189 protein-coding genes, 2 tRNA genes and 1 pseudogene (2 of these 192 only partly in view) are annotated in these 230,686 nt (G+C 69.0%); 111 read left to right on the top strand and 81 right to left on the bottom strand.

The window, feature by feature from the left end:
• A protein-coding gene (locus tag BOSE125_RS01775; protein ID WP_159549158.1) for an ABC transporter ATP-binding protein crosses the window boundary here: on the bottom strand, positions 1–192 show its 5' end (the start). Its footprint begins 624 nt before the window's first position; 192 of the gene's 816 nt are visible here — the first part of the coding sequence; the start codon lies at positions 190–192; its stop codon lies off the left edge, out of view.
• Between the two features lie 53 nt (positions 193–245).
• Here BOSE125_RS01775 and purN point away from each other — a divergent pair, with 53 nt between their 5' ends.
• The 3 genes from purN to BOSE125_RS17840 are packed head-to-tail and all read left to right on the top strand — an operon-like array spanning position 246 to position 1,603.
• Entirely contained in the window at positions 246–839 is a 594-nt protein-coding gene (purN, locus tag BOSE125_RS01780) for a phosphoribosylglycinamide formyltransferase (protein WP_159549161.1), read from the top strand.
• Positions 840–848: 9 nt separating this feature from the next.
• Entirely contained in the window at positions 849–1,100 is a 252-nt protein-coding gene (locus BOSE125_RS17835; protein ID WP_236557764.1) for a hypothetical protein, read from the top strand.
• 20 nt (positions 1,101–1,120) lie between these two features.
• The gene (locus BOSE125_RS17840) at positions 1,121–1,603 is read left to right on the top strand and encodes a hypothetical protein (protein WP_236557765.1); all 483 of its coding nucleotides are present in this window, start codon (positions 1,121–1,123) and stop codon (positions 1,601–1,603) included.
• Positions 1,604–1,635: 32 nt separating this feature from the next.
• On the opposite strand, the gene BOSE125_RS01790 is transcribed toward BOSE125_RS17840, so the two are convergent.
• On the bottom strand, positions 1,636–3,030 hold the full coding sequence (locus BOSE125_RS01790) for an MFS transporter (protein ID WP_236557766.1): 1,395 nt from the start codon (positions 3,028–3,030) through the stop codon (positions 1,636–1,638).
• A gap of 39 nt (positions 3,031–3,069) precedes the next feature.
• On the opposite strand from BOSE125_RS01790, the gene BOSE125_RS18160 reads away from it, so the two are divergent.
• Positions 3,070–4,749 (top strand): CYTH and CHAD domain-containing protein, encoded by a 1,680-nt coding sequence (locus BOSE125_RS18160; protein WP_159549167.1) that lies wholly within the window; start codon positions 3,070–3,072, stop codon positions 4,747–4,749.
• 47 nt (positions 4,750–4,796) lie between these two features.
• On the opposite strand, the gene BOSE125_RS01800 is transcribed toward BOSE125_RS18160, so the two are convergent.
• The 3 genes from BOSE125_RS01800 to BOSE125_RS01810 are packed head-to-tail and all read right to left on the bottom strand — an operon-like array spanning position 4,797 to position 7,989.
• A complete protein-coding gene (locus BOSE125_RS01800; protein WP_159549170.1) occupies positions 4,797–5,441 on the bottom strand; it encodes an LUD domain-containing protein in 645 nt (214 codons plus the stop codon).
• Positions 5,438–7,114 carry a lactate utilization protein B gene (locus BOSE125_RS01805; RefSeq protein ID WP_159549173.1) on the bottom strand — a complete coding sequence of 559 codons (1,677 nt, stop codon included), beginning with the start codon at positions 7,112–7,114 and terminating at the stop codon, positions 5,438–5,440. The genes BOSE125_RS01800 and BOSE125_RS01805 overlap by 4 nt, the downstream gene beginning before the upstream one ends.
• Positions 7,111–7,989 (bottom strand): (Fe-S)-binding protein, encoded by an 879-nt coding sequence (locus BOSE125_RS01810; protein ID WP_159549176.1) that lies wholly within the window; start codon positions 7,987–7,989, stop codon positions 7,111–7,113. The genes BOSE125_RS01805 and BOSE125_RS01810 overlap by 4 nt, the downstream gene beginning before the upstream one ends.
• A 235-nt stretch (positions 7,990–8,224) precedes the next feature.
• Between BOSE125_RS01810 and BOSE125_RS01815 the strand changes: the two genes are divergently transcribed.
• The 5 genes from BOSE125_RS01815 (at position 8,225) to BOSE125_RS01835 (ending at position 16,238) form a co-directional block, all read left to right on the top strand.
• The gene (locus BOSE125_RS01815) at positions 8,225–9,895 is read left to right on the top strand and encodes an L-lactate permease (protein ID WP_159549179.1); all 1,671 of its coding nucleotides are present in this window, start codon (positions 8,225–8,227) and stop codon (positions 9,893–9,895) included.
• 46 nt (positions 9,896–9,941) lie between these two features.
• Positions 9,942–10,652 carry a FadR/GntR family transcriptional regulator gene (locus BOSE125_RS01820; RefSeq protein WP_159549182.1) on the top strand — a complete coding sequence of 237 codons (711 nt, stop codon included), beginning with the start codon at positions 9,942–9,944 and terminating at the stop codon, positions 10,650–10,652.
• Between the two features lie 147 nt (positions 10,653–10,799).
• The gene (gene purH / locus BOSE125_RS01825; protein ID WP_159549185.1) at positions 10,800–12,503 is read left to right on the top strand and encodes a bifunctional phosphoribosylaminoimidazolecarboxamide formyltransferase/IMP cyclohydrolase; all 1,704 of its coding nucleotides are present in this window, start codon (positions 10,800–10,802) and stop codon (positions 12,501–12,503) included.
• A 12-nt stretch (positions 12,504–12,515) separates the two neighbouring features.
• The gene (gene mgtE / locus BOSE125_RS01830) at positions 12,516–13,877 is read left to right on the top strand and encodes a magnesium transporter (protein WP_159554551.1); all 1,362 of its coding nucleotides are present in this window, start codon (positions 12,516–12,518) and stop codon (positions 13,875–13,877) included.
• 120 nt (positions 13,878–13,997) lie between these two features.
• Positions 13,998–16,238: an NADP-dependent isocitrate dehydrogenase gene (locus BOSE125_RS01835; RefSeq protein WP_159549188.1), complete on the top strand. Its 2,241-nt coding sequence runs from the start codon at positions 13,998–14,000 to the stop codon at positions 16,236–16,238.
• A gap of 102 nt (positions 16,239–16,340) precedes the next feature.
• Here BOSE125_RS01835 and BOSE125_RS01840 read toward each other — a convergent pair whose 3' ends face one another.
• The 3 genes from BOSE125_RS01840 to BOSE125_RS01850 all read right to left on the bottom strand — a co-directional run bounded on the left by BOSE125_RS01840 (position 16,341) and on the right by BOSE125_RS01850 (position 20,989).
• Positions 16,341–17,855 carry an APC family permease gene (locus BOSE125_RS01840; RefSeq protein WP_159549191.1) on the bottom strand — a complete coding sequence of 505 codons (1,515 nt, stop codon included), beginning with the start codon at positions 17,853–17,855 and terminating at the stop codon, positions 16,341–16,343.
• Between the two features lie 81 nt (positions 17,856–17,936).
• Positions 17,937–19,955 carry a glutaminase A gene (glsA, locus tag BOSE125_RS01845; RefSeq protein ID WP_159549194.1) on the bottom strand — a complete coding sequence of 673 codons (2,019 nt, stop codon included), beginning with the start codon at positions 19,953–19,955 and terminating at the stop codon, positions 17,937–17,939.
• A gap of 26 nt (positions 19,956–19,981) precedes the next feature.
• Positions 19,982–20,989, bottom strand: coding sequence for a D-isomer specific 2-hydroxyacid dehydrogenase family protein (locus BOSE125_RS01850; RefSeq protein WP_159549197.1), 1,008 nt, complete (start codon positions 20,987–20,989; stop codon positions 19,982–19,984).
• Positions 20,990–21,072: 83 nt separating this feature from the next.
• Here BOSE125_RS01850 and BOSE125_RS01855 point away from each other — a divergent pair, with 83 nt between their 5' ends.
• Positions 21,073–22,029, top strand: a complete 957-nt coding sequence (locus BOSE125_RS01855) for an SDR family oxidoreductase (RefSeq protein WP_159549200.1) — start codon at positions 21,073–21,075, stop codon at positions 22,027–22,029.
• A gap of 28 nt (positions 22,030–22,057) precedes the next feature.
• The gene (hrpB, locus tag BOSE125_RS01860) at positions 22,058–24,748 is read left to right on the top strand and encodes an ATP-dependent helicase HrpB (RefSeq protein ID WP_159549203.1); all 2,691 of its coding nucleotides are present in this window, start codon (positions 22,058–22,060) and stop codon (positions 24,746–24,748) included.
• Between the two features lie 99 nt (positions 24,749–24,847).
• Here the strand turns inward: hrpB and BOSE125_RS01865 are convergent, their stop codons facing one another.
• Positions 24,848–25,744, bottom strand: a complete 897-nt coding sequence (locus BOSE125_RS01865) for a YihY/virulence factor BrkB family protein (protein ID WP_236557767.1) — start codon at positions 25,742–25,744, stop codon at positions 24,848–24,850.
• Between the two features lie 107 nt (positions 25,745–25,851).
• Between BOSE125_RS01865 and BOSE125_RS18100 the strand changes: the two are divergent.
• Positions 25,852–26,010, top strand: a pseudogene (locus BOSE125_RS18100) (transcriptional regulator); the annotation flags it as partial.
• 79 nt (positions 26,011–26,089) lie between these two features.
• Here the strand turns inward: BOSE125_RS18100 and BOSE125_RS01875 are convergent.
• On the bottom strand, positions 26,090–27,592 hold the full coding sequence (locus BOSE125_RS01875) for a glutamate--cysteine ligase (RefSeq protein WP_159549209.1): 1,503 nt from the start codon (positions 27,590–27,592) through the stop codon (positions 26,090–26,092).
• A 149-nt stretch (positions 27,593–27,741) separates the two neighbouring features.
• Between BOSE125_RS01875 and BOSE125_RS01880 the strand changes: the two genes are divergently transcribed.
• From BOSE125_RS01880 to BOSE125_RS01895, 4 genes are all read left to right on the top strand, one after another.
• The gene (locus BOSE125_RS01880) at positions 27,742–29,061 is read left to right on the top strand and encodes an extracellular solute-binding protein (protein ID WP_159549212.1); all 1,320 of its coding nucleotides are present in this window, start codon (positions 27,742–27,744) and stop codon (positions 29,059–29,061) included.
• A gap of 5 nt (positions 29,062–29,066) precedes the next feature.
• Positions 29,067–30,068: a carbohydrate ABC transporter permease gene (locus tag BOSE125_RS01885; protein ID WP_236558102.1), complete on the top strand. Its 1,002-nt coding sequence runs from the start codon at positions 29,067–29,069 to the stop codon at positions 30,066–30,068.
• On the top strand, positions 30,065–30,994 hold the full coding sequence (locus tag BOSE125_RS01890; protein ID WP_236557768.1) for a carbohydrate ABC transporter permease: 930 nt from the start codon (positions 30,065–30,067) through the stop codon (positions 30,992–30,994). Before BOSE125_RS01885 ends, BOSE125_RS01890 begins: the two co-directional genes overlap by 4 nt.
• Before the next feature lie 63 nt (positions 30,995–31,057).
• A complete protein-coding gene (locus BOSE125_RS01895; protein ID WP_159549215.1) occupies positions 31,058–32,383 on the top strand; it encodes an ABC transporter ATP-binding protein in 1,326 nt (441 codons plus the stop codon).
• Positions 32,384–32,389: 6 nt separating this feature from the next.
• Here the strand turns inward: BOSE125_RS01895 and BOSE125_RS01900 are convergent, their stop codons facing one another.
• Together BOSE125_RS01900 and purU are read right to left on the bottom strand one after the other, a co-directional pair.
• Positions 32,390–32,911, bottom strand: a complete 522-nt coding sequence (locus BOSE125_RS01900) for a gamma carbonic anhydrase family protein (RefSeq protein WP_159549218.1) — start codon at positions 32,909–32,911, stop codon at positions 32,390–32,392.
• Between the two features lie 37 nt (positions 32,912–32,948).
• Positions 32,949–33,797 carry a formyltetrahydrofolate deformylase gene (purU, locus tag BOSE125_RS01905; RefSeq protein ID WP_159554557.1) on the bottom strand — a complete coding sequence of 283 codons (849 nt, stop codon included), beginning with the start codon at positions 33,795–33,797 and terminating at the stop codon, positions 32,949–32,951.
• A gap of 286 nt (positions 33,798–34,083) precedes the next feature.
• On the opposite strand from purU, the gene BOSE125_RS01910 reads away from it, so the two are divergent.
• The gene (locus BOSE125_RS01910) at positions 34,084–34,572 is read left to right on the top strand and encodes a hypothetical protein (protein ID WP_159549221.1); all 489 of its coding nucleotides are present in this window, start codon (positions 34,084–34,086) and stop codon (positions 34,570–34,572) included.
• Positions 34,573–34,650: 78 nt separating this feature from the next.
• On the opposite strand, the gene BOSE125_RS01915 is transcribed toward BOSE125_RS01910, so the two are convergent.
• The 3 genes from BOSE125_RS01915 to BOSE125_RS01925 are packed head-to-tail and all read right to left on the bottom strand — an operon-like array spanning position 34,651 to position 38,082.
• Complete coding sequence (locus BOSE125_RS01915) at positions 34,651–36,153, bottom strand: catalase (RefSeq protein WP_159549224.1); 1,503 nt, start codon at positions 36,151–36,153, stop codon at positions 34,651–34,653.
• Between the two features lie 47 nt (positions 36,154–36,200).
• Positions 36,201–36,749: a Fur family transcriptional regulator gene (locus BOSE125_RS01920; protein WP_371300553.1), complete on the bottom strand. Its 549-nt coding sequence runs from the start codon at positions 36,747–36,749 to the stop codon at positions 36,201–36,203.
• Between the two features lie 34 nt (positions 36,750–36,783).
• The gene (locus BOSE125_RS01925) at positions 36,784–38,082 is read right to left on the bottom strand and encodes an NAD(P)/FAD-dependent oxidoreductase (RefSeq protein WP_236557769.1); all 1,299 of its coding nucleotides are present in this window, start codon (positions 38,080–38,082) and stop codon (positions 36,784–36,786) included.
• A gap of 360 nt (positions 38,083–38,442) precedes the next feature.
• Between BOSE125_RS01925 and glyA the strand changes: the two genes are divergently transcribed.
• The gene (glyA, locus tag BOSE125_RS01930; protein WP_159554563.1) at positions 38,443–39,705 is read left to right on the top strand and encodes a serine hydroxymethyltransferase; all 1,263 of its coding nucleotides are present in this window, start codon (positions 38,443–38,445) and stop codon (positions 39,703–39,705) included.
• Between the two features lie 138 nt (positions 39,706–39,843).
• Positions 39,844–40,731 (top strand): bifunctional methylenetetrahydrofolate dehydrogenase/methenyltetrahydrofolate cyclohydrolase, encoded by an 888-nt coding sequence (locus BOSE125_RS01935; RefSeq protein WP_159549227.1) that lies wholly within the window; start codon positions 39,844–39,846, stop codon positions 40,729–40,731.
• Between the two features lie 43 nt (positions 40,732–40,774).
• On the opposite strand, the gene BOSE125_RS01940 is transcribed toward BOSE125_RS01935, so the two are convergent.
• Together BOSE125_RS01940 and BOSE125_RS01945 are read right to left on the bottom strand one after the other, a co-directional pair.
• Positions 40,775–42,295, bottom strand: coding sequence for an MFS transporter (locus BOSE125_RS01940; RefSeq protein WP_159549230.1), 1,521 nt, complete (start codon positions 42,293–42,295; stop codon positions 40,775–40,777).
• Positions 42,292–43,608 (bottom strand): MFS transporter, encoded by a 1,317-nt coding sequence (locus BOSE125_RS01945; RefSeq protein ID WP_159549233.1) that lies wholly within the window; start codon positions 43,606–43,608, stop codon positions 42,292–42,294. The genes BOSE125_RS01940 and BOSE125_RS01945 overlap by 4 nt, the downstream gene beginning before the upstream one ends.
• A gap of 179 nt (positions 43,609–43,787) precedes the next feature.
• On the opposite strand from BOSE125_RS01945, the gene BOSE125_RS01950 reads away from it, so the two are divergent.
• From BOSE125_RS01950 to BOSE125_RS01975, 6 genes are all read left to right on the top strand, one after another.
• Positions 43,788–44,375 carry a hypothetical protein gene (locus BOSE125_RS01950; protein ID WP_371300724.1) on the top strand — a complete coding sequence of 196 codons (588 nt, stop codon included), beginning with the start codon at positions 43,788–43,790 and terminating at the stop codon, positions 44,373–44,375.
• 160 nt (positions 44,376–44,535) lie between these two features.
• The gene (locus BOSE125_RS01955) at positions 44,536–45,384 is read left to right on the top strand and encodes an exodeoxyribonuclease III (protein WP_201301248.1); all 849 of its coding nucleotides are present in this window, start codon (positions 44,536–44,538) and stop codon (positions 45,382–45,384) included.
• Between the two features lie 10 nt (positions 45,385–45,394).
• Positions 45,395–46,474, top strand: a complete 1,080-nt coding sequence (trpS, locus tag BOSE125_RS01960) for a tryptophan--tRNA ligase (protein ID WP_159549239.1) — start codon at positions 45,395–45,397, stop codon at positions 46,472–46,474.
• Positions 46,475–46,630: 156 nt separating this feature from the next.
• Positions 46,631–47,482, top strand: a complete 852-nt coding sequence (locus BOSE125_RS01965) for an ABC transporter ATP-binding protein (protein WP_159549242.1) — start codon at positions 46,631–46,633, stop codon at positions 47,480–47,482.
• Positions 47,479–48,762: an ABC transporter permease gene (locus BOSE125_RS01970; protein WP_159549245.1), complete on the top strand. Its 1,284-nt coding sequence runs from the start codon at positions 47,479–47,481 to the stop codon at positions 48,760–48,762. Before BOSE125_RS01965 ends, BOSE125_RS01970 begins: the two co-directional genes overlap by 4 nt.
• A gap of 96 nt (positions 48,763–48,858) precedes the next feature.
• Positions 48,859–49,530: a hypothetical protein gene (locus BOSE125_RS01975; protein ID WP_159549248.1), complete on the top strand. Its 672-nt coding sequence runs from the start codon at positions 48,859–48,861 to the stop codon at positions 49,528–49,530.
• Positions 49,531–49,707: 177 nt separating this feature from the next.
• Here BOSE125_RS01975 and BOSE125_RS01980 read toward each other — a convergent pair whose 3' ends face one another.
• The 4 genes from BOSE125_RS01980 to sdhC form a co-directional block, all read right to left on the bottom strand.
• Positions 49,708–50,499, bottom strand: coding sequence for a succinate dehydrogenase iron-sulfur subunit (locus BOSE125_RS01980; protein WP_159549251.1), 792 nt, complete (start codon positions 50,497–50,499; stop codon positions 49,708–49,710).
• A complete protein-coding gene (sdhA, locus tag BOSE125_RS01985; RefSeq protein WP_159549254.1) occupies positions 50,499–52,286 on the bottom strand; it encodes a succinate dehydrogenase flavoprotein subunit in 1,788 nt (595 codons plus the stop codon). The genes BOSE125_RS01980 and sdhA overlap by 1 nt, the downstream gene beginning before the upstream one ends.
• Before the next feature lie 66 nt (positions 52,287–52,352).
• Positions 52,353–52,838 carry a succinate dehydrogenase hydrophobic membrane anchor subunit gene (locus BOSE125_RS01990; RefSeq protein ID WP_159549257.1) on the bottom strand — a complete coding sequence of 162 codons (486 nt, stop codon included), beginning with the start codon at positions 52,836–52,838 and terminating at the stop codon, positions 52,353–52,355.
• A 3-nt stretch (positions 52,839–52,841) separates the two neighbouring features.
• On the bottom strand, positions 52,842–53,249 hold the full coding sequence (gene sdhC / locus BOSE125_RS01995; protein ID WP_159549260.1) for a succinate dehydrogenase, cytochrome b556 subunit: 408 nt from the start codon (positions 53,247–53,249) through the stop codon (positions 52,842–52,844).
• 209 nt (positions 53,250–53,458) lie between these two features.
• Between sdhC and BOSE125_RS02000 the strand changes: the two genes are divergently transcribed.
• The 21 genes from BOSE125_RS02000 to ilvA all read left to right on the top strand — a co-directional run bounded on the left by BOSE125_RS02000 (position 53,459) and on the right by ilvA (position 79,232).
• Positions 53,459–54,616: a mannose-1-phosphate guanylyltransferase gene (locus BOSE125_RS02000; protein WP_371300554.1), complete on the top strand. Its 1,158-nt coding sequence runs from the start codon at positions 53,459–53,461 to the stop codon at positions 54,614–54,616.
• Positions 54,617–54,645: 29 nt separating this feature from the next.
• Complete coding sequence (locus tag BOSE125_RS02005) at positions 54,646–55,920, top strand: amidohydrolase (protein WP_159549266.1); 1,275 nt, start codon at positions 54,646–54,648, stop codon at positions 55,918–55,920.
• 218 nt (positions 55,921–56,138) lie between these two features.
• Positions 56,139–57,263 carry a BMP family protein gene (locus tag BOSE125_RS02010; protein ID WP_159549269.1) on the top strand — a complete coding sequence of 375 codons (1,125 nt, stop codon included), beginning with the start codon at positions 56,139–56,141 and terminating at the stop codon, positions 57,261–57,263.
• A gap of 186 nt (positions 57,264–57,449) precedes the next feature.
• Positions 57,450–58,997 (top strand): ABC transporter ATP-binding protein, encoded by a 1,548-nt coding sequence (locus tag BOSE125_RS02015; protein WP_159549272.1) that lies wholly within the window; start codon positions 57,450–57,452, stop codon positions 58,995–58,997.
• Entirely contained in the window at positions 58,994–60,451 is a 1,458-nt protein-coding gene (locus BOSE125_RS02020) for an ABC transporter permease (RefSeq protein WP_159549275.1), read from the top strand. The genes BOSE125_RS02015 and BOSE125_RS02020 overlap by 4 nt, the downstream gene beginning before the upstream one ends.
• Complete coding sequence (locus BOSE125_RS02025; protein WP_159549277.1) at positions 60,448–61,767, top strand: ABC transporter permease; 1,320 nt, start codon at positions 60,448–60,450, stop codon at positions 61,765–61,767. The genes BOSE125_RS02020 and BOSE125_RS02025 overlap by 4 nt, the downstream gene beginning before the upstream one ends.
• A 188-nt stretch (positions 61,768–61,955) precedes the next feature.
• A complete protein-coding gene (locus BOSE125_RS02030) occupies positions 61,956–62,345 on the top strand; it encodes a cytidine deaminase (protein ID WP_236558104.1) in 390 nt (129 codons plus the stop codon).
• Positions 62,342–63,724, top strand: a complete 1,383-nt coding sequence (locus BOSE125_RS02035) for a thymidine phosphorylase (protein WP_159549279.1) — start codon at positions 62,342–62,344, stop codon at positions 63,722–63,724. Before BOSE125_RS02030 ends, BOSE125_RS02035 begins: the two co-directional genes overlap by 4 nt.
• A gap of 185 nt (positions 63,725–63,909) precedes the next feature.
• Positions 63,910–64,566 (top strand): DedA family protein, encoded by a 657-nt coding sequence (locus tag BOSE125_RS02040; protein ID WP_236558106.1) that lies wholly within the window; start codon positions 63,910–63,912, stop codon positions 64,564–64,566.
• Positions 64,559–65,788, top strand: a complete 1,230-nt coding sequence (locus BOSE125_RS02045; RefSeq protein ID WP_159549283.1) for an adenosine deaminase — start codon at positions 64,559–64,561, stop codon at positions 65,786–65,788. The genes BOSE125_RS02040 and BOSE125_RS02045 overlap by 8 nt, the downstream gene beginning before the upstream one ends.
• Complete coding sequence (locus BOSE125_RS02050; RefSeq protein WP_159549285.1) at positions 65,785–66,516, top strand: MazG nucleotide pyrophosphohydrolase domain-containing protein; 732 nt, start codon at positions 65,785–65,787, stop codon at positions 66,514–66,516. Before BOSE125_RS02045 ends, BOSE125_RS02050 begins: the two co-directional genes overlap by 4 nt.
• A gap of 115 nt (positions 66,517–66,631) precedes the next feature.
• Positions 66,632–67,918, top strand: a complete 1,287-nt coding sequence (eno, locus tag BOSE125_RS02055; protein WP_159549287.1) for a phosphopyruvate hydratase — start codon at positions 66,632–66,634, stop codon at positions 67,916–67,918.
• Positions 67,919–68,112: 194 nt separating this feature from the next.
• The gene (locus BOSE125_RS02060) at positions 68,113–69,021 is read left to right on the top strand and encodes a septum formation initiator family protein (protein ID WP_236557770.1); all 909 of its coding nucleotides are present in this window, start codon (positions 68,113–68,115) and stop codon (positions 69,019–69,021) included.
• Positions 69,022–69,074: 53 nt separating this feature from the next.
• A complete protein-coding gene (locus tag BOSE125_RS18165) occupies positions 69,075–70,796 on the top strand; it encodes a DUF501 domain-containing protein (RefSeq protein WP_159549289.1) in 1,722 nt (573 codons plus the stop codon).
• Between the two features lie 56 nt (positions 70,797–70,852).
• Positions 70,853–72,349, top strand: coding sequence for a S8 family serine peptidase (locus BOSE125_RS02070; protein WP_371300555.1), 1,497 nt, complete (start codon positions 70,853–70,855; stop codon positions 72,347–72,349).
• Positions 72,350–72,461: 112 nt separating this feature from the next.
• The gene (locus BOSE125_RS02075) at positions 72,462–73,883 is read left to right on the top strand and encodes an NAD(P)/FAD-dependent oxidoreductase (RefSeq protein ID WP_159549293.1); all 1,422 of its coding nucleotides are present in this window, start codon (positions 72,462–72,464) and stop codon (positions 73,881–73,883) included.
• 69 nt (positions 73,884–73,952) lie between these two features.
• Positions 73,953–74,026, top strand: a tRNA-Leu gene (locus BOSE125_RS02080).
• A 208-nt stretch (positions 74,027–74,234) separates the two neighbouring features.
• Positions 74,235–75,140 (top strand): Bax inhibitor-1/YccA family protein, encoded by a 906-nt coding sequence (locus BOSE125_RS02085; RefSeq protein WP_159549295.1) that lies wholly within the window; start codon positions 74,235–74,237, stop codon positions 75,138–75,140.
• A gap of 89 nt (positions 75,141–75,229) precedes the next feature.
• Positions 75,230–76,264: an aldose 1-epimerase family protein gene (locus BOSE125_RS02090; RefSeq protein WP_159549298.1), complete on the top strand. Its 1,035-nt coding sequence runs from the start codon at positions 75,230–75,232 to the stop codon at positions 76,262–76,264.
• Entirely contained in the window at positions 76,261–77,931 is a 1,671-nt protein-coding gene (locus tag BOSE125_RS02095; protein WP_236557771.1) for an AI-2E family transporter, read from the top strand. Before BOSE125_RS02090 ends, BOSE125_RS02095 begins: the two co-directional genes overlap by 4 nt.
• A gap of 80 nt (positions 77,932–78,011) precedes the next feature.
• A complete protein-coding gene (ilvA, locus tag BOSE125_RS02100) occupies positions 78,012–79,232 on the top strand; it encodes a threonine ammonia-lyase (protein ID WP_236558109.1) in 1,221 nt (406 codons plus the stop codon).
• Positions 79,233–79,280: 48 nt separating this feature from the next.
• Here ilvA and BOSE125_RS02105 read toward each other — a convergent pair whose 3' ends face one another.
• From BOSE125_RS02105 to BOSE125_RS02120, 4 genes are all read right to left on the bottom strand, one after another.
• A complete protein-coding gene (locus tag BOSE125_RS02105) occupies positions 79,281–81,311 on the bottom strand; it encodes an HNH endonuclease signature motif containing protein (RefSeq protein WP_159549304.1) in 2,031 nt (676 codons plus the stop codon).
• 331 nt (positions 81,312–81,642) lie between these two features.
• Complete coding sequence (locus BOSE125_RS02110) at positions 81,643–82,287, bottom strand: GPP34 family phosphoprotein (protein WP_159549307.1); 645 nt, start codon at positions 82,285–82,287, stop codon at positions 81,643–81,645.
• A 190-nt stretch (positions 82,288–82,477) separates the two neighbouring features.
• Complete coding sequence (gene greA / locus BOSE125_RS02115; RefSeq protein WP_159549310.1) at positions 82,478–82,969, bottom strand: transcription elongation factor GreA; 492 nt, start codon at positions 82,967–82,969, stop codon at positions 82,478–82,480.
• 244 nt (positions 82,970–83,213) lie between these two features.
• Positions 83,214–83,681 carry a DUF4307 domain-containing protein gene (locus tag BOSE125_RS02120; RefSeq protein WP_159549313.1) on the bottom strand — a complete coding sequence of 156 codons (468 nt, stop codon included), beginning with the start codon at positions 83,679–83,681 and terminating at the stop codon, positions 83,214–83,216.
• Positions 83,682–83,988: 307 nt separating this feature from the next.
• Here BOSE125_RS02120 and mca point away from each other — a divergent pair, with 307 nt between their 5' ends.
• Both mca and BOSE125_RS02130 read left to right on the top strand, forming a co-directional pair.
• A complete protein-coding gene (gene mca / locus BOSE125_RS02125; RefSeq protein ID WP_159554569.1) occupies positions 83,989–84,909 on the top strand; it encodes a mycothiol conjugate amidase Mca in 921 nt (306 codons plus the stop codon).
• Positions 84,910–85,027: 118 nt separating this feature from the next.
• Positions 85,028–85,468 (top strand): hypothetical protein, encoded by a 441-nt coding sequence (locus BOSE125_RS02130; RefSeq protein WP_236557772.1) that lies wholly within the window; start codon positions 85,028–85,030, stop codon positions 85,466–85,468.
• 40 nt (positions 85,469–85,508) lie between these two features.
• On the opposite strand, the gene BOSE125_RS02135 is transcribed toward BOSE125_RS02130, so the two are convergent.
• The 3 genes from BOSE125_RS02135 to BOSE125_RS02145 all read right to left on the bottom strand — a co-directional run bounded on the left by BOSE125_RS02135 (position 85,509) and on the right by BOSE125_RS02145 (position 87,872).
• Positions 85,509–86,174, bottom strand: a complete 666-nt coding sequence (locus tag BOSE125_RS02135; RefSeq protein ID WP_159549319.1) for an NADPH-dependent F420 reductase — start codon at positions 86,172–86,174, stop codon at positions 85,509–85,511.
• Between the two features lie 141 nt (positions 86,175–86,315).
• Positions 86,316–87,134, bottom strand: a complete 819-nt coding sequence (locus tag BOSE125_RS02140; RefSeq protein ID WP_201301115.1) for an MOSC domain-containing protein — start codon at positions 87,132–87,134, stop codon at positions 86,316–86,318.
• A gap of 90 nt (positions 87,135–87,224) precedes the next feature.
• Positions 87,225–87,872 (bottom strand): hemolysin III family protein, encoded by a 648-nt coding sequence (locus BOSE125_RS02145; RefSeq protein WP_201301116.1) that lies wholly within the window; start codon positions 87,870–87,872, stop codon positions 87,225–87,227.
• Between the two features lie 291 nt (positions 87,873–88,163).
• Here BOSE125_RS02145 and BOSE125_RS02150 point away from each other — a divergent pair, with 291 nt between their 5' ends.
• From BOSE125_RS02150 to BOSE125_RS02160, 3 genes are all read left to right on the top strand, one after another.
• Positions 88,164–88,937 (top strand): isoprenyl transferase, encoded by a 774-nt coding sequence (locus tag BOSE125_RS02150; RefSeq protein ID WP_159549325.1) that lies wholly within the window; start codon positions 88,164–88,166, stop codon positions 88,935–88,937.
• A 117-nt stretch (positions 88,938–89,054) separates the two neighbouring features.
• A complete protein-coding gene (locus BOSE125_RS02155) occupies positions 89,055–89,822 on the top strand; it encodes a YoaK family protein (protein WP_159549328.1) in 768 nt (255 codons plus the stop codon).
• Positions 89,823–90,199: 377 nt separating this feature from the next.
• On the top strand, positions 90,200–91,498 hold the full coding sequence (locus BOSE125_RS02160) for a PhoH family protein (RefSeq protein ID WP_236558111.1): 1,299 nt from the start codon (positions 90,200–90,202) through the stop codon (positions 91,496–91,498).
• A 395-nt stretch (positions 91,499–91,893) separates the two neighbouring features.
• Here BOSE125_RS02160 and BOSE125_RS02165 read toward each other — a convergent pair whose 3' ends face one another.
• A complete protein-coding gene (locus BOSE125_RS02165) occupies positions 91,894–92,541 on the bottom strand; it encodes a rhomboid family intramembrane serine protease (RefSeq protein WP_159549331.1) in 648 nt (215 codons plus the stop codon).
• Between the two features lie 58 nt (positions 92,542–92,599).
• Here BOSE125_RS02165 and BOSE125_RS02170 point away from each other — a divergent pair, with 58 nt between their 5' ends.
• Positions 92,600–93,106, top strand: coding sequence for a prepilin peptidase (locus BOSE125_RS02170; RefSeq protein WP_159549334.1), 507 nt, complete (start codon positions 92,600–92,602; stop codon positions 93,104–93,106).
• 158 nt (positions 93,107–93,264) lie between these two features.
• Here the strand turns inward: BOSE125_RS02170 and BOSE125_RS02175 are convergent, their stop codons facing one another.
• Genes BOSE125_RS02175 through BOSE125_RS02185 form a run of 3 tightly spaced genes read right to left on the bottom strand, consistent with a single transcriptional unit; the run spans position 93,265 to position 96,579 of the window.
• Positions 93,265–94,701 (bottom strand): class II fumarate hydratase, encoded by a 1,437-nt coding sequence (locus BOSE125_RS02175; protein WP_159549337.1) that lies wholly within the window; start codon positions 94,699–94,701, stop codon positions 93,265–93,267.
• Positions 94,702–94,712: 11 nt separating this feature from the next.
• The gene (locus tag BOSE125_RS02180) at positions 94,713–95,393 is read right to left on the bottom strand and encodes an ABC transporter ATP-binding protein (protein WP_159549340.1); all 681 of its coding nucleotides are present in this window, start codon (positions 95,391–95,393) and stop codon (positions 94,713–94,715) included.
• A gap of 46 nt (positions 95,394–95,439) precedes the next feature.
• Positions 95,440–96,579, bottom strand: coding sequence for an ABC transporter permease (locus BOSE125_RS02185; RefSeq protein WP_159549343.1), 1,140 nt, complete (start codon positions 96,577–96,579; stop codon positions 95,440–95,442).
• Positions 96,580–96,745: 166 nt separating this feature from the next.
• Here BOSE125_RS02185 and BOSE125_RS02190 point away from each other — a divergent pair, with 166 nt between their 5' ends.
• On the top strand, positions 96,746–98,167 hold the full coding sequence (locus tag BOSE125_RS02190; RefSeq protein ID WP_159549346.1) for a sensor histidine kinase: 1,422 nt from the start codon (positions 96,746–96,748) through the stop codon (positions 98,165–98,167).
• Positions 98,168–98,181: 14 nt separating this feature from the next.
• Positions 98,182–98,850 carry a response regulator transcription factor gene (locus tag BOSE125_RS02195; RefSeq protein WP_236557773.1) on the top strand — a complete coding sequence of 223 codons (669 nt, stop codon included), beginning with the start codon at positions 98,182–98,184 and terminating at the stop codon, positions 98,848–98,850.
• Positions 98,851–98,893: 43 nt separating this feature from the next.
• Here the strand turns inward: BOSE125_RS02195 and BOSE125_RS02200 are convergent, their stop codons facing one another.
• A complete protein-coding gene (locus tag BOSE125_RS02200; RefSeq protein WP_159549349.1) occupies positions 98,894–99,937 on the bottom strand; it encodes an LLM class flavin-dependent oxidoreductase in 1,044 nt (347 codons plus the stop codon).
• 21 nt (positions 99,938–99,958) lie between these two features.
• Entirely contained in the window at positions 99,959–100,393 is a 435-nt protein-coding gene (locus BOSE125_RS02205) for an LLM class flavin-dependent oxidoreductase (RefSeq protein ID WP_201301117.1), read from the bottom strand.
• 94 nt (positions 100,394–100,487) lie between these two features.
• Here BOSE125_RS02205 and BOSE125_RS02210 point away from each other — a divergent pair, with 94 nt between their 5' ends.
• A complete protein-coding gene (locus tag BOSE125_RS02210; RefSeq protein WP_159549352.1) occupies positions 100,488–100,994 on the top strand; it encodes a MarR family winged helix-turn-helix transcriptional regulator in 507 nt (168 codons plus the stop codon).
• 37 nt (positions 100,995–101,031) lie between these two features.
• On the opposite strand, the gene BOSE125_RS02215 is transcribed toward BOSE125_RS02210, so the two are convergent.
• Both BOSE125_RS02215 and BOSE125_RS02220 read right to left on the bottom strand, forming a co-directional pair.
• Complete coding sequence (locus BOSE125_RS02215; RefSeq protein ID WP_159549355.1) at positions 101,032–101,703, bottom strand: carbonic anhydrase; 672 nt, start codon at positions 101,701–101,703, stop codon at positions 101,032–101,034.
• 30 nt (positions 101,704–101,733) lie between these two features.
• The gene (locus BOSE125_RS02220) at positions 101,734–102,360 is read right to left on the bottom strand and encodes a DUF4245 domain-containing protein (RefSeq protein WP_159549358.1); all 627 of its coding nucleotides are present in this window, start codon (positions 102,358–102,360) and stop codon (positions 101,734–101,736) included.
• Between the two features lie 212 nt (positions 102,361–102,572).
• On the opposite strand from BOSE125_RS02220, the gene glpX reads away from it, so the two are divergent.
• The gene (gene glpX, locus BOSE125_RS02225) at positions 102,573–103,538 is read left to right on the top strand and encodes a class II fructose-bisphosphatase (RefSeq protein ID WP_236558112.1); all 966 of its coding nucleotides are present in this window, start codon (positions 102,573–102,575) and stop codon (positions 103,536–103,538) included.
• Between the two features lie 99 nt (positions 103,539–103,637).
• On the opposite strand, the gene manA is transcribed toward glpX, so the two are convergent.
• The 4 genes from manA to BOSE125_RS02245 all read right to left on the bottom strand — a co-directional run bounded on the left by manA (position 103,638) and on the right by BOSE125_RS02245 (position 108,507).
• Positions 103,638–104,990, bottom strand: coding sequence for a mannose-6-phosphate isomerase, class I (manA, locus tag BOSE125_RS02230; protein WP_159549361.1), 1,353 nt, complete (start codon positions 104,988–104,990; stop codon positions 103,638–103,640).
• A gap of 120 nt (positions 104,991–105,110) precedes the next feature.
• On the bottom strand, positions 105,111–106,745 hold the full coding sequence (locus BOSE125_RS02235) for an LCP family protein (protein WP_159554579.1): 1,635 nt from the start codon (positions 106,743–106,745) through the stop codon (positions 105,111–105,113).
• The gene (purE, locus tag BOSE125_RS02240; protein ID WP_159549364.1) at positions 106,745–107,317 is read right to left on the bottom strand and encodes a 5-(carboxyamino)imidazole ribonucleotide mutase; all 573 of its coding nucleotides are present in this window, start codon (positions 107,315–107,317) and stop codon (positions 106,745–106,747) included. The genes BOSE125_RS02235 and purE overlap by 1 nt, the downstream gene beginning before the upstream one ends.
• A complete protein-coding gene (locus tag BOSE125_RS02245) occupies positions 107,314–108,507 on the bottom strand; it encodes a 5-(carboxyamino)imidazole ribonucleotide synthase (RefSeq protein ID WP_159549367.1) in 1,194 nt (397 codons plus the stop codon). Before BOSE125_RS02245 ends, purE begins: the two co-directional genes overlap by 4 nt.
• A gap of 157 nt (positions 108,508–108,664) precedes the next feature.
• On the opposite strand from BOSE125_RS02245, the gene BOSE125_RS02250 reads away from it, so the two are divergent.
• Positions 108,665–109,303: a GtrA family protein gene (locus BOSE125_RS02250; protein ID WP_159549370.1), complete on the top strand. Its 639-nt coding sequence runs from the start codon at positions 108,665–108,667 to the stop codon at positions 109,301–109,303.
• Positions 109,304–109,307: 4 nt separating this feature from the next.
• Here the strand turns inward: BOSE125_RS02250 and BOSE125_RS02255 are convergent, their stop codons facing one another.
• On the bottom strand, positions 109,308–110,141 hold the full coding sequence (locus BOSE125_RS02255) for a TIGR03089 family protein (protein WP_159549373.1): 834 nt from the start codon (positions 110,139–110,141) through the stop codon (positions 109,308–109,310).
• 348 nt (positions 110,142–110,489) lie between these two features.
• On the opposite strand from BOSE125_RS02255, the gene BOSE125_RS17875 reads away from it, so the two are divergent.
• The 3 genes from BOSE125_RS17875 (at position 110,490) to BOSE125_RS02270 (ending at position 116,547) form a co-directional block, all read left to right on the top strand.
• The gene (locus BOSE125_RS17875) at positions 110,490–111,116 is read left to right on the top strand and encodes a WhiB family transcriptional regulator (protein WP_159549376.1); all 627 of its coding nucleotides are present in this window, start codon (positions 110,490–110,492) and stop codon (positions 111,114–111,116) included.
• 71 nt (positions 111,117–111,187) lie between these two features.
• Positions 111,188–114,748, top strand: a complete 3,561-nt coding sequence (locus BOSE125_RS02265; protein WP_159549379.1) for a glycosyltransferase — start codon at positions 111,188–111,190, stop codon at positions 114,746–114,748.
• Entirely contained in the window at positions 114,745–116,547 is a 1,803-nt protein-coding gene (locus BOSE125_RS02270) for a DUF5719 family protein (protein WP_159549382.1), read from the top strand. Before BOSE125_RS02265 ends, BOSE125_RS02270 begins: the two co-directional genes overlap by 4 nt.
• A gap of 62 nt (positions 116,548–116,609) precedes the next feature.
• Here the strand turns inward: BOSE125_RS02270 and BOSE125_RS02275 are convergent, their stop codons facing one another.
• Complete coding sequence (locus BOSE125_RS02275) at positions 116,610–117,152, bottom strand: metallopeptidase family protein (RefSeq protein WP_159549385.1); 543 nt, start codon at positions 117,150–117,152, stop codon at positions 116,610–116,612.
• Positions 117,153–117,335: 183 nt separating this feature from the next.
• On the opposite strand from BOSE125_RS02275, the gene BOSE125_RS02280 reads away from it, so the two are divergent.
• Complete coding sequence (locus tag BOSE125_RS02280; RefSeq protein ID WP_371300729.1) at positions 117,336–117,749, top strand: DUF3499 domain-containing protein; 414 nt, start codon at positions 117,336–117,338, stop codon at positions 117,747–117,749.
• Positions 117,750–117,831: 82 nt separating this feature from the next.
• Positions 117,832–119,385 carry an adenosylhomocysteinase gene (gene ahcY, locus BOSE125_RS02285; RefSeq protein WP_159549391.1) on the top strand — a complete coding sequence of 518 codons (1,554 nt, stop codon included), beginning with the start codon at positions 117,832–117,834 and terminating at the stop codon, positions 119,383–119,385.
• A gap of 3 nt (positions 119,386–119,388) precedes the next feature.
• Here ahcY and BOSE125_RS02290 read toward each other — a convergent pair whose 3' ends face one another.
• A complete protein-coding gene (locus BOSE125_RS02290) occupies positions 119,389–120,192 on the bottom strand; it encodes an RDD family protein (RefSeq protein ID WP_159549394.1) in 804 nt (267 codons plus the stop codon).
• Positions 120,193–120,286: 94 nt separating this feature from the next.
• Between BOSE125_RS02290 and BOSE125_RS02295 the strand changes: the two genes are divergently transcribed.
• From BOSE125_RS02295 to BOSE125_RS02305, 3 genes are all read left to right on the top strand, one after another.
• Positions 120,287–121,279, top strand: coding sequence for a stage II sporulation protein M (locus tag BOSE125_RS02295; protein WP_159549397.1), 993 nt, complete (start codon positions 120,287–120,289; stop codon positions 121,277–121,279).
• Positions 121,280–121,429: 150 nt separating this feature from the next.
• The gene (locus tag BOSE125_RS02300) at positions 121,430–122,383 is read left to right on the top strand and encodes a hypothetical protein (protein WP_159549400.1); all 954 of its coding nucleotides are present in this window, start codon (positions 121,430–121,432) and stop codon (positions 122,381–122,383) included.
• Positions 122,384–122,519: 136 nt separating this feature from the next.
• Entirely contained in the window at positions 122,520–123,962 is a 1,443-nt protein-coding gene (locus BOSE125_RS02305; protein WP_236557774.1) for a TIGR01906 family membrane protein, read from the top strand.
• A gap of 89 nt (positions 123,963–124,051) precedes the next feature.
• On the opposite strand, the gene BOSE125_RS02310 is transcribed toward BOSE125_RS02305, so the two are convergent.
• Both BOSE125_RS02310 and BOSE125_RS02315 read right to left on the bottom strand, forming a co-directional pair.
• Positions 124,052–125,866, bottom strand: a complete 1,815-nt coding sequence (locus BOSE125_RS02310) for a long-chain fatty acid--CoA ligase (RefSeq protein ID WP_159554583.1) — start codon at positions 125,864–125,866, stop codon at positions 124,052–124,054.
• Between the two features lie 32 nt (positions 125,867–125,898).
• A complete protein-coding gene (locus tag BOSE125_RS02315) occupies positions 125,899–127,659 on the bottom strand; it encodes a dolichyl-phosphate-mannose--protein mannosyltransferase (RefSeq protein ID WP_236558113.1) in 1,761 nt (586 codons plus the stop codon).
• Between the two features lie 177 nt (positions 127,660–127,836).
• Here BOSE125_RS02315 and BOSE125_RS02320 point away from each other — a divergent pair, with 177 nt between their 5' ends.
• Genes BOSE125_RS02320 through BOSE125_RS02330 form a run of 3 tightly spaced genes read left to right on the top strand, consistent with a single transcriptional unit; the run spans position 127,837 to position 130,640 of the window.
• Entirely contained in the window at positions 127,837–129,183 is a 1,347-nt protein-coding gene (locus tag BOSE125_RS02320) for a hemolysin family protein (protein WP_159549405.1), read from the top strand.
• The gene (locus BOSE125_RS02325) at positions 129,183–130,220 is read left to right on the top strand and encodes a hemolysin family protein (RefSeq protein ID WP_159549408.1); all 1,038 of its coding nucleotides are present in this window, start codon (positions 129,183–129,185) and stop codon (positions 130,218–130,220) included. Before BOSE125_RS02320 ends, BOSE125_RS02325 begins: the two co-directional genes overlap by 1 nt.
• 24 nt (positions 130,221–130,244) lie before the next feature.
• On the top strand, positions 130,245–130,640 hold the full coding sequence (locus BOSE125_RS02330) for a hypothetical protein (RefSeq protein WP_159549411.1): 396 nt from the start codon (positions 130,245–130,247) through the stop codon (positions 130,638–130,640).
• Between the two features lie 8 nt (positions 130,641–130,648).
• Here the strand turns inward: BOSE125_RS02330 and BOSE125_RS02335 are convergent, their stop codons facing one another.
• A complete protein-coding gene (locus BOSE125_RS02335; RefSeq protein ID WP_236557775.1) occupies positions 130,649–131,560 on the bottom strand; it encodes a cation diffusion facilitator family transporter in 912 nt (303 codons plus the stop codon).
• Positions 131,561–131,562: 2 nt separating this feature from the next.
• Between BOSE125_RS02335 and BOSE125_RS02340 the strand changes: the two genes are divergently transcribed.
• On the top strand, positions 131,563–131,883 hold the full coding sequence (locus BOSE125_RS02340; protein WP_159549417.1) for a metalloregulator ArsR/SmtB family transcription factor: 321 nt from the start codon (positions 131,563–131,565) through the stop codon (positions 131,881–131,883).
• 53 nt (positions 131,884–131,936) lie between these two features.
• Here the strand turns inward: BOSE125_RS02340 and BOSE125_RS02345 are convergent, their stop codons facing one another.
• Positions 131,937–132,707, bottom strand: a complete 771-nt coding sequence (locus BOSE125_RS02345) for a TrkA family potassium uptake protein (RefSeq protein WP_236557777.1) — start codon at positions 132,705–132,707, stop codon at positions 131,937–131,939.
• The gene (locus tag BOSE125_RS02350) at positions 132,700–134,094 is read right to left on the bottom strand and encodes a TrkH family potassium uptake protein (protein WP_371300559.1); all 1,395 of its coding nucleotides are present in this window, start codon (positions 134,092–134,094) and stop codon (positions 132,700–132,702) included. Before BOSE125_RS02350 ends, BOSE125_RS02345 begins: the two co-directional genes overlap by 8 nt.
• Before the next feature lie 166 nt (positions 134,095–134,260).
• Here BOSE125_RS02350 and BOSE125_RS02355 point away from each other — a divergent pair, with 166 nt between their 5' ends.
• From BOSE125_RS02355 to BOSE125_RS02375, 5 genes are all read left to right on the top strand, one after another.
• Positions 134,261–135,400, top strand: a complete 1,140-nt coding sequence (locus BOSE125_RS02355; protein WP_159549423.1) for a GTP-binding protein — start codon at positions 134,261–134,263, stop codon at positions 135,398–135,400.
• Positions 135,397–135,519 (top strand): type B 50S ribosomal protein L36, encoded by a 123-nt coding sequence (gene ykgO, locus BOSE125_RS02360; protein ID WP_159549426.1) that lies wholly within the window; start codon positions 135,397–135,399, stop codon positions 135,517–135,519. Before BOSE125_RS02355 ends, ykgO begins: the two co-directional genes overlap by 4 nt.
• Positions 135,520–135,574: 55 nt before the next feature.
• On the top strand, positions 135,575–136,450 hold the full coding sequence (gene rsmI / locus BOSE125_RS02365) for a 16S rRNA (cytidine(1402)-2'-O)-methyltransferase (protein WP_159549429.1): 876 nt from the start codon (positions 135,575–135,577) through the stop codon (positions 136,448–136,450).
• Between the two features lie 40 nt (positions 136,451–136,490).
• Positions 136,491–136,892 carry a VOC family protein gene (locus tag BOSE125_RS02370; RefSeq protein WP_159549432.1) on the top strand — a complete coding sequence of 134 codons (402 nt, stop codon included), beginning with the start codon at positions 136,491–136,493 and terminating at the stop codon, positions 136,890–136,892.
• Positions 136,893–137,074: 182 nt separating this feature from the next.
• Positions 137,075–138,568 carry an NAD-dependent succinate-semialdehyde dehydrogenase gene (locus BOSE125_RS02375; protein ID WP_159549435.1) on the top strand — a complete coding sequence of 498 codons (1,494 nt, stop codon included), beginning with the start codon at positions 137,075–137,077 and terminating at the stop codon, positions 138,566–138,568.
• Between the two features lie 134 nt (positions 138,569–138,702).
• On the opposite strand, the gene BOSE125_RS02380 is transcribed toward BOSE125_RS02375, so the two are convergent.
• From BOSE125_RS02380 to BOSE125_RS02390, 3 genes are read right to left on the bottom strand one after another with little or no spacing between them, the layout of a single operon-like run.
• Positions 138,703–141,075: a transglutaminase family protein gene (locus BOSE125_RS02380; RefSeq protein ID WP_159549438.1), complete on the bottom strand. Its 2,373-nt coding sequence runs from the start codon at positions 141,073–141,075 to the stop codon at positions 138,703–138,705.
• Positions 141,072–142,238: a DUF58 domain-containing protein gene (locus BOSE125_RS02385; RefSeq protein WP_159549441.1), complete on the bottom strand. Its 1,167-nt coding sequence runs from the start codon at positions 142,236–142,238 to the stop codon at positions 141,072–141,074. Before BOSE125_RS02385 ends, BOSE125_RS02380 begins: the two co-directional genes overlap by 4 nt.
• Before the next feature lie 33 nt (positions 142,239–142,271).
• Positions 142,272–143,330: a MoxR family ATPase gene (locus BOSE125_RS02390; protein ID WP_371300560.1), complete on the bottom strand. Its 1,059-nt coding sequence runs from the start codon at positions 143,328–143,330 to the stop codon at positions 142,272–142,274.
• Positions 143,331–143,517: 187 nt separating this feature from the next.
• Here BOSE125_RS02390 and BOSE125_RS02395 point away from each other — a divergent pair, with 187 nt between their 5' ends.
• Positions 143,518–144,123, top strand: coding sequence for a 50S ribosomal protein L25/general stress protein Ctc (locus tag BOSE125_RS02395; RefSeq protein ID WP_159549444.1), 606 nt, complete (start codon positions 143,518–143,520; stop codon positions 144,121–144,123).
• 80 nt (positions 144,124–144,203) lie between these two features.
• A complete protein-coding gene (pth, locus tag BOSE125_RS02400; protein ID WP_236558117.1) occupies positions 144,204–144,776 on the top strand; it encodes an aminoacyl-tRNA hydrolase in 573 nt (190 codons plus the stop codon).
• A 1-nt stretch (position 144,777) separates the two neighbouring features.
• Here pth and BOSE125_RS02405 read toward each other — a convergent pair whose 3' ends face one another.
• Positions 144,778–145,395, bottom strand: a complete 618-nt coding sequence (locus BOSE125_RS02405) for a hypothetical protein (protein WP_159549450.1) — start codon at positions 145,393–145,395, stop codon at positions 144,778–144,780.
• A gap of 485 nt (positions 145,396–145,880) precedes the next feature.
• Here BOSE125_RS02405 and BOSE125_RS02410 point away from each other — a divergent pair, with 485 nt between their 5' ends.
• The 7 genes from BOSE125_RS02410 (at position 145,881) to BOSE125_RS02440 (ending at position 155,804) form a co-directional block, all read left to right on the top strand.
• On the top strand, positions 145,881–146,555 hold the full coding sequence (locus tag BOSE125_RS02410; RefSeq protein WP_159549453.1) for a hypothetical protein: 675 nt from the start codon (positions 145,881–145,883) through the stop codon (positions 146,553–146,555).
• The gene (locus BOSE125_RS02415) at positions 146,548–149,421 is read left to right on the top strand and encodes a hypothetical protein (protein WP_159549456.1); all 2,874 of its coding nucleotides are present in this window, start codon (positions 146,548–146,550) and stop codon (positions 149,419–149,421) included. Before BOSE125_RS02410 ends, BOSE125_RS02415 begins: the two co-directional genes overlap by 8 nt.
• A gap of 297 nt (positions 149,422–149,718) precedes the next feature.
• Positions 149,719–150,738 (top strand): TatD family hydrolase, encoded by a 1,020-nt coding sequence (locus tag BOSE125_RS02420; RefSeq protein ID WP_159549459.1) that lies wholly within the window; start codon positions 149,719–149,721, stop codon positions 150,736–150,738.
• A 187-nt stretch (positions 150,739–150,925) separates the two neighbouring features.
• Positions 150,926–151,945, top strand: coding sequence for a resuscitation-promoting factor (locus tag BOSE125_RS18170; RefSeq protein WP_159549462.1), 1,020 nt, complete (start codon positions 150,926–150,928; stop codon positions 151,943–151,945).
• 95 nt (positions 151,946–152,040) lie between these two features.
• On the top strand, positions 152,041–152,970 hold the full coding sequence (gene rsmA / locus BOSE125_RS02430) for a 16S rRNA (adenine(1518)-N(6)/adenine(1519)-N(6))-dimethyltransferase RsmA (protein ID WP_159549465.1): 930 nt from the start codon (positions 152,041–152,043) through the stop codon (positions 152,968–152,970).
• Positions 152,967–153,935 carry a 4-(cytidine 5'-diphospho)-2-C-methyl-D-erythritol kinase gene (locus tag BOSE125_RS02435; RefSeq protein ID WP_159549468.1) on the top strand — a complete coding sequence of 323 codons (969 nt, stop codon included), beginning with the start codon at positions 152,967–152,969 and terminating at the stop codon, positions 153,933–153,935. The genes rsmA and BOSE125_RS02435 overlap by 4 nt, the downstream gene beginning before the upstream one ends.
• Positions 153,936–155,804 carry an ABC-F family ATP-binding cassette domain-containing protein gene (locus BOSE125_RS02440; RefSeq protein ID WP_159549471.1) on the top strand — a complete coding sequence of 623 codons (1,869 nt, stop codon included), beginning with the start codon at positions 153,936–153,938 and terminating at the stop codon, positions 155,802–155,804.
• A gap of 4 nt (positions 155,805–155,808) precedes the next feature.
• Here BOSE125_RS02440 and BOSE125_RS02445 read toward each other — a convergent pair whose 3' ends face one another.
• The 9 genes from BOSE125_RS02445 to BOSE125_RS02485 form a co-directional block, all read right to left on the bottom strand.
• Positions 155,809–157,416 (bottom strand): ABC transporter substrate-binding protein, encoded by a 1,608-nt coding sequence (locus BOSE125_RS02445; protein WP_159549474.1) that lies wholly within the window; start codon positions 157,414–157,416, stop codon positions 155,809–155,811.
• Positions 157,417–157,470: 54 nt separating this feature from the next.
• Complete coding sequence (locus BOSE125_RS02450) at positions 157,471–158,247, bottom strand: ABC transporter ATP-binding protein (RefSeq protein WP_159549477.1); 777 nt, start codon at positions 158,245–158,247, stop codon at positions 157,471–157,473.
• On the bottom strand, positions 158,237–159,154 hold the full coding sequence (locus BOSE125_RS02455; RefSeq protein ID WP_159549480.1) for an ABC transporter ATP-binding protein: 918 nt from the start codon (positions 159,152–159,154) through the stop codon (positions 158,237–158,239). Before BOSE125_RS02455 ends, BOSE125_RS02450 begins: the two co-directional genes overlap by 11 nt.
• Positions 159,151–160,137, bottom strand: a complete 987-nt coding sequence (locus tag BOSE125_RS02460; RefSeq protein WP_159549483.1) for an ABC transporter permease — start codon at positions 160,135–160,137, stop codon at positions 159,151–159,153. Before BOSE125_RS02460 ends, BOSE125_RS02455 begins: the two co-directional genes overlap by 4 nt.
• The gene (locus tag BOSE125_RS02465; RefSeq protein ID WP_159549486.1) at positions 160,134–161,156 is read right to left on the bottom strand and encodes an ABC transporter permease; all 1,023 of its coding nucleotides are present in this window, start codon (positions 161,154–161,156) and stop codon (positions 160,134–160,136) included. Before BOSE125_RS02465 ends, BOSE125_RS02460 begins: the two co-directional genes overlap by 4 nt.
• A gap of 207 nt (positions 161,157–161,363) precedes the next feature.
• Positions 161,364–162,224: an IclR family transcriptional regulator gene (locus BOSE125_RS02470; protein ID WP_159549489.1), complete on the bottom strand. Its 861-nt coding sequence runs from the start codon at positions 162,222–162,224 to the stop codon at positions 161,364–161,366.
• 273 nt (positions 162,225–162,497) lie between these two features.
• On the bottom strand, positions 162,498–163,394 hold the full coding sequence (locus BOSE125_RS02475) for an SDR family NAD(P)-dependent oxidoreductase (RefSeq protein ID WP_159549492.1): 897 nt from the start codon (positions 163,392–163,394) through the stop codon (positions 162,498–162,500).
• A gap of 58 nt (positions 163,395–163,452) precedes the next feature.
• Entirely contained in the window at positions 163,453–164,526 is a 1,074-nt protein-coding gene (locus tag BOSE125_RS02480) for a hypothetical protein (RefSeq protein ID WP_201301119.1), read from the bottom strand.
• Positions 164,523–165,086 (bottom strand): UGSC family (seleno)protein, encoded by a 564-nt coding sequence (locus tag BOSE125_RS02485; RefSeq protein WP_159549495.1) that lies wholly within the window; start codon positions 165,084–165,086, stop codon positions 164,523–164,525. Before BOSE125_RS02485 ends, BOSE125_RS02480 begins: the two co-directional genes overlap by 4 nt.
• Positions 165,087–165,269: 183 nt before the next feature.
• Here BOSE125_RS02485 and BOSE125_RS02490 point away from each other — a divergent pair.
• The 18 genes from BOSE125_RS02490 to BOSE125_RS02575 all read left to right on the top strand — a co-directional run bounded on the left by BOSE125_RS02490 (position 165,270) and on the right by BOSE125_RS02575 (position 189,160).
• Positions 165,270–165,344, top strand: a tRNA-Gln gene (locus BOSE125_RS02490).
• Positions 165,345–165,574: 230 nt separating this feature from the next.
• Positions 165,575–168,286: a helix-turn-helix transcriptional regulator gene (locus tag BOSE125_RS02495; RefSeq protein ID WP_159549498.1), complete on the top strand. Its 2,712-nt coding sequence runs from the start codon at positions 165,575–165,577 to the stop codon at positions 168,284–168,286.
• Positions 168,283–170,952: a LuxR C-terminal-related transcriptional regulator gene (locus BOSE125_RS02500; RefSeq protein ID WP_159549501.1), complete on the top strand. Its 2,670-nt coding sequence runs from the start codon at positions 168,283–168,285 to the stop codon at positions 170,950–170,952. Before BOSE125_RS02495 ends, BOSE125_RS02500 begins: the two co-directional genes overlap by 4 nt.
• Positions 170,953–171,326: 374 nt before the next feature.
• Complete coding sequence (locus BOSE125_RS02505) at positions 171,327–172,955, top strand: sugar transferase (RefSeq protein WP_159549504.1); 1,629 nt, start codon at positions 171,327–171,329, stop codon at positions 172,953–172,955.
• The gene (locus tag BOSE125_RS02510; RefSeq protein WP_159549507.1) at positions 172,955–174,073 is read left to right on the top strand and encodes a Gfo/Idh/MocA family protein; all 1,119 of its coding nucleotides are present in this window, start codon (positions 172,955–172,957) and stop codon (positions 174,071–174,073) included. Before BOSE125_RS02505 ends, BOSE125_RS02510 begins: the two co-directional genes overlap by 1 nt.
• The gene (locus BOSE125_RS02515) at positions 174,070–175,122 is read left to right on the top strand and encodes a dTDP-glucose 4,6-dehydratase (protein ID WP_159549510.1); all 1,053 of its coding nucleotides are present in this window, start codon (positions 174,070–174,072) and stop codon (positions 175,120–175,122) included. Before BOSE125_RS02510 ends, BOSE125_RS02515 begins: the two co-directional genes overlap by 4 nt.
• Before the next feature lie 17 nt (positions 175,123–175,139).
• Positions 175,140–176,303, top strand: a complete 1,164-nt coding sequence (locus tag BOSE125_RS02520) for a DegT/DnrJ/EryC1/StrS aminotransferase family protein (RefSeq protein WP_159554589.1) — start codon at positions 175,140–175,142, stop codon at positions 176,301–176,303.
• Positions 176,304–176,305: 2 nt separating this feature from the next.
• Positions 176,306–177,010, top strand: a complete 705-nt coding sequence (locus BOSE125_RS02525) for an acetyltransferase (RefSeq protein WP_159549513.1) — start codon at positions 176,306–176,308, stop codon at positions 177,008–177,010.
• Entirely contained in the window at positions 177,007–178,203 is a 1,197-nt protein-coding gene (locus tag BOSE125_RS02530) for a glycosyl transferase family 1 (protein ID WP_159549516.1), read from the top strand. The genes BOSE125_RS02525 and BOSE125_RS02530 overlap by 4 nt, the downstream gene beginning before the upstream one ends.
• Positions 178,200–179,462 carry a DegT/DnrJ/EryC1/StrS aminotransferase family protein gene (locus BOSE125_RS02535; RefSeq protein WP_371300561.1) on the top strand — a complete coding sequence of 421 codons (1,263 nt, stop codon included), beginning with the start codon at positions 178,200–178,202 and terminating at the stop codon, positions 179,460–179,462. Before BOSE125_RS02530 ends, BOSE125_RS02535 begins: the two co-directional genes overlap by 4 nt.
• Positions 179,459–180,628, top strand: a complete 1,170-nt coding sequence (locus tag BOSE125_RS02540; protein ID WP_159549519.1) for a glycosyltransferase — start codon at positions 179,459–179,461, stop codon at positions 180,626–180,628. The genes BOSE125_RS02535 and BOSE125_RS02540 overlap by 4 nt, the downstream gene beginning before the upstream one ends.
• Positions 180,625–182,229 carry a lipopolysaccharide biosynthesis protein gene (locus BOSE125_RS02545; RefSeq protein WP_159549522.1) on the top strand — a complete coding sequence of 535 codons (1,605 nt, stop codon included), beginning with the start codon at positions 180,625–180,627 and terminating at the stop codon, positions 182,227–182,229. Before BOSE125_RS02540 ends, BOSE125_RS02545 begins: the two co-directional genes overlap by 4 nt.
• Complete coding sequence (locus BOSE125_RS02550; protein WP_236557779.1) at positions 182,226–183,380, top strand: glycosyltransferase family A protein; 1,155 nt, start codon at positions 182,226–182,228, stop codon at positions 183,378–183,380. Before BOSE125_RS02545 ends, BOSE125_RS02550 begins: the two co-directional genes overlap by 4 nt.
• The gene (locus BOSE125_RS02555) at positions 183,377–184,687 is read left to right on the top strand and encodes a glycosyltransferase family 1 protein (protein WP_201301120.1); all 1,311 of its coding nucleotides are present in this window, start codon (positions 183,377–183,379) and stop codon (positions 184,685–184,687) included. Before BOSE125_RS02550 ends, BOSE125_RS02555 begins: the two co-directional genes overlap by 4 nt.
• 5 nt (positions 184,688–184,692) lie before the next feature.
• A complete protein-coding gene (locus BOSE125_RS02560; protein ID WP_236558118.1) occupies positions 184,693–185,604 on the top strand; it encodes a DUF6492 family protein in 912 nt (303 codons plus the stop codon).
• Complete coding sequence (locus tag BOSE125_RS02565; protein WP_159549528.1) at positions 185,601–187,001, top strand: O-antigen ligase; 1,401 nt, start codon at positions 185,601–185,603, stop codon at positions 186,999–187,001. The genes BOSE125_RS02560 and BOSE125_RS02565 overlap by 4 nt, the downstream gene beginning before the upstream one ends.
• Positions 186,989–187,774, top strand: a complete 786-nt coding sequence (locus BOSE125_RS02570; protein WP_159549531.1) for a hypothetical protein — start codon at positions 186,989–186,991, stop codon at positions 187,772–187,774. Before BOSE125_RS02565 ends, BOSE125_RS02570 begins: the two co-directional genes overlap by 13 nt.
• A gap of 54 nt (positions 187,775–187,828) precedes the next feature.
• The gene (locus tag BOSE125_RS02575) at positions 187,829–189,160 is read left to right on the top strand and encodes a hypothetical protein (RefSeq protein ID WP_236557780.1); all 1,332 of its coding nucleotides are present in this window, start codon (positions 187,829–187,831) and stop codon (positions 189,158–189,160) included.
• A 39-nt stretch (positions 189,161–189,199) separates the two neighbouring features.
• Here BOSE125_RS02575 and BOSE125_RS02580 read toward each other — a convergent pair whose 3' ends face one another.
• Genes BOSE125_RS02580 through BOSE125_RS02590 form a run of 3 tightly spaced genes read right to left on the bottom strand, consistent with a single transcriptional unit; the run spans position 189,200 to position 193,277 of the window.
• Entirely contained in the window at positions 189,200–192,049 is a 2,850-nt protein-coding gene (locus BOSE125_RS02580; protein WP_159549534.1) for a WecB/TagA/CpsF family glycosyltransferase, read from the bottom strand.
• On the bottom strand, positions 192,046–192,609 hold the full coding sequence (locus tag BOSE125_RS02585; protein WP_159549536.1) for a VanZ family protein: 564 nt from the start codon (positions 192,607–192,609) through the stop codon (positions 192,046–192,048). The genes BOSE125_RS02580 and BOSE125_RS02585 overlap by 4 nt, the downstream gene beginning before the upstream one ends.
• Positions 192,606–193,277 carry an acyltransferase gene (locus BOSE125_RS02590; protein ID WP_159549539.1) on the bottom strand — a complete coding sequence of 224 codons (672 nt, stop codon included), beginning with the start codon at positions 193,275–193,277 and terminating at the stop codon, positions 192,606–192,608. The genes BOSE125_RS02585 and BOSE125_RS02590 overlap by 4 nt, the downstream gene beginning before the upstream one ends.
• Positions 193,278–193,682: 405 nt before the next feature.
• Here BOSE125_RS02590 and BOSE125_RS02595 point away from each other — a divergent pair, with 405 nt between their 5' ends.
• Positions 193,683–195,080, top strand: a complete 1,398-nt coding sequence (locus tag BOSE125_RS02595; RefSeq protein ID WP_159549542.1) for an MFS transporter — start codon at positions 193,683–193,685, stop codon at positions 195,078–195,080.
• Entirely contained in the window at positions 195,077–196,156 is a 1,080-nt protein-coding gene (locus BOSE125_RS02600) for a hypothetical protein (RefSeq protein ID WP_236557781.1), read from the top strand. The genes BOSE125_RS02595 and BOSE125_RS02600 overlap by 4 nt, the downstream gene beginning before the upstream one ends.
• A 710-nt stretch (positions 196,157–196,866) precedes the next feature.
• Here BOSE125_RS02600 and BOSE125_RS02605 read toward each other — a convergent pair.
• The gene (locus BOSE125_RS02605; protein ID WP_159549545.1) at positions 196,867–197,715 is read right to left on the bottom strand and encodes an IS5 family transposase; all 849 of its coding nucleotides are present in this window, start codon (positions 197,713–197,715) and stop codon (positions 196,867–196,869) included.
• Between the two features lie 202 nt (positions 197,716–197,917).
• On the opposite strand from BOSE125_RS02605, the gene BOSE125_RS02610 reads away from it, so the two are divergent.
• A complete protein-coding gene (locus BOSE125_RS02610; protein ID WP_159549548.1) occupies positions 197,918–198,268 on the top strand; it encodes a hypothetical protein in 351 nt (116 codons plus the stop codon).
• A gap of 1,843 nt (positions 198,269–200,111) precedes the next feature.
• Here BOSE125_RS02610 and BOSE125_RS02615 read toward each other — a convergent pair.
• Positions 200,112–200,330: a hypothetical protein gene (locus BOSE125_RS02615; RefSeq protein ID WP_159549551.1), complete on the bottom strand. Its 219-nt coding sequence runs from the start codon at positions 200,328–200,330 to the stop codon at positions 200,112–200,114.
• Between the two features lie 68 nt (positions 200,331–200,398).
• On the opposite strand from BOSE125_RS02615, the gene BOSE125_RS02620 reads away from it, so the two are divergent.
• Positions 200,399–201,175, top strand: a complete 777-nt coding sequence (locus BOSE125_RS02620) for a type 1 glutamine amidotransferase domain-containing protein (protein ID WP_159549554.1) — start codon at positions 200,399–200,401, stop codon at positions 201,173–201,175.
• 183 nt (positions 201,176–201,358) lie between these two features.
• Here the strand turns inward: BOSE125_RS02620 and BOSE125_RS02625 are convergent, their stop codons facing one another.
• Genes BOSE125_RS02625 through BOSE125_RS02635 form a run of 3 tightly spaced genes read right to left on the bottom strand, consistent with a single transcriptional unit; the run spans position 201,359 to position 202,639 of the window.
• Positions 201,359–201,523: a hypothetical protein gene (locus BOSE125_RS02625; protein ID WP_201301121.1), complete on the bottom strand. Its 165-nt coding sequence runs from the start codon at positions 201,521–201,523 to the stop codon at positions 201,359–201,361.
• 28 nt (positions 201,524–201,551) lie between these two features.
• The gene (locus tag BOSE125_RS02630; RefSeq protein ID WP_159549557.1) at positions 201,552–202,022 is read right to left on the bottom strand and encodes a hypothetical protein; all 471 of its coding nucleotides are present in this window, start codon (positions 202,020–202,022) and stop codon (positions 201,552–201,554) included.
• 32 nt (positions 202,023–202,054) lie between these two features.
• Entirely contained in the window at positions 202,055–202,639 is a 585-nt protein-coding gene (locus tag BOSE125_RS02635; RefSeq protein ID WP_159549560.1) for a TetR/AcrR family transcriptional regulator, read from the bottom strand.
• Positions 202,640–202,881: 242 nt separating this feature from the next.
• Here BOSE125_RS02635 and BOSE125_RS02640 point away from each other — a divergent pair, with 242 nt between their 5' ends.
• Entirely contained in the window at positions 202,882–204,261 is a 1,380-nt protein-coding gene (locus BOSE125_RS02640; protein ID WP_236557782.1) for an MDR family MFS transporter, read from the top strand.
• 341 nt (positions 204,262–204,602) lie between these two features.
• Positions 204,603–205,403, top strand: coding sequence for a hypothetical protein (locus BOSE125_RS02645; protein WP_159549566.1), 801 nt, complete (start codon positions 204,603–204,605; stop codon positions 205,401–205,403).
• Between the two features lie 704 nt (positions 205,404–206,107).
• On the opposite strand, the gene BOSE125_RS02650 is transcribed toward BOSE125_RS02645, so the two are convergent.
• Positions 206,108–209,992, bottom strand: a complete 3,885-nt coding sequence (locus tag BOSE125_RS02650) for a N,N-dimethylformamidase beta subunit family domain-containing protein (protein ID WP_159549569.1) — start codon at positions 209,990–209,992, stop codon at positions 206,108–206,110.
• Between the two features lie 253 nt (positions 209,993–210,245).
• Here BOSE125_RS02650 and glmU point away from each other — a divergent pair, with 253 nt between their 5' ends.
• Together glmU and BOSE125_RS02660 are read left to right on the top strand one after the other, a co-directional pair.
• A complete protein-coding gene (gene glmU / locus BOSE125_RS02655; protein WP_159549573.1) occupies positions 210,246–211,802 on the top strand; it encodes a bifunctional UDP-N-acetylglucosamine diphosphorylase/glucosamine-1-phosphate N-acetyltransferase GlmU in 1,557 nt (518 codons plus the stop codon).
• Positions 211,803–211,884: 82 nt separating this feature from the next.
• Positions 211,885–212,865, top strand: coding sequence for a ribose-phosphate diphosphokinase (locus BOSE125_RS02660; RefSeq protein ID WP_159549576.1), 981 nt, complete (start codon positions 211,885–211,887; stop codon positions 212,863–212,865).
• Between the two features lie 136 nt (positions 212,866–213,001).
• On the opposite strand, the gene BOSE125_RS02665 is transcribed toward BOSE125_RS02660, so the two are convergent.
• Positions 213,002–213,508 (bottom strand): DUF2505 domain-containing protein, encoded by a 507-nt coding sequence (locus tag BOSE125_RS02665; protein WP_159549579.1) that lies wholly within the window; start codon positions 213,506–213,508, stop codon positions 213,002–213,004.
• A gap of 91 nt (positions 213,509–213,599) precedes the next feature.
• Here BOSE125_RS02665 and mfd point away from each other — a divergent pair, with 91 nt between their 5' ends.
• Entirely contained in the window at positions 213,600–217,304 is a 3,705-nt protein-coding gene (mfd, locus tag BOSE125_RS02670; RefSeq protein WP_159549582.1) for a transcription-repair coupling factor, read from the top strand.
• 87 nt (positions 217,305–217,391) lie between these two features.
• On the opposite strand, the gene BOSE125_RS02675 is transcribed toward mfd, so the two are convergent.
• From BOSE125_RS02675 to BOSE125_RS02695, 5 genes are all read right to left on the bottom strand, one after another.
• Positions 217,392–218,387 (bottom strand): acyltransferase family protein, encoded by a 996-nt coding sequence (locus BOSE125_RS02675; protein ID WP_159549585.1) that lies wholly within the window; start codon positions 218,385–218,387, stop codon positions 217,392–217,394.
• 76 nt (positions 218,388–218,463) lie between these two features.
• Positions 218,464–218,736, bottom strand: a complete 273-nt coding sequence (locus tag BOSE125_RS02680; protein ID WP_159549588.1) for a hypothetical protein — start codon at positions 218,734–218,736, stop codon at positions 218,464–218,466.
• 63 nt (positions 218,737–218,799) lie between these two features.
• The gene (gene deoC / locus BOSE125_RS02685; RefSeq protein ID WP_159549591.1) at positions 218,800–219,504 is read right to left on the bottom strand and encodes a deoxyribose-phosphate aldolase; all 705 of its coding nucleotides are present in this window, start codon (positions 219,502–219,504) and stop codon (positions 218,800–218,802) included.
• Positions 219,505–219,530: 26 nt separating this feature from the next.
• Positions 219,531–221,351 carry a phospho-sugar mutase gene (locus BOSE125_RS02690; RefSeq protein ID WP_159549594.1) on the bottom strand — a complete coding sequence of 607 codons (1,821 nt, stop codon included), beginning with the start codon at positions 221,349–221,351 and terminating at the stop codon, positions 219,531–219,533.
• Positions 221,352–221,452: 101 nt separating this feature from the next.
• Positions 221,453–222,355: a purine-nucleoside phosphorylase gene (locus BOSE125_RS02695; RefSeq protein ID WP_371300562.1), complete on the bottom strand. Its 903-nt coding sequence runs from the start codon at positions 222,353–222,355 to the stop codon at positions 221,453–221,455.
• Positions 222,356–222,439: 84 nt separating this feature from the next.
• On the opposite strand from BOSE125_RS02695, the gene BOSE125_RS02700 reads away from it, so the two are divergent.
• Positions 222,440–223,852: an NAD(P)H-quinone dehydrogenase gene (locus BOSE125_RS02700; protein ID WP_201301122.1), complete on the top strand. Its 1,413-nt coding sequence runs from the start codon at positions 222,440–222,442 to the stop codon at positions 223,850–223,852.
• Between the two features lie 110 nt (positions 223,853–223,962).
• On the opposite strand, the gene BOSE125_RS02705 is transcribed toward BOSE125_RS02700, so the two are convergent.
• The 5 genes from BOSE125_RS02705 to BOSE125_RS02725 all read right to left on the bottom strand — a co-directional run.
• On the bottom strand, positions 223,963–224,907 hold the full coding sequence (locus BOSE125_RS02705) for a zinc-binding dehydrogenase (RefSeq protein WP_159549600.1): 945 nt from the start codon (positions 224,905–224,907) through the stop codon (positions 223,963–223,965).
• A 163-nt stretch (positions 224,908–225,070) separates the two neighbouring features.
• Positions 225,071–226,510, bottom strand: coding sequence for an MFS transporter (locus tag BOSE125_RS02710; RefSeq protein WP_159549603.1), 1,440 nt, complete (start codon positions 226,508–226,510; stop codon positions 225,071–225,073).
• Between the two features lie 153 nt (positions 226,511–226,663).
• Positions 226,664–228,487: a biotin carboxylase N-terminal domain-containing protein gene (locus BOSE125_RS02715; protein ID WP_159549606.1), complete on the bottom strand. Its 1,824-nt coding sequence runs from the start codon at positions 228,485–228,487 to the stop codon at positions 226,664–226,666.
• A 192-nt stretch (positions 228,488–228,679) separates the two neighbouring features.
• The gene (locus BOSE125_RS02720; RefSeq protein WP_159549609.1) at positions 228,680–229,957 is read right to left on the bottom strand and encodes an MFS transporter; all 1,278 of its coding nucleotides are present in this window, start codon (positions 229,955–229,957) and stop codon (positions 228,680–228,682) included.
• 152 nt (positions 229,958–230,109) lie between these two features.
• Positions 230,110–230,686 carry the 3' portion of a nucleoside triphosphate pyrophosphatase gene (locus BOSE125_RS02725; protein WP_159549612.1) on the bottom strand. The gene runs 125 nt beyond the window's last position, so the window shows 577 of its 702 coding nt (coding positions 126–702); the start codon falls outside the window, past its right edge; the stop codon is at positions 230,110–230,112.

Raw genomic sequence — 230,686 nt, forward strand, 5'->3', positions numbered from 1 at the left:
CTGCCCGTCCACGGCGATCCGTCCCTCACTGGGATCGACCATCCGGTTGACCATCCGCATCAGCGTCGTCTTGCCACAACCCGAGGAGCCGGCCAGGACGGTCAGTGAGCCCCGTGGAACGGAGAGACTGAAATCGTCGACGGCCACTGTGCCGTCACGGAAGCGTTTGGTGACGGATCCGTAGGAGATCATGCGCCAACCCTACTGGGACCTGGGCCGCACGGTGGCGCCCTAGGATGGATTCCATGCGGATTGTTGCTCTTGCCTCCGGTTCCGGATCCAACCTCCAGACGGTCATCGACGCCGTTTTGGCGGGCACCCTGGACGTGGAGATCGCCGCGGTGGGCGCGGATCATCCCGACGCCGGAGCCCTCGCCCGCGCCGCGGCGGCGGGCATCGAGACATTCGTGGTGGACTTCTCTGAGTTCGGCGACCGGGCCGACTGGAACCACGCCCTGACCGTCACCACGGCGTCCTATACGCCGGACTACGTCCTGTCCAGCGGCTTCATGCGGATCGCTGGGGAGGAGTTCACCACCGCGTTCGAGGGCCGGTACCTCAACACGCACCCCGCCCTGCTGCCGGCTTTCCCCGGCGCCCACGGCGTGCGGGACGCGTTGCGCTACGGCGTCAAGGTCACCGGCTGCACCGTGCACATCGCCGACGCCGGCATGGATACCGGACCGATCCTGGCCCAGTCCGCCGTGCCGGTCCTCGACACGGACACCGAGGAAGCCCTGCACGAGCGGATCAAGGTCCAGGAGCGCCAGCTGCTGCTCACGGTCCTCGGCGAGCTGGCCGCCGGGCGGACCCCGCAGGACTACGTCTCCCGCGCCTGACACGCGCCGATGGGCGCCTGCCAGTGGCTCATCATCGGCATCTGCACTTTCCTCAACGCCTTGGACGGCTATGACGTACTGACCATGGCCTTCACCGCCACCCCGGTGACCGAGGAGTTCGGGCTGAGCGGATCCGGGCTGGGGTTCCTGCTCAGCGCCGGGTTGCTCGGCATGGCGGTCGGCTCCCTGACCGTGGTGGCCCTGATCCTGGTGGTGGCGCTCATGCCAGAGTCGGCCGCCTACCTCCACAACCGGCGCTGAGCAGGAACCCCACGATCCTGGTGTGGGTCGCCTTCTTCGCCGTCATGTTCGGCTTCTACTTCGTGAACTCCTGGACCCCGCGGTCGCTGAACGAGTCCGGGCTGACGCAGAACCAGGGCGTGATCGCCGGCATCATGCTGACCATCGGCGGGACCATCGGCTCGCTGCTCTTCGGCGTGCTCACCGCGCGGTGGTCCACCCGGGCGACCCTGTTCTGGTTCACCATCGGCTCGGCGGCCGCGATCGTCCTGTTCATCTCATCGGCCTCGATCGTCTGGGCCGTGTTCGCGCTCGGGGTGGTGGTCGGCATGCTGATCAACGGCTGCATCGCTGGGCTGTACGTGCTGACGCCGCAGTCCTACCCTGCCTCGGTCCGCAGCACCGGGGCCAGGTGGGCGATCTACATCGGCGTGCCGGGCGTGGTTCTCATCGCCACCGTGGCGCTGGGCTTCTTGCGCTCCGCTGACATCGAGGCGAACCGGGCTCCCCGGCGCTCCGCCTGATCTCGGTCAGGAACTCAGGAGAGCTTGAGGGCTCACGCCTCCGTCACCTCCAGTTCCCGGCCCTTGGTCTCCGGGGCCATGACCATCATGAGGACGCAGGCCGCCACCACGAACGTCGCCGTGACCACGAAGGACCAGGCCAGCCCGATAGCCGGCACCATCCACGCCACGAACACCAGCGGGCCCACGCCCGCGGCCACGCGGGAGACGGCCGAGGCCCAGCCGAAGCCGGAACCGCGCAGTTCGGTGGGGTACAGCTCGGAGACGTAGGTGTACAACACAGGGATAGCGATCTGCACCACGAAGCCGAACGCCAAGACCAGGGGGAGCACCGCCGTCGGGACGTCCAACAGGGCGGCCAGCACCACCAGCAGGAACGAGGACACCACGGCCGTGAGCGCCAGCAGCCACTTGCGTCCGGTCTTCTCCACGAGCCAGGCGGCCACCACCACGCCCAGCAGCCCGACGGCGGCCATGGCGCCGGTCATGATGAAGGCCCGGGACTGCTCGTACCCGGCATCGATCAGGAACGTCGGCAGCCACTGCAGGGCGATGTAGTAGACGAGCATGAGGGTGAAGAACAGGGCCCAGGCGACCGTGGTGATGCTCCATGAGTACCGCCACAGTTCGGCCAGCTGCTGGCCCATCGAGGCGAAGGTCAGCTTCTTCGGGGCGGGGACCGGCGGCATGGCGTACTCCCGCTCCTCGGCCCCGGTGCGGCGCACCATCTCGTCGATCACGGCGCGCGCCTGGCTCTCCCGGCCCTGCTGGATCAGGAACAGAGGAGACTCCGGGACGTGCAGTCGCACGAAGAACACCAACAGGGCGGGCAGGACCATCGCCAGCATGGGCAGCCGCCAGTCACCCCACTGGGCCACCATCCAGGCGGAGAGGAAGCCGCAGGCGGCGGCACCGATCGGCCACCAGCCGTCCATGGCGGTGAGCACGGTGCCCCGCTGTTTGCGCGGGGTGAACTCTCCCACCAGGGCGTAGTCCACCGGGATGCAGCCGCCGAGGCCGAAGCCGGCCAGGAAGCGGAACAGCACGAACCAGCCGATATCTCCGGTCAGGGCGCCGGCCAGAGTGAAGAGTGAGAACATCAGCAGGGTGGCGGTGAAGGCCTTCTTGCGGCCGATCCTGTCCGCCACCGTGCCCCAGACGAAGGCGCCCAGGGCCATGCCGATGAGGTTGGCGGTCCCGATCCAGGCGGCCTGGCCGGCGGTCAGTCCCCATTCCTCCCGCAGCAGGGGGATGAGCACGCCGTTGAGAGAGACATCCCAGGCATCGAACATGAAGCCGAGGCCGCCGATGAGGAAGACCCGTCCCTGGGTGTTCCACCGCCAGGGCAAGCTCTGGACGATCTCCTCGCCCGTGGGCAGCGCTGAGGGCCGGTCGTGGCGGGCATCTGGTCTGGTCTCTGGACTCACCCGGCCATTGTTCCACCGTGTCTCTGAGATCATGGGCCCATGGGTGAAGCGGTGCAGGTGGAGATCGAGCGGAAGTATGACGTGGACGGGCAGGCCTCCCTGCCGCGGCTCAACGGCGTGGGCGGAGTGGCCCAGGTGCGGTACTGCCCGCCCATGGCCCTCGAGGCCATCTACTTCGACACGGCCGAGAGGGACCTCTCCGCCAACAACGTCACCCTGCGGCGGCGCACCGGTGGCACCGATGCCGGCTGGCACGTGAAGATCGGCAAGGGTGAACGCCGGCTCGAACTGCATTCCCCGCTCGGCAAGGACGACGCGGCGGACATCTCCGCGGGCCCGATCACGGTCTCCGTGCCCGCCCGCATCCTGGACCTCGTCCAGGTCCACGTCCGCGGCAAGCAGCTCGTGCCGATCGCCCGGCTGAACACCCTGCGCTCCGTGGTGGACCTCCTGGATGGCCAGGGCCGCCGGCTGGCCGAGGTCAGTGATGATCAGGTGGCGGCCATGGCCGTGGGCTTCCGCACCGAGTCGCGGGTTCAGCACTGGCGCGAATGGGAGGTCGAGGTGGTCGACGCCGGCCTGGTCGCTGCCTCGGCGGGCGGCACGGATGCCTTCCTGGACGCGGTCGGGCAGGTCCTCCAGCCGGCCGGGGCACGGCCGTCCGCGGTCGGATCCAAGGTGGAGAAGGTGGTCGGCAAGGCCGTGGACCCATTGGATCCCCGGGCCCCGCTGGCCGGGGCCGCCACCACGGAGGATCACGACGGCGGCGCCCCGGCGGTCCGTGCGGTCCTGGCCACCACGGTGCGCACCCAGTTGAAGATCCTCAAGGGCTGGGATCCATTGGTCCGCCGCGACGTGGAGGACTCCGTGCACCAGTACCGGGTGGCTTGCCGCGCCTTGCGGTCCCTGCTCCAGACCTACGCCCCGTTGCTGGAGGCGGAGGCCACGGAAACCGTGATCCGGGACCTGAGAAAGCTCGGCAAGCTCTTGTCCGTGGCCCGTGACGCCGAGGTGGTGCGGGACCAGGTCCAGGTGAAGGTCGACGCGCTGCCCGGCGGTCCCCAGGGCGCGATCGCCGAGATGATCCCCGGTAAGACCGTCAAGCGGTTGCGGGCCGTGAAGGCTGAACGTTACGAGGCGGCGCATGCCCAGCAGGTCAAGCGCATGCGCAGCAGCTGGTACTTCGAGGTCCTGGACCGGCTCGATGCCTTCGCGCTCACCCTGCCCTTGAATCCGGAACTGCCCGAGGGGGACACGGCCGCGGCCGCCGCGATGGTGCCTCTGGCCACCGCGCAGGTGGACTCCGTGCTGGCGCTGGCCGCCGGCGTCGGCAGTGAGCAGGACCAGGTCCGGCGCATCGACCTCATGCACGAGGTGCGTAAAGAGGCCAAGCGGCTGCGCTACGCCGTCAAGGCGGTCCAGGACGCCACCGGGGTGGATCTGGGCGCCGAACTCGTGGCTCGGATGAAGACCGCCAAGAAGCTCCAGGAGGCCCTCGGTGAGCACCGGGACTCGGTGATGTTCCAGGAGCATGTGTTGTCCACCTCAGAGCTCGCCGCCCGCAAGGGCGAGGACACCTTCGGCTACGGGCTGCTGTTCGCCGCCGAGTTCGCCCTGCAGGCCAGCACCGAGGCCGCGGCCGAGCGGCTGGTGGAGAAGCTGGCGCACCGGCATGCGGGCGACGTTGGGACAGCGGCAGGCGGCGCGTCGGGGGCCTGACCGAACCGGCGGCGCAGGCGTCCCAGGGTTCTGGGTGAGCCGGTGGGTCAGGTGAGCAGGATGACGTCCAGCCGGCGGGGGCCGTGGACCCCCTCCACGCGCTCGAGCTCGATGTCCGAGGTGGCCGAGGGGCCGGAGATCATGGTGATCGGCGCGGTGGGTTCCACTCGATCCAGAGCCTCCGGGATCAACTCGACGATCGATGCTGCGGGGACGATGCAGATGTGGTGGTCGGGGACCAGGCTGATCGCCCGGCGTCCCTCCTCGGGGCGCCCGCTGAGGAAGATCGTCCCCGTCTCCGCGCAGGACACGGTGGACGACGTGACCACAGCGTCCACCTCGTTGAGGTCGCGGACGCTCAGGACTGTCCCAGCACGTTCAGTCCGGGACTCCACCAGCACCCGGCGCCCGGTGGTGTCTCCGGGGAGCCAGCTCCGGTCCAACCCCTCGGGAACCACATAGCGGGCGGAGGGCCCGAGCAGTTCCGCGATCCGTTCGGACAGTGTCGCGGTGTTCTCGTGGTGGACGGTGGCCTTGTAGTCGATCAGCCGGTCCTCGAACATCTCCCGGATCTCGGCGGCAGGCCGTCCCGAGGTCCGGCGGTAGGCCCTCCGGACCTGCGGGGCCTCCGGGGCGTCCTGGAGGGCCCCACGGATCCGGGCCAGAACCTCTGATTTCGCCTCGGTGCTCATGGGCTGTCCTCCTCGTCGGTGTGGTCCGCCGGATCGGGCGCTGGGACGCCGCGCAAGCCGCCGTCCTGGCGGACCCGATCCTCCGTTTCCGCGGCGTGGTCGGCCCACCAGTTGCGGAAGGACTCCCGGGGCGGGGCCGGGATGTCCCGTTCGTCGGTCCAGCCGCCGGCCATTCCCGGCAGCCAGCTGATGGCCCGGTCCCGGCCGGCCACGGCGCGGCCCAGAGGGAGGGCCTTCTCGGCCAGCGCCATGCGACGGCCGGAGGACATCACGGTGGAGGCGCCCTTCATCATCACGTCCATCTCGGAGGGCACCCGCGGCAGTCGCCGGAAGAGCCGCCCGGCGAGGCCGGTGGACGATTTCTGCACGGGGGGCTCCGGGGCAGCAGTGGAAGCCTCCTTCGCGGACTGGGCCTCTGCCGTGGGCCGTTCCCCATGCCGGGTGCGGACGTCCTCGTCACGCAGGTGCACCAGGATCTCCGGGATGTTGATCTTCACCGGGCAGACGTCATAGCAGGCCCCGCACAGGGAGGACGCGTACGGGAGGGAGGAGTTCTCCGCGGCAGTGATCCCGGTCATCTGCGGGGACAGGATCGCGCCGATCGGCCCCGGGTACGTGGAACCGTAAGCGTGGCCGCCCGCCTGTTCGTAGACCGGGCAGACATTCAGGCAGGCGGAACAGCGGATACAGTGCAACGCCGAACGGCCCGCGGGATCGGCCAGGACGGCCGAGCGACCGTTGTCCAGCAGGACCACGTGCACGTCTTGCGGGCCGTCTCCCGGTGTGGAACCCGTCCACATCGAGGTGTAGGGATTCATCCGCTCGCCAGTGGAGGAGCGGGGCAACAACTGCAGGTACACCTCCAGGTCCTGAAAGGTGGGTACCAGTTTCTCGATCCCCATGACGGTGATGAGGGTGTCCGGCAGGGTCAGGCACATCCGTCCGTTGCCCTCCGACTCGACCACGGTCAGCGTCCCGGTCTCGGCCACCCCGAAGTTCGCTCCGGACACGGCCACGCGCGTGGTCAGGAACTTCTCCCGCAGATGAGCCCGGGCGGCCTCGGCCAGGTCGCGCGGCTCCGAGGTCAGGCTCTCGTCGGTCTCCGGCATCTCCTTCAGGAAGATGTCCCGGATCTCATGGCGGTTCTTGTGGATCGCGGGGACCAGGATGTGCGAGGACCGGTCGTGCCCCAGCTGCACGATCAGCTCAGCCAGGTCGGTTTCGGTCGCGGTGATGCCGTGCTCCGCGAGATGGCGCTCGAGGTCGATCTCCGCCGTGGCCATCGACTTGACCTTGATGACCTCGGTGGTGCCGGTCGCCTCGATCAGTTCGGTGATGATCCGGTTCGCCTCGGCGGCGTCGCGTGCCCAGTGCACGGTCCCGCCGCGCGCGGAGAAATTCCTCTCGAACTGCTCCAGCAACTCCGGCAGGTTGGCCATGACCCGCTCTTTGAGGGCGGACCCGGCGGTGCGCAGCTCCTGCCAGTCCGGAAGTTCCTCGACCACCCGTGCCCGCTTCCCGCGGATCGTGTGCGTGGCATGGCGGATGTTCGCCCGCATCTGGGTGTTGGCCATTTCCCCCTTGGCAGCTGTGGGGAAAGCGACGTCGGCGTGCAGGTTGCCCTGTCCGTGGACGGGGCGGATGGCGGGCATCCCCAGGGCGGTTCGGCTCATCTGAGGACTCCTCGATCGGCGGTGGGTGCGGTGGTGGGCGGAGCGGTGGTCCGTGACGGGGGGAACAGTCTCCGGCTCGAGGGGCTCGGGATGGACAACTCCACCGGCCCGGAGATCTCCAACGGGTTCTGCTGCGTGGAGGCCAGGATCTCGGCGAAGTGCACGGTGGCCGCCTCCGTGCCGCGCCGTGACATCGCCCCACCCAGGTGCAGCAGGCAGGAGGCATCGCCGCCCGTACACAGCTCGGCGCCCGTGGACACGATGTTGTCGATCTTCTCCTCGGCCATCGCGGCGGAGACATCGGGGTTCTTGAACGAGAAGGTGCCGCCAAAGCCACAGCACTCATCAGCGTCCGGCAACTCCACGAATTCCAGGTCTCCCACACTCCGGACGAGGTCCTTCTGCCGGTCGTCCAGACGCAGCAACCGCATCCCATGACAGGACGGGTGATAGGTGACGGCGTGCGGGAACCAGGAGCCCAGCTGTCCGGCGGCGTCGGTCACCCCGAGCACGTCCACCAGCAGTTGGGACAGCTCATAGGTGTTGCCGGCCACGGACTCGGCCAGCCGTGCCAGGTCCTCGTCCCCACCGGCCCGGGCGACCATCGGCTGCTGATGCCCCAGTGACGCCACGCAGGAACCCGACGGGGCCACAGCGACGTCATAGTCGGCGGTGGTGAAGGCCCGGACGTGGTTGCGGACCACCGGCAGCGCGTCGTCCAGGTACCCGCTGTTGACGTGCATCTGGGAACAGCATCCCTGACCGGAGGGGAACACCACCTCGTGGCCGAGCCGTTCAAGGATGCGGACGGTGGCCAGGGCGACCTTGGGATACAGGGCATCCACGATACAGGTGGCGAACAGGGCGATTCTCATGGGACCTCCGAGAACGGGGGAGTGTGCAGGCACTATCGGCCTGTGGTCAGACCACACTAACACCATGATGCGGGTCACACAACGGAGTGGTGGGGCGCGCCGGGGATGCGACCGGAAGCGCGATCGAAGGGATTGACGACTGTGACGCGCACCATATAACCTCTGTGGCCTGACCACTGTGGTCAGACCACATCGATGCGGTTCTTCCCGCACCCGCCCACTCCAGGAGACACGCGTGGACACCTTCACCGCGACCACCGATGCCATCGGAGGCAGCGTGGCACTCTCGGCCCTCGTCGCCACCCTGCCCCTCATCACCTTCTTCGTCATGCTGCTCGGGGCCAAGGCCCGGGCGCACGTGTCCGGTGCCGCCGCGCTGGTCGTGGCCATCGCCGTCGCCGTCATCGGCTTCGGCATGCCATGGGACCTCACTCTGCTCTCGGCCACCCAGGGCGCCGTCTTCGGCCTGTTCCCCATCGTGTGGATCGTGGTCCTGGCGCTGTGGTTCTACCAGGTGACGGTCCTCAGCGGACGGTTCGAGGACATGCGCGCCATTTTCGACACGATCGGCGGTGGAGACCTGCGCATCCAGACGATCCTCATCGCGTTCTGCTTCGGTGGTCTGCTGGAGGCGTTGGCCGGCTTCGGAGCGCCCGTGGCCATCACCGCCACCATGATCCTGGCCCTCGGCCTGAAGCCCCTGAAGACCGCCACCGTGGTGCTCATCGCGAACACCGCGCCCGTGGCCTTCGGTGCCATCGGCATCCCGATCACCACGGCCGGAGTGCTGACGAATCTCGACCCGGCCGACATCGGCGCCGTCGTCGGACACCAGGCCCCGTTCCTGGCCCTGCTGGTCCCGTTCTTCCTGCTCGTCATCATCGACGGATTCCGTGGCCTGCGGGAGGCGTGGCCGGCTGCCCTGACCATCGGTGGCACGTTCGCCCTGGCCCAATGGTGGAGCGCCACACATTTCTCCTACGAACTGACGGACGTCGTCGCCGCGCTGGCCGGAATGGCTGCCGCCGTCGTCCTCCTGCGATTCTGGAAGCCGAAGGGAGCCGATGCCGTGCGCGAACGCATGGGCGTGGAGAAGCCCGTCGCAACGGGGAACCTGACCCCGGTCCGCGTGTGGATGGCGGTCATGCCCTACATCCTGGTGGTAGCGGTCTTCGGCATCGCCAAGTTGTGGAAGGCCGGGGTGGACATCCCTGCCGCCCTGGCGGACACCGACGTCGCTATCCCGTGGCCCGGGCTGGACGGCCGCCTGCTCAACCCGGAGGGCGAGCCCCTCACCAACACCGTCTACACCTTCCAGTGGCTCTCCAGCCCGGGGACGCTGCTGCTGATCGCCGGTCTGATCGTCGCCGTGGCCTATGCGGTCTTCGACGCCCAGGGCAGGTTCCGGCTGTCCTTGGGGAACGCCGTGATGGAGATCGGCCGGACGTTCTGGAAGATGCGGTTCGCAGCCCTGACCATCATGACCGTGCTGTCTCTGGCCTACGTCATGAACTTCTCCGGTCAGACGATCGCCATGGGTACCTGGGTCGCCGGACTCGGTGCGGCGTTCGCCTTCTTCTCCCCGGTCCTGGGATGGATGGGCACAGCCGTGACCGGTTCGGACACCTCTGCCAATGCGTTGTTCGCCAACCTGCAGAAGACCGCGGCCCTCGAAGCGGGCTTGGACCCGCACCTGATGACGGCGGCCAACACCTCCGGCGGCGTGGTCGGCAAGATGATCTCCCCGCAGTCGTTGGCCATCGCGGCCACCGCGGTGAGCATGGAGGGCAAGGAGTCGGCCATCTTCAAGTCCGTGATCTGGTGGTCGGTCGGTCTTCTGCTGCTGCTGTGCACCCTCGTGTTCCTGCAGTCCAATGTGCTGGCGTGGATGCTGCCCGGGGCCTGAGTCCTAGACTGATCAGGAGTCCCGTCACCCCAGGAGAAGAACGCCCGTGCCCGCACCCCGCGCCTATACGGCGATCCTTGCCTGGCTTGAAGACCAACTGCGCACGGGGGCGATCAGCGTTGGAGAGAAACTCCCCGGGGAGCGCCACCTGGCCGAGCAGTTCGAGATCTCCCGGGCCTCGGTCCGTGAGGCGATCCGCGTGCTTGACGCCATGGGCCTGGTCCGATCGACCACCGGGTCCGGCCCATCGGCCGGGGCCGTGGTGATCTCCGAACCCTCGACGGCACTCGCGTGGGCGTTGCGGATGCACATCGCCACGCAGGCTCTGCCGATCGGGGACATCGTTCAGGCGCGGTTGTTGCTGGAGACCCAATCAGCCCTGGAATCGGAGACGCGGCCGGACTCCCCGGAACGGCGGCGGATCCTGGAGGAGGCCGCCCGGTTGCTGGACGAGATGGACGCTCCCGGATTGCCCGCTGACCGATTTCACGCCAGCGATGCCCAGTTTCACATCCTGCTGACCTCCTTGGCCGGCAATGTGGTGGTGGAGACCATGATGGCGTCCCTGCGCGAAGCCACCATCGGTTACGTCCAGGAGACCGTGTCCGGGCTCGAGCGCTGGCCGGAGGTCAGCTGTACCCTCCAGGATCAGCACCGCGGGATCCTGCGGGCCGTCCAGGAGCGGCGCGGAGAAGATGCAGCGGAGGCGTTACGCCACCACATCACCTGGTTCTACGGGTTGAGCGATCACCGCTGAGGGGCTGGGGTGCCTCGGTGTCCCCTCCGGTTCATCCCCACCGCGGCGCCGCTTCACCGGCCTACACTGGTTCCGGCGTCGGGCCGCACGATCAACGCGCCCGGCCGGCGTCGTCCCCGCCCCGACCTGATCCCAGGAGTTCCCGACGTGACCATCCAGCTCGACCGCGTCCCGCTCAAGCGGGCCTTGATTTCCGTCTACGACAAGACCGGTCTGGAGGAACTGGCCGCCGGGCTCCACGCGGCCGGCGTGCAGATCGTCTCCACGGGCTCCACGGCCCAGCGGATCGCAGGCGCCGGCGTGCCCGTCACCGAGGTGTCCGAGGTGACCGGGTTCCAGGAGTGCCTGGACGGCCGAGTCAAGACCCTCCACCCGATGGTCCACGCCGGCATCCTCGCCGATCGCCGCCGCGAGGACCATGTGGCCCAGCTCGAACAGATGGACGTCCAGCCCTTCGACCTGGTCGTGGTGAACCTCTACCCCTTCGTGGACACGGTCCGCTCCGGTGCCGGCCAGGACGAGGTCGTCGAGCAGATCGACATCGGCGGTCCCTCCATGGTGCGGGCCGCGGCCAAGAACCACCCCTCTGTGGCCGTCGTCGTGGACCCGGCGAAGTATGGCGACGTGGTCTCGGCCGCCCGGCAGGGCGGCTTCGAGCTGACGGCACGACGCCGGCTCGCGGCCCTGGCCTTCGCGCACACCGCCGCGTATGACAACGCGGTGGCGGCCTGGACCGCTGCCCAGTTCGAGGACGACGATGACACCGCGGAGGTCAGCCTCTTCCCGCCCTACGCCGGGGTGACCCTGCAGCGCGCCGAGACGCTGCGCTACGGGGAGAACCCGCACCAGCAGGCTGCCCTCTACGTGGAGGACGGGGCCGCCCCGGGCATCGCACAGGCTGAACTCCTGCACGGCAAGGCCATGAGTTACAACAACTATGCGGATGCTGACGCTGCCCTGCGTGCGGCCTACGACTTCGACCAGCCGGCCGTGGCCATCGTCAAGCACGCCAATCCCTGCGGCGTCGGCGTCGCCGCCGAATCCGGGGAGGATGCGATCGCCGAGGCCCACCGCAAGGCCCACGAGTGCGACCCGGTCTCCGCCTTCGGTGGAGTGATCGCCGCCAACCGCGAGGTCACCGCCGGCATGGCGAACACCGTCCAGGGCATCTTCACGGAGGTCGTCATCGCGCCGTCCTTCTCCGCCGAGGCCCTGGAGATCCTCTCGGCCAAGAAGAACATCCGCCTGCTGCGCCTGCCGGAGGGCTTCGCCCGGGCCTCCGGACGGGAGAGCATCGAGTACAAGCAGGTCTCGGGCGGGATGCTGCTGCAGGCCCGGGACGCGGTGGACGCCGCCGGTGACAATCCCGAGACCTGGACCCTGGCCGCCGGCCCGGCCGCCGATCCGGAGACCCTGACGGATCTTGCCTTCGCGTGGCGAGCCGTGCGCGCGCCGAAGTCCAATGCCGTGCTGCTGGCCAGCGGCGGGGCGACGGTCGGTATCGGCATGGGCCAGGTCAACCGCCTGGACTCCTGCCGCCTGGCCGTGGAACGGGCCAACACCCTGGGGGCCGCGTCCACGGGTGCTCAGGAGATCACCGCCGAGATCACGACGGCGGGTGGCGCGGAGAACGTGAGCGGCACCGGTGCTCCGGAGCGGGCACGCGGGGCCGTCGCGGCCTCTGACGCCTTCTTCCCCTTCGCCGACGGCCTGCAGATCCTCATCGACGCCGGCGTGCGCGCCGTCGTGCAGCCGGGTGGCTCCGTCCGTGACGAGGACGTCATCGCCGCTGCCGAGGCCGCCGGCGTCACCATGTACTTCACCGGTGCCCGCCACTTCTTCCATGGTTGAGCCGGTGAGGTGATGACCCCGAAGGGCCAGCCAGGGCCGGAGACACAGATCAGCGGTGATCTGCGCCGGGGTGACGTCGAGGCGGCCACGGACAGACTGCGTCGGATGCCTCCGGCCCAGGTGCGGAGTGTCCTCGGCCGGTCCGGGCCCGGGGACGTTGCGGTGATCTTTCGGCTCCTGGAGAAGAACGTCGCCGTGGAGGTCTTCACCTCCCTTGAACCACGTCAGCAGTCTCAGTTGATCAGAGCTCTGCAGGACGAGGACGTCCAGATCATGTTTGCGCATCTGCAGGCCTCTGGTCAGGCACGGCTACTCGATGAGGTGCCCGCCGAGGTGGCCCAACGGCTGTTGGGCACCCTCAACAGTGGGCAACGTGAGGACGCGGGCAGGATTCTGGGGTATCCGCCTGGATCCGTCGGCCGCAGGATGGGCCCCGTCCTCATCGAGATGCGTCCTGATATGACCGCCGGGGAGGCGTTGAAGTCTCTCCGCCAGTCCGAAGTGCCCGGACAACGGTTGCGCCGCCTGGTGATCCTGCCGGTGGTCGGCAGGGGGCACCGGCTGTTGGGGATGGTGGAATTGACGGTCCTGGCCAGTGCTCATGAGCAGGCACGGGTCGCCGATCTGATGACGACGGACGTCGACTCCGTCGCGGCGACAGAGGACGATGAGACCGCGGCCCGCCGGCTCTCCGCTGAGGACCTCCTGGCACTACCCGTGATCGACGTGGCATCGAGACTCGTCGGGGTCCTCACCCTGGCGGACGCGAGCCGGATCCTGGCTGAGGAGGAGACGGAGGACGCCGCACGGTCTGGTGGGTCGGAACCGTTGGCCCAGCCCTATCTGAGTACTTCCGTGGGCAGACTGGTCCGTTCGCGGATGGTGTGGCTCCTGGTCCTGGCCGTGGGTGCGACCCTCACCGTGCAGGTGTTGGAGGTCTTTGAGTCGACGCTCGAGGAGATGGTGGTCCTCTCCGTCTTCGTGCCTCTGCTCATCGGCACCGGCGGCAACACCGGAAACCAGGCGGCCACCACCGTGACCCGCGCCCTGGCCCTTGGCGACGTCCGGTCCGGAGACGCCCTGCGGGTGGTGCGCCGAGAATTCGCGGTGGGACTGGGCCTGGGGGCCCTGCTGGGAACGATCGGCCTGGTGGTTGCCGGTCTCGTGTATGCCTGGCCCATCGGGGTCGTCATCGGGCTGACACTGCTGTCCATCTGCACCTTGGCCGCTTCAGTGGGATCACTGATGCCCATCATCGCGCGGCGGATCGGAGTGGACCCGGCCGTCTTCTCTAACCCGTTCATCTCCACGGTGGTGGATGCCCTGGGTCTGATCGTCTACTTCCTGATCGCCCGGGCCGTCCTGGGGATCTGAGTGGCACCCGGTCACGTGAGGTGGCCGCGCCCGCCATTCCGGTAGATTGGGGGCCGATTCACCCATCACGACGACTCGGGCCGTGCCCACCGGCGCGCCCTGCGAGGAGAACCACGCTTCATGTCGAAGATCATCTACACCTATACCGACGAGGCTCCCATGCTGGCCACCGGCTCACTCCTGCCGCTCGTCGAGGCCTTCGCCTCGACCGCGGGTGTGGGCATGGAGACCCGGGACATCTCCCTGGCCGCGCGCATCCTGGCCGTCTTCAATGACGTGCTGCCCGAGGACCAGAAGGTCAATGACGCCCTCGCCGAACTGGGAGAGCTGGTCAAGACCGATGACGCCAACGTCATCAAGCTGCCGAACATCTCCGCCTCCGTGCCGCAGCTGAACGCCGCGATCGCCGAGCTGCAGGCCGGCGGCTACGCGCTGCCCGCCTATCCGGACGAGCCGAAGACGGCCGAGGAGAAGGACGCCCGGGCCCGCTACGACAAGGTCAAGGGCTCCGCCGTGAACCCGGTCCTGCGTGAGGGCAACTCGGACCGCCGCGCCCCGAAGGCCGTGAAGAACTTCGCCCAGAAGCACCCCCACTCGATGGGCGCCTGGTCGGCCGACTCGAAGACCAACGTGGCCACCATGGCCGCCGACGCGTTCTTCCACAACGAGAAGTCCGTGGTCATCGGCGAGGACAGCACCATCCGGATCCAGTTCGTGGAGGGCTCCGGCGAGGCCGGTCAGTCCGGTCAGGCGACGGTGCTCAAGGACGACTTCCCGGTGCTCGCCGGCGAGATCATCGACGGCACCTTCATGTCCGCCGCAGCCCTGGACGAGTTCCTCGCCGCCCAGGTCGCGCGCGCCAAGGACGAGGGCGTGTTGTTCTCCACCCACCTCAAGGCCACCATGATGAAGGTCTCCGACCCGATCATCTTCGGCCACGTGGTCAAGGCCTTCTTCCCGTCGCTGTTCGAGAAGTACGGTGCCGAGCTCGCCGCTGCCGGCCTGTCCGCCAACAACGGGCTGGCGGCCATCCTCTCCGGTCTGGACTCCCTGGACCCGCAGGTCGCCGAGGGCGTGAAGGCCGAGATCGAGGCCGGCTACGCCAACGGCCCGGACCTGGCCATGGTCAACTCGGACAAGGGCATCACCAACCTGCACGTCCCCTCGGACGTGATCGTGGATGCGTCCATGCCGGCCATGATCCGCACCTCCGGCCACATGTGGAACAAGGACAACCAGGAGCAGGACACCCTCGCGGTGCTCCCGGACCCGTCTTACGCCGGTGTGTACCAGGTCGTCATCGACGACTGCCGTGCGAACGGCGCGTTCGACCCGACCACCATGGGCACCGTCCCGAACGTCGGCCTGATGGCGCAGAAGGCCGAGGAGTACGGCTCGCATGACAAGACCTTCGTCCTCGAGTCAGCCGGCACCGTCCAGATCGTCGACGGCTCCGGATCCGTGCTGATCGAGCACGCCGTCCAGGCCGGGGACATCTGGCGTGCCTGCCAGACCAAGGACGTCCCGGTCCGCGACTGGGTGAAGCTGGCCGTCACCCGTGCCCGCGCCTCCCAGACGCCGGCCGTCTTCTGGCTGGACGAGAACCGCGCGCACGACGCCAACCTGATCGCGAAGATCAACGAGTACCTGCAGGGCCACGACACCGAGGGCCTGCAGCTCGAGATCATGGCCCCGGAGCAGGCGACCGCCTTCACCTTGGAGCGCATCCGCCGGGGCGAGGACACCATCTCGGTCTCCGGCAACGTGCTGCGTGACTACCTGACCGACCTGTTCCCGATCCTGGAGCTGGGCACCTCGGCCAAGATGCTCTCGATCGTCCCGCTGATCAATGGCGGCGGCCTGTTCGAGACCGGCGCCGGCGGCTCCGCCCCCAAGCACGTGCAGCAGTTCGTGGAGGAGAACCACCTGCGCTGGGACTCGCTCGGTGAGTTCCTGGCCCTGGCCGTGTCCTTCGAGCACGAGGCCGTCTCCCACGGCAACGCCCGCGCCCAGGTGCTGGCCGACACCCTGGACCGCGCCACCGGCACCTTCCTGGAGGAGGGCCGCAACCCCTCCCGCAAGGTCGGGGAGATCGACAACCGCGGTTCGCACTTCTACCTGGCCATGTACTGGGCCCAGGAGCTGGCGAAGCAGACCGAGGACGCTGAGCTGGCCTCCAAGTTCACGGAGATCGCCACCGCCCTGACCGAGAACGAGCAGAAGATCCTGGATGAGCTCAACGCCGTCCAGGGTGCCCCGGTGGACATCGCCGGCTACTACTACCCGTCCAAGGAGAAGGTGTTCGAGGCCATGCGCCCGTCCGCCACCCTCAACGCGATCGTGGCCAAGCTGGCCAGCTGACCAGTCGCAACTGGCGGTCGAGAACGCCCCGTTTCCCCGGAGAGAATCCGGGGAAACGGGGCGTTCTCGACCTACAGATCCAGACGGCAGGCGACGGGGCCGTCACCGTCCCGGCGGCCGCGGCGGCAGATCCTCGTCCCGGCCGATCAGGACGTCCCCGACCGGGGCTCCCTGCTTCCGGTTGCTGGCCTTGTTGAGGAAGTACGTGAGCACCCACAGCGCGATGCCGAGGACCATCAGTCCGCCGGCGATCTGGTAGACGATGGGATCTCGGTCCACCCAGGGACCGGCCAGGAACAGGGAGAAGAGGCCCGCGAGGTAGGGCAGCACGGTGGGAGAGTTGAAGGCTCTCTTCGAGTACGAGCCCGATTCCGGGTCCGCGCCCCTCCGGCGCCGCAGCACGATGCAGGCCACGTTCACCACGGTGAAGACGCAGAGCAGCAACAGGGCGGTGGTGCTGGAGAGATTGGTGACGATGTTGCTCTCGGGGTCACTGGCGACGTACCAGATGAGGAACAGGGCAAGGATGGTGGTGAAGATGATCGCGACCCAGGGGGTGCGGCGAACCTTCAGCACCTTGCCCAGCGGCCGCGGCAACACGTTCTGCTTGGCCATGCCGTAGACCAGCCGACTGGCCATCAGCATGTTGATCAGGGCGGTGTTGGCTACGGCGAACACGGCCAGGAAGGGGAAGATCCGGTCCACGGGGAAGCCCGGGGAGCCCTGCTTCACCACTTCCAGCAAGGCCTCACCTTCGGCCTCGCCGATCCTGGACAGCTCCGTCGGGGACAGCACGGCCACGGCGGAGACAGCCACCAGCATGTAGAAGAGCACGGCGATGCCCAGGCCGGTCAGCATGGTCCGGGGGAAGATGCGGACGGGGTCCTTGGTCTCCTCGACCATGTTCACCGAGTCCTCGAAGCCCACCATGGCGAAGAAGGCGATGGAGGTGGCGGCGGTGACGGCGAGGAAGAGCCCCTTGTCATTGTTGTCCTGGAACACGAAGATCTGGCTCAGGTCAGAGCCGCCCTGGGCCATCGCGAAGAAGCCCACCCCGATCACGATGCACAGGGCCGTCATCTCCACCAGCGTCAGGACAACGTTGAATTTGATGCTCTCGCCCACCCCGCGCAGGTTGATCAACGCCAGCAGCACCATGAAGCCCAGGGCCACGCCCATCACCGCTCCGGGGCTGGCCTCTCCCATCCAGCCGTTGACCTCCAGCCCGCCGAAGAAGTTCTGCGCCAGCACGTTGGCCGAGGTGGAGGCACTGGTGATGCCGGAGCACACCACGGCGAAGGCCACCAGGAACGTGACGAAGTGGATGCCGAAGGCCTTGTGCGTATAGAGCGCGGCCCCGGCGGCCTGCGGATAGTGGGTGACCAGTTCCAGGTAGGAGAAGGCGGTCATCGTGGCCACGGCGAAGGCCAGCAGGAACGGCAGCCACAGGATGCCGCCGACCATGCCGGCCATCTCTCCGGTGACCGCGTAGATCCCGGCACCCAGCACGTCGCCGACGATGAACAGCAACAACAGTTTGGGGCCGAGGACTCGTTTGAGTTCGCCCTCGCCCTCCTCAGGAGGGGCGCTGGGGACGTCCGGCGTGGTGGTGCTCATGGCTGCCTCCGACATCTGCACAGGTCACACGGGTGTTCGCAGTGTGGCCCGCTCGGGATGCGGGGGTCAATGATTCACCGGTCACTCGAAGCGCGCGCCGGACTCCCTGCTCATCTGCTCCACGGAGGTGTAGGCGTCCCGTGCCAGGGCAGACCACAGCTTGATGGCCAGTTGCGGATCGGACTCCTCGAGGGCGGAGATCACCTGGGCGGTGAGCACCCGGGTGGTCACCGGACCCATGGCGCGCACCGTGGTGAGCTGCCGGCCGGCCTGGCCGAGGGCGATCTCGCCGAAGATCATGCCGGGGGAGAGGTAGGCCTGCCGGTAGCGCCGGCCGCCGGAGCCCTGGCTGGTGAGCTCGACCTGCCCCGCCGTGATGAAGTAGATCCCGCCAAACGGCTGCCCCGCCCGGCGGATGACCTGCCCGGCCCGGTAATTGCGGGTCTCCATGAACGCGGACAGGGTGAGGGCGTCCTCTTCGTTGAGCATCTCCAGGAGGGGGGACCGCGTCGGCTCCTGGTCGCCGGTGGGCACCAGGTCGGGCGCATGGCGGGCCAGCATCCGCTGTTCGATCCACTCGAGGGCGAGGGACCGGGAGAGGAACAACCGGAATTCGGGCTCGACGGCGGCGTCCACCGTGCCGTCCCCGTCCAGGTCGGCGGGGGCCAGATCAGAGACGGCTGCATCAGAGGTGAAGCTGTCGACCGCGCCTCCGCCGGCGTTCCCGCCGGATGTTCCGGTTCCGCCGGCCGTGGACGCGGCAGGCGTGGACCAGGTGGTGGTCTCCGGCATCGGGTCCGGCAGGGCCCCGTCTTCCGTGTCCGCCGCGTAGTCCAGCAGGGACTGGGTGAGTGCGGTGTCGTCGTCCACGAGGATCAGATCGCGGCGGTCCTCCAGGAAGTTGCGCACCACATGGGTGAGCATCCGGGCCGCTGCCCTACCGAAGTCATCCACCTTGCGAACGTCCACCACGAGGGTGCGGACGGAGGCTGGCAGACCGACGGCGGCCCGGGCCAAGGTCTCGGCCTCGGCGAAGCCGATGTCACCGCCGATCTCGATGATGCGGCATTCCGGTCCGTGCACCTCGAGGGCCTGCAGGGCCTCGACGCTGCGGGGGACGCTGGAGGGCGCCTCGGACAGGTCATACCGGGCCCGGATGGTGGAGCGGCCCAGGGGCGGGACATCGCCGTAGTGCAGGCCGAAATCGGTGGCGATCTGTCTGATGGCCATGCCGCCGCGCACGGACATCCCGTGTTCGTCCAGGGGCGGGGAGAAGACCCCGACGCCCATCTGTCCGGGCACCACTACGAGTACCCCGCCGCCGACCCCGGACTTCGCCGGCAGGCCGACCTCGATGGCCCAGGTGCCGGCGTCGTCATACATCCCGCACGTGGACATGACGGAGAGCACCCAGCGGACCACCTGCGGGGAGAAGATGCGTTCACCGGTGGCCGGGTTCACGCCCTGGTTCGCCAGGGTCGCGGCCATCATGGACAGGTCCTTGGCGGTGACCAGGATGGAGCACTGGCGGAAGTAGTCCTGCAAGGAGGGTTCGGGGTCGGACTCGAGGATCCCGAACGAACGCAGCAGCCAGGCCAGGGCCCGGTTGCGGTGGCCGGTCTTGTCCTCGGCCTTGAAGACGGGCTCCGAGACCTTCAGGTCCCGCCCGGCGGCGTCCGAGAAGGTGTTCACGATCCGTCCGATGCGGTCACGCCCGCCCCTCCCCTTGATGAGCGAGGTCGTGGTGATGGCCCCGGCATTGATCATGGGGTTGTCCGGGCGGCCGGTGCCCGCCTGCAGGGAGATCTCGTTGAACGGGTCGCCGGAGGGCTCCACGTCGATCTTCTCGTGCACCTTGTCCGGGCCGAGGTCCTCCAGGGCCATGCCGTAGGTGAAGGCCTTGGAGATCGATTGGAGGGAGAACGGATGCTCCGCGTCCCCGGAGGCGTAACAATGACCCTCGACGGTGGTCAGGGCCAGACCGAACAGGCTCCGGTCCATGGCGGCGGCCGAGGGCACGGCCTGGTAGGTGGTGCCCTCGTCCACGGGGCGGATCTGGTCGACCAACCGGTCAAGGTAGTCCTGCACGGGGGATCTCATGACCCCCAGCCTAAGGGGCCTGGCGGTCAGTACCCCGCCTCGGCGTCCACCCGTCCCTCCAGCGCGGACCCCTCGGCACGGGCGGCGAGGTTCCGCTCGCTGCGGGCGTTGATCAACGGGATGCACATCTGCGGGGTGTCCGCCGTGTGCGGGGTGATCAGGCAGCGCGGTTCGGCCCACAACGGGTGTCCGTCCGGGAGCGGTTCCGGGTCGGTGACGTCCAGTCCCGCACCGCGGACGGACCCGGCGGCCAGCGCCGCCACCAGGGCATCGGTGTCCACGAGGGTTCCGCGGGCGATGTTGACCAGGATGGCGGTGGGGTCCATGAGCTCCAGTTGCCGGGCCCCGATCATGCCGCGGGTCTCGTCCGTGGCGGCCGCGGCGATCATCACGACGTCGGCGCCCGGCAGGACCTCGTCCAACCGGTCCTGCGTGACGGTCCGGTCCGCCCCGGGCACCTCGTCGTCGGTCCTCCGGACCATGGTGACGGTGGTGTTCCAGGTCTTGAGCAGGCGCAGGTACTCGCGGGCGATCCCGCCCCCGCCGACCACCACGCAGTTCAGCCCGTTCAGGGTGGTGCCGCCCCCGGGGCCCCACCCGGTGGCGCGGACCCGCTCGGGCAGGTCCCGCAGCAGGGCGAGCGTGAGCGCGAGGGCGTGCTCGGCCACGGGCGGTGCATAGACACCCTTCGCGGAGGTCCACTGGAGGTCCGTTCGCTTCCGGATCAGCGGCACGTACCGTTCGATGCCGGCAAACGGCAGCTGGATCCATCCGAGCGACGGGTTGGCGGCCAGGATGGCTTCAACGTCCTCGACCGGCACCGGGTACACCATCACCAGGGCGGTCGCGGACCCGTCACCGTAGGGTGCGTCAGCGTCGCTTGGCACCACCGAACCGCCGACGTCGGCCGCGGCCTGCGCCGGTCCGGCGTGCGCCTCGCGGTAGGGGCCGTCTCGGCGGGCATCGGCCGGCGGGTAGAACAGGACCCGATCGGGTCCGGCGGTGGCGGGGTTCACGGCAACTGACTCAGTCATGCCGCCATGCTGTCACAACCGGAGGCCACCGGTGCGTTGGCGACGGCTTGATGCCGGCGGGGCAGGTCCTTAGGGTCGGGGTCATGAACGGATCTGCGAACCACCCAGAGAACCAGACCGACCTCAACGCCAGTAGTGGGGGTGCGGGGGCAGGCCAGCTCGCCGCCGATGACCCGACGACCCGGCACCCGAAGATCTCCCCACCGGAACAGGACCAGCCGGAGCCGGGGCTGGACGTGAAGACCGAACCGGTGCCGGACATCGGTCTGGAGTCCTACCGTGGCCAGGGCCGCCTGGTCGGGCGCAAGGCGTTGGTGACCGGCGGCGACTCCGGGATCGGCGCCGCCGTCGCCATCGCCTTCGCCCGGGAGGGAGCGGACGTGGCGATCGCCTATCTGCCGGCCGAGGAGGAGGACGCCCGGCGTGTGGTCGAGGCCATCGAGGAAGCCGGACGGACCGCGGCCGCGCTTCCCGGGGACCTGATGGACCGGCCGTACCGGGAGGGAGTCGTGGACGCCGCCGTGGAGAGGCTCGGCGGGCTGGACATCCTGGTGAACAACGCCGGCAAGCAGGTGATCTCCGACTCCCTGGAGGACCTGAGCGATGAACAGGTGCACGAGTCGTTCCAGATCAACATCATGTCCATGTTCACGCTGTCCCGAGCCGCCCTGAAACACATGGGCCCCGGTTCCACCATCGTCAACACCACGTCCATCCAGGCGTATGAGCCGTCGCCGAACCTGCTCGACTATGCCTCCACGAAGGCGGCGATCAACAACTTCACCAAGGGCCTGGCCCAGCAGGTGGCGGAACGGGGCATCCGCGTCAACGCCGTGGCACCGGGCCCGGTCTGGACCGTCCTGCAGGTCTCTGACGGACAGCCCAAGGAGAAGCTGCCGAAGTTCGGGCACAACACCCCGATGGGCCGTGCCGGTCAGCCGGTGGAGATGGCTCCGGCGTTCGTGTTCCTGGCCTCCGGGGAGTCCAGCTACGTCACCGGTGACACCCTCAACGCCAACGGCGGCACCCCCACGCCCTGATCCACGGCGGGCGGTCCACAATGGGAGGATGAGTTCCCGCACCCGGACCGGCCCCTTCGACCTCGATCGACTGGGCGCAGGCCTGGTCTTCAGCGACTCCCTGCCGGACCTGCGCCGGGCACTGGTCTCGGAGCGCCTCGCCGTGGTGCAGGCACCGCCGGGCACCGGCAAGACCACGCTCGTGCCGCCGGCCGCGGCGAACCTGCTGTCCGGGCAGAAGGTCATCGTCACGCAGCCGCGAAGGGTGGCGGCCCGCGCCGCCGCCCGCCGCCTCGCGGCCCTGGACGGCACCGGCGTCGGGACCCGGTCCGGGTATGTGGTCCGCGGGGAACGCCAGACCGGCGCGGAGACGCTGGTGGAGTTCGTGACCCCCGGCGTACTCGTCAACCGGTTGCTGCGTGATCCCGAACTGGCCGGCGTCGGCGCCGTGATCCTGGACGAGGTCCACGAACGCGATCTCGAGACGGACCTGCTCTTCGGCATGCTCGGTGAGGTGGCCCAGCTGCGCCCTGAACTGCTGCTCGTGGCGATGTCCGCGACCCTGGATGCGGCACAGTTCGCCGCCCGACTGGGGGAGGGCACCGGCCGGCCCGGTCCCGCCCCCGTGGTCGACTGTCCCTCAGCCCTGTTCCCGGTGGCCATCCGCTACCGACCGCATTCCGGCCGCCGCCAGGACCTCCGTGGGGTGAGCCGGGATTTCCTCGAGCACGTCGCCCGGTGCGCCGCCGAGGTCCATGCCGAGGTCCGCGCTGCCGAGCCGGGAACCGACGCCCTCGTCTTCGTGCCCGGAGCCCGCGAGGTCGCGGAGACGGTGTCCCGGTTGCGGGCGCTGGCCCCGGACACCGAGATCCTGCCCCTGCACGGCCAGTTGCCGGCCGCCGAGCAGGACCGGGCCGTCGGCGGGCGCGAACCCTCCGCTGCGGACCGGCCCCGGATCATCGTGTCCACCTCCCTGGCCGAGTCGTCGCTGACCGTGCCGGGGGTACGGCTCGTGGTGGATGCCGGTCTGGCCCGCGAACCCCGCCGGGACGCTGCCCGCGGCATGACCGGACTGGTGACGGTGGCCGCCGCGCAGTCCTCCGCCGACCAGCGGGCCGGCCGTGCCGGGCGCCTGGGACCCGGTACCGTGGTCCGCTGCTACGACCGCAGCACCTACGGGACGGCACCCGCGCAGCCGACGCCCGCCGCCGCCGTCGCGGACCTCACCGGGGCCGCGCTGGTGCTGGCCTGCTGGGGTGCGCCCGCCGGAGAGGGACTGGTATTGCCGGAGCCGCTGCCGGAGGTCTCTCTGGCCGAGGCACTGGAGACGCTCACCGCGTTGGACGCCATCGACCCCGCCGGCCGCGCCACCGACCACGGTCGTAGCCTCGCCGCGATCCCCGCCGAGCCGCGGTTGGCCCGCGCCCTGCTCGACGGCGGCCGGTTGGTGGGTGCGCGTGCCGCCGCCGAGGTGGTCGCCCTGGTCTCGTCCGACGTGCGGCCCGAGGGGGCCGACCTGACGGTGTCCCTGCACCGGCTGCGTGCCGCGGGTCGCGGCGACACCGAGGCAGTCCGGTGGCGTCGGGAGACCGAGCGCTTCGAGCGGTTGGCCGGCGGCGCCGGTCCGGTGGACTCGGGGAGCACCAGGGTGCCGCGGGAATCCGAGGTGGGGGCCGTCGTCGGGCTCGCTTGGCCTGAACGCCTGGCGCGGCGGGCCCCGGACGCCGCCGGTGCCGGCGGAGCCAGCGGTGGCAAGGCCAGCGGCATCTACCTGCTGGCCTCCGGGACCCGGGCCGCGCTGCCGCCGGGAAGCCCGCTGGCCGGGGCGGACTGGCTGGCCGTGGCCGAGGTCTCACGCGCCGAAGGCAGGGCCGCTGCCGGCACGGGAGCCGTGATCCGGGCCGCGGCCCCCGTGGACGCCGCCCTGGCCGAACAGCTCGCCGGACCCCTCTATCGGGAGGAGCGGACCGCCACGTGGCAGGACGGCCGGGTGGTCGGCCGGGCCGTGAAGGCGGTGGGAGCGATCCTCCTGTCCGAGACGCCGGTGGCACCCGACCGCGCATCCGGACGCGCCGCCGTCGTGCGCCTGCTGTCCGAGCGGGGCCCCGAGGCCATCGGCCTGACGGCCGAGTCCAGTCCCGGAGCCGACGCGATGCGCCGCCGGTTGGACCTGCTGCACCGGACGCTGGGGGAGCCATGGCCGGGCATGTCCTCGGCGGCGCTCGCGGCCAGCTGGGAGGACTGGCTCGCCCCCGAGGTGGAGAAGCTGGCCGGCGGAGCCAAGACCGGTTCGCTGGATCTGGCCTCGGCCCTGCGCCGGCTGTTGCCGTGGCCGGAGGCGGTGCGCTTGGACGAGCTGGTCCCCGAGCGACTGCCGGTGCCCAGCGGCCGCACCGCGCGGATCGACTATCCGGGCGTGGAGGCGTCAGTGGGTCCCGGTGTTGCGGATCCCGCCGCCGGGCTTCCCGACGCCGGCACCCCGGTGGTGGCGGTCAAGCTCCAGGAGTGCTTCGGGCTGGCTGAGACGCCGAGGCTGGTGGACGGCCGGGTGCCGGTCGTCTTCCACCTGCTCTCCCCGGCGGGCCGGCCCCTGGCCGTCACCGGCGACCTGGCCTCGTTCTGGTCCGGACCCTACGCCCAGGTGCGCGCGGAGATGCGGGGGCGCTACCCCAAGCACCCGTGGCCTGAGGACCCCTGGACCGCGCCGGCCACGGCGAGGACGAAGGACAGGTCCCGGTAGCGGAGCCGGCGGTGAGGGCAGGAATGCGCATCCGGAGTCAACCTGCGTTCGGTCCACACCTTTTGCAAAAGAACAGATCGCCTGAGGCATCAGCACACACTAGAACTGTCCGTTCTGGGTCGGATTGCCGATCTGCGACTCGCGGGTTCGCTGGATTTCGGCGTCCACTTCGGCTCCCAGCAGCAAAACGATGTTAATGAGCCAGAGGGCTATGAGAAGGGCCATTATGGTTCCGATTGCGCCGTAGGGGTTGAAACCAGCGAAGTATGAGGAATAGAAGTAGAGCGCACCGACGGCGATAGCGATGCCGAGGATCGCTATCGCCGATCCCAGACTCAACCAGGTGGTTCTCGGCTGCCGAACGTTCGGAGTGAAGTAATACAGCAGGGCGATGATCGCGAGCATCAAAGCGAGGATGATTGGCCATTTGGCCCACGCCCAGATGGGCAGGAACGACTCGGTCATGAATCTCAAGAGGTCGCCTAGGCCCAAGGGTGCGGCGATGGGGCCGAGTATGCCCGTTACCAGGGCATCGTTGAGGGCCAGGCAGACCAGGATCAGCACTGCGACTAACAGAATGGTCAGGGTCGTCAGCAGCATGGTGGCCGTCCGCTTGATCAGGCCTCGGCCCTCGTCGCGTCCGTAGATGGTGTTCATGCACCTGGAGAAGGCCCTGACATAGATGGAAGAAGACCACAGGGAGATGGCGATGCCGATGATGAGCGCGATGCCTCCTCCCGCGGCGGAATCAATCATGGTCTCTACGAGGTTCACCACGAGGTTCTGGTATTCCGTGGGCACGTATTGCCGGACCAGGTCGTCTCCCACGGAGATCACGGTTTCGGCGTTGCTGGCCAGCACGAGCGTGATGATGGAGAACACTGCCAGCAGAGCGGGGGCCAGAGACAAGACCGAGAAGAACGTGAGCATGGCCGCTAAATCGAAGCCACCGTCCCGTCCGAAATTCTTCGCGGATCCCTTCAGGGCGTATGCCAAGCTGGATCCTGCGAGACGGGGTCGGTGGCGCGGCTGATGGCCGCTGACTGGTGCGGATTTCTCCGCCGCTCTCACGATGGATCCGGTACGTACACGGGTCGACACAGGTGGTCCTTTCACGGGACGTCTCGCGATCACGTCGCGATGGCGCGCTGGAGCAGTCGGGCTACGTGACCATCCGCAAGGGCTTCGTCGGAAAGCGACCCCGCATGTGGCTGTACATCTCCGCGGACGGCAAGGCAGCCTTCGCCGCTCACGTGGCCTCGCTGCGGGAACTGACCGCCGGACTCCGACTGCACGTAGTCCTCGGCTGCCCGGACAGATGGCTGACAGGGTGCCCGATCGTCACGGCAGGGGCCACGTGTGCACGGGGTCTCCGCCGCGCATGTGCTTCCCGTATTCCGCCACCAGGCGCGAAAGAGCCGCGCCGCGGGACAGGCCGGATTCCTCGTACCGGCCCAGCGACCGCGTCATCCACGTGGCCCCGTTCTGGCCGGTCCGGGTTCGGCCGGTGAGCACTGCCAGGTAGTGGTCCGCCACGTCGTCCTCCACCTCGAGCAGCTCCAGCCCGTGCCGGGCGGCCGGCAGCAGGTGCCGGTCCAGCAGCTCCGTGACGGGGACGTCCCCGTATCCGGGCCAGTACACCGAGGCGTTCAGGCCGTGCCGGGCGCATTCGTAGAAGTTGGTCCTCGCCACCGCGAAGGACATCCGCTGCCACGGGTTCTCCTCCGTGGACACCAGGTACTTGACCAGGCCGAAGAAGAAGGCGGCATTGGCGACCATGTCCACGACCGTGGGTCCGGCCGGAAGCAACCGGTTCTCCACGCGCAGGTTGGCCGGAAGCGCCGGCGAGGTGCCGGCGTCGTCCCTCTTCTCGTCCTTGCCGGGATCATAGATCGGCCGATTCCAGCGGTAGACCGTGCCGTTGTGCAGCAGCAGCTCGGCGAGTCTCGGCGCCCCGGCCGCCGTGGTGCCCGTTTCGCCGGACATCTCCGGCAGCAGGGCCGGGAAGAAGGCGATGTTCTCCTCGAACAGGTCCTCGATGCCCTCGATCCAGCGCTCGCCGAACCAGACGCGGGGCCGCACCCCCTGCCGGGCCAGCTCGGGCCCCCGGGTGTCCGCGGCCTGCTGGAACACGGGGATGCGGGACTCGGCCCACAACCGGCTGCCCAGGAACAGCGGGGAGTTCGCGGCCAGGGCCACCTGCGGTCCGGCGATCGCCTGCGCCGCATTCCAGACCGGGCCGAACTGTTCCCGGGTCACCTCGAGGTGCAGCTGCATGGAGGTGCACGTGGACTCCGGGGCGATGTCCCGGGCGTAGTAGGACAGGTGCTCGGGCCCGTCGATGTCGATGAGGATGTCCTCGCCGCGCGCCTCAAGGATCGCCGCGTTCAGGGCCGAGTAGCGGTTGCCCTCGCTGATCCAGTCCTCACCGGCCAGGTCCTCGCCGTCCAGGGTGGGCAGGATGCCGATGGCGTAGAGCTGCGCTCCGGCACGGATGGCCCGCTCGTCCGCCCGGTCCAGTTCCGCCTTCAGGGATTCCTCGAGGTCGCGCAATCCGCGCTCGCGGATCGTCAGGGACGGGTGATTGAGCTCGATGTTGTACCGGCCCAGTTCCGTCTGGAACGCCGGATCGTCGATGGCGTCCAGGACCGCGCGATTCAGCGGCGCCGGCTGGGATGCCTCGTCCACCAGGTTCAGTTCCAGTTCCAGGCCGATCCGCCCCGCCCCGGAGAAGTCGCTGCCGGCAAGGTAGTCCTTCAGTTCCCGCAGTGATCCTTCCAGCCGCTCGCGGTACCGCGTCCGCTCGGACCGGGAATAGGTGCTCGACTCGACCTCGGTGCCCATGGGATGAAGCGTAAGGCACCGGAACCCTTGGGAAACACCCGCGGCGGGCATATGCTCACGTCAGAGTGACCTGCTTCACAGGCCCGAGGTGAGTTCTCGGTCCGGGACGCAGCACCGTGGGACGGAACCGGACCGGAGGTACGCGACTGATGAGGCAATCCCGACCGAGTGGACCGAGTGGCCGGCACACCCGCCGGCTGGCGAGCGCCGCAGTGGTAGCCGCAGCAGCCCTGGTCCTGACGGGCTGCGGGCCAGCGGAGGAGACCCCGGTCCTCACGTGGTACACCAACCCGGACGACGGCGGCCAGGCCACCATCGCGCAACAGTGCACCGAGGCGGCCAACGGGGCCTACCGGATCGAGACGTCCATCCTCCCCACTGACGCAGCCTCCCAGCGTGAGCAGCTGACCCGGCGCCTGGCCGCCGGGGACACCTCGATGGACATCATGTCCCTGGACCCGCCCTTCATCCCCGAGCTGGCCGAGCCCGGATTCCTCGCGCCGGTCCCCGAGGACGTGGCCTCCTCGACCACGGAGGACACCCTGGAGGGGGCGCTGGCCGGGGCGACCTGGAAGGACAACCTCGTCACCGTGCCGTTCTGGGCGAACACCCAGCTGCTCTGGTACCGCGAGTCCGTGGTCGAGGAGGCGGGGCTGAACATGGACGAACCGGTCACCTGGGATCAGTTGATCGAGGTCGCCCGGGACCAGGACAAGGAACTCGGCGTCCAGGGGGCACGGGCCGAGTCCATGACCGTGTGGCTCAACGCGCTGGTCGAGTCCGCCGGCGGGCACATCCTCGAGAATCCGGAGGCCTCCGCAGCGGATGTCCAGACGGGACTCGACACGGAGGCCGGTCTCCAGGCGGCGCAGATCATCTCCACCATCGGCCAGGAAGGCCTCGGTGGGCCCGGCCTGGCCACCCAGCAGGAGAACGAGGCCATGCTGCTCTTCCAAGGGGACAACGGCTCCTTCATGGTGAACTGGCCGTTCGTCTGGCCCGCCACCAATGCCGCCGTGGAGGATGGGGCACTCCCGGAGGACCTGCCCGAGGACATCGGCTGGACCCTGTACCCCCGGGTGGTGAAGGACCAGGAACCGGCCCCGCCCCTGGGCGGCATCAACCTCGGGGTGGGGGCCGAATCCGAGCACCCGGAGCTGGCGTGGGAGGCGATCGAGTGCATCGTCACCCCGGAACACCAGACCGAGTACTTCATCACCAACGGCAACCCGCCCTCCAGTGCGAGCGCGTTCGACGACCCGGCCGTGGAGGAGGCGTTCCCGATGGCCCCGACCATCCGCGAATCCCTGCAGCTGGCGGCTCCCCGCCCGCAGACGCCGTACTACAACGAGGTGTCCACGGCCATCCAGCAGCGGTTCACCCCGCCGGGCGCCGTTGACCCGGACACCACCCCGGCCGAGACCGGTCAGTTCATCATGGAAGTCCTGCGAGGGGAGTCCCTGCTGTGAGTGCCATTCCCACGAATGTCCCCGTGGTCGACCCGGCGGATCCGGCGGATCCCCACCGAGGCACCGCGCCTCCGGGCGGCTCCCGCGGCCGCCGCAAGGCGCCGACCTCCGAACGCGCGAAGGCCGAGGCCCGCCTGGGCTGGTGGCTTGCCGGGCCCGCCTTCGTCATCATGGTGGCCGTCATCTTCTACCCCGTGGCGCAGGCCGTCTGGGATTCGATGTTCAACTACCGCCTCACGGCTCCGGCCGACCGGGAGTTCATCGGTCTGGGAAACTACGCCACGATCCTCACGGACGGGGTGTTCTGGAGCGCCCTGGGGGTCACGGTCTTGATCACCGTGGTCACGGTCTTCGTGGAACTCATTCTCGGATTCATCCTGGCGATGATCATGCACAAGGCCATCAAGTCCACCCGTGGCCTGGTCCGGACCGTGATCCTGGTGCCCTACGGCATCATCACCGTGGTCTCGGCCTATGCCTGGTACTACATGTTCAGCATCGACTCCGGGTACGTGAACAACTGGCTCAGCTGGCTGCCCGGGTTCGACGATGAGCTCAACTGGTTCGCCCAGGGTGGCACCTCGCTGGTGATCATCATGTTCTCGGAGATCTGGAAGACCACGCCCTTCATCTCCCTGCTTCTGCTCGCCGGGCTGGCTCAGGTCCCGGAGGACCTCTCCGAGGCGGCCTCCGTGGACGGCGCCAACTGGTGGCAGCGGCTCAGCCGGGTGGTGCTGCCGAACATGAAGGCGGCCATCATGGTGGCCGTGCTGTTCCGGGCCCTGGACGCGTTCCGGGTGTTCGACTCGATCTTCATCATGACCAACGGCGCTTACGGCACCGAGGTGCTCTCCCTGCTCGCCTATCGCACCTCGATCAGCCGCCTCGAGATCGGGCTCGGCTCGGCCATCTCCGTGGTGCTGTTCCTGTGTGTGGCCCTGATCGCCTTCGTCGCCATCAAGGTCTTCAACGTTGACCTGGCTGGATCCAAGGGAGGCCGCAAATGAGCGTCGAAGCAACCCGAGTCCCGGCTGGCCAGGGCGCCCGCGAGCCGGACCCGACCGCTGAGGAGCTGGAGGGCCAGAAGACGGCCCGCCGTGCCAAGCGGAACACGGCCATCGGCTGGTGGGTGCTCACCGTCATCGTGGCCGTGTGGTGTCTGTTCCCCGTGGCCTCCATCCTGGCCACCAGCTTCAAGACCCCGGGGGACCTGTCCAACGGGCAGTTCCTGCCGACCACACCCTCCACGGTGAACTACGAGGAGATCCTGGTGGGCGACTCCCGCCAGCTGTTCCTCACCGCCCTGTGGAACTCGATCGGCATCTCCGTGATCGCCACGGCCATCGCCGTGGTGCTGGCCACCCTGTGCGCCTACGCGATCGCCCGCCTGGACTTCCCGGGCAAGAGGGTGGTGCTGACCGTTTCCCTGATGGTCTCCATGTTCCCGGTGATCTCCCTGGTCACGCCGCTGTTCAACATGTGGCGAACGCTGGGCCTGTATGACACGTGGCCCGGATTGATCATCCCGTACCTGTCCCTGACGCTGCCGATCTCCATCTGGACGCTCACGGCGTTCTTCCAGCAGATCCCGTGGGAGCTCGAACAGGCCGCACAGGTGGACGGCGCCACCCCGCTGCAGGCGTTCCGCAAGGCGATCGTCCCGTTGGCCCTGCCCGGGGTCTTCACCACCGCCATCATCGCCTTCTTCATCGCCTGGAACGACTTCGTCTACGGAATCTCGCTGACCTCCACCGAGGCGGCCAGACCCGTGCCGGCCGCCCTGGCGTTCTTCACCGGCGCCTCCCAGTTCGAATCACCCACCGGCGCGATCTCCGCCGCGGCGATCATCGTCACCATCCCCGTGGTGCTGCTGGTCATGCTGTTCCAGAAGCAGATCGTCGCCGGACTGACCTCGGGTGCGGTGAAGGGCTGAGCCGCGAACACAGGCACGCAGAGCACGCTAGGCACGCAAGACAAGCAGAGAAAGGGAGCACCGATGGCCTCCATCACCCTGAACAACATCGTCAAGAAGTACGACGACGGCTTCCCGGCCGTGAACAATGTGTCCCTGGACATCGCCGACGGTGAGTTCGTCATCCTGGTGGGGCCCTCTGGCTGTGGCAAGTCCACCCTGTTGCGAATGATCGTGGGGCTGGAGGACATCACGTCCGGGGAGCTGCAGATCGACGGGACGCGGATGAACGAGGCCGCGCCGAAGGACCGGAACCTGGCCATGGTGTTCCAGAACTACGCCCTCTACCCGCACCTGACGGTGTACGAGAACATCGCCTTCCCGTTGCGACTGGCCAAGAAGTCAGGCTCCAACGGTGACTCCACCGGGGGAGCGAACGGCGGGGCCGGCGGCGGATCGGTGGATGACCGGGTGCGCAAGGCGGCCGAGATGCTCGAACTGACCGAGCACCTGGAGCGCAAGCCGGCGAACCTCTCCGGCGGTCAGCGGCAACGCGTGGCGATGGGGCGGGCGATCGTCCGCCAGGCGGATGCCTTCCTGTTCGACGAGCCGCTCTCCAACCTGGATGCCAAGCTGCGCGGGCAGATGCGCGCCGAGATCGCCCAGCTGCAGCGCCGGCTCGGCGTCACCAGTGTGTACGTCACGCACGACCAAACCGAGGCGATGACCCTGGGTGACCGGGTGGCGGTGCTGAAGAAGGGCGAACTGCAGCAGGTGGCCAGCCCCCGCGAACTCTACGAGCAGCCCGTGAACCTGTTCGTGGCCGGCTTCATCGGCTCCCCGTCCATGAATTTCCTGCCCGCCACGCTCAAGGAGGGTTCCGAGGGTGCCGGTGGGGCCGGGGGGTCGGGCGGTGCCGTCCTCTCCTCGCCCATCGGCGACATCCCCATCTCCGCGGAGAAGGCTGCCGTGGCGAAGGGCCATGAACTGCTCATGATCGGTCTGCGGCCCGAGTTCTTCGAGGACGCGCAACTCGTGGACGAGGCCAAGAAGGGCAAGGGCGCGGTCTTCACGGCGGAGCTGTCCCACCTGGAATGGCTGGGGCACGAGCAGTACGGCTACATCGAGTTCGAACCGGACGAGAAGGTCCGGCGTCTGCTGTCCGACCTCGCCGCGGAGATGGACGCGGACGAGCTGCGCCCGCAAGTGGTCACCACCCTGTCCGCGGAGTCCCGGGTGCGCCCCGGCCAGCCCACCGACCTCTGGGTGGACACGTCCCGCATCCACATCTTCGACCCCGAATCCGGGGAGAACCTGACCCGTGACGCGGAGGCTGGCGCCGAACTGACAAGGATGGCCACGGAGGAACGCGAGCGCGAGATCGAGCTGGCCGCAGCCAAGGACGGCTAGCGGGGACTACTCGGAGGTGGCTGCCCGGTGCGCCGCGGCCAAGCGCACATAGGTCGCCGAATTCCTGCCGAGGGAGGCAAGCTCGTCCTGGGTGAGTTCGCGGCGGACCTTGGCGGGCACCCCGGCCACGAGGGACCGCGGCGGGACCACCGTGCCCTCGAGTACCAGGGCGCCGGCGGCCACGAGGGACTGGGCCCCGATCACGGCGCCGTTCATGACCGTGGCGGACATGCCGATCAGGCAGCCGTCCTCCACGGTGGCACCGTGGACCACGGCGGCGTGGCCCACCGAGATGTCCTGGCCCAGGGTGCAGGGGAAGCCCGCATCCGCGTGGAGGACCACGTTGTCCTGCAGGTTCGTCCGCTCGCCGACCCGGATGGGTGCGCTGTCGCCGCGGGCCGAGACGCCGTAGAAGGCCGAGGACTCGGCCGCGAGGGCCACGTCACCGGACAGGGTGGCGGTGGGGGCGAGGAAGCAGGACTCGTGGGCGACCGGCGTCGAACCGGAAACGGTGATGAGGTGTGCCATGGCAACAGCGTACGTGCCGTGGCACACCTGATCGCCGTCAGTCGAAGACGACGGTGCGTTTGCCGTCGAGGAGGACCCGGTGCTCTGCGTGCCATTTGACGGCGCGGGAGAGGGTGGAGCCTTCGACCTCGCGGCCGCGGATGACGAATTCGCGGGCGGACTGGGCGTGGGTGACGCGTTGGACCTGCTGTTCGATGATCGGGCCCTCGTCCAGGTCGGCCGTCACGTAGTGGGCGGTGGCCCCGATGAGCTTGACGCCGCGCTCGTGGGCCTGGTGGTAGGGGCGGGCGCCCTTGAAGGAGGGGAGGAAGGAGTGGTGGATGTTGATGGCCTTGCCCTCAAGCTTGCGGCAGAGGTCGTTCGAGAGGATCTGCATGTAGCGGGCCAGGACCACGAGCTCGATGTCGTACTCGGCGACCAGGTCCAGGAGCTTGGCCTCGGCCTCCGCCTTGTTGGTGTTGCCTTCAGCGTCCTTGGCCACCGGGATGTGGATGAAGGGGATGCCGTAGAAGAAGGCCATGGGCTGGAGCTCGAGGTGATTGGAGACGATGACCGGGATCTCGACGGAGAGGGTGCCGGCACGTTGCTGGAAGAGCAGGTCGTTGAGGGTACGGCCGTCCTTGGAGCACATCACCAGGGTGCGGGTCTTGCGGGAGGCCTCCCAGAGGCCGAGGTCCATGGCGAATTCCTCGCGCACCGGTTCCAGGGCTGCCTCGACCGCATCGCGGCTCTCGGGGGTGGTGAACTCCACGCGCATGAAGAAGGTGCCGGTGTCCGGGGAGTCGAACTGCTTGGAGTCGGTGATGTCTCCCTGGACCGAGAGCAGTGCGCCGGAGACGGCGTGCACGATGCCGCGGCTGTTCTTGCAGGACAGGGACAGCACCATGGGGTGGCCCGTGATCTCGGCCGAACCGGCCGGGGTGGCTTGGGACGCGGTGGCAGGGGTAGAAGCATTCATGGGGAAAGCATACCTATCTCCATAGTGATTTGTATCACCAGGCACGAAATTGTCGTCGGGGAGGCGCGGTACCTGTAGGGACCCTGGGTGGTGGAACTGGGCGGCGTCCCAGGCCTCGGCCCCCAGGTCACCCTATGGCACAGTGGGCGGCACCAGCCGGACAGCTCCCGAGCCGTCCGGCAGGCGCACCGTCAGCGAGAGCAAAGGACAGGTCATGGACAGCCAGCAGATGCTGTGGATAGTCATCGGCGTGGTGGTGGCCCTCATCATCATCGTCGTTGCCATCGTGTGGGCGAAGCGGAGTCGGGACCGGCGGCGGGAGGCTGCCCACCGGGCGGCGGAAGACCTCCGCGTTGAGGCAGATCGGCGGCAGGGGCGCACCCTGGCTGAGGAGGAACGGGCATCCGCCGTCCGTCAAGATGCAGATGCGGCGGAGGACCAGGCCCGGCAACTGCGGGTCGAGGCCGAGGAGCGCGAGCGGACGGCCGACTCATCGCGTGGTGCCCTGGATGCGCAACTGCGGGAGGCGGACCGGCTGGACCCAGAGGTGCGGACAGACCGGGAGGGGCGCCGGGTCGACGGCGCCGATCCAACCGACGGCGCCGACCCGGCCGGCGAGACCGCGCCGGTCGACGACGCCGGACCAGGGAGGCATGCCGCGGACAAGCCCCTCGACGGTGACGTGCAAGGGCCCCGCTCCTGACATCGGAACGGGGCCCTCGGGACCAAGCGTCCCCGGCCGGCGTCGGGAAACCGGCGCCGGCCGGGGGACTGGCGGATCTTAGCGGTCGCGGTCGACGCCCATGCCCGGGACGTCGGCGCCATCGGCGTTGGCCTTGACGGCGTCCTCGATGCGCTGGCCGATGGTGGCGTCCACGTTCTTCCAGTACTGGAAGGCGTTGGACAGCACCGGCTCCTGCACGCCGTCCAAGGCGCCGGAGACGGTCTCCACGAACTGGTCGCGCTGGGCGTCGGAGAAGACCTCGCGGACGAGGATCCCCGGCTGCACGAAGTCGCCGTCGTCCTCGCGGAGGGTGTAGGCCTCGCGAGTCAGGGCGCCGTCGGCCTCCCAGCCGTTGTCCACCGGGCCGGTCTCGTCTGACCAGGAGTCACCGAAGGAGTTCGGGGCGTACATGGAGCGGGCACCGGTGTGCTCGTACCACATGTTGCCCTCGAAGTTGTAGGTGTGCACCGGGTTGATCGGCTTGTTGACCGGCAGCTGCTGGAAGTTGGTGCCGATGCGGTAGCGCTGGGCGTCCGCGTAGGCGAAGTTGCGGCCCAGCAGCATCTTGTCCGGGGAGTTGCCCGTGCCCGGGACCATGTTGGCCGGGGAGAACGCGGACTGCTCGATCTCGGCGAAGAAGTTCTCCGGGTTGCGGTTCAGGGTCATGGTGCCGACCTTGTGCCGCGGGTAGTCCTTCTGGGACCACGTCTTGGTCAGGTCGAAGGGGTTGAACCGGTAGGTCTTGGCCTCTTCGTACGGCATGATCTGGAAGTAGAGGTCCCACTTCGGGAAGTCGCCCTCGGCGATCGCATCCCGCAGGTCGCGGCGGTGGTACTCGGCGTCCGCCCCGGCCAGGCGCTCGGCCTCGGCGTTGGAGAGGTTCTCCACGCCCTGCTGGGACTCGAAGGCCCACTTGACCCAGAAGCGCTCGCCGGCGGCGTTGACCAACGAGTAGGTGTGGGAGGAGTACCCGTTCATGGTGCGCCAGGACTTGGGCAGGCCCCGCTCGCCCATCAGGTAGGTCACCTGGTGGGCGGACTCCGGGTTCTGCGTCCAGAAGTCCCACTGCATGGTGCCGTCACGCAGGCCCGAGTCCGGCATGCGCTTCTGGGAGCGGATGAAGTGCGGGAACTTCATGGGGTCGCGGACGAAGAAGACCGGCGTGTTGTTGCCGACCATGTCGAAGTTGCCCTCTTCGGTGTAGAACTTCAGCGAGAAGCCGCGCACGTCGCGCCAGGTGTCCGGGGAGCCCAGCTCGCCGGCCACGGTGGAGAAGCGGGCCAGCATGTCGGTCTTCTTCCCCTTCTGCAGGAAGTCGGCCTTGGTCCACTTCGAGACGTCCTCGGTGATCTCCAGGGTGCCGAAGGCGCCGGCGCCCTTGGCGTGCGGACGGCGCTCGGGGACGTTCATCCGGTTGAAGTGCGCGAGGGTCTCCACCAGGTGGTGGTCGTGCAGGACGATGGGGCCGTCGGCGCCCACGGTCAGCGAGTTGCGGTCGCTGACGGCGGGGATGCCGGCCTGAGTGGTGGAACCGGTACCGTGCGGGGTGGTTTCCGTCATCACGTTCTCCTTGGTCGGTTGGGTGTGGTGGGTGGATGGGATACCGGTCAGCCCTGACGGGCTTCCCGGGGCTTGGTGGGGATCTCAAGGTTCCCGGTGGGCGGCGCGGGTTGCGCCGGCTGAGCGGATGCGCAGTCCACGCACAGGCCCTGATAGACGACGTCGGCGATCCGGATGGTCATCCCGTGCGTCTCGGAGGGGTGCAGGCAGGGCGCATGGCCGACGGCGCAGGCGACGTCCTCGATGCGCCCGCACTCGGTGCAGACGGCGTGGTGGTGGTTGTCCGCCACGCGGGTCTCATACCGTGCCGGCGAGTTGGCCAGGTCCAGCTGACGGAGCAGGCCGGCGCCGGTCAGGGAGTGCAGCACGGTGTAGACGGACTGCACCGTGATCCCCGGCAGGCTCTGGCGCACGTGCTCCAGCACCGTGTCCGCCGTGGCGTGCGGGTATTCGTGCAGGGCGTCCAGGACCGCGAGCCGCTGCTTGGTGACCCGCAGCCCCGCCGACCGCATGCGGGCGGCCCAGGCCAGGGGGGCGGCTCCGGTGAGGGCTCGCCCTTCCTGGTCAGGGGTCTCGGCGGGGGTGCTCTGGGTCATGGCCCCAGTATTGCATATTCTGAGTTACTCATAATTACTGCAGGGCTCTGACTGCCTCCACGGCCGCCCGTCGCCCCGCCCGGGTGGCCCCGATCGTCGAGGCCGAGGCGCCGTAGCCCACGAGGAAGAGTCCGGGGCTCTTCGCCACTGACACTCCGTCCACCGCCATCACCACTCCGCCCCCGCGCTCGCGGATGTGCACGGGGGACAGGTGGTCCAGGGAGGCGCGGAACCCTGTCGCCCAGAGGATGACGTCCACCGGGGTCTCCCAGGTGGTCAGCGGGTCCTCGGTCCTCAGGGCGGTGCACGCCCGGCCCGGCAGGACGGGCACGCGATCCAGCCCGCCGGCCGCTGCGCCGCCGGAGGCGAGCAGCCGATCGGCGACGGGCCCCTGGGAGGGGGCCGGGCCGCCGTCGGGCCCCGGGCCGTCCAGGACCACCCCGGAGGGGGTGATCCGGCGCAGCGGGCCTCGGCTGATGAGCACCCCGGAGGCGAGGCCGGCGAGGTACTGGTCCGTGACGGGCAGGCCCGTGGCGGCCACCACGGACAGCGGCGGCAGGCCCATGGTGGTGCGGGCCGAGACGGAGGCCTCCACGTTCACGCCCCACGAGGAGTCGAAGAAGTGGTCCGTCCAATCCGGCGCGCGGCGGGTGCTCCACACGGTGTGGGCCCCGGCCGCGTCCAGTTGGAGGAGGAACTGCAGGGCGGAGGTGCCGCCGCCGACCACGAGGACCCGTTGTCCCGTGAAGTCCTCGGCCGCCGTGAACCCCCGGGTGTGCAGCTGGCGGCCAGCGAACTCGGCGATCCCCGGGTAGTACGGGATGTAGGGGCTGTCCCAGGTGCCAGTGGCATTGATGACCGTGCGGGCCCGCCACGTGCGGCCGTCCGCGGTGGTGACGGTGAAGGTGCCGTGTTCACTCGGAGCCGTGTTGGGAACCGCGTCCGGGGCCATCTCTGGAGTCGGGGCGCCCGGCTCCATGTGGTGCACCACCGACTCGACCTTGGCGGGGCGGACCACCGGCAGGCCGAGGTCCTGTTCGTAAGTGCCGTAGTACCGCGAGACGACCCGGCTGGCCGGCTCGGCCGGATCCGGGGTCTCCAGCGGCAGGCCGGGCAGGTCGTGGATCCCATGCGCGGCGTCGAAGGTCAGGGAGTCCCAGCGGTGGCGCCAGGCGCCGCCAGGACCGTCGTTGGCGTCGAGGACCACGAAGTCCTCCCAGGGCTTCAGGCCCTTGCGCAGGAGTTGCCCGGCGGCACTCAGCCCGGCCTGCCCGGCCCCGATCACGACGACGGCCAGCAGCTCGGGCGCGGAGGAACTCTCAGAGGTGCTCACCTTCAGTGCAGCACCACGGCCGCCGTGCGTATTCCGACGGAGCGTTCCGATGGAGTGTTCCGGCCGGCCGCTCGCTGCCGGTCCTGCCACGGTCCCGCCATGGTGCCGACACGTGCGGGTGCCCGCGCTACGATGGGGACGCAGGCCGCGACTGGCGAAGGTGGACCACCACCGGGAAGCGGCGAACACGGACACCGGCGGCAGTCAGATGCGGCCGGACCGTGCAGGCCTCCGGACCGCCCGCCTGGGTCCGGCGGCGGCCAACGAACGTGACTACGCCAGCAGGAGCCCTCCGTGACAGAGCCGAACACCGCGCCCTCCCAGTCCGCCACCACCACTGCCACCACCTTCGGGGCCGGGCTGAACACCCAGCCCCTGGCCGAGGTCGATCCCGAGATCGCCGCCGTCCTGGGCCAGGAACTCGGCCGCCAGCGGGACACCCTGGAGATGATCGCCTCCGAGAACTTCGTCCCGCGGGCGATCCTCGAGACCCAGGGCTCGGTCCTGACCAACAAGTACGCCGAGGGCTACCCGGGCCGCCGCTACTACGGCGGCTGCGAGTACGTGGACGTGGCGGAGAACCTGGCGATCGAGCGGGCCAAGTCCCTGTTCGGCGCGGAGCACGTCAACGTCCAGCCGCATGCCGGCGCACAGGCCAACGTGGCCCTGATGACCGCCCTGATGCAGCCCGGTGACACCCTCATGGGCCTGTCCCTGGCCCACGGTGGTCACCTCACCCACGGCATGAAGCTCAACTTCTCCGGCAAGACCTATGACATCGCCGCCTATGAGGTGGATCCGGACACCTACCGGATTGACATGGACAAGGTGCGCGAGAAGGCGCTGGAGGCCAAGCCGACCATGATCGTGGCCGGCTGGTCCGCCTACCCCCGCCAGCTCGACTTCGAGGCCTTCCGCTCCATCGCCGATGAGGTCGGAGCCAAGCTCTGGGTGGACATGGCCCACTTCGCCGGCCTGGTGGCCGCCGGGTTGCACCCGAACCCGGTGCCGCACGCCGACGTCGTGACCTCCACCGCGCACAAAACGCTGGCCGGTCCGCGCTCGGGATTCATCCTCTCCAGGGAGGAGTACAAGAAGAAGATCGACTCCGCCGTCTTCCCGGGCCAGCAGGGCGGACCGCTGATGCACGCGATCGCCGGCAAGGCCGTGGCCTTCAAGATCGCGGCCTCCGAGGAGTTCGCCGAGCGCCAGCGCCGCACCATCGAGGGCGCCCAGATCCTCGCCGAGCGCCTGACCGCGGCCGACGTGACCGAGCACGGCGTCTCCATCCTGACCGGGGGCACCGATGTGCACCTGATCCTCGTGGACCTGCGCCACGCCGAACTGGACGGCCGCCAGGCCGAGGACTTGCTGCACGAGGTCGGCATCACCGTGAACCGCAACTCGGTCCCGTTCGATCCGCGCCCGCCGATGACCACCTCTGGGCTGCGCATCGGCACGCCGGCACTGGCCACCCGCGGCTTCGGCGCCACAGAGTTCACCGAGGTCGCGGACATCATCGCCCAGACCCTCAAGCCGTCCCCGGACGTGCCGGCCCTGCGCGCCCGGGTGCAGAAGCTGGCCGAGGACTTCCCGCTGTACGAAGGCCTCGAGGGCTGGTGATCGCCGCGGCTCCCCAGCGGGAGCCGTAGCAACCCGCAGTGAACCGGAGTGGTGCCGTCCTGGTGACAGGCGCCACTCCGATCACTATGGTGATAGGTATTCATTTTGGTCGACCCCCGCAAGGAAGCGTGAACCGCCGTGACCGCACAGAAGCTCGATGGCCGTGCCACTGCCGCCGCCATCAAGAAGGATCTCACCGAACGCGTCGAGGTACTCCGTGGCCAGGGTGTGGTGCCCGGGCTGGGGACCGTCCTGGTGGGGGAGGACCCGGGTTCGCAGTCCTACGTGGCCGGCAAGCACCGTGACTGCGCCGAGGTGGGGATCACCTCGATCCGCCGTGACCTGCCTGACTCCACCACGGAGGAAGAACTCCTCGCGGTGGTGGAGGAGCTGAACGCCAGCGACGAGTGCACCGGGTACATCGTGCAGCTGCCGCTGCCGAAGCACATCGACACGGACCGGATCTTGGAGGCCATCGACCCGGACAAGGATGCCGATGGCCTGCACCCGATGAACCTGGGCCGGCTGGTCGCCTCCGTGGGCGGCGAGATGACGTCTCCGTTGCCCTGCACGCCGAAGGGCTGTGTGGAGCTGCTGAAGCACTATGGGATCGATCTGGCCGGCAAGCTCGTACTGGTCATCGGCCGGGGCGTGACCATCGGTCGTCCGGCCGGCCTGGTGCTGACCCGCCGGGATGTCAACGCCACCGTGGTCCTGGCCCACACCGGGACGAAGGACCTCAAGGCGGAGCTGGCCCGGGCGGACGTCATCATCGCCGCCGCGGGCGTGGCCCACATGGTCAAGCCCGAGGACGTCAAGGAGGGCGTGATCGTCCTGGACGTGGGCGTCTCCCGCGTCACCGGGGAGGACAGCAAGGCGAGGATCACCGGTGACGTGGATCCGGCGGTGGCCGAGAAGGCGTCCTGGATGGCACCCAATCCCGGAGGCGTCGGGCCGATGACCCGGGTGGAGCTGCTGGCCAACGTGGTGGAGGCGGCCGAGCGGGCCGTCGCCGCACGAGTCTGACGCCGGCCCAGCCCAGCTGAGACCTCGGACCCAGTCCTCGGGCTCAGTCCTCGAGGACCAGGGTGCCGCCGCGGTACCGGCGGATGTAGTCGAGCACGCCCGCAATGAGGGTCACGGCCAGGAGCCCCATGACCACCAGCAGGGCCGTGTCAGCGGCGTCTCCATAGGAGACGGCCACGGCGGCTGCATCAGCGGCCGCTCCATCAGCACCGCCCGTGGCTGCGCCGGTGCCGGACGCGGCCAGGGAGGCGTAGAACGCGCCGGTGACGGCGGCCAGCCCGGTGGCGGTCAGCACGCGTTGTGCAGTCTGGGAGACGCCGCCGGCGGCCCCGGCGGCGTGGGGCGGGACCTCGTGCATGGTCAGGACCTGGGAACTGGTCATCAGCAGCGCCTGGGCCGGCCCGAAGGGGAACAGGCAGAGCGCGAGTGTCCAGAAGGGCCAGGCCCCGAGGGCGATCTGGTGGAACGCGACCATGCCCAAGGCCACCGCACCCAGGGCCAGTACGGCGCCGGCCACCACGAACAGCGGCCCGCGGCGGTGGACATGGCTGCCGATCCACGGTGAGAGGACCATGACCGCCAGCGCAGTGGGCAGCGAGGTCATCCCGGCGGCCAGGGCCGAGTATCCGAGTCCCTGCTGCGTCACGATGGCCTGGACGGCCCACAGCCCGGGCATGGCCCCCAGCAGGAAGGCCGTGGCCACCGTGCTGTAGCTGAACGACGGGATGCGGAACAGGGCCGGGTCCACCATGGGCGCGCGTCCGGTGACCGGGAACCGCGCCTTCATGCGCTGCTCCCACAGCCACCAGGCCCCGAGCAGCACCGCCGCCGCGGCCAGCAGGAGCCACGTGCCGGGCAGGATGAACGGGACCATCAGGCAGACGACGGCGGCAGCCAGGAGCACGGCTCCGACCGGGTCCAGAGCCCCCAGGCTGCGCCGGGCCTCCTCGGAACGGACGCGTGCCGGTGGGCGGAGCCAGGCGGCGGCCAGGACGGCGGAGAGCACGCCGAAGGGGACATTGATCAGGAAGGTGGTGCGCCATCCCCACTCGGGGCCGAGGGCGCCGAGGATCACTCCGCCCAGGGTCGGCCCGATGGCCACGCCCAGCCCCACCACGGTGCCGAACAGTCCGTAGGCGCGCCCGCGGGCCCGGCCGTGGAAGACGTTCTGGATGATGCCGATGATCTGCGGATTGAGCAGTCCGGACCCCAGGCCCGTCACCACGCGGGACAGGTTGAGCATGAGGGGGTCCGCGGACAGGCCGGAGGCCAGCGATCCCACGGTGAACAGCAGGATGCCGGCAATGAAGATCGGCTTGCGTCCCCAGAGGTCGCCGGCACGGCCCGCCGCCACGAGCACCACGCCGAAGGACAGGGCGTAGCCGGCCAGGACCCATTGGAGATCGGCGGAGCTGGCGTTCAGGCCGCCCTCGATCGCCGGCAGGGCCACGTTGACCACGCTGACGCTCATGAGGGACATGAACAGGGGCACCAGGAGTACCACGAGGATCTTGTTTCCACCGGCGGGCTGGGCCGGCCGCGGTGCGGGGTGCTGTGCCGTCATGACATTTCCCGCTGAAGGTGGCGCCCCTGGACCAGCCAGTAGACCGGGACCAGGGCCACCAGGAACCCGGCCAGGACCCAGTACAGGCCAGCGGTGCCCCACCACTGGACCAATGCCCCGGCGAGCAGCGGGCCCAGGCCCATGCCGGCGTCGATCCCCAGGAAGTACGTCGAGGCACCCATGCCGGCGCGCTCGCGGGGCACCTGGGTCACACAGATGACCTGTCCGGCGGACTGCAGCTGACCGTAGCCGAGGCCCACCAGGACCGCCGCGGCCATGAGGCCCATCACGGAGCCGGCCACGGCGATGGTCGCCAAGCCGGCCGCGAAGAGCAGGAACGCCGGGATCATCACGATATTGGCGCCCTTGCGGTCCATCAGCCGGCCCGTGAAGAGCCGGGAGACCAGGACGGTGAGGGCGTAGACCGCGAAGAACAGGCTCGCCACGGTGCCGAAGTCGCGTTCCGAGACCAAGGTGGCCAGGAACGTCACGATGCCCGCGTAGCCCAGCGAGTACAGGGCCCCGATGGCGGCGGTGGGGGCCGCGCCGGGCTCCACGTACCGGGCCCACCACGGGCGCGTGGCCTCGGGAGGTGCACTGGCTGACCCGGCGGCAGCATCGGTCTCCATCACCGCTGGAACCTCGGGAACCTCGGGAGCCTCGGGAGTCTCGAGGACAGGCTCCGAGTCCCGGGGGCGCACGTCCATGAACAGGGCGATGACGAGACCGGCCAGGGAGACGGCCGAGGCGATGACGGCCACGGTGCCGAAGCCCGTGCCGCCCAGGGCCAGGCCGACCATCGGTCCGGCGGCCACGCCGATCAGCGTGGAGGACGAGTAGTGGCTGGTGCCCTCGGACATCCGCCTCCCAGGTACGCGGTTCACGGCGGCCGCGGCGATCACGGAGGAGGAGACCCCGAAGGTCAGTCCGTGTACGGCACGCACGAGCAACAGTGCCCAGACCGCACCGGAGGCCCAGTAGAGCAAGGGAGCCACGATGAAGGCGATGAACCCCACCAGCAACAGGGGGCGGGAACCGAAGCGCTCGATCAGGGGGCCGGCCAGCAACCGGGAGATGAGGGTGCCCACGATGAAGACGGAGGCCACGGCGCCCCCGACGGAGTCGCCCACAGCGAACCGGGCCACCGTGTAGGCCGCCACGGTGGAGAGCAGGAAGTGCACGTTGAAGAACATCATGATGTTCGCCAGGCAGGCGAGGACGAAGCCCCGGTTCCAGAGCCCGCCAGGGACGGCTGACCTGCCCGGAGGCGGGTGAGGACCCCCGTGGGCGGTGCGGCGCGGCGACTGGGACATGAGATCCAGAGTAAGCCGGTGGCGATCAGAACCCCGCCGGGACACCACGCGCCGTCACATGCGGGATAATCGTCTCCATGGATGCAGTGGAGAGTGGAACCGACCGTCAGCCCGGCCGTCCCGGTGCCGCCAAGGCCAGGGGCTGGGGCGCGAAGGGCAGTGGCATCACGTTCGCCGTCATGTTGGTCGTGCTGCTCGTGGCGCTGCTCTTCGCCGCCAACCAGAATGACGTGATCGGATGGCTGCTGGTGGTCATCTCCGCCGGCTGGCTCGCGCTGGCCGCCCTGGTGGTCCTCGGAGTGCGCCGCGGTGCGCGATCGGTGGACCGCCGGATGAAGGACCTCTCCGCCTCCCTCGCCCCGCGTGTCGGTGCGGCGGACACCCCGTCCACACCCTCCTCCTCATCCTCCGCTTCCTCCCGCACCTCGGGTCAGGCCGGAGCAACCGGGGGCGGCGCGTCCGACCCGATGCGGGACACCAAACTGGACCACTCCTTCAAGATCGTCCAGGTCCAGACCCGCGTGGTCACCGAGGAGCTGTCCAAGGGCGCCGACTCGGACTCGGACATGATCGCGCGCGCCCTCGAGACGATCCACATCACCTCCGCCAACGCCCGGGAGATGATCAAGGAGACCTCCGCGCCCTCGGGCGGCGAAGGCAAGACTGGCGAGACTGGCGAGACAGGCAAGGCAGGCAAGACAGGCAAGACTGGGACGGCGAGGGCCGCGGGGACCGAGGGGCCGATCACCGGGGAAGTCATCAACTGATTTCCGGACTCGTCCCGTTCGTTCAGCTCGTCCTGCGTGCCGCAGAACCGTCTCTGCCGCAGAACCTCCTGCGGGACGGATCGGCGATAGGCTGGAACGCGTGACTTCTGCCGATACCGCACCCCAGCCCGACCGTCAGACCGAGACCCAGCCAGCACCCGTGGTCCACGCGAACGGCCACGACCCCAAGGCGGACGGCGCGCTTCGCCTGGCCACCGTGAACGTGAACGGTATCCGCGCCGCCCACCGCAAGGGCATGGGCGTCTGGTTCGCAGGCCGCGGTATCGACATTCTCACGCTGCAGGAGGTCCGCGCGCCGAAGGAGATCGTGGAGAGTCTCCTCGAGGAGATCACCGGTCAGGACTGGCATGTGGTGGAGACCGCCGCCGCCGCCAAGGGCCGGGCAGGCGTCGCGATCGCCACCCTGCTGGAACCTCAGGACGCCCGGGTGGGCATCGGGGACCCGTACTTCGATGACTCCGGTCGGTGGATCGAAACCGACCTGGTGGCCCCGGACGGCAAGATCCTCACCGTGGTCTCCGCCTACGTCCACTCCGGGGTCGTCGACACCCCCAAGCAGGTGGACAAGTACCGGTTCCTCGACGAGATGATCCGGTACCTTCCCGAACTCAAGGCCACCAAGGACTATGCCGTGGTCACTGGGGACCTCAACGTGGGTCACACGAAGCTGGACATCAAGAACTGGCGGGGCAACACCAAGAAGGCCGGCTTCCTGCCCGAGGAGCGCGCCTACTTCGACCGCTTCTTCGGCGAGGAGATCGGCTACGTGGACGTGCACCGCCGGCTCGCGGGAGATGTGGACGGGCCCTACACCTGGTGGTCCCAGCGGGGGCAGGCCTTCGACAACGACACGGGCTGGCGGATCGACTACCAGGCCGCCACCCCGGAGCTGGCCGCCAAGGCCACGTCCGCCGTGGTGGACCGTGCCCCGAGCTACGACACCCGCTTCTCCGACCACGCCCCGCTCGTGGTCGACTACCAGTTCTGAGGATCACGCGATGACCGCCCTTCCCACTCCGGCCGATGTCCTGGCTCAGGACACCGCCGCCACCGCCCACCTGGCCGGGGCCGGCACCCGTCACCGAGTGCTGTCCGGCATGCAACCCTCTGCGGATTCGCTGCACCTGGGCAACTACCTCGGGGCGCTGGTCAACTGGGTGACGGTCCAGGACGACTTCGACGCCTACTTCTTCATCCCGGACCTGCACGCCATCACGGTGCCGCAGGACCCGGAGGCCATGGTGAAGCGGACCCGGGTGGCGGCCGCCCAGTTCATCGCCGGTGGGATCGATCCGGAGCGATCCACCCTGTTCGTGCAGTCCCAGGTGCCCGAGCACACGCAGCTCGCGTGGATCCTGATGTGCATGACCGGGATGGGCGAGGCCCAGCGGATGACGCAGTTCAAGGACAAGGCGGCCCGGCAGGGCGCGGAGGCGGCCGGCGTCGGGCTCCTGGCCTATCCCATGCTGATGGCCGCTGACATCCTGCTGTACCAGCCGCACGGCGTCCCCGTGGGCGATGACCAGCGCCAGCACGTGGAACTGACCCGGGACCTCGCCCAGCGGTTCAACACACGCTTCGGCGAGACCTTCGTGGTGCCCACCGGCTTCTACCCGGAGAACGGCGCCCGCATCTATGACCTGCAGAACCCGACGTCCAAGATGTCCAAGTCGGCCGAGTCCCCGAACGGCCTGATCAACCTCCTCGACGATCCCAAGGTCATCGCCAAGCGCATCAAGTCCGCCGTGACGGACGACGGCACCGAGGTCCGTTTCGACCGCGAGGCCAAGCCAGGGGTGTCCAACCTGCTCTCGATCTTCGCCGCCTTCAGCGAGCGGACGATCCCGGAGCTCGAGGAGGCCTATGCCGGCAAGATGTACGGGCACCTCAAGGTGGACCTGGCCGAGGTCGTCGTCGAGCGGCTGGCCCCGATCCGCACGCGGGCCCTGGAGCTGCTGAACGATCCGGCCGAGCTGGACCGTCTGCTGTCCCAGGGCGCACTGAAGGCCCGCGAGGTGGCCGGGCCGGTGCTCGCAGACGTGTACGCGAAGATGGGCTTCCAGCCGCCCAGCCGCTGAGACGCGTGGCGGTCGAGCGCTGAAACGTGTCACGGGCACCCATGACACGTGTCATCAGTTCGGTCGATTGCCCGTTGCGGCACTGCTCGGGCGGGAGAGACCTGACATACTGGCGTGGAAACCCACCTCGACGGCAGTCACCACGAAAGGTCCCCCATGTCAGCACCCGTTCTCGAGACAGAGAACCTGGTCAAGGTCTATGGGCGAGGAGAATCCCGCTTCGACGCCCTCAAAGGCCTGACCTTCGAGATCCACGAAGGCGAGTCGGTGGCGATCGTCGGCAAGTCGGGCTCCGGCAAGTCCACCCTGATGCACCTGCTGGCGCTGCTCGACGAGCCGACCTCCGGCGTGGTGGCCATGGGCGGCCGCCCCGTCAGTCAGCTGAAGCCCGCCCAGGTCTCCGCCCTGCGCAATGACACCTTCGGCTTCGTGTTCCAGCAGTTCTTCCTCAACGCCAACCAGACGGTGCTGGAGAACGTCATCCTGCCGCTGAAGATCGCAGGCGTCTCGGCGGCCGAGCGCAAGCGCCGCGGCATGGAGGTCCTGGAGCAGCTGGAGATGGCGGACAAGGCCAAGAACAAGGCCAATGACCTCTCAGGCGGACAGAAGCAGCGCGTCTGCATCGCCCGCGCCCTCATCAACCAACCGACCGTGCTGTTCGCCGATGAGCCGACCGGCAACCTGGACACCGCCACCGGCGAGGTCGTGGAGGACATCCTCTTCGGGCTGCACCGCGATCGGGGCATCACCCTGGTCGTCGTCACCCACGACGACGACCTGGCCTCCCGCTGTGACCGGCGCCTGCTGATGCAGGACGGACTCATCGTCGCGGACGACCGGGGCGAGGCAGCCAAGGCCGCCGGGGCCGGCGTCGGGCAGGCCTCCCGTGAGGGCAGCCGCCAGGTGGGCGGACACGGCAAGCACGCCGCGCCCGCGCCGGTGGACGGGCAGCCGGCCTCCGGCCGGGGCGCTGAGACCGGCACCGGCACCGGGGAGGGACAGGCATGAGGAACGTAGACGTCGTCCGGACCGCGCTGGGCAACACCATGCGGTCCAAGACCAGGACCTTCCTGACGGTCATCGCGATCGTCATCGGTGCCTTCACCCTGACCCTCACCTCGGGGCTGGGCGCCGGCATCAACAAGTACGTCGACTCGATGGTCGCCGGATTCGGCCAGACCGACCAGATCTACGTCATGCCCGGGATGGACCCGTCCCAGCAGATGCCGACCAACGGCGAGCCCCAGGAGTACGATCCCGAGGAATCCGCCGCCACCGGCGAGTTCGGCATGCAGATGCTGGCCGAGGACGACATCGCCACGATCGAGGGCATCGACGGTGTCACCGACGTGGAACCCATCGTCTTCGTCACCGCCGACTACCTGGAGACGGCCGACGGGGACCAGTTCGTGCTGCAGTCCCTGGGCTTCCCCTCGGACGCCGCCGGCATGGAGATGGAAGCCGGCACCACGCCGGACCCGGAGGCCATGGAGCTCACGGTGCCGGAGACCTGGCTCTCGGCCTTCGGCACGGAGGACCCGAACGAGGTCCTCGGCGAGACCGTCACGATCGGGCTCAAGGACATGGCCCAGCAGGAGCAGACAGTCGAGGCGGAGATCGTCGGTGTCTCCCAGCAGGCCATCTCCGGAGTCGGAGGCAGCCCCATGCCGTCCAGCGCCCTGAATGAGGAGCTGAACGACGTGCAGACCTCCGGGCTGGACGTGGAGCAACCGAAGAACTACGTGCAGGCCGTGGCCACCGTGGAGAACCTCGAGGCCAACGAGACGGCCATCAAGCAGGCCCTGAGCGACGAGGGCCTGATGGGCCTGACGCTGGAGGACCAGCTGGGCGTCCTCACCGGGATCATCGACACCGTGACCTGGGTCCTCAACGGCTTCGCGCTGATCGCCCTGCTGGCCGCCAGCTTCGGCATCGTGAACACCCTCCTGATGTCCGTCCAGGAACGGACGCGGGAGATCGGCCTGATGAAGGCCCTGGGCATGGGCCGCGGTAAGGTCTTCGGGCTCTTCTCCACCGAGGCCGTCATGCTCGGCGTGATGGGCTCCGTGATCGGCGTGGGGCTCGGCGTGCTCGTCGGTGTGATCGGGAACGCCGCACTGGTCAACGGCCCGCTGAGCGGCGTGGCCGGGTTGAGCCTGTACGCCGTGGACCCGCTGTCCATCCTGCTGATCGTCGCGTTGATCCTGGCGATCGCGTTCCTGGCCGGCACCATGCCGGCCGCCCGTGCCGCGAAGAAGGACCCGATCGAGGCCCTGCGGTACGAGTAGTCCGCCGGTGACAGGTTTCCACCCATCCGACCGTTCGAACCAGACGAATAACAGCGTGGCCGCTCCCATGGCCACCGCAACGAGAGGGGATATCTCATGACCGACAACCCGCAACAGCCCCAGAGCAACCCAGCCTCCCAGCAGCCCGGCCAGCAGCCGCCGGCCGCACCGGGCCCGCTGCCCTACGGGACCCCGGCCCAGCAGCCCTACGCGGCTCCCGACCAGCAGGGTTCCAAGTACGGCACCGGCGCCTATAACCCCGGTGAGGTCGGCCAGCCCATGGACGAGCCCAAGAGCTGGGGCCGGCTGAAGATGCTGACCCTGGTGTCATTGGCGATCTACGTCGTCTCCTCCATCGTCAGCTTCCTCACCGCCGGGAATGAGGCCTACCTGGAGGAGCAGATGGACGCCCAGGCGGGCATGGGCATCCCGCAGGAGGAACTCGAGGACATCGTCGAGATGAGCATGGCGTTCGTCATGATCACAGCCGTGGTCTCCCTGGTCATCGCCGTCGTCGTCTACCTGCTCGTGTACTTCGGCCTGCGCAAGGGCAAGAACTGGGCCCGCATCCTCGGCACGGTCTTCGCCGCCCTGGGCACCCTGTTCACGCTCTACGGTCTGATCAGCATCGGCACCATGATGTCCGCGGCCCCGGGCTTGGGCATCGTCACCCTGGTGATCACCGTGGTCTTCGTACTGGTGAACATCTGGTGGCTGGTGACTGCGTTCTCCAAGGACAGCAACGCCTACGTGAACTCCCGCCGCTGATCCGCCACTGACCTGCGGCTCGAACCGCTTTGCGGGCAATCCCCACCGGTGGGGATTGCCCGCATTGGTGTTTAAGGGCTCTGCACAGCCGGGCACGCGAAAGCCCCCGGGAATCGTCCCGGGGGCTTCGGCGTGGGCGGGGGAGTGGCTACCCCCGGTGTGGCACGGCGGGCTGGATCAGAAGGATCCGGCCAGCACGGCCTGCTTGACCTCGGCGATGGCCTTGGTCACCTGGATGCCGCGCGGGCAGGCCTCGGTGCAGTTGAAGGTGGTGCGGCAGCGCCACACGCCTTCCTTGTCATTGAGGATCTCCAGACGCATGTCACCGGCATCGTCGCGCGAGTCGAAGATGAAGCGGTGGGCGTTGACGATCGCGGCCGGACCGAAGTACTGGCCATCGGTCCAGAACACCGGGCAGGACGAGGTGCAGGCGGCGCAGAGGATGCACTTGGTGGTGTCATCGAACCGCTCGCGCTCCTCGGCGGACTGCAGGCGCTCCTTGGTGGGCTCCGGGCCCTTGTTGACCAGGAACGGCATGATCTCGCGGTAGGACTGGAAGAACGGATCCATGTCCACGATCAGGTCCTTCTCCACCGGCAGGCCCTTGATGGGCTCCACCAGGATTGGCTTGGACAGGTCGAGGTCCTTCAGCAGGGTCTTGCAGGCCAGGCGGTTGCGGCCGTTGATGCGCATGGCATCGGAGCCGCACACACCGTGCGCGCAGGACCGGCGGAAGGACAGGGTGCCGTCGATGTCCCACTTGACCTTGTGCAGGGCGTCCAGCACGCGGTCGGTGCCGTACATGGTGACGGTCCATTCGTCCCAGTAGGCGTCCTCGGACGTCTCGGGCAGGTAGCGGCGGACCTTGAGGGTGACGTCGAAGCTCGGGATCTCACCGGTTCCGCCGCCCTGGGCGCCGAGATCGACCTTCGAGGGTCCTTCTGCGGGTTCGTTGATCGTGGTGCTCATCAGTACTTACGCTCCATCGGCTGGTAACGGGTGACAACAACCGGCTTGGTCTCGGAACGGATGCCCTTGACGCCCTCCATCTCGGAGTCGGGGTCGCGGTAGAGCATGGAATGCGCCATCCAGTTCGCGTCATCACGGTCGGGGTAGTCCTCGCGGTAGTGTCCGCCGCGGGATTCCTTGCGGTGCAGGGCGGCCACGGTCATGGCCTCGGCCATGTCCAGCAGGTAGCCCAGCTCCAGGCCCTCCAAGAGGTCCAGGTTGAACCGCTTGCCCTTGTCCTGCACGGAGACGTTCTCGTAGCGCTCGCGCAGGGACTCGATCTCGGCCAGGGCCCGGCGGATGGACTCGTCCGTGCGGAAGACCTGCATGTCCGCGTCCATGACATCCTGCAGACGGGCCCGCAGCTCGGCCACACGCTCGGTGCCGGTGGCGGAGCGCAGGTTCTCGATGTGCTCGACCGTCGGTGCCTCGCCGTTCTCCGGCAGCTCCACGAAATCGGCGGTGGCGGCGTACTCGGCGGCGTAGATGCCGGCACGGCGGCCGAAGACGTTGATGTCCAGCAGCGAGTTGGTGCCGAGGCGGTTGGAGCCGTGCACAGAGACACAAGCGACCTCGCCGGCGGCGTACAGGCCGGGGACCACGGTGTCGTTGTCCTGGAGGACCTCGGCCTTGATGTTGGTCGGGATGCCGCCCATGACGTAGTGGCAGGTCGGGAAGACCGGAACCGGCTCGGTGTAGGGCTCCACCCCGAGGTAGGTGCGGGCGAACTCGGTGATGTCCGGGAGCTTGGCGTCGATGTGCGCCGGCTCCAGGTGCGTCAGGTCGAGCAGGACGTAGTCCTTGTTCGGGCCGCAGCCGCGGCCCTGGCGGACCTCCTCGGCCATGGACCGGGCCACGATGTCTCGTGGCGCGAGGTCCTTGATGGTCGGGGCGTAGCGCTCCATGAAGCGCTCGCCGTCCGAGTTGCGGAGGATGCCGCCCTCGCCACGCGCCGCCTCGGAGAGCAGAATACCCAGTCCGGCCAGGCCGGTCGGGTGGAACTGGATGAACTCCATGTCCTCCAGCGGCAGGCCGTTGCGGTAGGCGATGGCCATGCCGTCACCGGTCAGGGTGTGGGCATTGGAGGTGGTCTTGAAGACCTTGCCCGCGCCGCCGGTGGCGAAGACCACGGACTTGGCCTGGAAGACGTGCAGTTCGCCGGTGGCCAGTTCGTAGGACACGACGCCGGCCACGCGCTTCTGCGTGAAGGGCGTCCCGTCCGGGCGGGTGCCCGGCTCGTCCACCATCAGCACGTCCAGAACGTAGAACTCGTTGTAGAACTCGACGTCGTGCTTGACGCAGTTCTGGTAGAGCGTCTGGAGGATCATGTGGCCGGTGCGGTCGGCCGCATAGCAGGCGCGGCGGACCGGGGCCTTGCCGTGGTCGCGCGTGTGGCCGCCGAAGCGACGCTGGTCGATCCGGCCCTCCGGGGTGCGGTTGAAGGGCAGGCCCATCTTCTCCAGGTCGAGCACCGCGTCGATGGCCTCCTTGGCCATGACCTCGGCGGCGTCCTGGTCCACCAGGTAGTCGCCGCCCTTGACGGTGTCAAAGGTGTGCCACTCCCAATTGTCCTCCTCGACATTGGCCAGGGCGGCACACATGCCGCCCTGGGCCGCGCCCGTGTGTGAACGGGTGGGGTAAAGCTTGGTCAGCACCGCTGTGCGGGCGCGCTGACCGGATTCGATCGCCGCGCGCATGCCGGCGCCGCCGGCACCGACAATCACGACGTCGTACTTGTGTACCTGCATTCGTTGAGTTCCTTCTGCTCGAGTACTCGAGAAAATTCAGTGGTTCAGTGGGGGTGCGTCAGGGCGTCAGAGGGTCTCGCAGAACGCGGGAGTGGACTCCAGCAGCATTCCGTCGGCGCCGACGAGGCACGGTTCGAAGGTGAAGATCACCAGGGTGCCGAGCACGATGATGACGGTGGTCGCCGCATAGAGGACCATCTTCAGCCAGAACCGCACGCCGTCACGCTCGGCGTAGTCGTTGATGATGGTCCGGACGCCGTTGGTGCCGTGCAGCATGGCCAGCCACAGCAGGGCCAGGTCCCAGAACTGCCAGAACGGATCGGCCCACTTGCCGGCGACGAAGCCGAAGTCCAGGCCGTTGATGCCGTCCCCGACCATGAGGTTGGAGAAGAGGTGGACGAAGATCAGCACGACCAGGACCACGCCGGACAGGCGCATGAACAACCAGGCGAGCATCTCGAAGTTGCCGCTCTTGGTCTTGTCCCGGGTGTACTTCGGGTCGATACGCCCCGTGCGGGGGGCTGCGATCGTGGATTCAACGGTGGCGCTCATGGCTCAGTGACCTCCGAGGGCAAGCATCAGGTGGCGGATGGCGAACGCGCCAACGGTGACGACGGAAAGGACCACCACGGCCCACAGCATCTTCTTGTGGTGCTTGGTCCCGCCCTTCCAGAAGTCCACGAGGATGATCCGCAGGCCGTTGAAGGCGTGGTAGACGATGGCGGCCACGAGGCCGACCTCTCCGACAGCCATCAGCGGGTTCTTGTAGGTGCCGAGTACCGCGTTGTACGCCTCCGGCGAGACCCTCACCAGCGAGGTGTCCAGCACGTGGACCAGCAGGAAGAAGAAGATGGCGACGCCGGTGATCCGGTGGATGACCCACGACCACTGACCTTCGTTGCCGCGATAGAGGGTCCCACGGCCGGACTTCGCCGGGGCCTGCGCTGATGTCGCAGTAGACACTGTTATACCTCCCAGGGATTGCAAGGGCGCCTGTGCCACGTCCGATGGGCACAAAGGGAACGCCGGTGCGAGTGCATTCCTCCACGACAGACTAGTCCTTCTTGACGTTATGTTCCCTATTGTTGACCCGCATGGTTCCTGTTGTGGCACGGGTCACGTGAGAGAGGCGGACCCGTGCCGCGGCACGGTGGTCGCCTATGCTGTCCGGTGTGACGACTGACCCTGAACTGGATGGCCTCGCCGCCGTGGACCTCTCTGACACCCCGGGACTCGACCGCTTCTATGGAGTGATTCCTGCCGGTGGTGTGGGGACGCGGCTGTGGCCGCTGTCGCGGGCTGCCGCGCCGAAGTTCCTGCATGACCTGACCGGCTCGGGGCAGACCCTGATCCGGGCCACCTACGATCGCCTGGCCGCGCTGGCCGGGGACCGGGTGATGGTGGTCACCGGGGAAGCCCACGAGGGCGCCGTGCGGGAGCAGTTGCCGGACCTGGCCTCTGAGGACACCGTGCTCGAGCCGGAGCCGAAGGACTCGGCGGCGGCCATCGGCCTGGCCGCGGCCATCCTGTTCGAGCGGGATCCTGAGACCATCATGGGCTCCTTTGCCGCCGACCAGGTGATCGGTCCGGTGGAGGAGTTCCAGGAGGCCGTGGCAGAGGCTGTGGCCACGGCGGTCACCGGCAAGATCGTGACCATCGGGATCAAGCCGACGCACCCTGCCACCGGGTTCGGCTACATCCGGCAGGGCGAGGCCCTGGCCGTGAAGGGTGCCCCCCATGCCAAGTCAGTGGCCGCGTTCGTGGAGAAGCCGGCCGAGGCGGTGGCCCAGGAGTACGTCGCCTCGGGGGAGTATCTGTGGAACGCGGGGATGTTCGTGGCCCCGGTGTCGTTGATGCTGCACCATCTGGCGGTCAATGAGCCGGAGCTGCATGCCGGCGTCGTGGAGATCGCCAAGGCGTGGGGCACGGACGCGCAGGCTGAGACCATGGCCCGGGTCTGGCCGGGGCTGAAGAAGACCGCGGTGGACTATGCGGTGGCTGAGCCCGCTGCCGCGGCGGGAGACGTGGCTGTGATCCCGGGTGGGTTCACCTGGGACGATGTGGGCGATTTCGCGGCGATCGCCCGCCTGAACCCGGCCAAGCGGGCCTCCGGCATCACCGTGATCGGTGAGACGCCGCGGGTGTACTCGTCCAAGGCCTCCGGCGTGGTGGTCACGGACACGGCGCGGGTGATCGCGTTGATCGGTGTCGAGGACATCGTGGTCGTGGACACCCCGGATGCCCTGCTGGTCACGACCACGGAGCACGCCCAGTCCGTGAAGCAGGCCGTCGAGTCCCTCAAGGCCCACGGCGACGACGACGTCCTCTGAGTCAGAGGAGCCCCGGTAGCATCACTGGGATGAACGACAGCCAGGCTTCCACCGGCGCCCGTCCCGTCCTCGACGATCCCGGACTGCCGTGGGTGACCCCCCTGGTCCAGCGTCTCGAGCCCTCGATCGTGGAATTCCGCCGGGACATCCACGCGTATCCGGAACTGTCCTATGACGAGCACCGGACCACGGAACGGATCCTGCAGACCCTGACCGAGGCCGGGCTCTCCCCGGTCAAGCTCGAGGACACCGGCGCCTACGTGGACATCGGCGAGGGGCCGATCGTGCTGGGCCTGCGTGCGGACATCGACGCCCTTCCCCTCTCGGAGCTGACCGGGCTGGACTACGCCTCCCGGCACCAGGGCGTCGCACATGCGTGCGGACATGACGTCCACACGTCCGTCATGGTCGGCACCGCGCTCGCCCTGCACCGGGTGGTCACGCGCACGGCCGGTGAACTCGGCCAGCCGGAGCTCGACGCCCTCGGGGGACCCGAGGGCCTGACCGGCCGCATCCGCATCATCTTCCAACCCGCCGAGGAACGGTTGCCCGGTGGCTCCCTGTCCGTGATCCGGCAGGGCACCCTGGAGGGGATCCCGCGGATTCTGGCGGCACACTGCGAGCCCCGGTTCGACGTCGGCACGATCGGCACGCGGATCGGCGCCATCACCTCGGCGGCCGACACCATCAAAATCAGCCTGTCCGGCCGCGGTGGACACACCTCCCGGCCGCACCTGACGGAGGACCTCGTCTACGCGTTGTCCACGATCGCCGTCCAGGTCCCGGCGGTGCTGAACCGACGGATCGACGTCCGCTCGGCCGTCTCGGTGGTGTGGGGCCAGATCAATGCCGGGGCGGCGCCCAACGCCATCCCCGGGTCCGGTTACCTCGCCGGCACCATGCGCTGCCTGGACGCCGAGGTGTGGGAATCGGCCGGCGACCTGCTGGACGACGTGGTCCAGCAGATCGCCCATCCGTTCGGGGTGAAGGTCCACCTCGAGCACATCCGCGGGGTGCCGCCGGTGGTCAACACGGAGGCCGAGACGGATCTCATCGAGGACGCGGCCCGCTATGAGCTCGGGTCCCGGGCCATCCAGCTGACCCCGCAGTCCATGGGCGGGGAGGACTTCGCCTGGATGACCCAGCTGGTCCCCGGGGCCATGCTGCGCTTGGGGACACGGACCCCGGGCGGTCCGGTCTATGACCTGCACATGGGCGACTTCGCACCGGACGAGCGCGCCATCGGCGTCGGCATGCGCATCTTCACGGCGGCGGCACTACGGGTCCTGTCCGGCGTTCAGTAGGGCCCAACGGCGCGGGCGGTGGAGACGTTGCAGAAACGTAGCGCACTTCTGAAGCGGTTCTTGCCAACTTTGGGTAAACTCCCGGGTAACTGTCCGTCTGAAGGGCGCGGACATCCGTGGAACGGATCGAACTCGACCCGTCCGGACCTGGGCCGAGATCACCGGCTCGCGGCCGGATCCCCACGTTCCAGCCCCCACCCTCGCACCTAAGGATCACCATGGGCATTGCCTCCCCCCTGTCTCGTAAGGCACTCCTGCCGGTCGCCATGCTCGGCATGTCCGGCCTGTTGCTGGCCGGCTGCGGCGCCGCTCCGGAAGAGGACGGCGCCACCGCCGGCTCGGATGCGCCGGCCGTCGGCACCGACAACTCCGACTACACCGGTTGCATCGTCTCCGACCAGGGCGGCTTCGATGACCGCTCCTTCAACCAGTCCTCCCACGACGGCCTGATGGCCGCCGAGGAGGAGTTCGGCATCTCCACCAACGAGGCCGAGTCCACGTCCCCGTCCGACTTCACCCCGAACATCACGTCGATGCTGCAGGCCGACTGCGACATGATCATCGGCGTCGGGTTCCTGCTCGGCGACACGATGAAGCCGATCGCCAACGACAACCCCGAGACCCACTTCATGGGCGTGGACGTCACCGATCCCGAGTTCCCGGACAACGTCAAGCGCCTGATCTATGACACGGCGCAGGGCTCCTTCCTGGCCGGCTACCTCGCCGCCGGAACGTCCGAGACCGGCAAGGTCGCCACCTACGGCGGCGCGGAGATCCCGACCGTGACCATCTTCATGGACGGCTTCGCCGCCGGCGTCGAGTACTACAACGAGCAGAAGGACGCCGAGGTCGAGGTGCTGGGCTGGAACCGCGAGGCCAAGACCGGTTCCTTCACCGGCGACTTCGAGAACCAGGCCGCCGGCAAGACCAACACCACCAACTTCATCAACGAGGGCGCGGACATCATCATGCCCGTGGCCGGGCCGGTGGGCCTGGGCACCCTCGACGCCGTGACCGAGGCGAATGCCGGCGGCAAGGAGGCCAAGGTCATCTGGGTCGACTCCGACGGCTACGAGACCACCGAGCAGGGCGAGGTCATCCTCACCTCCGTGGTGAAGCTGATGGGCCAGGCCGTGCAGGACGTCATCGAGGCCGACCTGGCGGACGAGTTCGACGGTGAGCCCTACGTGGGCACGCTGGAGAACGGCGGCGTGGCCCTGGCCCCGTTCCATGACTTTGACGCCGAGGTCTCCGATGAGATGAAGACCGAGCTCGAGGAGATCAAGGCCGGCATCATCGACGGCTCCATCGAGGTCAACTCGGACTACTCGCCCGAGGTCTGATCACCACGGTGGCCCATGCGGTGGGGCGGCCTGCGGGCCGCCCCACCGTCATGTCCGCCGGGAATACCCTGAGATGAAGACCCTGAGATGATGTCCTCTTCAGATCCCGTTGGGACCGAGCATCATGGATGGAACGACAACGACCCGAAGCAATGGCCTGTCCCGGGCCAGAATGGCTGGAGCACGGTGAAACTCGAATTACGCGGCATCACCAAGAAATTCGGGGCCTTCACGGCCAATGACTCGATCGACCTGACGGTGGAGTCCGGCCAGGTCCACTCCCTGCTGGGGGAGAACGGCGCGGGCAAGTCCACCCTGATGAACGTCCTGTTCGGCCTCTACGAGCCGACCGCCGGCGAGATCCTGGTGGACGGCACACCCGTGCGGTTCAGCGGTCCCGGTGAGGCCATGCGGGCCGGCATCGGCATGGTGCACCAGCACTTCATGCTGATCCCCGTCTTCACGGTGGCGGAGAACGTGGCGCTGGGCGATGAGCACACGCGTGCCGCGGGCATCCTGGACCTCGAGTCCACCCGCCGGAAGATCCGCGAGATCTCCGATGAGTATGGCTTCCACGTGGACCCGGACGCCCGCATCGAGGACCTTCCGGTGGGCGTCCAGCAGCGCGTGGAGATCATCAAGGCGCTCGTGCGCGACGCCCGCGTGCTGATCCTGGACGAGCCCACCGCCGTCCTCACCCCCCAGGAGACCGACGAGCTGCTGGACATCATCCGCCGGCTCCGGGACAACGGCACAGCCGTGGTGTTCATCTCCCACAAGCTGCGCGAGGTCAAGGCGATCTCCACCGTGATCAGCGTGCTGCGCCGCGGCAGGATGGTCGGCACCGCGGACCCGGACGCGGACCAGTCCGAACTGGCCGCCCTCATGGTGGGCCGCGCCGTGGGGCTGAACACCACGAAGTCCGCCCCGCAGCTGGGTGAGGAGACCTTCACGGTGTCCGACCTGACCGTACTGAGCCCGGAGGGCGTCCGGCTGGTGGACCGCGTCTCCTTCGGTATCCGCCAGGGCGAGATCCTGGCCGTGGCCGGTGTGCAGGGCAACGGGCAGACCGAGCTCACCGAGGCCATCATGGGCCTGCAGAAGGCCCAGGGGTCCATCCGCCTGGACGGCGAGGAGATCCTCGGCCGCACCACCCGGCAGGTCATCCGGGCCGGCGTCGGGTATGTGCCGGAGGACCGCTCCACCGACGGTCTGGTGGGGTCCTTCTCCGTGGCCGAGAACCTCGTCCTGAACCGCTTCGACAGGGCCCCCGTCGGCAACCGCTTCCAGCTGAGCCCGGCGGCCATCCGGTCCCTGGCGGAGCAGCGCGTCACCGAATTCGATGTCCGCACCCAGGGTGTGGACCTGCCCGTCGGCACCCTGTCCGGAGGCAACCAGCAGAAGGTCGTCATGGCCCGGGAACTGGTGGACGGCCTCAAGCTCTTCATCGCCTCCCAGCCCACCCGCGGGGTCGACGTCGGCTCCATCGAGTTCCTGCACGACCGCATCATCCGCGAACGGGACTCGGGCACCCCGGTGATGATCGTCTCCACCGAGCTCGATGAGGTCCTCGACCTGGCCGACCGCATCGCCGTGATGTACCACGGTCGGATCATCGGGATCGTGCCGGGGGACACCTCGCGTGACGACCTGGGCCTCATGATGGCCGGCATCACCCCGGGTGCCGAACCGGACACCACCCCGGACACCACCCCGAAGGGAGCAACGGCATGAACGCCGTGACCAGCGAGAGCACCCCGGCGTCCACGCCCGGCCCCCAGGCCGGAGGAGCCGGAGGAGCCGGAGGATCGGGCCGGAAGGGCGGTGTCCCGAACGGATTCTCGTTCCGGGACGTCCTGTCCGGCAACGGCACCGTCACCGTCCTGGCGATCATCCTGTCCCTGGTCATCAGCGCTCTGCTGATCATCCTGACGGACGAGGACGTCCTCGAGGCTGCCGGATACTTCTTCAGCCGCCCCGTGGACACCCTGGCCGCCGGCTGGTCGGCCGTGGCCTCCGCCTACGCCGCCCTGTTCCGCGGCGCGATCTTCAACTACCGCGGGGACACCTTCAGCGAGGGCATCTACCCGCTGATGGAATCGCTGACCGTGGCCACGCCGCTGATCATCATCTCGCTCGGCATCGCCATCTCGTTCCGCTCCGGACTGTTCAACATCGGCGGCCAGGGCCAGATGATCTTCGGAGCCATGTTCGCCACCTGGTTCGGCGTCCACCTGCAGCTTCCCGCGGGCCTGCACCTGCTGCTGGTCCTGATCATGGGCATCCTCGGCGGCGCCCTGTGGGGCGCCGTGGTCGGCTTCCTGAAGGCGCTCACCGGTGCCCACGAGGTCATCCTGACCATCATGCTCAACTACGTGGCCATCCATCTCGTCACGTATTTCCTGTACACCCCCGTCCTCCAGCGGGAGGGCTCCACCAACCCGGTCTCCGACTTCCTGCCGTCGACGGCGGTCTTCCCGCTCCTGTTCGGTGACAGCTTCCGCCTGAACTGGGGCTTCGTCGTGGCCCTCGTGGCCACCGTGTTCGCCTGGTGGCTCATGAAGCGCTCATCCGTCGGCTTCCAGCTGCGTGCCGTGGGTGCCAATCCCGACGCCGCCCGGACCGCGGGTGTGTCCGTGAAGCGCATGTACGTGGTCGCCATGGCGATCTCCGGCGGCCTGGCCGGCCTGGCCGGCATGAGCCAGGTGTCCGGCACCGAGAAGATGCTCAACACGGACGTCGCCGGGTCCTTCGGCTTCGACGCCATCACCGTGGCCCTGCTCGGCCGCTCCAACCCGTGGGGCGTGTTCGCGGCAGGTCTGCTGTTCGGCGCGCTGCGTGCCGGTGGCGTGACGATGCAGACCGAGACCGGGGTGCCGATCGACATCGTGCTCATCATCCAGTCTCTGATCGTGCTGTTCATCGCCGCACCGCCGCTGGTGCGGATGATCTTCCGCCTGCCGGCACCCGGTGCCCTGCAGGCCCGCACCACAGCGGATCCGGTCACCCAGCCGGCCCTGGCCGGCGCCGTCGCGGCGACCACCGCGTCCGCCGACGGCCACACCGCCCCGGCCGCCTCCGCCACCATCGGCGATGCCGTGGGAGTGGCGGCCGGAGACGCAGGATCCACAGACCCGGCCGATGCAGATGCCAGTACCACCACCCCGGCGGAAGGCGACCAGCGATGAGCACCACCGCGACCGTTCCCAACGGCCCTGCCGGCCCCGCTCCAGCCGCCTCGACGACGGAGAGGCCGACCACGGACATCGTCCGGCACTGGACCACGCCGATCGCGCTCGCGGTACTGGCGGCGGTCTCCCTGGCCGTCTTCGCCCTGACCGCCTCGGGCAAGTCGGCCACGTTCCGCATCTCCACCGATGCCGATGCCATCCACATCCCGGACATCGTGGTCCCCACCATTGCCGCCGGCTGGACGATCACCCTCCTGCTGGCCGCCCTCGCCGTATGGGGTTTCCTGCAGGTACGCCGCTCCGGCACGGTCAGCGGCTGGGTCTCCGCCGTCTTCGCGGCCCTGTTCGTGGCGGGATTCCTGGTGTGGGTGGTCGGCGCGGCCAACACCACCACGGTGTTCCTGACCGGTCTCATCGCCGGCTCCGTGACCCTGGCGATCCCGCTGATCTTCGGTTCCATGGCCGGTGTGCTCTCCGAACGGGCCGGCGTCGTGAACATCGCCATCGAGGGCCAGCTGCTGGCGGGCGCCTTCACGGCAGCCGTCACCGGCTCGGTGACCGGTTCGGTCTGGGCGGGCCTCGTGGCCGCCGTGGTGGCCGGTGTGCTGGTGTCCGTGCTGCTGGCGGTGTTCGCCATCCGCTACCTGGTCAACCAGATCATCGTCGGCGTGGTGCTCAACGTCCTGGTGGCCGGCCTGACCAGCTTCCTGTTCAGCACCGTGCTGTCCTCGAACTCCTCCGCGCTGAACTCCCCGCCGCACTTCCCGAGCATCAGGATCCCGATCCTGGCGGACATCCCGATCATCGGCCCCATCCTCTTCGACCAGACCATCCTGGGCTACGGCATGTACTTGATCGTCGTCGCCCTGTACATCGGCCTGTTCCACACCAAGTGGGGCCTGCGCGTGCGGGCCGTCGGCGAGCACCCCAAGGCCGCGGACACCGTGGGCATCAACGTGATCCGCACCCGGTACATCAACGTGCTGCTCGGTGGTGCCGTGGCCGGTATGGGCGGCGCCTTCTTTACCCTCGTGTCCTCCTCCTCCTTCTCGAAGGAGATGACCGCCGGCCAGGGGTTCATCGCCCTCGCCGCCGTGATCTTCGGCCGCTGGAACCCGATCGGGGCCTTCTTCGCCGCGCTTCTGTTCGGGTTCACCACCAACATGCAGTACGTTCTGGCCATCCTGGGCACACCGGTCCCCAGCCAGTTCATGGCGATGCTGCCCTATCTCGTCACCGTCCTGGTGGTGGCCGGCCTGGTCGGCAGGTCCCGGGGCCCGGCCGCCGCCGGGTCCCCCTATGTGAAGGAATAGCCGGGAACAGCCTGGATCATCCAAGGAAGAGTGAAGGAGTGAGTGTGGAACACCACGACCACGGATCCAGCGGCGCGTTCAGCGACCCGTTCGAGGACGACATCCCGCTGACGGCATCCCTGCCGCGCATCACCGGCACCGGATCGGGCATCGACTGGCAGCGTCTGGAGTCCACCGCCCGTGCTGCGATGACCCGCGCCTACGTGCCGTACTCCCGATTCCCCGTGGGTGCAGCCGCCCTGGTGGAGGACGGCCGCGTGGTGGCCGGCTGCAACATCGAGAACGCCTCCCTGGGCCTCACGCTCTGCGCCGAGTGCTCTCTGGTGTCCAACCTGCAGATGAGCGGGGGCGGCAGGATCGTGGCGTTCTACTGCGTCGACGGCAACGGTGAGGTCCTCATGCCGTGCGGCCGCTGCCGCCAGCTGCTCTACGAATTCCACGCCCCCGGCATGCGCCTCATGGGCCCGGACGGAGAATTGACCATGGACGAGGTCCTGCCCCACGCCTTCGGCCCGGCCGACATGACGCACCTCAGTGGCGGTACGGCCACGACCGACAACCCGGGAGAAAACCGATGACCCCGCAGCCCACCTCTACTTCTGCCTCTACCTCTATCTCCGCATCCCCGGATGGCCACCGCGCCGAGCCGTTCGACGCGATCGAGGTGATCCGGGCCAAGCGGGATCGCCAGCGGCTCTCCGAGGGGCAGATCGACTGGGTCGTGGATGCCTACACCCGCGGTGTCGTGGCGGACGAGCAGATGTCCGCGCTGGCCATGGCCATCCTGCTCAACGGCATGGACCGGCCGGAGATCGCCCGCTGGACGAAAGCGATGATCGCCTCGGGCGAGCGGATGGACTTCTCACAGCTGCGCGGGCCCGACGGCGGCGTCAAGCCGACCGCGGACAAGCACAGCACCGGTGGCGTGGGAGACAAGATCACCCTTCCGCTGGCACCGCTCGTCGCGGTGTACGGCGTGGCCGTTCCCCAGTTGTCCGGCCGCGGCCTCGGCCACACCGGCGGCACCCTGGACAAGCTTGAGGCCATCCCCGGCTGGCAGGCCAACCTGTCCAACGAGGCCATGATGGACCAGCTCTCCTCCGTGGGTGCCGTCATCTGTGCCGCCGGTTCGGGGCTGGCCCCGGCGGACAAGAAGCTCTACGCGCTGCGGGATGTCACCGGCACCGTGGAGGCGATCCCGCTGATCGCCTCCTCGATCATGTCCAAGAAGATCGCCGAGGGCACGGGCACCCTCGTGCTCGACGTCAAGTGCGGCTCCGGCGCCTTCATGAAGACCGAGTCCGACGCCCTCGAACTCGCCCGGACCATGGTGGACCTCGGCCGGGACGCCGGCGTGAACACCTCCGCCCTGTTGACGGACATGGACACCCCGCTCGGTCTGACTGCCGGCAACGCCATCGAGGTCGCCGAATCGGTGGAGGTCCTCGCCGGCGGGGGACCAGCCGACGTCGTGGAACTGACCGTGGAGCTGGCCCGCCGCATGCTGGCCGGTGCCGGGATCACCGGGGTGGACCCGGCCGAGGCCCTGGCCGACGGGCGGGCCATGGACGTGTGGCGCCGGATGATCAGCGCCCAGGGCGGGGACGCCGACGCCCCGATGGCGACGGCACGGGAATCCCACGTGGTCACGGCCGGCGAGTCCGGCGTGCTGACCCGCCTGGACGCCATGGCCGTGGGCCTGGCCGCCTGGCGTCTCGGCGCCGGCCGGGCTCGCAAGGAGGACCCGGTTCAGGACGCGGCCGGGGTGCGCCTGCACGCCAAGCCCGGAGACGCCGTGCAGGCCGGACAGCCCCTGCTCACCCTGCTGACGGACACCCCCGAGCAGTTCGACCGTGCCCTGTCCGCGCTGGAGGGCAGCTATTCCATCGCCCCGGCGGGATCGGCGGAGGCTGAATCGTTCGTGCCGCGCCCGCTCATCATCGACCGGATCGACTGACGGCCCCGGTTCTGCTGCCTCGCCGTGATCCCCATGGCAGGACCCGGCCCAGACTGGAGCCGGTCCCGGACAGACCTGAAGACGACCCGGAAGAAGATCCTGAGCAGACCCTGAGAGGGCCCGGAACCGCCGAGAAAAGTGCGGTCCGGGGCCTTCCGTTCGCCTAGGCTGAACGGGTGCTCCAGATGATCGAAGACGTGGTCCTCCATGCCGCCGGGCAGTGGTGGATCCTGCTCGCGGTCTACCTGCTGTGCACGATCGACGGCTTCTTCCCCGTGGTGCCCTCGGAGTCCGTGCTGGTGGCGCTGGCCTCCATCTCCGGCACCCAGGACACCGTCTCCCTGTGGTGGGTCTGGCTGATCGGTGCCCTCGGGGCGATCACCGGGGACCAGATCGCCTATGCCCTCGGCCGGGGGATCGGCATCACCCGGTTCCGCTGGATGCGCAGCCGCAGCGTGGTCCGGGCCGTCGCCACCGCCCGCACCGCCCTGGACGGACACGGCGCGCTGGTGATCTGCACGGCCCGGTATATCCCGGGCGGACGGGTGGCGGTGAACTACACCGCCGGGGCCACCGGGTACCCGCGGCTGAGGTTCACCCTGCTGGACATCTTCGCCGCGTTCCTCTGGTCGGCCTACTCGATCGGGATCGCCCGGGCCACCGCGGGCTGGCTGGACAACACGTTGCTGCAGATCATCGTGGCGCTGGTGGCAGCGGCCGCCGTCGGCTGGGTGGTGGACCTCATCCTGAAGAGGATCCTGCTCCGGCTGGCGGAACGGAAGCGGGCGGCCGGCGGGGGACTGCGGTCCGAGACCGCTACCGTAGACTCGCCACGTGACTGACGCGATCGAATTCTCCGCCCCCTCGCCCCTTGACGTCGATCTGGCAGCGTTGCCCAAGATCAGCCTCCACGACCACCTCGATGGGGGCCTGCGACCGGCCACCATCCTCGACCTGGCCGGCCGGATCGGCCACGAACTGCCCGCCGACAGTGCCGACGCGCTGGCGGAGTGGTTCGCCGAGTCCGCGAACTCCGGCACCCTCGAGCGCTACCTCGAGACCTTCGACCACACGATCGCCGTCATGCAGACGACCGAGGGGCTGCAGCGGGTGGCCCGCGAGTTCGTGGAGGACCTCGTGGAGGACGGCATCGTCTATGCCGAGGTCCGCTGGGCCCCCGAACAGCACACCGCCGGCGGGCTGACCCTGGACCAGGCTGTCGAGGCGGTCCAGGCCGGACTCGACGAGGGCGTGGAGAACGCCGAGGCCGTGGGAACCCCGATCCGCATCGGCCAGCTCATCACGGCCATGCGTCAGAACGACCGCTCGCAGGAGATCGCTGAGCTGGCCGTGCGCCACCGCGGCACCGGTGGCGCCGGTGGCTCCGTTGCAGTGGGCTTCGACATCGCCGGACCGGAGACCGGATTCCCGCCCTCGCGCTTCACCGAGGCCTTCACCTGGTTGGCCGGCCAGCATTTCCCGGCCACCGTCCACGCCGGCGAGTCGGACGGCCTCGAGTCCATCAACGACGCCCTCGTCAACGGCCGCGCCCTGCGCCTCGGCCACGGCGTGCGGATCGCCGACGACATCACGGTGGAGTTCAACGCCGTGGACGAGAACGGTGAGCAGGTCGGCGAGGACAACGCCCTCGTGGACCTCGGTGCCACTGCCGCCTGGGTCCGTGACCGCGGCATCGCGCTGGAGATCTGCCCGTCCTCGAACCTGCAGACCGGCGCCGTGGCGGCCTACGGCGGCACGGTCTCCACCCACCCGATCGACATGCTGGCCCAGCTGGGCTTCCGCGTGACCATCAATCCGGACAACCGGCTGATGAGCGGGGTCTCCCTCACCGACGAGCTGTACCTGATCGCGGAGGTCTTCAGCTACTCGCTGGAGGAGCTGCTGGACTTCCAGCTCAACGCCGCCGAGGCCGCCTTCCTGCCCCTCGAGGACCGCGAGGCCCTGGCCGAACTGCTCGTCGAGGCCTGGGGAGAGGTCATCTCCAGCGGCGGCACCGGAGACGGCCCGGTGCGCCTGGAGGCCCTCGACGACGACGACGCGTGAGCGACGCCGTCGACCGGCTCGTCTGGGTGGTCGCCCAGTTGCGGGAGCACTGCCCGTGGACGCGGCGGCTCACCCATGCCGTGCTGACCGAGTACCTGATCGAGGAGGCGTACGAGGCCCTCGAGGTCATCGAGTCCGCGCCCCCGGCCAGCTGGCCCGAGGGGCCGCTGGCCGACGGCACCTACGAGAAGCTGCGGCTCGAGATGGGGGACGTGCTCTTCCAGGTCGTCCTGCACGCGGCGATCGCCCAGGGGGCCGGTGGCTTCACCTTCGACGGCACGGCCCAGGCCATCACGGACAAGATGATCCGCCGGAACCCCCACGTCTTCCACGCCGACGGGTCCCTGCGCGAGCCGCGGGACCTGGCGGCCGCGAGACTGGAGGACATCGAGAAGAATTGGGAGCGCATCAAGAAGGCGGAGCGCGCCGCCGGGGCAGCCGAGTCGGATGCCGCCTTCACCGAGGTCCCCGCCCACCTGCCCGCCCTGGCGGCCGCCGCGAAGGTCGTGGACCGGGCCGCCCGGCAGCCGGTGGACCCACTGCAGGAACCGGGCCCGCCGCCGTCGGGCCAGGATCCGATGGTGCTGCAGGACGAGGGGGAGCTGGGCGCCGAGCTGTTCCGGCTGGTCCAGCGCTCCCGTGCTGCGGGGCTCGACCCCGAGCGTGCGCTGCGCCAGCACCTGGCCGCGCTCCGTCACGACCTCTCGGGAACAGACCCGACGGGCTAGGCTAAACCCGCATCGCCCCGCGGTACCGCAACCTGCGCCACGGCGCCCACCCGGACCGTCAAGCCACACCGGCCCTGACGCTCTACCCACCGACAGTCTTCAAAGGAGACCGCACATGGCCCTGATCGACGCCATCCATGCCCGTGAAATCCTCGATTCCCGCGGTAACCCCACCGTTGAGGTGGAGGTACTGCTGACCGATGGATCCCTCGGTCGCGCCGCCGTGCCCTCCGGCGCCTCCACGGGAGAGTTCGAAGCCGTCGAGCGCCGCGATGGTGACCAGGGCCGCTATCTCGGCAAGGGCGTGCTGGGTGCCGTCAACGCCGTCATCGAGAACATCGCGGACGAGCTGGAGGGTGAGGACGCCACGGACCAGCGTCTCATCGACACCCTGATGATCGACCTGGACGGCACCGAGAACAAGGGCACCCTGGGCGCCAACGCCATCCTCGGTGTCTCGCTGGCCGTGGCCAACGCGGCCGCCGCCTCCTCGGACCTCTCCCTGTTCAAGTACCTGGGCGGCCCGAACGCCCACGTGCTTCCCGTGCCGATGATGAACATCCTCAACGGCGGCGCCCACGCCGACTCCAACGTGGACATCCAGGAGTTCATGATCGCCCCGATCGGCGCTCCGAGCTTCTCCGAGGCCCTGCGCTGGGGCGCCGAGGTCTACCACACGCTCAAGAAGGTCCTGCAGGAGCGCGGACTCGGCACCGGCTTGGGAGACGAGGGCGGCTTCGCCCCGTCCCTGCCGTCCAACCGCGCCGCCCTGGACCTGATCACCGAGGCCATCACGCAGGCCGGCTACACCCCGGGCAAGGAGATCGCCCTGGCCCTGGACGTGGCCTCCTCCGAGTTCTGCTCGAACGCCACCTACACCTTCGAGGGCGAGCAGAAGAGTGCCGCGGACATGATCGCGTACTACGAGGAGCTGGCCGCGAACTACCCGCTGATCTCCATCGAGGACCCGCTGGACGAGAACGACTGGGAGGGCTGGCAGCAGCTCACCACCTCCCTGGGGGCCACGGTCCAGCTCGTGGGCGACGACCTGTTCGTCACCAACCCGGAGCGTCTGCAGCGGGGCATCGACGAGCAGTCGGGCAACGCCCTGCTGGTCAAGGTCAACCAGATCGGTTCCCTGACCGAGACCTTCGACGCGATCTCCCTGGCCCAGCGCCACCAGTTCCACTGCATGATCTCTCACCGCTCCGGCGAGACCGAGGACACCTTCATCGCTGACCTGTCCGTGGCCACCAATGCCGGCCAGATCAAGACCGGTGCCCCGGCCCGCTCGGACCGGGTGGCCAAGTACAACCAGCTGCTGCGCATCGAGGAGGAGCTGGGCGACTCCGCGATCTACGCGGGTGCCTCGGCCTTCCCGCGGTTCACCGCCCGCGCCTGACCGGCTGCCCCGCAACCCCGTTCCGGGGTCTCCGGGGTCGGGGTTGCGGTGGTTAACGGTGAAAGCCCGGCAAACGCCCGGGAACCCGCTCGGCGCGCTGTCCCAACGCCGGGCGGATCAGCCGTTATCGTCAGAGGGACCGGGGAGATGGCCCGGTCTCACAAGTCTTGTTCAGGATGGGCACGGAGGTACTGGTGGCAACTCGTCGTCCGCGCGTCCCCAAAACCTCCCAGCGTCAACTGGCCGAGGTGGGGGCCGGCGCCGCCCGGCGCACGGGCACCGCAGGGCCCGGCTCGACGCCGCACCTGGTGGGCGGCCACTCCGCCAAGGTCATCCCCCTCGACGCGGCACCGTCACGCCAGTCCGCCGAATCCGCCGAATCCATCGAGTCTGCCGCATCCCCTGAGTCGGTGGACCCGGCATCCGCCGGCGGGCAGTCCATCCGCGGGTGGTCGGCCGACCGGGCGCAGGGCGGCTCTCCGGCATCTGCCGACGCGGAGGCCTCGGACGGACCCGGAGCCGTCCTGGACGATGCGACAGACTCGGAGGACACCTCGGCCGGTCCGTCATCGGAACCGACTCCCGGGCAGCGCCGTGCCGACGAACGCCGCAACCTGTTGCGCCGGTCCGTGCCCCGTGCCCGGGCGCGGAGCTCCGCCAGAACTCCTTCGGCAGCGACGTCGACGCCGGGCCCGGCCCTGGTCCCGGTCGAACCCGTTCCGGCCCGCAACCTCACCGGCCGCTCCGTGGCCTTCCTGGTGGTGCTCTTCGTGGCCGCGGTGCTCCTGGCGCCGACCCTGCGGGTGTTCCTGGACCAGCAGGCCGAGCTCCGCGCCGTCCAGGAGGAGATCGCCGCCGAGCAGCAGCTGCAGCAGGACCTCACGAGCGAGATCGCCCGTTGGGAGGACCCGGCCTACATCCAGCAGCAGGCGCGCGAGCGCTTCAACCTCGTCATGCCCGGTGAGCAGACCTACATGGTCATCGGCGGCGATGAGGCCGTGGAGGACCCGGTGCCACCGCCGGCCAGTCCGAGTGAGGTCAACCAGGACATGCCATGGGCGGATGCCCTGCTGGACTCCGTGGTGCGTGCCGGTACCGACTAGGCTGGAGCACTTGTCACCGGCACCAACGCACCGACTGAGGCAAGATCATCACCATGACGCAGAACCTGGACCGCACCCCCACGCAGCAGGACCTGGACACCATCAGCCTGCAACTGAACCGCCCGGCCCGTGACGTGGTCGAGATCGGGGCCCGGTGCGTGTGCGGCAATCCGCTGGTGGCCACCACCGCTCCACGGCTGTCCAACGGCATCCCCTTCCCCACCACGTTCTACCTGACCCACCCCGTGTTGACGGCCGCCGTCTCCCGGCTGGAGGCGTCCGGTGTGATGGCCGAGATGTCCGAACGGCTGCAGCAGGATGACGAGCTGTCCGCCCGCTACCGGAGCGCGCACGAGGCCTACCTGGCCGAGCGTGACCGGGTGGGACGGGTGGCCGGCACGGACGGGGTCCCGGAGATCTCGGGCATCTCCGCCGGCGGCATGCCCGAACGGGTCAAGTGCCTGCACGTCCTGGTGGGCCACTCGCTGGCCGCGGGGCCCGGCGTGAACCCTCTCGGGGACGAGGCGCTCGGACGCATGCGGGATGACTGGACCGCCGAGACCTGCTGGTGTGCCGGCGCCTGGGACCCAGGGGCACCCGTGCCGAGCAAGGACCTCAGCCGCCACGTGAAGCGGCTCGCGGGGGAGCAGAACCCCGTGCAGGGTGCGGCGTCACGCCGGCCGGGCCGGACCGTCGCGGCGATCGACTGCGGAACCAACTCCATCCGACTGCTCGTGGCACGCGTCGAATCTCCGACGGATCAGCCGACAGATCAGCCCGGCACCGGCGGCGCGGCTGTTCCCCGGCTCGTGGACCTGCACCGCGAGATGCGCGTGGTCCGGCTGGGCGAAGGAGTGGACGCCACCGGCCGGTTGTCCGAGGCCGCCATGCAGCGCACCTTCGCCGCCACGGAGGACTACGCCGCGATCATCCGCGACCTCGGGGCCACCTCCGTCCGGTTCGTCGCCACCTCCGCCAGCCGTGACGCCGCCAACGCCGCCGACTTCACCGCTGGGATCCGCGAACGTCTGGGCGTGGAACCCGAGATCATCACGGGGGACGAGGAGGCGGCCCTGTCCTTCGCCGGCGCGGCCTCCGTCCTGGCCCCTGGCGCCCTTGGTACCGCCGAGCGACCTCAGGCGAGCCAGGCCAGCCAGACCAGCCAGACCTCCCCGGCCGGTCGAACCAGCCATGCGGCCGCCGGACCGGTGCTGGTGGTGGACCTGGGTGGCGGATCCACCGAGTTCGTCCTCGGAACGCTGGCAGGCCCCGGAGGTGCGGGGCCGCAGGTCACCCACGCCCTCAGCGTCAGGATGGGATGCGTCCGATTCACCGAGCGCCATCTGCGGACCGATCCACCGACCGATGCCGAGATCCAAGGAGCGGTGCAGGACATCGAGGCCGTCCTGGACGAGGTGGAGGTGAGCATCCCGCTGGGGGAGGTGGCCGCCGTCGTCGGTGTGGCTGGGACCGTGACCACCGTGACCGCCGCCGCGCTGGGCCTGACCGCCTACGATCCCGGGGTCATCCACGCCACGGAGCTGGATGTGGACGTCATCGGCGACACCGCCGGGCGACTGTTGGCCGCGACCCGGGACGAGCGTGCCGCCCTGCCCTACATGCACCCGGGCCGCGTCGACGTGATCGGGGCAGGCGCCCTCATCTGGTCCATGATCCTGCGCAGGGTGGCGCACGCCGGCCATGGATCGGTCACCACGGCCATCACGTCCGAGCACGACATCCTGGACGGGATCGCCCTGTCCCAGACGGCATGAGCGGCCGTCGGTCAGGACGGCGGGGGAGAGCCCCACGCCTCCCCCGCCTGACCGCTGTGCCCCTGGCCACCGTGCTGACCGTCCCGGTGCTCACCGCGGCCCTCGTCGCCGGACCCGTGCTGCTGCCGCCTCCGGCCGGAAGCTGGACCGAGTCCGGCGAGTCCGAATCTTTCGGTGCGTCCGGTGCGACCGGTGTGGCGAGCTGGTCCGCCCTGCCCGCCGCCTCCGCAGATGAATGGCGGGACCGGCAGTACTGGCTGGACGAGTACGGGTTCCGTGACGCGTGGGGGACCAGCCAGGGCGAAGGCGTCACGGTCGCGGTGATCGACACCGGCATCGACGCGGACCATCCAGACCTGAGCGGCCAGGTGGTCGGTGGCATCGATGTCTCCGGTGCGGGCAACGAATCCGGCACCGAACTCGTTGGGGAGATGGCCGAACACGGCACCCTGGTGGCCTCGGTCCTGGCCGGCCGCGGGAACAACGAGGCTGCGTTGCGCCGGGCCGAGGAGGAACGCCGCTCCGCGAAGGCCACACCGACGCCCTCGACCCTGCCCTCCGGTGAGACCGCACCCAGCCCGAGCCCGTCGGCCACCTCCGGCACGCCGACTCCGGACGAGGCCACCGGCGCCTGGCCGGACGGGATCGTGGGGGTCGCTCCCCGGGCAGAACTGCTGTCCATCTCCGTCCACCTCGGTGCCAGCAACGCCGGCGGTCCGTCCCCGGAGGACCAGATCGCGGAGGCCGTCACCTGGGCCGTGGACAACGGAGCCGACGTCATCAACATGTCCCTCGGCTCCACCCGCCAGGACTGGCCGGAGAGCTGGGACCGGGCCTTCCTGCACGCCGAGGAGAACGATGTGGTGGTGGTGGCTGCCGCTGGGAACCGCGCCTCCGGAACCCTGACCGCAGGAGCCCCGGCGACCATCCCCGGTGTGCTGACCGTGGCGGGCCTCAACCCGGATGGGACGGCGAGCTGGGACTCCTCCACGGAGGGAATCTCCATCGGGGTGGCCGCTCCGGCCGACCCACTGGTCGGCGCCGTGCCGGGTGGTGACCGGAAGGACTGGGCGGGCACCTCGGGAGCCGCCCCGCTCGTGGCGGGCCTGGCCGCCCTGATCCGGTCTGAGTACCCGGAGATGCCCGCCCACCAGGTCATCCACCGCATCCTGGCCACGGCCGAGGACGCCGGGGTCCCCGGTGAGGACCCGGTCTACGGTCACGGCATCATCGACGCCGCCGCGGCCGTGACGGCGGACGTCGGCGCCGTGGACCGCAATCCCATGGACACCATCGCCGACTGGATCCGCGTACACCGTCGCGCCGAGTCCTCCGGTGCCCCGACGCCGACCGCGACCCCGAGCGGGGAGCCGGCCGAGCCGACGTCGACCCCGGACCCGCTGTCCACGGAGATGCCGCAGGCGACCGCCCCGGCCGACCCTGCCCCGGGACTCCAGCCGGCGCTCGTGATCGGCACGGCTCTCGTGGTCGCCGGGCTGGCAGCCACTGCCGTGACGCTGTATCTGCGCCAGCGCAGATCATCCGAGCGTTGAGCCACGTCAGCCGCTCACTCCAGTTCATACCGGTACGCCCGTCTGCGAGCGATACTTTGTGACTTTGTGAAAAATTTCACGAAGTGCGGTGAGCGGGGCTAGGCTGGGTGTCATGGCAATCACTCCGCAGCTGTCCCCGAAGCCCCGTGTCCTCATCGTCGGCGGCGGTTACGCCGGCCTGTACGTCGCCAAGAACCTGGAGAAGAAGGTCAAGGAGCGTGGCGGTGTCGTCACCCTCGTGGACCCGAACCCGTACATGACCTACCAGCCGTTCCTCCCGGAGGTCGTCGGCGGGAACATCGAGCCCCGGCACATCGTGGTGGACCACCGCACCCACCTGAAGAACTCCGAGATCGTCCAGGGCAAGGTCATCAAGGTCGAGCACGCCCGCAAGACCGCCACCATCCAGACGCAGGACGGCTCCGAATTCGAGATCCCGTACCAGGACGTCGTCATGACCGCCGGCGCCACCACCCGCGTGTTCCCGATCCCGGGCCTGGGTGAGGCCGGCATCGGCATGAAGACCGTGCAGGAGGCCGTCCAGCTGCGGAACCAGATCCTGGACCGCCTCGAGATCGCCTCCACCATGACCGACGCCGCGGCCCGCAGCCGCGCCCTGACCTTCGCCGTCGTCGGCGGCGGCTTCAACGGCGTCGAGACCATCTCGGAGATGGAGGACCTGATCCGGTCCGTCATCAAGAAGAACCCGCGCCTGGCCCAGTCCGATGCGCGCATCGTCCTGATCGAGGCCATGGGCAAGATCATGCCGGAGGTCGGTGAGGACCAGGCCGTCGAGGTCGTCGAGCACCTGAAGTCCCGCGGCATCGAGGTCCTGCTCAACACCTCGCTGGCCGGTGCCGAGGGCGGCGTCCTCAAGCTCATCAACATGCAGGACAAGTCCGACGCCGGCTCCTTCGAGACCGACACCCTCGTCTGGACCGCCGGAGTGGCCGCCAACGCCGTGGCCAAGCAGACCGATTTCCCGGTCGAACAGCGTGGCCGGATCGAGGTCACCCCGACCCTGCAGATCTCCGACGGTGACGGCGGGGTCCTCGAGGGCGCCTGGGGCGCCGGTGACGTGTGCGCCGTGCCGGACCTGACCGGCGACGGCCCCGGAGGCCACTGCGTTCCCAACGCCCAGCACGCGGTGCGCCAGGCCAAGCGCCTCGCCGCCAACCTGCTGGCCGTGCGCTTCGGTGAGGGTGCCGTGGAGGAATACGTCCACAAGTCCCTCGGTGCCGTGGCCGGCCTCGGCTTCGGCAAGGGCGTCGGCAATCCGATGGGCCTCAAGCTCAGCGGCGTGCCGGCGTGGCTGGCCCACCGCGGCTACCACGGCCTGGCCATGCCCACGTATGAGCGCAAGGCCCGCGTGGTCTCCGACTGGCTTCTGTCCGTGGTCTTCGGCCGGGACACCACACCGATCGAGGGCCTCGAGAACCCGCACAACCCCTTCCTCGAGGCAGCTGGCGGCGAGCTCAAGCCGGGCCGCTTCGACAACCCGAAGGTGCTGGAGTCCGCGAAGTCCTCGAAGTAGGTCTCGCAGTACGCCTCGGCTCCATGGCGGCCCGGTACCCTTGACGGTTCCGGGCCGCCGTCGAATCCAGCCCCCATAGCCCAATTGGCAGAGGCAGGAGACTTAAAATCTCTGTGTTGTGGGTTCGAGTCCCACTGGGGGCACTGTCCGGACGTCTGCCCGGCCCCGGCACGGTTGTTCGCCCCCACTGGCCGTTAAGCCGTCAGCGGAGGGAAGGGGCCGCCGTCCGTTGTCAGGTTGCTTTTCAGGTTCGGCAGATAGACTGTCAGCAGTCCCCATGACGTCCATGCCGCGCCACCCGGCCGGAGAGCACGACCGTGGACCGCACGCGACCAGCAGAGGAGATGGCCAGTGGCCAACCCCGTCTTCAACAGCAAGAACTTCCAGGAACAGATGCACTCCGGTGATGGCCGGGGTGGCGCTGCCACGCAGCAGGCGCCGGGCTGGTACCAGGGTGGTTCCCGGGGCCAGGCTCCGCAGGGCCAGACTCAGCAGCCGCAGTTCGGCCAGCGGGCGCCGCAGGGCCAGCCGAGCCAGCAGTACACCCCGGAGCAGCTGGAGCAGATGTACGCCCAGCCTGCCGCGGGTCCGGCTGACACGGGCCGGATGAGCTACAACGACGTCATCGCCAAGACCGTCATCACCCTGCTGCTCGTCGTGGCCGGTGCCGCCGTCGGTTGGAACATGCCGGCCCTCATGCTGCCCGGTGCGATCGTCGGCCTGGTCCTGGGACTCGTCAACGCCTTCAAGCGCGAGCCCTCGCCCGTGCTCATCCTGATCTACGCCGCCGCGCAGGGACTGTTCCTCGGTGGCATCTCCGGCGTCTTCGAACAGATGTGGCCGGGCATCGCGGTCCAGGCCGTGCTGGCCACGCTCTGCGTGTTCGCCGTGACCCTCGCGCTCTTCGCCTCCGGCAAGTGGCGCGTCTCGAAGAAGTCCGTGAAGATCTTCATGGTCGCGATGATCGGCTACGCGCTGTTCTCCGTGGTCAACCTCTTCCTGATGCTCTTCGGTGTCACGGACGCCATGTTCGGCCTCCGCGGCGAGTTCCCGCTGCTGGGTCTGGGCATCGGCCTCCTCGCCGTGTTCCTGGCCGCGTTCTCGCTGATCATGGACTTCACCGCCATCACGCAGGGCGTCAAGGCCGGGGCCCCGCAGAAGTACTCCTGGTCCGCCGCCTTCGGCCTCACCGTGACCCTGGTGTGGCTCTACGTCGAGATCCTGCGCATCCTGGCGATCCTGCGCGGCAACGACTGACCACGCACTGAACCGTCCACAGCCATCGGCTGGCTCCGTCCGGGAGGAACAATCCGGATGGTGCCAGCCGATTCTGGGTTAATGGAGCCATGAACGAGTCCGAGAACCGTCCCGCCGTCCAGACCGCCGATGAGCCTGCCGGGCTGCAGTTCGGGGGCCCTGCCGCGACGGGCACCCAGTATGTGCTGCGCCACGGCGGGGCCGAGGCCACCATCACCTCGCTGGCCGGTGCCCTGCGCCGTTATGAGGTGGACGGAACGGCGTTGGTGGAGACCTACGGCGCGGACGAGATTCCGCCCTCGGCCTGTGGCATCCAGTTGTCCCCGTGGCCCAACCGCGTGCGGGACGGGCGCTGGACGCTGGACGGCGTCACCCAGCAGCTCGACCTCACGGAACCGTCCCGTTCCAACGCCAGTCACGGACTGCTGCGCAACACCGCCTTCGTCCCGGCCGAGCAGACGGGCCGCCGGGTGGTCCTGCGCGGCGAGATCCACCCCCAGCACGGCTACCCGTTCCGTCTCACCCACCAGGTCACCTACGCCCTGGACGACGACGGCGCCCTCGCCGTCCACCAGCAGGTCACCAACCATTCAGGCCGGCCGGCCCCGGTCGCCTTCGGCGCCCACCCCTTCCTGCGGATCGGAGACGTTCCCAGCGAGCAGCTGGTGCTGACGCTGCGGGCGGCCACCCGGGTGCTGACCGATGATCGGCTCATTCCCACCGGGACGGCCCCGGTCCACGAAACGGCCGAGGACTTCCGTGAGGGCCGGCAGGTGGGCACCGGCCTGCTCGACGCGGCGTTCACCGATCTGGAGCCGGGCGACGACGGCCGCCATCACCACACACTGTCTGCTCCGGATGGGCGTAGCGTGGAGCTCTGGACGGACCCGGCCTTCGGCTATGTCCACATCTTCTTCACGGACCGATTCCCCGGCCGTCACCGTGCCGTGGCGATGGAGCCGATGACGGCTCCGGCCAACGCCCTGAACAGCGGCGACGGACTGGTATGGATCGATCCGGGGAAGCACCTGGAGGCCGCCTGGGGTATCTCGCACCACGGTTCACTGAACCGTTCCTCTCACCTTTCACACGACCGACCACACCCTGAGGAGGAAATCCGTTGAGCACTCGACCAGAGTCTGGGGCCCCGGACGCTCCGGTTCCCGGGCTGCCCGAAGTCCCGGGCCCCCAGCCTGAAGCCCGGGTGCCGGACCCCCTCCTGACCGCGCCCGACCAGGCCAACCGGGTGGCGGCCGACGTCCCCTACGGGCTGACGGTGGCCGCCGCCTGGTCCTGGCGGGTGCTGCTCGTGCTGGCGATGGCCGGGGCCGGCATCTGGCTGCTGAGCCATGTCTCCCTCCTGGTCATCCCCCTGATCGTGGCGGCCCTGTTGTCCACCCTCCTCGCGCCGATCCACAAGCGGTTCGTGGGGTGGGGCCTCCCACGGGGACTGTCCGTGACCGGCGTCATCCTCGGATTCATCGTCGTCGTCCTGGGCCTGCTCACCCTCGTCGGCCAGCAGCTCGCCGTGGGATTCACGGACATGCGGGATCAGATCGTGGTGGGCGTCCAAGGCATCGTCGTCTGGCTGGAGTCCTTCGGCGTCACGACGGACCAGTGGAACGACATCCTCTCGGACCTCGGCGAGGCGGTTCGAGCCAACAGCCAGACCATCCTCTCGGGTGCCCTGGGCTTCGGTTCCACCGCCGGCAACCTCGCCGCCGGCACGGTGCTGGCCGTCTTCGCGCTGATCTTCTTCCTCTATGACGGCCGGAGGATCTGGCGGTTCTGCCTGAACTTCGTCCCCGCCCGCCATCGCATCGCCATCGACGGCGCCGGAGATGTCGGCTGGACCTCCCTCGGCAGTTACGTCCGGGTCCAGATCTTCGTGGCGTTCGTGGATGCCCTGGGCATCGGACTGGGGGCCTTGATCCTCGGCGTGCCGCTGGCCCTGCCCCTCGGTGTGCTGGTGTTCTTCGGCTCGTTCATCCCCCTCGTGGGTGCGTTCCTGACCGGCGCGGTGGCCGTGTTGCTGGCGCTCGTGGCCAACGGCTGGGTGAATGCCCTGATCATGCTTGGCGTGGTCCTCCTGGTCCAGCAGATCGAAGGCAACGTCCTGCAGCCGTTGGTCATGGGGCGTGCAGTCAGCCTGCACCCGTTGGCCGTGTTCCTGGCCGTGGCCGGGGGCACCGCGGTGATGGGCCTGGTCGGCGCGATCTTCGCCGTGCCGTTGATGGCCTTCCTGAACTCCACCATCAAGTACCTCCACGCCAAGCCGTGGCTCGAGAACGAACCCGAACCCGCGGCGGCCTCGGACTACCGCGATACCCGACTCAAGGACCGGGCCGCCGGTCTGGAGGGGCCCTGGGGCCGGGCCTATGTGACCATCGACGGCGTGGTCCGCCGGGCCACGAGTGGTGCTGGCGGATCCAGCAGATCCGGTGACGGCGGAGCATCCGGCAGCGCTGGTGGCACCGCTCCCAGTGCTGCCGAGAGTGCGCTGTCAGCCAGGCGGCGACGTCAGGCCCGCCGCCAACTCAAGCGGTCACAGTCCCGCTCGCGTTTCCTGCCTGGCCGTTTCCGCAAGGATCGCGATGGGAGTGCTGACACCGACTCATATGTTGACCCTGATGCCCGTCCCGACGCCGGCCCAGAGGCCGATACTGGTGCCCCAGTCGACCCCGGAACCGGCACCTCGGGCAATCTTCGCGGCAGAGGGTCCGCGGGGGAGGACAATACGGGGATGGACCACTCCGGCCGCCGGCCGGACCGAAACGGAGGACCACAGTGACGACCACCCCCCAGAGCAGTGCAGAGGCCGCGACGGGTACGGCTGCCGACCGCGCCGAATTCCCGGGACTTCCCGTCACCCTGGCGGACATCGAGGAGGCCCGACGACTGTTGGACGGGGTCATCGTCCCCACGCCGCTGGACCACTCCAGGGCCCTGGGCCGGCTCACGGACTCCGTGGTTCACCTCAAGTGCGAGAATCTGCAGCGTGCCGGCTCCTTCAAGGTGCGCGGCGCCTACGTCCGGATGGCCAAGCTCTCCGAGGACGAGCGCGCTCGCGGGGTCGTGGCGGCGTCCGCTGGCAACCATGCCCAGGGGGTGGCCTTGGCAGCATCCAAGCTGGGGATCAAGGCGACCATCTTCATGCCCCGCGGCGTTGCGTTGCCGAAGTTGCAGGCCACGAAGGATCACGGCGCCGAGGTGATGCTGCACGGCAACAACGTAGATGAGGCCCTGTCCGAGGCGCAGCGCTATGCGGACGAGTCCGGCTCGGTTTTCATCCATCCCTTCGACAATGCCGACGTGGTGGCCGGTCAGGGCACGATCGGCCTGGAGATCCTCGAGCAGGATCCGGAGGTGGACACACTGGTGATGGGCATCGGTGGCGGCGGCCTGCTCGCCGGCGTGGCCGTGGCCGTCAAGGAGATGGCCCGCCGTCAGGGCCGGCACATCAACATCATCGGCGTCCAGGCGGAGAACGCCGCAGCCTACCCGCCGTCGCTGGCCGCAGACGCCGTGGTGCCGCTCTCCCACGTCTCGACCATCGCCGACGGCATCGCCGTGGGCAAGCCCGGCCAGATTCCCTTCCAGATCATCAAGGAACTCGTGGACGGAGTCGTCACCGTATCCGAGGACGCGATCGCCAATGCGCTGGTGTTCTTGCTGGAGCGGTCCAAGATGGTGGTCGAGCCCGCCGGCGTGGTGGGCGTGGCCGCGTTGTTGGAGGGCAAGCTGGCAGAACTCGGGATCGAGTCCAAGCACACCGTGGCCGTACTCTCCGGTGGCAACGTGGACCCGATGCTGATGCTCAAGGTCATCCAGTCCGGCCTGGCCGCGGGTGGTCGCTACCTGACCGTCAAGATCTCCCTGCGAGACCGTCCCGGCGAGCTGTCCAACATCTCCCGGATTATCTCCGAGACCGAGGCCAACGTCACCCGGGTGGACCACAGCCGCATCGGCGGCTCGCTCAGCATGGGGGACGTGACCATAACGATCGACATGGAGACTCGCGGACCCGAGCACTCCGAGCAGGTCCTGGGCCGATTGCGCTCCTCCGGCTACCAGCCGGTCGTGCAGCACTAGCAGGGTTCCTCTGAACGGCTCACGCATCCCGATCCTGAGGCGCCACATCTAAGCCGCCAGACCAGGACGCCAATAGAAGTTGCGGCGGGGCCGCCGTTCGGGGTCGAGGTACTGGGCCGGGATGAACCACGGGATGCCCTGGCGGACGGAGATCTCCCAGGCTCCGGCGTGAACGGCGTGGTGGTGGTGTGAGCACAGCAGTGCTCCGTTCTCCACCGACGTCGGACCGCCGTCCTCCCAATGGTGGATGTGGTGGGCTTCGCACCACGGTGCCGGAATCGAGCAACCGGGTGCCGTGCAACCACCGTCCCGGGCGGTGACGGCGCGCCTGAGCTGAGGCGTGAACAACCGTTTGGATCGCCCCACGTCCAGGACCTCGCCGCTGCCGCCCAGGACAACCGGGATCAGATCGGCCTCGCACGCAAGCTGTCGGATCGTCTGTGGATTGACGTCTCCCACGTAGGACGTGGTCGAGATCGTCCGATCATGGCGTCCCGGCGGACCCGGCGGACCCGGCGGACCCGGCGGACCCGGCGGACCCGGCGGACCCGGCGGACCCGGCGGACCCGGCGGACCAGATGGGCCGGGTGGACCGGGTGGATCAAGGACTCCGGATGATCCGCTCGAGCCGCTTCGTGGAGTCCGTTCGTCGAAGTGCACGTCATCCGCAGCGCCGAATCGGGCGAACAGGGTTTCGTAGTCGATGACCGCCATGATCTGGGGCCGGGCCCGGCTCCTGAGTCCAGGCCGGGCGTTGCCCGTCGGGTTCGTGTTCCCGGTACTGCGGCCGTCCGCGTCCATGCCCGTCTCAGGGCCGAGTCCGACCAGGGCCAGCGCGCCGGTCAAAGCACTGACGAGCCCGTCGAGTTCTCGTTGAGCGCGGCTGCGTCCGTCGAGGGCGTCAATCACGGACCGTTCAGTTGCACAGCCTGCATCACCGGTGCCCGTGCCCGTGCCGGTGTCGGTGTCGGTGCTGGTGCTGGTGCCGGTGCGATCTTGGTTTCGATTCTTCGGGTCCGTGTTGCAGTCAGAGCGAGTCGTCCGGGGGCTGGAGGCAGCGGAGACCACCGTCTTGAGAACTTCATGCTGGGCGTCGCTGGCCAGCAGTGTCCACTGATGCAGCCCCTTGCCCGGTCCGCGGTAGAACAGCCCTTGCATGGCCTTGAGCTGGGCGTCGGTCGGTTCGGAACCGTCTGGATTGACCACGGCTTCGAAACGCTGCCGCCAGTGCGCGCAGACCTTTCTCAGCGTATCCGGATCCAGATCCCGGGCCTGGGCGACGAGCAGCCGTTCACCGTCCGCGATAAGGCCGTCCACCGTTCCGGGAGCCGTGTCTGCCAGGACGGCCTCGCGGTGCGCGGAGGCGATCGTTCCCACGATCATGTCCACCGCGGCTTCGCCCAGCTCGGCTTTCTGCACCGCCTCGGACAGGACCGGCATATCGGCAGGTATCACCGTGGTTCGGTCGAGTGTCAGCGACGCCATGGTGTGAGCAGCCCGGGCCAGCAGGGCCTTCGCCTCGCGACGGTCGATCCGCAAGAGATCGCGCAAGTATTCGGCGCCGTTCCTGAAGGCACACTTTCCGGGCGGGATGCCCAACACTTCCTCTCGAAGTTGGTGTGCCTCGAAAATCCGGTCAGTGTGCCCGGCCAGGGCGGTCCGCGCGGAGTCGACGGCGCGGGCCAGCGCCTCCACGCCCACATGCAACTCCGGCAGGGACCCGGCCACGTTCTCGCTGGAGGGGGAGTCCGCATACTCTTGATTGCCCGATTCACGGTCGACGACCGACACGTCCTCGGAGCCTGAAGCTCTGACGATGTGTATGTCCCCGCCATGCGCCCCGGCTCTGCCGGAATCGTCCGATTCCCCGAAACCGTCAACCTCAGGGTTGGGACGGTCCGCATGGGCGTAGAGGCCCCAGGCAGCGCTACGGTCTTCTGCCGGGTCCTGCCGGAGGCGGGGCAATCGGTCCGCCAGCCTTGGGTCAGCCAATCGAGAGGAGAGTTCGGCGGCCAAGGCGTGGGATTGCGCCAATAGCTCGGGGAGGGGCAGCTCAGCCAGCTCATCACTGTCTGCCATGGACCCTCCCGTCCTGTGCCCTTGAACCGTTGTCCACCAGCCATGATGGAGTAGTACTGGTATTCGAACATGACGGGCGGACGAGTTAAGCGCTGAGGGCTCCAGATGTGGTCGGCACGCCTCAAGCTGGGCGGTGTGGAGGGCAGTGTGGAGGACGAGGCGGACCGAGAGTTGCGTACGCGGTTGCTCAGGAAAGCGGCGGGGACTGGGGGTGACGACCGAATGAGGGCTGGGGTCAGTACTAGGGCGAGAACTGAGGTCAGTACTGAATGAGGGCTGAGGTCAGTACTGAATGAGGACCGAGGCAGGCTGGGCCCGGGTCTGTGGATTCTCAGCCAGCGTTGGTAGCGACCGTGGCCATGGTGGACGCGGTGAAGGGGTCCACACGGCGCTTGACGGCCTCCACGGCAGGAATGTCGTGGGCGATCTCCTCAATGCGCCGGGACAGCTCGCGCCGGTCCATCTGGCCTCGGGCCGGGCCCAAGAGACCGTCGGCCACGTTGAGGGCCTTGAGAAGGCCGAGTTCCGTCGCCTCGGCGAGGGTGGCCGTGCGGTCGCCGGCGAGCACCTGACCCAACCGCTCACGCAGGGCGATCTCCGGGGCGGGGCTGGTGGTCATGAAGTGAGGCCCACCGAGGAAGCGGGACTCCTCGGTGACGATTCCCTGCCTGGCCAGGCTCCGGCCCACGGCCGTATCCGGGTCGAGCTGGGAACGGCCCACCAGGGTGGAGATCTTCTGCCCCGACATGGAGTCCAGGGCCGGCAGGACAGCATCCAGCGGGGCGTGGCCGGTCATCCCAGCCCGCACCACCGTGACCTGCGGGTCCTTGCCCTCCTGAGCGATCTCGATCGTCCCGAGCTCGGAGAGGTCGGCCAGAGCAGCCGCCGCGAGGCCATAGCGGCGGTATCCCCGCGCTCGGCCGGCCGTGCCGTAGTCCTTGTTCAGCAGGAGGAACATCTCTTCGACGATGAGCATGCCACCAACCTAACAAGGTACCGGGCTGCCCGTCGCGTCCCGCTGGCCGCCGCCTCACCCGCCAGCAGTCTCACCCACGAGAACGGCGGCGCACCGGGGAACCGGTGCGCCGCCGTCGGGAAAGCGGTGTGCAGGGAACAAGCCCTGCCGGGCGGAGCAGGCTGTCAGCGACAGGTCCGCCCCGTGAGGATCACGGCTTGTACGGCTTGGCGGAGATGATCTCCACCGCGATGTCCTTGCCGTTCGGGGCGGCATAGGTCAGCTTGTCGCCGACCTTGGAGCCCTGGATGGCGGCGCCCAGCGGGGAGCGCTCGGAGTAGACGGTGATGGAGTCCTTGTCATCGGCGATCTCGCGGTTGCCGAAGAGGAAGGCCTCCAGGTCGCCGGCGATCTTGGCCTCCACGACCATGCCGGGCTCCACCACGCCGTTGTCCTCCGGGGAGGCGCCCACCTGGGCGGTCTCGAGTAGTCGCTTGAGCTCGATGATGCGGCCCTCGTTCTTGGACTGCTCCTCGCGAGCGGCGTGGTAGCCGCCGTTCTCCTTGAGGTCACCCTCTTCGCGCGCCTGCTCGATGCGGTCGATGATCTCCTGACGGCCGGGTCCGGAGATCTGATCCAGTTCCAGCTTCAGGCGGTCGTAGGCCTCCTGGGTCAGCCAGGGAGCGCTATCGGTGTTGCTCATGGACGCGTGTCTCCTTCGAATTGCTCGTCAGCGGCCATCCGGTACGCCACTGAGGGATTGCCGGTGCTGCCGCACACATGATGCTGAGCCGCCGATTGCGGCCCGGGGGGCGATCATGCAAGAACCCCGCCGGCGGAGCCACCCGGTGTTCCACGGGAAGCCCCAGACAGGCGGGGTTGAAACGTACTACTTCTGATTCTAACGGATGTGCTTCAGATACGTCATATTCAAGGTGATGTGCGTCTCATGAGTCCTCTGGGTGCCAGCATGCGTTCACGCCGCCATTGACGCCGAGCGCATCGGTGCGCAGGTCGACGTCGTAGTACGTCGGGGTGCCCGCTGGCCTGGAGTCCTCGGACGCCGGCTCCGGACCGATGGTGACGGTGCGCCAGCCGACCACGGCCTTCTCCTCCGAGAGCACCTGGATTGCGCACTGGACCGTGTCCTCAGGGTCCTTGGTGAGCTGGAACCGCACCGAGGCCTGCGTGGGGGACTCGATCGTGAAACCGACGTCCTTCCAACCCAGCGTCTGGGCGTTGGCTGAGGCGGTGAACCAGACGGTGACCCCCACGGCCAGGACGAGGGCCGCGGCGGCGATCCATTTTCCCCAGCGCTGAGCGAACGAGGGGCGGATTCGTTGGGGGCGCCCATACCGGTTCGCTAGGCTGTCCATCGGAGCAGGCTCCGCCGAGGCCTGGGGTGTAGAAGTCATATCACTCCATGGTATCCCGGCGCGTGACCGTCCACCGCAGTTCATTCCCTGGACCGACCGGTCCCCGAATAAGCCGTCCCGAACCCCCGCACACACCGGCGGGTGACCTCCGGGGCCGGAAAGCAGCCGAGGCCACGTGAGCAGTACGAACCCGACCAACCTGGACGACCTGGAGCACCGGGACGGCATCGCTGCGCCGGAATTCGGGGTGTCCGTGGGGCAGACGTCGTACGGCTCCGTCGAGCCCGAGGTGCACCATGCCGTCCCTGAGGCCGGGGGAGTGCCGGCGTCCCAGGGACTGCGGCTGATGGCCGTCCACGCCCACCCGGATGACGAATCCTCGAAGGGCGCCGCCATGATGGCTGCCTACGAGGCCGCCGGGGCCGAAGTCATGGTCGTGACCTGTACCGGAGGTGAGCGGGGAGACCTGCTCAACCCGGGCTACGGGGACACGGTGCGTCTGGACCGGGACATCACCGGCGTGCGGCGGACCGAGATGCAGGAGGCAGGGGCTGCTCTCGGCATCGAGCATCGGTGGCTCGGATTCATGGACTCCGGACTGCCCGAGGGTGATCCGATGCCCCCGTTGCCCTTCGGCAGCTTCGGTACCCTCCCCCTGGAGCAGGCGGCGGCCCCGTTGGTCAGGGTCATCCGTGAGTTCCGTCCGCACGTGCTGATCAGCTACGACGAGATCGGTGGCTACCCGCACCCGGACCACATCAAATCCCACGAGGTCACGGTGGAGGCCTACCGAGCCGCCGGGGACCCGGAGCGGTATCCCGGCACGGGCGAGGCCTGGACCCCGTCCAAGCTCTACTACGACCGTGCCTTCAACCCGGACAAGTACCGGGCCCTGCACGAGGCCTACCTGGAGGCGGGCGAGGAGTCTCCGTACACGGAGCGGCTGGAGTGGTTCCGCAAGCTCCTGGAAGAGCAGGAGCGGGCGGAGGCCCAGGCGGCCGAGCAGGACGTGCCGTCCGCCACCGCCCCGGCCCGATTCCGGCTGACGCGCCACCAGGTCACCACCCAGATCCACGTGGCCGACTACTTCGAGCAGCGGGACAACGCCCTGCGTGCCCACCGCACCCAGATCGATCCGCAAGGGCAGTTCTTTGCCACGCCGAATGCCCTGCTGCGGCGGACCTGGCCGTGGGAGGACTACGTGCTGATCGATTCGCGCGTGGAGACCACGCTGCCGGAGACGGACCTCTTCACCGGACTGCGCTGACCCGACGCCGGCCGGTATCGGCTGGGTGTCAGCCGCGTGCTGGCCGCACGGTTGCCGTAGGTCGGCCGCTCGCCTCCGCGGGCTGGCCCGTCGCGTGGGGACGGTAGACTGGGTGACCGTGATCGCCTTCCTTCCCCTTGCCGTATCCCCTTCTGCCGCCCCCGCGTCCAGCAGTGGTGGCGAGGCCTCGGAACAGCCGCTGCCCGGGGTGCAGGAACCGACGCTGCGTCCCGGACTTGACCAGACCGAGGTCACGCCCGGCATTGAGGGATTCCTGTTCACGGCGCTGATGGTGGCCATGGCCATCGTGGTCATCCGCCTCATGGTCCGGTCGGTCCGGCGGGTACAGTACCGGTCCTCGCAGGCCGAGGACATGCTCGTCGAGCGCTACCAGGGGCACCTGCCAGAAGATGTGCGCCATCCCCACGACGAGGTGGACGCGGACTCGCGAGCCGCCTCCGACGTCGATCTCCAGCGGGCCCGGCTCCAGAAGAAGTACCCGGGCTACCTTGACAGCCCCGCACCGGAGCCGAAGGGCCCGGACTCCGGCCGCGACTGATCTCGGACTCAATCGGGCCGAAATCGGGCTGGGTCGTCGATCAGACGCCGGCCCCGGCGCAGGCCGCGGTCAGCAGTCCGCGCAACTGCACCGCCGAATGGCTGCCGTTGAAGATCTCCGTGCCGGGCTGGAAGACACGACCGGCGGCGAGCGGGCCGGCGTCGACGGCATCGAAGCCGATCCGGTCGATGAAGGCGCCCACCAGGGCACGCGATGACTCATGATCGCTGGCGACGGCCAGGGCACGGCGGTCCGCGGCGCCGGGGGCTCGATGATCGGCCTCCAGGTCGTGGTAGCCGATGTGGTTCAGCGACTTGACCAGGAGGGCGCCGTGCAGGTGGTCCTGGATGATCTCACTGGTGGAGCGGGCGTCCCGCTCGAAATGCGGCTGCTCGCCGTCCGTGGGGGCCCAGTAATTCATGACGTCGACGACGGTCCGGCCGGCAAAGTGCGCAGGGTCCAGATCTCGGTACCTCCGCAACGGGATCGCGATGACGGTCAGGTCCGTCTCCGCCAGCTCCGCCGCATCGACGGCGACGGCGCCCGGCGTGACGATCTCGGCCAGCAGGGAGATCTCCCCGGCGGGTTTGGCGGTGGCGATGCGAACCTCGTAGCCCGATTCGACTGCCCGGCGGGCCACTGCTGCCCCGACTCGGCCTGCGCCGAGGATGCCGATGCTGCCGGGGGTGACTGCCGTGGTCGTCATGGATTCCTTTGCCGTGGGTGCGTCACATGCGGTGGCTCACGACCGTGCCGGAGCGCGGCGCGCGAGACCGATGGTTCTCGAGTCAGAGTTCACTGAAGGAAACACAAGCGAGTGGCATGGGTATTCCTGCCGTGGCTGAGGTCACCCCCGCAACCGGTCGGTGTCCGCCTCGTCCGTGAACCGGCCGTCCGAACCGCTCGCTCTTACCCGGTGCACGTCCAGGCGCCGCTGCAAAGTGGACCGCCAGCTCTCCGGCACCCCGGGAGAGTCCAGGATCCGCTCGATGGCCTGGATGTCACCCTTGTCCACGTTCATCACGCGGGACAGCTCGGCCAGGTCCACCGCGCCGGGGGTGCGCTCGGCCAGCCTCATCACCTGCCCGGCCTGCAGGGTCCCCGGTGTCAGCACCCGGAGGTACCATCCGGTGCGGCCGGTGGACTGGACGCGGCGGGCCAGATCGGGGATGCCCCACCGGGAGGACAGTTTCCAGCAGGGACGCCGTGACTGCGTCACCTGCAGCCGGACTCCCTCCACCTCCCAGACGTCCTCCAAGCAGACCTCGGACTCCGTCAGGCCGTCCACGGTGAGGTTCTCGAAGAGGGCGCCCTCCGGCAGGTCGAGCCCCTCTGCCTGCCAAGCGGCGTAGTGGGCCCGTCCGTAGCACAGCAGGGCCTTCTCGGGGCCGCCGTGGTGGACCACATCGCCCTGCCCGTCGCCCGCCAGACCGGTGAGTCCGAGGTCCACCGGTCCCTCCACCGGTTCCTTGAAGGAGCCCGTGGGAACCTCCTCGTCCCGCCACCGCACCGTGCGGACGTGGCCCACCCGCACGGCGGTGATCGTTCCGCTGGGGGCAGAGGCTCCCGTGCCCGTGGGGGTGCTGGACGTGGCCGTGGGGGTGCTGGACGTGGCGGGGATGCTGGAGATGCTGGAGTGCCGGGGAGAGCGGGGTCCGGTGGGCATGCCCCCATCCAACCACCACCGTCCGTCTCGCGGTGGAACTGACCGCTGGCTGGTGGATGGCGGGCGCCTGCGCGTCGGGCGCGGAGGACGTCACACCTGCAGGACCGCCAGCACGATCGCGATGTAGTGACAGACGAAGCCGCCGATGGTGAAGGCGTGGAACAGTTCGTGGAAGCCGAACCACTCGCGGTGGAAGTTGGGTTTCTTCAGCGCATAGAACACGGCGCCGATGATGTAGCACGCGCCGCCCACGCAGACCAGGACGGCGGCAGCGGCCTGGGCCGCGAAGAAGTCGCCGATGTACAGCAGGGCCGCCAGTCCCAGCAGGATGTAGACCGGGGTGTAGAGCCAGCGCGGAGCCGAGGTCCAGAAGACGCGGAAGGCGACGCCGGCCAGCGCGCCGATCCAGACGCCGGCCAGCAGGAGCGTGGCCTTGTCCTCCGGCAGGAGGGCCACGGCCAGGGGCGTGTAGGTGCCGGCGATGACCAGCATGATGTTGGTGTGGTCGATGCGCTTCAGCACGAGGGCGACCTGCGGTGACCACTGCACGAGGTGGTAGACGGCCGAGACGGAGAACAGCAGGAGGCCGGTCAGCGCGTAGATCGCGCTGGCCCACTTCAGGCCCGCTGTGGGGGCCAGGGCCACCAGGACGATCCCGGCGACCAGGGTGAGCGGCGCCATGACGGCGTGGCTCATGCCTCGGAGCCGGGGCTTGAATTCGGGATGCTCGGGATCCATGATTCGGTCCAGTCGCCACGTCCGTGAGGGTCTGGCGTCATGCTGGGGCGCGGCAGCCGCGCCGCCTGCGGACTGTTTGCCCGAGGGGGAATGGACCATGGCTCCCAGACTACTCCCGGAAACAGTGGATTACCCGTGGGTAGACCTGTTCGGCCACCGGGCGGGGCGGGCCACTGGTGCGCCGCCAGGCTGGCAGTTCGCTACCGTAGGAACGGACGAACCACCCGCACCACGACGTTTCAGGTGCCGCTCGGATCTGCGGCACGTCCATCGGCCAGACAGGGGACGACCATGAACCTCCCGAACGTCCTCTACAGCTTCTATGAGCGCCGCCTGGCCTCCAGCCTCGACCGCGAGAAGCTGCCCCGGCACATCGGGGTGGTGCTGGACGGCAATCGGCGCTGGGCCAAGGCCTCGGGGGCGACGACGGCGGACGGTCACCAGGCCGGCGCTGAGAAGATCCACGAGTTCCTCGGCTGGTGTGACGAGTTCGGTATCAAGGTCGTCACCCTGTACATGCTGTCCACGGACAACATGGGCCGCCCTCCGGAGGAACTGTCCCAGCTGGTGGGGATCATCGGCAACACCCTGAAGCGCCTCGGGGACGGGCTGGCCAACGGTCACCGGGTACGGGTCCAGGCCGTCGGCGCCCCGGACCTGCTGCCGGCCGGGTTGGCCGAGACCCTGACCGACCTCCAGGCGCGGACCGCCGATGCCGAGGGCGTCCACGTGAACGTGGCCGTGGGCTACGGAGGGCGCCGGGAGATCGTGGATGCCGTCAAGGAGCTCCTGCTGGAGGCGGACGCAGCGGGCCACTCCGCTGCCGCCGTTGCCGGTGAGCTCAGCGACGAGCAGATCTCCGGCCGCCTCTACACGCGTGGACAACCGGACCCCGACCTGGTGATCCGCACCTCCGGGGAGCAGCGGTTGTCCGGGTTCCTGATGTGGCAGTCCGCCTACTCCGAGTTCTACTTCTGCGAGGCCCTCTGGCCTGACTTCCGCCGCGTGGACTTCGTCCGCGCCCTCCGGGACTTCGCCTCCCGCCAGCGCCGCTTCGGCTCCTGACGCACGACGCCGGCCCCGGCAGTGGAGGCCGTCGCCCCAGGAACGTTCGGGAAGTCCTCGGGAAATGCTGACCGGCCGGAAACTTGCTGGTCACCTCGGCAGGGTGGGGTGGAACCTATGCTGCCTTGGATCTCCCGTTACGCCCTGTTGCTCTCCGGACCACGACGCACCCCACTGTTCGATCGCCATCTGGCCTTCCTCTTGGTGGTGATCGCCGGAGCCCTCAATTCGGTGGGCTTCGTGGTGGTGGGCCTCTACACCTCGCACATGACCGGTGTGACCGCTTCGGCGGCTGACAATATCGTCACCGCGAACTGGGGCATGGTCGGCGCCGGTGTGCTGAGCATCGTGTTCTTCGTGCTCGGAGCCATGAGCTGCACCGTGCTCTTCACGTGGGGCCGGCGTCGGCGTCTGTCCAGCCGCTATGCGAACGTCCTGACCCTCGAGGGGCTGCTGATCCTGCTCATGGGGTTGTTCGCCGGCACGGTGGACGGTCCCGGCTACGAGGAGGTGCTGGTGGCGCCGTTGTGTTTCACCATGGGACTGCAGAACGCGCTCATCACCAAGATCCGCGACTTTCCCGTCCGCACCACCCATGTCACCGGCATGGTCACCGATATCGCCGTGGAGCTCGGGCGGCTGGTCTACCGCAACGGTGACCAGGTCGGCGTCATGGCTGACAAGGAGAAACTGGGCGTGCTCAGTACCCTCGTCGGACTCTTCTTCGTGGGCGGAGTCGTCGGAACCCTCGGGTACTGGTGGCTCGGGCTCAACGTCCTCATGGTCGGCGCCTGCCTCATCCTGTTGGCGTCGCTTCCGCCGGTCCTCCGCGACGCGCTGGGCCGTGGGACCCGATTCACCCAGCGGGTCCGGGTCTCGACGTGAATCGGTAGGCGTGGCTCGCGCGGGCCGATCCGGCGCTCGCTGCAACGGTCTCTCTCGGTTCATGCAGAGTTAATCCGCCACCCGGGATTCCTGACGACATTTCCGCGGCCGGAGGCCTACGGTGGTGGTATCAGTCACCGGCGGGAGCGAACGGGCCACCTGGTTCCGCATCCGCATCCCGTGGATTGATCGGAAAGGCCAGGCCGTATGCCGTCACTCCAGACAGCACGCAGCGGGGGCCGTTCCGGCCCCGGGCCGGACCGTCCCACCCCGCCCTCGATCATCGGGGCGTGCGCCCCGGTCTGGAGTCCACCGTGGAGAATCTGATCGCCGCCCCGGCCACCGTCACCCCGGCCACCACGCAGCCTGCCGAGCGGATGAGCGTGGGTGAGAAGTCCTACGTGCTGGACACGTCCGTGCTGTTGTCCGATCCCCGGGCGGTCCTGCGCTTCGCCGAACACGAGGTCATCCTGCCGATCGTGGTCATCTCCGAGCTGGAGAAGAAGAGGGACGACCCGGACCTGGGGTATTACGCCCGAAAGGCACTGCGACTGCTGGACGAACTGCGGATCGAGCACGGCACCCTGAATACCCCGATCCCTCTCGGCACGGAGGGCGGCTCTCTGCGGGTGGAACTCAACCACATCTCCGTGGACGTGCTGCCGCACGGTTTCCGGAGCGCGGACAACGATTCCCGGATCCTCGCCGTCGCCAAGAACTTCGCGGACGAGGGCCGGGACGTCACGGTGGTGTCCAAGGACCTGCCGATGCGCGTGAAGGCCTCCGCCATGGGCCTGCAGGCCGATGAGTACCGCAATGAGCTGGTGAAGGACTCCGGCTGGTCCGGCACGGCGGAGGTCATGGCCACGGAGCAGGAGATCAGTGCCCTGTATGACAACGAGCCGGTGGCCCTGTCGGAGACCGACGGTCTGCCCGTCAACACCGGCCTGGTGATCACCTCCCCGCGGGGCTCTGCGCTGGGGCGCGTGGACCGGCATGGCAACACCCAGGTGGTGCGCGGGGATCGGGACGTCTTCGGCCTGCACGGGCGGTCCGCTGAGCAGCGGCTGGCCATCGATATGTTGCTGGACCCCTCCGTCGGGATCGTCTCGCTCGGCGGACGGGCCGGCACCGGCAAGTCCGCCCTGGCCCTGTGCGCCGGGCTGGAGGCCGTGATGGAACGCCGGGAGCATCGCAAGGTCGTGGTGTTCCGCCCGCTGTACGCCGTCGGTGGCCAGGAACTCGGCTACCTGCCCGGCTCCGAGAACGAGAAGATGAATCCCTGGGGTCAGGCCGTGTATGACACCCTCGGCGCGCTGGTCTCCACGGAGGTCCTGGATGAGGTGGTGGACCGCGGCATGCTCGAGGTCATGCCGCTGACCCATATCCGCGGCCGTTCCCTGCACGATTCCTGGGTGATCGTGGACGAGGCCCAGTCCCTGGAGAAGAACGTCCTGCTGACGGTGATGAGCCGTATGGGACAGAACTCCAAGATCATCCTCACCCACGACGTCGCCCAGCGGGACAACCTCCGGGTGGGCCGTCATGACGGGATCGCCGCCGTGGTCGAGACCCTGAAGGGCCAACCGCTGTTCGGCCATGTCACGCTGAACCGCTCGGAGCGCTCGCCGATCGCCGCGCTCGTGACGGAGTTGCTGGAGGACGCCAGCATCTGAGGCGGGTGGCGTCCGGGTCGAAGCCGGGTAGAGCGCCAGTCGACGGCAACTGAAGAAGAGTTAAAGAAACAGGGGCCGCTGCACGTGTGCAGCGGCCCCTGAGGGTGAATCCGTCCGGGTCCCCGCGGAGGGGGGATGAGGGGACCGGGGATGATCCACCGCAGCCATGGCCCCTTGAAACGGGATGGAGGCCATGGAGTTTAGAGCGCTTCCACGACGGTTCACGAGTGATGAGTCGGTGTCGCACGGATGGAAGCGATTCCAGCATACCGACGTTTGACCCGGTTTCCTACCACTTTCGTGAAAATCACACCATCGACTTCTGGCCAGTCTTGACCGGGACTATCGGGCAGTCTTCTGGCCGCCCTCCGCTGGCGTCCGGGTAATTGCACCAGCTATGGCACCAGCGCATCGTTGCGGCGCTCGCGCAGGTCACGGCGCGCCTGCCGGGTGTCGGCGAATGCCACCACCACACCGGCAGCAGCGCCAGCGAGGTGCCCCTGCCAGGAGACGCGCGGGTTGATCGGCAGGAAACCCCAGACGATCCCTCCGTAGAGCAGTACCACCACCACGGCGGCCGCGATCGCCGTGAACCGCCGGGACAGGATCCCGTAGGTCACCAGGAAGGCCGCATAGCCGTAGACGATGACGGACGCGCCGATGTGGTTGGTCCCCATGCCGCCGATCAACCATGTGCCGACACCGCCAACGAGCCAGATGCCGGCCGTGATCAGCCACCACTTGCGGGTCAGCCAGGCGATCATGGCCCCCATCACCAGGAAGGGCAGGGTGTTGGAGAGCAGGTGGCCGAATCCGGAGTGCAGCAGCGGTGCGAACAGGATGCCGGGCAGTCCTGCCGGGTCGAGTGGCTGGATCCCGAACTGGTTGAGCCGGCCGCCGAGGAACAGGTCGATGATCTCCAGTACCCACATGACCACCACGAGTCCGAGCACGGGCAGGGCGCGCTGGATCCACAGGGGGTAGGACCGCAGCTGGTCGATGACGTGGCGGCGTGACGAGGGGCGTTTCACGGGTTCGGACATGTCCACAGCCTAGTGAGCCGAACCCCAGGGTGGGCGTATGTCGTTCTAGTCTGGGAGGATGCCGACGATCCTGGCCGAGGCGGCCCATGACGGGAACTGGCTGCTGCTGGCAGCCGTCCTGGCGTCCTTGGCCGTCTTCAGCGTGTGCGCGGTCGTCCTGACCGGCACTGATCTGCGCGAACACCGCCTGCCCAATCGGTGGACTGGGGCCTTGGCCGCCGGGGGCGCCGTCACGCTCGGGCTGGCCTGCCTCGTGGACGACGCCGGCTGGTCGCGTTTCTGGTCCATGCTCGGCGGAGGCGTGGGGTACCTGGGGCTGATCCTGCTCCTGCACCTGATCAGCCGCACCGGCATGGGCCTGGGGGACGTCAAGCTGGCCGGCGGCCTCGGGCTCTATGCCGGGTGGCTCGGCTGGGACCATCTCTTCGGGGCCATCGTCCTGGGCTTCGTGGCCGGGGGAGTGGTGGCCCTGGTCCTGGTGCTGGCCCGGCGGGCCACGGGCTCCACGCATCTGCCCTTCGGCCCGGCGATGTTGCTGGGCACGGCCGTGGCCCTGCTCTTCTGACCGCTCGGCCTCAACGCCCGTCCTCAACGCGCTGTGGGGGCAAAGACGAGTAGTCGTCTTTGCCCCCACGCTGGCTGCACCAGGAGGCCGACGTCAGGGCGCCGGCGGCAGTGGCCAGGGAGCCCCGGGCGCAAGGACCGGAGCCCTCCGGTCCAGGGTCAGGCGGGGTGCGTCATGGACATGGTGTCCAGGGCCGCGTCCAGCTGCTCCTCGGTGACCTCGCCGCGCTCCACGTAGCCGAGATCGATGACGGCCTCGCGGACGGTCATCTTCTGGGCCACGGAGTGCTTGGCGATCTTGGCGGCGGCCTCGTAGCCGATGACCTTGTTCAACGGGGTCACGATCGAGGGGGAGGCACCGGCGAGGAACGAGCAGCGCTCCACGTTGGCCTCGATGCCGTCGATCATCTTGTCCGCCATGACGCGAGCGGTGTTGGCCAGCAGTCGGATGGACTCGAGCAGGTTCGCGGCCATCACCGGGATGCCCACGTTCAGCTCGAAGGCACCGTTGGTGGAGGACAGCGAGATGGTGGTGTCGTTGCCGATGACCTGGGCGGAGACCATGATGGCGGCCTCGCAGATCACGGGGTTGACCTTGCCCGGCATGATCGAGGAACCCGGCTGCAGGTCCGGGATGGCGATCTCACCGAGGCCGGTGTTCGGACCGGAACCCATCCAGCGCAGGTCGTTGTTGATCTTCATGAACGAGTACGCGATGTTGCGCAGCTGACCGGAGGCCTCCACGAGACCGTCGCGGTTGGCCTGGGCTTCGAAGTGGTTGCGGGCCTCGGTCAGCGGCAGGCCGGTCTCCGCGGCGAGCAGCTCGATGACGCGGGCGGAGAAGCCCTTCGGGGTGTTGATGCCCGTGCCCACGGCGGTGCCGCCCAGGGGGACCTCGGCCACGCGCGGCAGCGAGGCGTCGATGCGCTCGATGCCATAGCGGACCTGTGCCGCATAGCCGCCGAACTCCTGGCCCAGGGTCACCGGGGTGGCGTCCATGAGGTGGGTGCGGCCGGACTTGACGACGTTCTCGAAGGCCTTGGCCTTCTTCTCCAGGGACACGGCCAGGTGGTCCAGGGCCGGCTTCAGATCATTGATCAGGGCTCCGGTCACGGCGACGTGCACGGAGGTCGGGAACACATCGTTGGAGGACTGTGAGGCATTGACATGGTCGTTCGGGTGGACCTCGGCCTCCGAGCCGGCGGCCTTCAGGGACTGGGTGGCCAGGTTGGCAAGGACCTCGTTGGTGTTCATGTTCGAGGACGTGCCGGAACCGGTCTGGAACACGTCGATCGGGTACTGGTCGTCATGCTGGCCGGAGATGACCTCGTCCGCGGCGGCCACGATCGCGTCGCGACGCTCCTCGTCGATCACGCCGAGCTCGGCATTGGCCTGGGCCGCGGCCTTCTTGACCTGGGCCAAGGCGTGGACGTGGGCCGGCTCCAGGGTCTTGCCGGAGATCGGGAAGTTCTCCACGGCACGCTGGGTCTGGGCGCGGTACAGGGCGTCAACCGGGACCTTGACCTCACCCATGGTGTCGTGCTCGATGCGGAACTGCTGTTCGGAAGATTGCTGCGAAGAAGTCAGATCGGTCATGGTTCCCCACTTTAGACCGTCGCGTGCTCGGTCAATCGCCCATCACGCAGGGTGACCGCCCGGTCTGCCACCGCCACGAACTCCAGATCATGCGTGACCACCACCGTCGCGGTGCCCCGGTCCCTCGTCAGGGTGGCCAGCAACTCCATGACCTCAGCGGAGCGGTGCTGGTCCAGGGCCGAGGTCGGCTCATCGACCAACAGCACCGAGGGCTGGCCCATGAGAGCCCGGGCGATGTTCACCCGCTGCCGCTGGCCGCCGGAGAGCTGGTGGGGCCGCCGTCGGGCTGCCTCGGACATCCCGACGGCGGCCAGAGACTCCAGGGCCGCGTCCCGGACCGCACGGGGCCGGTGGCCACGGAGCACCCCGACCAGCTGCAGTTGCTCGACGGCCGTCAGCGAAGGCATCAACTGGGGCTGCTGGAAGATCAGGCCGATCTCGTTGAGCCGCATCCGGGCCCGCTCGGCTTGGCTGGCCCCGGTGATCTCGGTCGAGCCGATGTGGACGGTGCCGGAGGTGGGGGAGACCAGCGCTCCGGCCACGGCCAGGAGGGAGGACTTGCCGGAGCCGGAGGGGCCCACGAGGGCGAGCATCTGGCCGGCCGGGACGGTGAGGTCCACGGAGTCGAGCGCGTTGAGGGTGCCGTTCTCGCCATCGGGGTAGGTCAGGGTGACGTTGGACAGGTGCAGCATGGGAGGTTCCTTCGAAGTGGGGCTTGGGTGGGGGTCTCGGCAGTGCTCAGCTGCCGCCGAGGGCGACGAGTGGGTCCACCCGGCACGTGCGCCAGACGGCCGCCACCGAGGCCACCATCCCGAGCGCCACGGTGACCAGCACCGGGATGGCGACGGCGGCCGCATCCACCTGGACCGGGACCGCGCCGGAGGCCAGCGAGATCCCGCCCAGGCCCACGGCGCCGCCGAGGGCGGCTCCGGCCAGCAGCACGATCCCGGCTTGGGTGAGAGCGTCCTTGACGACCCATCCGGTGGTGGCGCCCAACGCCTTGAGCACGGCGATGTCCCGGGTGCGATGGAGGGTGAACACGGCCATGAAGGCGGCGATCACCAGGGCGGAGATGCCGTAGAGGAACGCCTGCATCATGACGAGCGATCCGTTCTCCGAGGAGTAGGCGGGCAGGGCGCCCAGGGCCCCGTCCACATCCGTGGCGGCAGTGATGGTCTCGGCGGCCGCGGCCGGCGGGTGGCCGGCATCGGGATCGGTTCCGGCGACCAGCACCGAGGCGGTCCCCTCGGGAGCATGAGTGAGGCTGGCCCACGTCTCCAGGGGCAGGTAGAGCACCGGGGTGTGGGAGTACCAGCTGTCCTCGATGGTCTGGGCGATGGGCACGGCCTGTCCGTTGATGGACACCTCGTCCCCGGCGGAGACACCGAGCTGCTCGGCGGCGGTCCTGCTGATCAGGGCCCCGTCCTCGAGGGAGCCGCCGGCGTCCGCTGCGGCGCCCGGGGACCCTGGGACCAGGCGGGAGCCGGGTTCCAGCCCCATCAGGGTCACGGCGGTCACGGCACTGCCGGAATCGGCGCGGGCCTGGCCCACGCCCACCGGCTCGGCCCACTCGACCTGGGTGTCCTGGCGCCAGCCCGCGAGCTGGTCGGTGGTGACGGAGGAGGCCGTGAAGTCCGTCTCCACGTCATCCAGGGCCGAGGCATGGGCGGCACCGAAGGCCACCGTGACCTCGGCGGAATCGGTGGCGGCGTCATCCCACGCCGAGACGGCGGAGATGTTCTGGTGGGCCAGCCCGTTGGTCAGCGCGGTGAGGAAGACCAGCAACAGGCTGATCAGTCCCACCACGGCCCCCATCAGGGTGAAGCGGCCGGCGGAGAAGCGGACGTCCCTCAGGGACAGGAACGTTGGAGAGGACACGGGAAGGGCTCCTTGGAGTGGAACGGTGGGTGGATGGCCGGTGCGGCTGATATCCAGCCTTCCGTCCCGGGCGGCAGCGCACATCGACCACCCGGCCACTGATGGGTCAACCCTTCGGTTGATTCGGGGCCATCCGCCGCCGCCCGGACCGGGCTACCCTGCACCCATGGGTTCCGAGCGCATGACACCACCGGCCAGGACACTCGTCCGTCCCCTGCCGAGCCCCTCGGACGACACCCGCATCCCGGCACTGCTCGGAGCCATGCGCGTCATCCTGCACGTCACCGTGGCGGGACTGCTGGCCATCGGCCTGATCCGGTCACTGATTCCCGCCATCCGCTCGGGAGAGCACGGCCTGGTGTCGCAGATCGTCTCCCTCGCCGCGGTGTTCGCGCTCATCTACCTCGCCGGGACCGTGGTGGAGAAGCGGCGCAGTGACCGCAGCTCACTCAGCGACAGTTCACTCGGCGTCCGCAGTTCTCCTGGAGACCGCAGCGGTCCGGCCGCGGGGCGCCCCGGCGCGCAGACCGGGGGACAGACTGCACTGCGGTCGGAGGGACAGATCGTCGTGCGGGCACAGCTGGCCTGGCTGATCGCCGTCACCCTCACCTGGCTGGGCCTGATGGCGGTGCACGTGGACTTCGCCTGGCTCGCGTTCCCGCTGTTCTTCCTGCACTTGCACGTAGTGGGGTCACGGTCCGTGCCGGTCGCGATCACCTTGGTGGTCCTGCTGACGGTGACGGTGTTCCTGGGGTTCTGGTGGCATGAGGGCAGGCTCGGCATCGGAGCCGTGGTGGGGCCCGTCATCGGGGCAGTGGTGGCCGTGGCCATGTCCGCCGCCTACTCGCTGTTCTATGCCGAGGCCCGCACCCAACGGCGCATCGCGGCCGAGCTGCAGGCCACCCGCGACCACCTGGCCCGTTCCGAACGCCATGCCGGAGCCATGCGTGAGCGGGAACGGTGGGCCCAGGACCTGCATGACACCTTGGCGCAGGGCCTGGCTTCCGTGGTGCTGCTGTCCCGCGCCGCCCAGGAGCAGCATCCCGCCGAACCCCTGGACGGGCAACTGCAGCAGATCGAACGCTCCGCCGTGGAGAACCTGGCCCAGGCCCGTGCCCTCGTGGAGCAACGCGGTCCCGGCGCGGGCCTGACCGCCGAACTGGTGGCCGCCTGCCGGACCACCCAGGACACGGCGCGGTCAGCGGGCTCGGACCTTGCGGTCGAGTTCCATGGGTCCGACGCCGGCCCGGACGGCGAGGCCGGCGATCCGCCCATGGGTGCCGAGGCGGCGACCATCGTGCTGCGGGTGGCCCAGTCCGCGTTGGCCAATGTGCTGCAGCATGCGCGGGCGAGCCGCTGTGTGGTCACCTTCGCGGTGCACCGGGACGAGGTGACCCTGGACGTGTTCGACGACGGCGCGGGCCGCGGCGATCGGCCCGAGGGCTTCGGGATCACCACCATGCGGCAGCGGGCGAGCACGGCCGCGGGCACCTTGACGGTCGAGGATGCCTTTGCGCCCCGCAACGGGGACGGGTCCACCGGAACGGTGGTGGCCCTCAGCGTGCCGCGGTGGGGAGGACAGGCATGACAGGAATGGCGGGCGTGACAGGCCAGAGAAGGCAGCAGGACGAACCGATCCGCATCCTGCTCGTGGACGACCACCCGGTGGTGCGGGCCGGATTGCGCGCCGTGCTGGAATCCGCGGACCAGCTGGAGGTGGTGGCGGAGGCGTCCACGGCCGCCGAGGCGCTCGCCGCCGTGGACCGGTTGATCTCCCACGATGACGGTCCGGACGTGGTGGTGATGGACATCGAGCTGGGGGACGGGCCCACCGGGATCGAGGCCACCGAGAGCCTGGGGCGAAGCCACCCGGAGCTTCCCGTGCTGATCGTCTCCACCTACGGCGCGGTCTCCGATGTCCAGGCCGCGCTGGCCGCCGGGGCGCTGGGCTACCTGCTGAAGGATGCCTCTCCCGATCAGCTGCGCGACGCCGTGGTGAAGGCCGCCGCGGGGACCTGGATCCTCCCCGCGGACCTGGCCCGGCGTGCCCTGGGCAGCGGGGGCGGGCAGGAGCCGGCGCTGAGCCCGCGGGAGATCGACATCCTCGAACAGCTGGCGCTCGGCCGGACCAACCAGCAGATCGCGGCGGGGCTGTTCATCTCCCAGGCCACCGTCAAGACTCACCTGAACCACATCTTCGGCAAGCTCGGGGTGGGCAATCGCACCGAGGCGGTCACGGCGGCCAGGGCCCGGCGCCTCATCCGCGGTTGAGGCACCGAGACCTGACGGAGGCTGTTCTGGCCGCAGCCAGTGATCAGGCTTGGGCCAGTAGACGCTGGACGCGAGGTTTGACTTCGGTGGCCAGGAGGGTGAGGGACTCCAGGAAGTGCTCGTGGGGCAGGCCGCCGATGTCCATCTGAAGGAAGTGGCGCATGTGGCCCATGTACCCGTGCAGGTGGACGATGCGTTCTGCGACGTCGTCCGGGTCGCCGACGTAATACGCCCCGGGGGCTTCGGCCTGGGCGAGGTAGGCGTTCCTGTCCGGTTCCGGCCACCCGCGCAGCCGGCCCATCTCGACATTGAGGTTGTACCACCCCGGATACATCCGTTCCAGGGCTTCCTTCTTCGTCGGGGCGACCAGCCCGAGAGCGGCCACGGAGACCTTGGTGTCCCCTGGCGCGTGGCCGGACTGTGCGGCCGAACGGCGGTACAGCTCGGCCAGGGGAGCGAACCTCTGGGGCGCGCCACCGATGATGCCGTAGGAGACTGGCAGGCCCAGTTGCCCGGCGCGGGCGGAGGAGCCGGCGTTGCCGCCGGTGGCGAGCCAGATCGGCAGCTTCCCGTTCACGGGGCGGGGCACGACGGCCAGGTTGGGGATGGCCGGGCGCCGCTTGCCCTGCCACGTCACCTCGTCGGAGCTGCTGTCATTGATGGTCATGAGCAGGTCCAATTTGTTGGCGTAGAGCTCGTCGTAGTCGGCCAAGTCGTGACCGAACAGTGGGAAGGTCTCCACGGAGGAGCCGCGGCCGGCGGTGATCTCGATCCGGCCGCCGCCGGAGATGGCGTCGGCGGTGGTGAACTGCTGGAAGATCCGGACCGGGTCGTCGGTGGAGATGATGCTGGCGGCGCTGCCGAGGATGATCCGGTCCGTGGCCGCGGCCGCCGCGGCGATCACCGCCCCGGGGGAGGAGGCGGGCATGGACACGGTGTGGTGCTCGCCCACCCCGAAGTAGTCCAGGCCGACCGCATCGGCGTGGACGATGGCCGCGTGGAGGTTGCTGATGGCCTCTGCGGTGGCCCGGTGGCAGCCGTCGGGGTTCAAAGGGGTGTCGCCGAAGCTGTAGGCGCCGATTTCCATGGGTGGTGTTCCTCGCTGTTGTCAGAAGTGGTGGTCAGAGGGCGTAAGGGGTGATCCGCTCAGCGATGAGCGGAGGCGAGCGCGGACACCGAACAGAGGGTAGGACTCCTTGGAGGACCCGCGGCCTGCGGTGATCTCGGCCCGGCCGTTCGACAGGGCGTCCACGGTGGCGAACTGCTGGAACACCCGGACCGGGTCGTCGGTGGAGAGCACGGTAACTGAACTGCCCAGGCGGATCTGCTGCGTCACCGTGGCCGCCCCGGCCAGCACGACGGCCGCAGCCGAGGCCGGCATCTCTCGGGTGTGGTGCTCACCGACCCCGAAGTAGTCCAGGCCCACCTCGTCCGCGATCCGGATCGCCTCGACCAGATTCCGCATGGCCTCCGCAGTCGACCCCAACCGCCCCGTCGCCGGGTCTTTCTCTACGTCGCCAAAGCTGTAGACGCCTAGCTCCATGACCAACTTTCCCGTCGCCAAAGTATGTTGCTCAACAGATCGTATGTTGAGCAGAACATCTGTGCAACCTCGTGCTTTGGAGTACGATGGTGTTATGGCTGCAGGTAACAGGACCGTCGACACGACTACGATCAGCGCGCCGCCCGGAGACCTGGGCTGGCACCTGGGGATGGTGCTGCGCGGCTACCAGTCCCGCTTCGAAGAGGCGGTGGAGGGAATGCCGGGAGGGATCCGGGGCTTCCAGATCCTCTCTGCGGTAATCCACCGCGACCCCGCGAACCAGCAGGCCCTCGGCGCACACCTCGGCATTGACCGCACCGTGCTGACCTACTTGCTCGATGGCCTGGAACAGGATGGGGTCGTAGAGCGAGTCCCGGCCCCCTCCGACCGCCGGGCCCGCAAGGTCGTGCCCACCGACCATGGACGCGAACTGCTCACCCGGTACGAACAACGCGTCGGTGCAGCTGAATCGACCCTGCTGGCAGGGCTCACGCCCGAAGAGGCGAAGATCCTCGTCAGCCTCGTCGGCCGCCTGGCCATGGACGTCCACCGAGCCCAGCCCGGATCCAATCCCTGCGAGGCCATGGACCACCTGCCGTGACTCCTGGAGTCACTCCCGATCCTGCTCCAGGACTCGGTCAGCCGACCTCGTCCGGATCCAGGTCCCCGATGATCTTGACCGGATTGGCGGTGCCGTTGTCCAGGGAGTAGGTGACGCCGATGATGGCGGTCCGGCCCTCGTTCACGGCCTTCGCCACGGACATCGAGGACTCCATCAGGCGGGAGCTGATCTGACGCACGTTCTCCGCCACCGTGCCGTTGACGTCCTTGACCCCGGCACGCCGGGCGGAGATCACGGAGGGGATGATGCGTTCCACGAGGGAGCGGATGAACCCGGGGGGCATCTCCCCGGAGACGTAGGACTCGACGGCGGCGGTCACCGCACCGCAGCTGTCATGGCCGAGGACGACGATCAGCGGGATGTCGAGGACGTCCACGGAGTACTCGAGGGAGCCGAGGACGGCGTCGTCGATCACCTGGCCGGCCGTGCGGACCACGAAGACGTCGCCCAGCCCCACGTCGAAGATGATCTCCGCCGCGAGCCGGGAGTCCGAGCAACCGAAGATCACGGCCACCGGATGCTGCTCCTGCGTCAGGGAGGCACGGCGCGCGGCATCCTGGTTGGGGTGGTTGGAGGCATCCATCACGAAGCGTTCGTTGCCGGCGCGCAGCAAGTCCCACACAGCGGAGGGTGTCAGGGGTGAGGAGGACGGAGAGGTGGCGGTCTTCAGGTCGGCACTGTCAGTCATCGGCTCTGCTTCCTAATGGTTGAACTGCTGTCAGTTGTCCTCGGCGGAATCGTGGATGGCGTCCTGGATGGCGGCCGCCAGGGTGTCCAGCGCGGCCAGATCACCGGAGCCGCTGATGAGGATGGTGGTCCCGTCCAGCTCTGTCACCATATGCCGGTCACCGTCGGCCGGCTCGTACAAGTCCCACGTGGTCCCGTCCACGGAGCGCGTCCCGGTCAGGGGTGCGTTGTCCATCTGCTGGGAAAGCCAGGTCGGATTGGCCTGGACGGTCTGCTTGAATCCGGCGAAGTCATCCTCGGCGGTGACGTACCCGGCCTCCCAGAACTCCACCTGGTCCACGCCGGCGCCGTTCCACCGGGCAAAGTTGGCGTTCCAGTCCGCGGGGACGCGCGGGGCGACGGCGGAGAAGCCGGCGGTGGCCGAGGCCTGCTCGGCGGTGGCCGTCACGTCCACGGTGCGCTCGTAGGTCTCCTCCGTGCTGCTGGGATTCATCAGCACCACCAGCAGGGCGATGGCCAGGGTGGCCAGCACAGAGATCACCATGGCCCGTGCGGACTGTCCGGCCCGCTTGGCCTGCTTCTGCGTCAGACGTGGCTTGGGGGCCGGGGTGGAGGCCGAGCTGGCGGCCGGATCGGCCTCGGGCTGAGGGGAAGTCACCGGTCCATTCTGCCATCAGCCGGGACACTAGGATGGATTCCGAGACGTTCCCCCACAGACGGAGTATTTCGGTGACCACTGACCAGCCCGAGAACAATGGCGTTCGGACCGACAAGGCACAGTCGCGCACCGCGGAGCCGCATCACACTGATCGCAGCATCCTCAGCCCGAGCCTGGCCGTGTCCGGGACCAAGCCGGACCGCAACCTGGCCATGGAGTTGGTCCGGGTGACCGAGGCCGCCGCCATCGCCGCCGGCCACTGGGTGGGCTATGGAGACAAGAACACCGCCGATGGTGCCGCCGTGGACGCGATGCGCGCCTTCATGGACACCGTGGCGATGAACGGTGTGGTGGTCATCGGCGAGGGCGAGAAGGACGAGGCGCCCATGCTCTACAACGGCGAGAACGTCGGTGACGGCACCGGCCCCGAGGTGGATGTCGCCGTGGACCCGATCGACGGCACCCGCCTGACCGCCATGGGCTACCCCAACGCCCTGTCCGTGTTCGCCGTCGCCGAGCGCGGTGCCATGTTCGACCCCTCGGCGGTGTTCTACATGGACAAGCTCGTCGTGGGACCGGAGGCAGCCGACTTCGTCGACCTCCGCCTGCCCATCAAGCAGAACATCCACCTGGTCGCCAAGGCACTGGGCAAGCCCATCAGCCAGCTGAACGTGTGCGTGCTGGACCGTCCGCGTCACGAGAAGCTGGTCGCCGAGATCCGCGCCGCCGGTGCCCGCGTGAAGTTCATCATGGACGGTGACGTGGCCGGCGGCATCGCCGCAGCCCGCCATGACACCGATGTGGACATGCTGCTCGGGATCGGTGGCACGCCCGAGGGCATCATCACCGCCTGCGCCATCAAGGCCATCGGCGGTGTGATCCAGGGCCGTCTGGCCCCGGTCGACGACGCCGAGCGCCAGCGGGCCATCGACGCCGGCCATGACCTGGACGCGGTCCTCACCACCGATGACCTGGTCAAGACCGACAACGCCTACTTTGCCGCCACCGGCATCACCGACGGTGACCTGCTGCGCGGCGTGCGTTACTACAACGACCGCGTGACCACGCAGTCCATGGTCATGCGTTCCAAGTCCGGCACCGTGCGCGTGATCGAGGCCGAGCACCAGGCGCGCAAGTGGGAGCCCTGGATCGGCCCGGACGCCCTGCCGGTGCGCTGAGCCGTCACCGCACCCTCACCACTGGCGGTCGAAATCGCACCATCTTTCTGGCGGGTAACCGACCGGCACGGGGCGAAATCGACCGCCAGTTCCCTGTTGTCAGGGGAGGGTGACGGAGAAGAGGGTGGCCGGCTCCTCGCCGGCGCCATGAACGATCGCGGTGGCATCGGCCGCCGTCAGGAACACGGACTCCCCGGGGGCCAGCACGGCCGCCTCGGCTCCGGTCTCGACCCGGGCCCGCCCGGCGGTGCACACCGCCAGGACCGGCCCGCGCGCGGTCAGGGTGGTGCCGTCGGCGGCGGGTAGATCCATCCGTTCGACCTGGAACTCCTCGAACGGCGGACGGAACACCAGGTGGCCGTCCCCTACGGAGACGGGGGCGCAGTACGGCACCGGCACGGACTCGAAGGCGACGACCCGGCGCAGCTCGGGGACGTCCACATGCTTGGGCGTGAGCCCGCCCCGCAGCACGTTGTCCGAGGCGGCCATGACCTCCACACCCAGGCCGTAGAGGTAGGCGTGCACATTGCCGGCCGGCAGGTGGATCGCCTGGCCCGGGGCCAGGTCCACGCGGTTGAGCAGGATCGAGACCAGCAGACCCGGATCGGCCGGATAGTGCTCGGCGATCCCCACCGCCGTGGACAGGTTCAGATCCTCGTCCAGTGCCCGCGGAGCCTTCTTCAGAGCGGCGACGACGGCCGTCACCCACGTGCCCGAAGACCAGGTCCCGGCGGGGTCGAGCAGGTCCGCGAAGACGCGCTCGAGCGCCGAGCTGCCGCCACCGTCGACGTCATCGCCCTCGGATTCCTCTCCGCCGTGCAGGAGGAGGTCGGCGTAGCCGGCCAGCGTCTGGGCCACGGACGCACCCGATGCTGACGCACCGGGCCTCTCAGACGCCCCGGGTGCGGAGTCTGCGGGACCGGCCAGGCCGGCGTCGTGGTCCTCCATGTTCTCGCCCAGCACCTGGGCCAGCCGGGAGAATGAGGTGCCGGCATCCTGTGCCGAGCGGAAACCGCACAGGGCGGCGAACGGGGTCAGGGCCACGAGCATCTCGGGCTTGTGGTTGTCATCCCGGTAGTTGCGGTGGGGCGCCGAGGCCGGGACGTCCGTGGCCTCCTCGGCGGCGAACCCGGCGCGGGCCTGTTCGAGAGCCGGATGGGCCTGGATCGACAGGGGGCGCCCCGCGGCCAGCAGCTTCACGAGGAAGGGCAGGCCGCCGTAGCGCGCGGCCTCGCCCAGCAACGCCTCCGGATCAGAGGCCAACAGCTCGTCGAGGGGCACCGGCGCGGACTCGGGGTCGCTCGCCGGGACCGCTCCAGCGGGAGCGCTGGGGTGTGCGCCCATCCACATCTCCGCCTCCGGCCGGCCGGTGGGAGTCCGGCCCTGGAGCTCGGCCAGCAGGGTGGCGGAACCCCACGCATAGTCACGGATGGGCGTTCGCAGCAGGTACATGTTCCCCAGCCTATCGACCCGCCTGGGACATCCGTGCACGGAGGCATGCTGCCGGCAGGGACTCGAGTCACCCGACCGGGGGACCGGTCCCTGCGTTCTTGCTGGCCGCCCAGCGGCTGGCTAGCCTGCCGCGCAGAGGTGGTTGGTGGAGGCGGCGTCCTCCAGCAGACCGGTCTGGCCCGTGTCCTCGAGGTGCTGCAGATACTCCTGCGTGATCTCGGATCCGTCCGGCTGGGTCGGTGGTGCCGGCCAGTCAGCGGGGTCGTCGCTGGTGCCGGCCTCCTGGGATGCCGAGGCCACCAGGGAGGCGGTGGCGTTCACGAACAGCAGCGGGGCCGGGGACGTGCCGGCGGCGTTCGGGGTGCCGTCCTCGGCGAGCATGCCGTCCACCCGGGTGTGGATCTCGTCGAAGTCCGGGTAGGTGGTGAACCGGCCGTCCTCGCCCTCGAAGTCCGGGGGACCGATGGTCAGCCGCCCCATGCCCTGGGACTGCCCCTTCGTGGCCAGGGAGACGAACGTGCCCAGCTGCTGCCCCGGCAGGTCGGTCTCCACGATCTGCTCGCCGGCGTTCAGGATGCCCTGGAACCGGGTCACCAGGGTCTGCGGATTGAACTGGGCCAGCATGGCGGACTGGATGCACTGCTGGCGGCGGATGCGGGAGTAGTCCGTGGAGAAGTGGCGGGAGCGGGCGAAGGCCAGGGCCTCCTCGCCGTTGAAGTCATAGGTTCCGGGGCCCCACCAGGCGTTGCCCCATTCCCCGTCTGGGCGGGGGCCGCGGTAGGTCGTCCAGCCGCCGGACGTGACCGTCACTCCGCCCATGGAGTCGATGAGCTGGGAGAACCCGCCCATGTCCACCATCGCGTAGGACTGGATCTCCAGCCCGAGGATGCCGCCCGCGGCGTCCATCATGGCCTCCGCGCCGGGGTCCTCCGCGCCGGGATAGAGGTCCTGGTGGTTCTCCATGACGTCCACGTAAAGGGCGTTGATGATGCACTCGTCGCCGCAGCTGAAGCCCTCCGGGTAGGCGCCCCAGAGCGGGGAGTCCTCGGAGAAGGGGGCGTTCTGGAAGTTGCGGGGGATCGAGAACAGGATCGTGCTGCCGGTCTCGGCATTCACGGAGGCCACATGGATGGAGTCCGGCCGCAGCCCGACCCGGCCCTCACCGGCGTCGCCACCCATGAGCAGGAAGTTGTAGCGGCCGGCCACCGGCTCGATGGCGGGACCGGGCGCGAAGATCTCGTTCAGGGCGTTGCGCCCGGCGTTCACGGCGAAGGAGCCGTACCCGAGTACGCCGGACGTGGCCACCAGCAGCAGCACCGTGGAGAAGGCCAGCAGCGGCTTCATCCCGGGGGCCACCAGTCTGAGCCGCAACAGCCGGAAGGTGTCGATCCAGAGCACCACCCACCCGATGGCCAGGGCTGCCAGGATCACGACTGCAGCCAGTTGGACCCACGTGTTGGCGAAGGCCTGGACCAGCAGGTCGCGGTTGACCACCAGCAGCACGAGCGCGACGACGACCAGGAACCAGACCGTCAGGGTCACCCGCAGAGCGGCGCGGCCGAGGGCACGATTCCCGGCGACCACCTGGGCACCGCCGGGGACGAAGAGGGTGAGCAGCAGCAGGATCCAGGCCCGCTTGGTGCGTTGGGGGGCCGCGGCACTCTGCGGGTCACGGACCGGGTCAGGCCCTCCTGCGCCCGCGCCCTGCGGGCCGTGCAGGAGGGACGGGTTTCTCTGGGGAACCTGGCCTGCCATCACGGGCGGAATCCGGGCCGGCCGGCCAGCGACTCCTGCAACCGTTCTCCTTTGGCGCTGGCCGTGTTCCGCAGCTCGGCGGCGAACTCCATCAGCTTCTCGCGCAGTTCCGCCGCCTCCGGGTCGGTTCCCGCGGCGAGGATCCGCACGGCCAGCAGCCCGGCATTACGGGCACCGCCGATGGACACGGTGGCCACTGGGACGCCGGCGGGCATCTGCACGATGGACAGCAGGGAGTCCATGCCGTCGAGGGTCTTCAGCGGCACAGGTACGCCGATCACCGGCAGGGGAGTGGTGGAGGCGATCATGCCCGGCAGGTGCGCGGCGCCGCCGGCACCGGCGATGATCACCCGGATCCCGCGTTCGTGCGCCTCGGTGCCGAACGCCACCATCTCGTGCGGCATGCGGTGGGCGGAAACGACGCCGGCCTCGTAGGGAATCCCGAATTCCTCCAGGGCCGCTGCGGCGGCCTCCATGACGGGCCAGTCGGAGTCAGAGCCCATGATCACGGCCACCCTGGCGGGGGCCACACCGCCCTGGGCGGTGGTCGCGGATGCTTCGCTGGGGGTCATGACTGCTCCTGCTGTTCGGCGGCCCACGATCCGGCCTGCGATCCCTCGCTGATGATCGCGGCTGCTCCCTCGGCGGCTGTCCGGGCGGAGGCCAGGTCCTCGGGGGTGGCCGCGGTGACATTGACGTGACCGATCTTGCGGCCGGGGCGCACGGACTTGCCGTAGGCGTGGATCTTGGCCTCGGGGAAGGTGGCCATGGCGGTGGGGAAGGCCGCGTAGAGATCCTCGTTGGCTCCGCCGAGGTAGTTCTTCATCACGGTGTAGGAACCGAGGGTCGCGGTGGACCCCAGCGGCAGGTCGAGCACCGCGCGGACGTGCTGCTCGAACTGGCCGGTGACGGCGCCGTCCATGGACCAGTGGCCCGAGTTGTGCGGGCGCATGGCCAGTTCGTTGATCATGAAGCCGGGGCCGACGCCGGGCGTCTCGAACAGTTCCACGGCGAGCATGCCGGTCACGCCGAGCCCCTCGGCGAGGGCCACGGCGGCCGCCTCGGCCGCGTGAGCGGTGCGGTCATCCAGGCCCGGTGCGGGGGCGGTGACCACGTCACACACCCCCTCCGTCTGGATCGATTCGACCACCGGGTAGGAGGCGGTGGCCCCCGAGGGGTTGCGGGCCACCTGGGCGGAGAGCTCCCGGGAGAAGTCCACCATCTCCTCGGCCAGCAGGGCCTCGAATCCCAGCTCGAACCAGTCGCCGCAGGATTCGGCGGCCTCTGGCGAACGCAGGACCCGCACGCCCTTGCCGTCGTAGCCGCCGCGCGGGGTCTTGAGGACCACGGGCCAGCCGGTCCGGTCGCCGAAGTCGAGCAGGTCAGCCACGGAGGCCACGGCGGCCCACGCCGGGTTCGGCAGTCCGAGGCGGTCACAGGCCTGGCGCATGAGCAACTTGTCCTGGGCGTACTGCAGGGCATCCGGCCCGGGCTGCAGGTTCACGCCGGCCTCCTCCAGTGCCCGCAGGTGCTCTGGGGGCACGTGCTCATGGTCGAACGTCACCACGTCCACCTCGGCCGCGAAAGCCTTCAGCGCCTCGAGGTCCCGGTAGTCGCCCACCGTGGAGGGGGCCGCCGTGGTGGCCGAGACGTCCGGGCCCTCGGCCAGGACTCTCAGCCGCACGCCCAGGGCCGTTGCTGCCGGGGCCATCATGCGCGCCAATTGGCCGCCGCCCACTACTCCGATCACAGGAAAACTCACGGACCTAGGGTAACCAGCGGATCAGCCCCAGCCCGACAGAACCGCCCGGCGGTCTCCAGTTGTCAGGAAACGGAGAGAAATCCGGTCTAGGGTATGCAAAGACATTTTCCGGTTCTCGGCCCGTCTTCTGCACGCAACAAGGAGTCCACCCACCCCCATGATCAGCAACCTGTGGCAACGTCTCGTGGCCCTGGTCGCCATGCTCTGGCGCGAGGTCGCCAAGTTCGGGGCGGTCGGGGCGGCCGCCTTCGTGGTGGACTCGGCGATCTTCCTGTGGCTCATGCACGGCCCGATGGAGGGCAGCAACGTCAAGTCCAAGATCGTGGCCAGCGTGGTCGCCACGATCTTCTCCTATGTGGCCAACCGCCTCTGGACCTTCCGCCACCGCCGGCAGAACAACCTCATGCGCGAGTTCGTGTTGTTCGCCGTGATGAACGTCATCGGCATGGGCATCCAGGCCGGTTGCGTGTTCGTGGCGCAGTACTGGTTGGGCGTCACCTCGACCGCCGGCATCTTCATCGCCGGAAGCGTGGTCGGTCTGGTCCTGGGCACCATTTTCCGCTTCTTCGCCTACCGGTTCTGGGTGTTCACCGAGGAACTGGACGCGGACCCCAGGTTCAAGGACGACCGCGAACGGCTCACCGGTGAACTGCCGGTCATCCGCACCGCCGACACCCCGCGCCGGCACCGCGGGGGGGCTGCATCATCAGACTCCGGGACGGCGGCGCCACCCTCCCGCACAGCGCTGCAGGGTCCTTCCGCACCGTCGGCACGCACGCCCGCCGAACCTCGATAACCACTCACCGGGACGGCGGGACGGGGGAGCCCACCCGCTCGGCCTCCACGAGCCGGGTCGAGGCCGCGCTGAGGTCCGTGTCCCGTTCCGGCACCAGCACCACCGGAAGTCCCCGGTCCCAGGTCCCGACGACGGCGCGTGCCGTCTCGCGGTCCAGCCGCCCGCCTGCGGCTGCCACCACCAGACCGCGCTCGCGGTGGGACCACCGCGGGAGGGCCAGGCCGGCGTCGTCCTCGTGGCCTGTGGCAGCCAGATCCCCCCAGGCCTCGATGAGCGCCGGCAGGCTGGTCCCCGGCAGGGGCAGGTGACACTGGTCCGCCTGCATCTGCACCTCGGAGGCATAGTCGAGGGCGTGTGACGGCACCTCCGCGTCCGATGAATCCCGTGATTCCGGGTGCTCCGTGCCCATGAGTGTTCCCTGGGACACCGCCCAGAGTTCGGCGGGATGCTCCGACCAGGTGCCCGGAGTGCCGGAAATCACCAGGTCCACCGAGCCGGACTCGTCCGGGGTGACGGAGATACCAGGGGCAAACTGCACCTCGACCCTTGCTCGTGCGGCACCGAGCATCAGGGCCAGTGACTTCCAACCCAAGGGCAAGTCCAGGAGGACCGTGGACCCGGGGCCGTGCCCCTCGACATCCAGCAGATTCGCGGTCTTGGCAGCCCAGTTGGCCAGGACCCGGCCGGAGAGTTCGACGCGGTCGCCCTCGGCGGCGTGGTCCACCACGGCCGGACGGGGAGAGGCCGCGATCGCCTCGAACCAGGTCAGACGCCGGCCGGACGGACCGTTTGCGCCTCCCGCTGTTCCAGCGGGTAGATTCGTTCCGAGATTGACCAAGGGTGTCCTTTCGCCGTGACACAACACGCCCACTTCCGAGCATCGGCGCAGCGGCGTGTCGGTAGGTTTGGGGCTGTTCCCCGCCTTACATTGTGCCGCCTCCGCTTGACTAATAGAGAGTTACACCGGTGTAATTCACTGTGGAACGGTCATGGTGACCACGGCGCTTCCCACCGCCCACCACTGGTTCCCCGCTGCCGTCGGTACGGACGGATTCGGTCCGGGCGTGCCCGGCGCCGCGGGGAACGTGGTCGGAAGGCGTGTCAGGAGCCCTGCCCGATCCGCAGACACCGGAACCTCCGGTGACGGGATGATCAGCGTGAGAACGTGAGAACGGGGAGGAATCACATGGAGAACGCCCAGCGCCTCGACGAGATCCACGAGTCCGATGCCAACCAGACCGGACTGTCCGGCCAGCCCTTGACCGATGGCCCACACCCGGGCCGCAGCGTACCCGCCGACTGGTTCCTGGACCCGGCTGATCCGGACGCAGCCCGCCGTCTTGAGGTCGGCACCTCCCTGGGATCCCTCGAAGACCAGGCCACCGCCTTCCTGGCGGACCATGCCGTAGACGACGCCGAAGCCGAATCCCCGACGGCTTCCGACGGCGTCGCCACCGTCACCGCCCTGCACCCCGGCACGATTGCCCCCTTGGAGACTCCCGGCGAGGTGCCGGGCGCGGGCTCCGCCAGCACCGCCCAGCCCTCCGTGTGGCTGGGACTGCCCGGACTGGCCGATCCCCTCGACGTGGACGGCGAGCTGGCCTGGCAGGTCGACGCCCTGTGCGCCCAGACGGACCCCGAGGCCTTCTTCCCCGAGAAGGGCGGGTCCACCCGCGACGCCAAGAAGGTCTGCTCCGCCTGCACCGTTCGCAGTGAATGCCTCGAGTATGCCCTCGGCAACGACGAGCGTTTTGGCATCTGGGGCGGGCTGTCCGAGCGTGAGCGGCGCCGCCTGCGGAAACGGTCAGTCTGATTTCAGCACCGGCCACCCTGCCTGCGTCCGCCGTCACCGGCGGCCCCGCGGCCCAGCACGTCACCGCCGTCGTGGTCGTCGACCGGCGGCCCGACCTGACCGCAGACGCCGTCCAGGCGTTGCTCGACCAGGACCGGTGCCCGGACCGCATCGTCGCAGTCTTCGCGGGAGGAGCCGGTGCCAGTACTGAAACCGTCACTGGCCCTGACGCCGAGACCGAAGCGCAGTCAGGGGCTACGGAGGCTGACCCCCACACCGCTGACACCGAGGCTGCTGGCACCGCCGGAGGACTCCGGCAGCACCTCGCCGACCTCGTGGACGACGCCGGGCTCGCCTTCGCTACGTTCGACGGTGCTGCCGAGCTGGCCGCCACGGATGGCACGGGCTGGCTGTGGTGGATCCACGACGATTCGCGTCCCGCCCCGGACGCGCTCCAGCGTTTGATGACGGTCGTGGAGACCTCGCCCTCCGTGACGATCGCCGGCTGCAAGCAGGTCGAGCTGGGCCGTCCCCGGCACCTGCTGGACGTGGGCCTGACCGTCACCGCCGCCGCCGAGCCCATCAGCCTCGTCGAGCCCGGCGAACTGGATCAGGGCCAGTACAACGCCCGCACGGACACTTTCGCCGTGTCACTCCCCGGCATGCTCATCCGCCAGGATGTGTGGACCGGGCTGGGCGGGTTCGACCCGTCCGGGCCGACCACGGCCGACGCAGTGGATCTGTGCTGGCGCAACCGGCTGGCCGGGCATCGCGTGGTCGTGGTCCCCGAGGCGGTCATCGGCCACGGCGGCCGCGATGAGGGCCTGGACGCCGGTACCTCGGCACTCCGCGAGGCCGCCCTGTGGCTGCGTCTCAAGCACGCCCGGCCGTGGGCGGTGCCCCTGCTGTGGATCTGGGGCCTGGTCACTGGGCTGGGAGGATTCGCCGCCTCGCTGCTGGCCAAGGAACCCGGCCGCGGCGCCTCCCACCTGGCCGGCACCATGCGGACCCTCGTGCGGATCCTGCCCCTGGCCGCTGCCCGCCGCCAAGCCCGCAGGACCCGGCGGGCGTCCCGGTCGATCGTGGCCCCGCTCAAGGCCTCCCGCGCCGAGGTGCGCACCTACCGGCGCAGTGTGCTGGACCTGGAATCGCCGGAGGAAATCATCGGTGACGGCACCGGATCCACGATGATCTCCAGCGAGGCGACCGGCGGTCACGACGATTTCGCGGCCCTGGCCACCCCTGCACGCAACTGGGTGGGCACCGGCCTGGTGCTGGCCCTGCTGCTGCTCGGCGGGCTCTCCCTGGTGGGCCTGCGCGACCTGCTGGCCGCCCCCGCCCTGACCGGCGGTTCGCTGTTGCCGCTGTCCGCCTCGGCCGCCGAACTCTGGCACCACGCCACCGGCAGCTGGGCGCCCGCCGGAGTCGGCGCCCCCGTGCAACCCGGCCCCTTCGGGCTGGCGTTGACGGTCCTCGGTGTCACCGGCCAGGGATCTCTGGCACTGGTGTGGCTGACCATCCTGGCCATGCCCCTGGCGGCCATCGGCGCCTGGATGGCCGCCGGGGCCGTGGCCCGCAGCCGTGGCGTGCGCCTGTTGGCGGCCCTGCTCTGGGGGTTGTCCCCGGCCCTGCTGACCGCCGCCGGCGAGGGCCGTCCGGGAGCCCTCCTGGTACACCTCGGCCTGCCCTGGCTGGCCCTGGCCGTCATCCGCGCCACCGGATCGGCCGCTCTGCGGCGACCTGACCCGGAAGGCGTGACCGAGGACACCCTGGGCGCCCTGCAGCGTCCGGGCCACCGTGGGGTGATCTCCTGGACGGCCTCGGGCTGGACCGCCCTGCTCCTCGCCGCACTGGGGACCGCTGCACCCCTGCTGCTGCCGTTCCTGGTGGTGGGCGTGCTGGGCCTCGCCGTGCTGATGGGCCAGCGCGGGCGTGCCCTGTGGTGGACGCCCCTGCCGGGCCTGGCCCTGTTCCTGCCCACCGTCCTGACACATTGGACGGACCTGCGCGCGGTCCTCGGTGATCCAGGGGTGCCGCAGGCCTACGATCCGGCCCCGCTGTGGCAGCAGATCCTCGGCTTCCCGGAGGCCTTCGCCGCGGACTCCGGCCTGCTGGCCCTGCCGTGGCTGGACACGGCAGGGCCGGGCGGGGCCGGGTACCCCTGGGCCCTGGTCGCTGCGCTCGTCATCGGCCTTCCCGTCCTGGCAGCCGCCGTTGTGGGCGCCTTCATGACCGGGCGGATCGGCACGCAGGCCCGCATCGGCCTGGGGGCCACGGTGCTGGGACTGGCCGGCGCCGCCGTCGCGCCCCTGATTGCCACTTCGGTGGACGCCAACGGTGACCTGGTCACCGTGTTCACCGGCCCCTTCACCTCCACCGCGTTGCTGGGCGTGCTGATCGCCGCCGTGGCCGGCTTCAACGGCGTCCTCGGCCCGCGCCGGGTCCCCGGCGCGTCACGTCTGGGTCTGCGCGCCGGCATCGGCCCCGCGCGGCGGACCGCCGTGGTGGTGCTGGCGGTCCTGGCCAGCTGTTCCGTGGCCCTGACCGCGACGCTCTGGGCGGTCCCGCGCACTGTCCCCGGCTCGACCCTGGACCCCGCCGCCGGCGAAGCCCTGGCCTCCCGCACCGCGGACGGCGAGGCAGAGGCGGTGCTGTCCACGCTGGGCACCGGCAGCGTCATCGAGTCCAGCCCCGCCCGGCTCCTCCCGGCCACCGCTGCCGACCAAGGCGCCAGTGCGCTGGCGACCCGGACCGTGGTCCTGGAACGCCGTGCCGACGAACTGCAGGTCAGCCTTGCCAGTGGTGCCGGCCCCGCACTGGACCGGCTCAGCGCCGGGTGGACCGCACGCTCCCTGACCGGCCCCTTGTCCAGCCCGACGGCGGCCGCCCCGGACCGTGCCGACGAACAGTTGCGCAGCCTGGGCGCTCAGCTGGTCTCCGGTGCCAACGCGGACCCGCGGCCCGCCCTCGAGGACTTCGGAGCCGCCTTCGTGGTGCTGCGGGATCGGGATGGGGGAGAGCTCGGCACTGCCGCCTCCATCGACGCCGTCCCGGGCCTCGCTCCGGTTGGCCTGACCGACTCGGGCTGGTTGTGGCGCGTGCTTCCCGAGGAGACCGGCGGCATCCCCGTGGCCGGAACGCATGACCTCGAGGACCGGATGGGCTTCTCGACGGCCCGCGCCCGGATCGTCGACGGCGCCGGCGAGACCACCCATTTGGTGTCCCGGCCCGGCACCACCGTGGAAACGCCCATTCCGGCCGCCGAGGACGCGGCGGAGGGCGGAGACCGCCGGTTGGTCCTGGCCGAACGGGCCGACGCCGGCTGGCACGCCACGCTCGATGGTGAGCCGCTCGGCGCCCACACCGATGACGGCACCGGCTGGGCCCAAGCCTTTGAACTGCCCGCTGACGGTGGTCAGCTCCGGGTCTGGCACTCCTCCCCGGCTGCGGCCTGGGCCTGGTGGATTCCCGGACTCCTGCTCGTACTCGCCGCCCTGCTGGCCATCCCCTCGCCCACCCGGCGCACGGACGGCCGGCCGCGGGCTGGCGACGCCGGCTTCGGTGACGGAGCCGGTGTCGGCACCGGTGAGCGCACGGTTGAAGACACCGTTGACGACACGGTTGATGACAATGCGCGGACGGAGCAACGATGAGCGGCCAAGACCACGATCAGCACCCCGACGCCTCCAGCCCCCCGGACGAGTCCGGTACACCGAGCCAGGACTCGCTGCAGGACCCACCCGCCTCGCGGGGGCAGCTCAAGGGCCAGCGGGCCGCAGCCGCCCGTGACCTCAAGCGTCAGGCCGCGCTCGAGGCGCACCAAAGGGGCGTGGTCCGCAGGGCACCCATGACCGCGGGCCTGGCCGGGGCCGGCGTCGTGGTCCTGGTGGCGGCCGCGGTCACCGCCGGGACGCTCGTACCGCCCGCCACGCCGGAGGTGGACGGCCGGGCCGTGCCCGCCGCGCTGAATGCCGTGCCGGTCCGTTCGGTCTGCGCCGGACCGCCGCGACTGCCCGCCGGCGCCGAGGAGGGGACGGACACGCAGTTCAGTCCCGTCTCCACCTCCGCCGTCTCCCGGGTCACCTCGGTGCTGCTCTCCGATCTGGCCGGTCGTTTCCCCGGCACCTCGATCAGCACCCTGCAGTCGGCGGAGAACGGTGACTCCGGCGAGGGTGCCGAACCCGTGGACCTGACCGAGTCCCAGCCTGAAGAGGTCCAGCAGGGGGATCCGGCCACGGCCGGTGCGGATGGTGTCCCGGTCCGGGAGTCCGCCGTGGACCACGTGCAGTCCCCGGGGGGCGAAGCGGGCGAGGCCACGGCGGTCACGGTCGAGCCGATCGGCGGACAGGCGATGCCCTCGGACGCCGTGTCCCTGTACTCCGCCACGGACGGCGACCTCGCCGGCACCGACGCCAGCTCCTGCCTCGCCCCGGCCCACGAGCACTGGCTCACCGGCATGACCACCACGGTGGGCTCGACCTCGATCCTGGTGCTCTCGAACCCCTCGGCGTCAGCCAGCACCGTGGACCTGACCCTCTACGGGGCCGACGGGCCGGTCGAGGCACCGGGCACCGCCGGCATCGTCCTGGCACCCGGACAGACCCGGTCGATCGTGCTGGGCGGCATGGCCCCGGACGAGGAGCACCTGGCCGTCCAGGTCCGTGCCCAGGGGGGTGCGGTCGGTGCCACGGCCCAGCAGCACCGGCTCTTCGGCATCACGCCGGGCGGCGTGGAGATCATCCAGCCGACCTCGAACCCGTCCCAGGGTGCGGTCATGCCCGGGCTCGTGGTGCCGAACAGGGCGGTCACCGAGGAGATCGTCGGCCAGGACGGCTATGAGCAGGCCGGTCCGGCCCTCTCGCTCGCGGCGCCGGCCAGTGCGGCCACGGCCGAGATCACCGTGAGCGGCCCGGACGGCACCGTGGAGCTGCCGGAGGGCGGCCTGGTGGACATCGGCGCCGGTTCCACCGTGCGCTTCCCCCTCGACGGGCTGGACCATGACGTGTACACCGTCACCGTGAGCGCTGATGCGCCCGTGGCGGCCAGCGCCCGGGGCCTGTCCGGCCAGGCCGGCGAACCGGTCGACTTCTCCAGCGTGTCCGCCGTGGGCTCGCTGGGCCTGGAACGGCTGGTGTCCCGGCCCGAGAACACCACCGCGAACCTCGTGCTGTATTCGGCCGATGGCGGGGCCGTGGAGATCACCCCCGTCTCAGAGGACGGCAGCCTGGGGGAGTCCCGGGTGCAGGAACTCGGTCCGGAATCCACCCACGCGCTCTCCTTCGCGGACCTGGCTGGCGGTGAAGGTGCCGTCCCCAGTGGGGCTCTGGTGGAGACCGTGGAGGGTCAGGTGTACGCCGCCGTGGACGTGCGTGGCGCGCAGGGGATCTCCGCGTATCCGGTGGTGCCTCAGCAGCAACAGGTCTCCGGCGTCCCGGTGCGCGTGGGGTACTGAGCCGGCCACCGGGCGGACCCGGCAGGTCTCGGCCCGCGCCGGGCACCGGCTGTGCAGGCCGTCTACCAGTGGAAGTCGGGGTCCACGGCCTCTGGCGCCACACCGGTCAGCTCGGCCCACTGCTCCACGACCGCCCCGTAGACGAGGTCGGGCAGCAGGGACGGAGCCGGGCAGCGGGCCTCGAGTGGGCGCCGGTGGATGGTGATGACGGCCGTACCTTGGGCATCGCGGCGCGTGGAGCCGGTGGGATCGTCCACCAGTTCCGTGCCCCAGGCCCGCACCAACTCCAGGCGGTTCTCCAGGTCCTCGGGGATCATGGTCATGCGGAAGCGGGCCTGTTCCACGGCGGGGCCGCAGACCTCGGCCAGCCGGGACACCGCGGCAGCCAGGTAGTCGGAGAAGGCCTCGTTGCGGCTCCGGGCGCCGGGCAGTCCCGGCGGCATCAGTGGTCCGCGCAGGCCGCGTCCACGGCGGTCCCGGCGGGGAGACCGGGACACGTTTCCTGACGTGGATCCTGACGTGCGGGGTGCGCGGGCTTGGCCCGAATCCTGCCCCATGCCCCGTGCCACGCCGTGTTCCACGGCAACGGGTTCGAAGGAAGTCATGACTCGATGCTAGACCCCGCAGGGGTGGGCCGGTACCGGACACCGGAAGGCCGGTACCGGACACGGAGGTTCTGCGGCCGGACGCCATCAGGTGGGGGCTGGAACGCCGCCGGACACGCGTCCCGACGAAGCAGTGCACGGCTTCAGGGGCCCAGCGCGGTAGGGTGGTCTGCCGTGGGATCGATGCGACAGTGCTCCAAGACCAGCTGCCAATCTGCGGCTCTGGCAACGCTGACGTACAACTATGCCGATTCCACCGTGGTTCTGGGCCCCATGTCCCGATTGGCCGAACCCCACACCTATGATCTGTGCGAGAAGCACGCCCGCAGCATGACCGCGCCGAAAGGCTGGGAGCTGCTGCGCATCCAGCCGCCGGAGGGTGCCGAACCCCCCGTTCCGGAGGAGCCGGACGACCTGTTGGCCTTGGCCCACGCCGTCCGTGAGCCCGCTGTCCGCCCTGCTTCCTCGAGTCCCTCGGTCGGTCGCCGAGGCACCACTCCCGACGCCGGCCCCCGCCCGGAGACGACCGGTTCCGTCAACGGTGACGCTCCCGCGCGCCCCGGCCGGCCCGCCCTTCGCCTGCTGCGGGATTCCTGACCCCGCCCGGCGAGCCGGGGAACAGCGCCATGCGGGGAAACCTCCGCGCTGGTGAGGACGTGGTCTGCCCTAGGCTGGGTCCATGACTGAGAACCCTGCCGTCAGCGCTCCAAGCCCTGCCACCGACCCGGGGTACGCCAACCGCGTCACCGTCCCCGGGGCCGCCTTCGACTTCGCCGTCCGGGACCTCTCCCTGGCTGAGGCCGGCCGCCACCAGATCCGCCTGGCCGAGCACGAGATGCCGGGGCTGATGTCCCTGCGCCGCGAGTTCGGCGAGGCCCAGCCCCTCAAGGGTGCCCGGATCGCCGGCTCCCTGCACATGACGGTTCAGACCGCCGTGCTGATCGAGACGTTGGTGGCCCTCGGCGCTCAGGTTCGATGGGCGTCCTGCAACATCTTCTCCACCCAGGACGAGGCGGCCGCCGCCATCGTGGTCGGCACCGGAACTCCGGACGAGCCCAACGGCGTCCCGGTCTTCGCCTGGAAGAACGAGACCCTCACCGACTACTGGTGGACCGCCTCCCAGATCCTCCTCTGGCCCGGGGCTGACCAGGACCCGGAACTGGGCCCGAACATGATCCTCGACGACGGCGGGGACGCCACCATGCTGCTGCACAAGGGCGTCGAGTTCGAATCCGCCGGCGCCGTGCCGAGCCCCACTGCGGAGGACCCCGAGGAGTACCAGGTCGTCCTCGAGACCCTGCGTGCCTCGCTCGCCACGGACGGCCAGCGCTTCACGCGGATCGCCCAGGGCGTCCGCGGGGTCACCGAGGAGACCACCACCGGCGTGCTCCGCCTCTACCAGCTGGCCGAGACGGGTCAGCTGATGTTCCCGGCCATCAACGTGAACGACTCGGTCACCAAGTCGAAGTTCGACAACAAGTACGGCATCCGCCACTCGCTGCCGGACGGGATCATGCGCGGCACCGACGTGCTGATCGGCGGCAAGACGGCAGTCGTCTGCGGCTATGGCGACGTCGGCAAGGGCGCCGCCGAGGCCTTCCGCGGCCAGGGGGCCCGCGTGGTCGTCACCGAGGTGGACCCGATCAACGCCCTGCAGGCCGCCATGGACGGGTTCCAGGTGGTCCGCCTCGACGAGGTGATCTCGTCCGGAGACATCTTCATCACGACCACGGGCGGCATGGACATCATCATGGCCGAGGACATGGTCCAGATGAAGGACAAGGCGATCGTCGGCAACGTCGGCCACTTCGACAACGAACTGGACATGGCCGGCCTGGCCAGGATTCCCGGTGTCAGCAAGACCGAGATCAAGCCACAGGTCCACGAGTGGACGTTCGACTCCGGCACCGCGGACGAGCGCTCGATCATCGTGCTGTCCGAGGGGCGCCTGCTGAACCTGGGCAACGCCACCGGCCACCCGTCCTTCGTGATGAGCGCCTCCTTCACCAACCAGGTGATGGCCCAGATGGAACTCTTCGCCCGCCACGGGTCCATCACCGGCGTGGAGTACGAGAAGCAGGTGTACGTGCTGCCGAAGGTCCTGGACGAGAAGGTCGCCCGCCTCCACCTGGACGCCCTCGGCGCGCACCTGACCGAGCTGAGCAAGAGCCAGGCCGAGTACCTCGGGGTGGACGTGGCCGGCCCGTACAAGGCGGACCACTACCGCTACTGACCGTCAGGAGAACGGCAGGGAGTGCAGGCGCTCGGCGGCGGCGTCCGCCCTCTCCTGCTGACGGCTCAGCAGCCGGAAGTCGCGGTTGCGCCGCTCGGCCACCACGGCCAGCAGGAAGTCCTCCATGGGCACCCCGGGTGGCGGGCCGGGGGCCACGAACGGCGCCACCTGCGCTGCCAGGCGGCCTGCGGTCTGGTGGCGGACCGCAGGCGGGACGGAGCGGGCGTTGCGCAGGAACTGCGTCACGGAGGCGACCAGGGCGTCCGGGAGGCGGCCGACGTCGGCCACCTCGGCCCACGGCCGCATCGACTCGGGAACGCCGGGCAACGGCGGAGGGACGGCGCGCTGGCGCTCGACGACCACCTGGCTGCCGGCGACCATGTCCGCCAGGCGCTTGCCGCGTTCGTTCAGCATGGACGCGATCAGCGCCACGGAACCGAACGTCATCCACAACTCCATGATCCCGACCAGGACGCGGACCAGACTGTGCCGCAGGCGGATGGAGCCGCCGTCGTCCCGCACCACGCGGGTGCCGAAGACGAGCTTGCCCAGTGAACGGCCCCGGCTGAGGGTCTCCACGGCCAGCGGGACGCCCACGAGCATGCCGACGACGAGGGCCAGCACCGTGGCCTGGGCTGCGGCGGGGTCCAGCTCCTCGAGGATCGTCTGGGCCAGGACCCAGACCACCGCGAGGAAGAGCAGCACGAGGGCGATGGCGTCTATGAGGGCGCCGGCGGCCCGGACCACGAAGGACGCGGGCCGCAATTGCAGCACCACCGCCTCGCCGGTGACCACCGTCGTGCTCATGAACAACCCCCTGATACGGTCCAGCAGCTGCGCCGAACGGGTCATGCGGCCCGTCGTGCGCCCCGCCCAGCGTAGCGGCCGGTAGCCTGAAGTCGTGGATCTGGACGCCTACACCTCGGTACATCGCCCCACGTGGGAGCGGTTGGACTCGTTGGCGCGCACCCGCCGTCTCGACGCCGGGCAGGCCGACGAGCTGCTCGAGCTCTACGGCCGGGCCTCCACCCACCTGTCCGTGGTGCAGGCGCATGACCCGGACGGGCCGCAGGCCGCCGGGCTGTCCATGGTGCTGGCCCGGGCCCGCAACCGCATCACGGGGGCGCCCTCCAACGCCTCCGCCGGCTTCTCCCGCTTCTTCCTCGAACAGCTGCCCGCCGCGTTCTACCGGATCCGCTGGCTCACGGTGCTCCTCGGGGCGGCCTTCTGCCTCGTGGCCGTCTGGTTCGGATTCTGGGTGAACGGCGAACCCGAGGTGCTCGCCTCCCTGGGCACCGAGGAGCAGATGCGCGAGTACGCCGAGGAGCAGTTCACCGGCTACTACTCCGAGAACCCGGCCGCTTCCTTCGCCGGGCAGGTGTGGACCAACAACGCATGGATCGCCGCGCAGGAGGTGGCCTTCGGGATCACCGGCTACTTCGTGCCCTATGTGCTCTTCGTCAATGCGCAGGGCGTCGGGATCTCCGGCGGGGTCATGGCGGCCCACGGCGAGCTGGACACCTTCTTCCTGTACATCCTCCCGCACGGATTCATGGAGCTCACGGCGATCTTCATCGCCGGTGCCGCCGGCCTGCGGATCTTCTGGGCCTGGGTGGCCCCGGGGCAGCGGACCCGGCTCGATTCGCTGGCCTCCGAGGGCCGCTCGCTGTTCACGGTGGCCGCCGGGCTGGTCCTCGTGCTGGCCGTGTCCGGCGTGGTGGAGGGCTTCGTCACCCCGTCCGGGCTGCCGCACTGGCTGCGCCTGGGCATCGGTCTGCTCGTGTTGGCCGGCTACTGGGCCTACACGCTGATCCTGGGGCGCCGGGCCGTCGCCGCCGGCGCCACCGGGGACCTCGAGGCCCACGACGCCGGCGCCCGCCAGCTCACAGCGTAGGTCGCCCTGGGTGCCCCGCACCCGGAAGCCCACGTGAGCGCAACGATCTGGCCACCAGTGCGGTGGTGTGGTTGTGCTCGAAGATCGACAGTGTGACGATGAAGAAGCACTGCCAGTGGAGTGCTGGCAGGCAGGAAGAGGGACCGAACCGTGAACGCATTCTCGGGGCCCATCGTCAAAGCCCTGGGCCTCGGAGCGGCCGTCCTGTTCGTCGCCACCGCGTGTGCACCCTCAGGGGCTCCAGCGGGCAGCGGGAGCGTCGCCTCGGAGACACGGACCGTCACCAGTCCCGCGGAGAACACCACGTCCCCGGCCGGCGAGCCCAGTCAGACCGATGCGCCCAGTCCGAGTGGGCACAGCAGTTCCGGTGAGCCCAGCAGTTCTGGTGAGCCCAGTCCGGACCAGGACGGCACCACCGCGTCCGGCCCAGGCTCCGAACCCCTGCCTGACGACGAGATCAACGCGCTCAGTCCGTACGACGACGAGAACGCGGAGCCTGCTTTCCCGGACACGGACGAGGTCCACGTCGTCGGGGTCCCCGAGGGCAGCGGCCTGAACATCCGGTTGCAGCCCGGAGTGGGTCCGGACGGTGATGTGATCGCCAGCGCCGGCCCGATGGACCAACTGACGCTGACCGGACGCGAGGGATTCTTCGTGGACGAGGGTGGGTGGTGGATCGAGATCGTCACCGAGTCCGAGGACGGTGGAGACCTCTACGGATGGGTGAACCGCCAGTACGTGGCCACCTTCGGCCCGACGGCGGATGTCACCGAGGACGTCGCGGACGCCGGATCCAGGACCGATGCAGAAGAGCTCGTGCTCCACGTGGCAGACCTCCGTGCCCCGGAGAGTGAACCGGGCCCCGAACACCAGGACACGGGGACCGAACGCACCATCGTCCGCTCTCCGCAGGGCGGAGTCGGCGCATGGACTGTTGATCTGATCGGTGGTTACCGAGACGGGCAGGATGACGCTGGAGACATGGCGCACGGCGAGCGGCTGGAGGTCCAGTTGCAGGACAGCGGCGGTCAGTTCACCGTGTCCTCGGTGCAGTCCACGACGCTGTGCAGGGGCGCGTTCGATGATGATGGGGTCTGCGGTTGAACTGACGCCGTCCTGACCGATGATGGCTTGGCAACGCCGTGGAGACCTGGCTCGGGCGTGCCCCCGCCTCTGACTCTTCGGGCGGCACTAGTCTCTGAAGGAAACGTCTCATCACGCGCGAACAGAAGGCAGGACGATGGCTGGCAAGGACAGGTCACAGGACGGCACGAACGCCTCCTCCGGCAAGAATGGGGACCGGGACGGGCGTGCAGCGGAGCACGCGGATAGCCACGAGTTCGAGAGCGGCCTGGACTACGCGGCGTTCATGGAGGACGACGAGGCGGACACCTCTGATCCGAACGCCGAGGAGAGTCCTGACACCGCGCCGGTGACCTCGGATGCCCTGGATTCCAGTGATGGCGGCTCACACCGTGCGGATCTGGGCACCCAGCCGACCGAGTCCATCGACCGACCCGACGGTGCCGGCCGCGCCGAGCACCGCGCGGACCCGGGAACCCAGTCGACACAGTCCATCGACCGGGCCGAGCTCGATGCCTGGGCTGCCGGCGATACTGTGGCGCGGGACCGGCCGGCTGCCCGGGCGCGCGGTGACAGGAACGGACTGCCGCCGGAGACCGTGACAGCCACGTCCACGCCGGAGCCCGATCCCGAGTCCAGCCGCGCCGGAACGGGCACCCTGTGGGACGACGTCGCCGTGGCAGGCTCCACCGCCGCCGGCGCAGGAGCGGCTGCGGGGGCCCCCGTCACGGCGCCCCAGACCGCCCAGTCCGCCCAGGACGACTACCGGGGCTTCGCCAGCGGTGCACACGCAACGGACGCTGAGGACCGGCGTCGGGACCTGCGTGGCGCCGAGGCGCGTGCCGCGGCCCGGGACGAGGCGCTGGAAGGCCCCTCGACCGCACCCAAGGTGCTGCAGGTGCTGTTGGCGATCTTCTTCCCGATCGTCGTGCTGATCGCCGCCGTCCGCGCCGTGGCCTCCCCACTGTTCCTGTGGATCGAGTACCACCGTCCCGGCTTCCCGGCCGACGAGCTTGGCTTCACCACCGAGGACCGGCTGACCTACGGCTCCGCCGGCATGGACTTCCTCTTCAACGCAGCACCGCCCCGGTATCTGTCCGACCTGACACACCAGGGCAACCAGCTGTTCACGGACACCGAGGTCTCCCACATGGCGGACGTCAAGCTCGTCATGCTCATCAGCATGGCCGTCGGCGCCGTCCTGGGCCTGCTGTGCATCGTCTTCATGATCGTTCTGGCCCGCACCGCCAAGGGTGGCATCCGCCGCTCGCTGTTCGCCGGGTCGGTCTGGATGCTCGTGGTCCTGATCGCCCTGGCCGTGCTGGCCGTGCTCGGCTGGGAGCAGTTCTTCGCGACCTTCCACAGCCTGTTCTTCGCCGACGGCACCTGGACCTTCCAGGCCACGGACGCCCTGATCCGGCTCTACCCGAACCAGTTCTGGATGGACGCCGGGATCGGCATCGCCGCCCTGGTGCTGGTCACCCTCATCGTGACCCTGATCTGCACGTGGCCCACCCGCCGCCGGCGGCACGAGTCCCGCCTGGCGCAGATGGACCTGATCCAGCGCCGCAACGACTGGTACGACGCCCAGGAGGCCTGACCCCGAGAACACGAAAGCGGTAACTGTCGAGACTCTCCGGTGGAGTCGACAGTTACCGCTCTCGTGATGGAGGGGGTGGAGGCGAGGGGCTACGCCCGGTACAGCTCCTCGATGGCGTCCGCGTAGTCGGTGATGACCACGTTGCGCTGCAGCTTCAGGGACGGGGTGAGGTGGCCGGACTCCTCGGTCAGCTCGGTGTCCAGGATGGTGAACTTCCGGATGGACTCCGCCTGGGAGACCGACTCGTTGGCCAGGTCCACGGCCTTCTGCACCTCGGCTCGCAGCCCCTCGTGGGTGCTCGCCTCGGCCAGGGAGAGGGGCGAAACGCCCTGGGCGTTGGCCCACTGGGCCAGCCCGTCCGCGTCCAGGGTGACGAGGGCGCCCACGAAGGGACGGCCGTCGCCCACCACGACCACCTGGGAGACCACACCGGCGGAGCGGATGGTCTCCTCGAGAGGCGTCGGGTAGACGTTCTTGCCGCCGGCGGTGACGATGATCTCCTTCTTGCGGCCGGTGACATAGAGGTAGCCGTCCGCGTCCAGGCGGCCGATGTCCCCGGTCCGGAAGAAGCCGTCCTCATCCAGCGCCGCGGCGGACGCTTCGGGCTGACCGTGATACCCGTCGAAGACGATGGTGCCCCGGATGAGGATCTCCTGGTCCTCGGCGATGCGGATGGTGGTCCCCGGCACCGGCAGTCCCACGGAGCCGATGCGCGTGTGGCCGGGGATGTTGAGCGTGGCGGGAGCGGTGGTCTCGGTCAGGCCGTACCCTTCCTGCATCCCCAGTCCGGCGCCGCGGAAGAAGTGGGCCAGTTCGGGGTTCAGGGCGCTGGCCCCGGAAACGGTGTACTTCGCCGAGCCGCCGAGGATCCGGCGGATCTTCGGGTAGACCAGCTTGTCGAACAGTGCATGGCGGGCCCGCAGCAGGGCACCGGGCCCGCTGCCCTCACCCCTGGCCTCGGCGTCCTGGGCCTCCGAGTACTCGATCGCGGTGGCGCGGGCGGCCGCGAAGATCTTCGCGGTTCCGCCCTCGTGCGCGGCGGCGGCAGCGCCGGCGTCGAGCTTCTCGAACACGCGCGGCACGGCCAGCAGCCACGTGGGATGGAAGGAGGAGAGGTCCGTGGTCAGGGTCTTCAGGTCCGAGGCGTGGGCGATCTGGATCCCGCCGACCAGGCAGATGTACTGCACGGCATGGGCCAGCACGTGCGCCAGCGGCAGGAACATCAGGGTGCGCTGCTCGCTGCCGCCCACGATCCCCTGGGCGAAGGGGAGGATGTTGGCGGCCCCCACGGCGAAGTTCGCGTGCGTGATCCGGGCGCCCTTGGGCTTGCCCGTGGTGCCGGAGGTGTAGACGAGGGAGGCGACGTCGGCCAGGCAGTTCGCGGACCGGGCCGCCTCGAGCGCCTCGTCCGTCACGCCCCGGCCTGCGCGGCCCAGCTCGGCCAGTCCGGCGGCGTCGAGCGGGACCACGGAGACCTCGAAACCTCCCTGCCCGGCGGCACGCTCCACGGCGGTGCGGTGCCGTGCGGCGGCGGTGAAGACCAGCCGGGCGCCGGAGTCCGCGAGGATGTGCTCCACCTGCATCGGTGAGGACGTCTCGTAGACGGGGACGGACACGGCACCGGCGAACCAGATGGCCTGGTCTATCACGGCCCACTCATAGGAGGTGGGTGCCATGATGCCCACCATGGATTTCGGCTCCACGCCGAGGGCGATCAGCCCCTTGGCGGCGGACCTCACCTGGTCGAGGAAGGAGGCGTAGGAGACGTCCAGCCACCCGCCGGCCCCATTGCGCACGGCGTAGGCCGGGGCGTGGGGTCGTTCGGCCGCCACGGCCAGGAACCGGTCCGTCACGTTGGTCTCGGCGGGGAGGTCGGCGACCTGGTCGGTCTGGGCTTCCTGCATCATGGGACTCAGCCTATCCGCTGAGGTCGGACTCAGATCCAGCTGCTCATCCACATCCGCAGCCGCCACTGGTCATAGGGGATCATCTCGCCGGTCCAGACCGGCATGAAGAAGGCGCTGGCCGCCACGGCCACCGCCACGAACGCCAGGACCAGCACCGTGTTCCGGCGGCGGTTCGCGGGGCCGCCGAAGCGCATCAGGGCGCCGAGGCAGAGGGTGAGCGCGAGGATGAGGAAGGGCGTGTAGGCGATCGTGTAGAAGAAGAACATGGTCCGCTCCGGCCAGAGGAACCAGACGAGCTGGCCGGCCGCGTAGACCCCGAGGAATGCCCCGGCCCGCCAGTCGCGGCGACCCAGCCACAGGAACACCAGGGCCAGCACTGCCAGGGTTCCCGCCCACCAGATGACGGGGTTCGCCAGATCGGTGATGGCAGCGGAACAGGTGTCCACTGGGCAGCCGTTCGCGCCGTCGTCGTAGCCTTCGTAGTAGAAGGACGTGGGGCGGCCCATGAACGGCCACGTCCACGGGTTCGAGGCGTAGTCGTGTCCGGAGGACAGGCCCCCGTGGAACTGGGTGGACTGCCGGTGGTAGTCGCCCAGCGAGCGCAGCGGGCCGGGCACGAGGTGCTCCCACCAGGACTGCGGGGGATGGGTGGCGTGCCACTGCCGGTTGTAGCCGTTGCCGGTGACGAGCCAGCCGGTCCAGGTGGCCAGATAGGTCGCCGCGCCCACGCCGACGACGGCGACGAAGGCATAGAGCCCGTCATGCGTGACGCCGGCGCGGACCCAGTGCCGGATGCCCGCCACGCGCCGGGCGTTCATGTCCCACAGCACGGTCGTCAGCCCGAAGACGGCCATGAAGGCCAGCCCGGAGAGCTTCACCCCGCAGGCCGCACCCAGGAGGATCCCGGCCACCAGGCGCCACGGGCGCCATCCCAGCCACGGCCCGTACCTCAGCAGGGACGACGGCGGCGCCCCACCATGGCGTGCGGCCGCGGCCGCGAGCCGCTCGGCCAGACGGCGCCTGCCGTCCGCGCGGTCCAGCAGCAGCGCACCGAAGGCGGCCAGGACGAAGAAGGAGAGGAAGATGTCCAGCAGCCCAGTGCGGGACATCACGAGGTGATGGCCCTCCACCGCCAGCAGCAGGCCGGCGATCCCGCCGAGGAAGACCGAACGGAAGAGCCGTTGGGCGATCAGTGCGGTCAGCAGCACGGACAGGGTGCCCGCCACGGCCGCGGAGAACCGCCAGCCGGTGCCGTTGTCCGCACCGAACACTGCCATGCCGAGGGCGATCAGCCACTTGCCCAGCGGGGGGTGCACCACGTACTCGGGAGTGTTCTCCGGTTGCGGGTTACCGGCCGCGAACTGCTCGTTGTGGTCCTCCGGCCAGTTCATCTCCACGCCGGACTGCAGCAGGGTGAAGGCGTCCTTGACGTAGTAGGTCTCGTCGAAGATCAGCTGGTGCGGGTGGTCCAGCCGAATCAGACGCAGGACGCCGGCCAGGATGGTGACGGCCAGCGGGACGATCCAACCCCAGTGGCCCGGATGGAAACGCTCGCCGAGCAGCCGAAGACGCAGGGCCGCATCCGTGTAGGCGGCTGCGGGGGTGCTCAACCACCGGGTTGGGGATGTGGCGGGCGCTGGAGATGCCGGCTGCACCGGCCGTACCGACTGCGCTGTGGGGGTGGACTGAGGCACCCTGCCATCGTACGTGCAGGCGGGGGCGGTGTCCGGGGCCTTGGGGGTCCGATCCGCTGGCCCCTGGTGGCCGCTTCCGCTCGCCGCCTCGCCCATTTGCGCAGGAACCGCCACGCTGGCATGATTTCGTACATCCCCGGCCGACGGTCGGGGATTTTTCTGATTTCTTGAGAGGAAACCGATGTCTACTCCCGGTGACAGTCCGGGGCACAGTCCGTGCCTCCCACTGACACGAGCGCATGCGCTCACAACGTGCGGTGGGGGGTGTAGTCATTGGAAATAGTCTCGATCCTGGTCGGCCTCGTGCTGATCATCGCCTGCGGCCTCTTCGTGGCTGCGGAATTCGCCCTGATCACGGTCAACAAGAACGAGGTCCGTGAGGCCGCCGCGCAAGGGGACCAGAAGGCAGCGGGTGTGCTCAAGGGTATGAACACCCTGTCCACGCAGCTCTCCGGGGCACAGTTGGGCATCACCTTGACCAACCTGGGCATCGGCTTCCTGGCGGAACCGGCCATCGCCGCCCTGGTGGTCGGTCCCCTGACGGACGCCGGCCTGGCCGCACCGCTGGCCCGGTCCGTCTCCGTGGCGCTCGCCCTGGTCCTGGCCACCGTCCTGACCATGGTGTTCGGCGAGCTGGTGCCCAAGAACCTGGCCATCGCCCGGCCCCTGGCGACCGCACGGGCCGTCGTCGGCTTCCAGCGGGGGTTCAGCACCGTGACCAAACCCCTGCTGACGTTCTTCAACGGCACGGCCAACCGGATCGTGCGACTGTTCGGCATCGAGCCCCAGGAGGAACTCGCCTCGGCCCGCTCGCCGGAGGAACTCACGGTGCTGGTGCGCCACTCCGCCCGTCAGGGTGTGCTGCCAGCGGAGACCGCCGAGCTCATCCAGCGGTCCTTCGCTTTCGGCAACCGCCGTGCGCACGACTCGATGACCCCGAGTACCCGGATGACCACCCTGGCGCCGGGCAGCAGTGTCCAGGACCTGCTGCAGGTGGCGGCCACGACCGGCCACTCGCGGTTCCCCGTGATGGAGCCGGGCTCGTCGGCAGTCGAGGGCCTGGTCCACATCCGCCGTGGCCTGGCCGTTCCGTTCGACGAGCGCCCCTCCACGCCCGTCTCGGACGTGATGGAGACGCCCACCCTGATGCCGGACACGATCGAGCTGGACCAACTGATGGACACCCTGCGTGCCGGTGGCCTGCAGATGGCCGTCCTGATGGATGAGACCGGGGACGTGGCAGGCCTGATCACCCTCGAGGACCTCGTGGAGGAACTCGTGGGGGAGGTGGTCGACGAACACGATCCGGACGACCGGACCAGTGAGAGGCTGCCCGATGGGGCCTGGGCCTTCGATGGCGCGCTGCGCCCGGACGAGGTCACCGAACTGCTGGGGCATCGGATCGCCGAGGACGCCGAGTACGACACCATCGCCGGCTTGCTGACCCTGCACCTCGGGCGAATCGCGGCCGTGGGCGACGGTATCGAGCTGGAGACCGAATCCGAACACGGCTACCCGGCTGCTCGCGTCTCCCTCACGGTGGAGGCCATGGACGGGTCCCGCATCGCCCGCGTCCATGCCACCGCATCACCCCTCGAGTCCCAGGAGGACGATCGCTAGTGGATACCGTCGGTATTGTCCTGACCGTCGTGCTGCTCGCGGCGAACTTCTTCTTCGTGGGAGCCGAGTTCTCCCTCATCGCGGCCCGCCGCAGCATTGTGGAGCCCAAGGCCCAGGAGGGCGGGCGCGGGGCCAAAATGACCCTGTGGGCCATCGAGAACGTCTCGCTGATGATGGCCGGGGCGCAGTTGGGGATCACGGTGTGTTCCCTGGCCCTGGGCTATGTCACCAAGCCCATGATCGTCTACGCCCTGCAGGGACCCTTCGAGGCCTGGGGGATCCCGGCGACGATGATCGACACCATCGCGTACATCATCGCGTACGCCCTGGTGACCTACCTCCACGTGGTGCTCGGCGAGATGGTGCCCAAGAACATCGCCCTGGCCGGGCCCGAGCGCATGGCCTTCATCCTGGGCCCCGCCCTGGTGGTCGTCGTGCGTGCCCTGCAGCCGCTGCTGTGGACCATGAACGCGATGGGCAACGGCATCCTGCGCCTGTTCAAGGTGGAGCCCAAGAACGAGGTCGCCAGCACCTTCACCCGGGACGAGGTGGCCGGGTTGGTGGGTGAGTCCCGTGAGGGCGGGCTGCTGGACCACCAGGACGAGCGGCTGCTGCTCGGTGCTCTCACCTTCGAGGAGCGCTCCGTCCAGAGCATCGTGATCCCGTTGCATGAGGTCGTCACCCTGCCGGCCGGATGCACACCGGAGCAGATCGAGAAGGTCGCGGCGAACGGCTATTCACGGTTCCCGGTCCAGGCCGAGGACGGGCACCTGAACGGCTACATCCACGTCAAGGACCTGCTGGGCCTGGAACCGGCGGCGCGGACCGTGCCGGTGCCGGACGGCCTGGTGCGGGAACTTCCGCGGCTGCACGTGGAAGACCACCTGCAGTCGTCCCTGCGCCGCATGCAGCGCGACGGTGCGCACCTCGCCCTGGCCGTGGACGAGTCCGGTCACCCTTACGGCGTTGTGACCCTGGAGGACATGCTGGAGGAACTCGTCGGCCAGATCCGTGATGACAGCCGTGCCACCCGGTAGGCCCCGGATGGCCGGAGCTGCGGCGTGAACGGCCTCGAAGGCGCCGGGGTGGCGGGGGACCTGATCTCCTGGATCGGGCTGATCCTCGGACTGCCCGTGCTGCTCGTGGGATTGCTGCTGCGCTCGGGTGAGAAGGGCCTGGTCCCCACCGAGGTCGTCCTCGTGGCGGACGCCGGGACGCTGTGGGCGCGTTGGTTCTCCGCCGGTGAGTTCCATGAGCGGCCCCTGAGCGGCGCCGAACGCGCGCGCCTGGCCGGCCAGGACGTGTGCCGGGGCTATGTGAGCCGGCGTGACCCCTCCGCGGTGCGGTTCGAGCGCCGCACGCCGGCGACCAGCGTCTGCCTGGCCCTGGGCTCCACCTTCGTGGTGCTGGGTGTGTGCGGGTTCGCGCTGTCCCTCCTGCCGATGGTGTTCGGCTGACGGCGGACTCAGGGCCCTGCCTGGGCAGGGGAGAGGAGGGTGGTGGCCTGGTGTAAGTGGGGAACGTGTCCGCGCAAGCTCCCCTCGACGGCGAGGGCAAGGCGATGTCCGGCTTCGATGTTCAGGCTCGCCTGGACGGCAAGGGTGAGTTCGGCCTCCAGGTGATGCCCGCTCCACCGGGCGCGCACCTGTTCCACGGAGATGACCCCCGGAACGGCTGCTGCGGTGCTCTCGATCAGATCCAGGGTGCCGGCTTCGACACCATCCATAAGTCGGCGCAGGACCGTGCGCATCGAGCCGACAAGTACCGCGACGACGACCGCTGCGATGACCAGCCCGATGATCGGGTCCACCCAAGGCAGGCCCACCCAAGCGCCGAGAACGCCCAAGATGACAGCCAGGGATGTCAGCGCATCGGTTCGCGCGTGTTGGCCCTCGGCGATCAAGGCCGCTGATCCAATGCGCCGCCCTGCCTGGATCCGGTACCTGGCTACGATCTCGTTGCCGACGGCCCCGACCACCGCGGCGGTCAACACCCACCCCAGATGGGTCATGTCCCGCTGCGCGGTCAAGGCTCGGACCGATTCCCAGATGATCAGCCCGGCAGAGAGGGCGATGACGGCCCCGATCAGGAGGCCGACGAGATCTTCGGCCCGCCGGAACCCGTAACTGTACCGTCGGGAGGGCGCTCGACGGCCGAGACGGAAGGCGATAATCAGCGGGACTGTGGTCGCCAGGTGCCCCAGGTTGTGCAGGGTGTCGGCCAATTGGGCCACCGAACCGCTCAGCCAGACGATCACGATCTGCAGAAGCGCAGTGGCCCCCATGCCTGCCAGGCTGATCTGCGCGGCGCGGATTCCGATGGAGCTGGCTTCTTCGGCGGTCTGGATCGCCTCGGAGTGGTCGTGACTGTGAGGCACCAATGCTTGTCCACGCCGCCCCTGATGACGATCATGCGCGGATTGCCGCGGAGACCTTTCGAATGCTCTCCGACGCAACGCGAGTGAAGATCCTCTGGGCGCTGTTCCAGGGCGAGTCCAGTGTGAACGCCCTGGCCGAGCTTGTCGGTGCCGCGCCCACGGCGGTGAGCCAACATCTGTCCAAGCTGCGACTGGCGGGCCTGGTGGACAGCCGGCGTGAGGGCACCTTCGCTTACTACTCAGCGACCGATGCGCACGTGAACCGCCTTCTGGCCGAGGCGCTCTCGCACGCCGAACACATCACCGGCACAGCCACGGCGTAAGACCTGCAGCTACCGCATGGCTGCGGCAGGCCGCCCATCACCGCGGCCCCCATTCAGTTCAGTTGTGCGAAAGCCTCGGCTTTGCGGGTCGGTCCGGCCACAAGCAGGGTGTCATCGGCCTGGAGGATGTAGTCGCGGTCCGGGTAGATCCATTCGCCTTGGTCCTTCACGGCCACGACCGAGACGCCCCGTTCGGCCCGTAGCCTGGTCTCTGCCAGTTCCCGCCCGACGTATCGCTGGGGGACTCCGGTGCGGACGATGGCGAATCCGGGCTCGACCTCCACATAGTCCTCCATGGAAATCCGGACCAGGTGGGCCAGTCGGCGGCCCATGTCCCGTTCGGGGTGGACCACGTGTTGGACTCCGAGTTGGCGCAGGATCGTCTCGTGAGCGTCGTCGTTGGCCTTGGCCCAGATGTTGTCGATGCCGAACCGGATCATCAGTGAGGTCGTGAGGATCGAGGCGGCGAGGTGGGTTCCGATGGCGATCACCACCCGATCGGCCTCGTGGACCGAGAGTTGGCGCATGGCCTCCTCGGAGGTCGTGTCGGCGCGCACCACGTGGGTCAGCTGGCCGTTGAGGGCCTGCACCGGTTGCTCCCGGACGTCGATCCCCAGGACCTGACACCCGGATTCCATGAGTTCCAGGGCCAATCCGGCTCCGAACCGGCCCAGGCCCAGGACGACGACGGTTTGTCCGGCAGGACGGGCGGAGGTCGGGCCGGTGAACGGGTTGGTGAAGGCGCCGACGACTCGGTGCCGGTGCCGGCGTCGCGGCTCACCGCGCGGGGGCTCGCGGGGGTCAGTGGCGGGGATGTCAGCCAAGGAGGGGCCTTTCCTTTGGGAGTTCGTAGAGCAGTTGGCGTTCGCGCAGCGCCAGGGCGCCGGCGACGGTGGCAGGACCGATCCGGCCCAGGAACATCAGGACCATCAGGACCCATTGACCGGCCTCGGGAAGGGTCGCGGTGATGCCGGTTGACAGCCCCACCGTGGCGAAGGCAGAGACGGCCTCGAAGAGCAGCCGGTCCGAGGTCTCCTCGCTGAGGCCCATGAGGACGGCCGTGCCGACGGTCACGGCGGCGACCGAGAGTAGCACCACGGTGATGGCCTCCCGGTGCGCCGACCGGGCCAGACGGCGGCCCATGACGTTGACCGCGGCCTGTCCGCGCAGCTCAGTGAGCATGATGAAGAACAGTACGCCGAAGGTCGTGATCTTCAGCCCGCCGGCGGTCCCGGCGGGGCCGGCACCGATGAACATCAGGACGTCTGTGCCCAGCAGGGTGATGGGGTCCATCTGCCCGAAGTCCAGGGAGTTGAACCCCGCGGTGCGGGTCGTCACGGATTGGAAGAAGGCCGCCAGCACACGGGCGGCCGGGTCCAGGGGGCCCAAGGTCTTCGGGTTGGACCACTCCAGGATCAGGTACATGGCGGTGCCCCCGGCCAGCAGGAGCGCGCTGCCCAGAAGAACCAGCCGGGTGTTCATGGTCCACCGGTGCGGAAGCCGCCAGTGTCGGCGTAATTGGACCAGGACCGGGAAGCCGATGCCGCCGAGGATGATGCATCCGGCGATGGGTAGGCAGATGAATGGGTCGTCCACGAAGTCCATGAGATTGGCCGAGTACAGGGCGAAACCGGCGTTGTTGAAGGCCGAGACCGCGTGGAAGACACCGTGCCAGGCCGCCGTGCCGACGTCGAGTCCGTGTCCGAGCCAGAACCGTAGGAACAGCAGCACCGCACCGGCCGATTCGATGACAGCGGAGACCTTGACGATGCCGAGCAGGATGCGGGACAGATCTCCGATGCCCTCGGCCCGGGCCTCCGCTGCGGTCTCCAGCCTCCGAGACAGACCCAATCGGCGGGAGATGAGCAGGCCCAGCACCGTGGCGAAGGTCATCACCCCCAGTCCGCCCACCTTGATGAGGACCAGGATCACCAGCTGGCCGAAGATGGTCCAGAACTCCGGGGTGTCCACCACGGCCAGACCCGTCACGGTGATGGCACTGGTGGTCGTGAAGGCGGCTTCGGTAAGGGTCGGGGCGCGGTCCTGGTAGGACACGGGGAGCATGAGCAGCGCGGTGCCGGCCACGATCGCGGCCAGGAACCCCAGGACGATCACCTGGGCCGGTTTCCGGTGGGACCGGCGGGGCGCAGGTCGCGAGGCCGGCCGGCGTGCCGAACGGAGAAGGTTCCGCCGAAGCGGGGGCAAGGTCACGAGGGAACAAGCTACTCTCGACGAACCGTGTTGACCAGCGAAACGATGCTGCCGTACGTCACATCTTGAGTGGGTGCCGTTCCCTCGACGCGTGACACAGAGGTGATACTGCCCCTGGTGGGGCCCGACACGGTATTGAGAATCGTTCTCATGTAGCATGTCGACTATGCACCTCACCGTCGTCAGCGCCCTCGATGCCCTATGCCGTCAACAGGCCTGCGACATGCTGGCCGTTGCCTATCCCGAAGCCGTGCTGATGCTGCATGACCTACTGGAGGACGGCCTGCTGGTGCGCCGATCGATCCGGTCCGGGGCGCCCCCACAGCGGGGAGAGACTCGACTGGAACATCCCTGTCCCAACTGCGCCATCCGGTTGGACATTGAGCCCTCCGTGCAACGCGCAGGGAAAGCTGGCGTGGACCACCTCATTCTCGGCTTGCCTCCCGCGCTGCCGGCGGCTGCCGTGGTGCGGGCGCTGAGCGGCGGCGCGCGCCGGTCACTGGTGCTCAACGCCGTGGTGCTGGCCTGCTCGCCGGGTGCGGTCGAGGACCAGATCTGGGACCGTCACACCCTCTTCGAGTCCGGCTATCTGGCCCTGCCCGATGATGAAAGGACCTCCGGAGAGTTCCTCATGGAGGAGCTGGCCTCGATCGACACCGTGCTACTGGCAGACCCCGACGTGGTCCCGGCCGACCCTGCTGCCAGCGCTCGAGGCGTGCAGCTGCTCCGGGAACTGGCTCCTCATGCGCGGGTCACCGACCGGGCAACCGACATCTGTCCTGCCCACCCAGGAGCGACTGCATCGGGACGGAACACAGACGTGGGAGGGCCATCATGCGCCGGGATCGCGAAGGAATCTCCGTTCACCACCGTCGTCCACCAGTTCCACCGCCCGCTGCACCCAGGGCGCTTCCATCACGCACTGCGTTCTCTCGCCCAGGGATGCTGCCGTCTGCGTGGCCAACTCTGGATGGCACCGGCACCGGAGTGCCGGATCCTGCTGCGGGGGGCCGGTCCCCGCGTATGGCTGGAGAATGTGGGTCCCTGGCCTGCCTACCTGCACGATCACCCGCAGGAGCCAACAGGCGTTGAAGACCCGGTCACCACCGTCCGCGCCAGGGCGGACGCAGGCCACCCGAGCACCGTGATCGCCGCAACCGGGGAAAGCCTCGACGCTGCCGAGATCATCCGACTTCTCACCGACTGTCAGCTGACAGAGACCGAGATGAAGAACGGTTTCACCACATTGGCCGACCCGTTCGGCCTGGACACCACCCATGACATCGATTCCCGGAGGGCATCATGAAAGTACGGAACTCACTGCGGGCGCTGAAGAAGGTCCCCGGCGCACAGGTGGTCCGCCGGCGCGGGCGCGTGTTCGTCGTCAACAAGAAGAATCCTCGAATGAAGGCCCGCCAGGGCTGAGGCGAGTCAGCCCTGGCGGGGACTCAGTCCTCGGACAGGGCTCTAGCATGAGGGGATGGCGCCTACACAGACTCCCGAGGACCGGCTCGGCGACACCACCGGTCAGATCGTGCTGGCAGCCACACCGATCGGGAACCTGGCCGACGCCTCCCAGCGGCTCAAGGACCTGCTCGCCACCGCGGACATCGTGGCTGCCGAGGACACCCGGCGGGCTCATCACCTGGCCCAGGGGCTGGGCGTGCGGATCACCGGGAAGGTCGTCAGCCACCACGAGCACAACGAACGCGAATCCACGCCGGAACTGTTGGCGGCCGCCCGGGGCGGGGCCGTCGTCGCCGTCGTCACCGATGCGGGAATGCCGCTGGTGTCCGATCCCGGCTACCGGCTGGTGTCCACAGCCGCGGCCGAGGGCGTGGACGTCACCTGTGCCCCGGGGCCCAGCGCCGTCACCACGGCGCTCGCGCTGTCCGGCCTGCCGACGGACCGCTTCGCCTTCGAGGGGTTCCTGCCCCGCAAGGAGGGGGAGCGGGCACGCCTGCTGACCGAACTGGCGCGGGACGCCCGCACCCTGGTGTTCTTCGAGTCACCGCACCGGCTGGCCGCCTCCCTGGCCTCACTGCGCGACGCCTTCGGCGCCGACCGGCCCGCGTGCGTGGCCCGGGAACTGAGCAAACTCCACGAGGAGGTGGCCCGGGGATCGCTGGCCCACCTGGTGCAGTGGGCGAACTCCAAGGAGATCCGCGGCGAGATCGTCATCGTCACCGGAGGGACCGAAGCGGAACCCGACACGGACACGGCCGGCCAGGTGGCCGACGTCGAGGTCCTGGTGGCCTCCGGAACCCGGTTGAAGGAGGCGGTGAACACCGTGGCCGCCGCCCGCGGCGTGCCGAAGCGGGACCTCTATGAGGCGGTGCTGGCCGCCCGCGCCTGAGGCCTCGGCCTTCCGATTCCGGAGAGGTACGGTGGCGCCCATGGCTATCGCACGCTTTCCCACGTTCGTGATCGACTGTCCGGATCCGGCGGCTCTGGCGGAGTTCTACGGTGCCCTGCTCGGGTGGGACGCCCAGGACCAGGCCGACGGCGACGACCACTGGCTCGACCTCCGTCCCGCCGATGGCAGCAACTGCATCTCCTTCCAGCGGGCCCAGGACTACCGCGCACCGGACTGGCCGGGGCAGGACAACCCGCAGCAGATGCACCTCGACGTGATGGTGGAGGATCTCGACGCCGGGGAGAAAGCCGTCCTCGAGTTGGGGGCCACCAAGACGGACTACCAACCGGGCGAGAGCTTCAGGGTCTTCCTCGACCCGGCGGGGCACCCGTTCTGTCTGTGCCAGGCCGAGGAGTCGGACCGGCTCCCCACGGGCGGCTGACACCGCGGCTGACTCCCCAGTGATCTCCTGGGCAGTATCCGCGGCCGCACCAGCGCAGTCGCAAAGTGACCTGCTCGCGTCACGGGGCTTCGTCGCCAGTAGGCTGAGATCGAAGGTGCCCAGCCGCGCGGTCTCACCGGCGCTGGCCCGACCGAGCCGACTGACCGGAAAAGAGGTTCCCCATGACTGTCACCACTGTCACTGCCGAACGCGAGCAGGAACTGCTGCAGTCCGTCCCCACCGGCCTGCTGATCGACGGGGCGTGGCGTGACGCCAGCTCCGGCAAGACCCTGGATGTCCATGACCCGGCCACCGGCAAGGTCCTGCTGTCCATCCAGGACGGCAACTCCGATGACGCCATGGCCGCCCTGGACGCCGCCGCGGCCGCCCAGCACGACTGGGCCCTGACCGCCCCGCGTGAGCGCGCCGAGATCCTGCGCCGCGCCTTCGACCTGGTCACCGAACGGGCCGAGGACTTCGCCCTGCTGATGACCCTGGAGATGGGCAAGCCGCTGGCCGAGGCCCGCGGTGAGGTCACCTACGGCGCCGAGTTCCTGCGGTGGTTCTCCGAGGAGGCGGTGCGCCACTACGGCCGCTACTTCACCTCGCCCGAGGGCAAGAACAAAATGATCGTGACCCACAAGCCGGTGGGCCCGTCCCTGCTGATCACCCCGTGGAACTTCCCGCTGGCGATGGCCACCCGCAAGGTCGCCCCCGCCGTGGCCGCCGGGTGCACCATGGTGCTCAAGCCCGCCAAGCTCACTCCCCTGACCTCCATGCTGTTCGCGCAGGTCATGCAGGAGGCCGGGTTGCCGAAGGGCGTGCTGAACGTGGTGGCCGGCTCCTCGGCCTCCGCCATCTCTGGCCCGCTGATGAAGGACTCGCGCCTGCGCAAGGTCTCCTTCACCGGATCCACCCCGGTGGGCGTGAAGCTGATGCAGGACGCCGCCAACAACGTGCTGCGCACCTCCATGGAGCTCGGCGGCAACGCCCCGTTCCTGGTGTTCGCGGATGCGGACCTGGATGCCGCCGTCGAGGGCGCCATGGCCGCCAAGATGCGCAACATGGGCGAGGCCTGCACCGCGGCCAACCGCTTCCTGGTCCATGAGGACGTGGCCGTGGAGTTCAAGGCCAAGTTCGCCGCCGCGCTGAAGGCCCTGAACCCGGCCCGTGGCACCGAGCCGGAGTCCACCGTGGGTCCGATCATCGACGGCGGCGCTCGGGATGACATCCACCAGCTGGTCACGGACTCCGTGGCGGCCGGCGGCGAGGTCGTCACCGGTGGCCAGCCGAAGGACGGCGACGGTTACTTCTACCTCCCGACCCTGCTGTCCGTGGGCAATGACAACCCGATCCTCTCCGAGGAGATCTTCGGCCCGGTGGCCCCCGTGACCACCTTCGCCACCGAGGAGGAAGCCATCGAGCTGGCGAACGCCTCGCAGTACGGGCTGGCCTCGTACATCTACACAAAGGACGTCAACACGATGTTCCGGGTCTCGGAGCAGATCGAGTTCGGCCTGGTCGGCTTCAACGCCGGTGTCATCTCCAACGCCTCCGCCCCGTTCGGCGGGGTGAAGCAGTCCGGCCTGGGCCGCGAGGGAGGCGCCGAGGGCATCGAGGAGTACACCACGGTGCAGTACATCGGCATGGCGGACCCGTACGCCGCTAAGAGGTAGTCCCTGACGTCAGGGCGTCGCGCCGGTTGCCCACTTTTGACCCGCCGATCGTGACGATTCCCGGTGATCATCACCGGGAATCGTCACGATCAGTGGGTCTTGTGATGTGTTGGTCCGTCACTGGTCGCGTGGGATCAGCGGCGGAGTGACTCTGGCACCAGGGACCGCGGGAACCACCGGGCACGACGCCGGACGGCCGGATCCGCGGCGTCCTCCAGTCCCACGATGATCACCCGGGCGGCCACAGCCACGTCCTCGGTCCCCTCCGGGGGCGGCGTACCGTCCGGGGCGTAGCGGAGCCAGGTGATCGCCTCGACCAGGGTGTGCCCGGCCGCCACGAGGTCCCGTGAACCCCCGGCCATCCCTGCCAACCCTGCCACCCCGACCGCCTCGAGGTCCGGCGACCGCCCTGCCATCCCTGCCGTCCCTGCCGCCACAGCCACCGCGGGCGCATCGCTCACCGAAGCCACCGCCGTCAGCCTCGAGGCGAACACCGGCTCGGACTCATGCGGCTTCCGGCCCAGGCCGAGGTCCACGGTGGTGTCCTCCACCTCCGCCCAGGCCAGGGGCGTGGATCCGGAGGACAGGCGTGTCTGCCGCCGACGGTGCCGGAGTCCGCGGGGGAGTGCCAGCAACAGCATCACGGCGAGGATCGTCCCGGCCAGGGTGAGCAGCACGCCGACCGGCAGTCCGGGGGCACCTGGGGTGCCGGGCCCGGCCGTGGCGCCCGGGCCGGCGTCGTCACCGGGGGACTCCGGCTCCTCGGAGGCGGACGGGGATGGGGAGGCTTCCTGGCCCTCCACCGAGGGATCGGGTGCGGCGGTGGGCTCCGCGGTGTCCTCGGACTGGGCGTAGGACGGCACGCGGCCGACGCTCTGGGTGGGTTCGAAGGGGACCCAGCCGACCTGGTCGATGTAGAGCTCCGGCCAGGCGTGGGCACGGTCCGCCGTCACCCGGTGGCGCCCGTCCACCGCGCCGACCGGAGCGTACCCCACCACCACACGGGCCGGGATGTCCACGGACTGAGCCATCATCACCATGGCCGAGGCGAAGTGGATGCAGTACCCGGCGCCGGCCTCCAGGAACTGCTCCGTCAACTCGAGGCCGGACCCGTCATAGCCCTGCTCCACGGGAGCCGTCTCCGAATAGGTGAAGTCGTCGGAGAGCAGGTGGTCCTGGAGTGCCACGGCCTGCTCCACCGGATTGTCCGTGCCCGCGGTGAGGTCCTCGGCGAGCGCTTGGACGGCGGAGCCCTCCAGTGCCGGGTCAGCACCCCACCGGTTGTACACGCCCTGCGGGGCGATGGCGCCGGCCCGGTCGGCCAGTTCCTCGAACGTCAGGTCCAGGGGCAGCACGGCCGTCTGGTAGGAGATCTCCACCGGGCTTGCCTCCTGGCGGTAGGCGCTGAAGGTGGTGGGATCCACCTGCCAGCCCCACTCGCCGACGATCGGCTCGATCTCCACGGTCTGGTCCGGCAGCGGGGCCCAGTTCCCGGCCCATCCGTCGAGGGTCAGGGACACCAGGTCCCGGCTCGGCGGGGCACTGCCCTCCCCGGTGCCCGCGGTGCCGTCGGTGCCGGCAGCGTCGCCGGCATTGTCTGCATTGCCTGCATCGACAACCTCGCCGCCCTCGATCTCAGCGAGGTGGGCCGCGGCCGGGTAGAATGGGGTGTTGGACGGATCGCCGGCGTACTGCGGTGGATTCGCATCCCAGGGGGAGGCCATCACGTCGTCCACCACGGCGGTGCGCAGGTAGACGCCCAGACCGTCGTCCGTCTCATAGGTGATACCCGCATACCCCTGGCCGCTGCGCAGTTCCTGGCTCAGGTCCGCCGCTGGGTTCACCGGCCCGGTGCCCTGTCCGAGGATGAAGCGCTGGCCCTCGGGTGCCAGCCCGGCGGACAGGAAGGGCAGCGTCAGCTGCGCCACGATCAGCGCCCCCACCGCGACGCCGGCCGCGGCGGCGAGCGCCAGGGCCGGCCACGGGGTGGACCCCGCCGTGAGTGCGGCCGACCCGGCGATCAGGGCCAACGGGGGCAGGCCGGCGATGGCGGGGCAGCGCAGGCCCACGGCGATGGCATCGGTCACCAGGGCGGTCAGGGCCAGGACGGCGCCGACGCCGGCCAGCAGCGGCGCGCTGGTCTCCACCGGGATGGTCGCCGTCCAGATGGTCTCCCGCAGGTCGGCGGTGGAGGTGGTGATCGCTGTGAGGGTCTCCGGTTGTGGCACCAGCCCGACCATCAAGGTCTCGGGCCACCACTGCCGGCACCAGAACCATCCGGCGGCCAGCAGCCCCGCCAGCAGCGGGCGCAGCATCCGGGGCCCCAGGCTGCGCACCACGGCCGCTGCCCCCAGCCCCACCACGGCAGGTCCGGCGGCCGGCATCAGCCACGTGGTCAGCGGTGCCCGGAAGGCGGCATCCACGGCCACGGCGGCGGACAACACCAGCACCGCGACCAGCACCGCCGGCAGCCACACGGTCCTGAACAGCTGACGAGCCGCGGTCATGACCCGCCCTCCGCGACGAGCCAGCCGCCGGCCTCCAACCGCGTGGCGGCATCCCGGCGGCCCTCCGCCCCGAACAGCACCGCCACCCGCTGCAGGTGGTGCGGCACCGTGGCCAGCACCGGGAGGTCCTGTGCCACGGCGGTCCCGAGCAGGGCGACGACGGCGGCTGCCTCGCCCGGCAAGGCGGCCGGCCACGTGGCCTCCCGGAAGGACGGTTCGAGGACGGCCGGCGCCAGGGACGGGTCCAGGGCGTGGCCGTCCTGGTCCATCAGCAGCACCTGGTGGCCGGCATCCTGCAGCCGCAGGATCAGGGCGGCTGCCGCCTGCAGGGCCCGTTCGAACCCGGGGGAACTCTGCCAGTGGCGGCCGGCACCGCCGTCCACGTCGAACCGCCCGGCGGCGAAGGAGACCGCGCGGCAGTCCAGGACCACCACCGCCCAGGGGTCGTGTGCCCACTCCTCCTGACGCACCATGAGCCGGCCGGTCCTGGCGGTTGCGCCCCAGTGGACGCGGGTCAGCGCGTCCCCGTCCCGGTGCTCGCGCACCAGCAGGTCGTCCGGGGCGGCCTGGCTGCCCAGCAGGTCGGCTGCGTCGTGTTCACCGACGCCGGCCCGCAGGACCTGGTCGAGCTCGTCGTCCTCCAGCGGCAGGGGCTCCACCTCGACCCTGCTCGTCCCGGCGACCTGGGCTCGGGCCGACCATAGGCCGAAGGGGCCGGTCAGGCGGGCCAGGGCCGGGCCGACGTCGTACACCCCGCGCTCGCCGGCCCGCCACCGGTAGCCGCCCTGCGCTACGGGAATCGACCGGCCGCCGGGGAGCGCATCGATGAGGCCGGGTACGCCACCGTCAAAGGTGACCTGCGCGTTGCCACCCACCTGCAGCGCGCCGGGCACCACGGACCGCGTCAGCCGGATGCGCCGGGCCAGCACGGTCCGTGCGGCCAGCACCGCACAGGACACCGCCACGACGACGGCCAGGAAGAGTCCCAGCGCGACGGCCTCACGCCGGCCCAGGGCCAGCCCCGCCACCACGAGCAGGGCCGCCGCCACGGTCAGGGCCAGTCCGCGCGGCGTCGGCCGGGGCGTGGTCGGGGAGGAGGCGCCCGCGATGGCGCGGCGGGAGGTACGGGCGGACGGGCGCCGGGAGGGGAGGTCGGAGGCCATGGCGGGGGGATCGTCTCAGAGCGGCTCAGGACATCACGGGCCGGCCGGCACCGGGACCGAATGCAGGATCCGCTGGGTGGTCGCGTCGGCCTGGGCGGCCTCCTGCGTGGAGCGGCGCCGGAGCATCAGCCGGTGCGGGAACACCACGGGCACGACGCCGGCCACGTCCTGGGGCGTGGTGAAGGATCGGCCGCTGATCGCGGCCTCGGCCTTGGCCGCCCGCAGCAGCTGCAGCAGGGACCGTGGGCTCGCGCCGACGAGGACGTCCGGGTGCTCACGGCTGGCACGGCCCAGGTCGATCACGTACCGGGCGACGGCCTCGGAGACGTGCACGCGGGACACCGCCTCGATCATCTGCAGGACCTGCTGTGTGGTGGTCACGGGGGCCAAACGGTTCACGGGGGCGGAGGAGGGCAGCGGCCCTTGGTGGGTGCGGAGCATCTGCAGCTCGGCCTCCGGGTCCGGATAACCCATGGTGATGCGGGCCATGAACCGGTCCCGCTGGGCCTCTGGCAGGGGATAGGTGCCCTCGGACTCCACCGGGTTCTGGGTGGCCACCACCATGAACGGCTCCTCGAGTCGGTGGGTGGTCCCGTCCACGGTGACCTGATGCTCCTCCATGCACTCGAGCAGGGCGGACTGGGTCTTGGCCGAGGCGCGGTTGATCTCGTCTCCGATGACGATGTTGGCGAACACCGCTCCCGGGCGGAACTCGAAGGTGTGGCGGTCCTGGTTGAACACCGAGACGCCGGTGACGTCCCCGGGCAGTAGGTCCGGGGTGAACTGGATGCGATTGACCTTCCCGCCCACGGTCCGGGCCAGGGCCCGGGCCAGCAGGGTCTTGCCCACCCCCGGGACATCCTCCACGAGCAGGTGCCCACCGGCCAGCAGGACCAGTAGGGCGGCGCGGACCGCCTGGTGCTTGCCGTCCACCACGGAGTCCATGGCGTTGAGCATCGCCGCCGCGGCGGCCGTCAGCCGCTCGCCGCCTGCCGCCCACGAGTCGTCCTGCCGCGGGCCGCTTCCGGGCCCGTCCTCGTGCCGTTGTCCGGCTCCGTCCTCGTGCTCCTGCCTGGCGGTTGACACGTCCACGGATCCTCCTGCGCTGGTGCGGGTCCCTCGGGAACCCAGCCTACTGGTAGGATGGTCGGCGTTGCCCAGGCGAGGGAGCTTTCAGCTCCGTGATCGACGAGGCCGCCGTACTGCACGGCTGTTTTCCTGCCTGGAAGGCCCGCCGCCACCACCGTGGCCGCGGATGAAGAAGTACAGGAGGAACACCATGAGCGACAACACCAAGATCCAGGTCACCCTGCGCGAGGACTTCGGCAAGGGCGCATCCCGCCAGGCGCGCCGCGACGGGCTGATCCCCGCCGTGGTCTACGGGCACGGCGGCGACCCCGTGCACCTGCTGATGCCGGCCCAGCAGACCTCGCTGGCCGTCCGTAACCCCAACGCCCTGCTGACCGTGGTCCGCGACGGCGAGGAGCACCTCGTGCTGCCGAAGGCCATCCAGCGCAACTTCATCAAGCAGACCATCGACCACCTGGACCTCATCGTCGTCCAGCGCGGCGAGAAGGTCGTCGTGGACGTGTGGGTGCACGTCGAGGGTGAAGCCGCCCCGGGCACCACCTTCAACCTCGAAGAGGCCTCCGTGCCGGTGCTGGCCGATGCCACGCAGCTGCCGGAGAGCGTCACCATCAACATCGAGGGCCGCGCCGCGGGCGAGCACGTCTTCGGTGCCGACGTCCAGCTGCCCGCCGGCTCCACCCTGGAGCTGGCCGACGACTACGTCATCGCCACCATCTCCGAGCTCACGGTCCAGGACCTGGGCGACACCGAGGGTGAAGGCGAAGAGACCGCGGCCGCCGAGTCCACCGAGGGCTGATTCCTCTCGTGACAACGCAGGATACGGCGCGGGGGGCCGGTGCTCCGGCCTCCCCGTCAGCCTCAGGTGCTTCCACCTGGCTGGTGGTCGGGCTCGGCAACCCCGGGCCCGACTACGCCCGTACCCGGCACAACGTCGGCCAGATGGTCATCGACGAACTGGCCGACCGCTTCGGGACCCGCCTGACCGCGCACAAGGCGGGCGCCGCCGTCGGGACAACCCATGTCCGTCCCGGCGGACCCAAGCTGCTGCTGGCCAAGCCGGCCAGCTACATGAACGTGTCAGGGCGTCCCGTGGGCGCCCTGGCGCGGTTCTACTCCGTGGCTCCGGCGAACATCATCGTGGTGCATGACGAGCTCGACATCCCCTTCGACGCGCTGAAGCTCAAGATCGGCGGCAGCGAGGGCGGCCACAATGGGCTGAAGTCCATCTCCCAGGTGCTCGGCACCAAGGATTACCTCCGCGTCCGCGTCGGCGTCGGCCGGCCGCCGGGACGTCAGCCCGCCGCCGACTTCGTCCTGAGGCCCTTCAGCGCCGCCGAACGCGAACTGCTGCCCCTCCACCTGGACCGGGCGGCCGACGCCGTGGTCGAACTGGCCACCGCGTCCCTGGAACAGGCCCAGCAGAAGTTCCACCCCGCGCCGACGCGCTGAATCAGCGGGCGAGCTCCGCCAGCAACTGAGCCATGTGGCCGACCGCCGGCTCCAGCACCTCGGCCATGGCCGGGTAGGCGGCATCCTCACGGCCATAGGGGTCCGGCAGGTCGATCGATTCCAGCGAGCCGCGGACCACCGCGCGGTGCCGGGCCAGGTGCCGTGCCAGGGACCGGACCAGCTCGGGCAGGTCCTCGGAAGATCCAGTGCCCGACGACGGACCGCCCCACGCCGGCAAGGTTCCGTTCTGCAGGGCCTCGGCGGACGCACCGAACTCGGTCATGGTGAAGGTCCGGTTCAACGCGCCCGGAGTGTCCCGCAGGATCCGGGCGATGTGGTCCTCGGTGGCCGCGAGGATGAGGTCCGCCCGCTGCACCGTCCGCGGATTGAGCGCTGTGGGGGAGTGGGTGCCCAGCGTCTGCAGGCCGGCGGCGCCCGGAAGCCCGTGGATCTGCTGCGGGACCGTGAGGCGGGGATTGACCTGGGTGCCCGCCGAGATGACCCGGTAGCGGCCGGGGGCCTCCTGTTCCAGCCGCTGGGCCAGCATGTGGTGGCCGTAGGCGGAACGGCAGATGTTGCCCGTGCACACGAAGAGCACCGTGGCTTGCTGATCGGTCATTCTCTTCAGGGAGCCTTTCGCAGGTGACGGGTGCAACTGTCCATGGTAGTGAACGGGGAGCATATCCTCGCATCCACCTGATCCAGCGGCCTGATGTCCAGTGCGGTCTCACCGTGACAGAGGGCCGGATTCGTGGTTCCTCAGATATCGCCCCCCTTCACCGGACAGATCATGGGATGGGTCCTACGGACACTGTTTGAGGGCTGGTCCCGTTCGACCAGGTCAGCATCGGGTGTGCCCCGTAATGGTTCCCCTCACGGGACGGGCGGCAGTGTGCTTCTCCCGACCGACCATTCTGTGTCGGAGGTCGGCGGCTGCCAGAACGACTACCCTCGGATTTGGCGGAGAAACCTGCCGACCAAGCGTTGCGCGACCGACCTGCTTGCCGCGGATGGACTGCTCGACCAAATGAAGTGGACTGGTGTGTCGTGAGTATTGAATCGGAGCGACGGTTGGCCGTCGACGGGCCCAGGGCTTGAGTTCGCATGTCCGACGAAGTTAGGAACTTGGATGATCGGCAGAAGCGTATCTTTGAAGCCCTAGTGGAAAAGGAGCGTGCTGATCTCGCGGACTTGTATCGTTCCGCGCTTGATCTGCTTGCCTCGGCACCCGAGGAAAACACTCAGCGAACGCGGATCTCGTACATATGCCACTCGATGCGTGAGGTCATGAACCGTGTGCTCGGAGCCATGGGAAACAGCGCCAGCCCCAGGATCAGGCCTTCGACCGATGACCAGGTTCAGGTGCTTCCGAACGTTGTCGCGCAATACCCAGACCTAGCCCTCGACGCGGAAGGCGAATCGATTCCGGTTCCGCAGGCCGTTGCCGAAATGTTCGACAAACTGATCAAGACCGCCATCCAGGAGAAGCGCCGAAGCCGGGATGATGTTGCGGCCTTGCTCACAGACGACGACAACAGCGAGCATGCCGCCGTGACGCGCTGGATCGAATCACGGACGTTCTTCGTGAAGTGGGCGCACCTGCACGGCACGCATATGGACGTGTCTGAACTGCCTGGAGATGACGTGATAAGAGACCACATCAACGTATTCGACGAGTTGTTCGACGGCGTCATCACCGGCTTCTTCACGCTCAGCCATTCGATCGAGGATCTGCTTGCCGAGATCAACGCTCCAGTGATGGAGAGCGGTGATGAATAAGTTCAAAGCGCCGACTTCCGCGGACGTCAACGCAACACTTCTGAAGGTTCCGACTCTTCAACTTCGTCGAGTGTTCTACGAAGGTCTGCTAAACCCCCTTTGGGTCAAGCCGCTGTGCGAGGCCGGCGCGTTCTCATCGCCACCTGAGCCACAGGCGACCGACGACGGCTACGTACGCGACGTCTACTGGCCCGAGCTCTCTTACTTGAGCCGAGTTGCCTCCGTGGTTCCGGCTGATGTCGTGGACGTGCTGCTTCGCCTCAAAAACAGTAACAACGCGTGGGTGCGGCGAGCGGTCTTCGAGATCGGCGTGAAAATCCCGGCCAATGAGGGCAAACGACTTCGACCTCTATTAGAGGCCTGGAAGACGACGGGTTTTAGCTGGCGGACTGATCCGGGCGAGCTTGTTTCATTCGCGATCACGCTTCTCGAGGGTGGGGAATCGAAGACCGGGCGTTGGCTTACCAACCTGCTCTTCGAGCCGCGGGCGCCGAAGACAGAGGGCCCCTTGAAGAAGCCGCACGTGGAGCTGGAGGAGTACTGGTACCAAAAGGGGCTGCCGAGGGTGTTGCCGGCGCTCGGGGACGATGCCCTCAAAGCAGCCACGGGTTGGCTCGCGAAGTATGCACAGTTTGCTGGTCACTCAGGCAAGGGGCATGACTTCAGCGGCATGATCCGACCATCAATCCGAGAACGCCGTGATGGCCATCCGGATATTGAACATGCGCTCGTCGACGCTGTGCGTGACCTTGCCGTTCCAGCGATGTTGAGTGATCCGGAAGCCACGCTGGAGATACTTCTGCGTCCCGGAGTGCAACTCGTACGAAAGATAGGTTTGTTTGCGGTTGGCGAGGCGCTTCGTCAACGTGTTGAAGAGGGCAATGTCGCGACGTACCTGTCTGGAGTGGCCGAGCGACTCCTCGGCGATACCGGGTCCGACAACGAATACCTGAGAGTCGAGTACGCCGAGTTGGCACAGGCAGTGGCAAAGGTTGAACCCCAAGCGCTGAATGTCATCAACGAGTTCATTGCCGCTGCCTACGAAGAAGACCTCAGGTGGATGAGAGAGCGGCTGACCGAGGAGGACGCCGCAGGAGACGATTCTGAAGCGCAGATCGTCGAACGAGCCGACCGATACAAGCATCACTGGCTGTCGACAATAGGCGCGGAGGCACTTCCGCCACAGTTGCGTGACGCCTTGTCGTCATTGAATGACAGATTCGGTTTGATTGGGGATGCACTTACTCCGTTAGGTATGGTCACGAGCTGGACGGGCCCGAATCCCTACCTGAGCCAGAACGAGATGGCGGTGGTTAGTCCGCAAGAGCTCGTTGCTCAGCTGTCTAGTTGGCATGACACTGGAGATGGCTGGGGCCCAGAGCCATCTCACGAAGGCCAAGGTAGAGAGTTGTCTGCACTTCTCACCACGAATCCGCTCGCTCTCTCGGGAGTGAATGACCTCATGCTCCAACTGAGGCCGACGTACCTTCGGGCGATCGTCCGAGGATGGGCGGCAGCGCTCAAGGCAGACCTGGAGCTCGACTGGATGCAGGTCGCCAATCTGATTCGGGACGTCCTCGAGCACGAGAATGAGTCGTCTTTTCCAGTTGAGGGGAGAGACTTCGACGATGACAAGGACTTCCGCGGAGCTAAACGTGCCGCCGTTGGACTGCTCGTCGAATTGGTAAAGGTGCGTAAGGGCGTAACGATTCCCACCGAATCCGTGCGTAAGTTCGCAGAGCTGCTCATCGAGCAAGCAGAGGATGACGAAGCGTGGGCGGAATACGACTCCTACGAGCGGGGCGAGGATACTGGGGACCCGCTCACCATGTCACTCAACTGGCAGTGGCCTGAACGGCTTCGTGGCCTCTTTCACCTCGCCCTGCGCAAAGAAGACTCCCCGTGGAAGAAAGACGCGTTCTCAGTGCTAGAGGTGGAGTTGGACCGTCCGGATGAGCATGGCGCGGGTCGTGCTGTGCTAGGAGAGAATCTCGGTCGAATGTATAACCACGCATTCGAATGGTTGACTTCGCGCTCGAAAGAGTTCTTCGGATCTGTAGAGGGAATTATTGTTCCTCAACAGATTGCCCTCACGACGGCCATGGCAATGCACCACTACCACCGAGATCTGTACGACCTGCTGGCCCCGTCACTGGCCGCAGCGATCGAGATCGGGGACAACCTGGTGAGTGGATGGCGCACCGACTCGGACCCGCTCCAGCGCATTGGGGAGTGGGCCACTAATGCGATCGTCTTCGGACACAAGACGATCGACGATCCAGTCGCAAATGCGTTCTTTACGAAAACGCCCGCGACCGTACGGGGCGAAGCAATCGGAAAGATTGCGTGGTCGTTTTTCCATGCAGAGAACGTTGATGATGTGATTCGCGATCGCTTTGCTAAGTTCCTTGACGACCGGATAGCTCACGTGGCCGCCCACCCTGAGGACGGCGCGGAACTTACCGGCCTCCATTGGATCGCTAAGGGTGGCAAGTTCTCAACCGAGTGGTGGCTTCTTCGGCTGCGGCGAGCATTAGAGCTCAACCCAGACATTGCCACGGAGCGGCACATGATCGGCGCCGAACTTGGGAAAGCTTCGAGCGTCGACCCCGGGAATGCGCTAGCGGTGCTGCAGCTGCTCCTAGCAGGACGCGACGAAGACGGGATGGCTTCGTTCGATCTCACTCGACATGCGGTGCCAAGGGTGATATCAAACGCTCTACAGTCCGGGGATGACGACCTGCGACAAGAAGCTGATCGATACATGAACGAGCTTGGCGCGAAAGGCAATTTGGGTCTCGAAGCGGAGGTGCTCGCGATTCTCGAGCAGGAAGTCACGTTCCAATACCTTGACGAGGAGTCCTGACCAGCGGACCGGTCCGCGGAAACACCGAGATAGGGTTCGAGTCCTAGGCCTTCCTGTATGGGGATCCTGTTGCGGGACGGATTGGCAGTTCAGGCGAACGTCCTATCCAGTATTCTCCCGGCGTCATGGTTTCCAATGAAGGTGATTGTTGTCGTCAACCGAAGCGTTGCCTTTGGTCAACACCAGCACGAACATCGGCCACCACGGCGTTCATGACAGGTCCATCGCCGTCGGCAGACTGGTGGCGGAATGCCCCTCACGCAGGGCTGAATATCCCGATGTGCCAGCATGGAGGACATGGCCTCCGAAACACCCACACCGTCCGCCGAAGCCGAGAGCACCGTCCCTGAGGCGTACCGGCCGGCCCCGGCCGCCGACGAGGCCGCCGGCCGATCCGGCGACCCGGCTACCGACGCGGGCGAGACGAACGTCTCGGGAGATGGCCGTCGTCGTGAACCGACGGAGGAGAAGTCCAAGCGCCAGCGTCGGCTGGAGTATCCGCCGGCGCCCGAGCCGCTGGGGGTGTCCGTGGTGGACAACCACACCCACCTGGACTTCCGTGACGGCCTGATTTCTGTGGACGTGCACCAGGCGATGGACGCCGCGGCCGCCGTCGGGGTCGCCGGGGCCATCCAGGTGGGCTGTGACGTGGAGTCGGCGCGCTTCACCATCGAGGCCATCGAGGCCGAGCCCCGGCTGCTGGGGGCCGTGGCCATCCACCCCAACGACGCCGCCCGGCTGGCCTCCCGCGGCCACCTGGACGCCGCGCTGGCAGAGATCGAGACGCTCGCGGCCCACCCCCGGGTGTGCGCAGTGGGGGAGACCGGCCTCGACTACTACCGCACGGGCCCCGAGGGGGTGGAGGACCAGCAGGAGGCGTTCCGCTGGCACCTGGACCTGGCGCACCGGTTGGGCAAGGCCGTGCAGATCCACGATCGGGACGCCCATGAGGACGTGGTCCGGATCCTCCTGGACACCCCGCAGCGCCCGGACCGGGTGGTGTTCCACTGCTTCTCCGGTGATGTGGACCTCGCCCGGATCTGCAACGAGCACGGCTGGTACATGTCCTTCGCCGGCCCCGTGACCTTCAAGGCCAATGACGGCCTGCGCGCGGCGCTGGCCGAGGCCCGCGAGGACCTGCTCCTGGTGGAGACCGACGCTCCCTTCCTGACCCCGCACCCGTGGCGGGGCCGCCCCAACGCGCCCTACCTGGTGCCGCTCACCCTGCGCGGCATGGCGGAGACCCGCGGGCTGGAGGCGGACGCGCTGGCGGCGGCTGTGGCGAACAACACCCGGCGCGTCTACGGGGACTTCTGACCAGCGCTTTCGACTCCCCGTGGTAGCGCCGGACGGGTTCCGGACACTCAGGCCACCGTGATCAGTTTGAGATATTTGTTATCTTGCCGTTATCGTTGTCCCTCAATTGGCCGGATCGGGCCGTTCAGTATGCCTGCGCCATCGGCCCTGAAGCCCCGTGACCGGAGATGACAACGTCTGGACGTACATGGCACGAGTGATGAAGGGCCGCCTGGCCAAGGTGATCGCCCAAGTAGCAGCCCTGGCCCTGGTGGTCGGCGGACTGGTGGCCTTCGTGGCCACCCAGCGCGGAGCCGAGGTCACCGCCTCGGAGCAGACCGCCAGCCAGGTCTCCGCCGGAGACGCCGGTCAGGACGGGACGGCGCCGGGCGAAGGCCTCGGCGAATCCGTCCTCCAGCTGGAGCGCGCATCCCAGGTGACCGTGGACCTGCCGAAGGTGCTCACCGTGACCGCCGGCGGGGAGACCACGAGCTTCGCCACCCAGGCAGCCACCATCGAACAGGCGCTGCGGGAGAACGAGGTGTCCTTCGATGAGGACGACCAGGTCTCGCCGGCCCTGGACACCGAGATCACCCAGGACGTGGACGTGACCGTCCAGCGGGTGGACACCGGCACCGAGACCACCTCCGAGGAGGTGCCGTTCGAGACCATCGAGGTCGAGGACGAGGACCTGGCCGAGGGCAAGACCTCTGTCCTGGCCGCCGGCACCCCTGGCGAGAAGACCACCACCTGGACCGTCACCACCGTGGACGGTGAGGAGACCGACCGCGAGGCGACGTCCACTGAGACCGTGCGCGAACCGGCCGAGCGTCGCATCGCCGTCGGGACCAAGAAACCGGAGCCGACCCCCTCCTCCGCCAGCTCGTCCACGGACTCCGCCGATTCGTCTGAGTCGTCCGGAACCTCGTCTTCATCTGAGTCGTCCGAAACCTCGTCCGCCTCGCAGGCCAGCGCCCCGGCGTCCGGCGTGTGGCAGTCCCTGGCCGAGTGCGAGTCCGGCGGCAACTGGTCCATCAACACCGGCAACGGCTACTACGGCGGCTTGCAGTTCTCGGCCTCCTCGTGGGCCGGTGCCGGCGGCACCCAGTATGCGCCTCTGCCGCACCAGGCCACGCCGGCCGAGCAGATCGCCACCGCCGAGAAGCTGCGGGCCAACGGCGGCTGGGGACACTGGCCGCACTGCTCCGCTCAGCTCGGCCTGCGCTGAGCGACTGAAGCGCACCGCTGCACCAGCATCAGCAGCACGCCGTTATCCCCAAGGGCCCGCCTCGGCGGGCCCTTGGTGTCTCTTCCCCACGTAGGATGGAACGCGTGACCGCACCCGACGCCCCCCTGCTTTCCGCTGCCGACATCCGGCGCCTGGCCTCGGAACTGGACCTGCGGCCCACCAAGACCCTGGGGCAGAACTTCGTGATCGATCCCAACACCATCCGGCGGATCACGGCCGTCTCCGGCACGGGTGCCGGCGAGCACGCCCTCGAGGTCGGCCCCGGCCTGGGGTCGCTGACCCTCGGGCTGTTGGACGCCGCCGAGGCCGTCACCGCCGTGGAGATCGACCCCGTTCCGGCCGGCCGGCTGGCCCGCACCGCCGAGGAGTTCCGGCCCGGGGCGGGTCAACGCCTGGCCGTGGTACTGGCCGACGCCATGCACGTCTCGGCCGCAGAGCTCGAGGCCGCCCGCCCCGCGGCGACCTCCGGCCCGCCCACCGCCTTGGTCGCGAACCTGCCCTACAACGTGGCCGTGCCCGTGCTGCTGCACCTGCTGGCCGAGTTGCCCTCGTTGGAGCACGGCTTGGTCATGGTGCAGGAGGAAGTCGCGGACCGGCTCGCCGCCGGCCCGGGGTCCAAGACGTACGGGGTGCCCTCCGCGAAGGCCGCCTGGTACGCCTCCGTCCGCAAGGCCGGCACCATCGGCAAGAACGTGTTCTGGCCGGCCCCCAAGATCCAGTCCGGGCTCGTGGCCTTCACCCGGCGCCAACCGCCCGAGACCACGGCCAGCCGCCAGGAGGTCTTCGCCGTGGTAGACGCCGCCTTCGCCCAGCGCCGCAAGACCCTGCGGGCCGCCCTGTCCGGCTGGGCCGGCTCGCCCACCGCGGCCGAGGCCACCCTGCGGGCCGCCGGAGTCGACCCCCGTGCCCGCGGTGAGGTGCTCGGCATCGAGGACTTCGCCCGCATCGCCGCCCACCGGGTGGACGGCGCCGCCGAGACCCCCACTGAAGGAGCCGGCCTGTGAGCCTTCCTGCCCCCTCGACCACCCGGCTTTTCAGCCACGCGACGGCGCAGGCCCCCGGCAAGGTCAACCTCTCCCTGCGCGTCGGCACCCCGCGAGCGGACGGCTACCACCCGGTGGCAAGCGTCTACCTCGCGGTCTCGATGCTGGAGGAGGTGACGGCCACCCCGCGCCAGGACGGCGAGATCACGGTGACCCTCTCCGAGCAGTCCAGTGCCTTCGTGGATCCGGACGCCATCCCCGTGGACTCCTCGAACCTGGCCGCCCGGGCCGCGCTGCGCCTGCGAGAGCACCTGGGCCGGGATCCGCAGACCCACGGCGTGCACCTGGAGATCACCAAGCAGGTCCCGGTGGCCGGCGGCATGGGCGGGGGGTCCGCGGATGCCGCCGCCGCCCTGCTGGCCTGCGCCGCCCTGTGGGACGCCGGCCTGTCCCGGCAGGCCCTGGCCGAGATCGCCGCGCCGTTGGGCGCGGACGTGCCCTTCGCCGTGATGGGCGGGGCCGCCGTCGGGCTCGGGGTGGGCGACGAGCTCACGCCCCTGCTGGCCCGCCACCCGGTGCACCTGGTCCTGGTGCCCGCCACCACCGGACTCTCCACGCCGCAGGTCTATGGGCTGTTGGACCAGCTGCGCGAGGAGGGCGGGCTGCCGATGCCCGAGGCGGACCCCGAGGTGGACCCCCACCTCGTCCAGGCGCTGACCTCCGGTGACGCCGAGGAGCTGGCCCTGCTGCTGGCCAATGACCTGCAGGTCCCCGCCGCCACCCTGGTGCCCGAGCTCTCGGAGATGCTGGACGTCGGGCTCGAGGAGGGGGCCCTGGCCGGCCAGGTCTCCGGCTCGGGGCCGACCGTGATGTTCCTGGCCCGCAGCGCGGAGGAGAGCTTCCAGCTGGCCGCCCGCATCGAGGACCGCACCGGGGTGGCCGCCGTGGCCGTCCACGGACCGGTCCACGGGGCTAGAGTGCTGTAAATGGCTCATCTGCTCGGCGCCGAGAACATCGGCATCTCCTTTGGCACGCGTACCGTCCTCGACTCCGTCTCGATCGGTGTGGACGAGGGGGACCGGATCGGCCTCGTCGGCCGCAACGGTGACGGCAAGTCCACCCTGATGCGCATCCTCGCCGGCCAGCAGGATCCCGACGACGGCCGGGTCACCCGCCGCGGCGGCACCACCTTGGGCGTCCTGGACCAGCGGGACGACCTGGACCCCGAGGATACGGTCCAGCACGCCGTGGTCGGCGATGTCCCGGACCATGTATGGGCCTCCGATGCGAAGGTCCGCGACGTCATGGGCGGCCTGCTCGGCGGCCTGGACTGGGGCCGCACCGTGGGCACCCTCTCCGGCGGCCAGCGCCGCCGCACCGCCCTGGCCCGGCTGCTCGCCGGCAGCGACGACCTGATCTTCCTGGACGAGCCCACCAACCACCTGGACGTGGAGGGCGTGGCCTGGCTGGCCGAACACCTCAAGACCCGCTGGCGCGCCACGGACGGCGGACTGCTCGTGGTCACCCACGACCGCTGGTTCCTCGACGAGGTCTGCACGCGCACGTGGGAGGTCCATGACGCCACGGTGGAGCCCTTCGATGGCGGCTACGCGGCCTGGATGCTCGCCCGTGTGGAGCGGGACCGCGCCGCGTCCGTGATCGAGGGCAAGCGCCAGCAACTGGTGAAGAAGGAACTGGCCTGGCTGCGCCGCGGCGCCCCGGCCCGCACCGCCAAGCCCAAGTTCCGCATCGAGGCCGCCAATGCCGTCATCGCGGACGTCCCCGAGCCTCGGGACTCCGTCTCACTCTCCAAGATGGCCACGGCCCGGTTGGGCAAGGACGTGTTGGACCTGGAGGATGTCACCTACTCCGTCCCGGTGCCCGACGGCGGGGGGAGCCGAACGCTGTTCGACGACGTCACGCTGCGGCTGGCCCCCGGCGAGCGGGTGGGGATCGTGGGCGTCAACGGCGCCGGCAAGTCCACCCTCATGCGCCTGCTCGACGGCCAGCTCACCCCGGACTCCGGCCGGATCCGCCGCGGCAAGACCGTGCAGACGGCCATCCTCACCCAGGACGTCACGGAACTCGACGAGGTGCGGCACCTGCGCGTGGCCGAGGTCATGGCCCAGGAAGGCAACTCGTTCCAGGTGGGCGGCAAGGACCTGTCTCCGGGGCAGCTGCTGGAACAGCTCGGCTTCGGCACCTCCCGCCAGTGGACGCCGGTGGCGGACCTCTCCGGCGGCGAACGCCGCCGGCTGCAGCTGCTGCGCCTGATGGTCGGCTCACCGAACGTGCTCATGCTGGACGAGCCGACCAACGACCTGGACACGGACACCCTGGCCGCGGTGGAGGACATGCTGGACGGCTGGCCCGGCACCCTGGTGGTGGTGTCCCACGACCGGTACTTGCTCGAACGGGTCACCGACCATCAGCTGGCCCTGCTCGGCGACGGTCAGATCCGTGACCTGCCCGGGGGCGTGGAGCAGTACCTCCAGCTGCGTGCGGCCCAGGAGGCCGGCGGCACCGGTTTCGGCGGGACCGGCACCGGAGCGGGCGGTACGGGCGCTGACGGCTCCGGGGCAAGCGTCGGGAAAGCCGGTGAGGGAGTCGCCGGACAGGGCGGCGTCAGCGAGGCCGAGAAGCGGGCCGCCCGCAAGGAGGCCGCCAAACTGGAGAAGCAGCTGGCCCGGATGACCCAGGAGGAGGCTGCGCTGCACGAGCGGATGGCCACCTTCTCCGCGGCCGGCGACTTCGGCGCCCTGGCCGAGGCCAACGCCCAACTCCAGGACCTGCACCAGCGCAAGGACGAGGCCGAGATGGCCTGGCTCGAGGCCGGCGAGGTCGCCGAAGGCTAGGCGCCTACCCTTCCATCGTCATGGTGGTCCACGGCATCCGGTTAGTCATCGGCGTGGGCTCGTCCTGACCCTGCCAGCGCGTGGTGTTGATGGTGGGGAAAGCGCCGTTGAACCAGGCCAGCGGCGCGTAGTACATCATCTCGGCGGCGCGGTCCTGCAGGGCCGTGAGCGCCGCACCCCGGTCTGCCTGGTCCGAGACGGCCAGGGCCTCGGCGGCCGCTTCGTCGATCTCCGGATCACACAGGCCGGAGGGATTGGCCGCGGCCGCCTTCGCCTCGTTGCACTCGTACCAGCGCACGATCCCGATGCTGGGGTCCGCTCCGACGGTTGATCGCAGGAACGCCAGGTCGAACTCGCTCTCCGTGTAGACCTTCTCGGTGAACACCGCGCCTGAGGTGCCCTGCATCTCGATGCCGATGCCGACCTCCTCCAGCATGGACTGGGCCATCTCCACGGTGGCGGCCACGTCAGAGAGCTCGTTGATGTACCGGACGTTCAGGGTGAACCGCATCCCGTCCGCCCCGCGCTCGAAGCCGGCCTCGTCCAGGGTCTCGTTGATGGCATCCACGTCCCGCGGGAAATCCTGCGAGAAGTCCACGTTGGGGCTCACGGCCCACTCCAGGGCCTCGGGGAAGAACCCGTTGGCCGGCGTGCCGATGCCGCTCAGGGCGGTGTCCACGATCGCCTCCCGGTCCAGGGCGGCGAAGACGGCGGCCCGTACCGCCGGATCCTCCAGGTACTCGCTCTGGGCGTTGAACATGACGGTCACGAGCTGCGGGAAGTTGCTCTCCTCCAGCAGCAGCGTGGTGGGGTCATCCGACACTCGGTCCTGCTGGGAGACGTCCACAGAGGCCTGGTCCACCTCGCCGGCGAACAGGGCCTCGGCCCGGGCGTTCGGATCCGTCATGATCGGGTAGACGGCCCGGTCCACCTGGACCTCCCCGCCCCAGTAGTCCGGGTTGGCGGTCAGGGTCACCTGCTCCCCGGAACTGTAGGAGTCGAACACCATGGGCCCGGTGCCGATCGGCTCCATGTTCGCCTGGTTCGTCACGTAGTCGGTGCCCTCGTAGATGTGCTTGGGGACCATGAACTGGGAGGCCACCGTCTCCAGCAGGGGACCGAACGGCTCGCTCAGGTGCAGGACCACGGTGTGCTCGTCCACCACCTCCGCCGATTCCAGCCGCTCGCCGATCTGGGCGCCGAAGGACTGCAGGGGCACGATCTCCTCGAAGTTGAAGGCCACGTCCTCCGCGGTGAACGGCTCGCCGTCATGCCACGTGACGCCCTCGCGCAGGACCAGCGTTAGGTTCAGGCCGTCGTCGCTGAGCTCCCAGGACTCCGCCAGTCCGGGCGTCATCTCGTAGTCCTGGGAGAGGAAGATCAGCGGGTCCAGGATCTGGGCGCTGAACATGGAGGGGGTGGCGCCGCTGATCAACTGGGCGTTCAGGCCCATCGGATCGTCGGCGATGGCCTGGACGTAGACGCGTTCCCCGCCCTCGGCCCCGTTGCCGCCTCCGCCGCCGGCGGTGCCTCCGGTGCACGCGGTCAGGGCCAGGGCCCCGGCGGCGAGCACGGCCAGCAGGCCGGTGGTTCGCTTCTGTGGTGTGCGCATTTGTGGTGCCTTTCGACTGTGAGGTGCAGGTGCAGGGTGGATGCCGGCCGGTTCTCAGGGCAGGGCCGGAGACGCCGCGAGCAGTTCGCGGGTGTAGGGGTGGGAGGGGTCCGCGAAGATCTGGTCCTTCGGGCCGTGCTCCAGGATGCGGCCGTGACGCATGACGTACACGTGGTCCGCGACCTTCTGCACCACCGGCAGGTCGTGGGTGATGAACACGTAGCCGACCCCGAGCCGGTCCTTCAGGTCCGCCATCACGGCCAGCACGCCGGCCTTCACCGAGGCGTCCAGGGCGGAGACGGCCTCGTCGGCCACGATGATGCGGGGGTCCAGGGCGATGGCGCGCGCGATCAGCACCCGCTGCCGCTGCCCGCCCGAGAGCTCGTGGGGGAACCGGTCCATGAAGGCCGCCGCGGGCTCCATGCCCACGAGCTCGAGGACCTCGGTGACCCGTTGTCGGGTCTCGTCGGACCCCCGGGCCATCCCGTGGAGCCGGATGACCTCACCGATCGCCTGCGCCACCCGCTTGCGGGGGTTCAGGGACCCGGCGGGGTCCTGCAGCACCGCCTGGACGCTGCGCCGGTATGCGCGGCGCTCGGTGCGGTCCATGGAGCCGACCTCGCGTCCGTCCAGCCGGATGGAGCCCTCGGTGGGATCGAGCAGGTCCAGCAGGAGGCGGGCCAGGGTGGACTTGCCGGAGCCGGACTCACCTACGATCGCCACGAACTCGCCGGGCCTGGCCTGCAGGGTGGCGTTCTGCACGGCGTGGACGGGCGCCGATGTGCGGCGGGAACGGAACGTCTTGGAGACGTCGATGGCCTCAAGCAACATGGGTCGGCTCCTCGGCGAACCGCTGGCGCAGGGCCAGGGGGATGGAATACAGATCGGTGTCCCGGTCGGTGAGGCTGCGGACACTGCGCAGCAGGGCCTGCGTGTACTCGTGCCGGGGCTCCGCGAGCACCCGCGCGGTGGGGCCCTCCTCCACGATCCGGCCCGCGTACATGACGTAGACACGGTCGGTCATCCCCGCCACCACCGCGAGGTCGTGGGAGATGAGCATGAGGGAGGTCCCGAGCTCGGCCACGGTCTCGTCCAGGGTCCGCAGCACGTGCTGCTGCACGGTGGCGTCCAAGGCCGTGGTCGGCTCATCGGCCAGGACCAGGGACGGCTCCTTGGCGATGGCGATGGCGATCAGCACCCGCTGCCGCATGCCGCCGGAGAGCTCGTGCGGGAAGGACGCGGCCACCTGCTCGGCGTCCGGCAACCCGGCTTGCCGCAGGAACCGGAACACGGCCCGGTCCCGCGCCGTGCGGTCCCCGCGCGCCCCGGAGCGGACCAGCCGCCGGTCGGGGATCGATTCGGCCACCTGCCGCCCCACCCTCATGGTGGGATTCAGGAACGTCAGCGGGTCCTGGAAGATCATGCCCACGGTCTTGCGCCGGACGTCGTTCCAGGTGCGGGCCGGGGCCCCGACCATCTCCTGGCCGCGGATACGGATGGAGCCGCTCACCCGCACCCGGGGGGAGGTGGGCAGCAGGCCGGCGATGGACCGGCCGGTGACGGACTTGCCGGAGCCGGACTCACCGACCAGGCCGACGCGCTCGCCGTCGTGGACCACCAGGTCCACCGACTTCACCGCCTCCACCTCGCTGCGTTCTCCGGTCGGCAGCACCACGTTCAGTCCGGTGAGCTCAATCAGCGGGGTGCCGGCGGCCGGTGGGTTCTCTGCGATGGTCATTTCACCCTCCCGACGGTGGGGTTGTAGGCGTCGTTGAGGGCGTCGCCGAGCATGTTGACGGCGAGCACCACGAGGAAGATGCACAGGCCGGGGGCCACGGCCAGCCACCAGCCGTCCCGCATGTAGGCCTGGGCGGAGTTCAGCAGGGCACCCCACGAGGGGTGGGACGGGTCACCGATGCCCAGGTAGGCCAGGCCCGACTCGATGAGGATGGCCCGGCCCACCGTCATGGACGTGGCCACCAGCACGGGCGGCAGGGCGTTGGGCAGGACATCGGACCAGATGATGCGCACGGACCGGAACCCGGCGGCGCGGGCGGATTCCACGTAGCCCAGCTGGGAGATGCGCATGGCCTCGGCCCGCACGATCCTGGCCACCGCCGGCCACATGGTGATGGAGAGGATGGCCACGATGATGAAGACGTTGGCCCCCAGCAGCGCCGCCGCCACCAGTGCCAGCACGATCCCGGGCAGCACCTGGAAGAACTCCGCCAGCTTGACCATCAGGGTGTCCATCCAGCCGCCGTGGTAGCCGGCGAGTCCGCCGACGACCAGGCCGATGGTCATGCAGAGCACCGCCACGGTAAAGCCCACCAGGAGGGAGATCTGGCCGCCATTGACCACCCGGGACAGGTAGTCCCGCCCCAGGTGGTCGGTACCCAGTGGGTGGGCGGCGCTGGGAGCGAGCAGTTCGGCGTTCCCGGTCGCGGAGGGATCACCCACCAGGAGCGGGCCGAGGGCCGCGATGAGGACGAACAGCCCCAGCAGGGGCAGGAACACCATCGTGCTGGGCTTGCGCAGGAACACCCGCCAGGGGGACCGTTCGGTGCCCGGGGGACGACGCCGGCCGGAGGCACCGGCGGGGGCGTCCGGCCGTGCCGGTGGTGGGGCCCCGGTGCCGTCGGGTGGCGCCATAGTGCCGGCTGCGCCGGCGGTGCCGGCGGCCTCCGGTGGGGGGACCATGCTGGTTTCCTGCTGGGTCATGCCGCTACCTCGTCACTCTGCCGGTCCTGCCGGCCCTCGGGCGGCAGGGTGCGTTGGGGGGAGAACTGGGCCCGCAATCGTGGATCGACCAGCCCGTACACCACGTCCGTGAGGATGTTGACGAGGATGATCACCACGGTCAGGACGATCACCACGCCCAGGATGACCATGTTGTTCTGGCGGTTGATGGCGTCGATGAACAGCAGGCCCATCCCGGGCCAGCCGAACACGCGCTCCACCAGCACGGACCCGGCCAGGATGTAGCCGAGGCTGTAGCCGGAGACCGTGACCATGGGCAACAGGGCGTTGGGCAGGGCATGGCGCCAGAGCACGTGGGACGAGGAGAGGCCCTTGGAGCGGGCGGTGTCCACGAAGTCCTGACCCAGGGACTCGATCATGGACGAGCGCATGATGCGGGTCTTGTACGCCAGTTCGCTGGTGGCCATGGTGACCACGGGCAGGACCAGGTACTCGAGCCCGATGCCCGGCTGCCCGTACGGGCTCTTGCCCTGGGTGGGGAACCAGCCCAGCCAGATCGAGAACACCATGATCAGCAGCATGCCGAACCAGAAGTTGGGGACGGAGAACAGCGCCACGGCGCCGCCGGAGATGCCGCCGTCCAGCCACCGCTTGCGGGTCCGGGCGGCGATCGAGCCGAGGATGATGCCCCCGATGGTGGAGATCAGGAAGGCGGGGACCGCCAGGGCAAGGGTGTTCCCGGCCCGGCTGAGGATCAGATCCAGCACCGGTTCGTTGTTCGTGCCGAAGGAGAACCCGAGGTTTCCGGTGAAGACGTTGCCGAGGTAGAGCACATACCGCTCCCAGACCGGCTTGTCCAGGCCGTAGGCGGCGGTGATCTGCGCCCGGAACGCCTCGGAGAGGGGGACGTCCCCGACCAAGGTCTGGATGGGATCCCCGGGGGCCAACTCCAGCAGGAAGAACAGCACCGTGATCACAGCGATGAACAGGATGAGGGACGACAACAACAATCTGCCGTAGTGAAACAATCGGGCCTTCACCGGCACCTCCTCGGCGGTGGGGGAACCGGTCAGGAGGCGGGTGCGAATGCACCGGGGTCCGTGGCCTCGGCGGTGAGGCCGGGGAGCTGGACCGGGACCGTCTGGACCGGGTTTCCCCTCAGTCTGCTGGGGCTGTGATGTGGGCCACAGGGTGCCTTCCATGCGTTGGAAGGCGCACCGGACGGTGGCGGGGTTCGGCCGGCGTCGTCAGCCCAGGCCGGCCTGGCTCCGGTTGAAGGCGATGGTGCGGGGGTCCAGGACGGGGCGCTCGGAGCGCGCCCGGGCAATGCGGCGGGCGGTGGCAAGGACCAGGTCCGGCAGCCCGTGGGGTTCCGGGTTCCGGTGTGCGTAGATGGCGCCCACGGCCACATCGACCCGGCCCAGGGCATCGGGCACCGGGGCCGCGATGGAGCCGGCCCCGGCAGCCACAGCGCCATCCAGCCGGAGGATCCCCTCGCGCCGGGCCGCGTCCATGGTCTCGTGCAGCTCCTCAGGCCGGGTCTTGGTGAACCGGGTGTACCGCTTGAGGGGAGTGGCCAGGTACTCGTCCTGTACCTGCCGGCCGGAGTTGGCCAGCAGGACCAGCCCGGTGGCCGTGACGTGGAGAGGGAGCCGCCCGCCCATGCGGTTCTGCCCCGTGTAGTTGGGATGGGCCCGCAGGGCCTCGAGGTACATGACGTCATGGCCCTCCCGCACCGAGAGGTTGACGGTGAGTCCGGTCCGGCGCTGCAGGTCCACGAGGTGTGGCAGGGCCAGCTCACGGATGCGCAGGTCCTCCGTGGAGGCGCTCGCCAATTCCAGGATCTTGCGGCTGAGGCAGTACCGTCCCTCCTCATCCAGGTCCAGGCCGCCCCATTCCCGCACCTCGTGGGCGAGGCGGTGGGTGGTGGTCAGGCTCAGATCGGCACGTCGGGCTATCTCGGAGAGGGTCAGCGGTTCACCCCGGTCGGCGAACGCGTCCAGCAGGGACAGGACGCGGGCGGCAGCCGTTCGCTTCGGGTGTCCGGGTGCGGTGTCGCGGAGCCGGTCTCGCACGCTCTGGATGTCCACGGGTGGGTTCTGGTTCATCTCGGTCAGTCCTCCGGTGCCACCCGGTTGTGGTGCGCCGTCAACGGGACCGGATCGGCGGATGCCGGAGGCCGTGGGAACGGTGGCGGGCGCGAGGCAGGGCTCGCGGGGCACGGGACGCACCGGTGGTGGGTGTGGCCAAGGTTAGGAGCCGGCGTCGTGCCTACCGGCCGGTTTCCGCCGGGCGAAAGCCGGAGGGAAGGGGATGGGGCAGGCCGGTGCGGACTGGCGGGGGCCGGTGCCGAGGTGGCAGGTCCAGGCCGTGGCGAACCGTCAGGAGGTGGTGGAGCCGGCCTGGCCCGCGCTCGGGGCCACCGTCCCGCCACCGTCCACCGGGAGGACCTGGCCGGTGACCCACCTGGCGGCGGGGGTGCAGAGGAAATGTGCGGCGGAGGCGATGTCCCAGACATTGCCCTCGGTGCGCAGAGCCACGCTGCCAGCCCTCAGCTCGCGGCGTTCCTGGGTCATGCCGCGGGCGGCGAAGGCGCCCCAGATCATGCCGACCCGGATGCAGTTCACGCGGATGCCCCGCGGGGCCAGGGTGGCGGCCGCGCCCACGCAGAGCTTCTCGAGGGCGGTCTTGGCCAGGGTGTAGGGCAGGCCGGGGCCGCGGCCCTCCACCGCTCCGGAGGACACGTGGACGATGGCCCCGCCGGATGACATGTGCGGCTGCACGGCACGCATCAGCAACAGGGCGGTGCCCAGGTTGACGTCGAAGGCCCGCTGGTAGTCCTCCAGGGAGGTCTCGAAGATGCCGGTGATGCCGCCGCCGCCCACCGAGTTGCCCACCACGTCGATGGGTCCGTACTCGGCCAGCACCCGGTCCACGGTGGCCAGGACATCGGCCTCGTCGGTGAGGTCCACGGCGAAGCGACTGGCGTGGCCTCCGGCCTGCCGGATGGCGTCCACGGTCCGCTGTGCCGCCTCCTGGTCCCGGTCCAGCACCGCGATGCGGGCTCCGGCCCGGGAGAAGAGCCAGGCCATGGCGAAACCCACCCCGCCCTCGGGCCCGCTCAGGCCGCCACCGGCGACGACGGCGGTCTTGCCGGTGAGCCAGGGGGTCTGTTCGGCCTGGGCGATCTCATCCTGGACGGCTGCGGACCAGGGGTGGGTTTGAGTACCGGTGCTGGTGCCCGGGCTGGTGCTGGCGCTGGAAGCGGTGGTGGTCACGGCGGGGTGCTCCTGGGTTCGGTGTGAGTGGGTGTGCGGGATCTGTGAGGTCTGTGGTTCAGTGCACCCGGAAGGACTGTCCTGACCAGGTGCTGAACACCCGGACCACCATGGAGATCGCCGCGTTGGGAGAGCCGGCCACCACGATCGGCAGGGAGGCCGGCGTGGCGTCGGTGATGGCCGGGTGGACATGGTCCGGGGCGAAGGGGCCGAAGGAGCGGTCACTCAGGCCCTTGCCCGTGGCGGCCAGATCGGCCTCGGTGTGCCCGGAGTTCTCGACGAGCCACTGGCGGACGTCCTGCTTCGACAGGCCCTCGTCGTCGAGGGCACGGGCATGCGCCGGGTTCAGGACGAGGACGGCTGAACTGCTGCGGAAGATCCACGGACCCATCCTCTGCAGGGTGTCCGCGAAGTCCCGCAGGAGCTCCCCGGCGCTGCGGAAGGACCGGTTGTCGATGAACTCGCTGGTCCGGGACAGGACCACGCTGACGGCATCCTGCCCTGCCGGCACCCCGGTCTCGGCGCTGTGCGGGGCCCAGGGGCTGGACTCCTCATCCTCACCCACGCAGTGGAACCAACGGCCGGGGACCCCCTGGGTCGCCTGTTCCAGTTGCTGCGGCACCACGCCGAAGCCGTTGCGCACGGTCAGGCCCAGGGCGCGCGGGATGGTCATGTTCGCCCGGAACCCCGGACCGAAAACTCCACCGGTGGAGTTGACGCCCAGGCGGTGGCGGATCGGGCCGTTGACGATCACCAGGGGTGCCGGTCCGCTGGTGGACTGCCAGCCGCCACCCCGGGCGGCCCGTTCATGGGACAGCGCCTCCCAGGCGGTCAGCACGACGGGCAGGTACTCCGGACGGCACCCGGCCATGGCGGAGTGCAGGGCGATGTCCCGGACGGTGGCATGGCGGTCCAGCTGGGGCAGACCGGCCAGGACTTCGTCCGGGTCCCGGTCGGTGTGGAGCAGGAACTCCTCGACCACGTCCTGCGTGGCCGGCAGCACGGGAAGGCCGTCCGACCAGCCGCGGTCGAACAGGTACTCGGCCATGGCGCGGGAGGCGGCGGGATCCAGCTCGGACTCCGGGACTGTGGTGCGGGTGAGGGCCGGGTGGCCCGCCTGGCCGGAGCTCATGCGGCCGCACCGAGGAAGTGGTCGCGAACGCGGGGCGCCAGCGTCTGGCCGCGTTCGGCGAGGTCCGCGGCGGTCAGATTGGCGATCGGATGCGGCATGAGGAGCACCGGGAAGTCCGGCCGCCCCTTGAGCCCGGCCATGGCACGTGACGTGACCTCGAAGGCCTCCGTGCACAGGACCGCCACGGGCACCCCCCGCTGCTCCAACGCGATGCCGTCAGCGACAGCGGCGGCGCTGCAGGACCCGCAGTCACCGACGCCGATCACCACCACGTCGCAGTCACGGATGAGGCCGTCCACCACGTCCTCGGCCAGGGGCATGGCGAAGTCCTGCTTCGTCATCCGGACCAGGTCGACGTGGTCCGTCTCCGTCAGCACGGTGCCCAGGGCATCCAGGAGGGCAGCGGCATTGCGTTTCGTGTTCTCCAGCAGGCCCACGCGTTTGCCCCGGAGGGTCTCCACCGGGGGCGCCGCGGCCGCCTGGATGGTGGCGACCGGTCCGCTGGGACGGCCTCTGCTGCTCATACTGCTGATGGTGGGGTCAAGGATCCCGGCCGTCATGGCTTCCTCCATCCTCGCGGCAGCTGCCGCAGTCTCGTCCGGCAACTATGACCGGGGTGGAGGCTCTCATCGGGGTGGATTCCAAGCGATGGAAGACCTACGTGTGCCACCGACGTCTGCGCAGGTCCGGACTCTGTGGAAGAATGGGTTGCCGGTCCGCGACGACCGTTCGACGCCGACCCTTCCGCCCTGGTGTAACGGCAGCACGCCAGCCTTTGGAGCTGTGCAGTATAGGTTCGAATCCTATGGGCGGAACCACGCGTCAGGGAGAACTGGCCGATGCATCGTCCCGGCCCGATGTCAAGGGTTAAGTCTGAGGGTTGAATTCACCCCGGCACACCCCATTCCCGTGGACGAACCTTCCGCTCCACACCGGCGCTCCATAGTATGTGGTGGCTAGAGGCATCCCCGCCCCTTGACCGCCGTTCACCCGGCGGTCCGTCCGGATCCCCCTCCGGATGGACAGTACTGAACCGGAAGCTCACAACATGCAACCGTCTCCAACGTCCCCATCCATCGCGCCCGAACGGCTCGTCACCGAATCCCCCTCAGACGAGCAGGACCAGCCCCGACGTCCCGGCCCCACACCGGGCATCCACCTCACCGGACGGCCGGCGTCCGTTGCCGTGGCCATCGCCGACCTGGCACCGCTCGACCTCTCCTGGCTTGACCCGGGGGCAGATGGCCGCTGGATGGAATCCCCGGACGAGGCGACCCGGGCCCTCGGCAGGATCCTGACCGGCCACGGTGCCGGTGGGGCGATCGTGACCGGCGAACTCGGTGATCGCCGCGAGACCATCGAATCAGCGCTTTCAGAGGTCAGCCCGGACCGCTCGGTCTTCCGGCTCCATGGCAGCTCCTTCGCGGCGACCACCCCGTACGGAGCCCTGGCCATCCTGCTCTCGGGGCTGAACGAGGCGCCCCCGGCCAACATCCACGGCATGGTCCGCGCCCTGGCGGACTATCTGGGATCGCCCGGAGGTCAGCCGGCCATCGTGATCGTGTCCCAAGCGGATCAGATCGACCCGGACACCATCACCGTCCTGGCCCAGCTGTCCCAGATCAACCGCATCACCCTGGTGGTGCACTGCGACCGGCCGACGGAGGTCCCCGTCGACCTGGCGGCCCTGCGCCGCTTGGGGACCCTGACCGGGATCACCGTCTGGCCGCTGACTCCCACGGCCAGTCACGGTCTGCTCGAAGAGGTGCTCGGGGGAACCGTGTCCCGCTTCGCCTCGACCGTGCTGTGGCAGCACAGTTCGGGGTCCGTCCATCGCTTGCGGCAGCTGGCCCGCGACTGCGTGGTCTCCGGGAAGCTGCGGCGTATCGACTCCAGTTGGGTCCTCGCCCCGGGACCGCTGCCCCGCTCCACGTCGGGAGGGGCCTCGACCGCGGTGCTGCGTGACCTGCCGGTGCGCCACCGAGCCCTGCTGGAAATGCTCGCGATCTGCGGGCCCATGCGCGTCGCTGACCTCATCCACACGGGCTTCGCCGCCGAACTGGACGACCTCGAGGACGACCGGGTGCTCGAGATCAGGAACGACCACAGCGGTCGGCTGGCCCTGGTCACGTCCGTCCAGGCGGCAGAGATCCTGGCCGCCATCGAACCGGACCGTCACCGCGAACTGGCCAGCACGCTCGAGGCCCTCGACCCCGGGTACCTCAGTGTGCTCCGAGCGGCCCAGGATCTGGTGGCCATCGGCGACGCCGAGGGAGCCATCTCCCTCTTCGCCGAGGTCGGCCGAGCCTCGGGCGGCCAGCAGCGGGCCTCCCTGGCGTCCGGCAGGATCCACCTGGCCTGGGCAGAGTCACAGGCACGGGCCGTGGTGGGAGACCTGGACGGCGCCGAAGCCGTGATCCGCCGATCCCCGGAACATTCCTCCGCCGTGCTCGGTGTCCAGGCCGCGGCACTGTCCGTAGCCCGCGGAGACCTCCGTAAGGCCTTGTCCCGCTTGGAGTCGATCTCCGCCGACCACCGTCCGGAGCTGCTCGACGCCGGCGGCGCCTTCTTCACGGGCGAGGCCGTTCACTTCCGCGCCAGGTCCGTGCGTGCCGAAGCGCTGGCCATGGCAGACGACCAGGCCGGTGCCCTCGACCTCGTGGTCTCGGTGGACCGGGAACTCACCGGATTCCGGACCCTCGGGATCATCAATGACGTGCTCAGCCCCTACGAGCGGGCAGTGGTGGCGGACTCCATGCTGACCGTCCTGCTGACCTGCGGCCAAACTCAGAGGTGCCGGGAACTGGCCGAGGCCATCCTGGCCGGCAGGCATGGAAACCCCCATGCGGTGTTGTATGCCGACCTCGTCATCGCCGCCCTGGACGCCATGACGGGTTTCCGTGAGCGAGCCGCACTAGGGGCCTCACACGCGGCAGCCCAACTGGAGGTGGCCGGCCGACCCCAGGACCTCCAGTTGGCGCTGGCCATCCAGGCCTACTGCGCCACGGACCGGAACGACCCGTCCGGTGCGGACGCCTCGCGACTGTTGGACGCCCGGGCGGAGGGCCATCCTCGAGTAGCGGCGGCCTCATCCTTGGGACGGCTCGGTTGGTTGGCCGAACTGTTCCTGGCCTGGTCCACGGGTGAGATCCACTCCACCCGGGCGCGGACAGCGAGGATCCTGGCACTCGCGGACCGGGCCGCCGCGGACGGACTCTACGCCGTGGAATTCTATGCGGTGGCCAGTGCCTTCCAGTTCGGTGAGACCTGGCTGGCACCGCGGCTCGCCGAGACGGCTGCCAGTACCCAGACGCTGACCTCAGGACCGAGTCTGCTGATGGCCCGCTCGGTGCTCGAGGGCGATCAGGACCTGCTGTACCGGTCCCTGGAGCAGCTGGCGGCGGCCGGTCTCGCGGCGCACGTCGAACGAATCAACTCGCCCCTGCTGAAGGACCTGCCGCAGGCCCAATTGCGGCGGCTGGCTGAGACCGCGGCCGCCGCGGGGCGCAGGGGCGGCGCGGAGACCGAGGACCCGGAGGGAGAGCCGGACTGGATGGTTGACCTGACCCGCCGGGAGAAGGAGATCTCGCGGCTAGTGGTGGCGGGCAAGAGCAATGCCATGATCGCGCGGATCAGCGGTATCTCCATCCGGACGGTGGAAGGACACCTGTATCAGATCTACGCCAAGCTCCAGCTCAAGGGCCGGGCCGAACTGACCCGCCTGGCAGCGGCGCACGCCCCGCAGCGGAACGCATCATGACGGCAGCCGCCCGGGGGCGGCGGGTCCCTCCGCGGACCCTGCCGCGCAGGACGCCGGAAGTCGAGATCCTGGTGGACATCCTGCAGGGCGACCGCTTCGCCGGTGCCGTGATCCTCGGCGGACCTGGCATGGGCAAGTCCTCCCTCGTCCAGACCGCACTGGAGATCAGCGGACGCACGGCAGAAGTGCAGACCGTCCAATGCAGTCCCAACCTGCGCGAGGTGCCGTACGGCGCCCTGACACCGCTGCTCGCCGCGCTGCCCGAGCTCAGCACCCCCGTGGAGGTGCTGCGCGCCCTGCAGCAGTTCGGACAGGACCCCGTGATCGTGGTGGTGGACGTCCAGCACCTGGACGCTGCCAGTGCCTTCGTGCTGGCGCAGCTCGTGCAGAACCGGGCCGCCACGCTGCTGACGATCGGGACCGGCTCGCTAAGCCGCGAATCGGGCATCGCGGCCCTGGCGGACACCGGGGTGCTGAGCACCATCCACTTGGAACCCGCTGATCTGAACCAGGTCCGGCGGCAGTGCACGGGGGTGCTTGACGGGCCGCTGACCGAGGCCGCCGTGCGGACCATCCACGGGATGACCGGCGGCAACCCCCGGCTGATCAACGCCTACCTGGCCTCCGCCCATGACCAGGGGATCCTCGTGCGGGCTCCGAAGGGGGCGGCGCTGCCGGGGAGGCCGGCGCCGTGGATGCTGCTGCGGGCCGCACCGGATCCGGACGGACGGCTCATCGACACGGTGGAGGCCATGCACGGTTCCCTGCTGCCCGGCGAACGCGAGACACTCGATCTGGTGGCCCTGGCCGGGTGGGCTCCGAGGTCCCTCCTGCGAACGGTGGCAGGGGAGCACGTCCATGACCTGCTCGACGCGGGCTTCCTCCGCTCGGGGGATTCCCCAGACACGGTGGGCCCGGCCGCGGTCATCCATGCCGAGGTGCTGCGGACCCGCATCCCGCCGGGACGCAGCTACGAGTTGTACAAGAGGTGGCATGCGGCGGGCGGCAATGCAGCAGAGCACCGGACGGCCCGCAGCGTCCTCTGGGCGCTGGAATGCGGACAGCCCGTGCCGCTCAGCGAGATCATGGACGCCGGCTACCGCGCCCTGCAGGCCCAGGACTGGCCCACCGCCCGCGCCATGGCCCCCCTGCTGTCCGAGTCACAGGATCCACGGGCGGCCCTACTCGTGTCCGAGCTCATGCTCGTGGGCGGACGGACGTGGGCGGCCAGCACGGAACTGGAGGAACTGACGGTCCGGACCACGGATCCGAACCTCAGGTTGGAGGCTGTCAGCCTGATGGCCCTGAACCGGGTGCGGACCGGGGAGGCGGCCAACCCCTGGGCCGCCCTGCCCGCTCTGATGGCCGAGCTCAGGGAGCGGTTGCCGCAGCACACCGTCACCCCGCCGTCCCTGGCCACGCTGGTGGACATGCTGATCCATGACGCCGTCCACCTGCACCGGCCCGAACTGCTGGAGCAGGCCCGGCTCCTGGTGGAGGACCCGGAGACCACGGACTTCACCCGGGCCATCATGCTGCTCATGCAGGCCGATGCCCTCGCCATGGCCGGACAACCGGATGCGGCCATCCCGGCCGCGGAGCGGGCCTTCGAGCTGGCGGCCACCGTTCCGGTCTTCTCCGCCCGGTTCGGGCTGGACGCGCTGGTGTACCTGGTGCTCGCCTACACCTCCGCCGGATACACGGACCGGGCCAGGGCCGTCCTGCAGGGCCAGCAGGGTCAGCCGGGCCTGGAACCACGCCAGTGGCATGAGCGGTCCGGCACCGTCCTGATCCTGCAACACCTGGTCGAGACCGGCGGCGGGACGCCGGTGCAGGCCTCCGCGTGGCTGGAGGACGCCGTTGTTGAGCTACGGCACCACGATCCCGTCCAGATGCTCCCGCTCGCCGAGGCCCTGCTGGCACCGCAGCGGGCCGCCGTCACCGTGGGCCTGCCCAGTCCCACCGCCGAGGAGCGTGCCGCGGGATCGACCTGCGGCCCGGAGAGCCGCTGGCTGATGTCCCTGGCCCTGTTCAGCATCGCCGAGGACCGCAATCCGGATGCCGCGGACGAGGGACCACCGCTGTGGCGCCGGGTCCTCGATGACCCGCGGCTGAAGCAGGACCCTGTCATCCGGCAGGAGATCCTGCTCAGCCTCATCCTGCTGCGGGACCCCGTGGACCTGGACGAGGCCCTGCTGGAGGAATTGCACGGCATCGCCACGGTCACGCAGGGGCCGCGTTCAACGGCCATCGCCCGGGCACTGGACCCGTCCCTGGCGCGGGACCCGCGGGGACTGGCCGAGGCCGCCGAGGAGACGGCTGCCACAGGGGCGTTCCTGCCGGCGGCCCTCTGCTGGTCCCGGCTGATCCTGCTCCACCACCGGGCCGGCGACCTGCGCCGCCGGGGGGAAGCACTCCGGCGGCTCAAGCACCTGCAGGTGCGGTCCGGGCTCGACTTCCCGCCGTACATCGCCGGGGCCCTGGCTCTAGGCGAGCTGACCGCACGCGAACAGGAGATCGTGGACCTGGCCGCCCAGGGACTGAGCAACGCCGCCGTGGCAGAGAAGCTCTTCGTCTCCCAACGGACCGTGGAAGGACACCTGTACCGGGTGTTCACCAAGCTGGGCATCGCCGACCGATCGGAGCTGCGGGACCTCCAGTTCTGAATCGCAGCACGAGCGCGTCCGGATCCCGGACCACCTGAGGCACCCGCCCCCACCTGAGGGGAGGGTGCCTCTCTCGTTTGCGGCCGGACCAGTGTGGACGGCGTCATTCCACGTGGGGGCCGGGTACCCGTAGGGAGCGGGCAGGTGTACCGCACGCGGTCCGCGGAAGCGAATCGAGTAGGCCGCTACGGGTGTGGACAGGGGCTTCCGAACCTACGCTCAAGGTGTCCGAACGGCAGGCCATCCCCCCGGCCCGCCTGAACGGTCACCGTCCGTCGCCACGCTCATGGGTGGCTCCCGCACCAACCCCCGGTGGGAGATCCGATGCAGTACTCCGTTGCCGCCGCGCGCCGGCATGGGCTTGGGAAGTGACCATGTCCCACGCCACCGAACGCTTGATCACACCGCACCACCCCGCCACGGGCATGGCGTCCCGGTCCCGACGCTCATCCCTGCGCAACGCCGTCCGCGCCATCCGCCCCCTCCGCACTCTCTGGGGAATCGGGCCCGCCGGCCGGCACCGCATCGCCGCCCCCGGCGGCACCGTGGAGGGGCCGGCCACGCTCCAGCTGACCGGCACCGTACCGGCCACCTACTGGCGGGACCGCTACCGGCGCAGCGTCCTCGTGACCGACGTGGTCCTGGTCGTCCTGGCCACGGCTGTGGGCGGACATGTCTCCACACTGGCCTTCACCGACCCTGACCGGCCCGCCGTGGTGGTGGCCGGCGTCGTGGCACTGCTGTGGGTGGGCATGCTGCAACTGTTCCGGACACGCTCGGCACGCAGCATGGCCGTGGGGGCGACCGAGTACAAGCGGGTCCTCGACGCCACTGCGGCGACCGCCGGCCTCTACGCGATCCTGGCCCTGCTGGTGGGCGGAACAGGTGGTCGGTACTTCCTGCTCATCGCCTTCCCGGCCGGGCTGACCGGACTGCTGGCGGGGCGGTGGCTCTGGCGTGTGTGGCTGCACCGGCGGCGCATCCAGGGCTGCGCTCTGTCCGACGTCGTGGTGGTCGGCCAACCGGCCGACGTGCAGTACGTGCTGCGCCAGATCGAGCGGAAGTCCGGTGGCGCCTACCGGGTGGTCGGAGTGGTCCTGGACGGGGAGGCCACGTCCGAGGACGAGGAGGAGACCTCCCTCGCCTCCCGTCACGCCCCCAGCTTCCTCGGCGTCCACCACGTCACCTCCGCCGTGGCACGCCTGCACGCCGACGCCGTGATTGTGGCCGGGGCGCTGACCGGCGGGAACCAGGCCATCCGTGATCTCGGCTGGTCCCTGGAGGAATCCCGGGCCGAGCTGATCCTGGTGTCCTCACTGACCAACGTGGCCGGCCCACGGATCAGCGTCCGCCCCGTGGAGGGGCTGCCGCTGATGCACGTGGAGCAGCCCACCTTCGACGGCGGGCGCCATCTGGTCAAGCGCACCATGGACATCGCCGTCTCCGCCGTGGCGTTGCTGCTGATGCTGCCCCTCCTCGGGACCCTGGCGTTGATGATCCACCGGGACTCTCCCGGAGGGGTGCTCTTCGCCCAGACCCGCACCGGACGCCGCGGGCTGCCGTTCCGGATGTACAAGTTCCGCACCATGAGGGCGGACGCCGAGCAGCAGAAGGCCGCGCTCGCCCTCGCCAATGAGGGAGCGGGACCGCTGTTCAAGCTGAAGGACGACCCCCGGGTCACCCGGATCGGCACCCGGCTCCGGCACCATTCGCTGGACGAGCTGCCGCAGTTCTGGAATGTGCTCAAGGGGGACATGTCACTCGTCGGCCCCCGGCCCCCGCTGCCGGACGAGGTGGCTGCGTATGCCGGCCACGAGGGCCGCCGGCTGTTCATCAAGCCCGGACTCACCGGTCTGTGGCAGATCAGCGGCCGCTCAAACCTGGGGTGGGACGAAAGCGTCCGCCTCGATCTCTACTACGTCGAGAACTGGTCCGTCACGGGCGATCTACAGATCATGTGGCGCACCTTCAAGGTCATGATCCAACCCGAAGGAGCGTACTGATGAGTATCGCCGCCGATTCCACCGTCAACCCCGCCCTCCGCGTCGCCGTCATCGGCGCCGGCTACTGGGGCCCCAACCTGGCCCGGAACTTCGCCATGAGCTCCGACTGGGAGCTCGTCGCCATCTGTGACATGGACCGCGAGCGGGCCGAGGAGCTGGCCCGGAAGACCGGCGAGCCGGCCGTGGTCACCTCCGTGGACGAGCTGTTCGCCGAGCACGAGGTGGACGCCGTGGCCATCGCGACGCCGGCCCGCACCCACTTCGGCATCGCCATGCAGGCGATCGCGGCCGGCAAGCACGTGGTGGTGGAGAAGCCCCTGGCGGACACCACCGAGCGTGGCCGCGAGATGGTGGAGGCCGCCCGTGCCGCCGGAACCGTCCTGATGGCCGACCACACCTACTGCTACACCCCGGCCGTGCTCAAGATCCGTGAGCTCATCGCCTCCGGCGAGCTGGGTGAGATCCTCTACGTGGACTCGGTCCGCATCAACCTGGGCCTGGTCCAGCCGGACGTGGACGTCTTCTGGGACCTGGCCCCGCATGACCTCTCCATCCTGGACTTCATCCTCCCGGGCGGCCTGGAACCGGTGTCCGTCTCCGCCCAGGGGGCTGACCCGCTGCGCTCCGGGAAGTCCTGCGTGGGCTACCTGTCCCTGCCGCTGGCCAACGGCGCCCTGGCCCACGTCCACGTCAATTGGCTGTCCCCGACCAAGATCCGGCAGATGGTGATCGGCGGCAGCAAGAAGACCCTGGTCTGGGACGACCTGAACCCGCAGCAGCGGCTGAGCGTCTTCGACCGGGGCGTGGACCTGGGCCGCCAGGAGCAGGTCTTCGGGGACACGGCCTCCCGCAAGGGCGCCGCCATCTCCTACCGCCTGGGGGACACCTGGTCCCCGGCGCTGTCCGAGTTCGAGCCCCTGGGCCTGATGGTCACCTCCTTCGCCGAGGCCATCCGCAAGGACCAGCCGGCGCCCACTGACGGCAGTTCCGCGCTGCGGGTGCTCTCCGTACTGGAGGCCGCCAGCGCCTCCCTGGCCGCCGGCGGGGCGAAGGCCCTGCTGGGCGGGGGCATCTCCTCTGATGCCGCCAAGAACACAACGATGGAGTCTGCACTGTGAAAACTGTCCAATCCACTGACAGGAGCATCCTTGACGGTGCCCGGATTGTCGTCACCGGCGGAGCCGGCTTCATCGGAAGCCACCTCGTGGATGCGCTTCTGAGAGACCGGAGTCCGGCCGCCGTCACGGTGGTCGACAATCTCGCCAACGGGTCCAAGGACAACGTGCAGCACTGGCATGGCGATGACAGATTCGCGCTGCAGGTTGCCGATGTCCGGGACAGAGAGGCGATGGAAGCCGTCTGTACTGGTGCCGACGTCATCTTCCACCTTGCCTGCCTGGGCGTCCGGCACAGTCTCCATTCCCCTGAGGAGAACCATGCAGTCAATGCCGAGGGGTCCCTGACGGTCGGCTTGGCGGCCCGCGACGCCGGGGTTCGACTCCTCGTTCACGTCAGCAGCAGTGAGGTTTTCGGCACAGCCCAGTACGCGCCCATGGATGAGCGCCATCCGACCTGGCCGGAAACCGTCTACGGGGCAGGCAAACTCGCCGGTGAGGCGAATTCCCGGGCCATGTACCGGACATACGGCGTGCCGACCATTGTGGCCCGCCCCTTCAACACCTATGGGCCACGGAGCCACCACGAGGGTGACAGTGGCGAGATCATCCCACGCACGATCGTCCGGCTCCTGGGAGGAACAGCTCCGGTGCTGTTCGGCAACGGGGAGCAGACCCGGGATTTCATGCATGTCCTCGATACCGCAGCTGGACTGATGGCCCTGGCCGAGTGCGGAAGGGCGGTGGGCGAGACTGTCAACCTCGGCACGGGGCAGGAGGTCAGCATGCGATCCCTGTGCGAGCTCATCTCGGAGGCGGTGGGACGCTCCGACCTCGTGCCCGAGGTGTTGCCGGATCGCCCTGGTGATGTTCGGCGGCTCATCGTGGACAACCGACGAATGACCGAGTTGACCGGGTGGCGCCCCACCCAGGACTTCACGGCTGGCATCAGCGACCTGGTCGAGTGGTTCCGCACCTGCGGCAAGAGTCCGGACGAACTGCTGGACCAGGTCTCAGCGATGAACTGGTCCGGGGAGTCGGTGCCGACGTGAGCAACCGGATTGATGTCATGAAGCCCTGGCTGGGCCCGGAGGAGACCGAAGCCGTCTCCCGGGTCATCGCCTCGGGCTGGGTCGCCCAGGGGCCCCGGACCGTCGAGTTCGAACGGGCCTTCAGTACGGCCCACGGGGTGTCCCACGGCGTGGCCACCTCCTCCTGCACCACCGCCCTGCACCTGGCCCTGCTCGTGGCGGGGGTGCAGCCCGGCGACGATGTCATCGTCCCCTCCTTCTCCTTCATCGCCACGGCCAACGCGGTGACCTATGTGGGAGCCCGTCCGGTGTTCGCGGACGTGGACCTGCTGACCGGCAACGTGACCGCCGAGACCCTGGACGCCGTGCTGACCCCCCGGACCACGGCGGTGATCGCCGTGGACCAGGGCGGCGTCCCCGTGGACCTGGACCCGATCCGGACCCTGTGCGACCGGCATTCCCTGGCCCTGGTCGAGGACGCCGCCTGCGGCGCGGGCTCCACCTACCGCGGATACCCGGTGGGTGTGGGAGCCGATGTGACCGCGTGGTCCTTCCATCCGCGCAAGCTGCTCACCACCGGTGAGGGTGGCATGCTCACCACGGACAACCCCGAGTGGGCCGCCCGCGCCCGGCGGCTGCGGGAGCACTCCATGGACGTGTCCGCGGCCGAGCGGCACACCTCCGTGCTGCCCGTCCAGGAGGGCTACCCCGAAGTGGGGTTCAACTTCCGGATGACGGACCTGCAGGCGGCCATGGGCCTGGTCCAGCTGGGCAAGCTCCCGGAGATGGTCCGCCGGCGCCGTGCCCTGGCAGAGGACTACCGGGCCGTGCTGTCCACCCTGGCCGGGCTGCGCTACGTCACGGACCCGGAGTACGGCACCTCCAATTTCCAGTCCTTCTGGATCGAGGTCCTGCCCGACTTCCCGCTGAATCGCGAGGAACTGCTCGAGTGGCTGGCGGCGGACGGGATCTCCGCCCGGAGGGGGATCATGGCGGCCCACCGCCAGGGCGCCTATGCCGGACACTCGGGCCTGGTCAGCCCCCTGCCCATGACCGAGAGGCTCGCGGACAACACGCTGATCCTGCCGGTGTTCCACTCCATGACCGATGACGAGCACCGCCGCGTGACCTCGAGCCTCAGGGCCGCTGCGGAATCACCGCGCAACACCCGCCACCGCTCCACCAGCACGGGGAGCCGATAGCCATGACACGCATCCTGCTGGTGGCCGCCAGTGGCCTGGCGCGCGAGACTCTGGCGTCCATCCGGTCCTCGGGCCGGGACACGGTGGTGGGCTTCCTCGATGACGACGAGGCGCTGCACGGCACCGTGCTGGACGGTGTCCCCGTGCTCGGGGGCCTGGACGAAGCGGCCGGAGGCCGGGAGAAGTTGCTGCTGTGCGCCGGCCAGGGCCACAGTCGTGCGGCCATCGAGGCCCGGTTGGCAGGGCTGGGCGTGGAGGTGGGGCGCTATGCCACCCATGTGCACCCCTCGGTGGTGATCGGCGGTGGCAGCCGGATCGGAGCGGGGTCCATCCTCCTGGCCGGCTGCGTGCTGACCAGTGATGTCACCCTGGGCCGCCACACGGTGCTGATGCCGCGCACCGTGCTCACGCACGATGACGTCCTCGGCAACCACGTCAGCTGTGCGGCCGGCACCACGCTGGCCGGCCGGGTGCACGTGGGCTCCCGCGCCTATATCGGCATGCAGGCCTCCGTCCGGCAGGACGTCCGGGTGGGGGAGGACGCCGTCATCGGGATGGGGGCCGTGGTGCTGCAGGACGTGCCGGACGCCCAGACCTGGGCCGGAAACCCGGCCGGACCACTCCGCAGAACGGAACCGGCCGGCGTCGTGGGCCAGTGCCCAGGCGCCCACGCCAGTCTTCGCACCCTGAAAGGAACCGCGTCATGAGGATTCTGATCTGCCCCCACCAGCTCGGCATGGGCGGAAGCCAGCTGAACGCGATCGAGATGGCCTCGGCCATGCGGCACTACGGCCATGAGCCGTTGATCTACTCAGCCCCCGGCATTCTCGCGGAGTTACTGCGGGACAGCGGCCTCGAGTGGGCCGAGGCCCCCGCCCCTGACGTCCCGGGACTGGGATGGTCCCGGCGGCTGGAGGAGATCGTCCGGCAGCGCCACATCGAGCTGATCCACGCCTACGAGTGGCGGCCCTGCCTGCAGGCGGCCTTCGGCGCCGGGCGGCAGATCCCACTGCTGATGTCCGTCATGTCCATGGACGTGCCCCGGTTCCTTCCCACCCACGTGCCCCTCGTCGTCGGGACCCCGGAACTCCACCAGCGGATGCTGGACCAGGGCCGCCGCGCCCACCTGCTGGAGCCGCCCGTGGACATGGAGCGGTACCGGACCACGGACATCGCCGCGGCCCGCGCCCGGTTCGGGATCCCGGACGGCGCCCTGGTGATCTCGATCGTCTCGATGCTCACCACGGCCCTCGAGAAGCTCCAGGGCGTGCTGGAGGCCATCCGCGTGGTGGACCGGATGGCGGCGACTCGTCCGGTGCGCCTGCTCATCGCCGGGGACGGAGAGGGCCTGCAGGCCGTTCAGCGGCGGGCGGCCGCCGTCAACGCCCACCACGGCTGGACCGTGGTGCAACCGGTGGGCTTCCAGCTGGACGCCTCCCCGGCCTACGAGGCAGCGGACATCGTGCTGGGCATGGGATCCTCCGCCATCAAGGGACTGGCCCACGCCAAACCGCTCGTGGTCCACGGTGAGGCCGGATTCTGGCGGACCCTGGACGAGACCACCGCGGCAGGCTTCCTGCACAGCGGCTGGTACGGCCGGGGTGGGGCCGGCATCCGAGACCTGGCCGGGGCGTTGGAGCCCCTGGCGGAGTCGTCCGCGCGGCGCCGGCAGCTGGGCGCCTTCGGCAGGGACCTCGTGGCCACGCGCTATGACTTCGACCGGGCCGCCGAGCACCTGGCCGCCCTGTACGTGGACACGGCCCTGGGCCGGCCGCCCCGAGCGGCCGTGGCCCGGTCCCTCGCACGTTCCGCGGCCACCAGCGCCCGGTACTTCACCTCCATGCGCTTCGGGTCCGTGGTGGACCGCGAACAGTGGGCCCGGGAAGGAGCCATCGCATGACCACCCTCACACCGCCGACGCCGGCCACCCAGCCAACCTCCCAAGTCACCCGAGCCGTCCAGGCCACACAGGCCACCCAGGCCACCCAGGCCGCCCGGATGGAGGCTGACGCTCCCGACCCGGTCCCCTTCGTGGACCTCGGCGCCCAGCAGCGCGAGATCGACGCCGAGGTCCAGGCCGGCCTGCGCCGCGTCTTCGACACGACTGCCTTCATCGGCGGGCCGGACGTCCAGGCGTTCGAGAAGGAGTACGCCTCCTTCATCGAGGTCTCCGACTGCGTGGGCGTCGGCAACGGCACGGACGCCCTCGAGCTGGCGCTGCGGGCCGCCGGGGTGGTGCCCGGGGGAGAGGTCATCCTTCCGGCGAACACCTTCATCGCCACGGCCGAGGCCGTCAGCCGGATCGGTGCCGTGCCCGTGCTGGTGGACGTGGACCCCCAGTTCCTGCTGATCGACCCCGAGGCGGCGCTCGCTGCCCTGACGGCGCGCACCCAGGCCGTCATGCCGGTTCACCTCTACGGCCAGACTGCGTTCGTCGAGCGGATCCGTCCGCAGGCCGAGCGGGCCGGCGTCGCGGTCATCGAGGACGCGGCCCAATCCCAGGGGGCATTCCGGCACGGTCGGATGGCCGGCAGCCTGGGGCTGGCGGCCGGCACCAGCTTCTATCCGGGGAAGAACCTCGGTGCCGCCGGGGACGCCGGTGCCGTGATGACCAATGACCCCGAGCTCGCGGCCCGCGTGCGGGTGCTGGGCGAGCACGGGAGCCCGTCCAAGTACCGGCACAGCACGGTCGGCATGAACTCGCGGCTGGACACGGTCCAGGCCGTGGTGCTGCGGGCCAAGCTGGCCCGGCTGGACCGGTGGAACGAGGGCCGCCGGGCTGCTGCGGCCCGGTACGCGGAGCTGCTGCGGCCGCTGGCCGATTCCGGCGACGTGTGGCTGCCCACCGCGGCCCAGGGCAATCACCACGTGTGGCACCTCTACACCGTCCAGCTCGAGAACCGAGACGCCGTACTGGAGGCCTTGCGCGCGGCGGGGATCGGGGCCGGGGTGCACTACCCGGTTCCCGTGCACCTCACCGGCGCCTACGGGCACCTCAGCCTGACCCGGGGAGCATTTCCCGTCACGGAGGCCGCGGCGGACCGGCTGCTCTCCCTGCCGATCTTCCCCCACATCACGGTGGAGCAGCAGGAACGCGTCGTGGCGGCCCTGGGCCGGGCCGTCGGCCGCAGCCGATCGACGTCCGTGGCGACGCCATGAGGATCATCGTCTGCCCGCATGACATGGGCATGGGGGGCAGTCAGCTCAATGCCCTTGACCTGGCGGCAGCGGTCCGGGATCGCGGTCACCACGTCATGCTGTACGCCGCACCCGGGCCACTGATGGACCGGGCACACGTCCTGGGCCTGGACCTGACCCTGTCCAACACCGGTTTGCGCCTTTCGACGGGCTGGGCGGCCGGGTTGGTGCGGCTGGCGCGCTCGTGGCGGGCAGACGTGGTGCACACCTATGAGTGGGCTCCGTCCATCGGGGCGTCCTTCGGGGCCCACGGCCTCTTCGGCGTCCCGCAGGTCATGACGGTGCTGTCCATGGAGGTTCCGCGGTTCCTGCCGCGGCACCTGGACCTGGTCGTCGGGACGCGGCAACTGTGGGCTGCCGCCGATGAGCACCCCCACCGGCACCTGATGGAACCGCCCATCGACACGGTCGTCAATACGCCCTCGGACCCGTGGCCCGCCCGGCAGGTCTTCGGGATCTCTCCGGAGGACCTGGTGATCTCCCTGGTCGGGCGGATGACCACCGACCTGGACAAGTCCGGTGGCGTCATCGCGGCCATCGCCGCCGTGGATCGCCTGGCGGCACGGGAGCCCGCTGTCCTGCTGCTCGCCGGAGACGGGCCGGAGCTGCCACGCATCCGGGCCGTGGCCAACCGGATCAACACCCGGCACGGCCGCCGAGTGATCCTGACCCCGGGCAGCCTTGCGGACCCTGTGCCGGCCTATGCCGCGGCGGACGTCGTGCTCGGCATGGGCAGCTCCGTCCTGCGCGGCATGGCCTTCGCGAAGCCGGCCATCGTGCTCGGGGCCGATGGCTTCTGCGAGCCGGTCACAGCCCAGACACTGGGCGCCTTCGACTGGCAGGGCTTCTACGGCATCGGCGATGGAGGGGAGTACCCGCTGTTGGCTCCCCTGACCGAGCTCGCCCGTGATGCCACCGAGCGACGCCGCCGCGGCGAGTGGTCCCGCTCTGTGGTGGAGGACCATCACAGCCTGCGCCGGGCCGCACTGCTCCTCGACAACATCTACGGCAACGCCCGGGAACGCCGCAGTGGTGTGGCCCGCCGGACGGCCTCGCTGGCCCGCTCGGCAGCCGGGCTCGGATCCTTCCTGTCCGGTCGGATCCTGGACGGGAGCGCCGCGGCATGAGCATCCGGACCGTGCGGGCCACCGGCATGCGGGGGCGCCGGGCTACGACGGAGGTCCACACCACCGTCAGCGCCGGCATCCGGCGCGGCCTGGCCTGGAGCACCGTCAGCAGCATGGTGCTCCGCCTGGGGACGTTCTCCGTGGGCATCTTCCTGGCCCGGATGTTCACCCCGGAGCAGTTCGGGCTGTATGCCGTGGTGCTGACGGTTCAGACGGTGATGATGACGCTGGCAGACTTCGGGCTGAGTTCGGATCTGATCCGCTCCGCCAACCACCGCGCCAAGGCACCCACCGTGGCCACCATGGGAGTGCTCATCTCGGCGGTCCTCACGGGGGCCATGGCCGCCGGGTCGGGCTGGCTGGCGGACGTGCTGGGCGCCCCCGGAACGGGGCCGGTCCTTGCCGTGATGTCGCTGACCCTGTTGATCGCCGGCATCGGTGTGGTTCCCTATGCCACCCTGCAGAGGACCTTCCGGCAGAAGCAGGTCTTCGTCATCGCGGTGGTCGACTTCGTGGTCGGCACCGTCCTGCTGGTGGCCCTCGTGCTCGGTGGCTGGGGAGTCATGGCTCTCGCCGTGTCCCGCGTGATCGCCCAGCTCGTGGCCGTCATCCTGCAGTTCGTCTTGTCCGGGGAACGTCCCCGCTACGGCTTCAACCGGTCCCTCGCCAAGGGCGTCTGGCTCTTCGGGCTGCCGGTGGCCGGGGCCAACCTGTTGTCCTGGGTGCTGCTCGGGGCGGACAAGGTCCTCGTCTCATCCCTGGCCGGTGCCACCGTACTCGGGTTCTACTTCCTGGCGTTCAACATCTCCAACTGGCCGATGAGCGTGCTCGGGCAGGTCGTCCGCTCCGTCTCCCTGCCGGCCTTCTCACGCGTCGCCACTGGTCCGGGGGACCGCTCGCTGGCCACAGCGCTGGCCCCCGTGTGGGCCGTCTCGGTACTGGTGGGAGGCATGCTGATGTTCCTGGCGGGGCCGGTCATCGAGTTGGTCTACGGAGGCCGCTGGTTGGCCGCGGCACCCCTGTTGATGGTGCTGGCCGCCTTCGGGGCGCTGCGCACCGTCCTGGACCTGTCCACCTCCTACCTGCTGGCTCGCGGCGAGTCCGGCCGGGTGCTGCGATTGCAGCTCGCCTGGATGGTGGTGCTGCTGCCCTTGCTGGTGGCAGGCACCCTCACCGGCAGCGGCATCGGTGCCGCCGTGGGCCATGTGGTGTCCAGCATCGTCCTGCTCGCGCTGTACGCGCGCTCCCTGGCCGTGGTCGGGGTGGACATCGCCGCCGTCTGGGCCGTGTTCTGGCCGCCGCTGCTCGCGGTCATCCCGGCCGCTCTGGCCACCTGGCTCGTCACGCTGGCCGGCCCGAATCCCCTCGTGGACCTGATGGGGGGAGGCGCCGCCGGCACCGCCGTCTACGGGTTGGTCCTGTATCGGTGGATGCGCCAACGGCTCTCCGAAGCACGCCTTCTGGGAGCGGACGAGGTCCTTGAGGAGGAGCCTGACACCGCCGTCCCCACCGCCCGGCCGGTCACCGTGAAGACCACCGACCCTGTCATCCAGAACCCTGCCATCCAGCACCCTGCAACCACATCGGAGGCCACGTCTTGAGCACTGAGACCGCCGTGATCTACCACCGCACCCTCTCCCTGCCCACCCACCGGAACGCCGCCGCCCTTCCCGGAACCGGGCATCCACTCGCCGCCCCTGCGGAGACCACCCACGTCATCGGAACGGTCACCGTGGTGATCCCGTGCTTCAACTACGGCCGATTCCTGCACGGTGCCGTCACCAGCGTGCTGTCCCAGGACGAAGTCGAGGTGGACGTGGTGATCGTGGATGACTGCTCCACGGATGACAGCGTCCAGATCTCCGAAGGCCTCGCCGCTGCCGACGAGCGTGTCCGGGTGGTGCGCCATGTGAGGAACCTGGGCGCCGTGCAGACCTTCAATGACGGCCTGGCTGAGGCGAGGGGCGAATTCCTCGTGCGGCTGGACGCTGACGACCTGCTGACCCCGGGTTCGCTGGCCCGGGCCGTCCGCCTGGCCCGCCGTTTTCCCTCCGTGGGCCTGGTGTACGGCCACCCGGTGCACTTCATGGACGGGCAGCAGCTGCCCCCGGCCCGGGACAGAGCCACCTCGTGGACCGTGTGGCCCGGGGCCAGCTGGGTCCAGGAGCGGTGTGCGGACGGTCGCAATGTCATCACCTCGGCCGAGGTGCTGATGCGCCGCTCCGTGGTGGACCGTGTGGGAGGCCAACGGGACCTGGCCCACACCCATGACATGGAGATGTGGCTTCGGCTGGCCTCGTTCAGTGACGTCGGGTACGTGCACGGGGCGGACCAGGCGTGGCACCGGGATCACCAGGCCAGTCTTTCCGCCCGTGAGGTGGACATCGCCGTGGACCTGGCAGAACGCCGGCTGGCCTTCAGCACGCTGTTCTCGGGGGCAGTCGGCAGCCTCCCCTGGGCCGCGGAGGCGTGCCGGACGGTGAGGGACCGGCTGGACCGGGAAACACTGGAATCGCTCTCACACGAGGTGGACGCCAACGGTGGCAGCTCCCCGGTGTTCGCCCGACTGCTCGAACTGGAGCTGACGCCCACCCGCCGGAACCTGACCTCGCGTGATCGCATCCTGCGCCGCGCCGCACGCTCCCGCGGTCCAGCCGACCGGGCGTTGTCCCTGAGCCGCCGGGCCGCCGCCCGGTTCCGGCGGGAACGGGAGTTCCGCACCTGGCACCAGAACGGGGTGTACTCCAGATGAGCACGAGCACGGTCATCAGGACCCTGGGCGAACGGATCCAGCGTGACGGCTGGGCCAGCGCAGCACGGTCTGCCTCCCGGAAGGCCGGCGAACTCGCCGGCCGTCGTCTGGCCTGGGACGAGCCCTCTCTGCCCTTGGCAGCGGAGGACATCCACGACGCCGGCCCGGTCCCCGCCCAGCCGGGACGCACGGTGGACCGGCTGCGGGTGGGGATCGTCTGCTTCCCTCCCAGCGCCGGTTCCGGAGGGCATACGACCCTGTTCCGGATGGTCCGCGCCCTCGAGGAACGGGGACATCACTGCACCCTGGTGTTCTACGACCCCCTCGCGGGGGGAGTGGACCGTCACGAGCCGGTGATCCGCCGTGCCTGGCCGGACCTGGAAGCGGACATCGCCAGCGTGGACGACGGCTTCGGCAGCTACGACGCCGTGGTGGCCAGCTCCTGGGAGACCGCCCACGTGGTCGCCAGCAGGAACCGGACCGCGATCGGCTTCTACTTCATCCAGGACTATGAGCCCTTCTTCTTCCCCCACGGGTACCTGTACGACCTGGCGGAGTCCAGTTACACCCTCGGCCTGCAGAACATCGCGCTGGGCGGCATGGTGGCCACCGAGATGCGCCGCCAGCGGGACCTGGAACCGGACCTGCTGGTGCCGTTCGGCTGCGACACCGCCACCTACCGGTTGCTGGAATCCCCAGAACCCCGGCACGGCATCGTCTACTACGCCAAGAGGACCGTGGACCGGCGGGGCTATCTGCTCGCCAAGGAGACCCTGGAGCGCTTCCATCAGCTGTGCCCGGACCAGCCGATCCACATCGTGGGAGACAGGGTACGGGGCTGGGACATCCCCGTGGAGCAGCACGGATCCGTTCCCCCTGCCGCACTGAACCAGTTGTACAACCGCACCATCGCCTCCCTGGCCATGTCCTTCACCAACGTTTCGCTGGTTCCCGGCGAACTGCTGGCCGCGGGCAACGTCCCGGTCCTCAACGACCTGCCCGGGCCCCGCCTTGACCTGGACTCGCCGGACGCCGTGTGGGTCCCAGGACGTCCGGACGCCTTGGCCGCAGCGCTCGCCGAGGTGGTGCGGGCGGATGCTGCGAGCATCGCCAGCCGCGCTCGGCGCCTGGCCCTACGTCCGCGGCCGTCCTGGGCGGCGGCCCAGTCGATGACCGCGGACTTCATCGAGGACACGGTCCGGCGCGGCACCGTCCCGAAGCCCGGCGAGTACCACCCGCCACCCGAGCCTGCCCGGAGCTCGAGCGATCGGGCAGGACTCCGCACCCCCGAAAGGGACATCTCTTGACCACCATGGCCGTCATCACTCCCTCATACCGTCCGGACCTGGCCGGATTCCGCAGGCTGCACGCCTCGGTCCGTCGTCATACGGACGCTGACGTGAAGCACCATGTGATCGTCCCCGGGCGGGACGCAGCCCTGTACCGGGACATGGGGAGCGATCGTCTCGTGGTCTGGACCTATCAGGACGTGCTGCCCGCCGGTCTCACCGCCACCGACCGGCTGGCTGCGGCGACGAGGATGGTCCCCGGCCTGCCGGCATCGTTCAACTGTGCCGCCATCAACTGGCGACGGCCCTGGAAGCCGGTGCGGGGCTGGGTGCTGCAGCAGATCGTCAAGATGTGCCTGGTGGATCACGTGGAGGCAGACGTCTTCGTCAACATCGACTCGGATGTGGTCCTGGTCCGGCGCCTCGGCCCGGAGCATGTTGTCCACGGCGGTACTGTCCGCCTCTATAGCCGGGAGGACTCCATCGGCCCGGACATGCGGCACTACCAGTGGGCCGAGACCGCCCACGAGTTACTGGGACTGCCCTGGGATCAGGCGGACAGCTACCCGGACCACATCGCCGGCCTGGTGTCCTGGGACCCCCGCCTGTTGCGGGCCTGCCTGGACCGGGTCGAAGAGGTGTCCGGCACGTCATGGGCCCCAGCGATCGCGGAGCGACTGCGGTTCAGCGAGGACATCCTCTACGGCACCTACGTACGCGCCTTCGGCTCCGAGCCGGACCTGCTCTTCCAGCGGGACACGACCCTGTGCCACAGCTACTGGGAATCCGAGGCCATGGCCGCTGACCAGGTGGAGCCTTTCGTCGCCGGGTTCAAGGACGAGGACTGCGCCGTCCACATCCAGTCCAACACGGATACGGATGATCGGGTCTTCAGTGCCGTCATCGAGCGCCTGAGCGGAGCAGCACCACGATGACCGTCCTCAGCACGGCTCCCGCAACGACCGTCCAGCGGCCCGGCCGCCCGGTGGGTGGTCCCTTGGTGCTGCGCTGGACGATGTTCCTGGTGGTCGGATTCCCGGCCTATCTGGTCTGGGAGCCGGCCGGGGCCTCGGGCGGAGTGGCCCAGCTTCTCGCACTCGCCCTGCTCGGACTCTGGCTGGCATCGGCGGTGTTCGGACGGTTCTCCGTCTGGGAGTTCCGGCATCCGGCTCGCGTGGGCATGATGGTCTGGCTCCTGGTCTCGCTGTTGAGCTACGCCTCGCTGATGGCGGGAATGAGCGGCACCTCGACGGTGGTGGAACGGGCGGCTGCTGACCGATGGCTGCTGTTGTTGATGGCCGGGATCGGACTGACCCTGTCCATCACCCAGTGCCTGCTGACCCGCGAGGACGTCCGGCGGGCAGTGGGCTGGATGCTGGCCGGGGCCAGCGTGTCCGGCCTGGTGGCGGCGTTGCAGTTCACGACGTTGACGAATCCCGTCGACTGGCTTGCCACGTTCCTGCCGGGTTTCCAGGACAACGGCTCCGGCACGCCGTTCCAGCCGCGCGGGTCCTTCACCCGGGTGGCCGGCATGACCATGCACCCCATCGAACTGGGCGTGGTGAGCAGCATGCTCCTGCCCCTGTCGATCTGGTGGGGGCTGTTCTCCACGTGGTCCAAGGCGTGGCGGCGGTGGGTCCCGGCCGTGATGCTGGCGATCTGTTGCGTCGCCACCGTCTCCCGATCGGCCATGCTGGGCCTGTTCGTCAGCGCCGCAGTGATGATCCCGTACCTTCCCCGGACCGCGCGACGGTGGGCCCTGGTGGCTGGCCCGGTGTTCCTGATCGTGCTGTTCGTGGCCATCCCGGGGATGGTGTCCACACTGTTCGGCACCGCCACCGCGGGCAGTTCGGACCCGTCCATCACGGCCAGGACCGACGACTACCCACTGGCGTGGACACTCTTGGTCCAACTGCCGATCTTCGGCCACGGGCCCGGAACCTGGATGCCCGTCAATGCCATGGACATCTTTGACAACGAATACCTCTTCACGGCCGTCACCATGGGCGTCGTGGGACTGGCCGGACTGGTGATCTACCTGCTGGTGCCCGCGCTGGCGTCCATGCTGGCGGCCCGATACGCCCCGGACCCCGAACTGCGGCTGCTGGCGGGGAGCATTGCCGCTGCCATGTTCGTGGCCCTCGCCTCCTCGGCTGCGTTCGATTCGATGTCCTTCAAGACCTTCGCCCTGCTGGTGCCGATCTTCGTCGGCCTGGCGGGCACAGTCTGGCTTCTCGTCCTGCAACAGCTCAATCAGACCCCGGGGATCGAACGATCCACTGGAAACCACGCAACCCGCAAGAAATACGGAGGTAGACCATGGATCCGCTGACAGTTCTCAAGACCATGTGGACGCACAAATGGGTCACCATCCCCCTGGTACTGATCACGGTTCTGGCCTGCGCCTACGGAATGCTGTGGGCTCCACGGAGTTATGAATCCAGGGCCACCTTCGCGCTGGCCATGCCGTCAGTGCCCAGCGAGGAACAGCTGCAGGCCGATCCGGAGCTCGCCGCCAAGAACGCGGACAATCCGTACCTGCGGTGGCGGGACACCTCCCTGCTGGCCCAGGTGGTGATCGCCCGGGTGAACTCCAACGAGGTGGTCGAGAAGCTTGACGCACGGGGCCTGGCCTCCGATTTCGAGTTGATGCCTCCGGACGGTACCTCCTCCGGGCTGATGAACCTGACAGTGGAAGGGGCGTCGCCGGAAGTGGCCACTGAGACCGTGACATTTCTGAGCGAGGAGTTCACCCGGATCATGCGTGAGGTACAGAAGGTCAACGGGGCCGATGACCTGTATCTGATCGAGGCGCTGCCCATCAGCGGTGCTGCACCGGCGCAGGAGGTGTTCTCCAGCCGGCTTCGCTTCACTGCGATCCTGGGCGTCGCCGGGATGGTGCTCCTGTTCGGGGCGGTCTCGCTGGCGGAGTCGATTGCGGCGAGCCGCCGCCGGACCCGGCCTGCCCCTGCCGACTCGGCTGCGGACCGTGATGAATTCCTGCCGGACGGCCCGGTCATCGATGCGGTCCCGGGCTACCGCTCCTCCCGGGAGGACCGAGTCCTGGCGGACGCCTTCACGGGTCCGCACAGTGTCAGCCGTTAGGCGAGCAGGACTCCGCGGAGCGGGGTCATGACCGTGAGGCACGCTGGCAGACGGATGAGGGCCACAGCCACGGCGATGACCCTCATCCTCGTGGTCTCGGGGTGCCTACCCGCAGGACCTGAACCGGGTACCGGGTCCGGTACCGCCCGCGGCCCGCACCTTCCGGAGGGTGTCTCGCTGGAGGAGCCCGACGGCGGTACCGACTTCTTCACGGGGTTCGAGAACGGGCTGCCGTCCGGGCCGGAGTACCTCCCGATCGGCTTGTGGCTCGGATCCGTGACCTCCTCCGAGGAGGCGCTCCAAGAACGGCGGCTTGGACTGAACCTGTACGTGGACCTGTCCGTGGATTCCGGACTGGGATTCCTGGGTGAGGGCCAGTACGCGCTGCTCTCGTGGCCCGATCCGGCCGCCCGGGGGACCGTGCTGGGGGACGAAGTGGACATGTGGGCGGGCCCCGGCCACGGGGCGTGGACGGGAAACTTCCCCGGCCAGGGCGAGATATGCGCCGTTCCCGGAACCGACTGCGGATTCTCGGTGCAGGACGATCTGGCGGCGAACGTTCCACCACACACCATGACCTACTCCAACCTCGGCAAGGGCGTGACGTTCTGGCAGACGGATGAGGAGGCTGCCGGGTTCGCCAACGGCGCCCATGATGTGGTGTCCGCGGACAACTACTGGTTCACGGACCCGAACATCTGTGGTGCCCAGGAAGGCGGGACCATGCTGGCGGAGCCCCGGGAGCTGACGGACGCGCAGTGCCGCCTGCCCGCCAATTACGGGTGGACGGTGGACCGGGTCCGGTCCCTCGTGGATCCGCACGGTTCGAAGCCGGTCTGGGCGTTCGTGGAGGTGGGGCAGCCCTGGGATCCCGGCACACTGGGCCCGCCCGAGGTGGCGCAGATCCGGGCAGCGGTCTGGTCCAGTCTGATCCACGGAGCCCGGGGCATCGTGTACTTCGGCCACAGCTTCGGTGGGCCGTGCCCGAGCTTCCACGTGTTGCGTGACTGTGGTGACGAGCTCGCTGACGGGATCGCGGAGATCAACGCCGGTGTGACGGACCTGGCCCCGGTGCTCAACTCTCCCTCCCTGCGGGGCGCACTCACCGTGGAGGGTGCCGCTGACGCCGTGGTGAAGGTGCATGAGGGTGACCTCTACGTCCTGGCCACCGCGGCCTCGCTGGCACCGGGGGAGGTGTCCTTCCGCCTGGACTGTGTCCGCGCCCCGGGCGGGAAGGTCGGTGGCGCCGCCCCCGTGCCTGAGGGAGCCGCCGTGGTGGGGGAGGGCCGTACCGTTCCCGTGCACGCGGGCCGCTTCACCGATACCTTCGCCGATGGCAACGCGGTCCACGTCTACCGGATCACCGGCAACGACTGTGGACTGTGAGGGCTTCCCTCAGCGTGGCAGTCCCTCAGCGTGAGTCCTTCAGCGTGGCAGTCCTTCCGGGCGGCGGCTGCTGTCGTCGCGTTCCCAGGCGATGGGCGCGGAAGGGGTTCCTGCGCCCGTCTGGCGGAGCCGGGCCAACCGTGGTGTGGCAGCCAACCCGGAGTACGAGAGGGCATCGACCGCACTGCGGGGGCCTCTGATGGACCGGAACAGTTCCCAGGCCGTTGACGAGGTGGAGGAGACGGCCACGTCAGCCGGCGTATCAGCGGTGCGCCCGGCTCCCGTCTGCCGTGGAGCGGCTCCGGCGGCATCCGAGTGGAACGTTTCTCGCTGGGGCATTGCGTCCGCCGGTGCCGGCGAAGAACGCTGTTCTGCCGGACCCCTGATGTTGCGCGTCAGGACGTTGAGCAGTGACCTGGTCTCACGGGGGGTCTGGACGGGGACCGGCGGCGTGGGGACGATGGCCTTCTCCTCGTCAGAGAAGAGCCGGTCCACGAAATAGTCGTCGGCGGTGACGTCCGGGAAGGAGCCGAGGCGCTCGTGCCCCTCGCGGGACAGGGCGAAGACGCCGGCACCCCACAGGGCCTGCTGGGTGCTTGCCAAGCGGCGCCGGGCGCGGTAGTAGGCCCGCACCGGCCAGGTGGCCCCCGAGTCGTCGTAGCGGAACGACGGGCGCGCGGCCAGCACTGGTGACTCGGACAGGGTCTCCAGCACGCGGCGCAGGGCGGTGGGGCTGAGGACGGTGTCCGCGTCCAGGTAGACCCGAGGCCATTGGGTGGCCACCATGTCCCCGGCATTCAGTGCGGCCGTCTTCGAGGCCACCGGCGCCTCGATGACCTGGACCCCGGGCACGGCGGCCGCCAGCGCAGCCGTGTTGTCCGTGCAGCCGTTGCACACCACGATCACCTCCACCCGGCCGGTCCGTAGCACCGGTTCAAGGGAGTCTAGGGTCCGGCCGATGACGGCGGCCTCATTGTGGGCCGGAATGATGACGGATCCGGTGGGGAACCCCCCGAGGACCTTGGCCGGGTACCGGGTGGCTGACGGGCCGGGCAGGGTGTCCCACCGGGCCTCATCCGCCACGATGGCCAGGGTCCTGCGGTGATCTCGGTTGAAGGAGCGCAGCATCTCGTGGAGGACCACGCCGCAGCGGAATACCTCGGCCGTGACGTCGGTGTGGTGTTTCCGGATGTAGCGGACCCGGTTGACGGCCATCAGGGCCTGCAGCTGCCCGGAGGAGCCGGAGCCGTTCTCGGCATGGACCACGGTGGCCGCTGGTTCGTACCAGATCCGGGCACCGGACTCTCGTGCCCGCCGGAAGTAGTCGGTCTCCTCGGAGTAGAGGAAGAAGCGTTCATCCCATGCGCCGATCCGGCGGTCCACGTCCGCGCTCGTCATGACGGCCGCCCCGGTGGCCCAATCGACCTCATGGCCGAACTGGTAGCTCTCGGGCGCGGAGTCCTGTTCGGCCAGCACCGCGGGACGCTGCGGCCAGCGGCCTCCGAAGAGGGCATCGCCGAAGACCGTGCCCAGGCTCGGCTCACGGCGGAGGGACGGCGTGAGTTTCCCCTCCCCGTCCACAATGCGGGGAACCACGACGTCGGCCTCACCCGAGCGCAGCACCGCCAGCATCTCCGAGATGGCACCGGGGAGGACCTCGAGGTCCGGATTCAGCACCAGGGTCGCCTCGGTGTCTCCGGCCTTTCGCCGGGCGGCGTTGACTCCGGCCGCATAACCGAGATTGCCGCCTGTCTGGACCTGCATGACATCCGGGTGCCGGTTGAGTTCAGCGAGGGTGCCGTCCGTTGAGTCGTTGTCCGCTATCACCACCCGGATCCGGAGTGCATGGGCCTCTTGACGGAGGCTGGAGATGAGGGCTGCCAGATGGTCCTCGTTGTTGTAGGTCACCACGAGGACGGCTACGTCCACCGGACGGCCCATAGCCGTGAATTGTCCCGGTCTCCCGTGGTGGGGCGCGGCGGCCAGTACTGGATCGTGGCCGGTCCCGCCGGATGGACGTGGCCGGCGCGGGGAACCGATCGGACGGCCAACGGCAGGCGGTGGTGAGACAGCGGCGTCCGCCGGCAACAGGCTGCTGTGGCGCCTCAGCTGGACCAGTCCAGGCGGATCGTCCAGGAGGTAGCGCTTGGCCAGCCGGCGTGGTTCCCGGGCCAGGCGCCAAGCCCACTCCAAGCCGTGGTCGCTCGCCACAGCTGGAGCCCGTTGGATCGCGTCGGCCAGGAAATCGACCACAGCACCGAAGGCCAACAGGACTGTCGCCCCGGTGGCGGGTCCGTACTTGGAGATCCAGAGTTCCTGGCGGGGCTTGCCCAGCCCGACGATCAGCAGTTCGGGAGCGGCCGAGGCGATGTCCTCTGCCAGCTTCAGGGAAGACTGCTCGTCCGCCAGTTCACTGCGGTCCGGTGACCACATCCCGGCGATCACGAGCCCTGGCCGGGTCGCGATGAGCCGACGGGACAGGAGACGCTGGATCAGATAGGACCCACCCAGGAAGCCCACTGACAGGCCCGCCTTCTCAGCGGCATCCAGCAACGGACCCACGAGGTCGCTCCCGGCCAAGCGGGGCCAGGAAGCACCCGTGAGCCGGTCAGCCTGCGCTACCAGGGGTGCACCGTCCAGCAGGGTCAGCCACTCCAGGGGGCGGGACTGACCATCGGCATCGGTGTGGGTCGGGTGCAGGGAATCACCCAGGGTGCGGCGCCAGCGGCCACCCTGCCCGAATTGGACGATGTGGTCCAGATTGGCCGAGATGACGGCCAGCGGGTTGCCATCGGCCGGCCGGTGGACGAGGGCATCGATGGCTGCCCGCTCGTCCATCAGGTCGACGACGATGCCGGCCAGGTCTACGCGGGCATGCGGGGGGATCATGATGTGTTCCTTCGGGAGGCCCGGCTACGGGCCATCTGGACGATTCGGAAGGTCAGGACTCCGGCGAGGGCACCGGTGGCATTGCAGAGGAGGTCACGGAAGGTACCCGAACGTTCTGCGAGGAGGAACATCTGGGCCAGCTCGATCCCCGCCGACAGGAGGACGGCCAGCATCCACACCACGAAATCCGGCAGACCCGATCGACGAATCCTCAGAGTGCGACTGCGACTGCGGGTACGCGTGCGGCGTCCCCAGAGTCCGGAGAACAGGAAGCCGATGGGAACGAAGAGCAGGACGTTGGCGGCCGCCTCGAGATGACCGAACCGTATCTCGGAGAACCAGCGGGTCTCACTGAACCACTGCAGGAGGGAATCGGCGGCCTGGGGAATGCCCTGGTCGCCGAGGCGTGCCGAGAGGACGAGAGCGGCCAACGGAACAAGATAGGCGAGCAGGCCCCAACCGGCCCACCGTCGGTGCTCGGAGCGTGGAGGCGCGGATGCCTGCTCGTTCTCCGGGGTGACGTCGCGGCGTGAGACAGGGCTGTCCTGGAGGGCCGTCATGAGCGAGCATCCAGTTTCTCCAGGCGGGCTGCGGTCTCCCGGTAGAGCTGTCCCGTGGCAGGGCAGCGCCAGAGGCCGCCCGGTGCGGCGGCACCGCTAGACGCCTGGGAGCCGTCCAGGTTTACGGCTTCGAGACGGCGGCCGGCTTCCCCGACCCAGCCCAGGTGCCGTGCGGGAACGCCGGCGACCACCGCATAGTCCGGAACGTCGCGCGTGACCACCGCACCGGCGGCGATCATCGCCCAGGCGCCGATCACCAGAGGGGCCACGCAGACGGCTCGGGCACCGATGGCGGCCCCGGTCCTGACAGTGACTCCGACCTGGACCCAGTCATCATTCCGCTTCAGGACTCCGTCCGGGGTCACCGCACGGGGAAACTCGTCATTGGTCAGCACTGCTGCCGGGCCGACGAAGACACCGTCAGCCAGGCGGGCCGGCTCGTAGACCAGGGCGTGGTTCTGCAGCTTGCAGTTCCGGCCCATTACCACCCCGGGGCCGACGTAGGCCCCGCGCCCGATCTGGCACCCGTCACCGACGACCGCTTCCTCGCGAATCTGGGCCAGGTGCCAGACCCGGACACCCTGGCCGATCCGGGCACCCGGGTCCACGTCCGCCGACTTCTGGAAGCCGGGGCCCGCCGCAGGCGACTCTTCATTCAGTACTGTCATCACTTGCTCCCGGACGGTACGCATGCCCCAACCGCGATTCGGGTGGGATCCGTCTATGGTCTCCAGCCGGAGGGTAGGCCGGATGCCGGACGTTGGCGTTCAGCGTAGGAAGCCGGCCAGCGGTGGACAATGCCACCAGGGGAGCCCGGAGACGAATCGAGAAGGAAACGAGTAGCCGGTGACAACTCCCACGTGGAGGGCCGGAACCATGCGTGCGTAGACCACCCGATCGTCGCCGACCTCGCCCCCGGATACAGGCATGCATCTCGCTGTGAGGCCAGGGCGGACGGCCATAGTCTGGCTCTGAGATTCCACACCGGCCTCTGCGACCGGTCGCCTGGACCGCGGATTCGGCCAGGACGGACTCAGCATCACGGCGTCAGACCAGAACTCCGAAGGATCCCCATGTACATCTCCCTGGCCGGCTTCCGCGGGCCTGACCATGCCGGTCCCGACCACGCGGACTCCGCTCCCGGTCCCGACCATGCCGGGCCCGACCACGTTGACTCCGGTCCGCGCTCCGGCCGGACCGTCGCCTTCCGGGTGGCACCCACGGTGATCGCCCTGGGCATGGTCAGCCTGCTGACGGATGTCTCCTCCGAATCCGTCGCGGCGGTCCTGCCGCTCTACGTCACCGGCGCGCTCGGGCTGTCCATGGTGGCCTACGGATTCCTCGAGGGGCTCCACCAGGGCGTGAGCGCCGTGGTGAGGATCGCCGCAGGCTACGCCGCGGACCGGACCGACCAGCCCAAGACGATCGCGGTGGCCGGCTACGGCCTGTCCATGCTCACGCGGGCGGGACTTTTGGTGGTGCAGGGATTCGTGGGCATCGCCGTGCTGGTGGGGATCGACCGGGTCGGCAAGGGCATCCGCACCGCCCCTCGGGACGCCATGATCCAGGAGGTCTCCCAACCCGAGCACCTCGCGCGCTCCTTCGGGGTCCACCGCATGCTGGACACCATCGGCGCCACCATCGGCCCGCTGCTGGCCTTCGTGGTGCTGCTGCTGGTCCCGGAGGGGTACCGCGTGGTCTTCGCCGTCTCCCTCGCTGCCGCCCTGATCGGCGTGGCGGCACTGATCCTCTTCGTCCCCAACGTCCGGTTCAGCAGAACCACCACCTCCACCACGACGCCGGCCGCACCGGTCCCGGCGCCCGCAGTGCCCTCGCCGGTGGTCCGGCCCCGCACCCTCCGGTCCCGCACCCTCCGGTCCCGCGCACCTCGGTCGCATTCAGCCCGGCGCCCGCGTTGGCGCACCCTGGACGGTTCCCTCAAACGGCTCCTGGTGGCAGCGGGCGTCCTCGGCCTGCTCACCGTGGGGGACGGGTTCATCTACCTGGCCATCATGTCCCACGGGCACCTCGATCCACTGTGGTTCCCCCTGCTCTTCGTCGGCACCAACGGCGTCTTCCTGCTGCTCGCCATCCCCGTGGGCCGCATCGCCGACCGCACCTCCCGCGCCGCGGTCCTGATCGGCGGGCACCTGTTCCTGGCCGGGGCGTACCTCGCGGCGGCGATGGGAGGGAGCTGGATCGCGCTCGGGCTGGCACTGCTGATGCTGGGCATCTTCTATGCCGCCACGGACGGCGTCCTCGCCGCGCTCGCCGGCCAGCTGTCCCCCCAGGGTCGGACGGCCACGGGCATCGGGGCGGCCCAGACCGTCGTCGCGATCACCCGGCTCGTGGCCTCCACCGGTTTCGGGGCGCTGTGGGTGCTGTTCGGTGCCGTGCCCACCATGGTGGGCGCCGCCGTCGTGCTGGTGTTGGTGTTGCCGCTGGCGTGGTGGCTGGTGGTCCGCCGGTGAAGCCGGTGCAGGAGCGGGCAGGCGTGCGGGGAGGGCTGTCCCGGCGCACGCGGTGGTGGGCGCTGGGGGGCGTGGCCGCCATGTCCCTCGGCGCCGTGGGCGTCTACGGTGTCCAGGCCCTGCAGGACCACCAGGAGCGGACCACGGGTGCCTCGGCCGCAGAACTCGCTGCCTCCCTCCCGGACGGCCCGCATATCACCTTCCGGAACACCGCCTCCGGCGAGGGGTACGGCATGGTGTCCTCGGTGGCCCTGGCAGATCCGGACGGGGCCCGGCAGGTCAGTGGCCAGGCCTGCGACCGGGTGGACGTTGCGGGGGAGTACCTGTCCTGCCTGCGGACCCTGCGCGGGATCCCCACCACGTTCGAGACGCAGGTCTACGACTATGGCCAGGACCTCGGTGGCAGCCCGGTCACCACGTGGCCGCTGGCCGGGATCCCCAGCCGGACCCGGGTGTCCGACGACGGACTGGTCGCCACCACCGCGTTCGTCACCGGACACTCCTACGCCGCGGACTCCTTCTCCACCGAGACGACCGTGAAGGGGGCCGGAGATCCGGACGGCCGGGACTACGGGAACCTGCAGGACTTCGAGATCACCGTGGACGGTGAACCGCTGACCGCGATCGACCGCAACGTGTGGGGCGTGACCTTCGCCGGCGGTGACAGCTTCTTCGCCACGGTGGCCTCGGGCGGGACGACCTGGCTCATGGAGGGGGACCTTGCGGCGCGGACCATGACCTCCGTAGCGACCGAGGCTGAATGCCCCTCGGTGTCCCCGGACGGCAGCCGCGTGGCGTTCAAGGTCCGCCGGGACACCGGCGGGGACATGGTCGGCGGATCGGGCGTGCACTGGGACGTTGCCGTCCTGGACCTGGCCTCGGGGGAGCGCACCGTGATCGAGCTGGAGCGCGGCATCGACGATCAGTTGGAATGGCTGGACGAGGACACCCTGCTCTACGGGCTGCCCCGCGAGGAGGCCGGCTGGGATGCCGACGTGTTCGCACTGGAGGCCGAGGCGGAGGCCGAACCCGAGCTGTTCATCGAGCACGCCTGGTCACCCTCGGTGGTCCGGTAGTCCCTGGGCTGGCCGCAGGTGATCGGGACGAGCCGGTACAGGTGCGAATTGCAAGGGTGATAGCGGCAGACCTGTCGAATCGTGTCCCGTGGAGGGCCGCGCCACCGGACAGCTCACCGGACGGCCCATACGGGACACTGTTCGAGGCGTGCTCTCGTTCGGGCAGGTCAGCGATGGGTGGTCCGGTGGGGGTTCCTCCTACGGACTCGACTCGGCTGGGTCCTGCGAGCCGTCATTTATCGTTCGGTAGAACCTCGGCTTCCACCTCTGAAGTTTAAAGTCAGACAGCCGTTACTTTCCCGGGATGTCTCGATAGCACCGTTTACTGCGACACCACTGCGGCGCTGGCATCGTGGTCAGGCAACGAACGCTTGTGGAAACAGTCGTCTGACGCGGCGTGCCGTCTACTTCGGGCATTGATAATTTCACCGTCTCCCTCGATGCCGTAGAGGCCGTGGCAGAAGAACCTGGGTCAGTTCTCGATTGCAGGTGTGTATTGCGCCCCCGGTTGCTCTTGAAGGCTTGACGTCCAAAGTGACCAGAGCGGCCAGTTGCGCAGTTCTTCCATCTGAGATGCGTCAAGTTGCTCGAGGGTGAACTCGATGTCCTCATCGTTGGCCAGAAGGATTGAGCACGCTGCCTCAGTCAGGGCGGATTCAGCAACCTCTCCCCGGCTTGCCTGACGTCTTAGAGATTGCGCGGATAGGGGCTCAGCGCCATTGGTACTGCTTGACAGGGCGGTCATCCCACCGGAACCGGGTCCATGATTCTTTGAGCAGGCGGCGGATCACGATGATGGCGTTGGCCAGGTGCGTCCAGGCCTGTTGGGCTTTCTCGCCGCGATCCAGGACGACCTGAAGGAGCCCGAAGCCGCGGGTGTGCCAGGAGTTGGTGCGCTCGATCATCCAGCGGCGGGTGTGGTTGATCTTGATGTAGGTGCCCTTCGGGGAGATCTTCCAGTGGCACCCCAACTCGGTGAGCAGGTCCCGGGTCACGCTGGAGTCGTATCCGGCATCGAGGTCGACCCGGATCGTCTCGGGTAGGTGGAATCCGAACCGGGACAACCGCTCCAGGCTCGGCCGCAGCAATGGCGAGTCGTGTCGGTTGGCCCCGGTGAGCACGACCCCGATCGGCAGGCCGTGGCCCTCGCAGAGAACGGAGCGTTTCTGCCCGGACTTGCCCCGGTCCGTGGGGTTGGCCCCGGTGTTGTCCCCGCCGCAGGGCGCCTTCACGCAGCACCCGTCCACACTCAGATGCTCCAGGTCCAGGCCGACGAGCCAGTCAAAGGCCTCCAGCACGGCCTGCTCGAGTCCGGCGAACACCCCGGCGGCGGTCCACTCGTCTCTGCGGGTGCGCAGTGTGGTGGCCGAGACCCTGTCGTCTGCGTGCTTGGTGTAGGCCCCGCCGAGCACGAGTCGGGAGACGAGCTTGTCGAAGACGATCCGGTCCGGTACACGTGGCCGATGGCAGCCGAGCGGATGGGAGTCCTCCACCGGTGGCAGGAGCATCTCGAACTGGCACCACAGGGGCTCGATGATTGAGGATGGAAGTGCTGGCACGGGCAAGGGTCCTTCGCCTCGAACGGATAGGTCGCACTTCCATCGAAGCGACAACCCTCCCGTGCCGGCCCACAGCGACACGCCGCCCGCAGGATACGAACCACACCCGCCTATCCGCGCAATCTCTTAGTTTTTGGATCTCACGCCGCTCCTCTTCTGACAGACCCCTCGTGCGCGTGACTATCTGCCACCTGTTGACTTGATGGCGCGGCTGGTCTGGCTCTTGCGCATTCAGCCATGCATTGAGGGCTTCGGCCGCTTCCAGGAGCTCGTTCTTGCGAACATCAACCAGGTCGCTTGCGCCGATGAGCCGCAAGACCATGTGGTTGGCGAGACTGAACGTCTTCGGAGTCGCAGGAAGGGCAGCATATGCATCGACAACGCCGGGCAAATTCAAGTTCACCGTATATGGGACCATCTCCTCTTCGAGGACCTCGTATGGCGTGACGAGGAACGAATCGAAGTGGTTCTGCTCATCCTCGACGCTCAGGGCAAACTGCTGACCGATGTTGGGATCGAAGAGATCCCAGCACCGCCACTCGCCCGGCTCTGACCCTTGTAGACACAGCAACTCGATACTCCACGGCCCAATTGGTTGACGGATGCGTCCGGGATGTTCGAGGTCCTGAGCGAGCTCCTTGCCTTCTATGAGGACTTCGTGGAGCCCCTTCAATTGGAGACTCTGTTTCTCAGTGATGTCAGTGACCGAGACTAGATCCACGTTGAAGCCGAGTTTCATCAGGAGACCATGCAACCGATCCAGGTACCTGTAATGAGCACGCAAGTCCTCTTCGCCCTCCAGGTCGTCCACGTCATGGTCCACCCTTCGACCGTTAATCGTGAAGCCAGCTTGGTCCAGGCAGCTGAGCAGAAATCCGATGTCCCTTCGCCGTCCGCCTAGGTTGTCGCGCAAAGTCAGCGAAATAGATCCCGTCTGAGCTTCCCCTGAGGTCTTGATTCGGATTTTCAGGCCCTCGCTCAGTTCTAGCTCGAACGAGTCCTTATCAAGACGCCTGCGAAGAGGGTTCTGGAAGCAGTGCTCACCGCTGCACACCACCAGGTCCGTCTGTTCTCCCACGTAGCTGGCAGGGATAATGCGAACGTCCCAATCCACCGGCATGGCGATCCCACCTTCGGTCTTCACCACCAGGGAGAAGTCCATTTCCGAATCAGTGAGGAGCAGGGGCGAATCCAGGTCCCACGGACGATCGGTGTGCAGGGTGAACTCTTCGATGTATTGGGACAGCCTGTTGTCCCAGCCGGTCTCAGGGGACTGGCCTTGGGTCTTATGGGCAAGGGTGACTATGTTCTCGATATTCGGGGGGCTGGAAGGAAACTTCTTCAGCGGGACTGACGTCGTCTGTTGTCCATTCTCCATGGACTCCAGCATCCGGCTTATCTTGAACGGGTTGAGCAAAGCGTAGAGAGCGGTTTTCTGACGAGACGTCTGGTCTATCGAGACGACAAAGTAGAGCAGTCCGGATATCTTCAAGAAGCCTTCCAGCTCGTCACGACTAATGGCGAACGACTTCGGCTTCTTGCCGTCCTTCCCGGTGGTCCGCCCCTTGACCTGGACGTTCACTCGCCCGACGAAGTTCTCTTTCGTATGTCTTTCGGTTGAGGAATGAATGTCGAGGTGGCCATCTGTGAGCGGCGTTCGGTCGTTTTCATCGATGCGCGCTTCCAGGTGGGGGCATTCCAGAAGCAGGCCCTTGATCTTGTGCACTGCGATGTGCTCGACATTCATGCTTTCAAGTCTCCCTCATCCTTTCGGATGTGAACCGCAGTGCTAAATGGCCAAGTTTCCGCAGAGATATCTGGCCGTTCGCGCTCAGTGTCCGCATGGAGGTCCTCCATTGGGCGCCCTTGTCGCGCCCGAGACACACGAATAAATGCGTGAAACTCGACCTATTCTCGGCTGTGAGGCTCGAGACCGTGCTTCAGTCGTGTCCATAGGCGGGCTCGTTCGGCGCCGGCGACAAGGGCCGCGTCGAAGGCGACGACTTTGTTAACCGCTGGATCCCACGTGGAGAAGTGCCCGCTGTGAAATTCCCCCACCGCATGCCATTCGGACCGTAGTCTTCTTCGCAGTACTCGTGCCGGCCATGGACCCAATGGACTCGGGCCAACACCCGCTCCTGCTTGCCCCAGAAGATCGGAAGCGCACGCATCGGCATCACCGAGGTGGTGACCCAACCACGGGTTTGGCCCTCCAGCGCAAGCTGCCACACCGCATCGCGGGACACGTCTAGTCCTGGATCCTGCGGCCAGTCCGTTTCGTCCACGCCGAACCACATATCGAGCCATCTCATCGTCCAGTTGTAGCCCGTGCAGTGGGCAGAGATGCACCTTCGGCCTCGTGTTCGTAAGGGGATCCCTCATCGGGATGGAGCCGCTCAGTCGTCGTAGAGGAACCCAGTATTTGGGTCGATCCCTGCAAGAAATCCTCGGATCGCTTCCTCGTGATGCTCGCTGAATCGCGTTACCTCAGCGGAGCTTCCGGTAGTGAACCCGTACCTCGCATGCGGTCCAGTCACCCAGTCGTAGTCATAGGTCCGGAGATCTCGACGCCTGACCAGGAAGGTCTCTCCATCAACGATCACTACCTGACTCATGCCAACACCTTCCACCAGCACCGATTTGACCTAGGCGTAGGGTGGAATCAAGACGATAGGAGCACTTCATGAAGAAAATCCTCATGGTACTGACCAGCGTTTCCGAGATCGGCGATACGGGCGAGAAGACCGGCTACAACGTGGCCGAGGCTGCACATCCATGGAAGGTCTTCAAGGATTCCGGGCATTTCGTCGACTTCGCGTCCATCCAAGGCGGCCAGCCCCCGCGCGACGAGGTGGACTCGGAAGATCCCATCCAGGTTGCCTTCACGGAGGACGAGGTCACACGCGCCGGACTCTACAACACTGCACGCGTTGACGTCGTAGATCCCGGTCAGTACGACGCCGTCTACCTCGTGGGAGGCCACGGCACCATGTGGGACTTCCCGGACACCAAGGGTCTGCAGGACCTGGTGGCCAGTGTCTACAACGCTGGCGGCGTCGTGGGCGCCGTCTGCCACGGGCCGGCCGGTCTGCTGAACGTGGAGCTGGCCAACGGGTTCCGCCTCGTCGAAGACCGGAAGGTGGCGGCCTTCACTAACGAGGAGGAGGTTGCCGCAGGGAAGGACAAGGTCATCCCGTTCTTTTTGGCAGACCGGCTTGAGGAGCAGGGTGCCACCCACGTCTCCGCGAATGTCTTTGAGGAGAAGGTCGTGGTTGACGACAGGCTGGTGACCGGCCAGAACCCGGCCTCCGCCGCCGGCGTGGCCAAGGAGATGGAGAAGCTCCTTGCGCAGGTCATCCACGAGGAAAAAGCCGAGGAGCAGCAGGAGGCGGAGGCTCTGCGCGCCGGAAAGGACGCCGAGAAAAACGCCAAGAAGGCTGCCGCAGATACGGAGCACTAACGCCTGCGGCGCACTGAACCTGGCGGCCACCCCAACGAGGGGGCGCCCGCCAGCCCGCATACGTGCGTCGGCTTTCACGCTGACCGAGGCACCAAACCGGTGGTCGGCAACTGACCTGGTCCCGCATTAACCCGGAAGGGCCCCAGAAGACCGTCACGAGGTCTCCGGGGCCCTTCCGTGGACTCAGTAGTTGGCTGGCGGGTCAGAGGCCGGGAACGATTCCTCGACCTGTTCGTCCAATTCCTGCTCCGTCTCCGGTCCGGTCGTGGACTGGTCATCCTCAGCAGAGCGGGTCTCGTTGCGGCGCTCCTTCTCGGAAGCAGCCTCCTTACGGGGATCAGTGCTCATCGTGTCCTCCTAAAAATGGGTCGGAGCTTCAGTCTGCACTAGTCGGAAGCGCTTCGTGATGGGGCCGGCCGGCCGAGCGCCGGCTCTCCTTCATCTCGGCCTCGAACAGATGGCGCCTGCCCCCGGCCAACTCGTCTCGAGCCTGTCGTTCAAGGTCCTTGAAGGCGGAGTAGTAGTGATCGTCGTAGTCCTCAACGATCTGGAACGTCCACCGGCCGTGGATGACGTTGCGGCCGATGATCTCCTGCTCAACCCGGTCGGCAAGATCATCGTGGCCGGCGTCGCGAAGCAGTGTCACGGCCTCGTCGAGAGCGAGGTCTGCGGTTCCTGTCAGCCGGTGAAAACCGTAGAGCAGGCCGCGGGCGTGTTCCACCACCTCCAAGGCCTCGGAGAGCTTGCCGAGGGCTTCGACTGTCGCGCCGCTGACTCCAGGGGGCCGCCGGTGCTCCGCGTCGGGGCCGGCTGGTGAAGGATGATGGTCTCCAACGTGTTCGGACATGACGCCATCATGGCAAGGATCACCCCGAGATTTCACGTGCTGGGGAAAAACTGGCCCAGCTCACGCACCGTTTGGTCGAACAGGGCCACTGGGTCGGAGTCCATCCCGTCGACCTCATCCCGGGCGAAGGACTGCCAGGCGACCCGCCAGCACGCCGTGACGATCTCTGCAACCAGGAGCGACTGAAGAGTCCCCAGCACGCCGCGGTGGACCAGTGCTGAGCTCAGCGCCTCGACCAGGCTTCGCTCCTGCCGAGTGACGACCCGCAGCATGTCCGGCTCCTGGACCAGTAGGCGGGAGATCCTGCGGAAATCGCGCTGTTCGACCTCGTGGGAAAAGAGCTTGCGGCACACGGCCAAGAGGTCATCCAGGATCCCGGAGGGAGTGTGGTGCGCGCTCTCGCTGGACACCAGGGCGTCAATCAGCCCCTGTTGGCCGGGCACGAGCGCGTGCTCCTTGGAGGGGTAATAGCGGAAGACCGTGCGTTCTGAGACGCCCACGCGAACGGCGATGTCTCCCACCGTTGTGGCTTCCAGGCCCTGCTCCTCCACCAGGTCCAGGGCGGCACGTTGGATGTCCCGCAGCATGCGGACGCGGTGTTCTTCACGGATGCCCAATGCTCAGCTCGTTTCTGGGAGTGCAAGAGAGGGAGGCCCGGCAGGCCGCGAGGCTCGCCGGAACTATCTGTTGTGTCACAGTCTGACGGTTTTGGCTCTCAAAAGCTGTCAGACCGTGACATGATTCATCAGGTCGAATCTTACAGAAGAGGTAAACCCCGATGGCCCACGCCGCCGAAGACACGATTTCTCCACCGGCCGCCCCCGCTCACCAGGCACCACCAGCCCTGTCGAGGAAACAATTGACCGGCATCATCGGCGCACTGGCACTCGGTGCCTTCGTGATGATCCTCAACGAAACTGTGCTCACCGTGGCACTGCCGTCGATCATGGCCGACTACGGGGTCTCCGCGGCGGCAGGTCAGTGGCTCACCACCGGATTCCTGCTCACGATGGCCGTGGTCATCCCTCTGACGGGCTACCTGCTGCAGCGGTACACCATGCGCGGACTGTTCGTCTTCGCGCTGTGCAGCTTCTTGGTCGGCACCGTCCTGGCCATCATCGCGCCGTCCTTCGGTGTCCTGTTGGCCGCCCGCGTCATTCAAGCCGTCGGCACCGCCATCGTGATGCCGCTGCTCATGAACACCACCCTGACGCTCGTGCCGTTCCAGCACCGGGGGATGGTCATGGGCCTTAACTCGATCGTGATCTCTGTCGGCCCGGCCATCGGACCCACCGTGTCCGGGATCATCGTCAACTCATTGTCCTGGCACTGGATCTTCGGTCTCATGACTCCGCTCGTCGTCATCATCCTGGTGCTGGGCATCATTTTCATCAAGGTGCCCTCGGCAACCCGCAGGCTTCCGGTCGATGTTTTCTCCGTGATCCTCTCGGCTCTGGCCTTCGGTGGTCTGGTCTACGCACTGTCCACTATCGGCGGGGCACTGGAGAACCCCACCCTTCCCCTCGTCAGCGGCGTGATCGGCGTGGCCGCGCTGGCCCTGTTCATCACCCGCCAGGTTCGTCTGACCCGCACCGATCGTGAACTGCTGAACCTGCGGCCCTTTAAAAACCGTACCTTCACGCTCAGCATCGTCATGATCATGATCGCCATGGGCACGCTGCTGGGCACCGTGGTCATCCTGCCGATCTTCCTGCAGAACGGCAGCGGCTTGAGCACCATGACCATCGGCATGATGCTGCTTCCCGGTGGGCTGGTGCAGATCGCCGTGGGCCCGATCTTCGGACGTGTCTTCGACCGCCATGGCCCGCGACCGGTGCTGATCCCCGGTGCACTGATGCTGGCGCTGGGCCAGTGGTTGTTCACCACCATCCACCCGGGCACCGAGCTGGGCCTGATCGTCGCCTTCCACACCATCTTCTGCATCGGGCTGGCCATGTTGATGACCGGCCTGCTCTCCGCAGCACTGAGTGGAGTCCCTCAACAGCTCTACGGTCACGGCTCGGCCATCTTCAACACCGGCCAGCAGCTCGGTGGCGCCATTGGAACCACGATCTTCGTGACTGTCATGAGCGCCGTTGCGGCCGCCGAGACCGGTGCCGGCTCGGCGCTGGTCGACGGGCTGTTCCACGGCGCCCACTTCGCGTTCATCGTCGGAGGGATCCTCGCGACGATCGCCGTCCTCTGTGCCCCGTTCATCAAGAGCCCGCAGCGCGGCTGACTGCCCGTTCTCTCCGGATCTGCGCCGAATGTCAGTTCATGGTGGTCACGTCGCGGACGAAGGCAACGGGGAGTGACCACGAATACGGTGATCCGCGCAGAGAACGAGTACCGCTGCACGCCGCATACGTGGGGGCTCGAGTAGGGGGCTGTGCGGATCACGTGATGGCCGGTCAGCCCCCAGGCCACGGTGAGGGCGATTCACTCTGGGAAGGCTTAGCGGACCGCTCTAGTCTGGCGTCAGAGCAGGATCCCCAGGTCCTCCGAGCCCCCGTCAAGTGACAGTACCCAACGGTGGGAGGACACTGCTTGACCGTCCGTCTCAACCGTCCAGGAGTCCCCATGACCGTCCGCCGATGGGCCACCGGCGCCGCCGTCCTGGTCGTCCTGGCCATGCTGGCCGTCCTGATTGTCCACTTCGCCAATCCATCCCAACCGGTGGCGGCTGACGACTACAAGGGGCATCCGGCGTCGCCGACGCCGACCACGCAGACCCCGAGGGCACCCTCCGGAACCGCAGACAGCACCGGCACCGGCACCGGCACGGACGCAACGGCTGGCCAAAGTGCGGCGGAAGCCGGCACGGACCGGAGCACGGCGTCCGGGGCCTCATCCTCCTCCACGGCCTCCCAGGATGTCGCGGCCGAGGGCACTGCCGCTCCTGGTGACCGCCCCACGTGGAACCCCGCGGCCGACGCCCCGGACGGTGCCGACCAGGAACCCAAGGTGCCCAACGGTCTTGGCGTGGAACCCTACCGGCTGCCCGATTCCCCGGAACGGCAACCGGCCCTGTCCGAGCTTCCCGATGCTGCGGCGGCCAAGCACGAACTCGTGGCAGGATTCCCCGAACATGTGGTTCCTGTTCCCGACGACGTCGACATCCAGTCCTCTTCGGTGGCCACCCAAGGCCAGCGTGTCTTCGTCGGCGTGAATGCCCTCAGCGACGCCAACCCGGACGCTCTCCTCGACTACTACGTCCGGCATTGCGAATCACTCGCGTGGCCGATCAGCCGTCCGACGTTGGACGACGGAACACCGCGGGTCCAGTGTGGCTTCGGCCCGGATGAGCTGACCGTCACCGCATCGTTGTTGCCTGCCGGCAGGGTGGACCTGTCGGTATCCGGCTCGTTCGAAGTCCGGTAGTCGGTCGCCTCCACGGCTCCCACCGTCGGCGGAGGGACGGACTTCTAAACACCTACGTCGGGGCACCCAGGCCGAACTCATCACCCACCACGCCACCGAGGGGAACTTCGCGTACACCTACGGTCGGGCCACTGAGTTCGGGCTGCCCGTGACCTTCCAGTCCACCTGGGACGGGAAGACCGATTGCCTGGACAACGACCCGGTCACCGGCCAGCCGCTGAATGCTGCGGACCACCGGAAGTACCCAGACCCTGGACATCGAGCCCGCGGTCGTTGCCCATCACCAGGGACCTTCCGGGAGACGTGAGAGACTCCCCGGAAAGAAAAGTCTGGACAAAGGTCTACTACCAGCCGCCGCCGAGCGCACCTTAGGCTCAAAGGGCCCCATGAGACGGTGCACACGGATTGGACGGTGGGATTAACCCGGGGGGATACGGGCCCACCCATTCATTATCCGCTGAGAGGCGGTGGCTAAGGCCACCGCCTCTCAGGTGTTTATCGGACCAGGCCTCCCCTCGGGGTGCCATGCCGACAAGGCTTCCCGGCGGGCTGGCATGCCGCAGGACGCGTCGGCTATGTCGGCGTTGCGTTGGGACGCGAACATGGTCCCTGAACGGCTCAGACCAACAACGGAACCGCCCCGGTCCCCGTGGGATTCCACGGGGACCGGGGCGGTCGCCTTTCTACTGGGACGTGCTATCCGTTCAATCCACGGTCAAGTGGTAGCGGTGCAGGAGCGTTGCCACCTCACTACGACTGATCGGCTGGTCGGGCCGGTAGGAGCCGTCCGAGTATCCGATGGAGATCCCCTCAGAAGCCATCCATGAGATGGCCTCGTAGTGGGCGTTGGACGTCAACACGTCATCGAAGGTCACCGTTCCTTCCTCGGCTGGTTTCACGGCCCGGTAGAGGAACGACGCGAACTCGCCGCGTGTCACGTTCCTGGCCGGCTTGAACGAATCGTCGACGTACCCCTCGGTGATTTCGTACTTGACAGCCCAGGAGATCGGGGCAAAGTGCGCGTGTCTGGCCGGAACGTCAGGGAAGGCATCTTGGGTGCCGGGGCTGAACGGCGGATCCAGGTATCGGTAGATGAACGCGACAGACTCGCCACGGGAGATGTCTCGTTTCATACCGAAGGACCCGTCCGAGTAGCCCTGCGTGATACCAGCGCACTGCAGCCAGCGGACGTGTTCGTAGGGCTCCGACCCGATGTCGTTGTCCGTGAAATCGCGTGCGTCACACGTCGGTCCGGGAGTAGGCGTTGGCGTCGGCCCAGTAGTAGGCGTCGGAGTTGGCGTCGGTTCAGGGATGGGGGTCGGGGTCGGAGTTGGAGTCGGCTCCACCGAATCCGGGGTGAAGCGGACGTCTACCAGGTAGTTGGTGGAGGTCGCCGTGTCCGCGAACGTGCCGCCGTAGATATACCGGCCCGCGTTCGCCGGGGTCCTCAGCGGTCCCGAGACCGTCGGCTCCGCCCATTGGCTGGGCTCGGCGGAGTACTGAGTGGTCCGGTAGGACACCACATACTCCTTGCCCGTCTCGAGCTTCACCGGAGTGTCCAGGGCAGCGTACTGCCACCCGGAGGCGGATCCGGTGCCGAAGGTGACCTCGCCCAGCAGGGTGCCGTCCGAGGTATGGAGGGCGCCGACGTGCGGACCGGGGTTCCCGGCGGCCTTGTAGAACTCGAGCCCGGTGACCGTGCCCGGCTCCGTGGTGGAGAAGGCGGTGCCCAGGGTGACGGGTTCGCCGTCGTCCACCAGGGACGTCGTGGGGACCACGGTTTCGGCGAGCAGCCCGAAGGGGCCGCTTTCCGATACGGCGGACACCGTTCTGAAGCTCCAGGTGTTGCCTCGGCTGACCACCTCACCGGCCGCATCGCGGGCGGCCAACGTCACGGTGTAGGGGGTTCCGTTCGCCAGGGCCTTCGCCGGGGTGAAGGTCGCCGTCCGCGTGGCCGCGTCGTAGGCCGTGGTACCCGCCACCGCCGTCCCGGCGGCGGGGGCGCCGGGATCGCGGTCGCCCGCCCCGGCTTTGACGGTGATGGAGACGCTGGAGGGGACCACATCCCGGGACAGCACCGCGCTGACGGCCGTGTCCACCGGCACGGAGTTGGCCGTGTGGGCCGGTCGGGGGGTCCCTGCCGACAATGCTGCCTCGTCACCGGCTTCGAACACCGCATCCACGTAGTAGTTCGTGCTGTTGTAGCTCGAGGCGGGGAAGCCGCCGTTGGTGTCGTAGACACCGCCCTGGGAGACTCCGAAACCGCCGGCGACGGTCAGCGGAGCAGCCGCGATACCACGGTAGGAGAAGTAGTACGGGTCGGCGGCGTAGTGGCCGTTCGGCGCGGAGTAGGACACCACGTAGGTGCTGCCGGCCTCCACCGACACAGGCTCGTTGAACTCCGTGGTCTGCCAGCCGTCGGAACCGCCGCTGGGGAAGCTGGCCGTGGCCAGACGGGTGCCGTCCGCAGACCACAGGGATCCGGTGTGCGGGCCGGAGTTGGCGCCGCCGAGGTAGAACCGTGCGCCGGTCACGAGGCCATCTGTGGTGGGGGTGAACCGCAACCCCAGTTCGACCGGCTCCGGATCCCCGGCGTCGGCGGTATCCGGCGTATTGGTGCCGAAGACGCTGTAGGGACCCGTCACATCCACGGTGATGGGCGTACCGGAGGCGGGGTAGTTGGCGCTGTCGTCAATGCCCCGGACCAGCACGGTGTTCTGCCCCATGCCCTGTTGGACGTAGGTGAAGGACCAGCTCGTGGTCCCCTCGGCCAGGCTCCAGGTCGCACCGGCATCGAGCGAGTACTCGACCCCGGCCACCTTGCCGGTAGTGGCACCTGAACCGTCCGAGGCGGTGCCCTTGATGGTCACCTTCTCACCGTGGGCCACCGCAGCGGAGGGCTTGGAGGTGACCGCCACGGTGGGCGGGGTGGAGTCCTGGGACGCCTGGGCGGCCACCAGGCCTGGCTGGAGCGTGCCGGGTTGCACGCCCATGTCAGCGAAGAGGTTGACCTGGGCCTGTTGCATGCGCGGGTCCGGGGCTGCGCCGTCACCGTCGTGCCAGTCGTCGAGGCCCCACGTCCACTGGATGCTGCCCGCGGAGAACACGAGCGCTCCACTGGCGGCCTTGTACAGGGTGAGGTGGTGGGTCGTCTCGCCCGGTGCCACCACGTTGCCGAAGTCCTGCAGGTATTCGGGTACCTGTCCCGTGGTGGTGGACAGGTGGATCAGGCCTGCGGGGCGGAAGCCGTTGTCCAGGTCCTCATTCGACTCGTAACCGACCGTGTGCGGTGCCAGGGGCTGCTCGGCCCCGGCGGCCAGGTTGGTGAGGTTGGTGCCGCGCCAGAGCCTCAGGTCGCCCTCACGGTCGTTGACCGTCACCGGAAGGTCGCCGAAGTTCACCACGTAGGCGGTTCCGGACAACGAGTTCTCCGGCTTGCCGCCGCCGTTGGCGGGGGAGGCGAAGCGTGGGTCACGCCACGTGCCCGTCCACTCGGCGGCCGGGTCGATCTTCCGGTCGGACCAGGTCTCCTTGTAGCTGACCAGGGTGCGGTAGTCGTTGCCGGCGGCGTCCGCCGGGGACTTCTCGTAGCGGACTCGCCAGTAGGCCTCGTTGCCGGTGAGGAACTGGAGGTTCACGCCGGCGTCGCGTGCCTTCTCCACGTTCTCGCGCTGCTGGCCGGACCAGTATTCGTCGTGGCCTACGGAGAGGAACGTCTTGTGGTTGGTCAGCTGGTCACCGTGGCGGTCGGTGTCGATGTTGGAGAAGTAGGTGACGTCGTAGCCGTTGCGCTCCATGAAGCGCACCATCGGGTACTCGGCACCGAAGTAGAAGTCCCGCGCCTCGATCCCGCCGCGGGTGGCGAACGGACGGTTGTAGCTGATCTTGTAGGCGCGGGTATTGGCCCCGCCCTGGTAGAAGTTCGAGCCGCCGTAGTTGTTGTAGGCGTGCCATGTGGTGTCGGAGGTCTGGAACAGGACGTCGGACTTCACGCCATCGTTGCGCACCACGAAGGTGATGTGGCTGGCGCCGCCGGTGTCCTTGCGGGTCAGCTTGGCCAGGTAGACGCCCGAGACGGCGTCGGCCGGCACGTTCCAGCCTGCGGACACGGCCCAGTTGCCGCAGTCGGTCAGCTCCGTGGAGGCGTCCCGGAGGCACTCGGGCTGCTTCTGCGGCAGGGCGGCGCCCGGATCCACGGAGCCCACCTTGCGTGCACCCAGCCCCCCGTAGTATCCGGTCCGGTAGATGTCGATGTCATAGTCGGCGGCATCGGTGTCGACCTTGAAATCGATCCGGTTCCCAGCGTTGACACTGATGTCCGTGGCGAAGCCCTGGATGGACTCGTCGCCCGCGCCCTCGATCTCCCATTCGGTATAGGGCGAACCCGGTTTGGAGTTCTCACACACGATGCGGTTGGCGCCCGGCCCGCAGTTCTCTGCGGCGGACACGAGCGGCGCCCATCCGAAGGGCAGGATGAGGGACACGGTGGCGACGAACACGATGGCAAGGGACGGCCACCAACGGCGCAGTCGCGCGTGGTGGCGGTGGGCAGTGACCGGTGGCGGGGGTGCGGGCGAGGCTGGGTGCATGGGGCCAGACTAGAATCCGCTGGCCCCCCTGGTTATGGGTACCGAGCCGAGCACGCGGTGAACGGGTATGACCCTCCGTAGTAGGGAAACGGACCCCGGGAGAATCGAGTAGCACCCGTGCTGAGCGTCGGGCTTCGCCCCCGGCGATCACCCCGGTTCGGACCCCTTGCACTCGAAGGTCTAGACTGACCGGCGGCGGTCTACCACCTCTGGTTGGGCCGACTCCGGACGATCGAAGCAGGAGCGCAGATCCTTGACCGAATCCACCGTGGTACCCGCAGAGCCGGCAGGACCGGCTGCGCCAGCAGCAGTCATTGTCCTCGCCGCCGGGGCGGGAACGCGGATGAAGTCCAAGACCCCCAAGATCCTGCACCCGATCGGGGGTCGGTCCATGATCGGCCACGCCCTCACCGCGGCCGCGGGGCTGAACCCGCGTGAGCTGGTCGCCGTGGTCCGCCACCAGCGGGACCTGGTCGCCGACCATATCCTCTCCCTGTCCGAGGCACTCGGCACCACTCCGGTCATCGCGGACCAGGATGAGGTGCCGGGCACCGGCCGCGCTGTGCAGTGCGGCCTCGAGTCCCTCACGGCCGCCGCAACCCCCACGCACGACGCCGGCCCGGCCGGTACCAGCGGCATCTCCGGCACCGTCGTCGTCACCTACGGAGACGTCCCCCTGCTGACCACGGAACTCCTCGCCGAACTCGTGGCCACCCATGAATCCGAGTCCAACGCGGTCACGGTGCTGACCGCCCTGCTCGAGGATCCCACCGGCTACGGCCGCATCCTGCGGGACACCGACGGTTCGGTGGCCGGGATCGTGGAGCACAAGGACGCCACGGACGCCCAGAGGCAGATCAACGAGGTCAACTCCGGCATCTACGCCTTCGACGGCGCCGTGCTGACCACTGCCCTGTCCCAGGTCACCACGGACAACGCCCAGGGCGAGATGTACCTGACCGATGTCCTGCAGATCGCCCGCGCCGCCGGCGGCCGCGTCGCCGCGGTCTCCACCACGGACCAGTGGCAGGTGGAGGGCGCGAATGACCGTGTGCAGTTGCAGGCCCTCGGCGCCGAGATGAACCGCCGCACGATCGAACGCCACCAGCGCGCCGGCACCACCGTCCAGGACCCGGCCACCACCTGGATCGACTCCACCGTGACGCTGGAGCCGGACACCACCATCCTGCCCAACACCCACCTGCAGGGCTCCACGCACATCAGCGAGGACGCCGTGATCGGCCCGGACACCACGCTCGTGGACACCACCGTGGGGATCGGCGCCACCGTGACCCGCACCCAGGCCAGCGGGGCCGTGATCGGCGACCGCGCCGGCGTCGGGCCCTTCACCTACCTCCGCCCGGGGACCGTGCTCGGCGAGCAGGGCAAGATCGGGGCGTTCTACGAGACCAAGAACACGGTGATCGGCCGCGGCTCCAAGCTCTCCCATCTCGGCTACGCCGGGGACGCCGAGATCGGTGAGTACACGAACATCGGCTGCGGCAACATCACCGCCAACTATGACGGCGTGAACAAGCACCGCACCGTGATCGGCAGCCACGTGCGGACCTCGTCCAACACCGTCTTCATCGCCCCCGTGACCGTGGGGGACGGCGCCTACACCGGTGCCGGCGCCGTGGTCCGCAAGGACGTCCCGGCCGGCGCGCTCGCCCTGACCGTCGCCCCGCAGCGCAACAGCGAGGGCTGGGTCGAGGACCGCCGCCCCGGCTCCCCGGCAGCCGATGCGGCCGCCCAGGCCCGCGTGGGCCACGGCACGCCGAACACCCTACAGCCCGACGCCGGCGCTTGAGCCCCCGGCCGATGTCACGCCTCCCTCCCGATCACCCCACCACCGGCCGGCCACCCCAGTCAGAATCAGGAAGTACACAGCGATGAACGAGATCACCCAGCACAGCGAGAAGAAGCTGGTTCTGGCAGCGGGTCGGGCACACCCCGAGCTGGCGGCGCAGGTGGCCGAGGAGCTCGGCACCGAACTGCTGCCGATGAGCGCCTACGACTTCGCGAACGGGGAGATCTACGTCCGCTCAGGTGAGTCCGTGCGCGGCAAGGACATCTTCGTGATGCAGTCGCACCCGGCGCCGCTTAACAACCACCTCATGGAGCAGCTGCTCATGCTGGACTCGTTCAAGCGGGCCTCCGCCAAGCGCATCACCGCCATCTCACCCTTCTACCCCTACGCGCGGCAGGACAAGAAGGGCCGCGGCCGCGAGCCCATCTCCGCCCGGCTGGTCGCTGACATGTACCGCACCGCCGGTGCGGACCGCATCATGAGCGTGGACCTGCACACCGCCCAGATCCAGGGCTTCTTCGATGGCCCGGTGGACCACCTGTTCGCGGTGCCGCTGCTGAGCGACTACATCCGCACCAAGACCGAGGGGGAGGACCTCACCGTGGTCTCCCCGGACACCGGCCGCGTGCGGGTGGCGGAGCAGTGGGCCGAGCGCCTCGGCGGTGCCCCGCTGGCCTTCGTGCACAAGTCGCGTGACCTCACCGTCCCGAACCAGGCCGTGTCCAAGCAGGTCGTCGGCCAGGTCGAGGGCCGCACCTGCGTGCTGATCGACGACATGATCGATACCGGCGGCACCATCGCCGGGGCCGTCCGCGTGCTCAAGGAGGCCGGTGCCAAGGACGTCATCATCGCCGCCACCCACGCCGTGTTCTCGGACCCGGCCGCGCAGCGCCTGGCCGAGTCCGGCGCCCGGGAGGTCGTGGTGACCAACACCCTGCCGATTCCGGAGGAGAAGCGCTTCGACGCCCTGACCGTGCTGTCCATCGCCCCGCTGCTGGCCCGTGCCATCCGCGAGGTCTTCGAGGACGGCTCGGTGACCAGCCTGTTCGACGGCAACGCCTGAGCCGTCCGCTGACCCAGAGCCCTGCGGCACGTGCCGCCGGCTCACCTGATGTCACCACGAGAGGACATTGCCCCGGTGGGATCCACCGGGGCAATGTCCTCTCGCTGTCGCTGGCCCGTCTGGCCGATCTGGAGGGTTACCGCTTCAACCAGGTGGCCACTTCGCGGGCCTGACGTCCCAGCACCTGGCCGACGCGGGGTTCCGCGGCCTGGCCGATCTTCTTGCCGAGCAGCGGGATCCTGCACTCCAGGGTTCCCGTGACGCGCACCTCGGTGCCGTCATCCGTGGGCAGCAGCAGCTGTTCGGCGGTCGCCGTGGTCTTGGCGGCGCCCACGGTGACGACCAGCTGGCCGGTGCGGGAGCCATCGGCGGCGGGGGCGGACCAGGTCTCCTGCTGTTCCACGCTCAGCTTGTCTCCGAGGAACTTGCCGGCGACCTTCTGCACGGCGTCCGGCAGCTTGTTGACCGGCACAGAGCGCACCATGGTGATGCTCACGGGTCCGGTGAGCTCGCCCTGGCGCTCGAAGGCGACCAGCGCTCCGCCGAGGCCCTCGGTGACCTTGCGGTTGAAGGCCTCGTCGACCAGGGCCGCGAACACGTCGGCGGGCGGATGGGCAATGGTGGTTGATTCCTTGAACGCCATGGGGTCCTCCTGGGGGTTCGGTCTGTTCCGGTGTCTCCGCCTGCGGCGGACACCACGCCTGAGCCTATATCGACCAACTATGCTGGGATGAATGACCACTCCCCACCCTCTGGCAGGGATGTTCCCCGCCCTGCTGCAGGACCAGGCCATCGCTGTGGCCTCCATCTCCGCTGCCCGCACCGGTGCTGACCGCACCGAGGATCTGGAGATCAGCCTTCCCGACGGCGCCCGGCCGCCCCTGGTGGCCCTGCTCGCCGGCGCTGGGGCCGGGATCGCCGGAGCCGAGGCACCTGGCCTGTCCCGCCCCGCCACCGTCCTGCTCGTCACCGCCACCTCCCGGGAGTCCGAGGACCTCGCCGCCGACCTGGCCGGCTGGATGGACCCGGACACCGTGGCCCACTTCCCGTCCTGGGAGACCCTGCCGCACGAGCGGCTGTCCCCCCGTTCGGACACCGTCGGCACCCGGTTGGCGGTGCTGCGCCGGCTGGCCCACCCGGGGGAGGACGGCCGGGCCCCACTGGCCGTGGTCACCGCCCCGATCCGCTCCGTGCTGCAGCCCATGGTCACCGGCCTGGGCGACCTGGAGCCGGTGCGGATCTCCGTGGGGGAGGACCATGACTTCGACGGGGTGGTCCAGGCCCTCGCGGACGCCGCCTACTCCCGGGTGGACATGGTCTCCCGCCGCGGCGAATACGCGGTCCGCGGCGGGCTGCTGGACGTCTTCCCGCCCACCGAGTCCCACCCGCTGCGCATCGAGTTCTTCGGGGACGAGGTGGAGCAGCTGCGCTACTTCTCCGTGGCGGACCAGCGCTCCCTGGAGGACACCAGCGGGGACGGCACCGGCCACCCCACCACCCTGTACGCCCCGCCCTGCCGCGAGCTGCTGCTGACGGACGCGGTCCGGCGCCGGGCCAAGGAACTCATGCCGCGGCTTCCCGGAGCCGTGGACATGCTCGAGCGGATCTCCGAGGGCATGGCCGTGGAGGGCATGGAGTCCCTCGCGCCGATCCTGGCCGAGGGCATGGTCCCGCTGGTGGACCTGCTGCCCGAGGGCTCCCTCGCTGTGCTGGTGGAGCCGGAGAAGATCCGCCACCGCGCGGATGACCTGCTGAGCACCAACGAGGAGTTCCTCCAGGCCGCGTGGGCCACCGCCGCGATGGGCGGTACCGCCCCTGTGGACATCGGCTCCGGGCCGGGAGGCCAGGCGGACGCCGGCGGCTTCGCGACCCTCGCCGAGACCCGCGCCGCAGCCCTGGACCGGTTCCAGGGCTGGTGGCAGCTCACCAGCCTCGGCACGGATGTCGAGCTGCTGCCGGATGCCTCCGCCCTGCGCACCTCCCTGTCCGAGCCGCAGGGCTTCGCCGGGGACGTGGAGGCCATGACACGGCACGTGGCCGAGCGATGCAAGGACGGCTGGCAGGCCGTCGTCGCCACGGACGGTCCGGGCCCGGCCCGCCGCCTGGCGGAACTGTTCGGTGAAGCCGGCCTGTCCGCCGTCGTGGTGGATGCCGTGCCCTGGCAGCCGCAACCGGGGCAGGTGACCATCACGACCGCCGTCGCCGGTTCCGGTTTCGCCCTGCCCGTGGCCAAGGTGGCGCTGCTGACCGAGCAGGACCTGTTCGGCCGCAACCGGGCGGCCGGGGCCCGGGGCGGTACCAAGACGCTGGCGCGCAAGCGCCGCAACGCCGTGGACCCGCTGACCCTGGCCGAGGGCGACTACGTGGTGCACACCCAGCACGGCATCGCCCGGTTTGTGGAGCTGCAGCGCCGCAAGGTCGCCTCCGGGACGGTGGGTGCCGGTGGTGCGGGTGCCGGTGCCAGCGCCGGCGGGAGCGCCGACTCCTACCGCGAGTACCTGGTGCTGGAGTATGCGCCGTCCAAGCGCGGGGCACCGGGGGACCGGCTGTTCGTCCCGACGGACCAGCTCGACCAGGTCAGCCGGTACGTGGGCGGGGAGGCGCCGAGCCTGTCCAAGATGGGCGGTTCCGACTGGGCGTCCACGAAGTCCAAGGCGAAGAAGGCGACGAAGCAGATCGCCGGCGAGCTGATCCGCCTGTACTCGGCCCGCATGGCCTCCCGCGGGCACACGTTCGCCCCGGACACCCCGTGGCAGCGCGAGTTGGAGGAGTCCTTCCCGTTCATCGAGACCCCGGACCAGCTGACCACCATCAACGAGGTCAAGAAGGACATGGAATCGACCGTGCCCATGGACCGGCTGATCTCCGGCGACGTCGGCTTCGGCAAGACCGAGGTCGCCATCCGGGCCGCCTTCAAGGCCGTCCAGGACGGCAAGCAGGTGGCCGTGCTGGTCCCGACCACGCTGCTGGCGCGCCAGCACCACGAGACCTTCACCGAGCGCTTCGCGGGCTTCCCCGTCAAGGTCAAGCCGCTGTCCCGGTTCCAGAACGCCAAGGACTCCAAGGAGACGCTGGACGGGATGGCGGAGGGCACCGTGGACGTGGTCATCGGCACCCACCGGCTGCTGTCCAAGGAGATCCAGTTCAAGGACCTCGGCCTGGTAATCGTGGACGAGGAGCAGCGCTTCGGCGTGGAGCACAAGGAGGTGCTCAAGACCATGCGCACCAACGTGGACGTGCTCTCCATGTCCGCCACCCCCATCCCGCGCACCCTGGAGATGTCCCTGACCGGCATCCGTGAGACCTCCACCCTGGCCACGGCCCCGGAGGAGCGCCACCCGGTGCTGACCTACGTGGGCCCGAAGACCAACCAGCAGATCACGGCCGCCATCCGCCGCGAGCTGATGCGCGAGGGGCAGGTCTTCTTCGTGCACAACCGGGTGTCCTCGATCGACAAGGTGGCCGGGGAGATCCGGGAGATCGTCCCCGAGGCCCGCGTGGTGGTGGCCCACGGCAAGATGGGTGAGGCCCGCCTCGAGAAGGTCATGGAGGACTTCTGGGAGCGGAAGTTCGACGTGCTCGTGTCCACCACGATCATCGAGACGGGACTGGACATCGCCAACGCGAACACCCTGATCATCGACCGCGCCGACGCCTACGGGCTGTCCCAGCTGCACCAGCTGCGCGGACGCGTGGGGCGCGGCCGAGACCGCGCCTACGCCTACTTCCTCTACGACCCGGAGAAGTCGCTGAATGAGACGGCCCTGGAACGGCTCAAGGCCGTGGCCGCGCACAACGAGCTCGGCTCCGGCATGCAGCTGGCCATGAAGGACCTCGAGATCCGCGGCGCCGGCAACCTGCTCGGCGGGGAGCAGTCCGGGCACATCGCCGGAGTCGGCTTCGACCTCTACCTGCGGATGGTCGGGGAGGCCGTGGCCGACTTCAAGGGTGGCGAGGACACCACGCCGGCCGAGGTCAAGGTGGAGTTGCCCATCAACGCGCACCTGCCGCACGACTACGTGCCGGGGGAGCGGCTGCGCCTGGAGGCCTACCGCAACCTCGCCCAGGCCAATGACGACGCGGCCGTGGACGCCGTGGTGGAGGAGCTGAAGGACCGCTACGGGGACCTGCCGGGCGCCGCCGAGAACCTGGTGGCCGTGGCCCGCTTCCGCAACGCCGCCCGCGCCGCCGGGGTCACCGAGGTCATGCTGATGGGCCAGAACGTGAAATTCGGCCCGGCGGACCTGCCCGAGTCCCGCGAGATGCGGCTCAAGCGCATGTACAAGGGTGCCGCCGTCAAGCCGGCGCTCAACGCCGTGATGATCCCACGGCCGAAGACGGCGCCGGTGGGCGGCAAGGACCTCACGGACCTGCCCCTGCTGGACTGGGCCGCCCAGGTCCTCAAGGCGATCTTCCTGCCGGACGCTCCGGTCGGCTGACCTGTCCGTCCTGCTCGGACCAACGCTTTCAGCCGAGTCTGGGTGGGTGTTGGGTCCTGCGACCCACCCCAAATCGACTGAGAGCGATCAGAGGTGGGTGGTTGCCGCGCGCTCCCGCCGCCGCGCCCGCCACTGCACCCACCAGTCCGGTGCCGGCACCCCGGACAGCCAGGGGGACAGCGGCGTCGCGTTGATGGCCAGGCCCACGGCCCAGCTGATGAGCACGGTCAGGGCGAACTTGGCCCCGTCGTCCAGAATGCCCAGGTCCACGAGGGTCTGCAGCAGCCAGCCGTGGAAGAGCACCACCACGGTGCCGGTCCGCACGAGGGCGTTGACGGGCCGGGCGGCGCCCGTCACGAGCCGGTTCACCACGGTGCTGAAGACCAGCACGAAGCCGGCAGCCGTCATCGCCCCCACCACGGGGGTGATCAGGAACTGGCCGAAGCCGGAGAACTTGATGTTGAGGGGTTCCACGCCCAGCGTCACGGCGAGGAGCCCGGCGGCGATGAGCACGGCCCCGATCAACGCGCGGTTCCGCTTGATCCGGGGTTGGAGCTCGTAGCGGAACAGCTCCCCGGCCAGGACGAAGAACAGGCAGGGCAGGGCCAGACCGAGCCCGAACGGAGTTCGGCCGAGCAGGCTGTCCGGGAGCATGGACAGGGCCAGGCCGAGCACCGCGACCCCCCACGCCACGAGCACGGGAAACCGTTCGAGGATGCGCCGCAGCAGGGTCACGAAGAACAGCACGGAGATGAACCAGAAGGCCCACCACGGCGGAGTCTGATCTGAGCCCCCGTACCAGCCATTGGCCATCAGGGGCCAGAACTCCTCGGGGGTGTCCCGGGTCCAGGCCCAGGCGGCCACGCTCATGATGACGGCCCAGATCAGGTACGGCACCGCCAGGGTCCGCGACCGGGCCTGGAGCTCGTAGACGAAGGGCCGGCCGCGAGTCCAGAAGTAGCCGGTGAGGAAGAAGAACAGCGGCATCCGCCAGATCTCCAGGTATTCGCTGCCGACCAGGCGGGGCCCGTAGGAGTGGCCCGCCACCACGGCGACGATGGAGACGATACGCAGAACGTCCACGCCGGTGTTCCGGCGTGGACGTTGCGTCGGCAGCGGTGCTGCGGGGGTCTGCGCTAGAGGGATACGGCCCTCCGGGTCAGTGGCTGGCGTGGTGGGCGTTCGGATCCTCCACGTGGATGGCCTCGTGGTCCACCGAGTCGCTGCGGCCCAGCAACTGCTGCGGGATCAGGTAGGCCAGCACGGCCAGGACCATGGCGATGCCGCCAGGAATCCAGACGTCCTCAAGGGACCACCAGCCCATGGCGTAGACGCAGCCAGCGAAGATCAGGAAGCACACCACGGTCATCAGCAGGTTGCCCCAGAAATGGCCCTCGCCCGAGTGGTTCTTCGGCTTGCCGTTAACGATCACAATGTCTCCTCATGCGGTGGCGTGGACCGGCGACGTCGCCGGGTGCCGGTGGTGCGATAAAAACTAGCTTGTCTTCAGGATAGCAAGGGCGGAGCTGGCTCCGATCCGGGTTGCGCCGGCCTCGATCATGGCGAGGGCGTCCTCGCGGCTGCGGACGCCGCCGGAGGCCTTGACTCCGAGCTCCGGGCCGACCACGCGGCGCATCAGGGCTACGTCCGCGACGGTGGCGCCGCCGGTGGAGAATCCGGTGGAGGTCTTCACGAAGTCCGCGCCGGCCTCAACAGAGGCGCTGCAGGCCAGTTCCTTGGCGGCATCGTCCAGCAAGCACGTCTCGATGATGACCTTGAGGATCGCACCGCCGTCATGGGCGGCCTGCGCCACGGCGCCGATGTCCGCGACCAGCGCTGCGCGGTCCCCGGCAAGGGCAGACGCGATGTCGATGACCATGTCCACCTCGTCCGCGCCGTGGGCGACGGCATCGGTGGTCTCGGCGACCTTGGCGGCGGTGGTGGTGGCACCCAGCGGGAAGCCGACCACGGTGCAGGTGAGCACGCCGGACCCGGCAAGCGCCTCGGTGACGGTGGGGACCCACACGGGGTTGACGCACACGCTCTTCACCTGCGCCTCGGACGCCTCGGCACAGACCGCCAGGATGTCCTCCCGGGACGCCTGCGGCTTGAGCAGGGTGTGGTCGATGAACTGGGCGAGCTCCGCGGTGGTGAGCTCGGCGGAACCGGTGGACGCGGTGGAATCAGGGCCGTTCTGCATGGGAGCCAGCCTACCGTGGCGGTCCGTCACGCCTGCCCCAGGGCCGCGCCGATGGAGGCGGAGAGCTCGGCCAGGGCGGCGGACGCCTCGGCCCGCACCCCCGGCAGCTGCGTGGCCGCCTCCACGGGGCGGACCACCTCCAGGTAGCACTTGAGCTTGGGTTCGGTGCCGGAAGGACGCACCACCACGCGGGAATCGTCCGCGGTGGTGTACATCAGGGCGTCGGTGCCTGGCAGGTTCCGGTAGCCCAGAGTGAGGTCCACGGTCTCGACCACGTCCTGGCCGGCGAGGGTGACCGGCGGCGCCAGGCGCAATCGGGTCATCATGGAGCTCAACATGGCCAGGTCCGCCACGCGCACCGAGAGCTGGCCGGTGGCGACCACCCCGAAGTGCAGGGCGATCTCATCCAGCGCATCCAGCAGGGTCTTGCCCTGGTCTGCGAGCTCAGCGGCCAGCTCGACCGCCACCAGGGCGGCCGTCATGCCGTCCTTGTCCCGCACCATCTCCGGCGCCACGCAATAGCCGAGCGCCTCCTCGTAGCCGAAGCCCAGTCCGGGCACCCGCGCGATCCACTTGAACCCGGTCAGGGTCGTCTCGTGCGGCACGTCCCGTTCCGCGGCCACACGGGAGAGCAGGCGGGAGGACACCACGGAATTCCCGACGACGGCGCCCGCCGGCCGCAGCCCGGCCATCAGGTGGCTGCCCAGCAGCACGCCGACCTCGTCCCCGGTGAGCATCCGCCAGCCAGTCGCCGCGCCGCCCGCGCCGTCTCCAGCGGCCGGGTCCGGGACTGCGAGGGCCAGCCGGTCGGCGTCGGGGTCATTGGCGATGACCAGGTCCGCGCCGCGGTCCCGGGCCGCGGCCAGGGCGAGGTCCATGGCGCCGGGCTCCTCCGGGTTGGGGAAGGCCACGGTGGGGAAGGCGGGGTCCGGCTCCGCCTGCTCCGGGACCGTGTACGGCCGCTCGAAGCCGGCGTCCTCGAACAGGTCCGGCAGCACGGCCCCGCCGACCCCGTGCAGGGGCGTGTAGACCACGTTGAGCCGGCGGTGGCCGGTGCGCTCGGGGTCCAGGACCCGGCAGGCCGCCAGCCGGTAGGACGCCGCGATGCCACGGTCCGCCACCGTCCAGCCCTCGGCGGCCAGCGGGATGGAGTCCACCGGGGCGTGGTGGTCGATGCAGCCGGCGATGTCCCGGTCACTGGGCGCGGTGATCTGGGCGCCGCGGCCGGCGTCGTCCGTCATCCGCCCGCCCAGGTACACCTTGTAGCCGTTGTCGGCGGGCGGGTTGTGGCTGGCGGTGACCATCACGCCGGCATCGGCGTCCAGATGCCGCACGGCGAAGGCCAGCACCGGCGTCGGGAGCTCGGAGGGCAGCAGGATCGTGTCCAAGCCGGCCGCGGCGAACACGGCGGCGGAGTCCAGGGCGAACGTCTTCGAGCCGCGGCGGGCGTCATACCCCACCACGACGCGCGGGGGGCGGGATTCCTGACCGGCCGCGGTGCCCGCTGTGGCATCCAGAGCAGGATCCGCTGGGGCATCTGCAGACTGCCCGGGGACCATCTGCGTGAGGCGCTGGAGCAGGTAGGTCGCGAGTCCGGCCGCGGTCCGGCGCACCACCACCCGGTTCATGCGGCCCGGGCCGGGACCCTCCTCGGCACGGAGGCCGGCGGTGCCGAACTCCAGCGGGCCGGCGAAGCGGGAGGCGAGGGACGCCACCGCCGCGCCGTCCCCGGCCTGCGCCGCGGCGATCTCGGCCTCGAGGACCGCACGGTCGCCGTCGTCAGGGTCCTGGCGGGCCCATTCCACGGCGGCGGCGATCAGGGCGGGATCGATGTCAACAGTGGTCACGGGAAGGTCCTCGGGTTTCTCATCAGTTGCCAGGTGCGTCAGGTGCGTCAGGTTGTTCGGCTGGAGCCGGCGGGCCAGTGCGCCAGCGGCCTGCCGGGGTGTCAGAGGCGGTCGATGATGCCGGCCAGGAGGGCGGAGATGCGCGGTCCGGCGGCCTCGCCGGCCTCCACGACCTCGGCGTGGCTGAGGGGCTCACCGCTGAAGCCGGCCGCGGCGTTGGTGACCAGGGACATGCCGAACACCTCGAGGCCGGCGTGGCGGGCGGCGATCGCGTCCAGGGCGGTGGACATGCCCACCAGGTCGCCGCCGATCGCCTTGGCGTAGCGCACCTCGGCGGGGGTCTCGTACTGGGGCCCGGAGAACTGCACGTAGACGCCCTCGGGCAGGGACGAGTCCACCTCGCGGGCGATCTCGCGGATCCGGGGGGAGTAGAGGTCCGTGAGGTCCACGAAGTTGGCCCCGACCAGCGGGGTGGCGCCCGTGAGGTTGATGTGGTCGGCCACCAGCACCGGGGTGCCCGGGGCCCACTCCGGAACGAGGGAGCCGCAGCCGTTGGTCAGGACCACGATCTCGGCGCCGGCGGCGGCCGCGGTGCGCACGGTGTGGGCCACGGCGCCGGCGTCGCGGTGTTCGTAGTAGTGCGTGCGGGAGCCGAAGATCAGGGCGTGCCCGGCACCGGCGCTGTCCTCGCTCCCGCCGCCGTTCAGGCGCACGGAGCGCACGGTCGGGTTGTGCCCCGGCACTGAGGGGGCGGCGAAGCCGGGCAGCTCGGCGGTCGGGATGGTGTGGGTGGTCTCGCCGATCAGCTCGGCGGCACCGCCCCAGCCGGACCCCAGCACCACGGCGATGCGGTGCCGGGCCACGCCCGTCACCTGGGCGAGGGCGGCGGCGGCACTCCGGGCCTCGGAGAACCCCGGGTGGTCGCCCTGCAGCGGCGAGTGGCCGGACGGGTCGTCGAAGCTGGGGGCGGTGGAGGAGCCGGTGGAGGCAGTTGCGTCAGTCACGACCGTCAGCCTAGTGGGAAGCGGCGGAATCAGCCTGCGGTGCGGCCGGTCTGCATTCGGCGTGATGCCGCGGGGTGGGACACAATGGTGTCTGTGACTTCCACCCCCATGTACTCGCGTCCCCGTCCCTCCCTCACCATCATCGGCGGCGGCCCCGGCGGCTATGAGGCGGCCATGGTGGCCGCAAAGCTCGGGGCGCAGGTGACCGTCGTCGAGTCCAAGGGCATGGGCGGATCCGCCGTGCTGACGGACGTGGTCCCCTCCAAGACACTCATCGCCACGGCAGACTCCATGCGCCGGGCCGGGCGTGCCCCCGCGCTGGGCGTGGCGCTGGGTGAGGATCCGGCGAGGGCGGACATGACCGTGGTCAACCGGCGATTGCTGAACCTGGCCTCCGAGCAGTCCAGGGACATCGGCCGGGCCCTGGAGCGCTCGGGAGTGCGCATCGTCATCGGCAAGGGCCGGCTGACCGGGCCCACCACGGTGGAGGTGGCCACCGAGGACGGCACCGAGACGATCGAGTCCGAGAACATCCTCCTGGCCACCGGCGCCAGCCCGCGCGAACTGCCGACCGCCATGCCGGATGGGGAGCGCATCTTCAACTGGACCCAGGTCTACTCGTTGACGGAGGTGCCCGAGCACCTGATCGTGGTGGGCTCCGGCGTCACCGGCGCGGAGTTCGCCTCGGCCTACAACCAGCTCGGTGCCAAGGTCTCCCTGGTGTCCTCGCGGGACCGCGTGCTGCCGGGGGAGGACCCGGACGCCGCCGCCGTATTGGAGGACGCCTTCGTGGAGGACGGCGTCAACGTGGTCGGCAAGACCCGCGCCGAGTCCGTGGAGCGCACCGCCACCGGGGTGCGCGTGCACCTCTCCGGTGGCCGCGTGCTGGAGGGCAGCCACTGCCTCCTGGCCGTCGGCGGGGTCCCCAATACCGCCGATCTCGGGCTGGAGGCGGCCGGCGTCCGGCTGACCGACTCCGGCCACATCGCCGTGGACGGGGTCTCCCGCACCACCGTGCCCGGCATCTATGCCGCCGGCGACTGCACCGGGGTCTTCGCCCTCGCCTCCGTGGCCGCCATGCAGGGGCGCGTTGCCGTGGCACACCTGATGGGGGACGCGGTCAAGCCGTTCCAGCCGCACCTGGTGTCCTCGAACATCTTCACCTCCCCGGAGATCGCCACCGTCGGCGTGACAGAGGAGCAGGTCGCCTCCGGCAAGTACCAGGCGGACATCCTCAAGCTCGATCTGAGCACGAATCCCCGGGCCAAGATGCAGAACGTCACGCACGGCTTCGTGAAGATCTTCGCCCGCAAGGGTTCTGGCACCGTGATCGGCGGCGTGGTGGTGGCCCCGCGCGCCTCCGAGCTGATCTACCCGATCGCCCTGGCGGTGAGCCACAAGCTGCACGTGGACGATCTGGCCAACACCTACACGGTCTACCCCTCGATCTCCGGGTCGATCTCCGAGGCGGCCCGCCGCCTCCACGTCCACCTCTGACCGCTCACCCTCACAGCAGAGAACAGAAACGGGAACGGCGCCGGCCCGGCACCCCGGTGCGATTCCTCGCGGGGGTGCCGGGCCGGCGTCGTGATGCGCTGGCGGAGGCCTCAGCGGTCGTAACGGGCGACCAACCGCCCCACGACCTCGCCCTTGGCCAGTCGATCGAGCCCCTCGGGAATGTCTTCGAAGCCGATGTCCGCCGAGGTGATGGAGAGGTCCCCGTCGGCGATCATCTTCAGCACCGCGTCAAGGTGCTCGCGCTTGCCCAGGGTCGTGGATCCCTGCAACGTGATGGCCCGCGTGATGAAGTCGAAGGACGGGAAGGAGAACTCAAGCTTGCCCATGCCGACCAGGACGACCTTGCCGCCGAACTTCACGGCGTCCAGGGCCTTGACGGTGGTCTCGCCGAAGCCGGCGTAGTCGATGACCACGTCCAGGTCCTCACCGGCCAACTCGGCGACGTCCTTGACGACGCGGGAGACGCCCCTGTCCCTGGCCTCCTGCCACGTCTCCTCGCGCGGTTCGATACCGATGACTTCGGCTCCCTGCACCACCGCGATGCGGGCACCGGTCATGCCCAAGCCGCCCAAGCCCAGGATCCCGACGCGCATGCCCTTCTCGACTCCGCCGTGGACGACCACGCCGGAGTAGGAGGTCACCCCGGCATCGGTGGCCGCCGAGGCCTGGGACCACTCCACGCCGGCAGGCTTATGCACGAGCATCTCGACGTTGCCGATCACATACTCTCCGTAGCCGCCATCGCGGGAGACGCCCGGGGCGTCCGTGGCCTTGACGGCCTGGGCCACCTCGTCCCCGACCTTGAACTCGGTGACGCCCTCGCCAACCTCCTCGACGATTCCGGCGACCTCATGGCCGAGCACGATCGGCAGGTCGACGATGATGGGGATGACGCCTTCCAGGTAGCCGACGTCGCTGTGGCACAGTCCAGCGGCAACCACTTTGATCAACACCTCACCGGCCCCCGGCTTCGGTCGATCCCGTTCCTCGAGCCGCAGATCGGCGTCGACCTTGTCCATCACCCAGGTTTTCACAGTTGCTCCTTCGTCGTATGTGGTACCTCCGGTCTACCACGTCCCGTCCGGGTGGTGGTCTGCCCTCCTGCGGACGACGCCGGCCCGGCACCCCGGTGCGATTCCTCGCGGGGGTGCCGGGCCGGCGTCGTCCGTTCCGACCGGCGTGGCCGGTCAGCTCAGGTCAAGGCAGCGTGACCGTCTCTGCTTCGGTGTCCAGGGACTTCGTCTTGGTCTCCGGGGCGATGATCAGGGCGATCAACGTGAGCACGGAGGCGAAGGACAGGTAGTAGCCCACGTGGGCCACGGAGAAGTTCAACACGAGCCACTGGGCCACGAACGGGGTCAGGGCGGCGCCGAGGATCGAGGAGACATTGTAGGCGATGCCGGACCCGGTGTAGCGGGTGTTCGTGGGGAACAGCTCGGGCAACACGGCGGACATCGGACCGAAGGTCAGGCCCATGAGCGCCATGCCGACGATCAGGAAGATCATCATCTGCGTGGTGTTCAATTCGGAGCCCTGGCCGATCGAGCTGGCACTGAGCCACCAGCCGAAGGTCAGGCCGAAGAGGATCAACAGGATGGTGATGACGATCAGCGTGGGCTTGCGGCCGAACTTGTCCGCGAGCCAGCCGGCCACGGGCACGAAGGCGGCGAAGAACAGGATGCCGATCAGCTGCAGCACGAGGAAGTCGGCGTAGGGCACGCCCAGGCCGCTGACATCGGGGGAACTGATGGAGTAGGAGAGGATCCATGTGGTCATCAGGTAGAAGAGCACATAGGTGGCCAGCATGATGAAGGTGCCGAGGATGAGCTCCTTCCAGTTCTTCCGGAAGACCTCGCTCAGGGGAGCCTTGACGCGCTCGTCGTTGTCCACGGCGCGCTGGAAGACCGGGGTCTCCTGCAGACGCAGGCGGACGTAGAGGCCCACGGCCACCATGATCAGGGACAGCAGGAACGGCAGCCGCCACACCCAGGTGAGGAAGGCGCCGTCCATGTCCGGGTTCGTGGAGTCGTGGTTGAAGCTCAAGGTCAGGATCAGGAAGAGGCCGTTGGCCAGCAGGAAGCCGATGGGGGCGCCGAGCTGGGGCCACATCGCCGCCCAGGCGCGCTTGCCCTTGGCGGCGGTCTCGGTGGCCAACAGAGCAGCGCCGGACCACTCGCCGCCGAGCCCGAGGCCCTGGCAGAAGCGCAGGATGGTCAGCAGGGCCGGAGCCCACAAGCCGATCTGGTAGTACGTCGGCAGCAGGCCGATGAGGAACGTGGCGATGCCCATGGTGAGCAGGGAGCCGATCAGGGTGGCCTTACGGCCGATGCGGTCACCGAAGTGGCCGAACACCACCGATCCGATGGGGCGGGCCACGAAGGCCGCGCCGAAGGTGGCCATGGAGGCCAGCAGGGCCGCACCCTCGTCACCGGCTGCGAAGAAGATCAGCGGGAAGACCGAGACCGCCGCCGTGGCGTAGACGTAGAAGTCGTAGAACTCGATCGTGGTGCCCATCAGGGACGCGATCACCACGCGGGACCGGGGGACGCCCAGTTCCTTGGTGCCGTCGTCCTTGACATGGACCGCGCCGGTCCCGGGGTCCGGGGTTGAGCTGTCTTGGGACAGGTCAGTGGACATGGTTGCTCCTCATGCAATGCAACGAAGGTGGTGTGCCGGCTTCCGGCCGGCGCGAAATGCGACCCGACGACTCTACGCGCGGTCGCCACCATGCGGACATCGAGTCCACATGGTGAGACGGTCTTGCTTGCGAGAGGAGCGGTCCTGGGAGCACTAGTCCGCGATGGCGGCGATCGCCGCGCCAGCGGTGACCGTGGCGCCAACTTCGGCGCTCAGCTGAGTGATGGTCCCGGACTTGTGCGCGGTCAGGGGTTGTTCCATCTTCATCGCTTCGAGCACCACGATCAGGTCGCCTTCGGCCACGGCATCCCCGATGCCGGCCGCGACCTTGACGATCGTGCCCTGCATCGGTGAGGTCAGGGTATCCCCATTGGCTCCGGTGGCGGTGGCGCCCCGGGTACCGCGTGACTTGCGGCGGCGGGATCCGGTCTTGGCGCCGCTGGCCACGGTGGAGATGGCCCCGAGGATGGCGGGAAGGGTGACCTCGACCCGCTTGCCGTTGACCTCCACGGTCACGGAGCGGCGGTCCTCCTGCTCCTCCTCGGCGTCCCCGGGGACTCCCGGAGCCCCGGCGAACGGGGCGATGGTGTTCTCGAAACCGGTCTCGATCCACCGGGTGTGCACGGTGAACGGGACTCCGTCCTCCGGTGCGAAGGCCGGATCGGAGACCACGGCACGGTGGAACGGCAGGACGGTGGGCATGCCGGCGACCTGCATCTCGGCCAGGGCGCGGCGGGAGCGCTGCAGGGCCTGCTCGCGGGTGGTGCCGGTGACGATCAGCTTGGCGACCATGGAGTCGAAGGCCCCGGTGATGGTCTCACCCTCCTCCACGCCGGCGTCCACGCGGACGCCCGGGCCGGAGGGCAGGCGGAAGCGGGTCAGGGTACCGGGGGAGGGCATGAAGTTCTTGCCGGCATCCTCGCCGTTGATGCGGAACTCGAAGGAGTGGCCACGCACCTCCGGATCGCCGTAGCCCAGTTCCTCACCGCGGGCGATCCGGAACTGCTCGCGCACCAGGTCCAGGCCGGTGACCTCCTCGGAGACGGGGTGCTCGACCTGCAGGCGGGTGTTGACCTCGAGGAAGGAGATGGTGCCGTCCGTGCCCACGAGGAACTCGCAGGTGCCTGCGCCCACGTAGCCGGCCTCCACCAGCAGTGCCTTGGAGGATTCGTACAGTCGCTGCTGCTGCTCGGCCGTCAGGAAGGGTGCCGGGGCCTCTTCCACAAGCTTCTGGTTGCGGCGCTGCAGGGAGCAGTCGCGAGTGGACACCACCACCACGTTGCCCGCGGCATCGGCCAGGCACTGGGTCTCCACGTGACGAGGGGCGTCCAGGAAGCGCTCCACGAAGCACTCGCCACGGCCGAAGGCGGCGGTGGCCTCCCGGACTGCGGAGTCGAACATCTCGGGGATGTCCTCGCGGCTCCGGACCACCTTGATGCCGCGGCCGCCGCCACCGTGGGCGGCCTTGATGGCCAGGGGGAGTCCGTGGGTGTCGGCAAAGGCAAGGACCTCGTCTGCGTTCGCCACGGGGTCGGCGGTGCCGGGCACCAGGGGGGCACCGACCTTCTGGGCCAGATGGCGGGCGGAGACCTTGTCCCCCAGCTGCTCGATGGCGGCGGCCGGCGGGCCGATCCACACCAGGCCGGCGGCCTCGACCGCGCGGGCGAAGTCGGCGTTCTCGGACAGGAAGCCGTAGCCGGGGTGGACGGCATCGGCGCCGGAGGTCTGGGCGGCGGCGAGGATCTTGTCCACCACCAAGTAGGAGTCGGCGGCGGAGGCCCCGCCCAGGGCGATGGCGTCATCCGCCATGCGCACGTGCAGGGATTCGCGGTCGGGCTCCGCATAGACGGCTACGGCGGTGAGTCCCTCGTCATGTGCCGCACGGATGATGCGGACGGCAATCTCCCCGCGGTTGGCCACGAGCACCCGCGAGAACTGGCGGGCTGCGGTGGTGGCGGTCGGCGTCGGCTGGGACATCGGGGCGGGACTCCTTCATAAGCGTCGGCGCAGGCGGTCTGCGAGGGGGCCGGGCCCGATCTGATGTCGGGACATCATGTCGGGCGGCCCACCTGGCGAGCCTAGACGTGGCGGTGGGTTTCCTACAGGATCCGGGGCGTTTTCCCCGCGCCGCGCGGCATCGATTGTAGGAATCCCACAATCATCCTCTTGCTACTGCCCAGACGACGGCGCGGCCCCGGTGCGAGAGCGCCGGTGCGTCACCACCGCCACGATCATGACCGCCAGGCCCACCACGGTCAGGCCGGTGCCGAGCAAAGCCGGCGAGCGGTACCCGAGCCCGGCGTCCACCACCACGGCACCGAGGAAGGCGCCCAGGGCGTTGGCAAAGTTGAACGCTGCGTGGTTCATGGCCGCGCTGACCGAGGGGGCATCGCCGCTCTCGCGCAGCAGGCGCACCTGCAGGGCGGTGGTGAAGAGGGAGCCGGCAACTCCGAGCAGCAGTACGCAGGCGATGGCGACGGCGGGGACGTGCGCCAGGGTGGCGAAGACCAGCAGGACCAGTCCCAGGCTGATGACGCCGCCCACGGCGGACTTCTCGATCGAGCGGTCTACGAGCGGACCGGCGATGAGGGAGCCGAGGGTCATGCCGATGCCGAAGCAGACGAGCACCCAGGGGACGGTGGACTCGGACAACCCGGTGAGGTCGGTCATCGTCGGCGAGATGAAGGTGTAGACCGCGAACATCCCGCCGAAGCCGATGGAACCGGCCACGAGGGTGAGGATGACCTGGGGGCGCTTGAGCGTGCGCAGCTCTCCGCGGATGGAAGGGGCCAGCCCCGGGGCGCTACGCGGGACGAGGGCGAACACCGCCAGGAGTGTGAGCAATCCGATCAGGGCGACCAGGCCGTAGGCGGTCCGCCAGCCGAACTGGGCACCTAGGGCGGCAGCCGCGGGCACACCCACGATGTTGGCCACGGTCAACCCGAGCATGACCCGGGCCATGGCGGTGGCCCGGCGGTGTGGGGAGACCAGAGTGGAGGCAACCACCGCGCCGATGCCGAGGAAGGCCCCGTGGGGCAGCCCGGTGATGAAGCGGGAGACCAGCATCCATGGCAGCGACGGCGCCAGGGTGCTGCCGATACTGCCGATCACGAACAGGGCGGCCAGGCCCAGCAGCAGGCGCCGGCGTTCCATCCGGGCCGTCAGGGCGGCGATGAGCGGTGCGCCGATGACCACGCCGATCGCGTAGAGGGATACCGCGTGGCTCGCCTCGGTGATCGTGGCGTCGAAGCCCTCGGCGATGTACGGCAGCAGGCCCATGGTGGCGAACTCGGCCGTGCCGATGCCGAACGCGCCGATCGCCAGGGCGAAGATGGCGAGCCGCGCGGTCCTTCTAGGAACCGGCGGCTGCCCGGAGCGTTCGGAGTCCCCGGGCGCGGCCAGGCCGGACGCGGCGGCTGTCGCCTCGGTGGTCTGGGTGGGGGCCATGGGGGTTCTCCTGGTGGAAGCGGCGGATCACTCCGCTCGGGCCTCTCCACGCTAACGCCGCAGCCTCGGACGCCTCACCCGAAAAGTGCCTGCGGCCGTGTGAGAACAGGCACACCGCCGGCAGGCACAGTTATGGCAGGCATACCGCCGGCTCAGTCGTTCCCGACTTCCCACAGTGAAGCCAGCGAGACCCCGAACTCCGCCAGCAGGCTGCGCAGCGTGGAGACGGACATGCCGATCACGGCATTCGGGTCCCCCTCCACCGCGCTGACGAAGGCGGCTCCACGACCGTCGATCGTGAAGGCCCCGGCGCACTGCAGGGGCTCGCCGGTGGCCACGTACGCTGCGATCTCCTCCTCGTCGACGTCGGCGAACCTCACCACGGCGCTCGAGAGCGCCCCGGTGGCTGGCCGCGCGAGCGGTGCGCCGCCGTCACGGCTGGCCAGGTCCCGGTTGTCCACGACCCAGTGGCCCGTGTGGAGCTGTCCAGTACGGCCGGACTGCATCCGCCACCGCTCCAGGGCGACCTCGGGTTCCCAGGGCTTGCCGTAGGCCACGCCGTCCAGCTCGAACACCGAGTCGCAGCCGATCACCAGCGCGCCGGAGGCCTCGGGGTGCCCCGCGACGTCCTCGGACTTGGCCCGGGCGAGCAGCTGGGCGGTCTCGGCCGGGCTGGCCAGCGGATGCTCCGCGGCGATCGCGTCCTCGTCCACGTCCGAGACCACCACA

The sequence above is a fragment of the Citricoccus sp. K5 genome, from assembly GCF_902506195.1.
Taxonomy (GTDB): domain Bacteria; phylum Actinomycetota; class Actinomycetes; order Actinomycetales; family Micrococcaceae; genus Citricoccus.

Excerpts from the sequence above, each read along its gene's own strand:
- purN (WP_159549161.1), top strand. The coding sequence starts at position 246 with ATGCGGATTGTTGCTCTTGCCTCCGGTTCCGGATCCAACCTCCAGACG.
- BOSE125_RS17835 (WP_236557764.1), top strand. The coding sequence starts at position 849 with ATGGGCGCCTGCCAGTGGCTCATCATCGGCATCTGCACTTTCCTCAAC.
- BOSE125_RS18160 (WP_159549167.1), top strand. The coding sequence starts at position 3,070 with ATGGGTGAAGCGGTGCAGGTGGAGATCGAGCGGAAGTATGACGTGGAC.
- BOSE125_RS01800 (WP_159549170.1), bottom strand. The coding sequence starts at position 5,441 with ATGAGCACCGAGGCGAAATCAGAGGTTCTGGCCCGGATCCGTGGGGCC.
- BOSE125_RS01805 (WP_159549173.1), bottom strand. The coding sequence starts at position 7,114 with ATGAGCCGAACCGCCCTGGGGATGCCCGCCATCCGCCCCGTCCACGGA.
- BOSE125_RS01810 (WP_159549176.1), bottom strand. The coding sequence starts at position 7,989 with ATGAGAATCGCCCTGTTCGCCACCTGTATCGTGGATGCCCTGTATCCC.
- mgtE (WP_159554551.1), top strand. The coding sequence starts at position 12,516 with ATGACCCCGAAGGGCCAGCCAGGGCCGGAGACACAGATCAGCGGTGAT.
- BOSE125_RS01835 (WP_159549188.1), top strand. The coding sequence starts at position 13,998 with ATGTCGAAGATCATCTACACCTATACCGACGAGGCTCCCATGCTGGCC.
- BOSE125_RS01840 (WP_159549191.1), bottom strand. The coding sequence starts at position 17,855 with ATGAGCACCACCACGCCGGACGTCCCCAGCGCCCCTCCTGAGGAGGGC.
- glsA (WP_159549194.1), bottom strand. The coding sequence starts at position 19,955 with ATGAGATCCCCCGTGCAGGACTACCTTGACCGGTTGGTCGACCAGATC.
- BOSE125_RS01850 (WP_159549197.1), bottom strand. The coding sequence starts at position 20,989 with ATGACTGAGTCAGTTGCCGTGAACCCCGCCACCGCCGGACCCGATCGG.
- BOSE125_RS01855 (WP_159549200.1), top strand. The coding sequence starts at position 21,073 with ATGAACGGATCTGCGAACCACCCAGAGAACCAGACCGACCTCAACGCC.
- hrpB (WP_159549203.1), top strand. The coding sequence starts at position 22,058 with ATGAGTTCCCGCACCCGGACCGGCCCCTTCGACCTCGATCGACTGGGC.
- BOSE125_RS01875 (WP_159549209.1), bottom strand. The coding sequence starts at position 27,592 with ATGGGCACCGAGGTCGAGTCGAGCACCTATTCCCGGTCCGAGCGGACG.
- BOSE125_RS01880 (WP_159549212.1), top strand. The coding sequence starts at position 27,742 with ATGAGGCAATCCCGACCGAGTGGACCGAGTGGCCGGCACACCCGCCGG.
- BOSE125_RS01890 (WP_236557768.1), top strand. The coding sequence starts at position 30,065 with ATGAGCGTCGAAGCAACCCGAGTCCCGGCTGGCCAGGGCGCCCGCGAG.
- BOSE125_RS01895 (WP_159549215.1), top strand. The coding sequence starts at position 31,058 with ATGGCCTCCATCACCCTGAACAACATCGTCAAGAAGTACGACGACGGC.
- BOSE125_RS01900 (WP_159549218.1), bottom strand. The coding sequence starts at position 32,911 with ATGGCACACCTCATCACCGTTTCCGGTTCGACGCCGGTCGCCCACGAG.
- purU (WP_159554557.1), bottom strand. The coding sequence starts at position 33,797 with ATGGTGCTGTCCCTGTCCTGCAAGAACAGCCGCGGCATCGTGCACGCC.
- BOSE125_RS01910 (WP_159549221.1), top strand. The coding sequence starts at position 34,084 with ATGGACAGCCAGCAGATGCTGTGGATAGTCATCGGCGTGGTGGTGGCC.
- BOSE125_RS01915 (WP_159549224.1), bottom strand. The coding sequence starts at position 36,153 with ATGACGGAAACCACCCCGCACGGTACCGGTTCCACCACTCAGGCCGGC.
- BOSE125_RS01920 (WP_371300553.1), bottom strand. The coding sequence starts at position 36,749 with ATGACCCAGAGCACCCCCGCCGAGACCCCTGACCAGGAAGGGCGAGCC.
- BOSE125_RS01940 (WP_159549230.1), bottom strand. The coding sequence starts at position 42,295 with ATGACGGCACAGCACCCCGCACCGCGGCCGGCCCAGCCCGCCGGTGGA.
- BOSE125_RS01945 (WP_159549233.1), bottom strand. The coding sequence starts at position 43,608 with ATGTCCCAGTCGCCGCGCCGCACCGCCCACGGGGGTCCTCACCCGCCT.
- BOSE125_RS01950 (WP_371300724.1), top strand. The coding sequence starts at position 43,788 with ATGTTGGTCGTGCTGCTCGTGGCGCTGCTCTTCGCCGCCAACCAGAAT.
- trpS (WP_159549239.1), top strand. The coding sequence starts at position 45,395 with ATGACCGCCCTTCCCACTCCGGCCGATGTCCTGGCTCAGGACACCGCC.
- BOSE125_RS01965 (WP_159549242.1), top strand. The coding sequence starts at position 46,631 with ATGTCAGCACCCGTTCTCGAGACAGAGAACCTGGTCAAGGTCTATGGG.
- BOSE125_RS01970 (WP_159549245.1), top strand. The coding sequence starts at position 47,479 with ATGAGGAACGTAGACGTCGTCCGGACCGCGCTGGGCAACACCATGCGG.
- BOSE125_RS01975 (WP_159549248.1), top strand. The coding sequence starts at position 48,859 with ATGACCGACAACCCGCAACAGCCCCAGAGCAACCCAGCCTCCCAGCAG.
- BOSE125_RS01980 (WP_159549251.1), bottom strand. The coding sequence starts at position 50,499 with ATGAGCACCACGATCAACGAACCCGCAGAAGGACCCTCGAAGGTCGAT.
- sdhA (WP_159549254.1), bottom strand. The coding sequence starts at position 52,286 with ATGCAGGTACACAAGTACGACGTCGTGATTGTCGGTGCCGGCGGCGCC.
- BOSE125_RS01990 (WP_159549257.1), bottom strand. The coding sequence starts at position 52,838 with ATGAGCGCCACCGTTGAATCCACGATCGCAGCCCCCCGCACGGGGCGT.
- BOSE125_RS02005 (WP_159549266.1), top strand. The coding sequence starts at position 54,646 with ATGAACGACAGCCAGGCTTCCACCGGCGCCCGTCCCGTCCTCGACGAT.
- BOSE125_RS02010 (WP_159549269.1), top strand. The coding sequence starts at position 56,139 with ATGGGCATTGCCTCCCCCCTGTCTCGTAAGGCACTCCTGCCGGTCGCC.
- BOSE125_RS02020 (WP_159549275.1), top strand. The coding sequence starts at position 58,994 with ATGAACGCCGTGACCAGCGAGAGCACCCCGGCGTCCACGCCCGGCCCC.
- BOSE125_RS02025 (WP_159549277.1), top strand. The coding sequence starts at position 60,448 with ATGAGCACCACCGCGACCGTTCCCAACGGCCCTGCCGGCCCCGCTCCA.
- BOSE125_RS02030 (WP_236558104.1), top strand. The coding sequence starts at position 61,956 with ATGACCCGCGCCTACGTGCCGTACTCCCGATTCCCCGTGGGTGCAGCC.
- BOSE125_RS02035 (WP_159549279.1), top strand. The coding sequence starts at position 62,342 with ATGACCCCGCAGCCCACCTCTACTTCTGCCTCTACCTCTATCTCCGCA.
- BOSE125_RS02040 (WP_236558106.1), top strand. The coding sequence starts at position 63,910 with ATGATCGAAGACGTGGTCCTCCATGCCGCCGGGCAGTGGTGGATCCTG.
- eno (WP_159549287.1), top strand. The coding sequence starts at position 66,632 with ATGGCCCTGATCGACGCCATCCATGCCCGTGAAATCCTCGATTCCCGC.
- BOSE125_RS18165 (WP_159549289.1), top strand. The coding sequence starts at position 69,075 with ATGACGCAGAACCTGGACCGCACCCCCACGCAGCAGGACCTGGACACC.
- BOSE125_RS02075 (WP_159549293.1), top strand. The coding sequence starts at position 72,462 with ATGGCAATCACTCCGCAGCTGTCCCCGAAGCCCCGTGTCCTCATCGTC.
- BOSE125_RS02090 (WP_159549298.1), top strand. The coding sequence starts at position 75,230 with ATGAACGAGTCCGAGAACCGTCCCGCCGTCCAGACCGCCGATGAGCCT.
- BOSE125_RS02105 (WP_159549304.1), bottom strand. The coding sequence starts at position 81,311 with ATGGCAGACAGTGATGAGCTGGCTGAGCTGCCCCTCCCCGAGCTATTG.
- BOSE125_RS02110 (WP_159549307.1), bottom strand. The coding sequence starts at position 82,287 with ATGCTCATCGTCGAAGAGATGTTCCTCCTGCTGAACAAGGACTACGGC.
- greA (WP_159549310.1), bottom strand. The coding sequence starts at position 82,969 with ATGAGCAACACCGATAGCGCTCCCTGGCTGACCCAGGAGGCCTACGAC.
- BOSE125_RS02120 (WP_159549313.1), bottom strand. The coding sequence starts at position 83,681 with ATGACTTCTACACCCCAGGCCTCGGCGGAGCCTGCTCCGATGGACAGC.
- mca (WP_159554569.1), top strand. The coding sequence starts at position 83,989 with ATGGCCGTCCACGCCCACCCGGATGACGAATCCTCGAAGGGCGCCGCC.
- BOSE125_RS02135 (WP_159549319.1), bottom strand. The coding sequence starts at position 86,174 with ATGACGACCACGGCAGTCACCCCCGGCAGCATCGGCATCCTCGGCGCA.
- BOSE125_RS02140 (WP_201301115.1), bottom strand. The coding sequence starts at position 87,134 with ATGCCCACCGGACCCCGCTCTCCCCGGCACTCCAGCATCTCCAGCATC.
- BOSE125_RS02145 (WP_201301116.1), bottom strand. The coding sequence starts at position 87,872 with ATGGATCCCGAGCATCCCGAATTCAAGCCCCGGCTCCGAGGCATGAGC.
- BOSE125_RS02150 (WP_159549325.1), top strand. The coding sequence starts at position 88,164 with ATGAACCTCCCGAACGTCCTCTACAGCTTCTATGAGCGCCGCCTGGCC.
- BOSE125_RS02155 (WP_159549328.1), top strand. The coding sequence starts at position 89,055 with ATGCTGCCTTGGATCTCCCGTTACGCCCTGTTGCTCTCCGGACCACGA.
- BOSE125_RS02160 (WP_236558111.1), top strand. The coding sequence starts at position 90,200 with ATGAGCGTGGGTGAGAAGTCCTACGTGCTGGACACGTCCGTGCTGTTG.
- BOSE125_RS02165 (WP_159549331.1), bottom strand. The coding sequence starts at position 92,541 with ATGTCCGAACCCGTGAAACGCCCCTCGTCACGCCGCCACGTCATCGAC.
- BOSE125_RS02170 (WP_159549334.1), top strand. The coding sequence starts at position 92,600 with ATGCCGACGATCCTGGCCGAGGCGGCCCATGACGGGAACTGGCTGCTG.
- BOSE125_RS02175 (WP_159549337.1), bottom strand. The coding sequence starts at position 94,701 with ATGACCGATCTGACTTCTTCGCAGCAATCTTCCGAACAGCAGTTCCGC.
- BOSE125_RS02180 (WP_159549340.1), bottom strand. The coding sequence starts at position 95,393 with ATGCTGCACCTGTCCAACGTCACCCTGACCTACCCCGATGGCGAGAAC.
- BOSE125_RS02190 (WP_159549346.1), top strand. The coding sequence starts at position 96,746 with ATGGGTTCCGAGCGCATGACACCACCGGCCAGGACACTCGTCCGTCCC.
- BOSE125_RS02200 (WP_159549349.1), bottom strand. The coding sequence starts at position 99,937 with ATGGAAATCGGCGCCTACAGCTTCGGCGACACCCCTTTGAACCCCGAC.
- BOSE125_RS02205 (WP_201301117.1), bottom strand. The coding sequence starts at position 100,393 with ATGGAGCTAGGCGTCTACAGCTTTGGCGACGTAGAGAAAGACCCGGCG.
- BOSE125_RS02210 (WP_159549352.1), top strand. The coding sequence starts at position 100,488 with ATGGCTGCAGGTAACAGGACCGTCGACACGACTACGATCAGCGCGCCG.
- BOSE125_RS02215 (WP_159549355.1), bottom strand. The coding sequence starts at position 101,703 with ATGACTGACAGTGCCGACCTGAAGACCGCCACCTCTCCGTCCTCCTCA.
- glpX (WP_236558112.1), top strand. The coding sequence starts at position 102,573 with ATGGAGTTGGTCCGGGTGACCGAGGCCGCCGCCATCGCCGCCGGCCAC.
- manA (WP_159549361.1), bottom strand. The coding sequence starts at position 104,990 with ATGTACCTGCTGCGAACGCCCATCCGTGACTATGCGTGGGGTTCCGCC.
- BOSE125_RS02235 (WP_159554579.1), bottom strand. The coding sequence starts at position 106,745 with ATGGCAGGCCAGGTTCCCCAGAGAAACCCGTCCCTCCTGCACGGCCCG.
- purE (WP_159549364.1), bottom strand. The coding sequence starts at position 107,317 with ATGACCCCCAGCGAAGCATCCGCGACCACCGCCCAGGGCGGTGTGGCC.
- BOSE125_RS02250 (WP_159549370.1), top strand. The coding sequence starts at position 108,665 with ATGATCAGCAACCTGTGGCAACGTCTCGTGGCCCTGGTCGCCATGCTC.
- BOSE125_RS17875 (WP_159549376.1), top strand. The coding sequence starts at position 110,490 with ATGGAGAACGCCCAGCGCCTCGACGAGATCCACGAGTCCGATGCCAAC.
- BOSE125_RS02270 (WP_159549382.1), top strand. The coding sequence starts at position 114,745 with ATGAGCGGCCAAGACCACGATCAGCACCCCGACGCCTCCAGCCCCCCG.
- BOSE125_RS02275 (WP_159549385.1), bottom strand. The coding sequence starts at position 117,152 with ATGACTTCCTTCGAACCCGTTGCCGTGGAACACGGCGTGGCACGGGGC.
- BOSE125_RS02280 (WP_371300729.1), top strand. The coding sequence starts at position 117,336 with ATGCGACAGTGCTCCAAGACCAGCTGCCAATCTGCGGCTCTGGCAACG.
- ahcY (WP_159549391.1), top strand. The coding sequence starts at position 117,832 with ATGACTGAGAACCCTGCCGTCAGCGCTCCAAGCCCTGCCACCGACCCG.
- BOSE125_RS02290 (WP_159549394.1), bottom strand. The coding sequence starts at position 120,192 with ATGAGCACGACGGTGGTCACCGGCGAGGCGGTGGTGCTGCAATTGCGG.
- BOSE125_RS02305 (WP_236557774.1), top strand. The coding sequence starts at position 122,520 with ATGGCTGGCAAGGACAGGTCACAGGACGGCACGAACGCCTCCTCCGGC.
- BOSE125_RS02310 (WP_159554583.1), bottom strand. The coding sequence starts at position 125,866 with ATGCAGGAAGCCCAGACCGACCAGGTCGCCGACCTCCCCGCCGAGACC.
- BOSE125_RS02315 (WP_236558113.1), bottom strand. The coding sequence starts at position 127,659 with ATGGGCGAGGCGGCGAGCGGAAGCGGCCACCAGGGGCCAGCGGATCGG.
- BOSE125_RS02340 (WP_159549417.1), top strand. The coding sequence starts at position 131,563 with ATGCTTGTCCACGCCGCCCCTGATGACGATCATGCGCGGATTGCCGCG.
- BOSE125_RS02355 (WP_159549423.1), top strand. The coding sequence starts at position 134,261 with ATGCACCTCACCGTCGTCAGCGCCCTCGATGCCCTATGCCGTCAACAG.
- ykgO (WP_159549426.1), top strand. The coding sequence starts at position 135,397 with ATGAAAGTACGGAACTCACTGCGGGCGCTGAAGAAGGTCCCCGGCGCA.
- rsmI (WP_159549429.1), top strand. The coding sequence starts at position 135,575 with ATGGCGCCTACACAGACTCCCGAGGACCGGCTCGGCGACACCACCGGT.
- BOSE125_RS02370 (WP_159549432.1), top strand. The coding sequence starts at position 136,491 with ATGGCTATCGCACGCTTTCCCACGTTCGTGATCGACTGTCCGGATCCG.
- BOSE125_RS02375 (WP_159549435.1), top strand. The coding sequence starts at position 137,075 with ATGACTGTCACCACTGTCACTGCCGAACGCGAGCAGGAACTGCTGCAG.
- BOSE125_RS02380 (WP_159549438.1), bottom strand. The coding sequence starts at position 141,075 with ATGACCGCGGCTCGTCAGCTGTTCAGGACCGTGTGGCTGCCGGCGGTG.
- BOSE125_RS02385 (WP_159549441.1), bottom strand. The coding sequence starts at position 142,238 with ATGGCCTCCGACCTCCCCTCCCGGCGCCCGTCCGCCCGTACCTCCCGC.
- BOSE125_RS02395 (WP_159549444.1), top strand. The coding sequence starts at position 143,518 with ATGAGCGACAACACCAAGATCCAGGTCACCCTGCGCGAGGACTTCGGC.
- BOSE125_RS02405 (WP_159549450.1), bottom strand. The coding sequence starts at position 145,395 with ATGACCGATCAGCAAGCCACGGTGCTCTTCGTGTGCACGGGCAACATC.
- BOSE125_RS02410 (WP_159549453.1), top strand. The coding sequence starts at position 145,881 with ATGTCCGACGAAGTTAGGAACTTGGATGATCGGCAGAAGCGTATCTTT.
- BOSE125_RS02415 (WP_159549456.1), top strand. The coding sequence starts at position 146,548 with ATGAATAAGTTCAAAGCGCCGACTTCCGCGGACGTCAACGCAACACTT.
- BOSE125_RS02420 (WP_159549459.1), top strand. The coding sequence starts at position 149,719 with ATGGCCTCCGAAACACCCACACCGTCCGCCGAAGCCGAGAGCACCGTC.
- BOSE125_RS18170 (WP_159549462.1), top strand. The coding sequence starts at position 150,926 with ATGGCACGAGTGATGAAGGGCCGCCTGGCCAAGGTGATCGCCCAAGTA.
- rsmA (WP_159549465.1), top strand. The coding sequence starts at position 152,041 with ATGGAACGCGTGACCGCACCCGACGCCCCCCTGCTTTCCGCTGCCGAC.
- BOSE125_RS02440 (WP_159549471.1), top strand. The coding sequence starts at position 153,936 with ATGGCTCATCTGCTCGGCGCCGAGAACATCGGCATCTCCTTTGGCACG.
- BOSE125_RS02445 (WP_159549474.1), bottom strand. The coding sequence starts at position 157,416 with ATGCGCACACCACAGAAGCGAACCACCGGCCTGCTGGCCGTGCTCGCC.
- BOSE125_RS02450 (WP_159549477.1), bottom strand. The coding sequence starts at position 158,247 with ATGTTGCTTGAGGCCATCGACGTCTCCAAGACGTTCCGTTCCCGCCGC.
- BOSE125_RS02455 (WP_159549480.1), bottom strand. The coding sequence starts at position 159,154 with ATGACCATCGCAGAGAACCCACCGGCCGCCGGCACCCCGCTGATTGAG.
- BOSE125_RS02460 (WP_159549483.1), bottom strand. The coding sequence starts at position 160,137 with ATGACCCAGCAGGAAACCAGCATGGTCCCCCCACCGGAGGCCGCCGGC.
- BOSE125_RS02470 (WP_159549489.1), bottom strand. The coding sequence starts at position 162,224 with ATGAACCAGAACCCACCCGTGGACATCCAGAGCGTGCGAGACCGGCTC.
- BOSE125_RS02480 (WP_201301119.1), bottom strand. The coding sequence starts at position 164,526 with ATGAGCTCCGGCCAGGCGGGCCACCCGGCCCTCACCCGCACCACAGTC.
- BOSE125_RS02485 (WP_159549495.1), bottom strand. The coding sequence starts at position 165,086 with ATGACGGCCGGGATCCTTGACCCCACCATCAGCAGTATGAGCAGCAGA.
- BOSE125_RS02495 (WP_159549498.1), top strand. The coding sequence starts at position 165,575 with ATGCAACCGTCTCCAACGTCCCCATCCATCGCGCCCGAACGGCTCGTC.
- BOSE125_RS02500 (WP_159549501.1), top strand. The coding sequence starts at position 168,283 with ATGACGGCAGCCGCCCGGGGGCGGCGGGTCCCTCCGCGGACCCTGCCG.
- BOSE125_RS02505 (WP_159549504.1), top strand. The coding sequence starts at position 171,327 with ATGTCCCACGCCACCGAACGCTTGATCACACCGCACCACCCCGCCACG.
- BOSE125_RS02510 (WP_159549507.1), top strand. The coding sequence starts at position 172,955 with ATGAGTATCGCCGCCGATTCCACCGTCAACCCCGCCCTCCGCGTCGCC.
- BOSE125_RS02520 (WP_159554589.1), top strand. The coding sequence starts at position 175,140 with ATGAAGCCCTGGCTGGGCCCGGAGGAGACCGAAGCCGTCTCCCGGGTC.
- BOSE125_RS02525 (WP_159549513.1), top strand. The coding sequence starts at position 176,306 with ATGACACGCATCCTGCTGGTGGCCGCCAGTGGCCTGGCGCGCGAGACT.
- BOSE125_RS02530 (WP_159549516.1), top strand. The coding sequence starts at position 177,007 with ATGAGGATTCTGATCTGCCCCCACCAGCTCGGCATGGGCGGAAGCCAG.
- BOSE125_RS02535 (WP_371300561.1), top strand. The coding sequence starts at position 178,200 with ATGACCACCCTCACACCGCCGACGCCGGCCACCCAGCCAACCTCCCAA.
- BOSE125_RS02540 (WP_159549519.1), top strand. The coding sequence starts at position 179,459 with ATGAGGATCATCGTCTGCCCGCATGACATGGGCATGGGGGGCAGTCAG.
- BOSE125_RS02545 (WP_159549522.1), top strand. The coding sequence starts at position 180,625 with ATGAGCATCCGGACCGTGCGGGCCACCGGCATGCGGGGGCGCCGGGCT.
- BOSE125_RS02555 (WP_201301120.1), top strand. The coding sequence starts at position 183,377 with ATGAGCACGAGCACGGTCATCAGGACCCTGGGCGAACGGATCCAGCGT.
- BOSE125_RS02560 (WP_236558118.1), top strand. The coding sequence starts at position 184,693 with ATGGCCGTCATCACTCCCTCATACCGTCCGGACCTGGCCGGATTCCGC.
- BOSE125_RS02565 (WP_159549528.1), top strand. The coding sequence starts at position 185,601 with ATGACCGTCCTCAGCACGGCTCCCGCAACGACCGTCCAGCGGCCCGGC.
- BOSE125_RS02570 (WP_159549531.1), top strand. The coding sequence starts at position 186,989 with ATGGATCCGCTGACAGTTCTCAAGACCATGTGGACGCACAAATGGGTC.
- BOSE125_RS02575 (WP_236557780.1), top strand. The coding sequence starts at position 187,829 with ATGAGGGCCACAGCCACGGCGATGACCCTCATCCTCGTGGTCTCGGGG.
- BOSE125_RS02580 (WP_159549534.1), bottom strand. The coding sequence starts at position 192,049 with ATGATCCCCCCGCATGCCCGCGTAGACCTGGCCGGCATCGTCGTCGAC.
- BOSE125_RS02585 (WP_159549536.1), bottom strand. The coding sequence starts at position 192,609 with ATGACGGCCCTCCAGGACAGCCCTGTCTCACGCCGCGACGTCACCCCG.
- BOSE125_RS02590 (WP_159549539.1), bottom strand. The coding sequence starts at position 193,277 with ATGACAGTACTGAATGAAGAGTCGCCTGCGGCGGGCCCCGGCTTCCAG.
- BOSE125_RS02595 (WP_159549542.1), top strand. The coding sequence starts at position 193,683 with ATGTACATCTCCCTGGCCGGCTTCCGCGGGCCTGACCATGCCGGTCCC.
- BOSE125_RS02610 (WP_159549548.1), top strand. The coding sequence starts at position 197,918 with ATGGCGCGGCTGGTCTGGCTCTTGCGCATTCAGCCATGCATTGAGGGC.
- BOSE125_RS02615 (WP_159549551.1), bottom strand. The coding sequence starts at position 200,330 with ATGAGTCAGGTAGTGATCGTTGATGGAGAGACCTTCCTGGTCAGGCGT.
- BOSE125_RS02620 (WP_159549554.1), top strand. The coding sequence starts at position 200,399 with ATGAAGAAAATCCTCATGGTACTGACCAGCGTTTCCGAGATCGGCGAT.
- BOSE125_RS02625 (WP_201301121.1), bottom strand. The coding sequence starts at position 201,523 with ATGAGCACTGATCCCCGTAAGGAGGCTGCTTCCGAGAAGGAGCGCCGC.
- BOSE125_RS02630 (WP_159549557.1), bottom strand. The coding sequence starts at position 202,022 with ATGTCCGAACACGTTGGAGACCATCATCCTTCACCAGCCGGCCCCGAC.
- BOSE125_RS02645 (WP_159549566.1), top strand. The coding sequence starts at position 204,603 with ATGACCGTCCGCCGATGGGCCACCGGCGCCGCCGTCCTGGTCGTCCTG.
- BOSE125_RS02650 (WP_159549569.1), bottom strand. The coding sequence starts at position 209,992 with ATGCACCCAGCCTCGCCCGCACCCCCGCCACCGGTCACTGCCCACCGC.
- BOSE125_RS02660 (WP_159549576.1), top strand. The coding sequence starts at position 211,885 with ATGAACGAGATCACCCAGCACAGCGAGAAGAAGCTGGTTCTGGCAGCG.
- BOSE125_RS02665 (WP_159549579.1), bottom strand. The coding sequence starts at position 213,508 with ATGGCGTTCAAGGAATCAACCACCATTGCCCATCCGCCCGCCGACGTG.
- mfd (WP_159549582.1), top strand. The coding sequence starts at position 213,600 with ATGACCACTCCCCACCCTCTGGCAGGGATGTTCCCCGCCCTGCTGCAG.
- deoC (WP_159549591.1), bottom strand. The coding sequence starts at position 219,504 with ATGCAGAACGGCCCTGATTCCACCGCGTCCACCGGTTCCGCCGAGCTC.
- BOSE125_RS02700 (WP_201301122.1), top strand. The coding sequence starts at position 222,440 with ATGGTGTCTGTGACTTCCACCCCCATGTACTCGCGTCCCCGTCCCTCC.
- BOSE125_RS02710 (WP_159549603.1), bottom strand. The coding sequence starts at position 226,510 with ATGTCCACTGACCTGTCCCAAGACAGCTCAACCCCGGACCCCGGGACC.
- BOSE125_RS02715 (WP_159549606.1), bottom strand. The coding sequence starts at position 228,487 with ATGTCCCAGCCGACGCCGACCGCCACCACCGCAGCCCGCCAGTTCTCG.
- BOSE125_RS02720 (WP_159549609.1), bottom strand. The coding sequence starts at position 229,957 with ATGGCCCCCACCCAGACCACCGAGGCGACAGCCGCCGCGTCCGGCCTG.